The sequence below is a fragment of the Streptomyces sp. NBC_01515 genome (genome assembly GCF_045040345.1).
Classification (GTDB): Bacteria; Actinomycetota; Actinomycetes; order Streptomycetales; family Streptomycetaceae; genus Streptomyces.
Window position 1 is genome coordinate 4053186 of record NZ_CP109416.1, and the last position, 230686, is coordinate 4283871.

At 69.9% G+C, this 230686-nt stretch carries 205 protein-coding genes and 5 tRNA genes (2 of these 210 only partly in view); 75 read left to right on the plus strand and 135 right to left on the minus strand.

The features are described from left to right. Positions 1-213, plus strand: partial view of a universal stress protein gene (locus OG407_RS17905; protein ID WP_405859220.1) — the end only. Its footprint begins 606 nt before the window's first position; only the last 213 of its 819 coding nucleotides appear in the window; its start codon lies beyond the left edge, outside the window; it ends in the stop codon at positions 211-213. Positions 214-843: 630 nt separating this feature from the next. Here the strand turns inward: OG407_RS17905 and OG407_RS17910 are convergent. The 4 genes from OG407_RS17910 to OG407_RS17925 all read right to left on the minus strand — a co-directional run bounded on the left by OG407_RS17910 (position 844) and on the right by OG407_RS17925 (position 3703). Further along, the gene (locus OG407_RS17910) at positions 844-1182 is read right to left on the minus strand and encodes a helix-turn-helix domain-containing protein (protein WP_079662454.1); all 339 of its coding nucleotides are present in this window, start codon (positions 1180-1182) and stop codon (positions 844-846) included. Beyond that, complete coding sequence (locus OG407_RS17915) at positions 1179-1556, minus strand: type II toxin-antitoxin system RelE/ParE family toxin (RefSeq protein ID WP_405859222.1); 378 nt, start codon at positions 1554-1556, stop codon at positions 1179-1181. The genes OG407_RS17910 and OG407_RS17915 overlap by 4 nt, the downstream gene beginning before the upstream one ends. An 86-nt stretch (positions 1557-1642) precedes the next feature. Then, positions 1643-1900: a hypothetical protein gene (locus tag OG407_RS17920; RefSeq protein ID WP_405859224.1), complete on the minus strand. Its 258-nt coding sequence runs from the start codon at positions 1898-1900 to the stop codon at positions 1643-1645. A gap of 120 nt (positions 1901-2020) precedes the next feature. Further along, positions 2021-3703: an SWIM zinc finger domain-containing protein gene (locus OG407_RS17925; protein WP_405859226.1), complete on the minus strand. Its 1683-nt coding sequence runs from the start codon at positions 3701-3703 to the stop codon at positions 2021-2023. A gap of 293 nt (positions 3704-3996) precedes the next feature. Between OG407_RS17925 and OG407_RS17930 the strand changes: the two genes are divergently transcribed. Together OG407_RS17930 and OG407_RS17935 are read left to right on the plus strand one after the other, a co-directional pair. Continuing rightward, positions 3997-5808 carry a DUF262 domain-containing protein gene (locus OG407_RS17930; protein ID WP_405859228.1) on the plus strand — a complete coding sequence of 604 codons (1812 nt, stop codon included), beginning with the start codon at positions 3997-3999 and terminating at the stop codon, positions 5806-5808. 8 nt (positions 5809-5816) lie between these two features. Then, positions 5817-6857 (plus strand): CBS domain-containing protein, encoded by a 1041-nt coding sequence (locus OG407_RS17935; protein WP_405859230.1) that lies wholly within the window; start codon positions 5817-5819, stop codon positions 6855-6857. Positions 6858-7456: 599 nt separating this feature from the next. On the opposite strand, the gene OG407_RS17940 is transcribed toward OG407_RS17935, so the two are convergent. From OG407_RS17940 to OG407_RS17950, 3 genes are all read right to left on the minus strand, one after another. Then, positions 7457-7530, minus strand: a tRNA-Ile gene (locus OG407_RS17940). Between the two features lie 178 nt (positions 7531-7708). Next, positions 7709-7781: transfer RNA gene (locus OG407_RS17945), tRNA-Asn, on the minus strand. A 6-nt stretch (positions 7782-7787) separates the two neighbouring features. After that, positions 7788-7860, minus strand: a tRNA-Asn gene (locus OG407_RS17950). A gap of 178 nt (positions 7861-8038) precedes the next feature. Between OG407_RS17950 and OG407_RS17955 the strand changes: the two genes are divergently transcribed. From OG407_RS17955 to OG407_RS17970, 4 genes are all read left to right on the plus strand, one after another. Next, positions 8039-8344, plus strand: coding sequence for a YtxH domain-containing protein (locus OG407_RS17955; protein WP_403598354.1), 306 nt, complete (start codon positions 8039-8041; stop codon positions 8342-8344). A 173-nt stretch (positions 8345-8517) separates the two neighbouring features. Continuing rightward, on the plus strand, positions 8518-9975 hold the full coding sequence (locus tag OG407_RS17960) for an FGGY family carbohydrate kinase (protein ID WP_328683519.1): 1458 nt from the start codon (positions 8518-8520) through the stop codon (positions 9973-9975). 163 nt (positions 9976-10138) lie between these two features. Further along, complete coding sequence (locus tag OG407_RS17965) at positions 10139-11872, plus strand: ABC transporter ATP-binding protein (RefSeq protein WP_405859233.1); 1734 nt, start codon at positions 10139-10141, stop codon at positions 11870-11872. Next, positions 11872-13800, plus strand: coding sequence for an ABC transporter ATP-binding protein (locus OG407_RS17970; RefSeq protein ID WP_405859235.1), 1929 nt, complete (start codon positions 11872-11874; stop codon positions 13798-13800). Before OG407_RS17965 ends, OG407_RS17970 begins: the two co-directional genes overlap by 1 nt. 226 nt (positions 13801-14026) lie before the next feature. Here the strand turns inward: OG407_RS17970 and OG407_RS17975 are convergent, their stop codons facing one another. The 5 genes from OG407_RS17975 to OG407_RS17995 form a co-directional block, all read right to left on the minus strand. Further along, on the minus strand, positions 14027-15337 hold the full coding sequence (locus OG407_RS17975; protein WP_405859237.1) for an RNA polymerase sigma factor: 1311 nt from the start codon (positions 15335-15337) through the stop codon (positions 14027-14029). Between the two features lie 81 nt (positions 15338-15418). Next, entirely contained in the window at positions 15419-17323 is a 1905-nt protein-coding gene (dnaG, locus tag OG407_RS17980; RefSeq protein WP_405859239.1) for a DNA primase, read from the minus strand. Between the two features lie 47 nt (positions 17324-17370). After that, positions 17371-18636 (minus strand): NAD(P)/FAD-dependent oxidoreductase, encoded by a 1266-nt coding sequence (locus OG407_RS17985; RefSeq protein ID WP_405859241.1) that lies wholly within the window; start codon positions 18634-18636, stop codon positions 17371-17373. A 93-nt stretch (positions 18637-18729) separates the two neighbouring features. Next, positions 18730-20073: a deoxyguanosinetriphosphate triphosphohydrolase gene (locus OG407_RS17990; protein ID WP_405859243.1), complete on the minus strand. Its 1344-nt coding sequence runs from the start codon at positions 20071-20073 to the stop codon at positions 18730-18732. A 48-nt stretch (positions 20074-20121) separates the two neighbouring features. Next, on the minus strand, positions 20122-21081 hold the full coding sequence (locus OG407_RS17995) for a sirohydrochlorin chelatase (protein WP_405859245.1): 960 nt from the start codon (positions 21079-21081) through the stop codon (positions 20122-20124). Between the two features lie 227 nt (positions 21082-21308). Between OG407_RS17995 and OG407_RS18000 the strand changes: the two genes are divergently transcribed. Next, positions 21309-22001, plus strand: a complete 693-nt coding sequence (locus OG407_RS18000; protein WP_405868471.1) for a vancomycin high temperature exclusion protein — start codon at positions 21309-21311, stop codon at positions 21999-22001. Between the two features lie 34 nt (positions 22002-22035). Here the strand turns inward: OG407_RS18000 and OG407_RS18005 are convergent, their stop codons facing one another. Continuing rightward, positions 22036-22461, minus strand: a complete 426-nt coding sequence (locus OG407_RS18005) for a gamma-glutamylcyclotransferase family protein (protein ID WP_405859247.1) — start codon at positions 22459-22461, stop codon at positions 22036-22038. Positions 22462-22583: 122 nt separating this feature from the next. Here OG407_RS18005 and OG407_RS18010 point away from each other — a divergent pair, with 122 nt between their 5' ends. The 3 genes from OG407_RS18010 to OG407_RS18020 all read left to right on the plus strand — a co-directional run bounded on the left by OG407_RS18010 (position 22584) and on the right by OG407_RS18020 (position 25791). Further along, entirely contained in the window at positions 22584-24227 is a 1644-nt protein-coding gene (locus tag OG407_RS18010) for a M4 family metallopeptidase (RefSeq protein WP_405859249.1), read from the plus strand. Between the two features lie 98 nt (positions 24228-24325). Then, positions 24326-25231: an aminoglycoside phosphotransferase family protein gene (locus OG407_RS18015; RefSeq protein ID WP_405859251.1), complete on the plus strand. Its 906-nt coding sequence runs from the start codon at positions 24326-24328 to the stop codon at positions 25229-25231. Positions 25232-25290: 59 nt separating this feature from the next. Continuing rightward, positions 25291-25791: a GNAT family N-acetyltransferase gene (locus OG407_RS18020; protein WP_405859253.1), complete on the plus strand. Its 501-nt coding sequence runs from the start codon at positions 25291-25293 to the stop codon at positions 25789-25791. Here OG407_RS18020 and OG407_RS18025 read toward each other — a convergent pair. Then, positions 25744-26202, minus strand: coding sequence for an ATP-binding protein (locus tag OG407_RS18025; RefSeq protein ID WP_405859255.1), 459 nt, complete (start codon positions 26200-26202; stop codon positions 25744-25746). The genes OG407_RS18020 and OG407_RS18025 overlap by 48 nt on opposite strands. A gap of 197 nt (positions 26203-26399) precedes the next feature. Here OG407_RS18025 and OG407_RS18030 point away from each other — a divergent pair, with 197 nt between their 5' ends. Next, positions 26400-27281, plus strand: coding sequence for a helix-turn-helix domain-containing protein (locus OG407_RS18030; RefSeq protein WP_405859257.1), 882 nt, complete (start codon positions 26400-26402; stop codon positions 27279-27281). Between the two features lie 3 nt (positions 27282-27284). Then, complete coding sequence (locus OG407_RS18035; RefSeq protein ID WP_405859259.1) at positions 27285-27476, plus strand: DUF397 domain-containing protein; 192 nt, start codon at positions 27285-27287, stop codon at positions 27474-27476. 78 nt (positions 27477-27554) lie between these two features. Here the strand turns inward: OG407_RS18035 and OG407_RS18040 are convergent, their stop codons facing one another. Further along, positions 27555-27845, minus strand: coding sequence for a hypothetical protein (locus OG407_RS18040; protein ID WP_405859261.1), 291 nt, complete (start codon positions 27843-27845; stop codon positions 27555-27557). A 170-nt stretch (positions 27846-28015) separates the two neighbouring features. On the opposite strand from OG407_RS18040, the gene OG407_RS18045 reads away from it, so the two are divergent. Together OG407_RS18045 and OG407_RS18050 are read left to right on the plus strand one after the other, a co-directional pair. Next, positions 28016-28543 carry a SigE family RNA polymerase sigma factor gene (locus OG407_RS18045; protein ID WP_328683502.1) on the plus strand — a complete coding sequence of 176 codons (528 nt, stop codon included), beginning with the start codon at positions 28016-28018 and terminating at the stop codon, positions 28541-28543. Then, positions 28533-29132, plus strand: coding sequence for a hypothetical protein (locus tag OG407_RS18050; RefSeq protein WP_405859263.1), 600 nt, complete (start codon positions 28533-28535; stop codon positions 29130-29132). The genes OG407_RS18045 and OG407_RS18050 overlap by 11 nt, the downstream gene beginning before the upstream one ends. Before the next feature lie 81 nt (positions 29133-29213). Here OG407_RS18050 and OG407_RS18055 read toward each other — a convergent pair whose 3' ends face one another. Beyond that, positions 29214-30734, minus strand: coding sequence for an MFS transporter (locus OG407_RS18055; RefSeq protein ID WP_405859265.1), 1521 nt, complete (start codon positions 30732-30734; stop codon positions 29214-29216). A 138-nt stretch (positions 30735-30872) separates the two neighbouring features. On the opposite strand from OG407_RS18055, the gene OG407_RS18060 reads away from it, so the two are divergent. Then, positions 30873-31604, plus strand: coding sequence for a TetR/AcrR family transcriptional regulator (locus OG407_RS18060; protein ID WP_405859267.1), 732 nt, complete (start codon positions 30873-30875; stop codon positions 31602-31604). Here the strand turns inward: OG407_RS18060 and OG407_RS18065 are convergent. The 4 genes from OG407_RS18065 to OG407_RS18080 form a co-directional block, all read right to left on the minus strand. Beyond that, the gene (locus OG407_RS18065; RefSeq protein WP_405859269.1) at positions 31601-32242 is read right to left on the minus strand and encodes a hypothetical protein; all 642 of its coding nucleotides are present in this window, start codon (positions 32240-32242) and stop codon (positions 31601-31603) included. The genes OG407_RS18060 and OG407_RS18065 overlap by 4 nt on opposite strands. Continuing rightward, complete coding sequence (locus OG407_RS18070) at positions 32236-33804, minus strand: hypothetical protein (protein WP_405859271.1); 1569 nt, start codon at positions 33802-33804, stop codon at positions 32236-32238. The genes OG407_RS18065 and OG407_RS18070 overlap by 7 nt, the downstream gene beginning before the upstream one ends. Positions 33805-33818: 14 nt before the next feature. Next, positions 33819-35282 (minus strand): hypothetical protein, encoded by a 1464-nt coding sequence (locus tag OG407_RS18075; protein ID WP_405859273.1) that lies wholly within the window; start codon positions 35280-35282, stop codon positions 33819-33821. Between the two features lie 80 nt (positions 35283-35362). Then, positions 35363-36505, minus strand: a complete 1143-nt coding sequence (locus OG407_RS18080; protein ID WP_405859275.1) for a hemopexin repeat-containing protein — start codon at positions 36503-36505, stop codon at positions 35363-35365. 184 nt (positions 36506-36689) lie between these two features. Between OG407_RS18080 and OG407_RS18085 the strand changes: the two genes are divergently transcribed. Then, on the plus strand, positions 36690-36956 hold the full coding sequence (locus OG407_RS18085) for a hypothetical protein (protein ID WP_403598421.1): 267 nt from the start codon (positions 36690-36692) through the stop codon (positions 36954-36956). 127 nt (positions 36957-37083) lie between these two features. Here the strand turns inward: OG407_RS18085 and OG407_RS18090 are convergent, their stop codons facing one another. Then, positions 37084-37668 carry an NADPH-dependent FMN reductase gene (locus tag OG407_RS18090; RefSeq protein WP_405859277.1) on the minus strand — a complete coding sequence of 195 codons (585 nt, stop codon included), beginning with the start codon at positions 37666-37668 and terminating at the stop codon, positions 37084-37086. Positions 37669-37939: 271 nt separating this feature from the next. Between OG407_RS18090 and OG407_RS18095 the strand changes: the two genes are divergently transcribed. Beyond that, a complete protein-coding gene (locus OG407_RS18095; protein ID WP_403598428.1) occupies positions 37940-38458 on the plus strand; it encodes a hypothetical protein in 519 nt (172 codons plus the stop codon). Between the two features lie 117 nt (positions 38459-38575). After that, complete coding sequence (locus OG407_RS18100) at positions 38576-39220, plus strand: class F sortase (RefSeq protein WP_405859279.1); 645 nt, start codon at positions 38576-38578, stop codon at positions 39218-39220. Positions 39221-39269: 49 nt separating this feature from the next. Here the strand turns inward: OG407_RS18100 and OG407_RS18105 are convergent, their stop codons facing one another. From OG407_RS18105 to OG407_RS18115, 3 genes are read right to left on the minus strand one after another with little or no spacing between them, the layout of a single operon-like run. Then, positions 39270-39917 carry a LuxR C-terminal-related transcriptional regulator gene (locus OG407_RS18105; protein WP_405859281.1) on the minus strand — a complete coding sequence of 216 codons (648 nt, stop codon included), beginning with the start codon at positions 39915-39917 and terminating at the stop codon, positions 39270-39272. Positions 39918-39961: 44 nt separating this feature from the next. Next, the gene (locus OG407_RS18110; RefSeq protein WP_405859283.1) at positions 39962-41284 is read right to left on the minus strand and encodes a sensor histidine kinase; all 1323 of its coding nucleotides are present in this window, start codon (positions 41282-41284) and stop codon (positions 39962-39964) included. Positions 41285-41294: 10 nt separating this feature from the next. Next, on the minus strand, positions 41295-41798 hold the full coding sequence (locus tag OG407_RS18115; RefSeq protein ID WP_405859285.1) for a hypothetical protein: 504 nt from the start codon (positions 41796-41798) through the stop codon (positions 41295-41297). A 272-nt stretch (positions 41799-42070) separates the two neighbouring features. Between OG407_RS18115 and nirB the strand changes: the two genes are divergently transcribed. The 5 genes from nirB (at position 42071) to OG407_RS18140 (ending at position 46874) form a co-directional block, all read left to right on the plus strand. Then, positions 42071-44695 carry a nitrite reductase large subunit NirB gene (gene nirB, locus OG407_RS18120; RefSeq protein WP_405859287.1) on the plus strand — a complete coding sequence of 875 codons (2625 nt, stop codon included), beginning with the start codon at positions 42071-42073 and terminating at the stop codon, positions 44693-44695. Continuing rightward, positions 44692-45042: a nitrite reductase small subunit NirD gene (nirD, locus tag OG407_RS18125; RefSeq protein ID WP_405859288.1), complete on the plus strand. Its 351-nt coding sequence runs from the start codon at positions 44692-44694 to the stop codon at positions 45040-45042. The genes nirB and nirD overlap by 4 nt, the downstream gene beginning before the upstream one ends. A gap of 114 nt (positions 45043-45156) precedes the next feature. Continuing rightward, positions 45157-45282, plus strand: coding sequence for a hypothetical protein (locus OG407_RS18130; RefSeq protein ID WP_405859290.1), 126 nt, complete (start codon positions 45157-45159; stop codon positions 45280-45282). A 157-nt stretch (positions 45283-45439) separates the two neighbouring features. Continuing rightward, a complete protein-coding gene (locus OG407_RS18135) occupies positions 45440-46024 on the plus strand; it encodes a TetR/AcrR family transcriptional regulator (protein ID WP_405859292.1) in 585 nt (194 codons plus the stop codon). 70 nt (positions 46025-46094) lie between these two features. Continuing rightward, positions 46095-46874, plus strand: coding sequence for an SDR family NAD(P)-dependent oxidoreductase (locus OG407_RS18140; RefSeq protein ID WP_405859294.1), 780 nt, complete (start codon positions 46095-46097; stop codon positions 46872-46874). A 39-nt stretch (positions 46875-46913) separates the two neighbouring features. Here OG407_RS18140 and OG407_RS18145 read toward each other — a convergent pair whose 3' ends face one another. Beyond that, positions 46914-47840: an oxidoreductase gene (locus tag OG407_RS18145; RefSeq protein WP_405859296.1), complete on the minus strand. Its 927-nt coding sequence runs from the start codon at positions 47838-47840 to the stop codon at positions 46914-46916. A gap of 184 nt (positions 47841-48024) precedes the next feature. Here OG407_RS18145 and OG407_RS18150 point away from each other — a divergent pair, with 184 nt between their 5' ends. Then, positions 48025-48534, plus strand: coding sequence for an excalibur calcium-binding domain-containing protein (locus OG407_RS18150; protein WP_405868473.1), 510 nt, complete (start codon positions 48025-48027; stop codon positions 48532-48534). 165 nt (positions 48535-48699) lie between these two features. On the opposite strand, the gene ppdK is transcribed toward OG407_RS18150, so the two are convergent. After that, positions 48700-51435 carry a pyruvate, phosphate dikinase gene (gene ppdK / locus OG407_RS18155; protein WP_405859298.1) on the minus strand — a complete coding sequence of 912 codons (2736 nt, stop codon included), beginning with the start codon at positions 51433-51435 and terminating at the stop codon, positions 48700-48702. 405 nt (positions 51436-51840) lie between these two features. Continuing rightward, entirely contained in the window at positions 51841-53043 is a 1203-nt protein-coding gene (locus OG407_RS18160) for an ROK family protein (RefSeq protein WP_405859300.1), read from the minus strand. Positions 53044-53163: 120 nt separating this feature from the next. On the opposite strand from OG407_RS18160, the gene OG407_RS18165 reads away from it, so the two are divergent. From OG407_RS18165 to OG407_RS18175, 3 genes are all read left to right on the plus strand, one after another. Then, positions 53164-54585: an MGH1-like glycoside hydrolase domain-containing protein gene (locus tag OG407_RS18165; RefSeq protein WP_405859303.1), complete on the plus strand. Its 1422-nt coding sequence runs from the start codon at positions 53164-53166 to the stop codon at positions 54583-54585. Positions 54586-54645: 60 nt separating this feature from the next. Further along, a complete protein-coding gene (locus OG407_RS18170; protein WP_405859305.1) occupies positions 54646-56583 on the plus strand; it encodes a glycogen debranching N-terminal domain-containing protein in 1938 nt (645 codons plus the stop codon). A 149-nt stretch (positions 56584-56732) separates the two neighbouring features. Then, entirely contained in the window at positions 56733-59267 is a 2535-nt protein-coding gene (locus tag OG407_RS18175; RefSeq protein WP_405859307.1) for a sulfatase-like hydrolase/transferase, read from the plus strand. A 37-nt stretch (positions 59268-59304) separates the two neighbouring features. On the opposite strand, the gene dusB is transcribed toward OG407_RS18175, so the two are convergent. Beyond that, on the minus strand, positions 59305-60528 hold the full coding sequence (gene dusB / locus OG407_RS18180; protein WP_405859309.1) for a tRNA dihydrouridine synthase DusB: 1224 nt from the start codon (positions 60526-60528) through the stop codon (positions 59305-59307). A gap of 98 nt (positions 60529-60626) precedes the next feature. Between dusB and OG407_RS18185 the strand changes: the two genes are divergently transcribed. Beyond that, positions 60627-62072, plus strand: a complete 1446-nt coding sequence (locus OG407_RS18185; RefSeq protein ID WP_405859311.1) for an MFS transporter — start codon at positions 60627-60629, stop codon at positions 62070-62072. Between the two features lie 85 nt (positions 62073-62157). Here the strand turns inward: OG407_RS18185 and OG407_RS18190 are convergent, their stop codons facing one another. Continuing rightward, positions 62158-63099 (minus strand): helix-turn-helix transcriptional regulator, encoded by a 942-nt coding sequence (locus tag OG407_RS18190; RefSeq protein WP_405859313.1) that lies wholly within the window; start codon positions 63097-63099, stop codon positions 62158-62160. Between the two features lie 101 nt (positions 63100-63200). On the opposite strand from OG407_RS18190, the gene OG407_RS18195 reads away from it, so the two are divergent. From OG407_RS18195 to OG407_RS18210, 4 genes are all read left to right on the plus strand, one after another. Further along, positions 63201-64628 (plus strand): MFS transporter, encoded by a 1428-nt coding sequence (locus OG407_RS18195; protein ID WP_405859315.1) that lies wholly within the window; start codon positions 63201-63203, stop codon positions 64626-64628. A gap of 147 nt (positions 64629-64775) precedes the next feature. Next, positions 64776-64982 carry a hypothetical protein gene (locus OG407_RS18200; protein ID WP_327404235.1) on the plus strand — a complete coding sequence of 69 codons (207 nt, stop codon included), beginning with the start codon at positions 64776-64778 and terminating at the stop codon, positions 64980-64982. A gap of 86 nt (positions 64983-65068) precedes the next feature. Then, positions 65069-66217 (plus strand): serine hydrolase domain-containing protein, encoded by a 1149-nt coding sequence (locus OG407_RS18205; RefSeq protein ID WP_405859317.1) that lies wholly within the window; start codon positions 65069-65071, stop codon positions 66215-66217. Positions 66218-66304: 87 nt separating this feature from the next. Further along, on the plus strand, positions 66305-66676 hold the full coding sequence (locus OG407_RS18210) for a hypothetical protein (protein ID WP_403598524.1): 372 nt from the start codon (positions 66305-66307) through the stop codon (positions 66674-66676). Between the two features lie 18 nt (positions 66677-66694). On the opposite strand, the gene OG407_RS18215 is transcribed toward OG407_RS18210, so the two are convergent. Continuing rightward, entirely contained in the window at positions 66695-67276 is a 582-nt protein-coding gene (locus OG407_RS18215; protein ID WP_405859319.1) for a TetR family transcriptional regulator, read from the minus strand. A 26-nt stretch (positions 67277-67302) separates the two neighbouring features. Then, a complete protein-coding gene (locus tag OG407_RS18220; RefSeq protein WP_405859321.1) occupies positions 67303-68313 on the minus strand; it encodes an aldo/keto reductase in 1011 nt (336 codons plus the stop codon). A gap of 191 nt (positions 68314-68504) precedes the next feature. Here OG407_RS18220 and OG407_RS18225 point away from each other — a divergent pair, with 191 nt between their 5' ends. Next, the gene (locus tag OG407_RS18225; RefSeq protein WP_405859323.1) at positions 68505-69551 is read left to right on the plus strand and encodes a chitinase; all 1047 of its coding nucleotides are present in this window, start codon (positions 68505-68507) and stop codon (positions 69549-69551) included. 73 nt (positions 69552-69624) lie between these two features. Here OG407_RS18225 and OG407_RS18230 read toward each other — a convergent pair whose 3' ends face one another. After that, complete coding sequence (locus OG407_RS18230) at positions 69625-71007, minus strand: glycine--tRNA ligase (RefSeq protein WP_403598534.1); 1383 nt, start codon at positions 71005-71007, stop codon at positions 69625-69627. A gap of 185 nt (positions 71008-71192) precedes the next feature. Here OG407_RS18230 and OG407_RS18235 point away from each other — a divergent pair, with 185 nt between their 5' ends. From OG407_RS18235 to OG407_RS18250, 4 genes are read left to right on the plus strand one after another with little or no spacing between them, the layout of a single operon-like run. Beyond that, on the plus strand, positions 71193-72149 hold the full coding sequence (locus OG407_RS18235; RefSeq protein WP_405859325.1) for a metal ABC transporter substrate-binding protein: 957 nt from the start codon (positions 71193-71195) through the stop codon (positions 72147-72149). Further along, positions 72146-72946 (plus strand): metal ABC transporter ATP-binding protein, encoded by an 801-nt coding sequence (locus OG407_RS18240; protein WP_405859327.1) that lies wholly within the window; start codon positions 72146-72148, stop codon positions 72944-72946. The genes OG407_RS18235 and OG407_RS18240 overlap by 4 nt, the downstream gene beginning before the upstream one ends. Further along, the gene (locus OG407_RS18245) at positions 72946-73848 is read left to right on the plus strand and encodes a metal ABC transporter permease (RefSeq protein WP_405859329.1); all 903 of its coding nucleotides are present in this window, start codon (positions 72946-72948) and stop codon (positions 73846-73848) included. Before OG407_RS18240 ends, OG407_RS18245 begins: the two co-directional genes overlap by 1 nt. Before the next feature lie 59 nt (positions 73849-73907). Next, entirely contained in the window at positions 73908-74324 is a 417-nt protein-coding gene (locus OG407_RS18250) for a transcriptional repressor (protein ID WP_328683467.1), read from the plus strand. A 4-nt stretch (positions 74325-74328) separates the two neighbouring features. Here the strand turns inward: OG407_RS18250 and OG407_RS18255 are convergent, their stop codons facing one another. From OG407_RS18255 to OG407_RS18270, 4 genes are all read right to left on the minus strand, one after another. Beyond that, the gene (locus OG407_RS18255; RefSeq protein WP_405859331.1) at positions 74329-74841 is read right to left on the minus strand and encodes a YcxB family protein; all 513 of its coding nucleotides are present in this window, start codon (positions 74839-74841) and stop codon (positions 74329-74331) included. 46 nt (positions 74842-74887) lie between these two features. Then, positions 74888-75739, minus strand: coding sequence for an isoprenyl transferase (locus OG407_RS18260; protein ID WP_365300244.1), 852 nt, complete (start codon positions 75737-75739; stop codon positions 74888-74890). 65 nt (positions 75740-75804) lie between these two features. After that, positions 75805-76554 carry a DNA repair protein RecO gene (gene recO / locus OG407_RS18265; RefSeq protein ID WP_405859334.1) on the minus strand — a complete coding sequence of 250 codons (750 nt, stop codon included), beginning with the start codon at positions 76552-76554 and terminating at the stop codon, positions 75805-75807. A 41-nt stretch (positions 76555-76595) separates the two neighbouring features. Continuing rightward, positions 76596-76811, minus strand: coding sequence for a hypothetical protein (locus OG407_RS18270; protein ID WP_405859336.1), 216 nt, complete (start codon positions 76809-76811; stop codon positions 76596-76598). A 184-nt stretch (positions 76812-76995) separates the two neighbouring features. Between OG407_RS18270 and OG407_RS18275 the strand changes: the two genes are divergently transcribed. Then, positions 76996-77829: a Scr1 family TA system antitoxin-like transcriptional regulator gene (locus OG407_RS18275; RefSeq protein WP_405859338.1), complete on the plus strand. Its 834-nt coding sequence runs from the start codon at positions 76996-76998 to the stop codon at positions 77827-77829. Continuing rightward, positions 77811-78008 (plus strand): DUF397 domain-containing protein, encoded by a 198-nt coding sequence (locus tag OG407_RS18280; protein WP_405859340.1) that lies wholly within the window; start codon positions 77811-77813, stop codon positions 78006-78008. Before OG407_RS18275 ends, OG407_RS18280 begins: the two co-directional genes overlap by 19 nt. A gap of 9 nt (positions 78009-78017) precedes the next feature. On the opposite strand, the gene OG407_RS18285 is transcribed toward OG407_RS18280, so the two are convergent. The 3 genes from OG407_RS18285 to OG407_RS18295 all read right to left on the minus strand — a co-directional run bounded on the left by OG407_RS18285 (position 78018) and on the right by OG407_RS18295 (position 80336). Then, on the minus strand, positions 78018-78398 hold the full coding sequence (locus OG407_RS18285) for a VOC family protein (protein WP_366490959.1): 381 nt from the start codon (positions 78396-78398) through the stop codon (positions 78018-78020). An 82-nt stretch (positions 78399-78480) separates the two neighbouring features. Then, a complete protein-coding gene (locus tag OG407_RS18290) occupies positions 78481-79137 on the minus strand; it encodes a response regulator (RefSeq protein WP_405859342.1) in 657 nt (218 codons plus the stop codon). Beyond that, entirely contained in the window at positions 79134-80336 is a 1203-nt protein-coding gene (locus tag OG407_RS18295) for a sensor histidine kinase (protein WP_405859344.1), read from the minus strand. Before OG407_RS18295 ends, OG407_RS18290 begins: the two co-directional genes overlap by 4 nt. A gap of 133 nt (positions 80337-80469) precedes the next feature. On the opposite strand from OG407_RS18295, the gene OG407_RS18300 reads away from it, so the two are divergent. Both OG407_RS18300 and OG407_RS18305 read left to right on the plus strand, forming a co-directional pair. Next, on the plus strand, positions 80470-81384 hold the full coding sequence (locus tag OG407_RS18300) for an ABC transporter ATP-binding protein (RefSeq protein ID WP_405859346.1): 915 nt from the start codon (positions 80470-80472) through the stop codon (positions 81382-81384). Next, complete coding sequence (locus OG407_RS18305) at positions 81381-82217, plus strand: ABC transporter permease (protein ID WP_405859348.1); 837 nt, start codon at positions 81381-81383, stop codon at positions 82215-82217. Before OG407_RS18300 ends, OG407_RS18305 begins: the two co-directional genes overlap by 4 nt. Here the strand turns inward: OG407_RS18305 and OG407_RS18310 are convergent. The 6 genes from OG407_RS18310 to OG407_RS18335 all read right to left on the minus strand — a co-directional run bounded on the left by OG407_RS18310 (position 82183) and on the right by OG407_RS18335 (position 88857). Beyond that, complete coding sequence (locus OG407_RS18310) at positions 82183-83127, minus strand: hypothetical protein (protein WP_405859350.1); 945 nt, start codon at positions 83125-83127, stop codon at positions 82183-82185. The two genes, OG407_RS18305 and OG407_RS18310, sit on opposite strands and share 35 nt — an antisense overlap. Before the next feature lie 168 nt (positions 83128-83295). Beyond that, positions 83296-84264 carry an SCO2521 family protein gene (locus OG407_RS18315; RefSeq protein ID WP_405859352.1) on the minus strand — a complete coding sequence of 323 codons (969 nt, stop codon included), beginning with the start codon at positions 84262-84264 and terminating at the stop codon, positions 83296-83298. 1 nt (position 84265) lies between these two features. Beyond that, entirely contained in the window at positions 84266-85249 is a 984-nt protein-coding gene (locus OG407_RS18320) for an SCO2522 family protein (protein ID WP_405859354.1), read from the minus strand. Beyond that, positions 85246-86163, minus strand: coding sequence for an SCO2523 family variant P-loop protein (locus tag OG407_RS18325; protein WP_329350941.1), 918 nt, complete (start codon positions 86161-86163; stop codon positions 85246-85248). Before OG407_RS18325 ends, OG407_RS18320 begins: the two co-directional genes overlap by 4 nt. A gap of 3 nt (positions 86164-86166) precedes the next feature. Further along, positions 86167-88008 carry an SCO2524 family protein gene (locus OG407_RS18330; RefSeq protein ID WP_403598570.1) on the minus strand — a complete coding sequence of 614 codons (1842 nt, stop codon included), beginning with the start codon at positions 88006-88008 and terminating at the stop codon, positions 86167-86169. An 84-nt stretch (positions 88009-88092) separates the two neighbouring features. Then, a complete protein-coding gene (locus OG407_RS18335) occupies positions 88093-88857 on the minus strand; it encodes an SCO2525 family SAM-dependent methyltransferase (RefSeq protein ID WP_403598573.1) in 765 nt (254 codons plus the stop codon). 286 nt (positions 88858-89143) lie between these two features. On the opposite strand from OG407_RS18335, the gene OG407_RS18340 reads away from it, so the two are divergent. After that, positions 89144-89671 carry a GNAT family N-acetyltransferase gene (locus tag OG407_RS18340; RefSeq protein WP_405859356.1) on the plus strand — a complete coding sequence of 176 codons (528 nt, stop codon included), beginning with the start codon at positions 89144-89146 and terminating at the stop codon, positions 89669-89671. Here the strand turns inward: OG407_RS18340 and OG407_RS18345 are convergent. After that, entirely contained in the window at positions 89623-90801 is a 1179-nt protein-coding gene (locus tag OG407_RS18345; protein WP_405859358.1) for an abortive phage infection protein, read from the minus strand. The two genes, OG407_RS18340 and OG407_RS18345, sit on opposite strands and share 49 nt — an antisense overlap. 150 nt (positions 90802-90951) lie before the next feature. Between OG407_RS18345 and bla the strand changes: the two genes are divergently transcribed. After that, entirely contained in the window at positions 90952-91881 is a 930-nt protein-coding gene (bla, locus tag OG407_RS18350; RefSeq protein WP_405868475.1) for a class A beta-lactamase, read from the plus strand. On the opposite strand, the gene OG407_RS18355 is transcribed toward bla, so the two are convergent. Beyond that, a complete protein-coding gene (locus tag OG407_RS18355; RefSeq protein WP_405859360.1) occupies positions 91874-92710 on the minus strand; it encodes an AraC family transcriptional regulator in 837 nt (278 codons plus the stop codon). The two genes, bla and OG407_RS18355, sit on opposite strands and share 8 nt — an antisense overlap. Positions 92711-92765: 55 nt before the next feature. Here OG407_RS18355 and OG407_RS18360 point away from each other — a divergent pair, with 55 nt between their 5' ends. Continuing rightward, complete coding sequence (locus OG407_RS18360; RefSeq protein ID WP_405859362.1) at positions 92766-93338, plus strand: class I SAM-dependent methyltransferase; 573 nt, start codon at positions 92766-92768, stop codon at positions 93336-93338. Here OG407_RS18360 and OG407_RS18365 read toward each other — a convergent pair. Further along, positions 93312-93773: a protein phosphatase gene (locus tag OG407_RS18365; RefSeq protein ID WP_405859364.1), complete on the minus strand. Its 462-nt coding sequence runs from the start codon at positions 93771-93773 to the stop codon at positions 93312-93314. The genes OG407_RS18360 and OG407_RS18365 overlap by 27 nt on opposite strands. A 322-nt stretch (positions 93774-94095) precedes the next feature. Between OG407_RS18365 and OG407_RS18370 the strand changes: the two genes are divergently transcribed. The 5 genes from OG407_RS18370 to OG407_RS18390 all read left to right on the plus strand — a co-directional run bounded on the left by OG407_RS18370 (position 94096) and on the right by OG407_RS18390 (position 100847). After that, the gene (locus tag OG407_RS18370; protein ID WP_405859366.1) at positions 94096-95730 is read left to right on the plus strand and encodes an ABC transporter substrate-binding protein; all 1635 of its coding nucleotides are present in this window, start codon (positions 94096-94098) and stop codon (positions 95728-95730) included. 18 nt (positions 95731-95748) lie between these two features. Beyond that, positions 95749-96708 carry an ABC transporter permease gene (locus OG407_RS18375; protein WP_405859368.1) on the plus strand — a complete coding sequence of 320 codons (960 nt, stop codon included), beginning with the start codon at positions 95749-95751 and terminating at the stop codon, positions 96706-96708. Continuing rightward, on the plus strand, positions 96708-98696 hold the full coding sequence (locus OG407_RS18380) for a dipeptide/oligopeptide/nickel ABC transporter permease/ATP-binding protein (protein ID WP_405859370.1): 1989 nt from the start codon (positions 96708-96710) through the stop codon (positions 98694-98696). Before OG407_RS18375 ends, OG407_RS18380 begins: the two co-directional genes overlap by 1 nt. Positions 98697-98892: 196 nt before the next feature. Beyond that, positions 98893-99915, plus strand: a complete 1023-nt coding sequence (locus tag OG407_RS18385) for an oligopeptide/dipeptide ABC transporter ATP-binding protein (protein WP_405859372.1) — start codon at positions 98893-98895, stop codon at positions 99913-99915. Continuing rightward, complete coding sequence (locus OG407_RS18390) at positions 99912-100847, plus strand: dihydrodipicolinate synthase family protein (protein WP_405859374.1); 936 nt, start codon at positions 99912-99914, stop codon at positions 100845-100847. The genes OG407_RS18385 and OG407_RS18390 overlap by 4 nt, the downstream gene beginning before the upstream one ends. 95 nt (positions 100848-100942) lie before the next feature. Here OG407_RS18390 and OG407_RS18395 read toward each other — a convergent pair whose 3' ends face one another. The 4 genes from OG407_RS18395 to leuA all read right to left on the minus strand — a co-directional run bounded on the left by OG407_RS18395 (position 100943) and on the right by leuA (position 105855). Beyond that, positions 100943-101746: a hypothetical protein gene (locus tag OG407_RS18395; RefSeq protein ID WP_405859376.1), complete on the minus strand. Its 804-nt coding sequence runs from the start codon at positions 101744-101746 to the stop codon at positions 100943-100945. A 156-nt stretch (positions 101747-101902) separates the two neighbouring features. Continuing rightward, positions 101903-103105: an exo-alpha-sialidase gene (locus OG407_RS18400; RefSeq protein WP_405859378.1), complete on the minus strand. Its 1203-nt coding sequence runs from the start codon at positions 103103-103105 to the stop codon at positions 101903-101905. Positions 103106-103214: 109 nt separating this feature from the next. Then, positions 103215-103919, minus strand: a complete 705-nt coding sequence (locus OG407_RS18405; protein WP_405859380.1) for a TerB family tellurite resistance protein — start codon at positions 103917-103919, stop codon at positions 103215-103217. Positions 103920-104115: 196 nt separating this feature from the next. Then, positions 104116-105855, minus strand: a complete 1740-nt coding sequence (leuA, locus tag OG407_RS18410; protein ID WP_405859382.1) for a 2-isopropylmalate synthase — start codon at positions 105853-105855, stop codon at positions 104116-104118. A gap of 302 nt (positions 105856-106157) precedes the next feature. Between leuA and OG407_RS18415 the strand changes: the two genes are divergently transcribed. From OG407_RS18415 to OG407_RS18430, 4 genes are all read left to right on the plus strand, one after another. Continuing rightward, positions 106158-107225, plus strand: coding sequence for a M4 family metallopeptidase (locus tag OG407_RS18415; RefSeq protein ID WP_405859384.1), 1068 nt, complete (start codon positions 106158-106160; stop codon positions 107223-107225). Positions 107226-107283: 58 nt separating this feature from the next. After that, positions 107284-107550 carry a protealysin inhibitor emfourin gene (locus OG407_RS18420; RefSeq protein ID WP_033285972.1) on the plus strand — a complete coding sequence of 89 codons (267 nt, stop codon included), beginning with the start codon at positions 107284-107286 and terminating at the stop codon, positions 107548-107550. A gap of 70 nt (positions 107551-107620) precedes the next feature. Further along, positions 107621-108946 carry a GH1 family beta-glucosidase gene (locus OG407_RS18425; protein ID WP_405859386.1) on the plus strand — a complete coding sequence of 442 codons (1326 nt, stop codon included), beginning with the start codon at positions 107621-107623 and terminating at the stop codon, positions 108944-108946. After that, the gene (locus OG407_RS18430) at positions 108943-110202 is read left to right on the plus strand and encodes an MFS transporter (RefSeq protein ID WP_405859388.1); all 1260 of its coding nucleotides are present in this window, start codon (positions 108943-108945) and stop codon (positions 110200-110202) included. Before OG407_RS18425 ends, OG407_RS18430 begins: the two co-directional genes overlap by 4 nt. Before the next feature lie 18 nt (positions 110203-110220). Here the strand turns inward: OG407_RS18430 and OG407_RS18435 are convergent, their stop codons facing one another. Then, positions 110221-111075: an NAD-dependent epimerase/dehydratase family protein gene (locus OG407_RS18435; protein ID WP_405859390.1), complete on the minus strand. Its 855-nt coding sequence runs from the start codon at positions 111073-111075 to the stop codon at positions 110221-110223. Between the two features lie 119 nt (positions 111076-111194). Here OG407_RS18435 and OG407_RS18440 point away from each other — a divergent pair, with 119 nt between their 5' ends. Continuing rightward, positions 111195-112073 carry a helix-turn-helix transcriptional regulator gene (locus OG407_RS18440; protein WP_405859392.1) on the plus strand — a complete coding sequence of 293 codons (879 nt, stop codon included), beginning with the start codon at positions 111195-111197 and terminating at the stop codon, positions 112071-112073. Between the two features lie 141 nt (positions 112074-112214). Here the strand turns inward: OG407_RS18440 and era are convergent, their stop codons facing one another. Beyond that, entirely contained in the window at positions 112215-113174 is a 960-nt protein-coding gene (gene era, locus OG407_RS18445) for a GTPase Era (protein ID WP_405859394.1), read from the minus strand. A 165-nt stretch (positions 113175-113339) separates the two neighbouring features. Here era and OG407_RS18450 point away from each other — a divergent pair, with 165 nt between their 5' ends. Together OG407_RS18450 and OG407_RS18455 are read left to right on the plus strand one after the other, a co-directional pair. Further along, complete coding sequence (locus OG407_RS18450; RefSeq protein ID WP_405859395.1) at positions 113340-114659, plus strand: ammonium transporter; 1320 nt, start codon at positions 113340-113342, stop codon at positions 114657-114659. Next, on the plus strand, positions 114656-114994 hold the full coding sequence (locus OG407_RS18455) for a P-II family nitrogen regulator (protein ID WP_019074107.1): 339 nt from the start codon (positions 114656-114658) through the stop codon (positions 114992-114994). Before OG407_RS18450 ends, OG407_RS18455 begins: the two co-directional genes overlap by 4 nt. Here OG407_RS18455 and OG407_RS18460 read toward each other — a convergent pair. The 5 genes from OG407_RS18460 to OG407_RS18480 form a co-directional block, all read right to left on the minus strand. Beyond that, a complete protein-coding gene (locus tag OG407_RS18460) occupies positions 114888-115913 on the minus strand; it encodes a WxL protein peptidoglycan domain-containing protein (protein WP_403598634.1) in 1026 nt (341 codons plus the stop codon). The two genes, OG407_RS18455 and OG407_RS18460, sit on opposite strands and share 107 nt — an antisense overlap. A gap of 78 nt (positions 115914-115991) precedes the next feature. Further along, positions 115992-117308 carry a beta-xylosidase gene (locus tag OG407_RS18465; RefSeq protein ID WP_405859397.1) on the minus strand — a complete coding sequence of 439 codons (1317 nt, stop codon included), beginning with the start codon at positions 117306-117308 and terminating at the stop codon, positions 115992-115994. A 219-nt stretch (positions 117309-117527) separates the two neighbouring features. Continuing rightward, positions 117528-118013 carry a hypothetical protein gene (locus OG407_RS18470; protein ID WP_403598640.1) on the minus strand — a complete coding sequence of 162 codons (486 nt, stop codon included), beginning with the start codon at positions 118011-118013 and terminating at the stop codon, positions 117528-117530. A gap of 357 nt (positions 118014-118370) precedes the next feature. Further along, complete coding sequence (locus OG407_RS18475; protein ID WP_405859399.1) at positions 118371-118724, minus strand: cytidine deaminase; 354 nt, start codon at positions 118722-118724, stop codon at positions 118371-118373. Between the two features lie 28 nt (positions 118725-118752). Continuing rightward, the gene (locus tag OG407_RS18480) at positions 118753-119625 is read right to left on the minus strand and encodes a helix-turn-helix transcriptional regulator (protein WP_403598646.1); all 873 of its coding nucleotides are present in this window, start codon (positions 119623-119625) and stop codon (positions 118753-118755) included. Between the two features lie 91 nt (positions 119626-119716). On the opposite strand from OG407_RS18480, the gene OG407_RS18485 reads away from it, so the two are divergent. Beyond that, positions 119717-121141 carry an MFS transporter gene (locus OG407_RS18485; protein WP_405859401.1) on the plus strand — a complete coding sequence of 475 codons (1425 nt, stop codon included), beginning with the start codon at positions 119717-119719 and terminating at the stop codon, positions 121139-121141. Positions 121142-121145: 4 nt separating this feature from the next. Here the strand turns inward: OG407_RS18485 and OG407_RS18490 are convergent, their stop codons facing one another. Genes OG407_RS18490 through OG407_RS18510 form a run of 5 tightly spaced genes read right to left on the minus strand, consistent with a single transcriptional unit; the run spans position 121146 to position 125485 of the window. Then, a complete protein-coding gene (locus OG407_RS18490) occupies positions 121146-122180 on the minus strand; it encodes a S66 peptidase family protein (RefSeq protein WP_405859403.1) in 1035 nt (344 codons plus the stop codon). 42 nt (positions 122181-122222) lie between these two features. After that, a complete protein-coding gene (locus tag OG407_RS18495; RefSeq protein WP_405859405.1) occupies positions 122223-122582 on the minus strand; it encodes an MmcQ/YjbR family DNA-binding protein in 360 nt (119 codons plus the stop codon). Next, positions 122579-123886 carry a hemolysin family protein gene (locus OG407_RS18500; RefSeq protein ID WP_405859407.1) on the minus strand — a complete coding sequence of 436 codons (1308 nt, stop codon included), beginning with the start codon at positions 123884-123886 and terminating at the stop codon, positions 122579-122581. The genes OG407_RS18495 and OG407_RS18500 overlap by 4 nt, the downstream gene beginning before the upstream one ends. Positions 123887-123919: 33 nt before the next feature. Further along, positions 123920-124417, minus strand: coding sequence for an rRNA maturation RNase YbeY (gene ybeY / locus OG407_RS18505; RefSeq protein ID WP_033285959.1), 498 nt, complete (start codon positions 124415-124417; stop codon positions 123920-123922). A 12-nt stretch (positions 124418-124429) separates the two neighbouring features. Continuing rightward, positions 124430-125485: a PhoH family protein gene (locus OG407_RS18510; RefSeq protein WP_405859409.1), complete on the minus strand. Its 1056-nt coding sequence runs from the start codon at positions 125483-125485 to the stop codon at positions 124430-124432. Between the two features lie 325 nt (positions 125486-125810). On the opposite strand from OG407_RS18510, the gene OG407_RS18515 reads away from it, so the two are divergent. Then, positions 125811-126536 (plus strand): FAD binding domain-containing protein, encoded by a 726-nt coding sequence (locus OG407_RS18515; RefSeq protein ID WP_405859411.1) that lies wholly within the window; start codon positions 125811-125813, stop codon positions 126534-126536. Between the two features lie 101 nt (positions 126537-126637). On the opposite strand, the gene OG407_RS18520 is transcribed toward OG407_RS18515, so the two are convergent. The 3 genes from OG407_RS18520 to OG407_RS18530 form a co-directional block, all read right to left on the minus strand. Continuing rightward, positions 126638-127795, minus strand: a complete 1158-nt coding sequence (locus OG407_RS18520; RefSeq protein ID WP_405859413.1) for a carbohydrate kinase family protein — start codon at positions 127793-127795, stop codon at positions 126638-126640. A gap of 196 nt (positions 127796-127991) precedes the next feature. After that, complete coding sequence (locus tag OG407_RS18525; protein ID WP_405859415.1) at positions 127992-129281, minus strand: glucarate dehydratase family protein; 1290 nt, start codon at positions 129279-129281, stop codon at positions 127992-127994. After that, on the minus strand, positions 129278-130237 hold the full coding sequence (locus OG407_RS18530) for a 5-dehydro-4-deoxyglucarate dehydratase (RefSeq protein WP_405859417.1): 960 nt from the start codon (positions 130235-130237) through the stop codon (positions 129278-129280). Before OG407_RS18530 ends, OG407_RS18525 begins: the two co-directional genes overlap by 4 nt. 94 nt (positions 130238-130331) lie before the next feature. Here OG407_RS18530 and OG407_RS18535 point away from each other — a divergent pair, with 94 nt between their 5' ends. Beyond that, on the plus strand, positions 130332-131114 hold the full coding sequence (locus OG407_RS18535) for an IclR family transcriptional regulator (protein ID WP_405859419.1): 783 nt from the start codon (positions 130332-130334) through the stop codon (positions 131112-131114). Positions 131115-131667: 553 nt separating this feature from the next. Then, complete coding sequence (locus OG407_RS18540; RefSeq protein ID WP_405859421.1) at positions 131668-133014, plus strand: MFS transporter; 1347 nt, start codon at positions 131668-131670, stop codon at positions 133012-133014. On the opposite strand, the gene OG407_RS18545 is transcribed toward OG407_RS18540, so the two are convergent. The 10 genes from OG407_RS18545 to hrcA form a co-directional block, all read right to left on the minus strand. Next, positions 132978-133970, minus strand: coding sequence for an adenosine deaminase (locus tag OG407_RS18545; RefSeq protein ID WP_405859423.1), 993 nt, complete (start codon positions 133968-133970; stop codon positions 132978-132980). The genes OG407_RS18540 and OG407_RS18545 overlap by 37 nt on opposite strands. A 20-nt stretch (positions 133971-133990) precedes the next feature. Continuing rightward, the gene (locus OG407_RS18550) at positions 133991-134896 is read right to left on the minus strand and encodes a ribonuclease Z (RefSeq protein WP_405859425.1); all 906 of its coding nucleotides are present in this window, start codon (positions 134894-134896) and stop codon (positions 133991-133993) included. 6 nt (positions 134897-134902) lie between these two features. Then, positions 134903-135256: a histidine triad nucleotide-binding protein gene (locus tag OG407_RS18555; RefSeq protein ID WP_327404166.1), complete on the minus strand. Its 354-nt coding sequence runs from the start codon at positions 135254-135256 to the stop codon at positions 134903-134905. A gap of 98 nt (positions 135257-135354) precedes the next feature. Beyond that, positions 135355-138573 carry a S41 family peptidase gene (locus OG407_RS18560; RefSeq protein ID WP_405859427.1) on the minus strand — a complete coding sequence of 1073 codons (3219 nt, stop codon included), beginning with the start codon at positions 138571-138573 and terminating at the stop codon, positions 135355-135357. Positions 138574-138618: 45 nt separating this feature from the next. After that, positions 138619-139179, minus strand: coding sequence for a hypothetical protein (locus OG407_RS18565; RefSeq protein WP_403598686.1), 561 nt, complete (start codon positions 139177-139179; stop codon positions 138619-138621). A gap of 88 nt (positions 139180-139267) precedes the next feature. Further along, entirely contained in the window at positions 139268-139660 is a 393-nt protein-coding gene (locus OG407_RS18570) for a VOC family protein (RefSeq protein WP_366490906.1), read from the minus strand. A gap of 16 nt (positions 139661-139676) precedes the next feature. Next, positions 139677-140429, minus strand: a complete 753-nt coding sequence (locus OG407_RS18575) for a 16S rRNA (uracil(1498)-N(3))-methyltransferase (RefSeq protein WP_405859429.1) — start codon at positions 140427-140429, stop codon at positions 139677-139679. After that, positions 140426-141502: a nitronate monooxygenase gene (locus OG407_RS18580; RefSeq protein WP_405859431.1), complete on the minus strand. Its 1077-nt coding sequence runs from the start codon at positions 141500-141502 to the stop codon at positions 140426-140428. Before OG407_RS18580 ends, OG407_RS18575 begins: the two co-directional genes overlap by 4 nt. Before the next feature lie 144 nt (positions 141503-141646). After that, positions 141647-142780, minus strand: coding sequence for a molecular chaperone DnaJ (gene dnaJ, locus OG407_RS18585; RefSeq protein WP_327404160.1), 1134 nt, complete (start codon positions 142778-142780; stop codon positions 141647-141649). Then, a complete protein-coding gene (gene hrcA / locus OG407_RS18590; RefSeq protein WP_366490903.1) occupies positions 142781-143797 on the minus strand; it encodes a heat-inducible transcriptional repressor HrcA in 1017 nt (338 codons plus the stop codon). A gap of 173 nt (positions 143798-143970) precedes the next feature. Here hrcA and OG407_RS18595 point away from each other — a divergent pair, with 173 nt between their 5' ends. Next, positions 143971-144690 carry an MBL fold metallo-hydrolase gene (locus tag OG407_RS18595; RefSeq protein WP_405859434.1) on the plus strand — a complete coding sequence of 240 codons (720 nt, stop codon included), beginning with the start codon at positions 143971-143973 and terminating at the stop codon, positions 144688-144690. Between the two features lie 34 nt (positions 144691-144724). Continuing rightward, on the plus strand, positions 144725-145534 hold the full coding sequence (locus tag OG407_RS18600; RefSeq protein WP_405859436.1) for a DUF3097 domain-containing protein: 810 nt from the start codon (positions 144725-144727) through the stop codon (positions 145532-145534). On the opposite strand, the gene OG407_RS18605 is transcribed toward OG407_RS18600, so the two are convergent. The 3 genes from OG407_RS18605 to OG407_RS18615 form a co-directional block, all read right to left on the minus strand. After that, the gene (locus OG407_RS18605) at positions 145512-146081 is read right to left on the minus strand and encodes a Uma2 family endonuclease (protein ID WP_366490900.1); all 570 of its coding nucleotides are present in this window, start codon (positions 146079-146081) and stop codon (positions 145512-145514) included. The genes OG407_RS18600 and OG407_RS18605 overlap by 23 nt on opposite strands. A 68-nt stretch (positions 146082-146149) precedes the next feature. Then, positions 146150-147382, minus strand: a complete 1233-nt coding sequence (gene hemW, locus OG407_RS18610; RefSeq protein WP_405859438.1) for a radical SAM family heme chaperone HemW — start codon at positions 147380-147382, stop codon at positions 146150-146152. Positions 147383-147422: 40 nt separating this feature from the next. Further along, entirely contained in the window at positions 147423-149318 is a 1896-nt protein-coding gene (locus OG407_RS18615) for a SpoIIE family protein phosphatase (protein WP_405859440.1), read from the minus strand. A 102-nt stretch (positions 149319-149420) separates the two neighbouring features. Here OG407_RS18615 and OG407_RS18620 point away from each other — a divergent pair, with 102 nt between their 5' ends. Both OG407_RS18620 and OG407_RS18625 read left to right on the plus strand, forming a co-directional pair. Beyond that, on the plus strand, positions 149421-153614 hold the full coding sequence (locus tag OG407_RS18620; RefSeq protein WP_405859442.1) for a HAMP domain-containing protein: 4194 nt from the start codon (positions 149421-149423) through the stop codon (positions 153612-153614). Positions 153615-153626: 12 nt separating this feature from the next. Then, entirely contained in the window at positions 153627-154202 is a 576-nt protein-coding gene (locus OG407_RS18625; RefSeq protein WP_405859444.1) for a two-component system response regulator, read from the plus strand. Positions 154203-154311: 109 nt separating this feature from the next. Here OG407_RS18625 and OG407_RS18630 read toward each other — a convergent pair whose 3' ends face one another. Together OG407_RS18630 and lepA are read right to left on the minus strand one after the other, a co-directional pair. Further along, positions 154312-156198 (minus strand): AMP-dependent synthetase/ligase, encoded by a 1887-nt coding sequence (locus OG407_RS18630; protein ID WP_403598724.1) that lies wholly within the window; start codon positions 156196-156198, stop codon positions 154312-154314. Positions 156199-156412: 214 nt separating this feature from the next. Next, the gene (gene lepA / locus OG407_RS18635; RefSeq protein WP_405859446.1) at positions 156413-158287 is read right to left on the minus strand and encodes a translation elongation factor 4; all 1875 of its coding nucleotides are present in this window, start codon (positions 158285-158287) and stop codon (positions 156413-156415) included. A 639-nt stretch (positions 158288-158926) separates the two neighbouring features. Here lepA and rpsT point away from each other — a divergent pair. Then, the gene (rpsT, locus tag OG407_RS18640; protein ID WP_019064182.1) at positions 158927-159193 is read left to right on the plus strand and encodes a 30S ribosomal protein S20; all 267 of its coding nucleotides are present in this window, start codon (positions 158927-158929) and stop codon (positions 159191-159193) included. A 454-nt stretch (positions 159194-159647) separates the two neighbouring features. Here rpsT and holA read toward each other — a convergent pair whose 3' ends face one another. From holA to leuS, 8 genes are all read right to left on the minus strand, one after another. Further along, positions 159648-160637: a DNA polymerase III subunit delta gene (holA, locus tag OG407_RS18645; protein ID WP_405859448.1), complete on the minus strand. Its 990-nt coding sequence runs from the start codon at positions 160635-160637 to the stop codon at positions 159648-159650. 198 nt (positions 160638-160835) lie between these two features. Beyond that, positions 160836-161081, minus strand: a complete 246-nt coding sequence (locus OG407_RS18650) for a hypothetical protein (protein ID WP_405859450.1) — start codon at positions 161079-161081, stop codon at positions 160836-160838. Further along, entirely contained in the window at positions 161078-161938 is an 861-nt protein-coding gene (locus OG407_RS18655; RefSeq protein ID WP_405859452.1) for an arylamine N-acetyltransferase, read from the minus strand. Before OG407_RS18655 ends, OG407_RS18650 begins: the two co-directional genes overlap by 4 nt. 4 nt (positions 161939-161942) lie before the next feature. Further along, positions 161943-164636, minus strand: coding sequence for a ComEC/Rec2 family competence protein (locus tag OG407_RS18660; protein ID WP_405859454.1), 2694 nt, complete (start codon positions 164634-164636; stop codon positions 161943-161945). Beyond that, the gene (locus OG407_RS18665) at positions 164633-165607 is read right to left on the minus strand and encodes a helix-hairpin-helix domain-containing protein (RefSeq protein WP_405859456.1); all 975 of its coding nucleotides are present in this window, start codon (positions 165605-165607) and stop codon (positions 164633-164635) included. The genes OG407_RS18660 and OG407_RS18665 overlap by 4 nt, the downstream gene beginning before the upstream one ends. 635 nt (positions 165608-166242) lie before the next feature. Further along, complete coding sequence (locus OG407_RS18670) at positions 166243-167088, minus strand: DegV family protein (protein ID WP_405859458.1); 846 nt, start codon at positions 167086-167088, stop codon at positions 166243-166245. Positions 167089-167232: 144 nt separating this feature from the next. Continuing rightward, positions 167233-167964: a hypothetical protein gene (locus tag OG407_RS18675; protein WP_405859460.1), complete on the minus strand. Its 732-nt coding sequence runs from the start codon at positions 167962-167964 to the stop codon at positions 167233-167235. Positions 167965-168134: 170 nt separating this feature from the next. Beyond that, positions 168135-171014 (minus strand): leucine--tRNA ligase, encoded by a 2880-nt coding sequence (gene leuS, locus OG407_RS18680; protein WP_405859462.1) that lies wholly within the window; start codon positions 171012-171014, stop codon positions 168135-168137. 445 nt (positions 171015-171459) lie between these two features. Between leuS and OG407_RS18685 the strand changes: the two genes are divergently transcribed. Together OG407_RS18685 and OG407_RS18690 are read left to right on the plus strand one after the other, a co-directional pair. After that, a complete protein-coding gene (locus tag OG407_RS18685; protein WP_405859464.1) occupies positions 171460-172782 on the plus strand; it encodes a cytochrome b/b6 domain-containing protein in 1323 nt (440 codons plus the stop codon). Continuing rightward, a complete protein-coding gene (locus tag OG407_RS18690; protein ID WP_365300349.1) occupies positions 172779-174392 on the plus strand; it encodes an NADH-ubiquinone oxidoreductase-F iron-sulfur binding region domain-containing protein in 1614 nt (537 codons plus the stop codon). Before OG407_RS18685 ends, OG407_RS18690 begins: the two co-directional genes overlap by 4 nt. A gap of 129 nt (positions 174393-174521) precedes the next feature. On the opposite strand, the gene OG407_RS18695 is transcribed toward OG407_RS18690, so the two are convergent. The 4 genes from OG407_RS18695 to OG407_RS18710 form a co-directional block, all read right to left on the minus strand. Beyond that, positions 174522-174594: transfer RNA gene (locus OG407_RS18695), tRNA-Ala, on the minus strand. A gap of 133 nt (positions 174595-174727) precedes the next feature. Next, positions 174728-174961 (minus strand): hypothetical protein, encoded by a 234-nt coding sequence (locus tag OG407_RS18700; RefSeq protein WP_003976229.1) that lies wholly within the window; start codon positions 174959-174961, stop codon positions 174728-174730. 3 nt (positions 174962-174964) lie between these two features. Beyond that, a complete protein-coding gene (locus OG407_RS18705) occupies positions 174965-175138 on the minus strand; it encodes a hypothetical protein (RefSeq protein ID WP_019063265.1) in 174 nt (57 codons plus the stop codon). 68 nt (positions 175139-175206) lie between these two features. Next, the gene (locus OG407_RS18710; RefSeq protein WP_405859467.1) at positions 175207-176583 is read right to left on the minus strand and encodes an MFS transporter; all 1377 of its coding nucleotides are present in this window, start codon (positions 176581-176583) and stop codon (positions 175207-175209) included. A 208-nt stretch (positions 176584-176791) separates the two neighbouring features. On the opposite strand from OG407_RS18710, the gene OG407_RS18715 reads away from it, so the two are divergent. Beyond that, positions 176792-177637, plus strand: coding sequence for a helix-turn-helix transcriptional regulator (locus OG407_RS18715; RefSeq protein WP_405859469.1), 846 nt, complete (start codon positions 176792-176794; stop codon positions 177635-177637). Positions 177638-177707: 70 nt separating this feature from the next. On the opposite strand, the gene OG407_RS18720 is transcribed toward OG407_RS18715, so the two are convergent. From OG407_RS18720 to OG407_RS18750, 7 genes are all read right to left on the minus strand, one after another. Continuing rightward, a tRNA-Ala gene (locus OG407_RS18720) sits at positions 177708-177780 on the minus strand. Between the two features lie 93 nt (positions 177781-177873). Further along, the gene (locus OG407_RS18725; RefSeq protein ID WP_329350900.1) at positions 177874-178539 is read right to left on the minus strand and encodes a histidine phosphatase family protein; all 666 of its coding nucleotides are present in this window, start codon (positions 178537-178539) and stop codon (positions 177874-177876) included. Next, a complete protein-coding gene (rsfS, locus tag OG407_RS18730) occupies positions 178536-178979 on the minus strand; it encodes a ribosome silencing factor (RefSeq protein WP_365300352.1) in 444 nt (147 codons plus the stop codon). Before rsfS ends, OG407_RS18725 begins: the two co-directional genes overlap by 4 nt. A gap of 155 nt (positions 178980-179134) precedes the next feature. After that, positions 179135-180847 (minus strand): LCP family protein, encoded by a 1713-nt coding sequence (locus OG407_RS18735; RefSeq protein WP_405859472.1) that lies wholly within the window; start codon positions 180845-180847, stop codon positions 179135-179137. Between the two features lie 16 nt (positions 180848-180863). Then, complete coding sequence (nadD, locus tag OG407_RS18740) at positions 180864-181553, minus strand: nicotinate-nucleotide adenylyltransferase (protein ID WP_403587849.1); 690 nt, start codon at positions 181551-181553, stop codon at positions 180864-180866. A 68-nt stretch (positions 181554-181621) separates the two neighbouring features. Next, positions 181622-181783, minus strand: a complete 162-nt coding sequence (locus OG407_RS18745) for a hypothetical protein (protein ID WP_043676433.1) — start codon at positions 181781-181783, stop codon at positions 181622-181624. Positions 181784-181947: 164 nt separating this feature from the next. Then, entirely contained in the window at positions 181948-182109 is a 162-nt protein-coding gene (locus OG407_RS18750) for a hypothetical protein (protein WP_327404136.1), read from the minus strand. 101 nt (positions 182110-182210) lie between these two features. Here OG407_RS18750 and OG407_RS18755 point away from each other — a divergent pair, with 101 nt between their 5' ends. Continuing rightward, the gene (locus OG407_RS18755; protein ID WP_405859475.1) at positions 182211-183341 is read left to right on the plus strand and encodes a M48 family metallopeptidase; all 1131 of its coding nucleotides are present in this window, start codon (positions 182211-182213) and stop codon (positions 183339-183341) included. A gap of 249 nt (positions 183342-183590) precedes the next feature. On the opposite strand, the gene OG407_RS18760 is transcribed toward OG407_RS18755, so the two are convergent. The 19 genes from OG407_RS18760 to OG407_RS18850 all read right to left on the minus strand — a co-directional run bounded on the left by OG407_RS18760 (position 183591) and on the right by OG407_RS18850 (position 207472). Next, a complete protein-coding gene (locus OG407_RS18760; RefSeq protein WP_405859477.1) occupies positions 183591-184679 on the minus strand; it encodes a hypothetical protein in 1089 nt (362 codons plus the stop codon). 89 nt (positions 184680-184768) lie between these two features. Beyond that, entirely contained in the window at positions 184769-185377 is a 609-nt protein-coding gene (locus OG407_RS18765; RefSeq protein ID WP_405859479.1) for a hypothetical protein, read from the minus strand. Between the two features lie 93 nt (positions 185378-185470). Continuing rightward, positions 185471-186757, minus strand: coding sequence for a glutamate-5-semialdehyde dehydrogenase (locus OG407_RS18770; RefSeq protein ID WP_405859481.1), 1287 nt, complete (start codon positions 186755-186757; stop codon positions 185471-185473). Positions 186758-186860: 103 nt separating this feature from the next. After that, positions 186861-187319 carry a hypothetical protein gene (locus OG407_RS18775; RefSeq protein WP_405868477.1) on the minus strand — a complete coding sequence of 153 codons (459 nt, stop codon included), beginning with the start codon at positions 187317-187319 and terminating at the stop codon, positions 186861-186863. Positions 187320-187536: 217 nt separating this feature from the next. After that, the gene (gene proB, locus OG407_RS18780) at positions 187537-188643 is read right to left on the minus strand and encodes a glutamate 5-kinase (RefSeq protein WP_405868479.1); all 1107 of its coding nucleotides are present in this window, start codon (positions 188641-188643) and stop codon (positions 187537-187539) included. A 241-nt stretch (positions 188644-188884) separates the two neighbouring features. Continuing rightward, positions 188885-190075: a glycosyltransferase family 2 protein gene (locus OG407_RS18785; protein WP_405859483.1), complete on the minus strand. Its 1191-nt coding sequence runs from the start codon at positions 190073-190075 to the stop codon at positions 188885-188887. 177 nt (positions 190076-190252) lie between these two features. Next, positions 190253-192295: a hypothetical protein gene (locus tag OG407_RS18790; protein ID WP_405859485.1), complete on the minus strand. Its 2043-nt coding sequence runs from the start codon at positions 192293-192295 to the stop codon at positions 190253-190255. Between the two features lie 58 nt (positions 192296-192353). Continuing rightward, positions 192354-193847 (minus strand): bifunctional cytidylyltransferase/SDR family oxidoreductase, encoded by a 1494-nt coding sequence (locus tag OG407_RS18795; RefSeq protein WP_328683378.1) that lies wholly within the window; start codon positions 193845-193847, stop codon positions 192354-192356. Between the two features lie 150 nt (positions 193848-193997). After that, the gene (locus OG407_RS18800; protein ID WP_405859487.1) at positions 193998-195173 is read right to left on the minus strand and encodes a hypothetical protein; all 1176 of its coding nucleotides are present in this window, start codon (positions 195171-195173) and stop codon (positions 193998-194000) included. A 97-nt stretch (positions 195174-195270) separates the two neighbouring features. Further along, complete coding sequence (locus tag OG407_RS18805; RefSeq protein ID WP_405859489.1) at positions 195271-196821, minus strand: alkaline phosphatase D family protein; 1551 nt, start codon at positions 196819-196821, stop codon at positions 195271-195273. 334 nt (positions 196822-197155) lie between these two features. Then, positions 197156-198592, minus strand: coding sequence for a GTPase ObgE (gene obgE, locus OG407_RS18810; protein WP_403587877.1), 1437 nt, complete (start codon positions 198590-198592; stop codon positions 197156-197158). Positions 198593-198750: 158 nt separating this feature from the next. Continuing rightward, complete coding sequence (gene rpmA, locus OG407_RS18815) at positions 198751-199005, minus strand: 50S ribosomal protein L27 (RefSeq protein WP_019063244.1); 255 nt, start codon at positions 199003-199005, stop codon at positions 198751-198753. A 14-nt stretch (positions 199006-199019) separates the two neighbouring features. Continuing rightward, positions 199020-199340 carry a 50S ribosomal protein L21 gene (gene rplU, locus OG407_RS18820; RefSeq protein ID WP_006374708.1) on the minus strand — a complete coding sequence of 107 codons (321 nt, stop codon included), beginning with the start codon at positions 199338-199340 and terminating at the stop codon, positions 199020-199022. Between the two features lie 230 nt (positions 199341-199570). After that, on the minus strand, positions 199571-203608 hold the full coding sequence (locus tag OG407_RS18825; RefSeq protein ID WP_405859491.1) for an Rne/Rng family ribonuclease: 4038 nt from the start codon (positions 203606-203608) through the stop codon (positions 199571-199573). 263 nt (positions 203609-203871) lie between these two features. After that, positions 203872-204639: a TIGR03936 family radical SAM-associated protein gene (locus tag OG407_RS18830; RefSeq protein ID WP_329350894.1), complete on the minus strand. Its 768-nt coding sequence runs from the start codon at positions 204637-204639 to the stop codon at positions 203872-203874. Positions 204640-204685: 46 nt separating this feature from the next. After that, positions 204686-205795 carry a hypothetical protein gene (locus tag OG407_RS18835; RefSeq protein WP_405868481.1) on the minus strand — a complete coding sequence of 370 codons (1110 nt, stop codon included), beginning with the start codon at positions 205793-205795 and terminating at the stop codon, positions 204686-204688. Positions 205796-205810: 15 nt separating this feature from the next. After that, positions 205811-206350, minus strand: a complete 540-nt coding sequence (locus OG407_RS18840) for a GNAT family N-acetyltransferase (RefSeq protein WP_405859494.1) — start codon at positions 206348-206350, stop codon at positions 205811-205813. A gap of 3 nt (positions 206351-206353) precedes the next feature. Continuing rightward, on the minus strand, positions 206354-206665 hold the full coding sequence (locus OG407_RS18845) for a GNAT family N-acetyltransferase (RefSeq protein ID WP_405859496.1): 312 nt from the start codon (positions 206663-206665) through the stop codon (positions 206354-206356). A 186-nt stretch (positions 206666-206851) separates the two neighbouring features. Continuing rightward, on the minus strand, positions 206852-207472 hold the full coding sequence (locus tag OG407_RS18850) for a TetR/AcrR family transcriptional regulator (protein ID WP_405859498.1): 621 nt from the start codon (positions 207470-207472) through the stop codon (positions 206852-206854). A 126-nt stretch (positions 207473-207598) separates the two neighbouring features. Between OG407_RS18850 and OG407_RS18855 the strand changes: the two genes are divergently transcribed. Then, on the plus strand, positions 207599-208153 hold the full coding sequence (locus OG407_RS18855) for a cysteine hydrolase family protein (RefSeq protein WP_405859500.1): 555 nt from the start codon (positions 207599-207601) through the stop codon (positions 208151-208153). Positions 208154-208188: 35 nt separating this feature from the next. Here the strand turns inward: OG407_RS18855 and OG407_RS18860 are convergent, their stop codons facing one another. Continuing rightward, positions 208189-208941: an SDR family oxidoreductase gene (locus OG407_RS18860; protein ID WP_403587894.1), complete on the minus strand. Its 753-nt coding sequence runs from the start codon at positions 208939-208941 to the stop codon at positions 208189-208191. A gap of 165 nt (positions 208942-209106) precedes the next feature. Between OG407_RS18860 and OG407_RS18865 the strand changes: the two genes are divergently transcribed. Beyond that, complete coding sequence (locus tag OG407_RS18865; RefSeq protein ID WP_405868483.1) at positions 209107-209955, plus strand: helix-turn-helix domain-containing protein; 849 nt, start codon at positions 209107-209109, stop codon at positions 209953-209955. 5 nt (positions 209956-209960) lie between these two features. Here the strand turns inward: OG407_RS18865 and OG407_RS18870 are convergent, their stop codons facing one another. Beyond that, the gene (locus OG407_RS18870; RefSeq protein WP_405859502.1) at positions 209961-210698 is read right to left on the minus strand and encodes an SDR family oxidoreductase; all 738 of its coding nucleotides are present in this window, start codon (positions 210696-210698) and stop codon (positions 209961-209963) included. Positions 210699-210854: 156 nt separating this feature from the next. Here OG407_RS18870 and OG407_RS18875 point away from each other — a divergent pair, with 156 nt between their 5' ends. Continuing rightward, complete coding sequence (locus OG407_RS18875) at positions 210855-211325, plus strand: RrF2 family transcriptional regulator (protein WP_405868485.1); 471 nt, start codon at positions 210855-210857, stop codon at positions 211323-211325. A 75-nt stretch (positions 211326-211400) separates the two neighbouring features. Next, a complete protein-coding gene (locus OG407_RS18880) occupies positions 211401-212096 on the plus strand; it encodes a DUF899 domain-containing protein (RefSeq protein WP_405859504.1) in 696 nt (231 codons plus the stop codon). 13 nt (positions 212097-212109) lie between these two features. On the opposite strand, the gene OG407_RS18885 is transcribed toward OG407_RS18880, so the two are convergent. From OG407_RS18885 to OG407_RS18935, 11 genes are all read right to left on the minus strand, one after another. Beyond that, positions 212110-214077, minus strand: a complete 1968-nt coding sequence (locus OG407_RS18885; protein ID WP_405859506.1) for a TIGR03960 family B12-binding radical SAM protein — start codon at positions 214075-214077, stop codon at positions 212110-212112. Between the two features lie 86 nt (positions 214078-214163). After that, positions 214164-215756 (minus strand): CHAD domain-containing protein, encoded by a 1593-nt coding sequence (locus tag OG407_RS18890; protein WP_405859508.1) that lies wholly within the window; start codon positions 215754-215756, stop codon positions 214164-214166. A gap of 105 nt (positions 215757-215861) precedes the next feature. After that, entirely contained in the window at positions 215862-217058 is a 1197-nt protein-coding gene (gene rodA, locus OG407_RS18895) for a rod shape-determining protein RodA (protein WP_328683364.1), read from the minus strand. Beyond that, positions 217055-219319, minus strand: a complete 2265-nt coding sequence (gene mrdA / locus OG407_RS18900; protein ID WP_405859510.1) for a penicillin-binding protein 2 — start codon at positions 219317-219319, stop codon at positions 217055-217057. The genes rodA and mrdA overlap by 4 nt, the downstream gene beginning before the upstream one ends. A 93-nt stretch (positions 219320-219412) precedes the next feature. After that, entirely contained in the window at positions 219413-220081 is a 669-nt protein-coding gene (gene mreD / locus OG407_RS18905) for a rod shape-determining protein MreD (protein ID WP_403587913.1), read from the minus strand. A 12-nt stretch (positions 220082-220093) separates the two neighbouring features. Then, positions 220094-221035 (minus strand): rod shape-determining protein MreC, encoded by a 942-nt coding sequence (mreC, locus tag OG407_RS18910; protein ID WP_365300420.1) that lies wholly within the window; start codon positions 221033-221035, stop codon positions 220094-220096. 178 nt (positions 221036-221213) lie between these two features. Further along, positions 221214-222233, minus strand: coding sequence for a rod shape-determining protein (locus tag OG407_RS18915; RefSeq protein ID WP_365300421.1), 1020 nt, complete (start codon positions 222231-222233; stop codon positions 221214-221216). A gap of 276 nt (positions 222234-222509) precedes the next feature. Continuing rightward, positions 222510-222923: a nucleoside-diphosphate kinase gene (ndk, locus tag OG407_RS18920; RefSeq protein ID WP_393755551.1), complete on the minus strand. Its 414-nt coding sequence runs from the start codon at positions 222921-222923 to the stop codon at positions 222510-222512. A gap of 124 nt (positions 222924-223047) precedes the next feature. Continuing rightward, a complete protein-coding gene (locus tag OG407_RS18925; protein ID WP_266856704.1) occupies positions 223048-223413 on the minus strand; it encodes a DUF4233 domain-containing protein in 366 nt (121 codons plus the stop codon). A 6-nt stretch (positions 223414-223419) separates the two neighbouring features. Next, the gene (gene folC / locus OG407_RS18930) at positions 223420-224907 is read right to left on the minus strand and encodes a bifunctional tetrahydrofolate synthase/dihydrofolate synthase (RefSeq protein WP_405859514.1); all 1488 of its coding nucleotides are present in this window, start codon (positions 224905-224907) and stop codon (positions 223420-223422) included. A gap of 164 nt (positions 224908-225071) precedes the next feature. Then, positions 225072-227696, minus strand: coding sequence for a valine--tRNA ligase (locus OG407_RS18935; protein WP_405859516.1), 2625 nt, complete (start codon positions 227694-227696; stop codon positions 225072-225074). A 136-nt stretch (positions 227697-227832) separates the two neighbouring features. On the opposite strand from OG407_RS18935, the gene OG407_RS18940 reads away from it, so the two are divergent. Further along, on the plus strand, positions 227833-228843 hold the full coding sequence (locus OG407_RS18940; protein WP_405859518.1) for a hypothetical protein: 1011 nt from the start codon (positions 227833-227835) through the stop codon (positions 228841-228843). A gap of 84 nt (positions 228844-228927) precedes the next feature. Here the strand turns inward: OG407_RS18940 and clpX are convergent, their stop codons facing one another. Further along, on the minus strand, positions 228928-230214 hold the full coding sequence (clpX, locus tag OG407_RS18945) for an ATP-dependent Clp protease ATP-binding subunit ClpX (protein WP_328683355.1): 1287 nt from the start codon (positions 230212-230214) through the stop codon (positions 228928-228930). A 159-nt stretch (positions 230215-230373) separates the two neighbouring features. Further along, positions 230374-230686, minus strand: partial view of an ATP-dependent Clp protease proteolytic subunit gene (locus OG407_RS18950; protein ID WP_328683354.1) — the 3' end only. It continues 368 nt past the right edge of the window; the window shows 313 of its 681 coding nt (coding positions 369-681); its start codon lies off the right edge, out of view — the gene reads right to left on this strand; it ends in the stop codon at positions 230374-230376.

Consider the following 230686-nt stretch of genomic DNA (forward strand, 5'->3'; position numbering starts at 1 on the left):
CGGGAGAAGCACCCGGACGTCGTCACACACCATGCCCGCGTCCGCCGCGGACTCCGCCGGGCGCTCATCGAGACGAGTACCCGAGCACAGCTCGTCGTGGTCGGCTCACGTAGCCGCGGCCGTCTCGCGGGCGCGCTGCTGAGCCCGGTCGGCCGGGCGGCACAGCGGCACGCGGACTGCCCTGTCGCCGTGATCCCCTTGAGCAAGGGGTGACCGGGGCGGCGCCGATGCCGCGCGCCGACCGACCACGGAACTCAGAGACCGTCCGCCAGGAGCCCCGGCCTCTGAGGCAGGTTCGACCACCCAACGTTCACCACGGCACCCGCACCGAAGGGCATCGCGCCTGCCCCTCGAAGGCGGTCGGAGCACCGTGTTCGCGACGACGGACGAGTCACACGGCTGAGCCGTTTCCCCGCGCCCCGAATCCGGAGTTCAACGTGTCGCGGAGGCCACGCACGGCAGGTGCACCGCCATACGCACCACAAGGTCCGTGCAGGTCAGAACTGTTCGAACTACCAACGCCAGCACCGCTGTTGAACTCACGCGCAGCGGATTCACTCCGTTGACCCAAAGCCCTGAATCCGAACGCCTGATGAGACGTTTCCTGTTCCTGTCCTTGTGGCCCCTCAATGGCCCCTGGGAGTCGACGAGTTGGACGCTCACCACAGCAGCAGCCGCGTCCGCCCAGTTCAGCCAAGGGGATCGGACTCTCGTACAGCGGATTCGCTTGCCACCGCGACGATGCTCCACCCATGGTCCGGAGTGGAGCATCACCCCTGGCGCCAAGAGGCGAGCTTGACCACCGGCCTGCGCATGAACCTGGGCCGCAGCTTGCCGATCGTGTCAGCCGAGGACGTAGGTCTCATCACCGAAGTCGGCGACGATCTTCAGTTTGCCGCCGAGGGCCTTGACGTAGGCGGCGAGGGTGTCGACCTCACTGCGCTCCAGTTGACCCTTCTCGATGCGTGAGACGCGGGCCTGGGTGACACCCATGGCTTCGGCAACCTGGACCTGTGTGGTGTGCTGCCGCTTCCGCAACTCGGCAAGACGGTGGACGCGGGAGGCCAGGACCATCGCCTGCGCCCCCTTCTGGATCTGGTCCTTTTCGGCATCGGTAAAGGCGAAATCCTCGGCCAGGTCTCCCCAGGAGACGGCCTGCGGGTCCTTGAGGTGATCAGTCATCGTGCCCCGTCCTCTCCATCGATTCGCTTCAGATGCTCCGCGTACGCCTGCTCCGCCTGGGGCACCGCGACGCGGTACCAGCCGGACCAGTTGCCCGCCTTGTCACCGCCGACCAGGATCACGGCCTGGCGATCCGGGTCGAACACGAACAACAACCGCACTTCCGTGGACCCTGCCGAGCCAGGGCGGAGCTCCTTGAGGTTCGACAGCCCCGAGCCCTTGATCGTGTCCACCAAAGGCCGACCCAGCGCGGGACCTTCCTCCTGAAGGGCAGTGACAGCCTGACTGACCTGAATCAGGGTGTCGCGGTCGGTACGGCGCAGGCCGTGAAGCCACGAAAGAGCCGGCTCGACCACGACAATCTTCCACGCCATGCGCGCGTCCCCCATCTGCAATTTATTACACTGGTAGCATACACCACTGGCGTCATAGTTGCAGGTATGGGACCAGGCCGGCCCGGTCAGGTTGGCCAACCCTCAGGTCTTGTATCAAGAGGCGGCGCGGGTGCGATCGGCGTCGACGGGGTTGGGAAGAGTTCGACGTTCTCCCGCTGCCCGGCGATGACGGCATCAACCATGCCGGACACCGTGGGGAGGCCGTAGACGGTGCAGAACAGTTCCAGGCGTCTACGGCAGTCGGGCGGTTCCGGGAAGCGCAGCCACCGCAGGCACTCGGCGTCGCTGCGGAAGGGGGCACCGTACTCGAGCGTGTAGGCCACATCGTGCAGTCACTGAGCCGGGCGTGCGAATTCCCAGTCGATGATCCGCCCGTGCCGACGGCCCAGGCCTCTCTCCCGCGGACGCATCGCCCGCCCGTCACCTCCGTGGTTCCCGACAACTCACAGCCCGTGCCGGTCGAGGATCTTCATCAGCTTGCGCCTGCGCCTCAGTTCCGCCCGCAGGGCGACGACATACGCAGTGAACTCGTCCTGGGTGCCCAACGCCCGGTGACAGTCGCGAGCGCCCAGCAGCAGCTGCGCCATGCGCTCGTAGACTCCATCCCCGGTCGGCTCCTTGAGTGGCTCGACCAGCCGCAGGTATACCGCGAGCGCGTCGGCCGGGCGCACCTCGCGCGAGCGGTCGGCGAGCCACTGCCACTGCCGGTCGTCAGCGCAGTCGGCCGCCTCCCGCCAGGCAGCGTCCAGGTCGCCGTCGTCGAGCAGCGCGTCGATCAGCGTGGGCCCGCCGTACGAGCCGCCATGCTCCCGGCCGACGTCGTCCCGCAGGACCGCGAGTGCTGTCTTCCGCTCGGCCCCCCAACAGCCCGCAGCCCAGGCGGCGGCACGCAACTGCTGGTAAGCGGCGAGGGACCGCTCTGCCCGGAACCGGTCCCGGCGGACCACTACCGTCTCGGCCACACGAGCCGCCCGCGTATAGCGGTCGCATACGTAGTCGACCAGGCGGCCGTCGACATGGGCCTCGATGACGGTGTCCCGCAGCCCGCGCTCGGCCCACGCCAGCGCCTCGTCCGCGCGGCCCGCCGCATCAAGCTCCTCGGCGATGCGCAGATGCGTGGCACCGGACGGGACCAGGTCCATCGCGTACAGGGCGACCAGCGCGTCCGCGTCGCCCTCCGCCTTGACCAGACGCTCCATCAGATACCGTTCCGCCCAGCCGCGCGGGCTGCGCCGCCGCGCCTCGGCCGCCAGCTGCCGCATACGGGCCAGTCCGGTCGGCCCCAGGATGTCGGCGTAATCGAGCGGATCGAGGTCCGTCGCGTCGTTCCCGTCGCTGAGCACCTGCCCGACCAGCCACTCGGCCAGCCGCTCCGGGTCCGGGCGCCCGACATCGCACGCCTCCAGATGTGCCTCGGCCAGCGCAGCGACCGCCTGCCCGACCACGCCGTCGGAGTCGTCGATCTCCGCGTAGGCCTCCCCCAGCGCCCGGATCGCCTCCTCGGCCAGGCCGACCGCCTGGCCCCCCAGACCTCCGGAAGCCAGGGCACGCAGCGCGTCCGCCGCCTCCGCGACCTGCCGGGCGTACCCGGGGGCGTCCGCGTACTCGACGTACCCGTACCGGGCGAAGGGCCGCGGATCGATCAGCGCCAGGATCCGGTCCCGGACCGCGCCCGTGTCGGAGCGCGCGGCAGCGGCCCGCAGTTCCAGCCGCCGACGCAGCTCTCGGTCTTCGCCGATCTGTTCCCGTACCAGCGCGAGCAGTTCGTCACGGGACAGGGCCGTGAGCCACGTCTCCAGGTCTGAGGATCGCGCCCGGGCAGCGGCCCGCTGACGCGGGATCGATTCCGCCTGCCCCAGCACGGTCAGCCCCACCGCCACGCAGTGCTTGCAGAAGTTGCCCTCCTGCCCGTACGGGCAGTCGCACCACCCGGAGACGCCGGCACCCCTGCCCAGGGTGAGCTCCACGTCATAGACATCCGTCCCGTGCACGACCGCGGTGACCGAGCCGTCCCCCACCTCCACACCGCTCACCGCGTCCAGATACCCCAGCCCTCGCTCGAAGGACCGAGCCCCCGCCAGTGCCCGCAGATCGTCCTCGCCGAATCCCGCAACGCTCCGTGCCACACCGGTATTCAACCGCTCACCCGGGGGCGGCGGGCACGATGTGTCATCTTCGTCCGGAGCCTCCGCCGAGGGCAGTGCCACGAGCCTGGTACCGACGCACACAGGGGCTTGTCCCCAACGGCCGAACACCGAGGAGCCCCCGCAGTGGCAGTCAGACGCCCCGTCCCACTCGGCCGTGTTCCCAGCCTTTGCTCATATCACCGAACTTCCGGCTCTCCGGCTTGACTTGGCCTCGCCCTGCTCGATGCAATGCCCTGTTACACACATCACATGCCAAGTGGGGGAGATACACCATGGCTCTCGACAGCCCCAAGTTACAGAAGGTGCTTGACGACGTCGCGTCCGGAACCCTGCAGCTTCCGGACTTCCAGCGCGACTGGAAATGGGACGACCAGCGGATCCGGGAACTGATCGCAACGGTGACCCTCGACTATCCACTCGGCGTGGTGATGACGCTGGAGACCGGCGGTCAGTCACCGTTCCGGGCGCGCACCCTCACCGGCGCCGAGGGCGCGCAGGCGGCCACTCCAGATCTGCTCCTGCTCGACGGCCAGCAACGACTCACCTCCCTCTTCCAAGCCCTGCACCTGAACCGTCCGGTCAGAACGGTGGACGCGCGGAACAGGGAACTCAGACGCTGGTACTACGTCGACATCGCCAAGGCGATCGCCGCCGCCGCCGACCGTGACACCGCGATCGTGTCCGTACCGGAAGACAAGGTGCTGCGGTCGGATTTCGCCCGCAAGGTGGAACTCGATCTAAGCAGCACCGAGTTGGAGTGCCGAGCCGCCCACTTCCCGTTGCACCTGGTCTTCGACGTAGCTCAAGTGAACGCCTGGCAGCGGGCCTTCGTTCAGGTGGACGACGCCAACTGGGATCTCTGGTCGCAGTTCGAGCAGCATGTGCTGAACAACGTACAGGCGTTCCAGATCCCGATGATCAAACTTTCCGCGTCCACCACCAAGGACGCCGTGTGCTCCGTGTTCGAGCGCGTGAACACCGGCGGCGTCCCGTTGAACGTCTTCGAACTGCTGACCGCCACGTACGCCGGCGACCGCGAGTACGAACAAGACCACGGGGACTACTACCGGCTGCCTGACGCATGGCAGGACATCAAGAAGAACCTGGCCACCTCCTACCCGGTGTTCGGGCGGCTGGACAACGGCATCGAGGACGGGCTGAGCAGCAGCGATTTCCTGCAGGCGATCGCGTTGGTACTCACCTGGGAGCGCAAGCAGGACGGCCGAGGAGCCGCTGTCTCCTGCAAGCGCCGGGACCTCCTAGACCTGCCGCTGACCGATTTCATCCGGCTCGCGCCCCGCGTGGCCGAGGCGTTCGCCTGGGTGGGCGAGTTCCTGCTCCAGCAGTGCATCGTGAAGTCCGCCGACCTGCCGTACCGCACCCAGTTAGTACCGCTGGCGGCTGTGCGAAGCGTCCTCGGGGACAAGACCGGCTCGCCCGAGCACCACGAACTGATCACCCGCTGGTACTGGTGCGGTGTGCTCGGCGAGATGTACGGCGGGTCGACGGAGAGCCGGTTCACCCGCGACGTCGAACAACTCATCGCCTGGGCAGGAGACGGGCCGAACTCCGCAGTGGTCCCCGACACCGTCGCCGAGGCGGTCTTCGTGGCCGACCGGCTGGACACCCTCACCACCCGCAACAGCGCCGCATACAAGGGCATCTACGCACTGCTGGTCAAACAGGGCGCGGTGGACTGGTATTACCACAAGGAGCCGCTGAACCCGGGCCTGCTCCTGGAGCACTACGTGGACATCCGGCAGATCTTCACCAAGGGCTGGTTCACCCGGCAGCGCCCGGGCGATCCCAGGGCCAACTCGATCGTCAACAAGACCCCGTTGTCCTACAGCGCCAGCCGCTCCATGGCCGGATCGCCGGCGTCGTACATCAGGTCGCTGGCAGCCGAGTCGGGCATCCGCCCGGAGTGGTTCGACGACGTCATCGCCACTCACCTCGTCGATCCGTCGACGTTGCGCGACGACGACTTCGAGGTCTTCTACGCCGACCGTTCCCGCCAGCTGCTGGATCTAGTGCACACGTCCATGGGCAAGCCCACCGTCTCCCGCGATGAAAGCGACCGGTGACCACGACCATGACGAACCCCCAGCCGCCGCCCCCGGACCGGCTGCTCGCGCTGAAGGGCACCACGGTGCTGCTGCCCGACCTGCTCGCCGTGTTCGGGGTGCGGCGTCGCGACTACCAGACCGTTCCCGTGATCGCGGCGGCGCTGAAGGACGCGGGCCTGGCCACCGTGCCGTCCTTCACCCTCTGCGGTCTGAAGGCGGCTCTGCTCGTCGTTGCCGAGGAGACGGTCGAGACCCCGGCAGCGGCCGACCGCACCGACGAGGAGGACCTGCTCCCGGGCACCCTCCCCCAGCACTCCTTCAAGATCGGCGACATCCCGTCCGCCCGCGACGGGCTCGCGTCCGTGCCCTCCAGCGCCTCGCTCACCCAGGCCACCCACATCATGCGGACCAAGGGCTACTCCCAGCTCCCAGTCATCGACGGCATGTCCGACCTGTTTGGCGTCGTCACCTGGAGCTCGGTGGCCGCACGATACGAGACGGGCATGACTCCGACCCTGGCCAACGCCCTGGTGAAGGACTCCCTGCCCGTCGCCGAAGTGCACCAGGAACTCTTCACCCACCTGCCCGCGGTGACCGAACACGGCTACCTCCTGGTACGGAGCAACAGCGGCCGTTTCACCGGCATCGTCACCGCGGCCGACATCACCGCACGGTTCGAGGACACCGCTCTTCCGTTCTTCCTCGTCGGTGAGATCGAGTTCCGGCTGCGCAAGTGCCTGGGCAGCCGGCTCGACCCAGACGTCATCCGCCAGGTCCAGAACGGCAGACGGCCGGAGACGCAGTCGGGCGACATCGCGGACCTGATGTTCGGGCAGTACGTCACCCTCCTGAAGGAGGACCCGGACAGCCCGGCGCTACGAGCGCGAGCGGATGCCAACTGGCAGGCTCTCGGCTGGGTCGGAGTGGACCGTACTCAGTTCGTGCACGACCTGGACCGGATCCGGATGATCCGCAACAAGATCGCGCACTTCGACAACGAACCGCTCGGCCCCAGGCTGCTGTCCGACTTGCGGGAGTTCTTGGGGCTGCTCAAACAGATCGGCTGACGGTCCACCGGATGACGCTGATCCACGCAAGGGTGACGCTGCACGGTCAAAGACGGGACCGGTTCGCGAGGGCACGACTGGTGGCGATGCCCCGCGGGCCGCATTCGAGCCGGCCGCCTGGGGCTATGCAGTCAGCCGAACAGCGACAGTCGCAGGACTCAAAGGCGAGAGCGATGGCCCGCGCCCGTCGCCGACGCTGTGGGGCGGCTGACCAATGCCGTGGCCTGGATGGTGGCAGGCGAAAGCCGCCGACGCACAGTTTCGACGAGGTACTCGACTGCCGCGCCGCGGACAGCAGTCCATGCCGCGTAACCAGCAATTGGGACAACGAATCGCCCGGTAGACACCCTCGGTCTGGACACAGTCACGCCGTCCCGGCCCCTGCATGGCCCCTGAGTCCTGGCATCGGCCCTCACGACAGCCGCCCAGACCGCGAGGAACCACCTCGGTCACCTGCTCCACCGCAGGTCAGAGGAGTTTGAACTCCCCAAAGCCCCGTCGACTTCCAAACCCACGAGCAGCGGATTCAGTCCGTTCAGGCAAAGTTGACGCTCCGACACCCAAAAAAGAACGTTTCCGCAGGTCAGAGACCTGCACAGTGGGGCGGGTGGGACTCGAACCCACGGCCGACGGATTATGAGTCCGCTGCTCTAACCGGCTGAGCTACCGCCCCATTACGGCGCGTCGCGCACATTTGTACGCGCCGTCTGCCGCAGCATAGCCGCTCATACGATCTCCTGCTTCGGATGGTCGACTTCGCACGACCATGAGGACTGCGGCAGGTCACGAGCGGTTCCGGGGGACATGAAAAAGGACCCCAACGGGGTCCTCTTCACTGCTTCCTCACTGTGCTCTCCCGACTGGACTCGAACCAGTAACCTGCCGGTTAACAGCCGGCTGCTCTGCCAATTGAGCTACGGAAGACCGAAGCTCCCCCGACTGGACTCGAACCAGTAACCTGCCGGTTAACAGCCGGCTGCTCTGCCAATTGAGCTACAGGGGAATGCCTCGCTTGCATCGAACGTACTTCCCTGGGTATTCGCCAGGGGGCGTGTGCTCGCTGCGACACATACATTAGCGCAAGCAGGGGGGTGCTCCGCCAATCGGTTCCCCGGTACCGATGCCGTGCCGGAGCCCCGGAGCCCACGCAAGGGAACCTACGCAAGGGAAGGATGGCCGTCATGCGCTACAAGCTCACGTTCGTCGCCGGACTGGCTCTGGGTTACGTGCTCGGCACGCGGGCCGGACGCGAGCGCTACGAGCAGCTGAAGAAGTCGGCGCGTCAGGTCGCGCAGAACCCGGCCGTCCGCAACACCGCCGAGACGGCGGCGCAGCAGGGCCGCCAGTACGCGGGCAAGGCGTACCACGCGGTCAGCGAGAAGGTCGGTGACCGCGTCCCCGACTCCGTCGCGGACCGGGTCCGCTCGCTCCGCGACCGCAACACCAACGGCACGGCCGGGGACGACTGGGGGACGAGCAATACGTAACGGCGTATGTCTCCAGGAGGGCGAGTGCACGCCCTGAGGGGCGCGGAGCCGTGTCCATTTGCGGCTCCGCCGCGTGGCGCGACCAGCCACAACGGACCCGCACCCGCCCCACAGGACGCACCCCTGCGGCTTCACGGCCAAACCCGGCGGAGCGATGCGGCAGAATTTCCGCCATGGGGATAGTCGCCGGGTTGGACAGTTCGCCCGATTTCACTCGTATCGTCGTCTGCGACACGGACACGGGGTCCGTGCTCAGGCAGGGATATGCGCCGCATCCGGTCGAAACCGAGACCGAGGGCGGCGGGCGGCCCTCCGATGTCGATCCACAGGCCTGGCTGCTGTCGCTGGGCGAGGCGGCCGGCGGGGGACTGCTCGAAGGCGTGCAGGCCATCGGCGTGTCCGCGCAGCAGAACGCCCTTGTACCGCTGGACTCGCAGGGCAACACCGTGCGGCCCGCGATGGTCGGCGGTGACAAGCGGGCGCAGGTCGCGGCGGCCGATCTGATCGACGCGCTCGGCGGGCGCGAGGCGTGGGCGCAGGCGGTGGGTTCCGTACCGCAGGCCGCGCAGCCCGTCACCAAGCTCCGCTGGCTGAACCGGACCGAGCCCGACAACGCCCGACGGACGACCGCGCTGCTCCAGGCCCATGACTGGCTCGTGTGGCAGTTGCTCGGGCGGCCGGTGCGGCGGACGACCGACCGAGGTGGGGCTTCCGGGACCGGCTACTGGTCCGCCGCCAGCGGCGGTTACCGGCCCGATCTCGTCGAACTCGCCCTCGGCCACCAGGCCATGCTCCCCGAGGTGATCGGTCCCTCCGACGCGGCCGGTACGACCCCGGAGGGCCTGCTGATCTCCGCCGGTACCGGCGAGACCATGGCCGCCGCCTTCGGGCTCGGGATCGGGTTCGGGGACGCGGTCGTGTCGCTCGGCGCCTCCGGGTCCGTGATGGCCGTGCACCACGAGGCGCTCGTCGACCAGAGCGGGATGATCACCTCGCTGGCCGACGCGACCGGGATGCAGCTGCCGGTCGTCACCACGCTCAACGCCGTACGGACCCTGCGCGGCGCCGCCGAGCTGCTCGGGCTGCCCGACCTGGAGAGCCTGTCCGAGCTGGCGATGAAGTCGACGCCCGGGGCGCACGGGCTCGTTTTCCTGCCGTATCTGGAGGGTGAGCGGACGCCCAATCTGCCGCACACCGCCGGGACGTTGGCCGGGCTGCGGCGGGAGTCGATGAAGGCGGAGCATCTCGCGCGGGCCGCCTTCGAGGGCATGCTGTGCGGGCTCGCCGACGCGCTCGACGTGCTGCGCGGACGCGGTGTGGCCGTACGGCGGCTCTTCCTGCTCGGGTCGGCCGCCGAGCTGCCCGCCGTGCAGGCCGCGGCGCCCGCGCTCTTCGGGACCCAGATCGTCGTACCGCAGCCCGCCGACTACGCCGCGATCGGCGCCGCCCGGCAGGCCGCCTGGGCGCTCGGGGTCTCCCAGGGCACCCTCGACCCGCGCAACCCGCCGCCCTGGCAGGGACCGGTCGCCCAGGTCTTCGAGCCCGGCGACGAGTTGGCCGTAGGACAGGCCGTGCGGCAGCAGTACGTGTCCGTACGGGAACAGACCCATCCGGGCGCGTTCCGCTCGTAGGTGTGTACAGCCGCCGGCGCGAATAAGGCACTTACGGGTGCATAAGGGGCCGTAGGGCACTGCTGTTGGCTTAATCGGTTGAGGTAACGCGGGTGGAGTGTCCGACGATGGGTGCGAGGGGCACACCGCCCGCCCTCCACCCGCCGACTCCGAGAGACCCAGCGTGCTCATACGACTTCTGCGGACCTATCTCAGGCCCTACAGGAAACCCATCGCCCTGCTGGTGCTGCTGCAGTTCCTGCAGACCTGCGCCACCCTCTACCTGCCCACCCTGAACGCGCACATCATCGACAACGGTGTGGTGAAGGGGGACACCGGATACATCCTGTCGTTCGGCGCCCTGATGATCGGGATCTCGCTGGTCCAGGTCGTGTGCAACACGGGTGCCGTCTACTACGGCGCGCGCACCGCCGCGGCCGTCGGCCGGGACATCCGGGGTGCCATCTTCGACAAGGTGCAGTCGTTCTCGGCCCGCGAGGTCGGCCAGTTCGGCGCGCCCTCGCTGATCACCCGGACGACCAATGACGTCCAGCAGGTCCAGATGCTGACCCTGATGACGTTCACCCTGCTCGTGTCGGCGCCGATCATGTGCGTCGGCGGGATCATCCTGGCGCTCGGTCTGGACGTGCCGCTGTCCGGGGTGCTGATCGCGGTGGTGCCGACGCTGACGATCTGCGTGACGCTGATCGTGCGCCGGCTGCGGCCGCTGTTCCGGTCGATGCAGGTGCGCCTCGACGCGGTGAACCGGGTGCTGCGCGAGCAGATCACCGGCAACCGCGTGATCCGCGCCTTCGTCCGGGACGAGTACGAGAAGGACCGGTTCCGGAAGGCCAACAGCGATCTCACCGAGATGCAGCTGAAGACCGGCAACCTGCTCGCGCTGATGTTCCCGGTGGTCATGACCACGGTGAACCTGTCGTCGATCGCCGTCGTGTGGTTCGGCGCGCACCGGATCGCGAGCGGCGGGATGCAGATCGGTGATCTGACCGCGTTCCTCGCCTATCTGATGCAGATCGTGATGTCCGTGATGATGGCCACCTTCATGTTCATGATGGTGCCGCGCGCGGAGGTCTGTGCCGAGCGCATCGAGGAGGTCCTCGACACGGAGAGCAGTGTCGTGCCGCCGGTGGCCCCCGTCTTCGAGCTGCGCCGGCACGGGCATCTGGAGGTCCGCGGGGTCGGCTTCTGTTACCCGGGTGCCGAGGAACCCGTACTGAAGTCCATCGACCTGGTGGCCCGCCCGGGCGAGACGACGGCCGTGATCGGCTCGACCGGCAGCGGAAAGTCCACCCTTCTGAGTCTGGTCCCGCGGCTGGTTGACGCGACCGACGGCGAGGTCCTCGTCGACGGGGTCGACGTGTCGACCATCGACCCGGTGCTGCTCGCCAAGACGGTCGGCCTGGTCCCGCAGAAGCCGTACCTCTTCGCGGGCACGGTCGCGACCAACCTTCGCTACGGCAATCCCGACGCGACCGACGAGGAGTTGTGGCACGCGCTGGAGGTGGCGCAGGCCAAGGGCTTCGTCGAGGGGCTGGAGAACGGGCTGGACTCCCCCATCGCGCAGGGCGGCACGAACGTCTCCGGCGGTCAGCGGCAGCGGCTCGCGATCGCGCGCACGCTGGTGCAGCGGCCGGAGATCTACCTCTTCGACGACTCCTTCTCCGCCCTCGACTACGCGACCGACGCGGCGCTGCGGGCGGCGCTCTCGCAGGAGACCGCCGAGGCGACCGTGGTGATCGTGGCGCAGCGGGTGGCGACCATCAGGGACGCCGACCGGATCGTCGTACTCGACGAGGGACGGGTCGTGGGGGTGGGGCGCCATCACGAGTTGATGACGGACAACGAGACGTATCGGGAGATCGTGCTCTCCCAGTTGACGGAAGCGGAGGCTGCCTGATGGCCGGGCCCATGGGGCGGATGATGGCCGGGACGGGCCCCGACGCCCGTTCGATGGACTTCAAGGAGTCCGGCAAACGGCTGATCGGCCAGTTCCGGCCGGAGCGGCTGACCATCGGCCTGCTGCTGGTGTGTGTGGTGATCAGCGTGGGGCTGAACGTGGTGGGGCCGAAGATCCTCGGCAACGCCACCGACCTGGTCTTCGCGGGCATCATCGGGCGGCAGATGCCGGCCGGGACGACCAAGGCGCAGGCCCTCCAGGCGATGCGCGACCGGGGCCAGGGTTCGGTCGCGGACATGCTCAAGAGCACGGACTTCACCCCGGGCAAGGGCATCGACTTCACCTCGGTGGGGCATGTGCTGCTGCTCGCGCTGGGCACGTTCATGGTGGCCGGGCTGCTGATGGCGGTGGCGACCCGGATGGTCAACCGGGCGGTCAACCGGACCATGTTCCGGCTGCGCGAGAGCGTGCAGACGAAGATGTCGCGCCTCCCGCTGTCGTACTTCGACAAGCGCCAGCGCGGTGAGGTCCTCTCCCGCGCGACCAACGACATCGACAACATCGGCCAGACCCTCCAGCAGTCGATGGGCCAGCTCATCAACTCGCTGCTCACGATCATCGGCGTCCTCGCGATGATGTTCTGGGTGTCCTGGCTGCTCGCCCTGGTCGCGCTGGTGACCGTGCCGCTGTCGTTCGTCGTCGCCACCCGCATCGGCAAGCGCTCGCAGCCGCACTTCGTGCAGCAGTGGCGCTCGACCGGCAAGCTCAACGCGCACGTCGAGGAGATGTACACCGGGCACACCCTGGTGAAGGTGTTCGGCCGCCAGGACGAGTCGGCGCAGCTGTTCGCCGAGCAGAACGACGCGCTGTACGAGGCGGGCTTCAAGGCGCAGTTCAACAGCGGTGTCATGCAGCCGCTGATGATGTTCGTGTCGAACCTCAACTACGTACTGGTGGCGGTGGTAGGCGGCCTGCGCGTCGCGTCCGGCTCACTCTCCATCGGTGACGTCCAGGCCTTCGTCCAGTACTCGCGCCAGTTCTCGATGCCGCTGACGCAGGTCGCGTCGATGGCGAACCTGGTCCAGTCCGGCGTCGCCTCCGCCGAACGGATCTTCGAACTCCTCGACGCCGAGGAGCAGAAGCCCGACCCGATGCCGAGCGAACGCCCGGAGGAACTCCGCGGCCTGGTCGCCCTGGAGCACGTCTCCTTCCGTTACGACCCCGACAAGCCGCTCATCGAGGACCTCTCGCTGACGGTGGAACCGGGCCACACGGTCGCGATCGTCGGCCCGACCGGCGCCGGCAAGACCACCCTCGTCAACCTGCTCATGCGGTTCTACGAGGTCTCCGGCGGGCGCATCACCCTCGACGGCGTCGACATCGCGCGGATGTCCCGGGACGAACTCCGGTCCGGGATCGGCATGGTGCTCCAGGACACCTGGCTGTTCGGCGGCTCCATCGCGGACAACATCGCGTACGGGGCCTCTCGCGAGGTCACCCGGGGCGAGATCGAGGAGGCGGCGCGGGCGGCGCACGCGGACCGGTTCGTCCGTACGCTGCCCGACGGCTACGACACGGTGATCGACGACGAGGGTACGGGGGTCAGCGCCGGTGAGAAGCAGCTCATCACCATCGCGCGGGCGTTCCTGTCCGACCCGACGATCCTGGTCCTCGACGAGGCGACGTCTTCGGTTGACACCCGTACGGAGGTGTTGATCCAGAAGGCGATGGCCAAACTCGCCCACGGGCGTACGTCGTTCGTGATCGCGCACCGGCTCTCCACGATCCGGGACGCGGACACGATCCTGGTCATGGAGAACGGTTCGATCGTCGAACAGGGCGCGCACGCGGATCTGTTGGCGGCGGACGGGGCGTATGCGCGGCTGTACAAGGCGCAGTTCGCCCAGGCGGTGGCGGAGGTCGACTAGCTGCGTTGCGGTGAGTGCCACGAGGGTCGTCGTTCGGCTGACGGCCCGTCGTGGCTGGTCGCGCAGTTCCCCGCGCCCCTAAATGCCCCTCGGCTGAGGTCGTTTTCGGAGCGCGGGGAGCCCGCAAAGGAGCAGGGCGGGCCCGAGTTTTTAGGGGCGCGGGGCTGTGTACATTTGCGGCTCCGCCGCGGGGCGCGACCAGCCCCCACCGGGCCCGCGGACGGCATCAGTCCAGATAACCCCTCAGCTGATCCGCAAAAGCGTGGTCCCGCAGCTTGTTCAGCGTCTTGGACTCGATCTGCCGTATCCGCTCCCGGGTCACCCCGAAGATCCGCCCGATCTCCTCCAGCGTGCGCGGGCGGCCGTCCGCCAAGCCGTACCGCAGCTGTACGACCTTCCGCTCCCGCTCCCCCAGCGTCGACAGCACAGCCTCCAAGTGCTGCCTCAGCAACAGGAACGCCGCCGACTCCACGGGACTCGTCGCGTCGCCGTCCTCGATCAGGTCACCGAGGGCGACGTCGTCCTCCTCCCCCACCGGCGCGTGCAACGACACCGGCTCCTGAGCCAGCCGGAGCACCTCGCTGACGCGCTCCGGCGCGAGGTCGAGGTGGTCGGCCACCTCTTCCGGAGTCGGTTCGTAGCCGCGCTCCTGGAGCATCCGGCGCTGGACGCGGACGACCCGGTTGATCAGCTCGACGACATGCACCGGGACGCGAATCGTGCGGGCCTGGTCGGCGAGGGCGCGGGACATGGCCTGGCGGATCCACCAGGTCGCGTACGTCGAGAACTTGTAGCCGCGGGCGTAGTCGAATTTCTCAACTGCCCTGATCAGCCCGAGGTTTCCCTCCTGGACGAGGTCGAGCATGGTCAGCCCGCGCCCGACGTACCGCTTGGCCACGGAGACGACGAGCCTCAGGTTCGCCTCGATCAGGCGGCGCTTGGCCATCCGGCCCATGACGACCAACTTGTCCAGGTCGAGGGCGAGTTGGCTGTCCAGATCGGACGCGCCGCCGAGCTTCTCCTCGGCGAACAGGCCGGCCTCGACACGGCGGGCGAGGTCGACCTCCTCCGCCGCGGTGAGCAGCGGGATGCGGCCGATCTCGCGCAGGTACTGGCGGAACAGGTCCGAGGAGGGTGCGCCGTTGTCGGCGGTGACCCTGCTGCGGGGCCGTACCTCGGGCTCGGGGGCCTCGGCGGTCTCCACCGCTTCGGCCGTCGGTTCTTCGAGCTCGGGCGGGCTCTCCGGGTCCGCGGTCTCGGGATGGTGCGCGGCACGGCTCTGCGGAGGGACGGTCGCGAGGACATCGGTCTCCGCTTCCGGTTCCGCGCCGTCCGTCGTGCTGGTCTCGGTCTGGTCGAGGGTCTGGGTCTGCACGGGGGCGACCTCCAGGATGATCGCTGCCAGGGGGTACGGCAGCGGCACTTCAGGGGCGGAGTGGGCGGCCTCGCCGCAATCCGTCCCGTACTCGATGAGCGGAACCGCGGGGGTGAAGGACCCGCTGGGGACGGATCGGCCGCGCTCCGAGGACTCAGGCACCGGAACCCAGTGTGGAGTACGACACATCGCCGCCACGAGGGGCGTGCGGTGACTTTTTGAGTCCGTGCCGTGACTACGTGCTCAGAGCGCTGTGGCGCCGTGCACCTGGAGTGCCTGGTCGTACTGCTGAAGCACCCACAACTCGTTCTGTACGGCGGCCAGTTCCGCCGAGTCGCCGTGGCTGCCGAGGCGGGTGAGCGCGCCCTGGACGTCGCCGATGCGGCGTACGACGGCTCTTCGGCGGACGGTGACGAGCTGCTCGCCCGCGTAGTTCTCGTCGACCGTGCGGCGCATGATCGCCTCGACGGCCAGCTCGGTGACCATCGCGCGGACCGCGTCGTCCGGTGCCGCCTCACGGACCCGGACGAGGTAGTCCTGGGCGTCCTGGAGGCCGTACTCGGCGCCGCCCGCCTCGATGATCGCCTCGCGTACGGCCGCGTAGGGCGCGGCGGTGAACTCGTCCACGCCGTACGCGTCGAAGGCCGGGGAGACCAGGTCGGGGCGCTGCAGGGCGAGTTTGAGGAGTTCGCGCTCGGTGGCGAAGACCGGGTTGCGCAGGGTGAGGGCGGGGCCGCCGGTGGGGGTGCGGGGGGTGGTGTCGTACTGCTGCTCGGCGCCGCCCCTCGCCGGTGCCGGGCCCTTGCCGCCCCGGTCGCGGGCCCAACGGGCCAGCTGGGCAACGCGCTTGACGACGAACTGGGTGTCCAGGATGCCGAGCATGCCGGCGAGCTGGACGGCGACCTCGTGCTGGGCGCCGCTGTTCTTGATGCGGGCGACGATCGGGGCGGCCTCGTCCAGGGCGGAGGCGCGGCCCGCGGGGGTGTCGAGGTCGTAGCGGACGACGATCTGGCGGAGCGCGAACTCGAAGAGCGGGGTGCGGGGTTGGACCAGGTCGGCGACCGCCTCGTCGCCCTTGGCGAGGCGCAGCTCGCAGGGGTCCATGTTGTCCGGGGCGATCGCGATGTACGTCTCGGCGGCGAACTTCTGGTCGTCCTCGAAGGCGCGCAGGGCCGCCTTCTGGCCCGCCGCGTCGCCGTCGAAGGTGAAGATCACGCGCGCGCTGCCGTTGTCCATCAGCAGCCGGCGGAGGATCTTGATGTGGTCGCCGCCGAAGGCCGTGCCGCAGGTGGCGATGGCGGTGGTGACTCCGGCGAGGTGGCAGGCCATGACGTCGGTGTAGCCCTCGACGACGACCGCGCGGGACGACTTGGCGATGTCCTTCTTGGCGAGGTCGATGCCGTAGAGGACCTGCGACTTCTTGTAGATCGCGGTGTCGGGCGTGTTGAGGTACTTCGGGCCGTTGTCCGACTCGTAGAGCTTGCGGGCGCCGAAGCCGACGACCTCGCCGCCGATGTCGCGGATCGGCCACATCAGGCGGCCGCGGAAGCGGTCGATGGGGCCGCGGCGGCCCTCCTGGGCGAGGCCGGAGAGGAGGATCTCCTTGTCGGTGAACCCTTTGCCGCGGAGGAAGCGGGTGAGGTGGTCCCAGCCCTGCGGGCTGTAGCCGACGGAGAAGTGCTCGGCGGCGGACTGGTCGAAGCCGCGCTCGGCGAGGAACTTGCGGCCGGTGTCCGCCTCGGGGCTGACGGCGAGCTGCTCCACGTAGAAGTCCGCGGCGACCTTGTGGGCCTCGACCAGGCGGATGCGCTCGCCGCGCTGGTTGGCGGGGTTGTACCCGCCCTCCTCGTACCGCAGCGTGATGCCGGCCTGGGCGGCCAGCCGCTCGACCGACTCCGAGAAGGTGAGGTGGTCGACCTTCATCACGAACGTGATGGTGTCGCCGCCCTCCTGGCAGCCGAAGCAGTGGAAGAGACCCTTGCTGGGGCTGACCTGGAAGGACGGCGACTTCTCGTCGTGGAAGGGGCAGAGGCCCTTGAGGTTGCCGCCGCCCGCGTTCCGCAGCTGGAGGTACTCGGACACCACGGCGTCGATCGGGACCGCGTCCCGAACCGCCTTCACGTCCTCGTCGTTGATCCGTCCTGCCACGCGTGAATTCTACGGGGCCGGACTGACACCAGTGACGACGAGACCGTTCAGACGCCCAGGCTGTCCAGTGGAACGTGTGGGTCCGCAAGGGCCTCGGTGTCCACCTGTGCCCGGGAGCGGATGAGTTGCTGGATGGGCTCTGTGACGTCCCACACATTCACATTCATCCCGGCCAGCACCCGGCCCTCCTTGAGCCAGAAGGCGATGAACTCCCGCTTGCCCGCGTCTCCCCGGATCACCACTTCGTCGTAGGAGCCCGGGGGCGCCCAGCCGGAGTACTCCATACCCAAGTCGTACTGGTCGGAGAAGAAATAGGGCACGCGGTCGTAGGTGACGTCCTTGCCGAGCATCGCGCGGGCCGCCGCCGGGCCGCCGTTGAGGGCGTTCGCCCAGTGCTCCACCCGCAGGCGGGTGCCGAAGAGGGCGTGGTGGAAGGCGGCCACGTCGCCGGCCGCGTAGATGTCGGGGTCGGAGGTGCGCAGCCGTTCGTCGACGGCGATGCCGCCGCCGTGCGCGCGGTCGGCCAGCTCCAGGCCCGCCGCCTCGGCGAGCGCGGTGCGCGGGGCCGCGCCGATCGCCGCGAGGACGTCGTGCGCGGGGTGCTCCTCGCCGTCGTCGGTGCGGGCGGCGAGCACCATGCCGTCCTGGCCGATGATCTCGGTGAGCCGGGCGCCGAAGTGGAAGCGCACGCCGTGCTCGGCGTGCAGGTCGGCGAAGAGCTGGCCCAGTTCGGGGCCGAGGACGCCGTGCAGCGGCGTCTGGGACGGTTCCACGACGGTGACCTCGGCGCCGTACTCCCGGGCCGCCGCCGCGACCTCCAGGCCGATCCAGCCGCCGCCGGCGATCACCAGATGCCCATTGTCCCGGCCCAGGGACGCCAGCACGTTCTTCAGGCGCTCGGCGTGCGAGAGGCGGCGCAGGTGGTGGACGCCCGCGAGGTCCGTGCCCGGGATGTCGAGGCGGCGGGGCTCGGAGCCGGTCGCGATGAGCAACTTGTCGTAGCGGACCAGGGTGCCGTCGTCCCCGAAGCGCACCGTCTTCGCCGTACGGTCGACGGCGTCGACGGTCTGGCCGAGGTGCAGCTCGATGTCGTTCTGCGCGTACCAGGCGGGTTCGTGCACGAAGACGCTGTCGCGCTCCTCCTTACCGAGGAGGTAGCCCTTGGACAGCGGCGGGCGCTCGTACGGGTGGTCGCGTTCGTCGCAGATCAGTATCACGCGGCCGGTGAAGCCCTCCGCTCGGAGCGTCTCGGCCGCCTTGGCGCCGGCCAGGCCTCCTCCGATGATGACGAACGTCTGATCCGCGTCGACCACTTGATGCCTCCTCGTAAGGGTGCCGCCATATGCGAGCGTCCCGCACGCAGTGTGATGCGGGAAGGGGGTGTGGCCCGATCAGGCCACGGAGGGTCACATTCGGGCTTGTTTCGCGCCACTGTGCCCCAGCGATGTGAGATGCGCGTGAAGAGACCGCGCCGACGCGTCCGTGAGTGACGCGATCTGATCGACGATCACCCGCTTGCGGGCGCGGTCGTCGGGCGCCTCGTCGAACTGGGCGCGGAACTGCGGCTCCAGACCGTCGGGCGCGCGCGTGGTGAGCACCTCGGCGAGTTCGGCGACCACGATGCGCTCGTCGGCGCGGATGCGCTCCTGCTCCGCGCGCTGCATCACGTACCGGTCGGCGACCGCCTTGAGGACCGCGCACTCCAGCCGCGCCTCGTGCGGTACGACGAGTTCGGCGTCGTAGCGGGTGAGGCGGCCGGTGCCGTACGCCGCGCGCGTGGCGGACTCGGCGGCCAGGCAGAAGCGGCCGATGAGCTGGCTGGTGGCGTCCTTGAGGCGGGCCTGCGCCGCGGCCGAACCGTCGTAGCCGTGCGGCCACCAGTCCTGGTCCTGGAGCCGGTCGAGGGCTTCGGCGAGTTCGGCGGGGTCGGTGTCCGCGGGCACGTAGCGGCCTATGGCGACCGCGAAGACCGCCTGCCGTTCGGGCTCCGCGTGCAGGCAGTTGGGGTCGATGTGGCCCGCGTGCAGGCCGTCCTCGACGTCGTGCACGGAGTACGCCACGTCGTCCGACCAGTCCATCACCTGGGCCTCGAAGCACGTGCGGGTGCCGGGGGCGCCCTCGCGGACCCAGTCGAAGACGGGCCTGTCGTCCTCGTAGACGCCGAACTTGGGGGACTTGGGGTCGGTGGGGTGCCCTCCGCGCGGCCAGGGGTACTTGGTGGCGGCGTCGAGGGCGGCACGGGTGAGGTTGAGGCCGACGCTCACCATCTCGCCTGTCGTGTCACTTCTTACGAAGCGCTTCGGTTCGATGCGGGTGAGGAGTCTGAGGGATTGCGCGTTGCCCTCGAAGCCGCCGCAGTCGTCGGCGAATTCGTTGAGTGCCTGTTCGCCGTTGTGGCCGAAGGGTGGGTGGCCCAGGTCGTGGGAGAGGCAGGCCGCCTCCACCAGGTCCGGGTCGCATCCCAGGGCTGCGCCCAGCTCTCGGCCTACCTGGGCGCACTCCAGGGAGTGGGTCAGGCGGGTGCGGGGGCTGGCGTCCCAGGCCTGGCTGCGGGTACCTGGGGTGACCACCTGCGTTTTGCCCGCGAGGCGGCGTAGGGCGGCGGAGTGGAGGATGCGGGCGCGGTCGCGTTGGAAGGCGGTGCGGCCGGGGCGTTTGTCGGGCTCGGTTGCCCAGCGGGCGACTGACGTCGGGTCGTAGGGGTGGGGTGCTGCTGTGCGTGTACCTGCGGTGCCTGCGGTGCCTTCCATGCTTCGACAGTAAGCGGCGGTAGTGACAATTCGGGAGTTGCGGGGCGCCTATGCGTTTGCCGGGTGCGGTTCGGGGGCGGGTGCGGGTGCGTTGTACTGGTCGCGCCCACGCGGCGGAGCCGCACATCGATACAGCCCCGCGCCCCTTGGGGAGATGGCCCCGCCGCCGGCTGCCAGGGTCTGGTCGTAGCGGTGGAGGACCAAGCGGGCCATCGCGGGGTGGGCTCCCAGGGGGGCCGATGCGATCCAGGGGGCCTGTTCCGCGCACTGGGTTGCGAAGCGGCCCGGGGCCGTGAAGCAGGATGCGACTGCCACCCTGTGGTGGCCTCGGGCGGTGAGGGTGTGGATCGCCTCGGGGATCGTGGGGGTCGCCGCGGAGGCGTAGGCCGGGATCACGGGGACGCCCAGGCGGGCGGCCAGGAGGTGGGCCGTGCGGGTGGTGTCGAGCCTTGAGTCCGGGTCTCGGGAGCCTGCCGCTGCCAGGACCACGGCGCTCGCCCTGCGGGTCTGGTCGTCCGCCCTTGTGCGCCAACCCGCCTCCACCAGGCGGTCGTAGAGGGTCTCCACGAGGAGGGGGTGCGGGCCCAAAGGGGGTGCCACGCGCGTGCGTGCCTGTGCCTTCGCGGCCAGCTCGGGGATGTCCTGCTTCACGTGGTAGCCGCGGGACAGGAGGAGGGGGACCAGGACGGCTTCCGCGGTGGACAGTTGGGTGAGGGTGTCCGGGAGGCGGGGCTCGTTGAGTTCGATGTGGCCCAGGTGGACGGGGAGGCCCGGGCGGAGCTCGCGGACGCGGTCCATGAGGGCTCGTACGGTGTTCAGGGCGCGCGGGTCGCGGCTGCCGTGGGCCACCAGGACGAGGGCGGGCGGAGCGGGCGGTACGGGGCGTCTGGTGCCGTTCAGGGAGACGAGGCTGAGCTGGTCGGCGAGTTGGCTGCTGATCCGGTTCATGAGATGCGCCGTACTGTCGAGGGTCGTGGACTCGTCCTGAGGGTGGTTCGACGCCGTCATGGAGTAATGGTGTCGGTGGGAGGTTGCCGCCCCGTTGCACGGGAATGACGGAGCTTTTCCGGGGGTTCACGGTGGGGTTTGGGGGGTGTGTGAGGTGATGTGACCTGCGGCTTACGGGTTCACAGTGAAGCCGGTCACACTGCGGGCGGCGAACCGGAGCGGGTCACGGTGCGTCTGGACAGTCGAACCCGTACGGGAGGGGCCCCTTGATGCGTTCGATGCGTGCAGTGCGTCGCCCGAGACTTCGCCGGCCTCGGCTGCGGCTGCCACGCACGCGTGCGGGATGGCGGCAGTTCGTGCAGGTGGTGGCCGTCGGGTGTGTCGTCGCGCTGCTTCCGGCGACCTGGTTGTGGGTGTCCACGGCCGACCGGCTGCGGACCCTCCAGGACGCGCCGCGCACCGATGTCGCCGTGGTGTTCGGCGCCGGGCTGTGGGACGGCGAGCCGTCGCCGTATCTCGCGCACCGGCTGGACGCGGCGGCGACGCTGTACCGGGAGGGCCGGGTGAAGGTCGTCCTGGTGACCGGCGACAACAGCCGCGAGGACTACGACGAGCCGGACGCGATGCGCGTCTACCTGGCGAAGCACGGGGTGCCCCGCGCGCGCGTGGTGACCGATTACGCCGGTTTCGACACCTGGGACTCCTGCGTCCGCGCCAAGAAGATCTTCGGCGTCGACAAGGCCGTACTCATCAGCCAGAACTTCCACATCCGGCGGGCGGTCGCGCTGTGCGACGCGGCCGGCGTCGACTCGTACGGCGTCGGTGTCGACGACACACACGACGCGACCTGGTACTACGGCGGCACCCGCGAGGTGTTCGCGGCGGGCAAGGCGGCGCTGGACCTGATGTTCCATCCCGATCCGCACTTCCTCGGGCCGAAGGAGAAGGGCATCACGCGGGCGCTGGCCTCCGGCAACTGAAGCCCGCGCCAACTGCGGCCCCTTCAGCGGCGGTTCAGCGGAGGTCGATCCAGTCGCCACCCTCGATCAGCTTGCCGTGGGCACGGAGGCGGGCGGTGACGGCGGGGGCGGCGAGGTACACCCAGGCGCGTACGGCGGTGCCGTCGGTGTCGCGGGTCACCTCGCGTGCGACGCGTTCGTAGAGGTTGTGCGGGTCGCCGGGGGCGTAGTCCTCAAGTCGGTCCAGTTCCCTGAGGAGTTGGGGGTAGGCCTCGGGGCGCGCGGTGACGAGTTCGCCGACGATCACCGCGCCGGGTGCGGCGGGTTCCTCGACGGCGTACGGGTAGCCGGGGCCGTCGTAGAGGGCGGCGCCGTGGAGCCGTGCCCGTTCTTCGGAGTCCGTACGGCCGCGCAGGAACCGGTCGTGGTTGGGCTCACCGGGGCGGAGGGTCCCGTAGACGAAGAAGGGGAGGGGTGTCACTCGGTCTCCTTGAGCCCGGAAGTCTGTGGATGCGCTATGGACATGACATGCCGTGGCCCTTTAAATCTCATTCAACATCAACGCAGCCCCCACGCCCCCCACTTGCGTTCTTGAGGAGAGCCATGAGTCGGACACGGCACATTCGAGGTTCCCGTCTCGCCACGGCCGGTATCGCGGCCGGCGCCGCGACCCTGTTGGCCGCCACCCTCGCCCCCACCGCTCACGCGGCCGACCGGCCGTCCCGGACCACCGCGATCGCGAACGCCGCGTCGGCGTTGGTGGCCCACGCGGCGGGCTTGGGCCTGACGGCGGCGGAGGACACGTCGGTCCGCGACGTGATCGTCGACGCGGACGGCACCCAGCATGTCCGCTACGACCGGACGTACCGCCAACTCCCCGTACTCGGCGGCGACTTCGTGGTCCATCTCGCCCCCAACGGCAACTACCGGAGCGCCGACCGCGCGACCCGGAGTTCCCTGTCCCTGCCGTCCGTGACGCCGAAGGTGGCCGCTCCGAAGGCGGCGGACCTGGCGGTGAACGCGCTGCGGGCGGCGAATCTCGGTGAGGTGTTGAAGGGGGTGACCGCCAAGCCCCAGTTGATAGTGGACGCCCTGCACGGGGCCCCGAAACTCGCCTGGCGCACCAACGCGGTCGCCAAGGACTCGCTCGGCAACCCGGTCGCGCGCACGGTGCTGACCGACGCCCGTACCGGCGCCCAGATCGACGCCTGGGACAGTGTGGAGACGGCGACGGGTGACGGGAAGTCGCTGTACAGCGGGACGGTGCCGTTGGAGACGACGCTGTCGGGATCGACGTACCAGCTCAAGGACGCGACGCGCGGCGGGACGTACACCGGTGACGCGGCGAACAAGACCGACCTGTGCATCTTCGGCATCTGCATCAGCCGTGCCCCGGCCACGCTGTTCACGGACGCCGACAACCACTGGGGCACGGGGGTGAGTTCGGACCGTTCGTCGGCGGCGGTGGACGCGCAGTACGGCACGGACGAGACGTGGGACTACTACAAGAACGTCCACGGCCGGAACGGCATAGCGGGCGACGGCAAGGGCTCGTACAACCGCGTCCACTACGGCAACAGCTACAACAACGCGTTCTGGGACGACAGTTGCTTCTGCATGACGTACGGCGACGGTGACGGCACGCAGCTCGGTCCGCTGGTGGCGCTGGATGTCGCCGGGCACGAGATGACGCACGGCGTGACGTCCAAGACGGCGGCGCTGACGTACTCGGGCGAGTCCGGCGGGCTGAATGAAGCGACCTCCGACATCATGGGCACGCTGGTGGAGTGGTACGCCAACAACTCCTCCGATCTCGGGGACTACTTGATCGGCGAGAAGATAGTCCGGTCGGGATTCGGCAAGGCGGCGCTGCGATTCATGGACCAGCCGTCCAAGGACGGGAATTCGGCGGACTGCTGGAGTTCGTCGGTGGGGAATCTCGACGTCCACTACTCGTCCGGGGTCGCGAACCACTTCGCGTATCTCCTCGCGGAGGGCAGCGGCGCGAAGACCATCAACGGCGTCAGCTACAGCTCGCCCACGTGCAACAGCTCTTCGGTGAGCGGGATCGGCCGGGACAAGCTCGGGGCGATCTGGTACCGGGCGTTGACGGTCTACATGACGTCCTCGACGAACTACGCGGGGGCGCGGACGGCGACGCTCAGCGCGGCGAAGGACCTTTACGGGGTGGGGAGTTCGGAGTACGGCGCGGTGGCGGCGGCGTGGAGTGCGGTGAGTGTGGGGTGAGTTGAGGCCCGGAGTCGGCCGTTCGGCGGAGTAATGCCGTGGCGATGGCGGGGCGGCGCTGGCTAGGCTCCGGTGCCGCCTCACAGACCCGGAGCCCCATGTCGTCCAACGCCAAGATGCACGCCGACGAACTCGACATCGACGCGGAGCTGGTGGGCCGGCTGGTCGTCGAACAGTTCCCGGAGTGGGCGGAGTTGACCGTCACGCGGGTCGCCTCGGCCGGGACCGACAACGCGATGTTCCGGCTGGGCGAGGACATGGTCGTACGGCTGCCCCGACTGCCGGGCGGGGCAGGGCAGATCGAGACGGAACAGCGCTGGTTGCCGCGTCTGGCACCGGAGTTGCCGCTCGCTGTTCCGGTGCCGTTGGCGATGGGTGAGCCGGGGCGCGGGTACGGGCTGCGGTGGGGGGTCTACGGCTGGCTGGACGGGGAGAACGTGTACGACTCCCCGCCGAGCCAACTCACCGACACGGCAGTCGAGTTGGGGCGTTTCGCCGCCGCACTCCGGCGGGTGGACGCGATGGGCGGGCCCGTGTCCTTCCGAGGCGGGCCGGTCGGTGCGCAGGACGCGGACGTCCGTAAGGCGATCGAGGAACTGGGCGCGGACGGCACCCACGACGCGACCCTCGCGACGGCGGCCTGGGAGCACGCCCTCGCCCTCCCCCAGTGGGAAACCGCCCCCGTCTGGCTCCACGGCGACCTCCTCCCCGGCAACCTGCTCGCCACGGCCGGCCGGCTCACCTCGGTCATCGACTTCGGCGGGCTCGGGGTCGGCGACCCGGCGGCGGACGCCCTGCCCGCGTGGGCCTTGTTCTCCGCCGGGACACGTGAAGTCTTCCGCGAGGCGGGCGAGTTCGAGGACGAGGTGTGGGCTCGGGGGCGGGGGTGGGCGCTGTGCTTCGGGTTGGTGGCCGAGCAGCACTACCGGGGTGGGCGGAATCCGGTGTTGGCGGGGGTGGGGCACCGGGCCGTGCGGGAAGCGCTGGAGGAATTCGGGGCCTGATCCCCGGCGGGTCGAGGTGGCGTACTCGCCGTTCCTGGAATCCCTGGATACTTGACGTCATGGCTGATCAGCGCGAGGTTTCCATCGTCCGTCGACCGGGCCGGGCTCTTTCCGCCGAGGACGGGCTGGGCGCGTTGCTGGCGGCGTACCACCTGCGGACGGAGGCCGAGAAGGGGGAGCCCGTTGCCGATGTGGACGGGCTGCCGGACCGGTACCGGGCGGAGATCTCGGACCCGCGGACCGCGTTCGTCGACGATGTCGTGCTGGTGGCTGTGAGCGGGGGCACCGCGGTGGGCTGTCTGGTGGTGACCGCCCCCGCCGACGGGCGGTCGGAGATCAAGAGACTCTGGACGGACCCGGCGTTCCGGGGCCGGGGCGTTGCCTCGGCTCTGCTCGGTGACGCGCTCGCGCATGCGGCGGAAAGCGGCGCGGGCGTCGTGCGGTTGTCGGTGTGGAAGTGGCGGACCGGGGCCATCGCCCTCTACCAACGGTTCGGCTTCGCCGTCACCGCGTCATGGGACGAGCGGGATCAACTGGTCTGCATGGAGCGGGCCTTGTGAGTGGTGTCGTACGACGTCCAACTCACACCACACCGCCTTGCCCACGGTGAGCTCGCGCACGCCCCAACGGTCCGCGATCTGACCGACGATCAGCAGGCCACGCCCGAACATGTCGTCCTCGGTGGCCTTGCGGAGGCTCGGCCGTAACTCGCCCTTCGGGTCGGCCACCGAGATGCGTACGGCGCGTTCCGTGAGGGTGAGTTCGACCCGGAAGAGTCGGTCGCGCAGGCACCCGTGCAGTACGGCGTTGCCGCCCAGCTCCGAGACCAACAGGGCGGTGTCGGCGGCGAGTTCGGGGTGACCCCACTCGGTGAGGAGCCGGTGCGCTCGGCGCCGGGCGAGGGTGACGCTCTTGGGGAGCGGGGTGTAGTCGAGGCGGTCGTGATGGAGGGGGACTTCGGGGGCGACCATGTCGCTCACCTCCGGGCAGGGGCGAGCCGCGCCGCGAATCAACTGGCGCCGCTCTGCGATCGGTTCGTGACCGACGGTAGAGGCGGCTCAGCATCTCGCGCAAGTGACTCTCGGAGGAATTCCCCCGAAGGGTGTTTGCGATGCCTCGTGACACCGCGCCAGACTGATCACACGCACACGTCTCAAGGGGGACCTACGTGACATCGCCGACGCAGGGCCACAGCACATCGACCGTCCTGGGACGCCGACTCGGCGGTGAACTAACCAAGTTGCGCACGGCGGCCGGCCTCAACCAGACCCAGGCGGGCAAGGCGCTCACCGCGTCCACGACCAAGGTCGCGAAGATGGAGGGTGGTTGGGTTCCTATGCGCGACCCCGACCTCCGGGCGCTGTGCGAGTTGTACGGCGTTCACGATCCCGGCGCCGTAGGCGCGCTTCTGGAACTGGCAAGAGTCGACCGGGAACGCCGCAAGGCCAAAGGCTGGTGGAACGACTACTCCATCCACGGAGTGATGCAGGAGTACATCACCCTGGAGAGCGCGGCGACGTCAATCAAGGTGTGGCAACCGGCGTTCATCCCCGGGCTCCTCCAAACACCGCACTACGTGCGGGCGTTGAGAGTGGGCGCCGAGGCCGAGGTAGCCAAAGGCCCTGAGCCGGACGAGGACTTCATCGCCGCGCGGCTCGCCCGCCAAAAGCGCCTGTCCGACACTCCGCCCCTCTTCCTGCAAGCGGTGATCTACGAAGCGACGCTGCGCAACTTCCCCGGCGGTGCGGCGACAGCGGGTGGCCAGCTCGAAAGCCTTGCGGAGATGGCCGCTCTCCCCAGCGTCACGCTTCGGATCTATCCCTTCAGCGGCGGCACGCAGCCAGGCCTGAACGGCTCGTTCAACATCCTCTCGTTCGCCGCTCCCGGAGCCATGGACGTCGTCTACGCAGAGGCTCCGTTTGCTCAGCGCTGGGTGGAGGGCGGGGAATCCGCAGCCGCATACGATGAGTTGTTCGAGATGATCGCCGAACGCTCCCTCAGCGAGCGGGAGTCGGTCACGTTCCTCCGCAAGCTACGCAAGGAACTGTGAGTCGTGCGCGCATTCGAGTACCGGAAGTCCAGCTACAGCGACCAGACGGCCGAGTGTGTCGAGATAGCCACCAACATCCCCGCCACCATCGCCGTACGGGACTCCAAGAACCCCAACGGCCCCTCCCTCCAGCTCCACCCCGCCACCTGGAGAGCCTTCCAATCCTCCCTCCCCGCAGAGGACTTGCCCCACTAACCCCGACCACCCCCCCCGAAAAAAATGTGACACTCACCCCCCAAAGTGTCACATTTTCTCAGAACAACACGAGGCCGATCAGCCCTTCGGCGCGTGAGCCATCGCGATCGTCTTCATCTTGAGGGTGCGCACCGCTTCGGGGTCCGTCACCGGCCGGGAAACCTGCCCCTTGGCCGCGCCGGCGACCGCATCCGCCTTCTGCTTCTGCGTGCGCGCGGAGTCGTCCGCCGTGGAGTGCGAGGTCGCCGTGGCCGCGTGGACCTGCGACCCCGCCGCCACCGTCAGACTGCCGAGCGCCAAAGCGCTGACCGCGGCGGTCCTGAACGTCGTCCCCATCCTGCTCCGCTTACGGGGTGCTGCATGGCGCATGAGAATTCCTCTGCTGTCGGTGCGACTTGGACAGGTGGACTACGCAGCGCGGGGGCCCGGACGCGACACCCGGATGCAGTGACCCAGATCACGGAGAGTCGCTGTAGCGGAGGGTCGGTGCCCGTTCGTACTTCCCCCATAGAGGACCCCTGGCCGTTCTGTGGACGGAAATGAATGGCGGACGAGTGGCGAGAGGCGCGGCGGAAGAGGAGTTCGATGAGTTCTACGCACTGGCCTACCCCAGGCTCGTTCGGCAGCTTTACGCGATGACCGGCGATCTGCCGGAGGCTCAGGATGTCGTGCAGGAGGCGTTCATAAGGGCCTGGGGTCGACGGGGGATATTCACGAGCGACGGTTCCCAGGAGGCGTGGATCCGCACCACGGCCTGGCGGCTCGCCGTTTCCCGCTTCCGGCGTGTGCGGCGCGGTGTGCAGCTCATGCAGCGTCATCACGAACAGCGCCCCGTCGAAGGCCCGTCCCCCGAACGTGTCGCTCTCGTAGAGGCGCTTCGCACGCTTCCGCAGAAGCACAGAAGTGTCGTTGTGCTCCACCACCTGTGCGATCTCAGCGTCGAGCAGATAAGCGCCGAGACGGGCTGGCCGGCCGGGAGCATCAGGGTGTGGCTGGTCCGTGGGCGCCTGTCGCTCGCCCGCCATCTCTCCTCCCTGCCGGACCAGGAGGTGGACCATGTCGGATGAGTACGAGCGTCCTGGCTGGCTCACTGAGAGCATCGCCCAGTTGGAGAGCGTTCGGGTCGACCGGCCGCTGTCCGCACCGGAGTTGCGTCGCAGAAGCGTCCGACGCCGTCAACGCCGTACCCGTTCCGCCGCCGTCGCGGCGATTGCCGTGACGGCGATCGGTGCGGGCGCCCTCTGGAATTCCGTGGGCGCGGACCGATCGGCGGAAAATCCCTCCCACCACGAGGAGGACTCCAGAACATCGGCGGCCCAGGAGAAACTGCGGACTTACTATTCGGCTCTGCCGGATGCCTTTGCCGCACGGGATGCGACGTCGAAGTCGAAGCTGTGGAAGCTGATGACCGCACACTTCACGGAGCCGGCGCTGAAGCGGGAAGTCGTTCTCGAAGGCAACGGATCCGACGACCTGGCGGCCACGTGTGGGCAGGTGGAAGCCGCCACCGTCTTCACCGTCGGCGCCGCCCGCAGCGCCGGGGCCGACACCGTCCGCGTACGCGTGACGAGCGACAGCCCACCGGAGTCGATCGAGGTCGACTTCGATCTGCGCACCATGAGAATCTCGAACTGGTCCTGCCCCGACGGGTCCTGACCTCTGCCGGGAGTCCACACGACGGCGACACGACAAGGCCGCCGCCCTCAGAGGCAGCGGCCTTGCATCCCCGTTCCCGACTCAGGCAGCCAACTCCCGCTCTTCCAGCACTTCCCGATCCTCACTCACCGAATCCCGCATCACCACCGCCGCCAGCACTCCCGCCGCCACGACCCCAACCGCGCTGACCATGAAGGTCGTTGACATGGCGTGCGTGAACGCCTCCCGGGCCGCCCGGACCAGTCCCGCGTTCCCGTGCGCCGCGGCCAGCGCCCCGCCGATCGAGTGGCGCGCCTCCTCGGACGTACCGGAGGGCATCTCGTCGGCCAAGCCGCTCGACAGGAGGGAGCCGAGGATCGCGATGCCGAGGGCCGTACCGGCTTGCTGGATGGTGTCGTTGAGGGCCGAGCCGACGCCCGCCCTGTCCTCCGGGATCGTGCCCATGAGCGCGCCCACCGCCGCCGGCATCGCGAGGCCCGCGCCCAGGCCGAGGAGGCCGAGGGCGACCGCCGGGACGGTGAAGCCGGTGTCGGCCGTGACCGTCGTAAGGAGAACGAAGGACGACGCCATCACCAGCATGCCGGCCAGGATCAGGTACCGGTGGCCGTACCGCGCCGTGAACTTGGCGCCCGCCGCGTTGCCGACCAGTGCGGCGACCGCCAGCGGCACGAAGGCCAGGCCCGCCTTGACCGGCGAGTAGCCGAGCACGAACTGCAGGTACTGGGTGAGGACCAGCAGCAGGCCGCCGTTGCCTATCTGGACCAGCGTCAGGGACAGCGAACCCCCGCTGAAATTACGGTGCTTGAAGAGGACCAGCGGGACCATCGGGGTCGGCGTGACGTTCTCCCAGACCACGAATCCGGCCAGCCCCGCCACCGCCACCGCGAGGGTGACCAGGCCCCGGCCCTCGAACGCGCCGTGCTGCGGGATCTCGATGATCCACCAGATCAGCGCCGTCATCCCGACCGCCGACAGCACCGCACCCAGCGGATCCGGCTTCTGCCAGGGGCCCTTGGACTCCGGCATCAGCGTCACCCCGGCCACCAACGCGAGCGCTACGACCGGCACGTTGAGGAAGAAGATGGAGTGCCACGAGAAGTGGTCGATCAGTACGCCGCCGAGCACCGGGCTGCCGACCAGCGCCAGCATCGACACCGAACCCCAGGCCGCCATCGCCCTGCCGCGTTCCTCCGCGTCGAAGACCGTGATGAGGATCGAGAGCGTCGACGGCATGATCAGCGCGCCGCCCACCCCCATCGCCACCCGTACGGCGATCACCTCACCGGGGTTCGTGCAGAACGTCGCCGCCAGTGACGCCGCCCCGAAGAGCACCAGCCCGATCAGCATCACCTTCCGGCGGCCGAAGCGGTCGCCGAGGCTGCCGGAGGTCAGCAGCAGGCCGGCGAAGACCAGGATGTAGGAGTCGAGGATCCACTGGGTGTCCTGCGCGCTCGCCCCGATGCTCTCGGTCATCGACGGGACCGCCACGGTCAGCGCCATGCTGTCGACCACCAGCACCAACGAGCTGAGGCACAGCACGACGAGGATCCACCAGCGCCGGGGGTTTCGGGTCTCCGTGAGCGTTTCCGGGTGACTGTCCATGACTGCTTCCTCTTCTTCCCTCGTCGGCCTGCGTACACCGTTCCTTCGGTGCGCACACTGTACGCATAGCGGAACAGTGTGCGCAATCCCTGAATTCTGTACGCTGGATGCGAACGACGTACGCACGAAGGAGCGCCCATGCCCCCCAGGACCAAGCCGAGCCCCATCCCCTCCGTGTGGGCCCGTGAGCAGCGCCCGGCCGACCAGCCCGCGCTCAGCCGGGACGCGATCGTCCGCGAGGCGATCGCGATGCTGGACGCCGACGGCATCGAGGCGCTGAGCATGCGCAAGCTCGGCGCCCGCCTCAACGCCGGCGCGACCTCCCTCTACCGGCATGTCGCGACCAAGGACGAGCTGATGGAACTGGCCGTCGACGAGGTCGCCGCCGAGATCCACGTCCCGGCCGCCGACGCCTCCGACTGGCGCGCCGCCGTCACCGAGGCCGCGGCATCCTTCCGTACGACCGCGCTACGGCACCGCTGGCTGTCCTCGGTGCTCGGTCAGGCCGGACTCGCCTACCTCGGTCCCAACCTCATGTCCTTCACCGAACGGCTCGCCGCGCTGTTCACCACCGTCGGCTTCCCCGAGCCGAGCGGCGCGATCGACGCCGTGCTGTCGTACACGATCGGAATGAGCACGACCGAGGCCGCCTGGCTCACCACGGTCGCCCGGTCCGGCGAGAGCGAGGCCGAGTTCATCGCCCGCCTGATGCCGGCCGCGCGGCAGGCGGCGGCTGGTCATGCCCATCTCGCCGGTTCCTACGCCGAGTCGGCCATCACGACGACCGATCCGGTGGCCCTGCGCGACGGCAAGTTCGCCTACGGCCTCGATGTCGTCCTCGACGGGCTGTCGCTGCGGCTGGCGCGTTAGGCCTCGCCTGCCAGATCGGCCGTCTCCAGGTACACCTCGGCCAGCACCTGCAACTCCGCACCGTCTGCGGTGACTTGCTCGCCCGGGTGCAGACGGCCCGCCAGGTCGTCCGGGCGGCCTGGGATCGTCACCGTACTCGCCGACCACTCCCCCGCCGACGTCAGCCATTCCCCGGCGAGTTGAGCCGTCAGTACCTGGTCGAAGTCCGGGGGGCGGGTGAACACGTGGGCCAGGTAGAGCTGTTCGCGGCCGAAGAGGACGTAGCGGAGGGGCGCCGGTTCCATGGTGGGCTCGGTCGGGTGGCCGACGTACAGCCGCTCCTCGATCCCCACTCTCACCTCCCCCAGTAGTTCGCCGTCCCTCCCGAAGCGGCCGAAGTAGAGGTCGGCGGGGAAGGACGCGCCCGGCTCAAGGTCCTTGAGCAGGAGGGTGCGCGGGCTGAGCGTGAACAGTGCCGACGTGCCGTAGCGCTTGCGGGCCGTGCGGTAGATGTCCGCGTCCAGAGTGACCCGGAGGACGGCCTGGAAGTCGTAGGGCGCGGTGAACGTGGGCATGTGGACGGCGTACACCGTGTCCGCGCCCAGCAACACCAGCCCGTGGAGGGCGAGTTCGGGGGTCACCATGACAGTGCTCACCATGACAGTGCCGGGTCCGGGTCCGGGCTCTTCGGGAGCTGGCGGCAGACGAAGCCGGCGAGGAACACGTCGTCCGGGCCGGTGACCGTGCTCTGTGTCGCCGACGTCGCCTGTTGGTAGGCCACCCAGCGGAGTTGGAGGTCGTAGCCGTACTGGACGACCTGCACCTTGGCGAAGCGGCCCTCCGTCGTGCGTACGGCGAACACGTCCCCGGTGACCAGTTGGTTGCTCGCGTTCGGGTTGCCGGTGAGGGGGGTGCTGCCGTAGGTCAGGGCCGAGAGGCGGTGGCCGTCGAAGGCGTCGTAGTCGACCTGGCCGAGGTTGACGATTCCGGCGTGGGAGCTGGGGACCAACTGGGCTGTCGTCTCCGTCATCCACTCCCACCAGAGGTCGGCGGTGTTCATGTCGCCGCCCGCGATGCCGTTGTCGAGGTCGAGGGTCCAGGTGCCGTGGAGGGTGGTCTCGCCCGGGGTCTCCGTGTAGCCGACGGCCTGGCGGATCAGCTCGATGTTGCGGGCGAGGGCCACCGATTCGACGTACGACGGGCAGCGGCCGTGGGGTGGGGTGGCGCCGTCGCTCAGCGGGGCGACGCCCGACGAGAGGCGCCAGGCCCGGGAGCCGAAGAGTTCCATCGGCGGGTCCAGCCAGGGGCGGACGACCGACACGACCCGGTGTTCGAAGGCCAGGGAGAAGACCGTGTCGTCGGTGGCTCGGTCGCCGAAGGCTGATCTCAGTTCCGCGGGGGCCTGCGCGGCCAGGGTGCGGAGCATGTCCTCCGAGAGCACGACTCGCGACCAGGGGTCGTCCAGCGCGCCGTCCGGTGAGTAGTAAGTGGGCGCGAAACGCGTGCCGTTGGGGGCGGTCGTGTACTGGTCGGGGAGGTTCGGGTTGAAGGCGTCGCGGTGCCGTTTCCAGATGCTGGAGGGGGCCTTCGAAGCGAGTTCGGAGGTCTCGCGCAGGGCGTCCTCCACCTCGGCCTTGTGGCCCGCGGTCTGCCAGGCGTCCATGGCGTCGTCCCTGGCCTGGCGGAGCCGGGGCTCGTCCACGTGCGTCCAGTGGTCGCGGACCGTCTGGTCGGTCGACATCGTCGCCGTCTGTTCCGCCTGGTGGTAGTCCGTGTCGGCCTGGAGCCAGGCCTGGCGGGCCGTGCGGTAGTCGCGCAGGGCCGGTGAGGGGACGAAGACTCCGTCGGCGCCGGTGTCGTAGAGGTAGGCGACTGCCGTGTCGTAGCGCTGGTGTTCCTCGGGGGTGAGGGTGGAGCGGGCCAGGTCGGCGCCGAGTACCTCGCCGTAGATGCCCCACAGATGGACGGTCGACGGGGGTGCCCAGGTGGGCTGGGTGGGGATCCTGTTGACCAGTTCGCAGAACTCGGACCAGACCGTGGAACGGGCCGAGTCCAGGGCGCCGCCGAAGCGGAACGTGCTGTCCTGGTAGACGACCGGCGTCACCGGTACGGAGACCAGGTGGTCGGGGTCGGTGAGCAGGCCGCGGACGTACGCGCCCAGGCCGAACATGGCCGCCGCGTCCACGGGGGACGCGGCCCACACCGTCTCGGTCTCGTTCATGACTGGCCGCCGCCCTAGACGAGTTGGTCGGGGTCGAGGCCGTCGAGCAGGTTCGGTGTCTTGTCCAGCAGGTGGTTGACGAAGCCGATGATCTGCATGCCGGGGACCGTGATGGTGGCGCCGTCGTTCTCGGAGTGGAAGTGCTGGTCCGACTCGGAGTGGCTGTAGCTGCCCTTCACACTGAACGGGCCCCAGCCGACACTCGCGTTGACCGACACGGAGCTCTGGTGGGTCTGCAACGCCTGTGCCAGCGAGGCGGAGTGGATGGTGAGGTTCCTGATGAACAGGGCCTGGAGCGGATAGCCGATGAAGCGGCCCTGGGGCGGGTTGCCGCCGTCGGACGGCATCTGGTCGTAGTTCCAGCCCTGCCCCTTGCGCAGGTCCCAGCCGCGGTTCTCCAGGAACTCCGGGTAGAACCAGGGCCGTACGACCTGTACCTGCGCCATCTCGAAGGACATCGAGAAGTCGTCGACCTGGAAGTTCTCGCTGTAGTCCTGGGAGTTGGTGGTGACGCCCGCGCTCGTGCTCCACAGACCGAAGTTGAGACCGCCGCCCGCCGACCAGGACGTCGTCTCGTAGTGGCTGTGCGAGTCCACCATCTGGTGGTACATCGAGTACGCGGTCCAGCCGTTCGAGGTCGCGAAGTCACCGGGGACGACCGTCGTGTAGTAGAAGGACTGGCCCGGGCCGAGCGCGTTGGTGTTCGCCTCCTCGTAGAAGCGCTCCAGGTTGCGCTTCCACAGCAGCATCGACTTCTCGGTGGTCTGGTCGATGTAGGCGTTGATCTCCTCGACCTCGTTGCGGTACCCGCTCGACGTCCAGTCGTCCATCGCGGCGGCGGCCTGCATCGAGTACAGCTGCGCGTTGGCCGCCCAGTCCGCGACCGCCTGCTTGCCGGACTCCCCCACGGCGGCCTGTGCGGCGATGCGCTTGCTGTTGTACGACAGCGCGGCGGTGACGTACGCCTGCATGCACGCCTTGTAGGCCTTGAGCATGGGGCTGTCCTCGGTGACCTGCTTCTCCTGCTCGGTGACGATGTCCTTCACCGTCCGCGTCACCCTCAACAGGCCCCGGAACCGGTCCAGTTTGGCCTTCTGGTCGTCGGTGAGCTGGTCGTCGACGACCGTGGAGAACTTGAGGATCTGGCCGTAGATCTCGCTCAGCCGGGCACCGCTCGCGTTGCGCCACACCCCGTCCTGGCGGCCCGACGAGTACGCCGAGGTCACGTCCGGGATGAAGTCGATGAGCGAGGAGAAGTTGTACGCCTGCTGGAGCAGGAGCTTGTCCTCCGCCGCCGTGGCGCCGGTGCCGATGCCCTGCGCGGCGAACGCGAAGTCCGCCTCCTGGTACGGCAGTCCGGGCATGCACCAGGTGATGAAGCTGGACTTGGCCGGCGGGACGCTGCCGTCGCCGCCAGTGAGCACGTTGTACATCTGGTCGCGGAACGTCCGCCCCAGATCCCCCAGTTGGTATCCCATGCCCCCGTCCTGCCCGGGTCATATGCCTCGTATCCGGCGACATGTTCGTGTTCACCCGGATAAGTGAATCACCGGTGATCTCAGGCAGCCGCCTCGATGTTCCGCATCACCGACGCGAGGGAGTCGTAGTAGTTCGTCGCGGTCGCGTAGCCCGCGTCCGCGACCGCCCGCGCGAAGGCGTACGGGTCGTCGGTGTGCTCGAACGCGGGCGCGTAACGGGCGTTGTTCCGCAGGTAGTTGCCGTGGGCCGTGAAGGACTCCTCGGGGGTCGCGTACACGCGGAACCAGTCGCGGACGACGTACAGATACTTGCCGTCGGGGCGCTGGGTCACCGAGATGACCTCGGGGAACCGCACGTCGGGGCGGTCCAACACCTCCTGGGTCCTGAGGAGTTGACGGCTCTCCGGTGGGTCGGTCGCCTTCGCCTTGATGCCGAAGAAGTTGTTGCCGGGCGCGGCCGTGCCCCAGCCGGACTCCAGTGCCGCCTGGCCGAGCGTGACCAGCGCGGGCACGCCGGTCGCCGTCTCACTGGCGGTGGCGAACTCGCCGTAGGAGAGCCGGAATTGGGCCGCCTTGGACGAGCCGCCGCCCCCGGTCGGCGGGGCCGTGGCCGCGTTCGACCAGATCGCGTCGTACGGGCCGGTGAGGCCGGGCCACTGGTCGGTGATGGTGAGCGGGTAGCCGTCCTCCTGGGTCTTGGTGTGCCAGTCGACGGCCACGTACTCGGTGCCCTTGAAGAGGTACGCGCGTCCGTTGCCGGGGTTGAGCGCGCCGTCGATGCCCTCGCCGACCCAGTCGGCGGTGACGCCCGTCCAGCCGTCGGCGATCGGCTTGGGGTAACCGGGGTCCTGGCGGTCGGCGGCGAGGTCGTAGCGGACGTACTGCGGGCCGGAGAAGAAGTAGAGCTTTCCGTCGGACCAGTTCATGACCGCGTCGACGGTGTCGAAGGAGAGGCCCGTCCAGTTGTCGCGGGTGGTGAGCGGGTAGCCGTCGTCGACGGTCTGGGTGGCGAACGGGATGCGGACGTACTCCGTGCCCCGGAAGACGTACAGATGGGCCTGTCCCAGGTCGGCCGCCGCGTCGATGCCCTCCTCCCAGCCGGACGGCAACCCGCCCCAGGCCGCGCCGAGTTGCCAGTCCCGCGCCGGGTCGGCCGCGTCCGCGTCGATGTCGTACGTGGACACGGTGGCCCCGACGGTGAAGTACGCCTTGTCCACACTCATGCCGGGATGCATGCTCCGGCGGTGCGGTTCTTATGGCACGGTTCCGGGTCCCGTTCGAGTGAATCAGCGGGTGATCCACGTGGCGTCATGGAGCCGGCATGGCCTTTCCAGTGATCGTTCAGGCGTTGATCGGCCCGACGTGACCGGTTTCCGGCGCGTCATCCAGAGATCTTTGGGAGCAGTCATGCGTATGCGTTCCGCCCTGACCACGTCCGTCCTCGCCGTCGGCATCCTGCTCGGTGGCGCGGGTGCCGCCCTCGCCCACGACAACGGCCCGTTCTCGCACGACGACGGCGCGGTCGTCCAGGGCACCGGTTCCCAGGGCTCCGGGCACACCGACAGCACCATGTTCGCCGGTGTCATCGACCACGTCGGCCCCGTCTACGCGTCGAACAGCAAGACCGACCACGAGTGGGACCGCGGCACGTTCGAGGGCATCTTCGGTTTCTGACACGTCCGCCCGGCGCACCAGCCCGGGCAACGCACCGGGCCATCAGTGACGGTGTGAGAGGGGCGGCCGACCTGTGTCGGCCGCCCCCCTTTTTTCGTCAGATCCTCTTTCGTCAGATCCTCTTTCGTCAGATCAACGGCCGCACCTGGCGCGCCTCCGTCAACGCCCTTCCCCACCACACCAGTTGGTCAAGCATCGCCTTCGCCGCCGCGTCCGGGGCCGTGGGGTCCTTGAGGCGGCCGTCGTCGTCGAAGGACGCGCCCGCGTTGTGGAAGGAGACGGTGTCGCGGACCGTCACGGCGTGGAGTTCGGCGAAGACCTGGCGCAGGTGTTCCACCGCGCGCAGGCCGCCCGCGAGGCCGCCGTAGGAGACGAGGGCGACGGGCTTGGCGCGCCACTCGGTGAAGTGCCAGTCGATCAGGTTCTTGAGGCCGGCCGGGTAGGAGTGGTTGTACTCGGGGGTGAGGACGACGAAGGCGTCCGCGCCGGCCAGCTTCGGGGTGATGTCGGCGAGCGCGGCGGTGGCCTCCGGGGTAGGGGCGAGGGTCGTGGGCAGGTGGCCGGTCTCGGCCACGTCGACGACCTGGAGGGTGAGGTCGGGGTGGTCGCGGACGTGGGTGAGGAGCCAGTCGGCGACGACCGGGCCGAAGCGGCCGTGGCGGTTGCTGCCGATCACGACGGTGACGGCCAGGGGAGCGGTGGTGGTGTCCATAAGGGCAGCCTCGTACCTCAACCATTCTTGAGGTCAAGTGAGGTCATCACCCGTTCACACGCGCGGCTTGCGCTCTTCGGGTTCTTCTCCGGGACGGGTTTCGCCGTAGCCCGTCGTACCCCTATGACCTGCTGAAACAGCGGCGAGAAGGCGCGTCGGAGGCCCTTTCTGACACCCATTCACCGCAATTCTGACGCTCGCTCAGGAAGCGGGCTCGGCCCGGTGCCACTTACCTCGGAAGGGCAGCCAACCACAGCTCGGAGGAACACCGATGCGACGTACCGCCCGTCTGCTGACCGGCACCGCGCTCGCCGTAGCCGCCGCGGGTCTCGCGACCGCGCCGGCGTACGGCGGCGAGACCGGCAGTCTGGAGGTGTTCCCGTCGAACGCCGTGCCGGGCGGCGACGTCACGGTGAACACGGCGGCGTGCGGCGACGACGGTACGGCCGCCGGTGATGCCAGCGCGGTGGGCGCCGGCACGTTCACGCTGGCGCCGAGCACGCACGAGGGCGATGCGATCGGGCAGTTCAAGGTGCCGCCGAGTGCGCAGCCGGGGACGTACGAGATCGTCGCGAAGTGCACGGACGGCCGCGAGGTCAACGGCGATCTGATGGTGACGCTGGCTTCGATGCGGCAGCAGGTGCAGCCGCGCGGCAGTGTGAAGACGGGGGTCGGCGGCGCCTTGGGCCCCGACCCCGTGCAGACCGCGGCCGGCGTGGCGGCTCTCGCCGTCGCCGCCGCGGGCGGTACCTGGCTCCTGCATCGCCGGGCGAGAGGCGACAGGTTCTGACGGACACCCTCCGCTGTCCGTCCGCCGGTACCGCACGTCCCCTCCCCCTCCGGGCCCGACGCCCCTCGTGGCCCGGAGGGGGCGCGGGGCCAGTTACGGGAGAGGGGTTGATTCCGCATGCGTCGTCGCAGATACGGCAATACCGCGACAGGGGCCAACACCGCGATAGGGGTCGTCACCGTGGTCTCCCTGTGCGCGGGCGCGTGGCTGTTGAGCAGCGGTTCCGACACGAACGCCCCGCCGCAGCCGTCCGCCGCCGAGGCCCGGCCCGATCCGGCCGTCGAGCGAACCGCGGCCCGCGCGCTGCCGCCGTCGCCACCCGACCGCATCCGTATCCCGGCCATCCATGTGAACGCCCCGCTGATGGGCCTCAAGCTGACCAGCACCGGCAGCCTGGACGTGCCCCCGGCCGCGAAGAAGAACCTCGCCGGCTGGTACGAGGCCGGGACCACCCCCGGTGACACCGGCACGGCGGTCGTCGCGGGCCATGTCGACAACGCCGACGGGCCCGCCGTCTTCTACGACCTCGGCGCCCTGAAGAAGGGCAACACGATCGAGCTGGACCGCTTGGACGGGAGCGTCGCGCTGTTCACGGTGGACGCGGTCGAGGTGTACCAGGCGAGCCGCTTTCCGGATCAGAAGGTGTACGGGGCCGCGCGGCGGCCCGAGTTGAGGGTGATCACCTGTGGGGGCGGGTATTCGCGGGCGACGGGGTACCAGGGGAACGTGGTGGTGTTCGCGCACCTGAGTGGCAGTCGGTAGGCATGAGCTTCTGCGGGCTTCGGTGAGCTTCAGCGGGCTTCGGTGGGCTTCAGCGGCCGTTCTCCAGGTACCGAAGTACCGCCAGCACCCGCCGGTTTCCCGTGTCCGAGGGGGGCAGGTCCAGCTTCGCGAAGATGTTGGCCACGTGCTTCTCCACGGCTCGTTCCGAGACCGTGAACGCGGTGGCGATCGCGTGGTTCGTGCGGCCCTCCGCCATCAGGGCGAGGACCTCGCGTTCGCGCGGGGTGAGGGTGTCGAGGGCGGTGGATCGGCGGGCGGCGCCGAAGAGTTGGGCGACCACCTCGGGGTCGAGCGCGGTGCCGCCGGCCGCGACGCGTTCCAGCGCGCCGACGAACTCCCCGATGTCCACGACCCGTTCCTTGAGGAGGTACCCGAACCCGGCCGGATTTCCCAGGAGTTGGGCCGCGTGAGTCGTCTCGACGTACTGCGAGAACAGCAGGACGCCGGTCGCGGGGTGCCGGTCGCGCAGCTGTACGGCCGCTCGTACGCCCTCGTCCGTTTGCGTGGGTGGGAGGCGGATGTCCACGACGGCCACGTCCGGGGCGTGTGCCGCCACCGCGGTGAGGAGCGCCTCGGCGTCGCCCACCGCCGCGGCGACTTCTACGTCCCGTAGCTGGAGCAACTGGACCAGGCCGTCGCGCAGCAGGGCCGAGTCCTCGGCGATGACGACGCGCATACCGCTCCGTTCGGGTCCGCTCAGGTGTGGGGTCATGTACGGGGTCACGTGTGGGGCAGTTCGACCGTGACCACCGTAGGGCCTCCGGGCGGGCTGTCGCAGGTCAGTGTGCCGTCGACCGTGCGGACGCGGGCGAGGAGGCCGGTCAGGCCGGAGCCCGCGCCGATCGTCGCGCCGCCCTGTCCGTCGTCGGTGACGCGCAGTCGGAGGAGTCCGTCGCGGGTGGTGACGTCTACGGCGGCGGCCGTGGCGTGGGCGTGTTTCGTGGCGTTGGCGAGGAGTTCGGCGGCGCAGAAGTAGGCGATGGTCTCGACGGCCGGGGTGGGGCGGGTGCCGATGTCGGTGGTGAGGGTGACGGGGAGGGCACTGTCGGCGGCGAGGGTGGTGAGGGCGGCGTCCAGGCCCTCGTCGAGTACGGGCGGATGGATGCCCTTGACCAGGTGGCGCAGGTCGGTGATGGCCTGGGTGGCGTTGCCTTGGGCGGTGTCTAGGGCGGTGAGGACGCGGTCGGGTTCGGCGCCGGCGGTGACCAGTTCACGGATCAGGGTGAGGTGCATGGCCAGGGCCACCAGGCGGGCCTGGGTTCCGTCGTGCAGGTCGCGTTCGATACGGCGGAGGGTGGCGGCGGCATCGTCGACGGCTCGGGCGCGGGTCTCCTCCAGGGTGCGGATACGGCGGGTCGCGGCGTCGGGGCCGAGCAGCACGGTCAACAGGGCGCGGTGTGGGCCGAGGGCGTAACGGAGGAGGAGGGGTGCGACGGCCAGCAGCAGCAATCCGGCTGTGAACGGAATCAACCAGCGTGGCCAGGAGTCGAGCTGGTAACCGAAGAACTCCAGTGACACGGGGTGCGTCGTGCCGTCGGTGCTGTGAACCGTGTTGTAGTTCCAGCGCTTGAGCAGCGGGTGCAGTGTGAACAGGGCGCCGTAGATGTAGCCGATGACGACGGCTGCGTACGCGAAAACGGCTGTGAACGGTGTCAACAGGGCACAGCCGACTGCCCGCCAGCCGGTTCGGTCGAGCAGGATGCCACGCCGCCAGCCGAGGATTCCGCCGGCGCTCACCCCAGTGCCGCCGCCCTCCGCCCCCGGCTGTTCGATCTCCAGGCCGAGCAGCCGTCGGGCAAGACCCCGTTGCAGCGCGCCCAGCGCCAACGCGCCGCGCACGGTCGCCGCCAGCAGCCACAGGCCGAGCGTGGTCACCGACAGCGCCCCGCCGAACGCCAGCCCGACGAGCGTGAGGAAGAAGCCGACGAGGGCGAGCGGGAGGGCGATCACGCCGTAGAGGACGGCGGCCAGAGCGCGGCGGCCGAAGGTGGCGACGGCGCGGGTGCGGAGGCGGGACCAGAGGCGGGAGCGGAGGCTCGGCATGGGGATCAACCTAGGAGAGGAACGACCTGGCGACACGGACCTGCACGGCGGTCAGGCCGCGCACCACCCACGGCATCAGCAGCAGGAAGCCGATGCCGCCGAGCACCGCGTGGAAGGCCCAGGCTCCGGCGAAGGTGGGTCCGCCCCAGGCGCTGGAGTAGTCGTCGCCGGCGCGGAGCGGCCAGCCGAGGTTCATGGGGACGATCGCCCAGCCGTAGAGCGTGATGAACGCCGTGAGGAGGTTGAGGGGGGTGGCGAGGAGGGCGTGGGGCAGGCCGCCGGCGCGTGCGGTGCCCGGAATCTCCGTGTCCAGGAAACGGTGGACGAGCCCCCGTTGCCAGCGGGCCGTGGGCGCGCCGACGAGCGCGAGCGGGATGCAGGCCAGGCCGAGCGGAAGGGCGAGGAGTGCGTAGGCGGTGCGGCGCCAGGTGGTGGCGGTGAACGGTGCGCGGACGAGGTTCCAGGCGTGGACGGAGGTCGGGTCCGGGGTGGGCAGATCGCGGGTGGTGGTCATGGTGCATCCCCCTGCACATGAGTGGGCGTACATGAGTCGGCGCAGCCCGTGTGAACTGCTGTGAACCGATGTGTCCAGCTTTCCGTCGCCGACCGCCGTACACGATGGTGCCTGCACGGGACCCGGAGGTTCGGTTAACCGAACCTCACGCCCCTCCCCCGGCGCGCGCCCCGAACCCTCACACCCCCCGCGCGCTCCCGCTGAGGGCAGCGTTCCTCGCGGGAAACAGGTGGGATGCGGTCGGGTAACACCGGCGTCGCAGGCTCCTGGGCATGACCTCGAATCCGCGTGTGGTGCCCACCGTGCCCACCATCGTGCTCGTCGGCCACGGCATGGTCGGTCAGCGCTTCCTCGAAGCGCTCGCCGAGCGCGGCCTGACCGCCACGCACCGTGTGGTCGTCCTGTGCGAGGAACCGCGTCCGGCCTACGACCGCGTCCAGCTCACCTCGTACTTCTCGGGCCGCACACCCGAGGAACTCTCGCTCACGGACCCGGAGTTCATCGCGGACCACGGGATCGAGCTGCACGTCGGCGACCCGGCGGAGACGATCGACCGGGCGACCAGGACGGTAACCGCCCGCTCTGGACTGTCAGTTGAGTACGACACGCTCGTCCTCGCCACCGGCTCGTACCCGTTCGTGCCGCCGGTCCCCGGCAAGGACGCCGAGGGCTGTTTCGTCTACCGCACGATCGACGACCTGCTCGCGATCGAGGCGTACGCCAGGACGCGGGCGACGACAGGTGCCGTGGTCGGTGGTGGGCTGCTCGGGCTGGAGGCGGCCGGGGCGCTCAAGGGGCTCGGACTGACCACGGACATCGTGGAGTTCGCGCCGCGACTGATGCCGGTGCAGATCGACGAGGGCGGCGGGGCCGCGCTCCTGCGGACCATCGAGGACATGGGCCTGACCGTCCACACGGGCGTGGGCACCCAGGAGATCGTGACCGGCGCGGACGGTGCCGTCACCGGCATGAAGCTGTCCGACGGCTCCCAACTCGCCACGGACATCGTGGTGTTCAGCGCCGGCGTCCGCCCCCGCGACCAACTCGCCCGCGACTGCGGTCTGTCCGTCGGTGAGCGCGGTGGCATCACGGTCGACGAGCAGTGCCGTACGGTCACCGACCCGCAGGTGTTCGCGATCGGCGAGTGCGCGCTGGCCGCGGACGGCCGGGTGTACGGGCTGGTGGCGCCCGGTTACGAGCAGGCGGAGACGGCCGCCGCGACCATCGCGCGGGACGAATCCGCCTTCACCGGGGCTGACTTGTCGACCAAGTTGAAGCTGCTCGGCGTGGACGTGGCGTCCTTCGGCGACGCGCACGGCGCCACCGCGGACTGCCTCGACGTCGTCTACTCCGACGCGCGGGCGGGGACGTACAAGAAGCTGGTGATCGGCCGGGGCGGCGAGCTGCTGGGCGGCATCCTGATCGGCGACGCGGACGCGTACGGCACGCTGCGCGCGTTCACCGGGTCCGTACCGCCGGTCTCCCCCGAGCAGTTGGTGCTGCCGGCCGGTTCCGGGGGCGCCGTCCAGCTCGGGCCGTCCGCACTGCCCGACGCGGCCGTCATCTGCTCCTGCCACAACGTCAGCAAGGGCGCGATCCGCGGCGCGGTGACGGACCACTCCTGCGCGAGCGTGCCCGAGGTGAAGAAGTGCACCAAGGCCGGTACCGGCTGCGGGAGTTGCGTCAAGGTGCTCGGCCAGCTGGTCACCGCCGAGCTGGAGGCGAACGGCGTCGAGGTCGACAAGGGCCTGTGCGGCTGCTTCACGCAGACCCGCGAGGAGTTGTACGAGATCGCCCTCGCGCTGCGCGTCAACTCCTACCAGGAGATGCTGGATCGCTACGGCCGTGAGGGTGCCCGGGGTGGCGACGGCTGCGAGATCTGCAAGCCGACGGTCGCCTCGGTCATCGCGTCCCTCGCCCCGACGATCGGCGCGAGCGGCTATGTCCTCGACGGCGAGCAGGCCGCCCTCCAGGACAGCAACGACCACTTCCTCGCCAACTTGCAGAAGAACGGCTCCTATTCGGTTGTACCGCGTATCCCCGGCGGCGAGATCACCCCCGAGAAACTCATCGTGATCGGCGAGGTGGCCCGCGACTTCGGCCTCTACACGAAGATCACCGGCGGCCAGCGCATCGACCTCTTCGGCGCCCGTGTGGAACAACTCCCCCTGATCTGGGCCCGGTTGGTGGACGCCGGCTTCGAGTCCGGGCACGCGTACGGAAAGGCGCTGCGCACCGTCAAGTCCTGTGTGGGGCAGACCTGGTGCCGCTACGGCGTCCAGGACTCGGTCCGGATGGCGATCGACCTGGAGCTGCGCTACCGGGGTCTGCGCTCCCCGCACAAGCTCAAGTCGGCGGTCTCCGGCTGCGCCCGCGAGTGCGCCGAGGCCCAGTCGAAGGACTTCGGCATCATCGCCACCGCCACCGGCTGGAACCTGTACGTCGGCGGAAACGGCGGCGCGACTCCGCGTCACGCGGACCTACTCGCCAAGGACCTCTCCGATGCCGAACTGGTGCGCCTGATCGACCGGTTCCTCATGTTCTACATCCGTACGGCCGACCGGCTGGAGCGCACGAGCGTGTGGCTGGAGCGGATTCCGGGCGGCCTCGACCACGTACGGGACGTGGTCGTGGCGGACTCGCTCGGTATCTGCGGGGAGTTGGAGTCGCTGATGGCCGCGCATGTCGCCGGGTACCGCGACGAGTGGGCCACGACCATCAACGACCCCGAGAAACTGGCCCGGTTCGTGTCCTTCGTGAACGCGCCCGACACCCCGGACCCGGTCGTCGGCTTCGTCCCCGAGCGCGACCAGATCAAGCCCGACCTGCCGTTGCTGACCATCGGCATGCGGCCCCAGCAGCCCGCAGACGTCCTGGAAGGAAGCGCCCAGCGATGACCCTGGCTCCCGAGACGACCGACCTGAAGGTCCAACTCCAGCTGGCGGAGGGCTGGTTCACGGTCTGCGACCTCAACCGGCTGACCCCCGGCCGCGGGGTGGCGGCCCTGCTGCCCGACGGCCGCCAGGTCGCCCTGTTCCGCGACCGCTCCGGCACCCTCTACGGCATCGACAACCGCGACCCGTTCAGCGGCGCGGCGGTCCTCTCCCGCGGCCTGACCGGCACGCACCAGGGCCGCCCGTTCGTCGCGTCGCCGCTGCTCAAGCAGCGGTTCGACCTGATCTCCGGGGAGTGTCTGGACGACGCGTCGGTGCGGGTGGCGACGTACGAGGTGCGGGCGCGGTGACACACCGGACATACGCCACCGTTCCGCACCGGATGCGCTGCGTGCGCAATGCGGTCAGCAGCCCGCCCCCGTGGTCGACTCGGCGCCCGGGTGTCGTCGGGGCGGGTGGACTGGATGGGGACGATGACGATCCAGCAGGGCATCCTGGCCGACCCGACCGGCGGCGGCCCGACCGGCGCGTTCCCGCGCGACGAGGTCGACACGGCCCCAACGCCGCGGACGCGGGCATCGACCGGCTGATGTGCTTCCAGCAGGTGGGGGCGATCCCGCACGAGCGGGTGATGGACAGCATCCGGCGGGTGGGCGAGCTGATTCCGGAGTTCGCGTGACCGGCACACCCTGTTACCCGGGTAGGGTTTCTTGACTGACCGTTCTCGATAAACCTAGGCTGTCGGGCATGGCCAGGACCAAGGAGTTCGATCCCGAGGCCGCGCTGCGGGCAGCCCTGGAGCTGTTCTGGCGGCGCGGCTACGAGGCGACGTCGATGTCCGACCTCGTCGAGCACCTCGGCGTCGGGCGGGCCAGCATCTACGCGACCTTCGGCAACAAGCACGACCTGTACCTGAAGGCGCTGGAGAGCTACGACCGGTCCGGACTCACCCCGATGGTGCGGGAGTTGTCCCAGCCGGGCCCCGCGCTGCCGCCCGTGCGAGCGATCGTACGGCGGTACGCGGCCGAGGCGGCGGACGAGCAACTACGGTCGCTGGGCTGCATGGTGACCAACACGGCCGCCGAACTCGCCCCGCACGACGCGACCGCGACCCGGCTGGTCGAGCGCAACTGGGACCAGTTGGAAGCGATGTTGCGCTCGGCGTTGGTGCGGGCACAGGCGCAGGGCGAGTTGCCCGCCGACCGCGATCCGCTCGCCCTCGCGCGCATGCTGCTGGTGCTGATGCAGGGGCTGCGGGTGGTCGGCCGGGCGTCCGGGGACCCGGCGCGGGTGCGGGACGCGGCGGAGCAGGCGTTGACGTTGCTGGACTGAGACGCCCTTCTGTTCAGGGCCTCGGCCCATGCCCTGATATTGAACTGATCGGTCAAAAAAAGGGGAGATCATGACCAGCCGCAACACACCAGCCCGCTTCTCCGGCAGGACAGCCCTCGTCACCGGCGCGGGCTCCGGTATCGGAAGAGCAGTCGCCCTCGCGTTCGCGGCCGAGGGGGCGAACGTCGTCGTAGCAGGACGACGTCGGGAACCGCTCGCCGAGACCGTCACGTTGATCGAGGCCGGGGGCGGTAAGGCCCTCGCGGTAACTGCCGACGTATCGAAGGCAGTTGACGCCAACGCCCTGGTGCAGGCAGCCGTAGACCGATACGGCTCACTCGACGTGGCCGTCAACAACGCGGGGATCTTCCGGGGCGGACGCCCCCTGGCCGACCTCACCGAGGAGGACTGGCGCGCGCAACTCGACATCAACGTCACCGGAGTCTTCCTCGCCCTCCAGGCCGAGATCCGGCAGATGCGCACCCAGCCGTCCGGCGGCGCGATCGTCAACGTGGCGTCAATCTTCGGCGTGCACACGAGCAGCCCCGGTGCCGCCGCCTACGCCGCGTCCAAGGCCGCCGTAGCCGTACTGAGCAAGGGCGCGGCCGTGGACCACATCCGCGAGGGCGTCCGCATCAACGTGGTCAGCCCCGGGGCCACCGACACCCCCATGTCCCTGCGCGCCGGCGAGACGGAGGCCGACCGCGCCGAACGGGTACGGGCCACGCTCCCCCTGGGCCGCATCTCCGCCACGTCCGAAGTCGCCGCCGCCGTCCTCTACTTGGCCTCGGACGACGCGGCGTCGGTGGTGGGCACGGACTTGGTGGTGGACAGCGGCGCGACGGCGTGAGGCTCAGGGGCCTGGCTTGAATACCGGTAACTCGACGACTCACGCCTTGAGTTGGTCGTACACAACTCCCGTCAGCTCCTCCGATGCGGCCCAAAGGCGTTGCCCCATCGCGTCGTTGAGGGTCCAGGGTGCCCGCCAGGACGGTGCCGGGGCCCCGCGCCACATGGCGATACGGGGGCCGAAGAACGCATCAGGCCGTACGTCGGGGGCGGTGGCCGCGTAGAGGGAGGGCAGCGCGCCGGCCTCAGCCGACTGGGCGAAGACCCGGTTGCCGATCTCCATGAGCCGCTCGGCACCCCTGCGCCCCTCCGCCTGCGGCCCGGCGGTCTGAAGGTTGGTGGCGGCGTACCCGGGGTGGGCGGCGGTCGCGACCACCCCCGAACCGGCCGCCGCGAGCCGCCGCGCCAGCTCGTGCGTGAAGAGCAGGTTGGCGGTCTTGGAACGGGAGTACGCGGTCCAACGGCTGTACCGGCGCTCGCTGTTGAGGTCGTCGATGTCGATGTTGGCGAGCACGTGCATGAAGCTGGAGAGCGTGACGACCCGGGCGTCGGGCGCGTCGAGCAGCGCTGGCAGCAACAACCCGGTGAGCGCGAAGTGCCCCAGGTGGTTGACCCCGAACTGCGTCTCGAACCCGTCCACCGTCGTGCCGTACGGCATCGCCATGACGCCGGCGTTGTTGACGAGCAGATCGAGCCGCTCGTAGGGGAAGGTGTCCGCGAACTCCCGTACGGACGCGAGGTCCCCGAGATCCAGCCGGCCGAACTGCGCCTCGGCGCCCGGCACTTCGGCCACGATCCGGTCGGCGGCCTCACTCCCCCGCACCTCACTCCGGCAGGCGAGCACGACCCGGGCACCCTTGCGGGCAAGCTCACGCGCGGTGACGTAGCCGAGCCCGCTGTTGGCCCCGGTGACGACGGCGACCCGGCCGCGCTGGTCGGGGACGGCCTTCTCGTTCCAGCCGGACATGATCGGGCTCCCTCGGTGGGCGTGGACAGGCGTCGGCAAGCGGTTGGGATCTCAGCGTACGAGAGCCGGCCCGCCACCGCTCCGCTCACACCGAGCGACATGTCCATCACGAGATGGTCACTCCTCCTTCACCGCCCGCACCGGGGCAATACGGTCCATGTCTCACCAGACACAGGGGGACGAGATGACCCACCCGTACGCCACACCACCCATGCCCCAGCCCCAGCCGCCGTTCCAGCCCGTCCGACCGGCACCCCGCTGGGCCCGCAAGCGCTACGTGCTCCCCGCCCTCGCCCTGGCCTTCCTCATCGGCATCGGCGCGGGCGGCTCCGGCCAGGACAAGAAGACCGACACGACGGCCGACGCGAAGCCCGCGGCGGCCAGCCCTCAGCCGACGATGACCGTCACGGCGACGACGACGGAGACGGCGAGCCCGGCCCCCGCGCCCACGGTCACCACGACGAAGACGGTCAAGGTCACGAAGACGGTCACCGCGGAGGCAGCCGCAGGCACCGGTTCGGGTTCAGGTTCTGGCTCCGGCTCGGGTTCCGACGACTCCGACTCCGGCGGCGGCAGCACCTATTACACAAACTGCACCGCCGCCCGCGCCGCCGGCGTCACACCCCTCCACAGGGGCGACCCCGGCTACGACTCCCACCTCGACCGGGACGGGGACGGGGTCGCCTGCGAGTGACACCGGACGACAGCGGGGAGGGGCGACACCCCCGCACAGGGTGCCGCCCCTCCCCTCGTGATCCGGAACCACCGCCGCGTCGGTGAGGGTCAGGATGACCGACGACAGCCCCGGGGATCTTGAAGGCCGTACGACTGAATGCCGTACAACTGAATGCCTTACGGCCTACCGGTGATCGCTGCCCTGCGCCACCGAAGCCGCCCGCCCCGCTTCAAGCCGGGCCACCGGGATCCGGAACGGGGAACACGACACGTAGTCCAGTCCGACCTCGTGGAAGAAGTGGACCGACTCCGGGTCACCGCCGTGCTCGCCGCAGACGCCCAGCTTGAGGTCCGGGCGGGTTTCGCGGCCCGCCTTCGCCGCCAGCTTCACCAGGGAGCCGACACCGTCCCTGTCGATCGTCTCGAAGGGGCTGACGCCGAAGATGCCCTTCTCCAGGTAGGCCGTGAAGAAGGAGGCCTCCACGTCGTCCCGGCTGAAGCCCCACACCGTCTGCGTGAGGTCGTTCGTGCCGAACGAGAAGAACTCCGCCGCCTCCGCGATCTGGCCCGCCGTCAGGGCGGCACGCGGGAGTTCGATCATCGTGCCGATGGACAGCTTCAGGGACGTGCCCGTCGCCGCCTCCACCTCCGCGACGACCTGGTCGGCCTCCTCGCGGACGATCTCCAGCTCCTGGACCGTGCCGACGAGCGGGATCATGATCTCCGCGCGCGGGTCGCCCTTCGCGGCCTTGCGTTCGGCGGCGGCCTCGGCGATCGCCCGTACCTGCATCGTGAACAGGCCCGGAATCACCAGACCCAACCGCACGCCCCGCAGGCCCAGCATCGGGTTCTGCTCGTGCAGGCGGTGGACCGCCTGGAGGAGGCGGAGGTCGTTCTCGTGGGACTCCTGGCGGGACTCCGCGAGCGCCACTCGGACCGACAACTCCGTTATGTCCGGCAGGAATTCGTGCAGCGGCGGGTCCAACAGGCGGACAGTGACCGGGAGTCCGTCCATCGCCTTGAACAGCTCGACGAAGTCCGCCTTCTGCAGCGGCAACAGCCCCTTCAGGGACTCCTCACGCTCAGCCTCCGTGTCGGCCAGGATCAGGCGTTCCACCAGCTCGCGGCGGTCGCCCAGGAACATGTGCTCCGTACGGCAGAGGCCGATGCCCTGTGCCCCGAAGCGGCGGGCGCGCAGCGCGTCCTCGGCGTTGTCGGCGTTGGCGCGTACCCTCAACCGGCGTACGCGGTCGGCGTATCCGATGATGCGGTGGACCGCCTCGACCAGCTCGTCGGCGTCGTCGGCGCCCGCGTGCATCCGGCCCTCGAAGTACTCGACGACCGGGGACGGGACGACCGGGACCTCGCCCAGGTACACCTTGCCGCTGGAGCCGTCGATCGAGATCACGTCGCCCTCCTCGACCACGTGACCACCCGGCACCGTCATCCGGCGCCGCTTGGTGTCGACCTCAAGCTCCTCCGCGCCGCAGACGCACGTCTTGCCCATGCCCCGCGCCACGACGGCCGCGTGCGACGTCTTGCCGCCCCGCGACGTGAGGATGCCCTCCGCCGCGATCATGCCGTCGAGGTCGTCCGGGTTCGTCTCGCGGCGGACCAGGATCACCTTCTCGCCCGAACGCGACCACTTCACCGCCGTGTACGAGTCGAAGACCGCCTTGCCGACCGCCGCGCCCGGCGAGGCCGCGATGCCCCGCCCGACCTGCTGGACCTTCGCCTCGTCGTCGAAGCGCGGGAACATCAGCTGCGCCAACTGCGCGCCGGTGACCCGCTGGAGGGCCTCCGCCTCGTCGATCAGCCCCTGGTCGACGAGTTGGGTCGCGATACGGAAGGCCGCACCCGCCGTCCGCTTCCCCACCCGCGTCTGCAGCATCCACAACTGCCCGCGCTCGATGGTGAATTCGATGTCGCAGAGATCCTTGTAGTGGTTCTCCAGGGTCTTCATGATCTGCATGAGCTGGTCGTACGACGCCTTGTCGATCTGCTCAAGTTCCGCGAGGGGCACGGTGTTTCGGATGCCGGCGACGACGTCCTCGCCCTGCGCGTTCTGCAAGTAGTCGCCGTAGACGCCCTGGTGGCCGCTGGCCGGGTCGCGGGTGAAGGCGACGCCCGTGCCGCCCCCAATCGATGTAGCTGTGGGGCCGAGGTTGCCGAAGACCATCGAGCAGATGTTGACCGCGGTGCCGAGGTCGTGCGGGATGCGTTCCTGGCGGCGGTAGAGCTTCGCGCGGTCGGTGTTCCAGGAGTCGAAGACCGCGTGGATGGCGAGGTCCATCTGCTCGCGCGGGTCCTGCGGGAAGTCGCGGCCGGCCTCGGTCTTGACGATCCGCTTGAACCGGGTGACCAGCTTCTTCAGGTCGGCCGCGTCCAACTCGGTGTCCACGACGACCTTCTTGGCGTCCTTGGCCTTGTCGAGGGCCTCCTCGAAGAGGTCGCCATCGACGCCGAGGACGGTCTTGCCGAACATCTGGATCAGGCGGCGGTACGAGTCCCACGCGAAGCGCTCGTCGCCGGCCTGCTTCGCCAGGCCCTGCACGGACTTGTCGGAGAGGCCGATGTTCAGGACCGTGTCCATCATGCCGGGCATGGAGAACTTCGCCCCGGAACGGACCGATACGAGGAGGGGATCGTCGGCCTGCCCGAGCTTCTTGCCCATCGTGGACTCCAGCGCGTCGAGGTGCGCACTCACCTCGTCACGCAGTGCCGCCGGTTCGTCCCCGCTGTCGAGGTAGGTCTTGCACGCCTCGGTCGTGATGGTGAAACCCGGCGGGACGGGAAGGCCCAGGTTGGTCATCTCGGCGAGGTTGGCACCCTTGCCGCCGAGGAGGTCCTTGAGGTCCTTGTTTCCCTCGGTGAAGTCGTAGACGAACTTCACTACGTGGGGTTCTTTGTTTTCCGACACGGGTCTCGACTCCTCGGGACGCGGGTGGCTGCCCTGACGGCCAGGAACATACCCAGATCGAAGGCGTCTGGGTACGTCCACTTGCATGTCATGCGTCTGTAACCGGTAGTCCGCCAGCGGATCGAAAGTCAAAGCTCGGCAAGCGAACACCGCCGGATGTTTTCACTTCTTGAAGGCAACACTCTTCAGGTGCGGGATTATTCGCTCATACGAGCGGGTTGCGGCTCGCCTGTTTTCGATCGATGAACGATCAAGGGGTGGCACGCAGTGCCACCCCTTGGAGAAGTGCAGCCGTGCAAGATCCGCTCACCTGAGCGCCACCCCTATCAAAGGTGGCGAGAATCACGCTTCCACACCCGCCCGGATTTCACCATCCGGACGCGTCTCGGGACGGAAACCCGGACGTCACATGCCCAGCGCGAGCAACCGCTCCTCCACCCGCTCCGGCGCGTACAGGTGCTCCACGACCAGCGCCCCCGCCCCCACCAGCCCGGCCCGCTCGCCGAGCCGTGAGGTCAGCACGTGCAGATGAGCGGTGGAGCGCGGCAGCGCCCGCTGGTACAGCAGCTCCCGTACGCCCGTGAGGAAGGAGGTGCCGGCCAGGTCTCCCGCGATCATCAGCACCCCGGGGTTGAGCAGTGTCACCACGGTGGCCAGGACGTCCCCGACCTGCCGTCCCGCCTCGCGGGCGAAGGCCGCGGCTCCTGGGTGCCCGGACGCGAGCAGGTCCCGCACATCCGAGCCGGACGCCGCCGGTACCCCGGTCTCGGCCAGCCGTCGCGCCACGGCGCCACCGCTCGCGACGGCGGCGAGACAGCCGTAGGACCCGCAACGGCACAGCGCCTGCGCGCCCGCCGGGACGCGGATGTGGCCGATGTCGCCGGCGCCGCCGTCGATCCCCCGGAAGATGGAGCCGCCGACGACCACTCCCGCGCCGATACCGGTGGACACCTTGACCAGGACGAAGGCCGAGCAGTCGGGGTGTCCGGTGCGCTGTTCGCCGTAGGCCATGAGGTTGGCGTCGTTGTCGACCAGGACCGGGACCCGGGGGGCGCCGGTGTGTTCGGTGAAGGCGCGGGCCAGGCGGCCTCTTATGTCGTAGCCGTCCCAGCCGGGCATGATCGGCGGCTGGACGACGCGGCCGGTCTCGCTGTCGACGGGCCCGGGGACCGCGAGGCCGATCCCGCAGACCTCGGACGCCTGGTGTCCGGCCTTCTCCAGCAACTCGGCGAACCAGCGGCCGAGTTCGCCGAGTACGGCGTCCGGGCCGTCCTCGATGACGAGCGTGCCGCCGTGCTCGGCGAGGATCTCGCCGGTGAGGGTGAGGACGGACGCGCGCGCGTGGCGGGTGTCCAGGTCCGCCGCGAGGACTACGGCGTGAGCGTCGTCGAACTCCAGCGTGATCGACGGTCTGCCGCCCAGCGGGGAGTCCACCGGGCCGCCCGCGCCCTCGCGCAGCCAGCCCGCGCGGAAGAGCCGGTCCAGGCGCTGGCCGACGGTCGCGCGTGAGAGTCCGGTCACCTGTTGGAGGGCGCCGCGGGTCGTGGCGCGCCCGGTGCGTACCAGTTCGAGCAGATCGCCGGCGCTCGCTTGACCTCGTCCAGTCATGCGCACCCCCTTGTGTTTCTCAACCCTGCATTACATATTGAGTTTTGCGTGTTAAATAGACGTAACCCTACGGTAGCCATGACCGAACCGGTCGGCACGATGTGTTTCGTGGAGTCCCGAGTGGATCGCACTGCCCAGCTCACAGCCCTCCCCGTGGAACGCACCTTCGTATACGATCCGCCACCCTTGTCAGGTTCGCTGCACCTCAGGGCGGCTGCCGTACTGGAAGGGAACTGGACGGGTGCCTCAACCGTCCCCTCCCGCGGTCTGTATCCGCACCAGTGGTCCTGGGACTCCGCGTTCATCGCCATCGGTCTACGGCACCTCTCGCCGCTGCGGGCGCAGACGGAGCTGGAGACGCTGCTCGCCGCCCAGTGGGGCGACGGACGTATCCCGCACATCGTCTTCAACCCCTCCGTACCGCTCGACGCGTACTTCCCGAGCCCCGACTTCTGGCGCTCCTCGACCGCGGGGCGCACCGCGGGCGCCCCGCGCACCGTACAGACCTCGGGCATCGTGCAGCCACCGGTCCACGCGCTGGCCGCGTGGCTGGTCCACTGCGCCGATCCGGGCCTCTCCCGCGCGCGTGGCTTCCTCGCCGGTGTCTACCCCCGGCTGGCCGCCTGGCACCGCTATCTGCTGCACCGGCGGGACCTGGGCGGGGGCGGACTCGCGTCCGTCGTGCACCCCTGGGAACAGGGTATGGACAACAGCCCTTGCTGGGACGCCCCGTTGGGCCGGATCACGCCGGCCCCGGCCCGTTCCTTCCGCCGCGCCGACCTCGACCACGGCGCCGCCGAGGACCGGCCCACGGATCTGGACTACGGCCGTTACGTGCGCCTCGCGACGGACTACCGGGACGGCGAATACGCCGACGGGGCAAGCGAGTTCGCGGTCGAGGACCCGTCCTTCAACGCGCTGCTGATCGCCTCCGAGCACGCACTGGCCCGTATCGCCCGGGAGTTGGGCGCGACCGGCACGGCCCGGCACGCGCGCGCGGAGCGCCTCACCGGGGTGCTGATCGATCGGCTGTGGGACCCGGCGGAGGGCATGTTCTTCTGCCGCGACGTGCGCGGCGAGGGACTGATCCCGGAGCGCAGCGTCTCCGGGCTGATCCCGCTCCTCCTCCCCGACCTGCCCCGGGACATCACCACCGCCCTCGTCCGTACGGCGTCCGGCCCGCACTTCGGGCTCGGCGACACCACCCAACTCCCGCCCAGCTACGACCTGTTGGGCGAGGCGTTCGATCCGCACCGGTACTGGCGCGGCCCGGCCTGGTTCAACACGAGCTGGCTGCTGGAGCGCGGCCTGCGGCTGCACGGCGAGCGGGTGCGCGCGGACGCGCTCCGCACGGCGGTCCTGGAGACCGCCACCGCCACCGACTTCGCCGAGTACGTCGACCCGTACGACGGCGAGGCGTGCGGCGCGACCGGCTTCAGCTGGACCGCCGCGCTGACCCTCGATCTGCTTCACGAGCCCCCTGGACACGGCGTGTCCGCCGCGGGCCTCGGCACGTTCGACATGAGTGACACACGTGACTGACACGGACGTCAGTGACACAGAAGTCAAGGTCGCCAAGAGAGTCAAGGGAGGGGACCGGGGATGACGGACCGGCATCATCTGCTCGTGCACGGCGGGACTTTCGCAGCCGTGGGCGACGGCGGGGACATCAGCGGCGTACGGGGCGGCAGTTCCCCGGACGGGTTATTCGTACGGGACGCGCGGCATCTGAGCCGCTGGCAGTTGACGGTCGACGGCGCGGTGCCGGAGGCGTTGACACCGGTGGCCGACGGAGACATGGCGCGCTGCGTCCTCGTCCCGCGCGGCGGTCGCCAGGAGCCGCCCGCGCACACGCTTTTCCGTGAACAGGCCGTCGGCGACGGCGCGTTCGTCGAATCGCTGAAGGTGACCAGCAACCGTCCGGTCCCGACGACGGTCCGGCTCGCGGTCACCGCGGACGCCGACTTCACGGACCAGTTCGAACTCCGCTCGGACTACCGCACGTACGCGAAGATCGGCGCCACCCGCTCCCGCCAAGTCCTGGAGGACGGCGTGGAGTTCGCCTACCAGCGCGGCGAATGGCGTTCCTGTACGACGGTCACGGCCGAGCCCGCTCCGGACGGCGTCGAGGAGACCGGCACCGGCGCCCGCCGCATGGTGTGGACCCTGGACCTCGAACCGCACGGCACCGCCGAGTTGGCGCTCCGCGTGATGGCCCGCCCGCACGGCGACAAGCGCGCGCTGCGGGTACCGCGCTCACCGTCCGCCCTGAACGACCAACTCATCGCCCTGGAGGGCGAGTACGTCCAGGGCGTCTCCTTCCCCACCGGCTGGCCGGAGTTGGCCGCGGCCTGCGCCCGGGGTCTGTCGGACCTGGCGTCGCTCCAGGTCCCGGCGACGGGCCCGGACGGCGAGGAGTTGCGCGTACCGGCGGCGGGAGCCCCGTGGTTCCTGACCCTCCTGGGCAGGGACGCGCTCCTCACGTCCCTGTTCGCGCTCCCGTACCGCCCCCAACTGGCCGCAGCCACCCTCCCCGCCCTCGCCGCGACGCAGGCGACGGCCGTGGGCGCGGAGTCGGTGTCGCAGCCCGGCAAGATCGTGCACGAGGTGCGGCACGGCGAGTTGGCGCACTTCGGGCAGGTGCCGTACGGGCGTTACTACGGCTCGGTGGACGCGACCCCGCTGTTCCTGGTGCTGCTGGGCGCGTACGTCGAGCAGACCGGCGACGCGACGCTCGCCCGGCGCCTGGAGCCCAACGCCCGTGCCGCGATCGGCTGGATGCTGGACCACGGCGGCCTGACCTCGCGCGGCTACCTGGTCTACCGCGCCGACCAGGGCGGCCTGGCCAACCAGAACTGGAAGGACTCCCCCGGCGCGATCTGCGGCGCCGACGGCACGCGGGCGAGCGGTCCGGTGATGGCGGCGGGGGCGCAGGGTTACGCGTACGACGCGCTGCGCCGCACGGCCCAACTCGCCCGCACGGTATGGGAGGACGAGACCTACGCGGCCCTCCTGGAACAGGCGGCGGCGGACCTCCGGGACCGTTTCCAGCGGGACTTCTGGATGCGGGAGCACTCCTTCCCGGCGCTGGCACTGGACGGCGAGGGCAGGCAGGTGGACGCGCTGGCGTCGGATGCGGGCCATCTGCTCTGGTCGGGTCTGCTGGACAAGGAGTACGGCGAGTTGGTCGGCCGCAGGCTCCTGGCCCCGGACTTCTTCTCGGGCTGGGGCGTCCGCACCCTGGCGTCGGGCCAAGCGGCCTACCACCCTCTCTCGTACCACCGGGGTTCGGTCTGGCCGCACGACAACGCGCTGATCACGCTGGGCCTGGCCCGCTACGGTCTGCACGACGAGGCCCGCACGGTCGCGCACGCGCTGGTCGACGCGGCGACGGCGACCGGCCACCGCCTCCCGGAGGTCCTCGCGGGCTACGGCCGCGACACCCACCCGGAGCCGGTCCCGTACCCGCACGCGTGCGTACGGGAGTCCCGTTCGGCGGCGGCTCCATTGGCGCTGCTCACGGCGGTCGGGGGCGCGTGACACAACGGTGATAAGCCGTTTGCCGGGTGTTTGCCCAGTTCCGTGAACAGGGGCCCGAGGCAACTCGTACGGAAGAGCGGCGGTCCTGCCTCCCCAGTCGGACCGCCCCTCCACTCCGATCACGGGCCTCGCACGGAAGGACCTTCGGGTTGCCTCAGCACACGAGCACACGCCAGACACCGAATACGGCAGGGGCAGCCGAGGCCTCCGGCGGTTCCGCGGACACCGACACCGACACCGAGGCCAACTCCGTTGCCGACGCGGGGATTTCCACGGCCGGCTCGGAACCGGGTGAGGTCGATCCAGTCGAGCCGAGCGAGCCTTCGGCACCCGCGGAGAAGCGGAGCGAGACCGGTACCGCCGGGGTCGCCGACGACACCGAGGCCGCGCTCGCCACGAGCACGGAGACGGAAGCCGACGTCCCCGCGAGCGCCGAGACCGAGGCCGAGACCGGTTCCGCCGCCGGCGTCGACGCTGAGTCCGACGGCGCTTCTCCCTCCGCCGAGACCGAACGCGCCGGGAACACCGCGTCCGAGCGAGCCGTAGAACCCTCGGCGAAGCCTGCGCCCCAAGCCGTGTCCGACGCCACGGCGCCCCCCACCGCTGACAACACCGAGCCCGCCGACACCGAGGCCACAGGCTCCCCAGCCCCTGGCTCCGAGGCCGACGCTTCTCCCTCTGCCGCGGAGACCGAGCAGGCCGAGAACACCGCGTCCGATCGGGCCGTAGAAGCTCGCTCCGAAGCCCCGTCGAAGGCCGCGCCCGAGACTGCGGAGCCCGGGACGGCCGACCCCGCGGACGCCGAGGCCGCAGACTCCCCGGCTCCCGGCACCGATGCCTCCGAGGCCTCCGATGTCTCCGAGGAGACCACCGCGTCCACCCCGGATACGGACACCGAAGCCGACGCCGAACCTGAAGCCGACGCCGACGCAGCTGCCGGTGCCACCACCGGCACCACCCCCCGCCCCACTCGCCCCGGCCCCCGCGCCTGGAGCAGCCGGCTCGGGATACGTCGCCGTATACAGGCCTGGCGGGAGAAGCACCCCGTCGCCGCTCGCGTGCTCTCCTGGATCGTCACCCTCCTCGCCGCCGGTCTCGTCCACGTCTGTCTGCAGATGCCGACCACGGTGAACAGCCTGAAGCTCACCGAGTTCATGCGGATCCCGGCGGAGGCGATCATGGGGGCTGTCGTTCTGATCAGCCTGCCGCGACGGCCCCGGATCGTGCTCGCGGCGGTCTCCGGTGTCCTCGCCGCCGTCGTGGCGATCCTGAACATGCTCGACATGGGGTTCAACGAATACCTGGGCCGGGGCTTCAACGTCATCCTGGACTGGAGCCTGTTCGGCGACGCGCAGAGCTATCTCAAGGACACGTTCGGCGGACCGGCCACCACCGGCATCACGGTCGGCCTGATCCTCTTCGTCCTGCTGCTGATCACCTTGGTCGCGCTGGCCGCCGTCCGGCTCGCCAACCTGCTCGCCGCGCACAAGGCCAACGCGTCCCGGGGCGCGCTGATCGCCGGCACCGTCTGGATCACCTGCATGGCGTTCGGCCTCCAGGTCTCCGGGGTGCCGCTCGCCGCGGACCACACCGCCGCGATCCTCAAGCTCCGGACGGTGGCGATCCGCAACACCCTGCGCGACGAGGCCGAGTTCAAGAAGGTCGCCAAGGTCGACGCCTTCGGCAACACCCCCGGCAGCCAGCTCGTCCCGGACCTCCGCGGCAAGGACATGATCTTCACCTTCATCGAGAGCTACGGCCGTAGCGCGATCGAGGACCCGATCATGGCGCCCGGCGTCGACTCGACGCTCGCCGCCGACACCAAGGCCCTCTCGAAGGCGGGCTTCGCCGCGAAGAGCGGCTGGCTGACCTCGGCGACCTACGGCGGCAGCAGCTGGCTCGGCCACTCCACCACCATGTCGGGCCTGTGGGTCAGCAACCAGCAGCGCTACCGCACGGTGATGGCCAGCGACCACCTGAGCCTGACCGACGCCTTCAAGAAGACCGGCGACTACGACACCGTCGGCGTGATGCCGGGCATCCAGAAGGGCTGGCCCGAGCAGAGCTTCTACGGCCTCGACAAGGTCTACAACGCATTCCAACTCGGCTACCAGGGACCGAAGTTCAGCTGGTCGACGATGCCCGACCAGTACGCGCTGGAGCAGTTCCAGAAGCAGGTGCACAGCAAGCCCCGCACCGACGGCAAGTCGCTGATGTCGCTGCTGATCCTGACCTCCAGCCACCAGCCCTGGGCACCGATCCCGAAGCTCGTCCCCTGGGACCAGCTGGGCAACGGTTCGATCTTCGACTCGATCGAGAGGGCCGGCAACAAGGCGTCCGACGTCATCGCCGACACCACCAAGTCCCGCCAGGAGTACGGCAAGTCGATCCAGTACTCGGTGAACTCCCTCACCCAGTGGCTGGAGCGCTACGGCAACGACAACACCGTGCTCGTCTTCCTCGGCGACCACCAGCCGATCGCCCGCGTCAGCGGCAGCCACGCCAGCCGCGACGTCCCGATCTCGATCGTCGCCAAGGACCCCAAGGTCCTTGCGAAGGTCGACAGTTGGAACTGGACCGACGGCCTGCGCCCCGCCCACGACGCCCCGGTGTGGAAGATGAGCGCCTTCCGCGACAAGTTCCTCACGGCGTACGGCTCGACGCCCCACCCGAAGACGAACTGAGCGGCAGAAGCCGAACTGAGCGCCCGCCCAACGGAGTTCAGCCGCCGGACGTGTCCAGCTCCGCGTCCTCGCCGATCCCCGCGCAGTCGTACGGGTCCTTCAGCCAGCCGTCCGGCAACACCACCCGGTTGTTGCCGGACGTACGGCCGCGGGGCCCGTCGGCGCCCACCGGCCAGGGCTGGTCGAGGTCCAACTCGTCGAGCCCGGAACGGAGTTCCTGAAGCGACGACGTGATCGCGAGGCGCTTGCGCATCTCGCTCCCGACCGCGAAGCCCTTCAGGTACCAGGCGACGTGCTTACGGAAGTCGATGACTCCCCGCGCCTCGTCCCCGATCCACTCACCGAGCAGCGTCGCGTGCCGCACCATGACGTCCGCGACCTCGCGCAACGACGGCTCCAGGACGTCCTGTTCACGTCCCTCGAAGGCCGCCACGAGGTCGGCGAACAGCCACGGACGCCCGAGGCATCCGCGCCCGACCACGACCCCGTCGCACCCTGTCTCCCGCACCATCCGCAGCGCGTCCTGCGCCGACCAGATGTCGCCGTTGCCGAGCACGGGGATCTCCGGCACATGCTCCTTCAGGCGCGCGATCGCGTCCCAGTCCGCCGTACCGCCGTAGTGCTGGGCAGCCGTGCGGCCGTGCAGCGCGATGGACGTGACGCCCTCCTCGACGGCGATGCGGCCGGCGTCGAGGAAGGTGATGTGGTCGTCGTCGATGCCCTTGCGCATCTTCATCGTGACGGGCAGGTCACCGGCCCCGCTGACGGCCTCCTTCAGGATCGCCCGCAGCAGGTTCCGCTTGTACGGCAGCGCGGAGCCGCCGCCCTTGCGGGTGACCTTGGGCACCGGGCAGCCGAAGTTGAGGTCGATGTGGTCGGCGAGCCCCTCCTCCGCGATCATGCGGACGGCCTTGCCGACGGTCGCCGGGTCGACGCCGTACAGCTGGATCGAGCGAGGTTTCTCGGTCTCGTCGAAACGGATCAGCTGCATGGTCTTGTCGTTGCGCTCGACCAGCGCCCGGGTCGTGATCATCTCGCTCACGAACAGGCCCTTGCCACCACTGGCCGCATCCTTTGCTTCGCCTCCGGCGAATGCTTCGCCTTCGGCGAAGGACCTGCACAGGGTGCGGAAGGGCGCGTTGGTGATCCCGGCCATGGGGGCCAGGACGACAGGCGGCGAGACGGTGTACGGGCCAACCCGCAACGGGGTCACAGCCGGGGACACGGGCGGGGAGACAGGCGCGGAGACGGGCGTGGACATTGCTCCATTGTCCCGTACGACGCCGGGTGCCCGGGGCCGAGGATCGTGTATCGGTAATTAGTTAGCCGCACTATCGAGTTTGGCGTACGATGGTGCGCATGCCCGAGCTCAGCCACCGCCGCCGACAGCTGGTGCTCGCGATCTGCTGCATGAGTCTGCTGATCGTGAGCCTGGACGTGACCATCCTGAACGTGGCGCTGCCCGCGATGCAGACCGATCTCCATGCCTCGACCTCCGGTCTGCAGTGGACGATCGACGCGTACACCCTGGTCCTGGCCTCCCTGCTGATGCTGGCAGGCTCCACGGCCGACCGGATCGGCCGCAAACGGGTCTTCATCGCCGGCCTGGTGGTCTTCAGCCTCGGCTCGCTGCTCTGCTCCCTCGCGCCGGATCTGGACGCGCTGATCTGGTTCCGCATGATCCAGGCGGTCGGCGGCTCGATGCTCAACCCGGTCGCCATGTCGATCATCACCAACACCTTCACCGAGCCGCGCGAGCGGGCCCGCGCGATCGGTGTGTGGGGCGCGGTCGTCGGCATATCGATGGCCGCCGGTCCGCTGATCGGCGGGCTGCTCGTGGACTCGGTCGGCTGGCGCTCGATCTTCTGGATCAACCTGCCGGTGGGCCTGGCCGCGCTGCTGCTCACGCTGAAGTTCATCCCGGAGTCCCGCGCACCCAAGGCCCGCCGTGCCGACCCGGTCGGCCAGCTGATGGTGATCGCCCTGTTCGGCTCCCTGACGTACGCGATCATCGAGGCGCCGAGCTCCGGGTTCACGGCGATCCTGCCGTTCGCGATCCTCGCGCTGGCCGCCCTCGCCGGGCTCCTCTGGTACGAGCCGCGGCGCGACGAACCCCTCATCGACCTGCGCTTCTTCCGTTCGGCGCCGTTCAGTGGGGCGACGGTGATCGCCATCAGCGCGTTCTCGGCGCTGGGCGGCTTCCTGTTCCTGTCCACGCTGTATCTGCAGAACGTGGTCGGTCTCGACGCGCTGCACGCCGGCCTGTGGATGTTGCCGATGGCCGTTCCCACGTTCCTGTGCGCGCCGATCTCCGGGCGGCTGGTCGGTAGTCGCGGGCCGCGAATATCCCTGCTGATCGCAGGGACGGCGATGACGGCGAGTGCGGTGCTGTTCGCGGGGTTCGAGGCGGAGACGTCCGGGGTCTCGCGGTTCATCGGGTACGCGCTGTTCGGGATCGGGTTCGGGTTCGTGAACGCGCCGATCACGAATACGGCGGTGTCCGGGATGCCTCGCGCTCAAGCGGGGGTTGCGGCGGCCGTGGCGTCCACGAGTCGGCAGTTGGGGCAGACGCTCGGGGTTGCGGTGGTTGGGGCGGTGTTGGCTTCCGGGGTGGTGGCGTCGTCGTACAAGGAGACGTTTGTTTCCGCGGCTCGGCCCGGGTGGTGGATTTTGGTGGCGTGCGGGTTGGCTGTGCTGGTGCTCGGTGCGGTGACCAGTGGGGTTTGGGCACGTCGGACTGCTGAACGTACGGCTGAGCGGTTGCAGTCTGTTGAAGTACGCGAAGCGGCTGGGATCAACGCTTAGTTCTGCGGGTGCGGGTCCGCTGCGGCTGGTCGCGCCCACGCGGCGGTAGCCGCAAATCCGATACAGTCCCGCGCCCCTGGGGAGTTCACCTCGCCTGAGCTATTTTGTGCAGCTTCTCCAGGCGTTCTCGCGACTCCCCGTCCGCCGGAGCGTAGGTCACCATCCTTGGCCCCCTCGCCGGTCCCAGCCACAAGTCCGTGTGGTCGACCGTGATGCGGCCCACGTGGGTGTTGCGGAACTCCTTGCGGCGGGGGCTGGCGCCCATGACCTCGTGACGGTCCCAGACCTCGCAGAACTCGGGGGACGTGCGGAGACGCTTCAGGAGGGTCTTCCAGGTGGGGTCGGCGAGGTGGTCGGCCATCGAGCCGCGGAAGCGGGCGGCCATGAGGCGCTGGGACTTCTCCAGATGCACGATCGACGACTGCCACTCCTCGTGCGTGTAGGAGAGGATCAGGCAGTTGCGGTCCTCCGGGGGTACCGCGTCCAGGTCGCAGAGCAGCATCCCGTAGGTGCGGTTGTAGGCGAGGATGTCGTACCTGCTGTTCTGCAGGCAGGCCGGGATCGGGTCCAGCTGGTCCAGCATCGACTGCAGGGCGGGCGTGACGACCGCGCAGCTCGTGGCCGGCCGGGGGTCGATCGCACCGGCCAGCTGGAAGAGGTGGGAGCGTTCGCTGCCGTCCAGGAACAGGGTGCGGGCAAGGGCGTCGAGGACCTGTACGGAGACCTGGATGTCCCGGGCCTGTTCGAGCCACGTGTACCAGGTGACCCCGACCGCGGCGAGCTGCGCGACCTCCTCGCGGCGCAGGCCGGGTGTACGGCGCCGGGTGCCGCGCGGCAGGCCGACCTGCTCCGGGGCGATGTGCTCCCGGCGGTGGCGCAGGAACGCGGCGAGTTCATGCCGCCGGACCGTCGACGCGGTCTGCGGAACACCTGCGGCCTCGACCGTCGCCTGCGTCACCGCCGCCTCGGACACCGCCGCCGCTGTCACCGCTGCCGCTGTCACCGTCTCCTGTGCCATCGTCGTCATCGCTCCAGTCTGCCGCTGCCCGGATCCTGTTTCCAGGTAGTCCTTCTACCAGGATAAGAACACTCTGGTACCAGTCTCCCGGAAGGCGCACGCTCGTCAGCGTGACCGAAACCATCGCTTCCCGCACCGTCAAGTCCCCGGCGGCGGCACCCGTGCTCAGCGGCCTCGGACTGTTCACGGTGCTGCTGGCCGCGGCGCTGCCCCTCATCGACTTCTTCATCGTGAACGTGGCCCTGCCGACCATCGGCAAGGACCTCTCGGCGAGCGAGGCCGTCCTCGAACTCGTCGTCGCCGGCTACGGCGTCTCGTACGCCGTGCTGCTCGTCCTCGGCGGGCGGCTCGGCGACCTGTTCGGGCGCCGTCGGCTGTTCCTGGGCGGGATGGCGGCGTTCGGCGTCACCTCGCTCGCGTGCGGCCTCGCGCCCACCGCGTGGACGCTGGTCGCCGCGCGGATCGCGCAGGGCGCGGCGTCCGCGGCGATGCTCCCGCAGGTCCTCGCCACCATCCAGTCCGCGACCCAGGGCCCGCGCCGCGCCAAGGCGATGGGCCTGTACGGCGCGACCGCCGGCCTCGCCATGGTCGCCGGCCAGATCCTCGGCGGGGTTCTGGTCGCCGCGGACATCGCCGGTACGGGCTGGCGCGCGGTGTTCCTGGTGAACGTGCCGGTCGTCGTCGTCGGCCTGTTCCTGGCCGCCAAGGTCGTACCGGAGACGCGTTCCCAGCACCCTGAGCCGGTGGACGTGCCCGGCACCTTCCTGCTCGGCGCGTCTCTGCTGGCGCTGCTGGTGCCGCTGACCGAGGGCCGGGCGGCGGGCTGGCCGCTGTGGACGTGGCTGTCGCTGGCCGCGTTCCCGGGGCTCGCGTCGGCGTTCTACGCGGTGGAGCGCAGGGCGGACCGGCAGGGCCGTACGCCGCTGGTGCCGCCGAGTCTGCTGGCGCTGACCTCGCTGCGGCGCGGGCTGGTGATGATCCTGCCGTTCGCGATCGGCTTCAGCGGGTTCATGTTCGTGATCGCGGTGGCGCTGCAGAGCGGCGCGGGTCTCGGCCCGGTCGCGGCGGGCCTGGCGCTCGTCCCGCTGGCGGTGACCTTCTTCCTCGCCTCGCTCGCCGGGCCGCGCCTGGTGGCCCGGTACGGCACGCGCGTCGTGACGGCGGGGTCGGTCGTCCAGGCGGTGGGGCTCGGCCTGATCGTGCTGGCCGTGTGGCGCTCCTGGCCGCATCTCGGGTTCGTCGAACTGCTCCCCGGCGCGGCCGTCGCCGGCGCCGGTCAGGCGCTCCAACTCCCCATCATCTTCCGGATCATCCTGTCCGAGGTCCCGGCCGCCCGTGCCGGTGTGGGCGCCGGCGTCATGGTCACCACCCAGCAGTCCGCGCTGGCACTGGGCGTGGCCACCCTCGGCACCCTCTTCCTCTCCCTGGTCCCGGGGATGGGCATGCGGGACGCCCTGGCCATAACCCTGTTGGTGCAGCTGGCCGGGGTCGTCCTGACCGGCCTGCTCAGCCTGCGGCTGCCGCGCACGATCGGCTGACATACCGGCTGACGTACCGAAGGACATTCCGGACGACACCCGGGATGTCATGTTCACAGCTTGGACAACTCGGCGTGAATTGAGCCCTGTTGATGTTGGTCTTGCTGCACACTCCTTGCCGGAGACTCCTGAACGGAGGCGAGGCGCATGTTGCAGATCAACACGAGCAAAGTGAGCCGCTGGGACCAGCACGGGCGGGAACATGTCGTCCGCGTGCAGCGCAAGGGCGCGCAGCGCACGATCGTGTGCGACACCTGCGGCTGGAAGAAGAACGCGCAGTTCCTGCCCTGGCTGAAGGCGGAGGAGCATCTGGCCGAGGAGCACCAGGCGACGGTGGACCCGACCGCCGACTGACCGGGGAGCCGGGAGCGGGGAGCGATGAGTTCGGGAGGCGAGGAGAGTCGTATCCGATACGACTCCCCGGACCGGAAGGCCGACCGATGAGCTCTCTCCACGACACCCTGCGCCGACGCGTCGACGACGGCACCGTGCCGGGGGCGGTGGGCCTGGTGGCCCGCGGCGACGACGTCGAGGTGGTCGCCGTCGGCTCCGTCGACGTCGAGGGCACCGCCCCGATGGCCCGCGACTCGATCTTCCGGATCGCGTCGGTCAGCAAGCCGGTCACGGCGGCGGCGGTGCTGGCGCTGGTGGAGGACGGGCGGCTCGCGCTGGACGCCCCGGTGGCGGAGTGGCTGCCGGAGCTGGCGAAGCCGACGGTGGTCCGCACGCCGTCCTCGCCCGTCGACGACGTGGTCCCGGCGGAGCGTCCGGTCACGGTCGAGGACCTGCTGAGCTTCCGGGCCGGCTGGGGCTTCCCGGACGACTTCTTCCTGGCGGCCGTCCAGGCGCTGCTCGCGTTCCAGCGGGACGGCCGCGCGCCCTACCTCCAGCCGGGCCCCGACGAGTGGCTCGCCGCCCTGTCCCGGATCCCGATGGTGCGCCAGCCGGGCGCCGCGTGGCTCTACAACACCTGCTCGGACATCCAGGGGGTCCTGGTCGCCCGTGCCTCGGGCTCGTCATTCCCCGACTTCCTGGCGGAGCGGTTCTTCGGGCCGCTGGGCATGCCGGACACGGCGTTCGCGGTGCCGGAGTCGAAGCGGGCCCGCTTCACCACCGCCTACACCCCGGGCGAGCTGGGCGCCCTGGAGCAGGCCGACACCCCGGACGGCGGCTTCAGCCGCCCCCCGGCCTTCCCCTCGGGTGCCGGCGGCCTGGTCTCGACGGCCGACGACCTGCTGGCCTTCGGCCGCATGCTCGCGAACGCCGGCGCCGCACCGGACGGCACCCCGGTCCTCTCCCCCACCTCCGTGAGCCGCATGACCACCAACCACCTCACCGCGGCCCAGCGCGAGGCCGCCACCCTCTTCCTGGAGGGCCAGGGCTGGGGCTACGGCGGCCAGGTCGACGTCGCTCCGGCCGACCCGTGGAACGTCCCCGGCCGCTACGGCTGGGTCGGCGGCACCGGCACCACGGCCCACGTGGTCCCGCCCACGGGCACGGTGACGGTCCTGCTGACCCAGGTGGCGATGACCAGCCCGACACCGACACCGCTGATGCGGGAGTTCTGGGGGTACGCGGCGGGGCACTGACCCTCTCGACTCGCCGTCGCGGCCGACCGGCATGAGCATGGATGGGCGTGATCAGCCGAACATTCCGCCGAACGAGAGGAATCCCCCGTGAAGGTCACTCGCACGATCGCCGCCGGCGCCCTGAGTCTCGCCCTGCTGTCGGCCGGGACGGCGAGCGCCTTCGCCGCCTCCCCGAGTCCGAGCGCCATGGGCTCGATCACCGTCAAGGCCGACAAGAGCACGGTCAACGCCGGTGACAAGGTGACCTTCAGCGGCCGCACCAAGGGCCTGAAGGTAGGCGCCAAGCTGGTGCTCCAGCACGAGAAGTCCGGGAAGTGGAACGCGCTCAACGGGAGCACCACGGTCAAGAACGGCAGCAGTTACTCACTCACCGCGAAGCTCAACACCAAGGGCCAGGAACACCTGCGGATCGCGGCCGGCACGACCTACTCCCCGACCGTCACCGTCAAGGTGAACTGACCGGAGCCCACGGCCAGTTCACCGCAGCCCCCGCACCAACAGCTCCACCATCGCCCCGAACTCACCCTCCACGCCCGGCTTCAGCCACTCCCGGGCGTACGAGGGGTCATGAAAGCGGCCGGTGGCCTGGAAGACGACGCGGGCGGCGACGGCCGGGTCGGGGGCCGTGAAGGCGCCGCTGTCGACGCCCGCCCGCACGATCTCCGTCAGCTGGCCGGTGAGTTCGGCGATGTGCTCGCTGACCGCCTCGCCCGCCTCCTCGGCGAGGACCGAGTACGTGGCGAACAGCTCGGGATCACCGCCGGCCTTCTTCCGCTTGGCGTCGAACAGTCCCGCCAGCCAGTGCCGCAGCCGGGTCTCCGGGTCGCGGTCCTCCGTCACGAAACGGGACAGCATCCGCGAAGTCCGGTCCAGCCAGCGCTTGGTGACCGCCTCGCGCAGCGCGGCCTTCGTGCGGAAGTGCCGGTAGACGGTGCCATGGCTGACGCCGAGCGCGCGGGCCACGTCCACCACGGTGGCCTTCGCCGGGCCGTGGCGGCGCAGCACCTCCTCGGTCGCTTCGAGGATGCGCTCGGCGGTCAGGGTCTCGCTCGGTGCCATGACGAAGACCGTACCCGCAGGCCGGATCAGTGCTCGCTGTCGAGGTGCGCCATCATCGCCGACGGGTAGCGGTCGCCCACCGCCGAGTCCGCCGGTACGGCCGCCTCGATCGCGGCCAGGTCCGCCGCGTCCAGTACGACGTCCAGCGCGCCCAGCGACTCCGCCAGCCGCTCCCGGGTCCGCGCGCCGACCAGCGGCACGATGTCCTCGCCCCGCGACAGCACCCAGGCGATGGCGAGTTGGGCGACGGAGACGCCCTTCTGCTCGGCGAGCTTCCGCAACTGCTCGACCAGGGTCAGGTTGTGCTGGAGATTCTCGCCCTGGAAGCGCGGCGAGTGCGCCCGGAAGTCGCTCGCGCCGAGCTGCCGGTCGGACGTGAAGTGCCCGGAGATCAGCCCGCGCGACAGCACGCCGTACGCCGTGACGGAGATCCCCAGCTCCCGGGTGACGGGCAGGATCCGCTCCTCGATGCCGCGCGTGATCAGCGCGTACTCCAGCTGCACGTCCGCGATCGGCGCGGTCGCGGCGGCCCGGCGGATCGTGTCGGCGCCGACCTCGCTGAGCCCGATGTGCCGGACGTAGCCCTGCTCGACCAGCTCGGCGATCGCGCCGACCGTCTCCTCGACCGGTACGCCGGGGTCCACCCGGGCGATCCGGTACACGTCGATGTGGTCGACGCCGAGGCGCTGGAGGGAGTACGCGGCGAAGTTCTTCACGGCGGCGGGCCGGCCGTCGTAGCCGGACCAGCCGCCGTCCGGGCCGCGCAGCGCCCCGAACTTGACGCTGGTGAGCGCCTGTTCGCGCCGGGCGGCCGGGGCGGTGCGCAAGGCCTCGCCGATCAGCATCTCGTTGTGGCCCATGGCGTAGAAGTCGCCGGTGTCGAGGAGCGTCACGCCCGCTTCGAGGGCGGCGTGGATGGTGGCGATGGACTCGGCCCGGTCGGCGTCGCCGTACAACGCGGACATGCCCATGCAGCCGAGGCCGAGGGCGGAGACCTGGGGGCCGGTGGTTCCGAGAGTGCGCGTGGGGATCGTCATGCACCCCACCTTGGCATGACAGCTGACAGATTTCAATATCTGTCATTCCATATTTGTCATTCCATATTTGCCAGCCGGCCGCACTCCGGCCCGAGCGAGTGGTACAGACCTCTTGACGAAAGGTCTGGACCACGAGCACTGTCATGCCTACGACACACGACACCTCACCGCACCCCCACCGGGAGGCCCGTATGCTCCGTCGACTCCTCACCGCCGCCCTCACGACGGCCACGCTCCTCGTCCCGCTCTCGATAGCCACCGCCCCCACCGCGTCCGCGGCCGACACCTGCGCGGTGAAGTCCCGCCCGGCCGGCAAGGTCCTCCAGGGCTACTGGGAGAACTGGGACGGCTCCTCCAACGGCGTTCATCCGCCCTTCGGTTGGACCCCGATCACCAACTCCGCGATCGCCACCCACGGCTACAACGTGATCAACGCGGCCTTCCCGGTGATCCGTTCCGACGGAACGGCCCTGTGGGAGGACGGCATGGACGCGGGCGTGAAGGTGGCCACGCCCGCCGAGATGTGCGCGGCGAAGGCCTCCGGCCAGACGATCCTGATGTCGATCGGCGGCGCGGCCGCGGGCATCGACCTCAGCTCGACCACCGTGGCCAACAAGTTCGTCTCGACGATCGTGCCGATCCTGAAGAAGTACAACTTCGACGGCATCGACATCGACATCGAGACGGGCCTGGTCGGCAGCGGAAACATCGGCCAACTCTCCACGTCCCAGGCCAACTTGATCCGCATCATCGACGGCATCCTCGCCCAGATGCCGTCCAACTTCGGCCTGACGATGGCCCCGGAGACCGCGTACGTCACCGGCGGCAGCATCACGTACGGCTCGATCTGGGGCGCGTATCTCCCGATCGTGAAGAAGTACGCGGACAACGGCCGCCTGTGGTGGCTCAACATGCAGTACTACAACGGCAGCATGTACGGCTGCTCCGGCGACTCGTACTCGGCGGGCACGGTCGCGGGCTTCACCGCCCAGACCGACTGCCTCAACAAGGGCCTGGTCGTGCAGGGCACGACGATCAAGGTGCCGTACGACAAGCAAGTACCGGGCCTGCCCGCCCAGTCGGGCGCGGGCGGCGGCTACATGTCACCGTCGCTGGTCTCCCAGGCCTGGCGCCACTACGGCACGTCCCTCAAGGGCCTGATGACCTGGTCCATCAACTGGGACGGCTCGAAGAACTGGACGTTCGGCGACAACGTGAAGTCCCTGCAAGGGCGTTGAGAGCGGCGCACAAAAAAACCGCGGGCGGGCTGATCAACTCAGCCCGCCCGCGGTCCCGTTCACAACTCACACCCTAGGCACCGATCAGGCGACCCGCGAGGTAGCCCTCGATCTGGTCCAGGGAGATGCGCTCCTGCTTCATGGAGTCGCGCTCGCGCACCGTCACCGCGTTGTCCTCAAGCGTGTCGAAGTCGACCGTCACGCAGTACGGCGTACCGATCTCGTCCTGACGCCGGTAACGACGGCCGATCGCACCCGCGTCGTCGAACTCGATGTTCCAGTTCTGACGAAGGGCGGCGGCAAGGCCCTTGGCCTTCGGGGACAGCTCCGGGTTGCGGGACAGCGGAAGCACCGCGACCTTCACCGGGGCGAGCCGGTGGTCGAGGCGCAGCACCGTGCGCTTCTCCAACTTGCCCTTGGCGTTGGGCGCTTCGTCCTCGACGTAGGCGTCGAGGAGGAACGCCAGCATCGCGCGGCCGACACCGGCGGCGGGCTCGATGACGTACGGCGTCCAGCGCTCCTGGGCCTCCTGGTCGAAGAAGGAGAGGTCCTGGCCGGAGGCCTTGGAGTGGGCGTTCAGGTCGAAGTCCGTGCGGTTGGCGACGCCCTCCAGCTCACCCCACTCGTTGCCGCCGAACTGGAAGCGGTACTCGATGTCGGCGGTGCGCTTGGAGTAGTGGGAGAGCTTCTCCTTGGGGTGGTCGTACCACCGCATGTTCTCCTCGCGCAGACCCAGGCCGGTGTACCAGTTCCAGCGCTGCTCCATCCAGTACTCCTGCCACTTCTCGTCCTCGCCCGGCTTGACGAAGAACTCCATCTCCATCTGCTCGAACTCGCGGGTCCGGAAGATGAAGTTGCCGGGCGTGATCTCGTTGCGGAAGGACTTGCCCATCTGCGCGATGCCGAACGGCGGCTTCTTGCGCGAAGTGGTCTGCACCTGGCCGAAGTTGGTGAAGATGCCCTGGGCGGTCTCGGGGCGCAGGTAGGCGACGGAGCCGGTGTCCTGCGTCGGGCCCAGGTGGGTGGAGAGCAGGCCGGAGAACTCCTTGGGCTCGGTGAACTGGCCCTTGTTGCCGCAGTTGGGGCAGTTGATGTCGGCGAGGCCGTTCTCGGGGGCGCGGCCGTGCTTGGCCTCGTACGCCTCCTCCAGGTGGTCCGCGCGGAACCGCTTGTGACACGCGGTGCACTCGGTCAACGGGTCCGAGAAAGTGGCGACATGGCCGGAGGCGACCCACACCTCGGGGGCCAGGATCACGGACGAGTCGATGCCGACCACGTCCTCGCGCGACGTCACCATGTAGCGCCACCACTGGCGCTTCAGGTTCTCCTTGAGCTCGACACCCAGGGGCCCGTAGTCCCAAGCGGCGCGCTGGCCGCCGTAGATCTCACTACTGGGGAATACGAAGCCACGGCGCTTGCTCAGGCTGACGATGGTGTCGATCTTGTCGGCGGCCACGATGCTCTCTTCATGACGAATGGACGGTAAGGAGGGGCGGCGCGAAGCGCCTCGATGGGGGGTGGTGGTCGGGAGACGGGCGGGCGAATGACTTAGGTTACCGGCGCCTCCCGCCCCTATATCAAATCGGTTCCTCACCATGCGCTTGTTGACAACGGTTTCCATGTCAGTTGAAAATGACTGTCATGAACGTACGACGACGCCACATATCCGGGATCGCCATCGCCGCGGCCACCGCCCTCGGTCTCGGGACCCTCTCCGCCTGCTCCGACAGCGCGGCCGCCGCCAACACGGACAAGTTCGACGTCGTCGCGGCGTTCTACCCACTCCAGTACCTGGCCGAGCAGATCGGCGGGGACCACGTCCACGTCACCAGCCTGACGAAGCCCGGCCAGGAACCGCACGACCTGGAGATCAGCGCGCGGCAGACCGCCGCGCTCGGGGAGTCCGACGCGGTGCTCTACCTCAAGAACCTCCAGCCCTCCGTCGACGCCGTGGTGAGCCAGTCCGGGGTCAAGACGAAGATCGACGCCGCTTCCCTGACCACGGAGGAGAAGCACGGCAACGAGGTCGGCGGCCACGCGGCCTCGCACGACACCTCGAAGAACGACGAGCTGGCCGGTCTCGACCCCCACATCTGGCTCGACCCGGTGCGCTACGCCCAGGTCGCCGCGGGCGTCGGCAAGGCCTTCGAGAAGGCCGACCCGAAGAACGCGGCCGACTACAGGACGAACACCGCGGCCCTGGTCAAGAAGCTGGACGCGCTCAACACCGAGTTCAAGACCGGCCTCGCCGACACCAAGACGAAGGTGTTCATCACCACGCACGCCGCCTTCGGCTACCTCGCCGAGCGCTACGGCCTCACCGAGGAGGCCATCAACGGTCTCGACCCCGAGTCGGAGCCGAGTGCCGAGCGCGTGAAGGACCTTGAGAAGATGGCGAAGGCCGACGGCGTCACCACGGTGTTCTACGAGACGCTCGTCAGCGACAAGACCGCGAAGACCATCGCCGCGGACGCGAACCTGAAGACCGACGTCCTCGACCCGATCGAGGGCATCACCAAGAAGTCCCGCGGCAAGGACTACTTCTCGGTCCAGCAGGCCAACCTCAAGGCCCTGCGGACGGCCTTGGGAAGTAAATGACCAGCACGGAGGACGAGTTGATGAGCGACTTGATGAGCGAGCCCGTCATATCGCTGCGCGGAGTCCGCGCCGAGCTGGGCTCGCGCCCCGTCCTGCGCGGCATCGACCTCACCGTGCGCCGCGGTGAGGTGGTCGCGCTGCTCGGCGCCAACGGCTCCGGCAAGTCGACCGCGATCCGCACGATCATCGGCCAAGTCCCGTTGTCCGCAGGCGAGATCGAGCTGTTCGGCACCCCGCGCCGCGCCTTCAAGGACTGGCGGCGCGTGGGCTACGTACCGCAGCGCACGACGGCCGGGGGCGGGGTGCCCGCCACGGTCACCGAGATCGTCGCGTCCGGCCGTCTCTCCCGCGCCCGCTTCGGTCTGCTGCGCAAGGCGGACCACGAGGCCGTACGGCACGCCCTGGAGCTGGTCGGGATGGAAGACCGGGCCAAGGACTCCGTCGACGCGCTCTCCGGCGGCCAGCACCAGCGTGTGCTGATCGCCCGCGCGCTCGCCGCAGAGCCCGAACTCCTCATCATGGACGAGCCGATGGCGGGCGTGGACCTGGCCAGCCAGAAGGTGCTGGCGGACACCCTGACCCGTCAAGTCGCCGAAGGCACAACGGTGTTGCTCGTCCTGCACGAACTCGGCCCGCTGGAACCGCTGATCGACCGCGCGGTCGTCCTGCGCGACGGCTGCGTCCAGCACGACGGCCCGCCGCCGCGCGCCCTGGGCCAGCACGCGCTGCCCGGCCACGACCACGTACACCCGCACTCGGCGGACGCCGAACCGATCCGCACGGGACTGCTGAGCTGATGGACCTCCTCGACTACGCCTTCATGCAGCGGGCACTCATCGCCGCCGTCCTCGTCGGCATCACCGCCCCCGCGATCGGCATCTACCTCGTCCAGCGCCGCCAGCCCCTCATGGGCGACGGCATCGGCCACGTCGCGATGACCGGCGTGGGCCTCGGCTTCCTGCTGAACGCCTCCCCGGTGTGGATGGCCACCGCCGTCTCCGTGCTCGGCTCGGTCCTGATGGAACTGATCCGCTGGTACGGCAAGACCCGCGGCGACATCGCCCTCGCGATGCTCTTCTACGGCGGTATGGCGGGCGGCGTGATGTTCGTCAACCTCGCGCCGGGCGGCTCGAACGCCAACCTCAGCTCGTACCTCTTCGGCTCCCTCTCGACGGTCTCGCAGTCCGACGTGACGGCGATCGCCATCCTGGCCGCGTTCGTGATCGTGGTCACCCTGGGGCTGCGACGGCAGCTGTTCGCCGTGAACCACGACGAGGAGTTCGCTCGGGTCACGGGCCTGCCCGTCCGTGCCCTGAACCTGCTGACGGCGGTCACCGCGGCCGTCACCGTCACCGTCGCGATGCGGGTCGTGGGCCTGATCCTGGTGTCCGCGCTGATGGTGGTGCCGGTCGCCGCCGCGCAGCAGCTCACCCGCAGTTTCGGGGCGACGCTGGCGATCGCGGGCGTGATCGGCGTGACCGTGACGGTCAGCGGCACCGTCACCTCGTACTACCAGGACGTCCCGCCCGGTGCGACGATCGTGCTCCTGACGATCGCCGCGTTCATCGCGCTCACGGCGCTGGCGACCCCGCTGGCGAGGCGCCGGGCCCGGGCCGCCGCCGCCGCGCGACCTGCCGGGGACCCGGTGGAATGCGCGATTCCGGCCACCCGGGGAGCCGCCGACGAGGTCGGCGTCTGACCACGCACAGCCCGGGCTGGCACAATGGCTCGGCAAAGTGCAGACGTGAGGAGGCAACGGTGACGACGGCCGGCCCGCCCGTAAAGGGACGCTCCACCCGCCAGCGTGCCGCCGTGTCGGCGGCGCTCAACGAGGTCGACGAGTTCCGCAGCGCCCAGGAACTCCACGACATGCTCAAGCACAAGGGTGACTCGGTGGGCCTGACCACGGTCTACCGCACCCTCCAGAACCTCGCCGACGCCGGCGAGGTCGACGTCCTGCGCACGGACGAGGGCGAATCCGTGTACCGCCGCTGCTCCACGGGCGACCATCACCACCACCTGGTGTGCCGCGTGTGCGGCAAGGCGGTCGAGGTGGAGGGCCCGGCCGTGGAGAAGTGGGCGGAGGCGATCGCGGCGGAGCACGGGTACGTGAACGTGGCGCACACGGTGGAGATCTTCGGCACGTGCGCGGAGTGCGCGGCGGCGGCCGGCTGAGGCCCTAGACCCGGCTCAGGTGGGTGTCGAGGATCGCCCGCAGCCGGTCCACGTCGGCGGGGTCCCGCAGGCCGCGCCTGGGCAGCAGCGTGAAGTTGAGGGCGTTCTTCTCGGGGCTGAACATGTAGAAGCCGTCCGCCGTCTCCCGGTAGCGAGGCTGCACGGTCCAGTTGAGCGAGGTGAACGAGTCGTCGGTGGCCACAGTCACCCCGGCATCCGTCACGGTCACCCGGATCACCCCCCGCCGCTCCGCGAGGCGCTGGAACTGGCGCGCCTGGATCCGCGGCAGGAACACCAGGACCACCACCACGGCGCACACACCGATGATCAGCGGGACCGGTACCGACCTGCCCTTGGCCAGCGAACTCGCGATCGCCATCAAGGCGAAGAAGGCCCCGACCCCCAGCAGCCAGAGTTGTCTTCGCGTCGAGGGGATGAGGCCCCTGCGCGCTCTCAGCGCCGCCGCGAAGTCCTCGACGACCGGCCGGTACTCCAGCTCGACCACTCGCCCCGTCACATCATCCCGCCCCATGTCCATAAGGCGGGATGCTAGCCGTCAGTGGTCAGCCCTCCTCGGGCCGCCCCCGCATCGCCTGCTCCATCGCGAGCAGCTTCTCGTTCGGTACCGCGCCGCCGAACCGCCGGTCCCGCTGGGCGAATTCGACGCAGGCCCGCCACAGGTCACGCCGGTCGAAGTCCGGCCAGAGCACGTCCTGGAAGACCATCTCGGCGTAAGCGCTCTGCCAGATCAGGTAGTTGGAGGTTCGCTGTTCCCCGCTGGGCCGGAGGAAGAGATCGACCTCGGGCATGTCCGGGTAGTACATGTACTTGGCGAGGGTCTTCTCGTCGACCTTGGCCGGGTCGAGCCGACCCGCCGCCACATCCTCGGCCAACGCCCTTGCCGCGTCGGCGATTTCGGCCCGCCCGCCGTAGTTCATGCAGAAGTACAGCGTGAGCGCGTCGTTGTCCTTGGTCTGCTCCTGCGCGATCTGGAGCTCCTTGGCCACCGACCGCCACAGCTTGGGCATACGGCCCACCCACCGCACCCGGATACCGAGTTCGTCCAGGGTGTCGCGGGACTTGCGGATGAAGTCGCGGTTGAAGTTCATGAGGAAGCGCACCTCGTCGGGCGACCGCTTCCAGTTCTCGGTGGAGAAGGCGTACAGCGAGATCGCGCCGACACCCATCTCGACGCCACCCTGCAGCACGTCCAACACCCGCTCGGCGCCGACCTTGTGGCCCTCGGTGCGCGGCAGCCCCCGCTGCTTCGCCCACCGCCCGTTCCCGTCCATGACGATCGCCACGTGCTTCGGGATCAGCTCACCGGGCAGCTTCGGTGCGGTGGCCCCCGACGGGTGCGGCTCCGGCGTCTTGTACTCGCGCCGCTGGCGCCCCAGGATCCCGCGTACGGCCATGCGCTTCTCGTCTCCTCTGTCTAACGACCTACGACCTACGACCTACGACAACTTGCTACGACCTGCTACGACTTCTCCACGTACCGCAGCGAACGGAGCCCGCGCTCAAGGTGCCAGTGCAGATAGGCGGACACCAGCCCGCTGCCCTCCCGCACATGCCGCGCCTCGCACGCGTCCGCCGTCTCCCAGTCTCCCGTAAGCAGCGCACCGAGGAGTTCCAGGGCCTGCGGCGAGGGTACGACGCTCCCGGCCACCCGGCAGTCCGCGCAGACGACCCCGCCCGACGCCACGGAGAAGAACCGGTTCGGTCCCGGCATCCCGCACTTCGCGCAGTCACCGAAGCTCGGCGCGTATCCGTTGACGGCGAGCGACCGCAGCAGAAACGCATCAAGAATCAGATGCGGAGCGTGCTCCCCGCCGGCCAGCGTCCGCAGCCCGCCCACGAGCAGCAGATACTGCTGCACGGCGGGCTCGCCCTCGTGATCGGCGAAGCGCTCGGCCGTCTCCAGCATCGCCGTACCGGCGGTGTACCGCGCATAGTCGGCGACGATCCCGCCACCGTACGGAGCGATGGTCTCACTCTGGGTGCACAACGGCAGCCCGCGGCCGATCAGTTCGCTGCCCCGCGCGAAGAACTGCACGTCCACATGGGAGAAGGGTTCCAGCCGGGCACCGAACTTCGACTTGGTCCGCCGCACCCCGCGCGCCACGGCCCGTACCCGCCCGTGACTCCGCGTGAGCAGCGTGATGATCCGGTCCGCCTCACCCAGCTTCTGGGTGCGCAGCACGATGCCGTCGTCGCGGAACAGACTCATGCCGCCCATTGTCCCCTACGGCCCTGTGGCGCCACGACGCTTCAAGGCACCTCACCGCGACTGCGGGCGTTCGCATACGCGGTCGCCGCGCTCAGCCGCTCGGCCGGGGTCGCGTCCCGTACCGCGGCCGGCTCGACGTCCCACTCCCGCCCGCCGCCGTACGGGCGCAGCTGAACATAAGGCCCCTCATGTCCCATGACGATGCCCACTCTCCCGTTACGGGTGTCCACGGCGACCGATCCGACAGACGGCTTCATCGCTCTCCTCGCACCCGAATCCGGAATTCCATCAAGGTGTCCTTCGCCTCCCAGCAGTGTGCCCACACCTGCTTCCCCTCCCTTTTCGACTTTCACGCTTCCCATCTCCAGAGTGGCCCTCCTCCCCCTACACTCGGCAGGAGTCTGTCGACAACAACTGCGCTGCAGACCAAGGGGGTTGGCTATGGCCAACGGTTCACGGCTGGCGGCCTGGGAGTTTTTCGGAGCCGAGTTGAGACGGCGCCGGGAGGATATGGGGCTCTCGCAGGCGCAGCTGGGGGCGCTCGTTTTCGTCTCCGGAACTTACATCGGCCAATTCGAACAGGCGATTCGCAAACCGCAGATGGATCTGGCCATCCGGTTTGACGAGATCCTGAAAACCGACGGCATTTTCAAGCGCCTGTGCATGGGCCTGATCAATGACAGGCGGTACGCCGAATACTTCGCCAAGGCGGCGGAGTTGGAGGCGCTGGCGACGAAGATCTGCGACTTCGCGCATGCGCTGATCCCAGGCCTGCTCCAGACCGAGGAGTACGCGCGCGCTATCACCGTCGCGACGAACCCGCTCGCGACGGAGGAGTACATCGCGGACAAGGTGGACGGCCGAATGGAGCGGTCGAGCATCCTCAAGGACGCAACAAGGCCGGTGTATTGGGCGATCCTGCACGAGAACGTGCTGCGCATTCCGGTCGGCGGGCATGCGGGCATGGCCAGGCAGCTGGATCACATCGCTGCACTCGCACGCGGGCGAACGGTGCTGGTCCAGGTACTGCCGTACTCGGCCGGGGCGTACTCCATCATGACGGGGTCACTGAAGCTCATGGAGTTCGACGACGCCCCGCCAACTGCCTATACAGAGGCGGTGTATTCGGGGAACCTGCTGGACGATCCAGCTGTGGTGAAGCACGCATACGCGGCATACGATCTGCTCAGGGCTGCCGCGCTGTCGCCGGAGGCGTCCCTGACCCTGCTCGAATCGGCGGCGGAGGACCACAGACGATGCGCAAGTACGACCTGAGCAAGGCCAGTTGGCGCAAAAGCAGCTTCAGCGACGGCAACGGCGGGGACTGTGTCGAGGTAGCCGACGGAGTCCCCGGCATCGTCCCCGTCCGCGACAGCAAGGTGTCTGCTGCCGGGCCGGTGATCATGGTGGGAGCCGGTGCCTGGACGGAGTTCGTCGGCTCGCTGCTCTCCTAGGTCCCTGTGTCAGAGCGGGTTGATGCGGGCCTTGAGCAGGCAGAACTCATTGCCTTCGGGGTCTTCCAGGACATGCCACTGCTCCTCGCCGGTCTGACCGATGTCGGCCGGGCGGGCGCCGAGTTTCAGCAGGCGTTCGAGTTCGGCGGCCTGGTCGCGGTCGGTGGCGTTGATGTCGATGTGCAGCCGGGACTTCCCGGGTTCCGGCTCGTCCCTGCGGCTGAAGAAGAGCGTGGGATGCGGGCCGCCGAAACCTTCGGGCGTCCCGATCTCCACCCATTGGCCTTCCTCACGTTCGAGCACGACGAAGTCCAGGACCTCGCACCAGAACCGCGCCAGCAGCTCGGGGTCACGACAACCGAGCACCAGCTCACCGATACGACTCGCCACAACGGCCTCCCAGCAGTGAAAACAACCTCGCGACCGTACCCGACGGGTCGAGCACGGGCGAAGCGATTTCAGGGCCCGGCCGCTATCCCACCGAGACCAGCCCCGCCTCGTAGGCGAGGATCACCAGCTGGACCCGGTCCCGCGCGTCCAGCTTGGTGAAGAGGCGGGTCAGGTAGGTCTTCGCCGTGGCCACGCTGATGTGCAGCTCGGCCGCGATCTCCGTGTTGGACAGCCCCGAACCGACCAGCGTCAGCACTTCGCGTTCCCGCTCGGTGATGCCCGTCAACTCCCGCTGTACCCGGACTGGTTCGGGGCGGGACGACGCGAAGTCGTGGATCAGGCGCCGGGTCACGCTCGGGGCGATCAGGGCGTCCCCGGCGGCCACGATCCGTACCGCGCCGATGATGTCGTCCAGGGCCATGTCCTTGACCAGGAACCCGGACGCGCCCGCGCGCAGCGCACCGTAGACGTAATCGTCGTCGTCGAAGGTGGTGAGGACGAGGACTCTGGCCGTCGAGGAACTCGCGGTGATCGTGCTCGTCGCCTCGATGCCGTCCATGCCCGGCATGCGGATGTCCATCACCACGACATCCGGGGCGAGTTGCTCCGTCAGCCGTACCGCCTCCGCGCCCGTGCCCGCCTCTCCGACGACCTCGATGTCCTCGATGTCGGCCATCACCATCCGCAGTGCCGTACGGATGAGTTGCTGGTCGTCGGCCAGGACGACGCGGACTGTCATCGGGCGGCCACCTCCGCCGGTACCGGCAGTCGCGCCGCCACCCGGAAGCCGCCGCCCGGGCGCGGTGCCGCCGTGAACTCCCCGTGGAGCAGGGCGACTCGCTCGCGCATCCCGGCCAGACCGAACCCGCCGTCGGTGCAGATGCCGTGGCCCCGGCCCTCGTCGGTGACCTCCAGGGCGAGTTCGTCCTCGCGGTAGTCGAGGGTGACCCGGCAGGTCCGCGTGCCCGCGTGCCGTACGACGTTGGTGACGGACTCCTGGACGATGCGGAACGCCGACAGGTCGATGTCCGGCGGGAGTTGACGGGGCTCGCCGAGCCGCCGCACGTCGACCCGTACCCCGGCGGCCGTGGTCGTGGCGGCGAGCCGCTCGACGTCACCCAGGCCGACGGGCAGGACGGGTGCCGCGTCGGCCGCCCGCAGCGCGACCAGCATGCGGCGCAGCCCCGCCAGCGTCTCCCGGCCCTCGTGCTCCACCGCCCGCATCGCCTCCCGCGCGGCCTCCGGCTGGGTCGTCGTGACCCGGGCCGCCGCGCCCGCCTGGAGGGCGATGATGCCGATGCTGTGGGCCACGGTGTCGTGCATCTCCCGTGCGATACGCAGGCGTTCGGCGGTGACGGCCTGCGTCGCGGCCTGTGTGGTGAGCCGCTCGGCGTAATCGCGGTTCTGCCTGACGGAGTTGCCGATCAGCCAGGCGACTACGGCCGAGAGGGCCAGCGCCGACCAGCTCTGCCAGTCGCCGCGGCCGGTGTTGTAGAGGGCGACGAGGGGGCGGCCGAGGCCGGTCCGGGTGAGTTCGTAGAAGGGCAGGACGGCGATGGCCAGGGCGAGGGCGGTGAGGCTTCGACGACGAGTGAGGGTCGCAGCGATCCAGCCCAAGGCGATGTCGATCGCCACGTAGTGGATCAGGCCCAGGGTCAGCGCGTTCAGCCCCAACGTCACGGCGTATGTCCCCGCCAACAGCAGCCCGAACCCCGACAGCGGACGAGGACGCAGCACCACGCAACCGAACAGGGCGAGGACACTGCCCGACGCGATCAGCACCCAGCCGTCGAACGCGGGCGGGAAGGGATCCGTCGGCATGTACGGGAGGTGGAAGAAGGCGCGGATCGCGAGCAGCGTGCCGTAGGTCCAGGGCACGCCCGTCCAGGCGCCCGGCGGCACGCGCTTGAGCAGGGGCAGCGGCGGGGTGGCGGGCATACAGCGATCGTAGGAGCGCGGGGCGGGTGCGGTCATCGGCCCGGAGACGTACAACCAGGGTCGACATCGACGCCGGACGAATGTCAGCGCCCGGCCGATGCCGGGGACCGGCCGGCCGCGAAACCGTGGTCCCGTGATTGAAGTCGACGAACTCACGAAGCGGTACGGCCCCACCACCGCCGTACGCGAACTGTCCTTCACGGTCCGGCCCGGACACGTCACCGGTTTCCTCGGTCCGAACGGCGCCGGCAAGACGACAACTCTGCGGATGCTGCTGGGACTTGTGGCGCCGACCGGCGGGAGCGCCACGATCAGCGGGCACACCTTCCGCCGTCATGCGCGCGGGCTGCGCCACGTCGGTGCGCTGCTGGACGCGAACGACGTGCACGGCGGGCGGTCCGCGCGGGCGCACCTGCGGACGCTGGCCCGCAGCAACCGCATCCCGGCGAGCCGGGTGGAGGAGGTACTCGCCGAAGTCGGACTCACCGGGGCGGCGGCCCGGCGCCGGGTCGGCGGCTACTCCCTCGGCATGAAACAGCGGCTCGGCATCGCGACCGCCCTGCTCGGCGACCCGCCCGTCCTCCTCTTCGACGAGCCGCTCAACGGCCTTGATCCGGAAGGGGTGTTGTGGGTGCGGGGCCTGTTCCGGAAGCTGGCGGCGGAGGGCCGTACGGTCTTCGTCTCCAGCCATCTGATGTCCGAGATGGAGAACACGGCCGACCAGCTCATCGTCATCGGCAGGGGCGAACTGATCGCCGCCGAGAGCCTCGAAGACTTCGCCGCACGCGGTACCGCGCCGACGGTGACCGTACGGACACCGGATGCGGGCGCGCTGGCTGCCGTACTGGCATCGGAGGGGACGGTGGTGACGCCGTACGACGAGGAGACGCTGAAGGTCACCGGGGTCCGCGCCGGCCGCATCGGCGAACTCGCCCACGAACATAACTTCCTCCTGCGGGAGTTGACGACCGAGCACGCCTCTCTGGAGGCGGCCTTCATGGAACTGACCGCCGACAGCGTCGAATACCTGGCCGGAGACTCCCGATGACGACCGTTCCCATGCCCATGCCCGTCTCGCGCTTCACCGATCTCCTGGCCACCGAGTGGCTCAAACTCCGTTCCCTGCGCTCCACTTACTGGGCGCTCGGCGTCAGCACCCTCGTCGTGATCGCCGTCAACGCGAACGCGGCGCGCGCCGACTATGTCAACTATCCGCACTACAACCATGTGATGCGCGACCAGTTCGCCAACACCGCGCTGTTCGACGCCTTCACCAACGGCGCCGCGATGATCCTGGTCCTGACGGCGGCGAGCATCGGCGCGGTCACGGTCGTCGGCGATTACTCGACAGGGCTTGTCCGCACGACCTTCGCGGCCGTGCCGGATCGCCGGGCCCTGATGTCGGCGAAGGCGGCCGTGGTGACCACGGTCATGACGGTGTACGGCGCGGTCGTCGCGTCCGCCTCCTTCGCGGTGAGCCAGGCGATCTTGTCCGGCCGCGGCGTGGGCCTGTCGATCAGCTACCCCGGCGCCCTGCGGGTGGTCGTCGCGTCGGCGCTGCTCGCCCCGGTGTCCGCGCTGGTCGGCATGGCGATGGGCGCGCTGATCCGGCACAGCGCCACGACGATGGTCCTCGCGACCGGCCTCCTGCTCCTCCTGCCCATCTTCGTCACCGAGCGCTACCACTGGACGGCCTGCGTCCGCAACGCCCTGCCCTTCAACGCCTGGGACCGACTCGTCCAGGTCAACTACGGCCGCATGCCCTACACGTTGGCCGAGCGGTATCCCACGACCGTCGGGGGTGCCTGGACCGTGTTCGCGGTGTGGGGGGTGGTCGCCATGCTGGTCACGGTTGTTGCCGTTGACCGGCGGGATGTGTGACCGCCCTTCCTTCGTCCGGCTCCGGGTCGGGTTCCGGGTCCGGTTCCGTTCTCGTCGCCTCCCACAGGACGTTGAAGCGATTGACGCGCTCCTCCACGTGCTCGCGCGTCATCTTGAGCGTCGTCTTGGCCGGCATGACCCGGATGTCGGGCTCGGTCTCGTAGGAGAGTTCTCCGTCGAAGATGATGAAGTCGTTCAGCGAGTTCATCTGGGCGGTCGGTTCCAGCAGGGCCCGGACCGCGATACGCGCGTTGATCCCGGACCTGCAGTGTCTTGCGCAGAGTTGGCGGAGGCCCGGGGTGATCTCCTCCTCCTTGTCGACGAGGAACACGCGCCGGATCTTCACGCCCCGCGTCTTGATCGCCGTCTCCTGAGCGGCGAGATACCGCCCCGCCGGCTCGCTCGACCAGAAGTCGCGGTCGACCGACGTGCTGGTGGCGTAGAGCGTGCGCTTGACGCACTTGGTGAGGTCGATCAGCCACTCGTGGTTCTCGCCGGGGCAGTCCGCCGTGCCGTTGCCGAGGTTCTCCATGAGGAGGGCCAGGCGGCCCAACTCCTCCTCGGCGAAGGCTTTTACGATGTCCGCGCCCTGCTCGCCGACTTTTGTGTAGCCCAGTACCAGGCGGGTCACCTCGTCGGAGCGGAGCACCGAGCCGTCGACCTTGCTGTACAGCTCCGTCGCCGCGTTGATCTTCGCGAAGCTCTCGTCGACCGCCGCTCGCATCTCGGTGTGGTGGCTGGACAGGCTGTCCTTCATGTCCCGGATGCGCCGCTTCTGGCTCTCCTGGACGGCCTCAAGCCGCTCGCCGAAGTCCACGAGCAGTTGCACGATCAGGGTCGCGCAGCCGAGGACGATGGACATCGTCCACTGCCAGAGGTCGCCGTCGTTCTCGTTGAGGACGTTGGTCACGAAGAACGCGGCCACTCCCGCTAAGACCGCGAACCCGGTCCTGATGAACAGCCTCGACCCGCGCTGGGGCTGATTCTGCTGTGGAACGGCCCCTGGTCCCGCCCCTGTTGTCGTCACTCCGTTCATGTGAGCCTCTCCCCCGTCGGATATGCGGTTCGTGCCGCCCCGTCAGCGCGTGCTCAGCGCCTGGTGCAGCAACGGAATGGCCTGTATGGCCAGTTGGTCCCGGATACGCTGGCGAAGGTTCTCCCATTGGCGGCTGAAGCCCGGTTCCCGCTCCAGTACGTCCCACAGGTGTCCCAGCGTGCGGTCCACGTGCGCGCGCGGCATCCACAGATGCAGCAGATGATCCACGGCCGGACGCAGCGCCAGGACCGCCGCGGGCCCGTCCGCCGCACCGAGCCGGCTGTTCTCCAGCATGTGCACCACCGTCGTCAAAAGCCAGTCGTGCAACGCGAGGTCTTCGCAGAGCCCCGCGACCGCGACCGCCTCGGTGCCTTCAGGAACTCTCAACTCGACCGTCCGCAGGCCGTCTTCGGCCAGTGTGAAGCGGTCCAGTGACGGTCCTTCGCCCTCCAGTGCCTGCCGCGCGGCCCAACGCAGCTGTGTACGGCGGGACTTGAAGGGCGCCTTGTGGTCGAGGAGGGGGTGGCGCACCAGCTGCGCCAGCAGGCCTTCGGCGATCATCCCCAGGTCCAGTTCGCCACGGCCGCCACCGCGCAACACGCCCTCCGCGGTGGCCTGTTCGGGCAGTTTCCCGAACGGCTCGACGACCCCGGGGCGGACCAGGTAGTGCCCCCAGGGCCGGCGTACGTCGGGCCCGGCGGCCGGGGCGCTGAAGTAGGCGGTGGACTGGAGGACCCGGCCCTCGGTGAGCGCGGCGCGGGCGGCCACCGTACCGACGGCCCTGACCTTGGCGCCGTTCGAGGTGGGCAGCCGGCAGTCCACGCCGGTGAGGACCTCGGGCGAGAGGGCGTAGAGATTGGGCCGCTCGGAGACCCGGACGTGTTCGTCGGCGCGCAGCCGCAGGAGTTGGGCGGCGGCGCGGCCGTCCAGTGCCTGGAAGGACGGCAGCAGTCCGGTGCGCACCTCGCCGCAGGCGAGGACCGAGCGCGTCTGCCGTCCGGGCGTCGTCATGTCAAGTCCCGTCGGGTGAGACCGAGTTGGGGGGCTCCTCGTAGAACACGTAGGTGGCGCGCTGGGCCACGGCCTCCGGTACCGCGACGCCCTCGCCCGCGGACCGCTTGGCGACCTGTTCGAGCGCGACGGAGTCCACGTCCACCTGGTCGAGGATGAGCCGTACGGCGTCCTCTACGGCGACGAAGCGGTTCGCCATCAGCGTGCAGGTGCGGTACGCGCTGAACGGGACCCGGGTGTCGCTGAGTTGGAGCAGCGGCGGCAGCCGGTCCCAGTCGCGCGGGAAGTCACCGCCGGTCCACGGCTGCGGGACCAGCACCGGCTCGCCCAGGTGCCGTAGCAGACCGAGGCGGGCCAACTGCCATACGGCGGCCAGGAACGGGCAGGACCACAGGCGGCCCTTGTCCGTGTCGGACCACAGCTCGACGTCCATGAAGACGGAGTGGTTGCGGGCCGCTGTCTCGTGCGGTGGCTGCCAGGTGACGATCTCCGCCAGGGCGCTGCGCGTTGGGGTGGTGCGCTCGCCGTTGGCGAGCCAGCCGGTCTGGCTGACCGGGGGGCGGGAGCCGTGGCTGCCGGGAGGTGGTGACTCGACGAGGCGGTGCATGACGGACTCGGCCAGTTCGATGCGGTCGGCGACCGCGCAGCCCGACTCGCGGGCGAGGTAGTCGATGACGAGGCCCGCCTTCTCGGCCTCTTCGAGGACCAGCGGGACGAGTTCGGCCGGGGTGGAGAAGCGGCTGAAGTAGTCGTCGATGAGGAAACAGGTGCTGATCCGGGGACGTTTGCCGCCGGTGCGGCGGGCGGCCGAGGCGCGGGCCGCGTCCACCCAGATGCGGACCTCGGCGAAGTGCTCGCGCAGCCGCTCGGGGCCCGCCTCGAAGTCCTCCATGTACAAGTGGCCCAGCTCCAGCGAGAGATGGGCCAGCGGCACGGACTGGGTCCGCGGGTCCGCGGTGGTCTCCCGGAAGACGGCCTCCGTCATGCCTCCTCCCAGTACTTGTCGTCGGTCAGCCGCGCGGCGAGGTCGCTCAGCGCCTGCCAGGTCTCCATGGTGGCGATCTGGCTGTCCAACACGTCCTCGTCGGTGATGAGTTGCTCCCGCCACTGCAACACCGGCTCCAGCGGCACCGAGCCGAGCACCTGGCTGTAGCCGATGCCGTGGTGCGAGGCGAGATGCTTCAGCTCGGTGTCGCACTGCTCCATCCACGCCGACTGGGTGGGCGTGGCCTGCGACCACAGCGCCGAGTCGGGATCGGGTACGGCGGCCCGCACGAAGCGGATGGCGCCGCGCAGCGCGTCCTCGTCATGGCCGCGGGCGACACCGCCGGCGATGATCCCGCGCTTGCCGTAGACCAGGCTGGCCGCGGCCTCCACGTGCTGCCGGGTCCAGCGGTGGAAGACCAGCCAGCGGGCCAGGACGCCGCTCATCGCCCGCTGCGAGGTGGCCGCGAGGACCATGTCGACGGCGTAGCTGCGGCCGGCGCTGAGGTCGACGACGATCAGGTCGAACTCGCCGTTGAGGCGCAGGAGTAGATCCACGCAGCGGCGCAGGTTGTCGCCGGAGGTGGCGAACTCGCCGCCGCTGAGGTCACCCGGCATGAGGATCAACCGGCCCGCTCCGGGCGGCTGGTTGCGCAGGACGGGGTGTTCGGTGTCCGCCCAGACGTCGATGCGGACGGGTTCGCTGATCTCGCCTATCAGGTACGAGTGCAGTCCGCGGTCCTCGGCGGCCTGGCGGGCGTCCGGCACGTCGAAGACGGCCGAGGCGGTGGGCGAGCCGAAGTCGAAGTCCAGGTAGCAGACGTCGTCCCCCGTCAGCGCGCGCTGGTAGGCGAGGTTGGCGCTGGTGACGGAGCGGCCCGTGCCTCCCTTGTCGGAGGCCGCGAAGATCAGCACGGCTCACACTCCCTGGACCGCGGCGGCCTGGCGGGCCCGGGCGAGTGCGTCGAGCTGGCCCAGTACGTCGAGGGTCAACGAGTAGGCGGTGCCCGGCTGTTCGTCGACGAGCGCGCGGGCGCGGCGCAACTTGACCTCGATTCCCCTGAGTTGCATGCCGCGTTTGCCGTCGGCGTTGGGCGCGGGCGCCATCTGCTCGTTGCCCAGGAGGTGCGTGGACTCGCTGAGCAACGCCCGTGCCAGCTCGGTGAGTTCGAGGCTGCGGATCGGGGGCTGCGCGTACATGTTGTGGACCTGGACCATCACCTCGGTGACCCGCTCGGTGATGCTCCAGGACACCGGCCCCTCGGTGAGGGCGGTCTCCGGGTAGATGGCGTGCACGTTGTCCCACAGGCCGACGCCCTCGCCCTCGCCCATCCGGCGCCGCCACACATGGCCGAAGATGTCCTCGGCCAGCCTGAGCAGCCGGTCGTGCGCGGAGAGGTTGCGGGAGAGTGTGCACAACTGGACGGTGCGTTTGAGGAGTTGGGCGGAGAAGTCGCTCATCGTCCAGTCCATCGGCGGGCCGATGGTGCCGCCGCCCTGGAGGGGCAGGGTGACGCCGGGGTTGTGCAGCTGGATCATCGGGTCGTCGCGCGTCATCCGGCTGGTGATACGGCCGCGTTCGGCGAGCCGCTCCATGACGCGGACGGTGCGGGTCAGGTCGTCGTCGGTGGCCCGGCGGCGCATCAGGTCGTGCACGAGGATCGCGGCGACCGAGAGCGAGAAGTACTCCGACTCCAGCCGCTGTCCCGTCGTACGCCAGGGGATGTCCTCCAGGGGCCAGCGGTCGCCGTCGAAGCGGGCGATGCGCGACCAGTACTGCTGCGTGATCTCCCAGCGCAGTCGTAACGCCTCGGCGAGCTTCTGCTGTTCGGCGTTGAGCAGGCCCAGGGTCAGGGTGCGGTCCGAGAACAGGTCCTGGATGCCGTCGAGCGCGACCACCGTGAAGTAGAGGTACGGCACCGGGTTGGCGACGCCGACGGGCTGCGCCCCGATGGACTCCTCGGTCTCCACCTCGGGCGCGTCCCGCACCAGGCTCCAGGCCCAGCCGCACTCGAACAGCTGGCTCTCGTCCTTGAGGGCCTCCTGGACGTCGAGGCCGAGGATGAAGCTCTCGATGATGGCGGCGCGCAGCGGGCGGAACCGGCGCTGGAACTGCTCCAGCACCTGACGCGTGGACAGCTGTCCCTGGCCGAGGAGTTCGCAGAGCGTCTGGCCCTGGGAGGAGTCGGTGTCGTAGACGTTGACCGTGAACGACCGCAGCAGACTGACCATGGCGGCGGTGAGCCGGTTGCTGGTCGCGACCTTCAGCTCTTTGATCGTCTCCTGCATGTCGCCGCGGCGGGTCTTGGACTCGTAGACCTTGAGGAAGCCGAGCAGCGCGAGACAGAGGGTGATCGACATCGAGAACGAGTCGGTGACGCCGAGTTGGCGCTGTTCCTCGGTGAGGTCCTGCTCCTTGTCCCGGGACTGGAAGTAGTAACCGCCCGCGAACGTGGGCCTCTTGTCGTCGGTGTGGGTGCGCATGAACTCGACCGCGGCCATGACGAGATTGGCCGGAATCTCCAGCCGCCCGCCGGCCCGCTTCAGCGTCTGCTGGACGTCGGTCAGCGTGGTGTCGGGGTCGTCCAGCCGGAACGACGGCAGCTCCGTCGCCGGATACAGCAGGCAGAGCAGTCGCTCGGCGTCGGCGACGCTGCTCTCACCGCCCCATTTTCCCCACGCCCACTCCCCTCCGTCGAAGGAGTGGCGGGCCACCGCCTGCCAGATGTCCAGCAGGTGCTGCCGCGGCTTGATCTCCATTCCATGCCCCTCACACAGACCGCACTGCCCTCAGCCGAGGAATATCCCTCTTCTGTTGTGAAGATTCACCGGTCGGCCGCCCTGTCAGCCGACCGGAATCTGTGGGTCCGAATTTCCGCGCCAGCCATAGGAGAGGATCATTCCCGAATATCCGTCCCGTACCGCGGGCTCGGTTTTGAGCCGCTGCACCTTGAGCTCGTCCGCGAATGGTTCGAGGCTCTCCCGCACCTCGGTCTCCCCCACGTCGCACGCGGGGAAGAACTGCTCACCCGTGTGATAACCCGTGGAGTGTTCCATAAAAGCGGCGGCAAAGGGAGCACCGGGGGCCAGGGCGCGCATGAAACGCTCCACACCCAGGGTGAACTCCTGGTACGAGGAGGTCATCGACTCGGCGACGAAGAACATCGTCCCCACCGACCACTGGCCGACGGACCGCTCAAGATCGAAGATATTGCCCTGCTGGACCTTGACGACCTTGCGGAATCTCTCGCGGGGGTCGGCGTCGAGCGTGTCGTACGCCTTGTTCCCGCAGAGGGCGTCCCAGAACTGGTCCCAGTTCTCCGCGTACGAGTCGACCTGGCTCCGCAGATAGGCCACGTTCGAGGGCGAGCGCTCATAGAGGGTGATCTCGTCGCACCACGGAAGCATGGACAGCGCGGGATAGAGATTGGCGCCGGCGCCCACGTCGATACCGTAGACCGGGCCGACGCCCTGATTCCGGAAATGGCCCGCGAAATGATCCCGGAGAATGGGAAGGATCTCGGCGTCCTCCGCCTGTAGGTCACGGTAGTTGTGATCTACATATGCGATCGAATCGAACGCGCTCCAGGCGACTTCCGCGTTTTTCACCAGTCCACACTAACAACATCACAGGCGCGACGTACACCTGATCGTCAATTTCGTAGGGCAATCTACGTCAAGTCACAGCCACCGCTGGGGCGCACGGGGGGCGCATCGTGGCGAATGCATTCATGCGACCTGATTCGGCCTTGAACTGCCGGATTGCCCCACCCAAGATGGGTGGAACCCTGCTGAACACACCAGAAAGGCAGGACGCACACGTCTCGCCCGTACCACCCGTACGAGTCACCCGAGCCGTCAACGCGCAATTGACTTCCTACCCCCAGGAGGCAGTATGACGCCCTTTCCGGAGGAACGTTTCCCTTCTGTGGGGCGCCGCACTGACCAGGCATTCTTCGCCGACCGCGCCGACCGGCACCTGACCCTGAGAGGCATCACCGAGGCCGACCTGCCCGAACTCCTGCGCGTGGACAGGGAGGCCTTCCCCGAGGAGCCGTACCCCGCCTTCGTGCTCCGGCAGTTCTGCGACATCCACGGCGACCGCATCCTCGTCCTCGACGACGGCGAGGGCCTTCTCGGCTACATCCTCTTCGTCAACACCACGGACGGCTACGTGAGTTGGATCATGAGCCTGGCCGTCATACCCCACCAGCAGGGCCACGGGCTGGGCCGGCGCCTGATGGTCGAGGCCCTGCGCCGGCTGCGCACGGAGAGCGTCCGCCAGGTCCGCCTGACCGTGGAACCGACGAACGCCGCCGCGATCATGCTGTACCGCTCGCTGGGGTTCTCGTCCGAACAGGGAGTCCTCAAGGACTACTTCGGGCCGGGCGAACACCGCCTCCTCATGACGCTCGCCCTGTGACCGTAGTGCCGGGCCAGCGCGTGGAACGCCTCCTTCGGCTCCCAGTGCCACGGTGAACTCGGGTCGTACGGACGGGTCTTGACGGTCCTGGTGATCGCGTAGCTCGCCAGGTCGAGGTCGTGGCGGGGGTCGTGGGCGCGGTGGGGGGCGTCCGGGGTGACGAACTCGAAGGCCATCGCGCCGTAGAGGTCCATCGACTCGAAGACCTCCAACAGGCCGACCACGTACGCCGCTTGGGTGTGTTCGCTGCGGACGAGGTGGCCCTTGATCTCCTCCGGGTCCTTGTCGTAGTCGACGACGTTCCAGCCCATGCCGGCGGTCTTCTCGGCGCCCTTGTACGCGCAGGTGCCGAACTCGGTGATGGCGACGGGCTTGCCCCAGCGCTGGTAGGCGCTCAACTCCCTCACATACTCGGCTGGTTGGCGGAAGTAGGAGTAGTAGTCGATGCCCACGATGTCGAAGAGGGTCCAGTCGACCTCGTCGTCCTGGGCGGCGGCGTAGCTGAGGTTGCCGTGGAAGACCGAACGGCCCGTCGCCGCCGCCTTCTTGGTGAAGGCGTTCAGCCTGCGCTGCATCTTCGCCGGGTCGAACGTGCCGTTCAGGATGTTCCGGACGCGGTCCAGGACCGTCGCGCCGGGCACGATCCCGGGTACGAACAGCCAGAACTCGCAGCCCACACTGAGGTCGACGCTCGCACCCTGACGCCGGAGGCGTTCCGCGAACCGGCCCGTCTCCGCGAGGTGTTCGAGGATGTCCCGCTCCGGGACGTCGGCGAGGGTGGGCTGGAGCCAGATGTGCAGGCCCAGTTCGGCGGCCTCGGCGGCCGTCGCGGTGAGGCGGTCGACGCCGTCGCCGGTGACGTCGACCGTGTCGGCGTGCACCTCGTCGCGGATCGCGCGGAGGTCGGCACGCATCCGGCGCGGGTTCCAGGCGGTGGCGGGGGTCTCGCCCTCGCCGACCGTGTACACGACGCCGTGGTGGCGCAGGCCGGGGCGGCGGCCACGTGTCGCCCGCGGTCGCGTCTGCGGCTGTGCCGTCGCCTGTCCTGACGGCAGCAGCGCGCCCGCCGCTCCGAGGGCCAGCGCCCCCGTCAGGAACTGGCCCCGAGTGATCCCCTGTGAGTTCGCCATGCGCCCACTGTGTCGAGCGCGGGCCCGCCGCGGTGTCCGCCGATGGTCTACGGCGGCGCAACCAAGGAATGACGCCCTGCGTCGGTCACTGGAGAGATCGTTGACGGAGATCGACCGTTCGTCGACGGAGACCGAACAAAGGAGAGCACGATCTCAGGCTCCGAACAGTCCCCTACGACCACCCGCCGCGCCCTGCTCACCGCCAGTGCCGCCACCGCCGCGACCCTCCTCGCCGGTGCCTCCTCGGCCCAGGCGTCAGACAGCACCGGCACCAGCACCAGCACCAGCACCGACCTCACGGCGGGGCTGCGTGCCCTTGAGGATCAACACAGCGCCCGTGTGGGCGTGTTCGCGCATCACCTCGGTACGAAGAAGACCGTCGTGCACCGTGCCGACGAACTCTTCCCGATGTGCTCGGTGTTCAAGACGCTCGCCGCCGCGGCCGTCCTGCGGGACCTGGACCGGCACGGCGAGGTGCTCTACAAGGTCGTGCACTACACGGAGGCCGATCTGGTCGACGGTTCCGACCAGACCCGGGCGCACCTGGCCGAGGGCATGACGGTCGAGCAACTCGCCGACGTGGCGATCCGGTTCAGCGACAACGGCGCGGGCAACCTGATCCTGCGCGAACTCGGCGGCCCCACCGCCGTCACCGGCTTCGCCCGTTCTCTCGGTGACCCGGTCACCCGGCTCGACCGCTGGGAGACCGAGCTGAACTCGGCCGAGCCGGACCGGATCACCGACACCACCAGCCCGCGCGCGATCACCGGCCTGTACCGCGAGCTCGTCCTCGGCGACGTCCTGCGCCGCCCCGACCGCGACCGGCTCACCGCGTGGCTGCTCAACAACACGACGAGCGCCGCCCGTTTCCGCGCCGGGCTCCCCGCGACCTGGACGATCGCCGACAAGACGGGCAGCGGCGCCTACGGCACCGCCAACGACGTCGGCATCGCCTGGACGGAGGCCGGTGACCCGGTCGTCCTCGCGGTCCTGACGACGAAGCCGACGCTGCCCGACGCGCCGTACGACAACCAACTGGTCGCGGATACGGCCAAGTTGGTGGCGGAAGCGGTCAGCTAGTACGGAGCCAATACCACCTCCATCGCGGCAAGTACCGTCTCTGGCGCGGGAAGTACTGCCTCGGCGTCACCCCGACCACCCGGTGGAACGCCGCCGTGAAGGAACTCGCCGAGGCGTACCCCACCCGCCGCGCCACGGACTCCACCGGCAAGCCCTCCGCGAGGAACGGCAACGCGGCCTGCATCCGCAGCCGTTCCCGCCACTGGCCGAACCCGAGGCCCGTCTCCGCGACGAAGAGACGGGCCAACATCCGTGCACTGGCGCCGACTTGATCGCCGTACTCCGCCAGGGTCCGCCCGTCCGTCGGGTCGGCCCGGAGCACCTCGGCCACCGACCGCGCCCGGGGATCGCGCAGTTGGGGCACGGACACGCTGGTCACCGGCACCGGACGCAGCTCGTCGAGGAGCACCAGCTCGGCGCGTGAACGGGCGTCCGGTGTCAGGTCCGTACGGACCGTACGGTCCAAGTGCTGGACGAGTGCCCGGAGAAGCGGGGTGACCGCGACGACCGTGGGGTCCCGCCAGTCGATGTGCGGGCAGCTCACCGGGTCGACGTACGCGCTGCGCATGACGGCATCGCCCTCGGACTCCGTGGCGTGCGGGACGTCCGCCGGGATCCACAGGGCGAGCGACGGCGGCAGCAGCCAGGTCCCGTGTTCGCCGCGGATACGGAGCAAACCCCGGTCCGAGCAGGCGAGTTGGTGGACGGGATGCCAGTACGTGGCGAAGGCCGTCCCGCGTGGCATCGTGAACTGGCCGACGAGGATCGCCGTGTCGAACACCCGGCCCCCGCCGCCCCCGTGCCACCCGCGCTGTCCGTCCCGCGACATGACACGGCAGCCTAGCCCGTGGCGGACAACCACCCGCCCCGCCTAGCGTCGACGTATGCCGATGAACCGAGCCCACCGCAAGCTGTGCAGCTCCGAGGGATGGGCGCAGACGACGAAGGACCGCATCCTGCCCTGGGCCCTCGAACACGTCGAACTCGGCGCGGACGTACTGGAGATCGGCCCCGGCTACGGCGCCAACCTCCGCGTCCTCGTCGAGCAGGTCGAGCACCTCACCGCCGCCGAGATCGACGCCGAGACCGCGCGGCTGCTCCAGTCCCGGTGGGGCGACCGGGCGGCCGTCCTGCACGCGGACGGTGCCGAACTGTCGTTGCCCGACGCGTCGTTCGACTCCGTCGTCTGCTTCACGATGCTGCACCACGTGCCCACCGCCGACCACCAGGACCGCATCTTCGCCGAGGCGTACCGCGTGCTGCGCCCCGGCGGCACGTTCGCGGGCAGCGACAGCCAACCCGGCTTCCGTTTCCGGGTGTTGCACTTCCGGGACACGATGAACACCCTCGATCCGGCGACGCTCCCGGCCCGGCTGGAGCGGGCCGGCTTCACGAACGCGAGCGTCGACCTGCACCCGGAGAGCGGCGGCCTACGCTTCCGGGCCCGCCGCGCCTGATACCGGCCGGAACCGCGCTACGTACCGCCGCTGCCACGGCGTCTCCACGGCGTGCCGGTCGTAGTGGGCGCGGACGTAGCCGACCGCCTCCTCCGGCGGCACCCCGTCGAGGACCGCGAGGCAGGCGAGCGCCGTGCCGGTCCGGCCCCGGCCACCGCCGCAGGCGAGCTCGACGCGCTCGGTGAGCGACCGCTGCCAGACCTCCGTCAGGACCGCGCACGCCTCGACACGGTCGGCGGGCAGCCGGAAGTCCGGCCAGCGCAACCACCTTGCCTGCCACGGCACTTCGGGTGCTCGCCTCCCGAGCAGATACACGCCGTACGTCGGGACCGGGCTGTCGGCAGGGAGCGGCCGGCGCAGGCCGCGGCCCCGGACCAGGCGGCCGGAAGGCAGTCGTAGGACACCGGTGGCGGTCGGGTTCCAGAGCTCGGTCATGCGGCCAGCGTAGAGACGACGGGACGCCCGCGCCCCGACCGGCGGTCTCTCACCTCCGAGATGGTGGACCTCACGGTCGAGTTCGTGGATCTCACGGTCGAGTTCGAGGAGGGCCGCCCGGCGCGTCCACGTCGTCCTCGTGCCGGGTGAGGCCGCCCTCAGGAGGAGCCAACTCGCGCCATTTCACGTGCCGTTTCAAACAGCCATTGGTCCGGCCTCTGACGGCTACGCCATTCGTGTGCGATGCCTTGACCGCCCCCACGGCCGCTCTTATGGTCGCGCTGACCGCAGGACGTAGGACGTCGTACCTCCTGGAGTAACCATGCGCGAAGACGTGACCCAGAACGTGCCCGCGCTGCACCGCCGGGCGTTCCTGAAGTACTCCGGCGCGCTGGGCGCGGCGGCGGCGATCTCCTCGTCCCTGACGGCCTGTTCGTCGGGGCCGCAGTCGACGAACGACACCGGCGGCGGGGGCACCGGCAAGAACCGGACGCTGACCGCGGTGATCGGCTACGGCAACGACGGCAGCTGGGATCCGACGCAGACGGCGTCCGCGTTCGCCATGGCCGGCAACAACCACATCTACGAGGGGCTGATCGACACCGACCCGATCACCCGCGCGCCCTATCCGGCGCTGGCGACCGCCGTGCCGAAGGACACCGGCGGCACCTCGTGGAAGTTCACCCTGCGGGCGGGCGCCAGGTTCCACGACGGGCAACCGGTCACCGCCGACGACGTCGTCTTCGTCTTCGACCGCATCCTCGACCCGAAGACGACGACCCTCGCGCAGGGCTTCTTCGCCAGTTGGCTGAAGGAGGTCCGGAAGATCGACGCGCGGAACGTCGAGCTGGTCCTCAAGTTCCCCTTCCCTGAAGGGGTTTCACGGCTCACTCTCGCGAAGATCATGCCGAAGCACGTCTTCTCGAAGCCGGGCGCCTGGGACGACGCGATCCAGGGGAAGGCGGTCGGCTCGGGGCCGTACCAGCAGACCGCGCACCACCCGAAATCGAACACGACCTTCGCCGCGTTCGCCGCCTACAACGGCCCGCGCCCGCCCGCCTTCAAGACGATGAACTGGCTGACGATCGTGGACGCGGCGCCGCGCGTCGCCAAGATCTCCGGGTCGAGCGCGGGCGCGCAGATCGCCGACAACATCCCCTACGCCAACATCCAGCGGCTGCGCGGCGGTGGGATGACGGTCGCGGGCGGGGCCGGGATGAACAACCTGTTCCTGATGTTCAACACGCGGCACAAGCCCTTCGACGACGTACGGGTGCGCCAGGCACTCCACTACGCCATCGACACCGGCAAGATGGTCCAGGTCGCCCTGCGGGGGCACGGAAAGCCGTCCTCGTCGTTCCTCGACACGGGCAACCCCGTCTACCGGCGCGCGAAGACGGTCTACGACTACGACCCCGACAAGGCGAAGGCGCTGCTGAAGGCGGCCGGGGTCAAGGGGCTGAAGGTCAACATCCTCGCGGTGAACGTGAGTTGGATCGTCGACTGCCTGCCGACCATCAAGGCGTCCTGGGACGCGATCGGCGTGCGGACGACCCTCTCCCCGCAGGAGACCACGGCCGTCTTCACCAAGATGGACCAGAAGCAGGACTACCAAGTGGTCGCCGCCGCCTCCAACCCCAACCAGTTCGGCCTCGACGCGGATCTGATCATGCACTACAACTACGGCCCGCAGAACCTCTGGATGGGGTACGCCCGTTGGGCCGGGAACCCCGTCGCCAAGCAGCTCTTCAGGGACATGGACCAGGCCACCCAGGAACCGGACGCGGCGAAGAAGAAGACGATGATCCAGGACTACATCGACACCGTCGCCGAACAGGCCGTGCTCTACCCGGTCGTCCACAACGAGCTGATGACCGCCTGGGATCCGAAGAAGCTGACGGGCATAAGGGCGCAGCCCTACCCCGGCATCAATGTCCTCCAGGCCAAGTGGGTCTAACAGCACGGGAGTTGGACCATGGTCACCGTCCTCCGGATTCTGGCCCGCCGGATCGTCCTGCTCGTTCCGCTGATGCTCGGCATCGTGCTGTTCGTGTTCCTGGTGATGCGCTTCTCGGACGTCGACCCGGCGTCCGCCTTCTTCCAGGGCGCCAACCCGACACCCCAGCAACTGCACGACTTCCGCGAACGGAACGGCCTGCTCGATCCCCTGCCCCTGCGCTACGTCCATTTCGTGGGCGCCCTCCTGCGCGGCGACCTGGGCACCAGCGCGCTGACCCGGGCACCGGTCGTCGAGCAGGTCACCACCGCACTGCCGCTCACCCTCCAACTCACCTTCCTGGGACTGGTGATCGCGGTGGTGCTGTCGCTGCTCGGCGGGGTGACGGCGGCCATCTACCGTGACCGGCTGCCCGACCAGATCATCCGGGTCGTGTCGCTGACCGGGGTCGCCGCGCCCGGCTTCTGGCTGGCGCTGCTGATGATCCAGTACCTGGCCGTGGACCAGGGCTGGTTCCCGACCGGCGGCTACATCAACCCGGCGGACTCCCTCACCGGCTGGCTCAGGACCATGGCCCTCCCGGCGCTGGCGCTCTCACTCCCCGTCGCGGCCCAACTCACGCGCATCGTAAGGACGTCGGTGGTCGAGGAACTGGACAAGGACTACGTCCGGACGGCGATCGGCAGCGGCCTGCCGCCGAGGGTCGTGGTCGGCCGCAACGTGCTCCGCAACGCGTTGATGAACCCACTCACCGTGCTGGGCCTGCGCGTTGGATACCTGCTCGGCGGTGCGGTCGTCATCGAGACCATCTTCTCCCTCCCCGGGATGGGCAAGTTGATGATCGACGCCGTGCAGAACGGCGACCCGGCCGTCGTCCAGGGCGTGGTGCTCACGACCGCGACCGGGTTCGTCGTCGTGAACCTCGTCATCGACATCCTCTATCTGCTGGTCAACCCCCGCCTGAGGGATGCCTCCTGATGTTCACTCAGTTCTCCCGCAAGGGCCTCGCCGAGACCCTGTCCCGGCCCGGCATCCGGCTGCGCGGCTGGCGCCGACTGCCCCTGCTGTCGAAGGTCGCGGTGTGCTTCCTGACGGTCGTCGTCCTCGTCGCGCTGTTCGCCCCGCTCCTCGCGCCGGACGACCCGCTCGACCAGCAGCTCCCCGTCGACGGCACCGGGCACCCCTCCGCCGACCACTGGATGGGGCAGGACAGCCTGGGCCGGGACATCCTCAGCAGGCTTATGTACGGCGCCCGTTGGTCCCTCGCGATCGGGCTCGGGGCGACCGCGCTGGCCCTGGTCGTCGGCGCGCTGATCGGCGCCATCGCGGCGACCTCCCGCAAGGGTGTCGACGAGACGCTGATGCGCTGCCTGGACGTGGTGATGGCGTTCCCCGGCATCGCGCTGGCGGCCGTACTGGTCGCGGTCTTCGGCGGCGGGATCACCGTGCTGATCTGCGCGATCGCGTTCCTGTTCACGCCGCCGGTCGCAAGGGTCGTACGGGCCAACGTACTTGACCAGTACGGCGAGGACTATGTGACGGCTGAGCGCGTGATCGGGGCCCGCACCCCGCACATCGTCGCGCGGCACGTGGCCGTCAACTGCGCCGCTCCGATCCTGGTGTTCTGCACGGTGCAGGTCGCCGAGGCGATCGTCTTCGAGGCGTCGCTGTCGTTCATCGGGGCGGGCGTACGGCCCCCGGACCCGTCCTGGGGCAGTGTCATCGCGGACGGCAAGAACATGGTGCTGACCGGGGGTTGGTGGGCGACGGTCTTCCCCGGCCTGCTGATGCTGGTCACGGTCCTGTCGCTGAACATACTGTCCGAGGGCGTCTCCGACGCGTGGGCGGCACCGGCGCCGCGCGAGGTCGACGTACGGCATGACAAGGACCCGCTCGACGCGCCCGAGCCCGGCAGCGGCGAGGTGCTCCCGCTCCCCGGCCTGACGGAGGCTGCGCTACGACTCCGGTCCCGTGCACGGCCGTTGCCCGACCCGGACGGCCAACCGGTTCTGGCCGTCGAGAACTTGGCGATCGGATTCGAAGGCCGGCACCACGGCGTGGACATCGTCGACGGCATCAGCTTCGAGGTGCGGCCGGGCGAAGTCCTGGGCCTGGTGGGCGAGTCGGGCTGCGGCAAGTCGCTCACCGCGCTCGCGGTGATGGGCCTGGAACCGAAGGGCGCGCGGGTACGCGGCCATGTCCGTTTCAACCAGCGGCAGTTGGTGGGCGAGCCGATGCGCGTCCGCCGCAAGCTGCTGGGCCACGAGATGGCGATGGTGTACCAGGACGCGCTGTCGTCGTTGAATCCCGCGATGACGATCCGAGCCCAACTCAACCAAGTCATAAGGCGTGGAGGGCATCGCGGGGCGGGCGAGTTGCTGACGATGGTCGGCCTCGACCCGGACCGCACCCTGCGCAGTTACCCGCACGAACTCTCCGGCGGCCAGCGCCAACGTGTCCTGATCGCCATGGCGTTGTCCCGCGACCCGAAACTGATCGTCGCCGACGAACCGACCACCGCCCTCGACGTCACCGTGCAGGCGCAGGTCATAGAGCTACTGCTGCGCCTGCGCGAGGAGTTGGGCTTCGCGCTGATCCTCGTCTCGCACGACCTCGCGCTGATCGCCGACGTCACCGACCGGGTGGTGGTGATGTACGGCGGCCAGATCGTCGAGACGGGCGTGACCGCCGACCTGGTGGAGTCACCGGCCCACCACTACACGCGCGGCCTGCTCGGCAGCGTGCTGTCCCTGGAGTCGGCGGCCGAGCGGATGACCCAGATCAAGGGCGTCGTCCCCTCCCCCGCCGACTTCCCGGCCGGCTGCCGCTTCGCCGACCGCTGCCCGCTGGCGAGCGAGCTCTGCCGTACGACGGCGCCGGATCTGGTCGGCCCGCGTACGCATACGGCGGCGTGCCACCACCCGGCGGTCGACCTGGTGACGGCGGAGAGGGGGGCGGTCACGTGAGCGGGGTGGTGGTTGAGGGGGGCCGAGTGAGCGGTGCGGGTGGGTTGCGGGGCGGGCTGGGGGTGGGTGGTTTGGGTTGTGTGCGGGGTGCGGGTGGGTGGGGGCTGGTCGCGCAGTTCCCCGCGCCCCTGGGGGGTTGGGGGTGGGCGGTGTGAAGAGTGCGGGAGGCGGCGGTGTTGAGCGGGAGGGTGGTCAAGTGAGCGGTGCGCTGGTCGAGTTGGCCGATGCCCATGTCGTGCACAAGGCGCGCAGCGGTGGGCTGTTCAGCCGCGACCGGGTCTACGCCCTGACCGGCGCCGATCTCACCATCGCGCCCGGTGAGACGGTCGGGGTGGTCGGCGAGTCCGGGTGCGGAAAGTCCACGCTGGCCAAGGTGTTGGTGGGCGTACAGCGGCCGACGTCCGGCACGGTGTCCTTCCGGGGCCGGGACCTGTGGTCGATGCCGGACGGCGAACGCCGGGCCGCGGTGGGCACCGGCATCGGCATGATCTTCCAGGACCCGTCGACCGCGCTGAACCGGCGTCTGACGATCCGGCAGATACTGCGGGACCCGCTGGACGTGCACGGACGCGGGACGAAGGCCGAACGAGAGGACCGGGTAAGGGAGTTGATGTCACTGGTCGGCCTCCCGCGCGCGCTGGCGGACGGCCTCCCGGGGCAGCTCTCCGGCGGCCAACGCCAACGCGTGGCAATCGCAAGGGCGTTGGCGCTCGACCCCGACCTGGTGGTGGCCGACGAACCGACCAGCGCGCTGGACGTGTCGGTGCGGGCCCAGATCCTCAACCTCCTCCTCGACCTGAAGGAACGGCTGGGCCTGGCCCTGGTGTTCGTGTCCCACGACATCCAGACGGTACGGCGGATGAGCGACCGGGTGATCACCATGTACCTGGGCCGGATCGTCGAGGAGACCCCGGCCGACCAGGTCACCGACCGGGCGCGGCACCCGTACACCCGCGCCCTGTTCTCGGCGACACCCGGGCTGCTCCACCCGATCGACCCGATCCCGCTGATCGGCCCGGTGCCGTCGGCGACGCGACCGCCGAGCGGCTGCCCGTTCCGTACGCGCTGCTGGAAGGCGGACGACGTCTGCGCCTCCGCCATGCCGGACTTTTCGCCCGCGTCGACGCCGGGACATCGCTACCGCTGCCACCATCCTGTGAAGGAGGACCTGTCGACCCGCGACCTCGTTCGCCAAAGCCGTCCCCTGGAGCCTTCATGACCTTCCCCGCCCCGCTGACCGGTGTCGTACCGCCCGTCTGCACGCCCCTGACACCGGACCGCGAGGTGGATGTCCGTTCCCTCCTCAGGCTTGTCGATCATCTGGTCGGGGCCGGGGTCAACGGGCTGTTTCTGCTCGGGTCGACGTCGGAGGCGGCGTATCTGACGGACCGTCAACGGAGGTATGTGGTCGAGGCGGTGGTGGCTCATGTGGGGGGCCAACTGCCGGTTCTGGCGGGCGCGATCGACATGACAACGCCTCGCGTTCTGGACCATGTGGCGGCCGTGACGGGCGCGGGTGCGGACGCGGTCGTAGTGACCGCGCCCTTCTACACGCGCACCCATCCCGCCGAGATCGCCCGCCACTACCGCCTGATCGCCGCCGCGTCGGCGGTCCCTGTGGTCGCCTACGACCTTCCCGCCTCCGTCCATACGAAGCTGCCGTCCGACCTCGTCCTCGAACTCGCCGCCGAGGGGGTTCTGGCCGGGCTCAAGGACTCCAGCGGGGATCTTGGGGGCTTTCGTACGGTGGTGACCGGCGCGCGTGTCCATCCGGACATCACCGGGTTCAGCGTCCTCACCGGGTCCGAACTGTTCGTCGACTCCGCGCTGGCGCTGGGCGCGGACGGGGCGGTGCCCGGTCTCGCCAACGTCGATCCGCACGGATACGTCCGTCTCGATGCGCTGTGCCGGGCCGGGGACTGGGATCGGGCCCGTGCCGAACAGGAGCGGCTGTGTGCGTTGTTCGGGCTGGTCGGTGTGGGTGACCCGGCGCGGATGGGGGGCAGTTCGTCTGCGCTGGGGGCGTTCAAGGCCGCGCTGTGTTTGCGGGGGGTGATCGAGTGCGCGGCGACTGCGGAGCCGCAGGTGGGGTTGTCCGCGGGCGAGGTGGAACGGGTGGGGAAGTTCCTGGCGGGGGCGGGGCTGCTGTAACGGGGTTTCCCACCTACCGCCCGTTTACGGTGTGTTGGAAGGTGGACCCCAGGGGGTCACGGCAGCGCAGTCCGAACCGGGTCCGGTTTTCCGCGCTACTCCGTGGCGACCCCTCTGTGTTCGGTCCACGCCCGGCACGCGTCGACCATGGCCTTCAACCAGTCCACGTCGGGCTTCCGGCCGACAGCGGCCCGGTACATCCGCAGGTTGGCGGCAGCGAAAGCATCGATCGCGACCGGGGCCGCCGTGCGCCACGCGGGCAGCAGGTCTGCCCGCTTCTCGGCACTGGTTGGGGTGTGCCCGGCTGCGATGAGCTGGAGGACCAGGAGAGCAGGATCGATGAACCCTGCGCCCCGAGTCGGCCACGCCCAGTCCACGGCCCATACTCGCCGCTTCGCCACAAGGAGGTTGCTCGGATTGATGTCCGTGTAGAGAAGCGAGTCGCCCCGGAACAACTCGGCCTCGGAGCTGTCCGAGGCGAACCGGTCCCACCGCGTCTCGGTCCAGTCCCGGGCGATCTGTGGGAGGCGCAGGCGACCGATCTCGCCGATCGTGTCGACCACCGGGGCGAGGTCAGGCGAGCCGGGCGCGAAGTCGGCCGGCCGGCCGTCGACTACGTCGAAGCCCAGGACCAACCAGTCTTCGGCTTCCACATCCCAGAGCAGGTGCGGAGAGATGTGCCCGAGGTAGGCGTTGATCCGCCTTTCCCTGACGAGGGACTCGCGTCGGCCACCCGGCCGGTTGCGCATGGCCTTGACGAAGAAGGGACCCTTGGCGCAGTCGACAACAGCTGTCAGGTCCGAGCTGAAACCGCGCTCGGTCCTGCGGATCCCGGCCACGGGGCCCGTGTACTCCTCGATCAGGGGGAGGATCGCGGCTTCGGGGAGATCGGTGTCCATGGTCGGTTCAGTTCCTCGGGGTGCATTCACTTCCGGGTGTCCCGGAGAGCACTCGTCGTCGGTATCGGGTGTACAGGATCGGAGTGACGGCAACAACGACGGTGAACCTCTCAAACGCCCGAGACGGTTCGGGCGGGTGGGAAATGAGGGGAGTCCTCAGCCCCCACTCAGCCCAGCCACGCCCACCCGCCGGAACTCGATCGTGTCGTACGCACTCCCCGCCCCCGTCTCATAAAGCACCCCAACGGTGTCCTCGTCCACCGCTGCCAAATCCGAGTACCCGGCCCACTCCCCCGACAACGTGACCGCCTTGACAAAACGACCCCCGCCGTCCCCGCTCCGCCAAATCGCCATCCCTTCCCGCACATTGGGCACGGACGGAGCCGAGAACAACAACGGAGCTCCCACCCCCGGCAGTTGAAGCACACTCCCCTCCACCACAGGCACGTCATCCAACGTGTGCTGCACCGCATAAGGCCGGTCAAGGCTCACTCCCCCGTCACTGGAGTACGTGTCGAGCCGATTCCCCGCACTCGCCCCCAGTTGGTCACGGGAGCTGAAGTACAGCCTGCCGTCGGGGAGTTCGGCCGCCGACGACTCGTTCGCGTTGTCGACCCCGTCGTACGTGGCGTCCACCAACCCCACCCGCCACGTCTCACCCCCGTCATCGCTGTACAGGTCGTGCCCGCCGTAGTACTTCGCCTCCTGCCCGGTGTCACTCGACCCGGCACCCGGCGCGGCGGAGTGGTTCGCCGGGATCACCAACCGCCCCGCATGCACGCCCCGCGTAAGCGCAACGGCGTGACCCGGCCCCGTCGCGTACCACCGCCAACCCGGCAGCTTCACCTCCCCCGTGATGTCCCGCGGAGCGGTGAAGCTGCGGCCGTCGTCCCAGCTCCGCTGTACGAACACCCGGCGGCTCTGTTCTGCCGTGACCTCGCCGCGCATGATCTGGCCCTCGGTGACAGCCCCGCTGTTGTAGGAGGTGACCAGCACGATCGCGCCGGTGCGAGGGTCGACGACGGGCGCCGGGTTGCCCCGGGTGTCCCCGTCCCCGGCGGCGACGACCGACATCGGACCCCAGCTGCAGCCGCCGTCGGTGGAGCGTCTGAGGACGACGTCGATGTTGCCGGTGTCGCCCGCGCTGTTGTGCCGCCCCTCGGCGAAGGCGAGGACGGTGCCCCGGCCGGTGACGACGGTCGCCGGGATGCGGTAGGTGTCGTAGCCGCCGCCTCCCGAGACGTACGGCGCGGAGGACGTGCAGCCGGAGTGCGCGACGGCCTTCTGGGCTACGGCGAACGGGGCGATCAGTACGGCGGTGACGGCGGCGAGGTGGAACGTGCGGCTCAGGATGGGCATCGCTCTCCCGTACGGACTGTCGAAGACCGGTCCGTCACATGGTTCCCCGAGTCACCGGCTCCGCCCCAAGCGTCACCCACCCCACAGGGACCGCACCCGCCCCACCGCGCTACGAGGGCGTGCGCGCCGCCGCCAGCAGCCGGGTCACGTCGTCCGAGCCGATGGTGAGGGCGGCGCCCACCGTGGCGAGGGCGTCGCGTTCCGCCGGTGTGTAGGGGCCGTCGGCGAGGGCGATGCGGGCGCCCTGGAGCAGGATCGATTCGCGGCCGGCGGGGGCGAGGTGGGGGGCGAGCGGGTCGAGGGCCTCGTGCAGCTCTATGGCGAGGCCCGCGCCGCTGGGTTCGCCGTAGACACGGCCGGTGTCGGCGGCCAGGGCCTCGACGAGGGCGCCTAGCTGGTCCTCCGTGCAGTCCTGGAAGCCGGCGGCCCGCACGGTGCCCGCGGCGGCCTCCAGGGACGTACGGGCGCAGCTGCCGCCCGCCGCGAGGACCGCGAGGGCGACCGTGTGCACGGCGTCGCGGAGCATCGCGGAGAAGCGGGTGGTGGTGGGGTGGTCGAGGACGTCGGTGCCGTAGTGCCCCTGGCAGGCGGCGCACTCGACGACCGGCCCGGTGTCGCCGCGCGGCAGCACGGGCATGCCGAGCAGGGTGAAGCGGCGGCGCCCGGTGAGCCGCTGGTAGTTGCGGTCGCCCCCGCATCCGGGGCAGAAGAACTCGCCGTCTCCGACGCTGGTCCACGCGGTACGGATGCCCAGCACGCGCGCCGCACGGCCCTCATGGACCGCTCGGCCGTCTCGTCCCCGTTCAGGCAGCACGTCGCACCTCCGTAACGCCGCGGCAACATCGCCGCGCTGGCGTGATGTTAGCCACATTGTCGAGCCGGAGTCAGTACCCCGGACGAGACCTCTCCGTGACCTGCACACGGAATGGCCGGGAAACGACGGGGCCCCGGCCGCCGGAGACCGGCGTACGGGGCCCTTCGACGACGAGTAAACCGCCGGTCAGGATGGTTCAGCGGGTAGCGCGGTTGACGGCCGAGACGACCGCCTTCAGGGACGCACGTGTCGTATTCGCGTCAATGCCGATTCCCCACAGGATCTTGTCGTCGATCGCGCATTCGATGTAGGAGGCGGCCTGCGAGGAGGCTCCCTCGCTCATCGTGTGCTCCTGGTAGTCCAGGAGCCGTACGTCGATGCCGACGGACCCCAGGGCGTCGAAGAACGCGGAGATCGGGCCGTTGCCGGTGCCCGTCAGGACGGTGTCGACGCCGTCGACGCTCGCCTCCACCTTGAGCGTGTCCACGCCGTCGGTGTCGGTGGTCGACTGGCCGGTCTTCACCTGGATACGGCCCCAGGGGTTGTCCGGGTTCGGCAGGTACTCGTCCTCGAAGGTCGCCCAGATCTCCTTCGGGGTGACCTCGCCGCCCTCGGCGTCCGTCTTGGCCTGAATCAGCCTGGAGAACTCGATCTGCATCCGGCGCGGCAGGTCCAGCTTGTGGTCGTTCTTCAGGACGTACGCGATGCCGCCCTTGCCCGACTGCGAGTTGACCCGGATGACGGCCTCGTAGGACCGGCCCACGTCCTTCGGGTCGATCGGCAGGTACGGGACCGCCCACTCGATGTCGTCGACGGTGACGCCCTTGGCCTTCGCGTCGGCCTCCATGGCGTCGAAGCCCTTCTTGATGGCGTCCTGGTGGGAGCCGGAGAAGGACGTGTAGACCAGGTCGCCCACGTACGGGTGGCGCGGGTGGACCTCCATCTGGTTGCAGTACTCCCACGTACGACGGATCTCGTCGATGTTCGAGAAGTCGATCTGCGGGTCGACGCCCTGGGAGAAGAGATTCATTCCCAGCGTGACCAGGTCTACGTTGCCGGTGCGCTCGCCCTGGCCGAACAGGCAGCCCTCGACGCGGTCGGCGCCGGCCATCAGCGCCAGCTCGGCGGCGGCGACGGCCGTACCGCGGTCGTTGTGCGGGTGGATCGACAGCACCACGTGCTCGCGGCGGGACAGGTGACGGCCCATCCACTCGAAGCGGTCGGCGTGCGTGGAGGGGGTCGAACGCTCAACCGTGGCAGGCAGGTTGAGGATGATCTCGCGGTCCGGGCCGGGCTGCCAGACGTCCATGACCGCCTCGCAGACCTCCAGCGCGAAGTCCAGTTCGGTGTCCGTGAAGATCTCCGGCGAGTACTGGTACCCGAACACGGTCTCGGGGCCCAGCAGTTTCTCGGCGTACTCCATCACCAGGCGGGTGCCGTCGACGGCGATCTGCTTGATGTCGTCCTTCGAGCCGCGGAAGACCACGCGGCGGAAGACGGGCGCGGTCGCGTTGTAGAGGTGCAGGGTGGCCCGCTTGGCGCCCTTCAGGGACTCCACGGTCCGCTCGATCAGGTCCTCGCGGGCCTGCGTCAGCACGGAGATCGTGACGTCGTCCGGGATCGCGCCCTCTTCCTCGACGATCGAGCGCACGAAGTCGAAGTCGGTCTGGCCGGAGGCCGGGAAGCCGACCTCGATCTCCTTGTAGCCCATCTTGACCAGCAGGTCGAACATCGCGCGCTTGCGCGCCGGTGACATGGGGTCGATCAGGGCCTGGTTGCCGTCACGCAGGTCCGTGGAGAGCCAGCGGGGGGCGACGGTGATCCGCTGCGAGGGCCAGGTGCGGTCGGGGATGTCGACCTGCTCGTACTGGCCGTACTTCTGGATCGGCATGGAACTGGGCTGCTGGCGATTGGCACGGCTGTGGCTGGTTGCCATGATGCGGGGGCTCCTCGTGGTGTCCTGAAGGACGGCCGACGGCGCAACGCCAGACTCCGCGGGGAGGGGGTCGGCCTACGACTACAGGCCCTCGCCGCGGCAGCTAAGGAGAAGCAGCCCGATACGCATGATGCGAAGCATGCTAGCCGAGCCGTGCGCCGCGCGGGGGGCCGTATCACTATGCGGGATATTCACCGTCGTATACCACTCTGCGCTACGAGACTGTGATGAATGTCCGCGTTTTTCACCAATCATGGTTGCCGGTAGTGACATCCACATCACTCGGTGCCAGGGTGCCGGGCATGACGACTCACGGGGGCTTCGAGCCCGTCTTCTGCACGATCGTGCCACCGCATGTCCTCGACAAGCTCGCACAGCACGAGGACCCCGCGCTCTCCGGTCCCGCCCGCGAGACCCTGGAGCGCGACGCCTGGGAGCGCACCCACCGCCGGCTGACCACGGTCATCGGCGCACCCGCCATCGCCGCGCAGGTCGCGACCGACAAGCCGAAGCGGACGATCTACGACGCGAAGCACAAGCAGGACCTGCCGGGGAAGAAGGTGCGCGCCGAGGGCTCCGACCCCGGCAAGGACGCCACCGTCAACCGCGCCTTCGCCGGGCTCGGCGCCACCTTCGAGCTGTACCTGAACGCCTTCAACCGGCATTCCATCGACGGCCAGGGCCTGCCGCTCAACGCGTCCGTCCACTACGACGTGAAGTACGACAACGCGTTCTGGAACGGCGAGCAGATGGTGTTCGGCGACGGCGACGGCGAGCTGTTCCTCGACTTCACCATCCCGGTCGACGTCATCGGCCACGAACTCACCCACGGCGTCACCCAGTACAGCGCGAACCTGACCTACTTCGGCCAGTCCGGCGCCCTGAACGAGTCGGTCTCCGACGTCTTCGGCTCGCTCATCAAGCAGTACACGCTCGGCCAGACCGCCGCCGACGCCGACTGGCTGATCGGCGCGGGCCTCCTCGCCCCGCGCGTCTCCGGCGTCGCCCTGCGCTCCATGAAGGCCCCGGGCACGGCCTACGACGACGACGCCCTCGGCAAGGACCCGCAGCCCGCGACGATGGACGACTTCGTCAACACGGGCAGCGACAACGGCGGCGTGCACATCAACTCCGGCATCCCCAACCACGCGTTCTACCTGGTCGCCGACGCCATCGGCGGGCACGCCTGGGAGAAGGCGGGCCAGATCTGGTACGACGTCCTGACCGGCGGCGAGCTGAAGAAGGACGCCCTGTTCGCGGACTTCGCGACGCTCACCGTGGCCGCCGCGAAGACGCGGTTCGGGGACGGCGGCGAGGAGTTGCAGGCGGTACAGAAGGCATGGGAGCAGGTCGGAGTGCCCACCACCTAGGGGTTCCCCGTCCTGGTCCCGCCTCGTCACCGCACCCGATCCGTACTAGACAGGGACCATGCGTATTCAAGTACGGCGCACGGGCGGTTTCGGCGGTATCCAGCGCCGCGGCGAGGTCGACACCTCGACGCGGCCCGACGCCCATGAGTGGCACGCGCTGGCCGAACGGGCGGTCGCCGCCGGCCACAGCGCTCCCACGACGGGGGTCCCGGACGGCTTCCACTACGAGATCACGGTGGACGGAAAGACGGTGCACACGGCCGACCCCCGGCTCACCGACGATCAACGGGAGCTGATCTCAAGGGTGTTGAAGGAAGGCGCGTGAGCTGATGTCGTCGGGCGGGCGTAACTGCTTGTTCACGCCCGCCCGTTGACACCCGTTACCGCCGGTACCCATGATCCGGCGCATGGCGACTGATGCAGGCAATCCGATACCTCCGTTCCCGGCCGATTTCCTCTGGGGCGTCTCCACCTCGGCCCACCAGATCGAGGGCGCGGCGGACGCACGCGAACCGTCCGTCTGGGACAGGTTCGAGGCCGAGCCGGGCCGGATCAAGGACGGCTCGACGGCGGCGGTGGCCTGCGACCACTACCACCGCCACCGCGAGGACGTGGCCCTCCTGGCCGACCTGGGCGTGGACGCGTACCGCTTCTCGATCTCCTGGCCGCGGGTGAACTCCCCCGGCGGCCTCGACTTCTACGACCGCCTCGTCGACGACCTGGGCGAGGCGGGCGTCCGTCCGGTCCCGACCCTCTTCCACTGGGATCTCCCGGTCACGCAGGACTGGTTGAACAGGGACACGGCGTCCCACTTCGCGGAGTACGTGTCGGTGGTCGCCGACCGCCTCGGCGACCGGGTGAAGAAGTGGATCACCCTCAACGAGCCCGCGGAACACACCTTGTTGGGCCACGCGCTGGGCGCCCACGCCCCCGGCAAGACGCTCCTGTTCGACGCGCTGCCGGTGGCCCACCACCAGCTCCTGGCCCACGGCCTGGCGGTACGGGCGCTGCGCGCGGCCGGTGCCACCGACATCGGGATCGCCAACTCCCACGGCCCGACCTGGCCGGCCTCGCAGGAGCCGGAGGACATCGAGGCGGCCAACTTCTACGACCTCCTCCTGAACCGCCTGTTCGCCGACCCTCTCCTGCTCGGCGAATACCCGTCCGGGCTGGGCGAGTTGATGCCGGGCGACGTCGAGTCCGACCTGAAGGTGATCTCCGAACCGATCGACTGGTACGGGATCAACTACTACGCCCCGACCAGGGTCGGGGCACCCCAGGGCGCGGAGATCGAGTTCGGCGGCCTGACGCTCCCCGCCGAACTCCCCTTCTCCGTAAGGGAGATCGAGAACGTCCCGGTGACGGACTTCGGCTGGCCGGTGGTCCCCGAGGGCCTCACGGAACTCCTCACCACCTTCCGCGACCGCTACGGCGACCGCCTCCCACCCGTCGTCATCACCGAGAACGGCTGCTCCTACGACGGCGTCGACGACCAGGACCGGATCACCTACCTCGACGGCCATCTCCGGGCCCTGCACGGGGCGTTGGAGGCGGGCGTGGACGTGCGCGGGTACTTCGTGTGGTCGCTGCTGGACAACTTCGAGTGGGCGGAGGGCTACGAGCGCCGCTTCGGCCTCGTACACGTGGACTACGACACACTGGCGCGCACTCCGAAGGCGTCGTACGGCTGGTTCCAGGGCATGCTCCGGGCTCAGAGATGACGACGACGGGACGTTCTTCCGTGGATGCCCTGGCTGAGCCTGTCGAGCGCGTGGGCCGGGGCTGGACGTCCGCGCTGTCGCTGGCCAACGGGGCGATCTGGGTGGGCTGGTACGGCCCGCTGCAGATCCTGCTGGCCTCGCAGGCCAAGGACTTCGCGCCGGGCACCGGCATGTCCAAGGAGTCGATGCTGGCGTGGGTGACGGGCGCGGGCGCGCTGGTGTCGCTGGTCGCCAATCCGCTGTTCGGCGCGCTGTCCGACCGTACGACGGCGCGGTGGGGCCGCCGTACGCCGTGGATCGTCGGCGGGGCCGCGGGCGGGGCGCTGTCGTTGCTGCTGCTCGCGGGTGCGGGCGGGGTGTGGACGATGGCGGCCGGCTGGTGCCTGGTCCAACTCACCCTGAACGCGGCCTTCGCGGCGGTCACGGCGGCCGTGCCCGACCGGGTGCCGAGGCTCCAACGGGGTTCTGTGGGCGGCTGGTTGGGCGCCGCGCAGATCCTGGGCGTGGTGGGCGGCACGGGTCTGGCGACGGCGGCCGGGGGCATCGGGGCGGGCTATGTGGCGTGCGCGGTGTTCACGGCGGTGGGCGTGCTGCCGTACGTGCTCCGCTACAAGGACCTCCAACTCCCGCCCACGGAACGGCCGGTGTGGACCTGGCAGGGCTTCTTCAAGGGCTTCTGGCTGAGCCCGCGCCGCTATCCCGACCTGGGCTGGGCCTGGCTGACCCGCTTCCTGATCAACCTGAGCAACGCGCTGGTGCTGCTGTACCTCCTCTACTACCTGCGCGACCGCCTGCACTACCACGACCCCGACCAGGGCGTCCTGATCCTCACGGCGGTGAACGGCCTGACGCTGCTGGCCACGGTGGTGGTGGGCGGGGTCTGGTCGGACCGCGTCGGCCGCCGCAAGCCGTTCGTGCTCTGGTCCGGCGTCCTGATGGCGGTCGCGACGGCGGTCCTCGCGGGCTGGCAGACCTGGCCGGGCGCGGTCGTCGCGGCGGCGGTCCTGGGCATCGGCTTCGGCGTCTTCACGTCGGTCGACTTCGCCCTGATGACCGACGTACTGCCGAAGGCCGTGGACCGCGGCAAGGACCTCGGCGTGATCAACGTGGCGAACGCGTTGCCCCAGGTCGCGGCCCCCGCCCTCGCCGCGCCGATCGTGACGTATCTGGGCGGGTACCGGGTGCTGTATCTGGTGTCCGCGGTGATCGGGATGGCGGGGGCGTTGTTGGTCCGGCGGATTCGGGGGGTGGACTGAACAGGTGTGGGGGCGGGGTCAGAGCACGCCCGCGTCCCGTGCCGACCATGCCGTCGGGAACATCGGGCGGTAGCCCAGCTCGCGGCGGATGCGTTCCGTGGACATGATGCCGAACCACGGGTCCGGGTCGGTGTGTCGGGCGAGTTCGGCGGGGATCTCGACGCCGTTGAGGAGGTGGAGGTCGACCGCGGTGACCGGGGCGTCGTCGGCGATGTTGTAGACGCGGCCGGCGATTCCCGGGGCGTGCAGGATGCGGAGGAGGCCCTGGGCCACGTCCGCGTGGTGGCCCATGTGGAGGCGTTGGTTCGAGGCCCAATGCGCCGCCCACTGAAGGGAGTTGACCAGGTGGGGGTCGCCCTCGCCGTAGACGAAGGGGAGTCGGGCCACGCGGACGTCCATGTCGGTGAGGGCCAGCAACTCCCGTTCCGCGGCCACCTTCGACTCGCCGTAGGCGCCCCACATCTCGCCGCCCGGCCTGCTCTCGTCCTCCTCGGTCAGGGGGCGGCCGCGACCGGCGCCGTAGACGATCCCGGTGCTGACCTGGACGAAGCGGCGTACGCCGGAGGTCAGGGCGGCGCGGCCGAGGGCCACCGCCGCTTCGTGGTTGACGGCCCAGGCCTCCTCGTCCGGTACGCCGCGGAAGGACGCGGCGACGTTCACGACCGCGTCGGCGCCGGAGACCGCCTTGCCGAGGGCGTCCGGGTCGCGGAGATCTCCGAGTACGACTTCCGCGCCCAGGTCGGCGAAGCGTTCGCCCCGGGCCGCGTCCCGCACCAGTACCCGTACGCGCTCCCCCGGCCGGGCCTGCGCCAGCAGCCTCGGTGCGAAGCGGCGTCCGACCTGGCCCGTCGAGCCTGTCACCAGTGTCAACATGTTGTGCTCCTCTCGTCTCCGACCAGCTTTGGGCAGGCGGGCCGGTACCGGGAGAGACCTTCGGGTCAGGGGATCGGCGGTCCCTGGATAAGCCGGGCGGACTGCCGCACCCTGGAAGCGTGAACCGAGCCGAACTCGCCGACTTCCTGCGCCGCGGCCGGGCCCGCCTGGACCCCGCCGACGTGGGCCTCACGGCCGGGCCCCGCCGCCGTACGCCGGGCCTGCGCCGCGAGGAGGTGGCCCAGCTGACCGGCATGTCCGTGGACTACTACACGCGGCTGGAACAGTCCCGCGGCCCGCACCCGTCCCGCCAGATGCTCACGGCGCTCGCGCGGGCACTACGGCTCACGGACGACGAACGCGACCACCTGTTCCACCTGACCGGCGAGGAGCCACCGCGGCGGGGAGGGGGTTCCTCGCACCTGCGGCCGGGACTGCTCCTGGTCCTGGACCGGCTGCACGACACCCCCGCGCATGTGTCGAGCGACTGCGGCGAGATGATCGCGCAGAACGCGATGTCGCGGGCGCTGACAGGTGACGCGCTGGCCAGGCCGCCCCGGGACCGCAACATGCTCCGGCGTTTCTTCCTGGACCCGGCTTCGCGGGAGATGTTCCCGCCGGAGGACGTGCCGGAGCACGCCCGTCTCCATGTGGCGAACCTACGGGCGGTCGCCGCGGCCCGCCCCGACGACCCCGAGCCGGCCGCGCTGGTGGCCGAACTCCGGTCGTCCAGCGAGGAGTTCGCGCAACTGTGGGAGGAACACGAGGTGGCGGTACGCCGCCAGTCCACGAAGCGCTTCCGCCACCCCCTGGTCGGCCTCCTGGAGCTGGACTGCGAAATCCTCCTGAACCAGGACGCCCACCACCTCCTGATCATCCACACGGCCCGCCCCGGCACGGAGTCGCACGAACGCCTGCAGTTGCTCCGGGTGATAGGCGTGCAGGACATGACTCCCGCACCCCTGGGGACTCCGCCCCCAGACCCCCATCGGCCCTGAAAGATCAAGCCCGGGCGGCAACAATTCAGCCCCTCCGGCGTTTGAGGAGCGGGGGTCCGGGGGCTGGCCCCCGTGTCGGGGGCGAAGGGGCGGAGCCCCTGGGGATGGGACGGGTAGGGGCGGCGGGGGCGAAAAAAGCCCTCAGAACCCCAGCTTCCGCAACTGCCGAGGATCCCGCTGCCAGTCCTTCGCAACCTTCACATGCAGGTCGAGAAACACCGGCGTACCGAGCAACGCCTCGATCTGCTGACGCGACTTGATACCGACCTGCTTCAGCCGCGCGCCCTTCGGCCCGATGATGATGCCCTTCTGACTGGGCCGCTCGATGTAGACGAACGCATGGATGTCGAGGAGCGGCTTGTCGGCAGGCCGGTCCTCGCGGGGCAGCATCTCCTCCACCACGACGGCGATGGAGTGCGGAAGCTCGTCCCGAACCCCCTCCAGCGCGGCCTCCCGGATCAACTCCGCGATCATGACCTGCTCGGGCTCATCCGTGAGGTCGCCCTCGGGGTAAAGGGCCGGCCCCTCCGGCAGCAGCGGAATGAGCAGATCGGCCAGCAGACCCACCTGCTGGTCCGCGACGGCCGACACCGGCACGATCTCCGCCCACTCGAAGCCCAGCTCCTTACCGAGCTGATCGATGGCGATCAACTGCTCGGCAAGGGTCTTCGAGTCCACCAGGTCGGTCTTCGTGACGATCGCGATCTTCGGCGTCTTCTTGATGGACGCCAGTTCCTTCGCGATGAAACGGTCACCCGGGCCGAGCTTCTCGTTCGCGGGCAGGCAGAACCCGATGACGTCGACCTCGGCCCATGTCGTACGCACGATGTCGTTCAGCCGCTGCCCGAGCAACGTGCGCGGCTTGTGCAGCCCAGGCGTGTCCACCAGGATCAACTGCGCGTCCGGCCGGTGGACGATGCCGCGCACCGTGTGCCGCGTGGTCTGCGGCTGGTTGGCGGTGATCGCCACCTTCTGGCCGACCAGAGCATTCGTAAGGGTGGACTTGCCCGCGTTGGGGCGGCCCACGAAGCAGGCGAAGCCGGCGCGGTGAGGGGCCTCGGACGGCTTGGATGACGGGGTACGAACGCTCATGGCGCCCATTGTCCCTGATCCACAGGCCCTCGCCGCACAACAGTCCACCGGAGCCTCACACGGTGAGCTTTCGGTAACCCCGACGCAATGAAACGTCACGGAAACACGGACGTGCACAACCGGAAACCCGGGCCGGTGAACCTCTGACGAGCCCCCACACCGTTGGAGACGACCGTGCCCCTCTCCGTCACCGAAGCCGCAGCACACGTAGACACCGGCGACACCGCCTGGCTGCTCGCCGCCACCGCCCTCGTCCTGCTGATGACCCCGGGCCTGGCCCTCTTCTACGGCGGCATGGTCCGCACGAAGAGCGTCCTCAACATGCTGATGATGAGCTTCGTGTCGATCGCCCTGGTCACGGTGGTCTGGCTGACCGCCGGCTACTCCCTCGCGTTCGGCGACGACATCGGCGGCGGACTCATCGGCGGCCTGAAGCACGCCGGGATGGCGGGCCTCGGCCCGAACTCCGTCCACGGCACCGTCCCCACCCTCCTCTTCGCGACCTTCCAGCTCACCTTCGCGATCATCACCGCCGCCCTGATCAGCGGCGCGGTGGCCGACCGGGTGCGGTTCGGGGCGTGGCTGGTCTTCGTACCCGTCTGGGCGCTCCTCGTATACGTTCCCGTCGCGCACTGGGTCTGGGGCCCGGGCGGCTGGATCGCGGCGCACCTCGGCGCCCTCGACTTCGCGGGCGGCCTCCCCGTCGAGATCACGTCCGGCGCCTCGGGTCTGGCCCTCTGCCTGGTGGTCGGCCCCCGCCTCGGCTTCAAGAAAGACGCCATGCGCCCGCACAACCTCCCCATGGTGATGCTGGGCGCTGGCCTGCTCTGGTTCGGCTGGTTCGGCTTCAACGCCGGTTCCGCGCTCGGCGCCAACGGCCTCGCCGCCGCGGCCTTCCTCAACACCCTCACCGCCGGCTGCACCGGCCTGCTCGGCTGGCTCTTCGTCGAGCAGAGGCGCGACGGCCACCCCACCACCCTGGGCGCCGCCTCGGGCGCGGTCGCCGGCCTGGTCGCGATCACCCCGTCCTGCGGCTCGGTCTCCCTGCTCGGCGCGCTGGTCGTCGGCCTCGCCGCCGGTGCCGTCTGCTCGTACGCGGTCGGCTGGAAGTTCAAGCTGAACTACGACGACTCGCTCGACGTCGTCGGCGTCCACCTGGTCGGCGGCGTCATCGGCACCCTCCTGATCGGCGTCTTCGCCACCACGGAACTGACCGGAAAGACGGACGGCCTCCTCTACGGCGGCGGGCTCGCCCAGCTCGGCAGGCAGCTGGTGGCCGTGGCCGCCGTAGGGGCGTACGCGTTCCTGGTGACGTACGGCATCGGCAAGCTGCTCGACCGGGTGCTGGGGCTGCGGGCGAGCGAGGAGGAGGAGCGGACGGGTCTTGACCTTACGGTGCACGCCGAGAGCGCATACGATCACGGCGTCCTGGGCCACGGAGCCCCGGTCGGCGCATCCCTCCCCTCCGCTCAGAAGGTCAGCACCCAGGCATGAAGCTCATCACCGCGATCGTCAAGCCGTACCGCCTCGACGAGGTCAAGACGGCGCTCCAGGAGCTCGGCGTGCACGGCCTGACCGTCACCGAGGCCAGCGGCTACGGCCGGCAGCGCGGCCACACCGAGGTGTACCGCGGCGCCGAGTACCGCGTCGACCTCGTCCCCAAGGTGCGGATCGAGGTCGTCGTCGACGACGCGGACTCGGAGGCCGTGATCGACGCGGTCGTCAAGGCCGCGCAGACGGGGAAGATCGGGGACGGGAAGGTGTGGTCGATCCCGGTCGAGACGGTCGTACGGGTTCGGACGGGCGAACGCGGCCCCGACGCGCTCTGACCGCGAGCACTCCCCCGACGAACCCGACCGCGAGCAGCAGCGCCGCCGCGAGCCACGGCAGCGCGAAGAACGACGCGCTCGCCGACTGCTTCGTCCCCGGCGCACTCGCGGTCAACGTGATGTCCCCCCAGTCGAGTTGGGGCGACCCCTTCCACGGCTCGCTCAGCTTCACGCTCTGCCCGGGCAGCAACTCGGCGGGGATACGGGTCAGTCCGCGCGACAGCAACGTCCGGCCGAACAACCCCTGCGCCTTCAACGTCACCTTCGGATCGAGGGTGACGTTCCCGGTGTTGTGCAGCGTGTAGGAGATCGTCGCGGCACTGTCCCCCAACCCCGGTACCAGCGGCTGGTGATGGGACACCTTCACGTGTTCCACGGCGAGTGCGGGCAGCGTGGGCCCGCTGACCCGGAGGTACACGCGGGCGCCGACGGCCCGTTGCACGCCGAGGGCGAGTGAACCGTCGCCCTTGTCGACGCGTTCGTCGAGGGCGACCAACGCGCCCGGGTGGTCGCCCGGTTCGGCCCCTTCGGGCACGTGCAGGGTGAACGGCACGGTAACTGTCTTGTGGGCGGGCACGGTTACCCGGGACTTGGCGGGCTTCGCCCAAGCACCCACGCCCCGCATCGTCTCCGTCACGGTCCGCACGGCGAACCCGCCGTCACGCGCGGTGTTGTAGGCATCGGCCGCGTACAGCCGGAAAGTCAGCGGCTTGGCCGTCTTGTTGGCGACGACGACCTTGTCCTGGATGGTCTGGCCGGGGTCGGCGGAGAGATAGAAGTACGGCCGCGCGGCGACTTGCGAGGCGGCCGGGTAGACGGACCAACTGCCGTTGTCCGCCGCGTGGGCGGAGGGCGCGGCGAGCACTCCGGAACAGAGGCCGAGGCAGAGGCTCAGGAGGAGGACGTACAGCTTGCGCATGGGTGCGGACCCCCACGGACGAGGTGTGTGGCGGTCGGGCGGGTGCGGTCGCCCGGCCACCGGAGGTGAGGCGGACGGTCAGGTGAGCGTCAGCGTGAGCACGCCGGAGTACGAGCCCGGAGGCGTGAACGCCGGTACGTTCAGGGAGAGTCCGGCGTCGACGGTGAACTGACCGCCGGTGAGCGTGCCGTCGGGCGTGGACGCGAGCGTCGCTCCCGAACTGCCCACCGTGCCCGCCGAACCGGCCGCGCACGTGCTCGGGCTGCCCGCCTTGGTGACGCAGGCGGGTGTCCAACTCAGCGCCCCGGCATCGATCTTGGCGCCGGGACCGGTGAAGTCGGTGACCTTGCCGGTCAGGGACCAGCCCGCGGGTCCGCCGCGGAAGTCCTGGACCGTCACCGTGTTCAGGGCGCCCGTGGAGGCACCGCCCTTGCCGAAGTCGACGGCGGAGAGACCTACGGCGTCCCCGGCCTGCGCCATCGACAGCGTGCCCGCCTTGACGGTGGTCGTCAGCTTCTGACTCCCCGGCGGAACGGGCGTGGTGTCGTTGACGACGTAGGCGGCCGGACCGGCACCGAGGTCAGCGCTCCACGCACTGCCTTCGTAGGCCACGACCCCGGTGGTCGTCTTGTCGTTGACGACGAGCGAACCACTGATCGTGCCGCTGCTGCCGGCCGTGACGGTCGCCGTGTCCGCGGTCTGGGCGGTCCCGGACCGTCCGGCCAGGGTCACGGAGGCACCCGGGGTGAAGTTGCTGCCGGTCACGGCGACGCTGTCACCGGCGTTCCCGGAGGCCGAACCCAGGCTGATCGCACGGGTGTTGACCGGAACGGTGGCGGTCGCGGTGACGGTCTCGGAGACCGGCGCCGGCGGGTTCGTCACCGTGCAGGGGGTGTCCAGCTCCAGGATGTAGCTGGTGTGGATGTTGTAGTCGCCGGGCGAGAGGGTGATCGCGCCCGGGGTGGTGACCGTGAAGGTGCCGGTCATCGAGAACGACGGGAAGGCGCCGTTGCCCGGCACCGGGTCGTTCTTCTTGGGCCCGGCCACCGTGAGGCTGCCGGTCTGGGCACCGCCGAGGGTGACCTTCCCGGTGGGCGTCATGATGTCGGCCGGCAGGGCGATCGCGGTCGGGTTGCTGGCGGCCGGCTTGACCACCGTGTAGGTCACGGTGACGGTGTCGCCGACCTTCGGCGCGGTGTTGTCCACCGTGATCGCGGCGGTCGTGGTGCCGTCGATCGGCGGGATGCCCGCGATCGCCGGCGGGATGCAGTGCGTCGCGAAGTCCACGTTCGTGGACGCACCGGCCGGACAGGCCAGCGCACCGCCCGTGGCGACCGCGAGCGCGGTCACCCCGAGCAACGACGCCCAACGGCGTCTTCGGAATGTCGTAGCCATGGCTGTGCCCCCTCCTGAGGACGGTGGGCGCAGCGGCTCATCTGCGCCCACAGGGGGCATTGATGTGGGGATCGCGTGAGAAGTCAATGCACACACCCAAACAAACTGATGGGCCGTCAGCTCCCGCAACGGCGGGAGCCGACGGCCCAGTTGAGCCCGTGGGGGGAATTCTCGGCCGACCACTCGACCGACTGCTCAGCCGGCTTCCCGGCCGACTTCTCAGTCGAACACGAACGGACCCGGTGACTGCGGTCCGGTGGCCGTGCACGTGACGGCGATCCCGAAGATCGTCATCTGCAGCGACCCGCCGTACGCCTCCAGGCTGTCACCTGAGGCCACGGTCCCGTCGAGCGGACCGACGGTGACCGCGTCGCCGGTCGCCATGGCCGGGTTCTTCGTGCCGCTGAAGACGGTGGTGCCACCGCTCGCGTTCTCGAACGTGAAGGTGGAAGAGATGGAGTCTGCCGACAGGGGGAGCGGCGCCGTGATGGAGGAGGTGATGGTGACCGTGGCCGCGGTGCCGTCCTGCGTGGCGGTGAGCGTTGCCGCGCCTCCGCCGAAGATGCCGCAGTCCGCGGTGATCGTCGCCGTCTGGGGAGTGACGGCGAGCGCGGCGGGCGCGAACGCCAGCGAGACGGCCGCGAGGACCCCCGTCACCAGTGCCGCACCGGTACCGATTCGCTTGCTTCTCAGCTTGCCTTTCATGGATCTGGTTCCCTTCCCGTGTCTGGGAATGCCATGTGGGGACGGACGGAACAACCGCCTCGGAAACCCCTCACGAACGCGGTGCGGTGCGCCACGCGAGCGAGAATCTGACGGTCCGTCGGAACTTACGGTTCCATTGATGCGCGAGAGACGGGGGGAGAGCAAGGGCGAAATCCGGACGGGTTAATTCCGGACACGGGGACATTTCCGGCGCGGGGGTCTGTCAGCATCTCGGGCCCACTTTTCAGCGCAGGCCCGCATATTTCAGCCCGTTGGGGGTCCCCCCTCTGGGGGAGTTTGAGGACGAGGCCCCTTCAGGGCCGATGGGGGTCTGGGGGCGCAGCCCCCAGCACCACCTCAGCCAGCAGCCACCGTCAGACGGACAACCCCGTCCGGCGAAGCCACGTGCACCGGCGTCTCCGGCCCACCCAGATCCCGTACAGGCGCCAGATCCTCCGCAGCCACGGACTCCGCCTCCGTCACCACCGCCGCCGCCTCCAAGGACTTCGCCCCGGAAGCCACCGCCATGGCCACCGCCGTCTGCAACGCGCTCAACTTCAGCGACTCAAGAGCAACGGTTCCGGCAACATACGTCCGCCCCGTCTCGTCCCGCACGGCCGCACCCTCCGGCACACCATTGCGGGCCCGAGCCGAACGGGCCAGGGTGACGATCTTGCGGTCCTCGGGGTCAAGCGCGCTGCTGTCGGTCATGCCCCGAGCATACGGACGCGCGGAGCACCTACCCGGCCACGGGGTACATCGCCCCCCGCCGCCCCTCGGGCGACGCCAGCCACTCCAGCTTCTCCGCCGTGTCCGCCTCGTCCAACGGCGTGTGCAGCACGATCGTGAGATCCGGCCGGGCCGGCACCTTCATCGCCGTGGATTCCACGACCAGCAGCCCCGCCAGCGGATGATCGAGCTCCTTACGGATCTGCCCGGCGTCCTCGATGTCCCGCTCCGCCCACAGCACGGCGAACTCGGCGCACTCCGCGAGCTGTTCGAACACCGCCCGATACCCCTCGTCGTCCGGCCGGGCCGAGGACGCGGCCCGGAACTGCGCGACGACGGTCCGAGCGTTCCGCTCCCAGCTCTTCGACCGCGACCGGTACAGCGGATCGACGAAGAAGTCGACGAGACAGTTCTGCGTGTTCCCCGGACGCATCCCGAGGACGATCGCCGCCGCGGCGTTGTACATCACGCAGTTGTAGTACATGTCCATGATGTGCGCCGGATACGGCATCCACGTGTCGATCAGCCGCCGCAGCCCGTCACACATGTCCCGCTTCTCCGGCGCCACCTCCGGCGCGGGCGGATTCGACCCCGCCAGCAGATACAGATGGCGCCGCTCGGCATTGCTCAGCCGCAGCACCCGGGCGACGGCGTCGAGCACCTGCGGCGACACCGAGATGTCCCGCCCCTGCTCCAGCCACTGGTACCAGGACGCCCCCACCCCGGCCAGCACCGCGACCTCCTCGCGCCGCAACCCCGGCGTCCGCCGCCGCGCCCCGCCGTCCGGCAGCCCCGCCTCGGCCGGCGACACCCGCGCCCGGCGGCTCATCAGGAACTCCCGCAGCTCACGCAGCCGTTCACTCTTCAGCGCGTCCTCGGACACGTACAGATCCCCCTCGTACAAGGCTGGTGGTGCCACCACCAGCACAACTTCCGGCTCCCCACGGCTATTCCGACGGCCGGAAGCTCGACACATGGCGACCGACACCACAGCCCCCACCACCCACGAACCACCCGGCACCCCACACCTCACGACCCGCGACAAACTCGTCCTCTTCGTCCTCTGCGCGGCCCAGTTCATGGTCGCCCTGGACTTCTCCGTCCTGAACGTGGCCCTGCCCACCCTCGGCGCCGACCTCGGCATGAGCCGGTCCGGACTCCAGTGGGCGGTCACCGCGTTCGCGCTCCCGTCCGGCGGCTTCCTGCTCCTCTTCGGCCGCATCGGCGACCTCTACGGCCGCCGCCGACTGTTCCTCACCGGCCTGGCCCTGTTCGGCGCGGCCTCCCTGCTGGCCACCTTCGCCTGGAACCCGGCATCGTTCCTGACGGGCCGCGCCCTGCAAGGCCTCGGCGCGGCGGCGATCGTCCCCACCGGCATGAGCCTCCTCACCACCACGTTCCCCGAGGGCCCGGCCCGCGACCGCGCGCTCGGCATCTCCGGCACCCTGCTCTCGCTCGGCTTCACGGTCGGCATGGTGGCCGGCGGTGTCCTGACCGACACGTTCGGCTGGCGCTCGACGATGGCCCTGCTCACCCTGTTCGCGGTCCTGGTCCTCCCGCTGGCCCCCGCCCTGCTCCCCGAGTCCCGCACCCCGGACCGCCCCCGCCTGGACATCCCCGGCGCGATCACGGTCACCACCGGCCTACTGGCCCTGATCTACGCCCTCTCCACAGCGGCAGACCACGGCTTCGCCCACACGGACGTCATCGCCACCCTGATCGCGGGCGTCCTGCTCCTCACGACCTTCGCGTACATCGAGTCCCGCACACCCCAGCCCCTGGTCTCCCTCCCGATGCTGCGCCGCCGCACGGTGGCCTGGGGCAACCTGGGCGGACTGGTCACCTTCTCGATGATGTCGACGGTGGTCTTCGTCCTGACCCTGTACCTCCAGGAAATCCTGCACCTGTCGTCCTTCGAGACGGGCCTGGTCTTCGGCGTCCAGGGCATCCTCTCGGCCGTGGCCGGGGTCTACGCCCCGAAGGTCATCGGCCGCATCGGAGCCCGCCGCACCCTGATCGCGTCCCTCACCGGCCAGGCGGCCTTCACCGCCACCCTCCTCACCCTCACCACCCACACCCGGTCGGTCTGGGTGGCGACGGCCGCCGTCTCCCTGGCGAGCATGTGCCACCTGGGCGCGATCATCTCCTACGGCCTGACGGTCACCTCGGGCGTCCCCGACGAGGAACAGGGCCTGGCCACCGGCCTGGTCACCTCCACCCAGCAGGTCGGCATCACCATCGGCATCCCGCTCCTGGGCGTCCTCGCCACCACTTCGGGCGATCTCATGTCGGGGGTCCACACAGTCGTCGGCATCGACGCGGCGATCGCGCTGGGGGCGGCGGTGCTGGTGGCCGTAGGCCTCGGCAGGAACCGGAAGGCCCAGCCGGCCGCCGTATGAGATGTCAGTCCAGGGTCTGGACGAGTTCGGAGCGCGCGGCCGTGTGGACGACCCGGCCGCGCGCTCCGTTCACGAGCGGCAGATACGGCGGGACATGACCGCACTCGACATCGGCGACCACCGGCACGCCCAAGGGTCCGAGCGCGTCCATGACGGCCTCGTGCTGGGTGAGCGTGGGGCTGTCGGGCGCGTGGGTCCGGCCGACGAGCACGGCGTTCGCCGCGTCGAAGAACCCGGCCAGCCGCATGCCGTGCAGGTTCCGGCAGATGGTGAACGCGTTGTCCTCGCAGGCCTCGACATACACGAGCAGCCCCTCGGGGGCCGCGCTCCGCGCGAAGGCGGCGACGTCCAGGTACGGCGTCCCGGCGAGATTGGCCAGCGTCTCGACGCAGCCGCCGATCAGCCGGCCCTCGATGTCGACGTCACCGTCACCGTCGAGGCGGGTCCAGCGCCCCGGGGTGTCGAGGGTGAGGTCCCGGACCTCCGGGTGACCCACGAAGTCGTCCCGGCCCGGGCTCCGATGGCGGCCCGGCGGGGTCTGCGTGAACGGCTCCCCCTGCGGCGAGGCCGCGATGTCCAGCCAGGACAGCAGCCCTTCGGGGGCCCGATAGGGCGTCTCCATAAGGGAGTTGCCGTGCACGGTCGCGATCCCGGTGCGCAGGGTCAGCGGCGCCAGCAGGGTCGAGATGTCCGAGTAGCCGACCACCCAGGTCGGTTCGGCCCGCCCGATCCGCTCGAAGTCGAGCAACGGCACCAGGTCGATCGCGGTCTCCCCGCCCCACGGCGGCACGACAGCCCGGATCGCCGGGTCGGTCAGCATGTCCATCAGCTCGGCGGCCCGCTCACCGGCCGGGGCGCTGACATGGCCCGTCCCGTCCATGCACCGGCCGACGACGACCTCGTACCCGCGCGCCTCGACAGCACGGATCGCGACATCGAGGCGCTTGCGCAGCACGTCCGGGACCCCGCTGGACGGAGACGTGACACCGACACGGTCGCCGGGGCGCAGAGGACGCGGATATCGCACAGCAGCAGCCATACGCCGGATTCTGACACGCCTTCAACAGCCGCTCACCGGGATTTACGGCCGGTCGAGCCGCAGCCGCTCCGCCCTCGGCAACCCGGCCACGACCAGGTCGTACGAGTCCTCGATCAGTTCCTTGAGGAGCCGGTCCGGGAGGCCCCCGTCCACCGTCACCGTGTTCCAGTGCCGCTTGTTCATGTGGTACCCGGGGATGATCAGCCCCTCGTGCTCCTCCCGGAGGCGGATCGCGTCCTCCGGATCGCACTTGAGGTTGACCGTGAGGGGGCGGCCGTCCAGCCGGGTCAGGGCGAAGAGCTTGCCCAGCACCTTGAAGACGGACATGTCCGGGTTGAAAGGGAAGTCCTCCACCGTCGCGTTGAACGACAGGCAGAACGCGCGCAGTTCCTCGGGGCTCACTCCGGCTTCGCCTCCTCCTCGGCCGGGCCGGCCGGATCCACCGGCTCGACCAGCACCGTCACGATCTTGTTCCGCCGCCCGGCCGAGGCCTCCGCCGTCAGCCGCAGCTCACGCCCGTCCGGCAGCGCTACGACCGAGGAGGCACCGGCGATCGGGACCCGGCCCAGGGCCTTCGCGAGCAGCCCGCCCACCGTCTCCACGTCCTCGTCGTCGTAGGCCTCGAAGCCGTACAGCTCGCCCAGGTCGCCGATGTCGAGACGGGCGGTGACCCGGTAGCGGTCGTCGCCCAGTTCCTCCACCGGAGGCAGTTCCCGGTCGTACTCGTCGGTGATCTCGCCGACGATCTCCTCCAGGATGTCCTCGATGGTGACGATGCCGGCCGTGCCGCCGTACTCGTCGATGACGACGGCGACGTGATTGCGCTCCTGCTGCATCTCGCGCAGCAGGTCACCGGCGTTCTTGGTGTCCGGCACGAAGGTGGCGGGCCGCATGGCCGTGGAGACGAGTTCGGACTCGGCGTCGCGGCTGATGTGCGTCTTGCGGACCAGGTCCTTCAGGTACACGATGCCGACGATGTCGTCCTCGCTCTCCCCGGTCACCGGGATCCGCGAGAAGCCGGAGCGGAGCGCGAGGGTGAGGGCCTGACGGATCGTCTTGTACCGCTCGATGACGACGAGGTCGGTGCGCGGCACCATCACTTCCCGGACCAGGGTGTCGCCGAGTTCGAAGACCGAGTGCACCATCCGGCGCTCCTCGTCCTCGATCAGCGACTCCTTCTCGGCGAGGTCCACCAGCGCGCGCAGCTCGGCCTCGGACGCGAACGGGCCGCGCCGGAAGCCCTTTCCGGGGGTGAGCGCGTTGCCGATGAGGATCAGCAGATACGGGATCGGGCCCATGATCCGCGCGAGCGGCAGCAGCACGTACGCCGCCGCCGTGGCCGTGTTCAGCGGGTGCTGGCGCCCGATCGTGCGCGGGGAGACCCCCACCGCGACGTACGACACGAGGACCATGACGCCGATCGCGGCGAGCAGCGCGGGCGCGGTGCCGTGGATCACGTGCAGGCACTCGTAGGTGACGAGCGCGGCGGCGGCCATCTCGCAGGCCACCCTGACCAGCAGGGCGACATTGAGGTAGCGGGTCGGGTCGGCGGCGACCTGCGCGAGCTTGGCACTGCCGCGCCGGCCGGACCGTACGGCCTCCTCGGCGCGGAAGCTGGAGACGCGCGCGAGGCCCGCCTCCGCGCAGGCGGCGAGCCAGGCGACAACGACAAGGGCGATGGCCCCGACGACGATCTGAGGACTCATGAGGCGTACTTACCTGTGCCCTTAACCCGTGCTCTAGGAGACCGTCGGAGCCGGGGACGGGCCGGTGTGGCCCTTCTCCGCGCGCCAGCCGTCCACGATGGCGGCCTGCAGACCGAACATCTCGGCCTTCTCGTCCGGCTCCTCGTGGTCGTAGCCGAGGAGGTGCAACACACCGTGGACGGTGAGGAGTTGGAGCTCCTCGTCCATGGTGTGCTGCGTCTCGGCCTCGGCCCCCTGCTTCGCGGCGACCTCCGGGCACAGCACGATGTCACCGAGCAGCCCCTGCGGAGTCTCCTCGTCGTCCTTGCTCGGCGGACGCAGCTCGTCCATCGGGAAGGACATGACATCGGTCGGCCCGGGCAGGTCCATCCACTGGATGTGGAGCTGCTCCATGGCGTCCTCGTCCACGACGATCACCGAGAGCTCGGAAAGCGGGTGGATGCGCATCCGTGCGAGGGCATAGCGGGCGATGTCGAGGATCGCCTGCTCGTCGACCTCGGTTCCGGACTCGTTGTTGACGTCGATCGACATGGTCGTGCTGATCTACTTCCGCTTGTCACGGGCACCCTTGTGGGTGCCGTTCTCCGTACCGTTCTCGCTGTCGTACTGCTCGTACGCGTCGACGATACGGCCGACCAGCTTGTGCCGTACGACGTCCGCCGACGACAGGCGGGAGAAGTGCACGTCGTCGAGCCCCTCCAGGATGTCCTGCACCTGCCGCAGCCCCGACTTCGTGCCGCTCGGCAGGTCGACCTGCGTCACGTCACCGGTGATCACGATCTTCGACTCGAACCCGAGCCGGGTGAGGAACATCTTCATCTGCTCGGGGCTCGTGTTCTGGGCCTCGTCCAGGATGATGAAGGCGTCATTGAGCGTCCTACCACGCATGTACGCCAGCGGTGCCACCTCGATCGTGCCCGCCGCCATCAGCTTCGGGATCGACTCCGGGTCCAGCATGTCGTGCAGGGCGTCGTACAGGGGGCGCAGGTACGGGTCGATCTTTTCGTAGAGGGTGCCGGGGAGGAAGCCGAGCCGCTCGCCCGCCTCGACCGCGGGGCGGGTGAGGATGATCCTGCTGACCTGCTTGGCCAGCAGGGCCTGGACCGCCTTGGCCATGGCGAGGTAGGTCTTGCCGGTGCCGGCGGGGCCGATGCCGAAGACGATCGTGTTCTTGTCGATCGCGTCGACGTACCGCTTCTGGTTGAGGGTCTTGGGGCGGATCGTGCGGCCTCGCGAGGACAGGATGTTCTGGGTGAGCACCTCGGCCGGTGTCTCCTCGGGACCATCCCCGTTCTCACTCGCCCGCAGCATGGCGATCGAGCGTTCCACTGCGTCCTCCGTCATCGGCTGCCCGGTGCGCAGCACCAGCATCATCTCGTCGAACAGGCGCTGGACGAGGGCGACTTGGCGGGCGTCGCCGACCGCGCTGATCTCATTGCCCCGGACGTGGATGTCGGCCGCCGGGAAGGCCTTCTCGATCACGCGCAGGAGGGCGTCTCCGGACCCCAGGACGGTGACCATCGGATGCTGGGCGGGGACGGTGAACCGTGCCTTCGCCTGCTCCTGCGCGGGGGTGTGAGCTGTGGGTGTCTGAGTCATGGGCCGGCTCTGTAGGCCTTGCTCGTCCTCCTCGAAAAGACTCGCCCGCCACAAGGGCGGCCTGGTGATTCCAGGGTACGCCGGGCCACTGACAACGCCGTAGGGCTTTTCGGTGACCGTCGGGCCACGAAATCCGGGCCTGTCCCGGCTTGCTCCGGGAGCGTGTCCGGCGCAGGGGAGGCGCGCGAGGTGCCGCCGTGAGCCCTGTTCGCGCCCCCTCGCTTGTACGGACAATGTGCTGCGTCAGCCAAGTGTCAGCAGGAGATCCGGCCGGTGGGCCGTGGCTCCCACCGCCGGGCCGTACAGGGAAAGCAGGTCGGCCGCTGTGTTCGTGCGTCTGCCCACGTCCGTGTCCGAAGCACAGGAGTGCCTGGCCGAAGGGGCGGTGCCCGTCGGCGGGGCGACGCTTGTGTGGGCCTCCTGGCAACGGGACGGGTTCCCCGAGCAGGCGGTGTCCCTGCGGGAGCTGCCCGAGGCGAAGGTGATCGGGGACGGGACGCTGGGCGCGGCCGTACTGCTGCACGAGATGGACGAGCGGGTGCCGGAGGTGCTGCGGCGGGCCGCGGCGGGCGTGGGGACCGGGGCCGTACGGCGGACCGCGACCGTCGGCGGCAACATCGTCGGCAGCACGCTGCGCTGTCTGCTGCCCGCCGCGCTGGTGCTGGACGCCCGCGCGGTGGTCCTGGAGCCGGACGGTCCCGTCGAGACCGACCTCGCCGAGCTGCTCGCGAAGCGGCCGGTGCTGTTGAGTCTGCGCTGGCCGGAGCCGGTCGCCAGCGGCTACCGCAAGCTGACCGGTGTGCTGCGGGGCGAGGTGCCGTTCGTGGTCGCGGTGGCGGTGGGCGCGGCGGAGGGCACGGAGGCGCGCGTCCTGCGGGTCGCGGTGCGGGACGGCTACGACGTGCTCAGCGAGACCGTTCCCTACGGCACGGATGCCGCCCGGATCGTCGGCGCCCTGGCGCTCACACCGCTCGGCACCTTGCCCGAGGCGGTCTTCGAGGCGGTACGGGAAGAGGTCACCGGCGTGCTGGAGCGTGCGGCGGCCCGCTGAGCGGGAACGGTTCGCCTCCGGGACTCCGGGGCTCCGGGACAGGCGACGAGTGCCCGGCCGCCATGCCCCTCATTGACCCTCATCGCCGCTCATCGCCGCGCCTAGGCCGACCGGCCGAACCCGATCGTCGGCACCGCGCGCCGCAGCGGCCACGGGCTGCCGCTGCCCTGCTCCGCCGGTACGAGTCCCGCGAGGAACGCGTACCGGTTCAGGGCCGTCGGGTCCTGGCCCTCGACCGACTGCACCTTGCGCCACCAGGCGCCGAGCTCGGACCAGCCCGGCGCGGAGAGGGAGCCGCCGAACTCCTGGACGGAGAGGGCGGCGGTGAGTCCGGCGAAGGCGAGGCGGTCGGCGAGCGGCCAGCCGGCCAGGGTGCCGGTGACGAAACCGGCCACGAAGACGTCGCCCGCGCCGGTGGGGTCGAGGGCCTCGACGGCGATCGCCGGGACCTCGGCGGACTCCCCGGTGCGCCGGTCGACGGCGTAGGCGCCGTCCGCGCCGAGGGTGACGACGGCAAGGGGTACGTGTTCGGTGAGCGCGTGGGCGGCGGCGCGGGGGCAGTCGGCGCCGGTGTAGCGCATGGCTTCCTCGGCGTTCGGCAGGAACGCCTCGCAGTGCGCGAGGTCGGCGAGGCCGGCGAGGTCCCAGGCGCCGGTGTCGTCCCAGCCGACGTCGGCGAAGATCCGGGTGCCCTCGCTCGCGGCCTGGGCGACCCAGGGAGCCTGCTTGCCGGGGGTGAGCGAGGCGACGGCGGCACGCGCGCGTGGCGGGCAGTCCGGTGCGCCCCCTTGGCCGAACACGACCTCGGGGGGCGGCTCGTGCCCATGGGACACCATCGTGCGCTCACCCTCGTACGCCATCGACACGGTGACCGGCGAGTGCCAGCCGGGCACGGTCCGGGAGGCGGAGAGGTCGATGCCCTCCCCCTGCTGCAACGCGTCCCAGCAGTACTCGCCGTAGTGGTCGTCACCGAAGGCCGCGGCGAGGGAGGTCCGCAGCCCGAGACGGGCCAGCGCGGTCGCCATGTTGGCGACTCCACCGGGGCTCGACCCCATCCCGCGTGCCCAGGACTCGGTGCCGCGCACCGGGGCGGATTCGAGCCCGGTGAAGATGATGTCGAGGAAGACGGTGCCGGTGAGATACACGTCCCAGGGCGGATCGTCCGCCGCCCGCAGCCCGGCCAGCGGATCGACCCCGCAGGACGGCCCTTCGCTGCGGGACGACGGTCCCTTTCCGGTGGACGCGTTGGACGCGGTCACGGTGCGCTCCCTGACGTGATACGGATCAGGCCAGTGTGCACCACCACGCGCGCGTGGGGGCGGCTCCCGCTCCGGACCCGCCCGTCGCACCGGTGTCGGGCAACCGCAGGTCCGGGCTCTACGGTGCGTGCCGCGGCCGGTGCCGCCCCGCCCGCGGACACCGCACCGCACGCGTCCGGATCCGGTCACCCGGTTCCTACCAGCGCGGCATCGACGGCGTGACCCACTCCGGGTCGGTGACGCGCATCGCGGCCGCGTCGTCGCGTTCGCGCAGCGCACCGTCGTCGTCGAGCCAGCGGCGGTGCAGGAACTCCAGCTTGGCGCGGTCGAGTTCGACACCGAGGCCGGGGGCGTCGGAGACGGTGACCTTGGCGTCGGTGAAGGTGAGGCGTTCGGTGAGGACGTCCTCCGACTGCCAGGGGTAGTGGGAGTCGCAGGCGTGGTGGAGGTTGGGGACGGTCGACGCGACGTGGGTCATCGCGGCGAGGCTGATCCCGAGGTGGGTGTTGGAGTGCATGGAGATGCCGACGCCGAACGTGCGGCAGATGGCGGCCAGTTGCTGGGTGTTGCGCAGTCCGCCCCAGTAGTGGTGGTCGGAGAGCACCACCTGTACGGCGTCCTTCGTGAAGGCTTCCTCGATCTCGGCGAACGTCGTCACGCACATGTTGGTGGCGAGCGGCACGTCGGTCCCGGCGGACACCTCGGCCATCGCGGGGGTGCCGAGCGCCGGGTCCTCCAGGTATTCGAGGACGTCCCCGAGTTCCTTCGCCACCTTCAGCGAAGTCTCCACGGACCAGGCGCCGTTGGGGTCGAGGCGCAGGGGGTGGTCGGGGAAGGCCGCCGCCAACGCCCGTACGGCGGCGATCTCTTCGTCGGGCGGGAACACCCCGCCCTTGAGCTTGAAGGAGGTGAAGCCGTACCGCTCCTTGAACTTCCGTGCCTGCTCGACGACTCCGGCCGGGTCGATCGCGGCACCCCAGTCGTCCTTCTCGCTCGCGACGCCCTCGGGATGGTCGGCCCACTTGTAGAACAGGTACGCGCTGTACTCGACCGCGTTCCTCAACTTGCCCCCGAGCAGGGCGTGTACGGGCAGCCCGAGCGTCTTGCCGAGGGCGTCGAGGCAGGCGACCTCGAAGGCGGAGACGACGGAGAGGCGCAGCTTGTCGGCGGTCTGGACACCGCGCAGGCCGCCGACGTCGACCTGTCCGGAGATCCGCGAACTGTCGACGGCCAGCTCGTCGGCGACCGTGAACAGGCCGTTCAGGTCGCTGACTTGACGGCCGGTCAGCTTCTCGGCGAAGGGGCGGGCCAGTTCCAGGTACTTGGTGTCGCCGTAGGTCTCGCCGAGGCCGGTGATCCCGTCGGCCGTCTCGATCTCGACGATCAGGCGCGGGGTGTAGGGCTGGTGGACGCCCTGGGTGTTCAGGAGGGGCGGGTCGGCGACCAGGATCGGGGTCAGGCGGACGTCGGCGATGGTGAGGTTCACAGCGCGGCTCCTACGAGGTCGAGTCCGGTGGCGAGCAGGGTCGTGAGCTCGGCCAGGTCGGCGGCCGAGGGGTCGGTGAGCGGGGCGCGCACGGGTCCCACCGGCTGGCCGCGCAGTCGGGCCGCCGCCTTGACCAGCGACACGGCGTATCCCGGTACCCGGTCGCGGAGTTCGACGAACGGGACGTAGAAGTCGCGCAGCAGCCGCTCGACGGTCTTGTCGTCGCCGTCCGTCAACGCGGTGAAGAAGGCGTTCGCGATCTCGGGGGCGAAGGCGTGGACGGCCGAGGAGTACGCGGGGACGCCGACCGTGGCGTAGGCGCGGGCCTGGATCTCGGCGGTCGAGGCGCCGTTGAAGAACAGGAAGCCCTCGGGGGCGGCGAGCGTGAGGCGTTGCAGGCGGTCGAGGTCGCTGTGGCCGTCCTTGAGGCCGATGACGCCGGGGATCGCCGCGATGCGCTTCAACGAGCTTGCGGTGAAGGCGACTTGGCCGCGCTGGTAGGCGATGAGCGGGAGTCGGGTGCGGGCGGCGAGCTGCTCCAGCTGCGCCACCAGGCCGTCCTGCGGGGCGGCGACGAGGTAGTGCGGGAGGACGAGGAGCGCGTCGGCGCCGGCCTCCTCCGCGATGCGTGCGAAGCGGGCGGCCTGTGCCCAGCCGTAGCCGACTCCGGCGACGACGGGGACGCGGCCGGCCGCCTCCTCCACCGCGATGGTGACGACCGTGCGGTACTCGTCCTCGTCCAGCGAGAAGAACTCGCCGGTGCCGCAGGCGGGGAACACGGCGCCGGGGGCGGTGGCGATCCGGGCCGCGACATGGGTGCGGAAGCCGTCGGGGTCGAGGGAGCCGTCGTCGTGGAAGGAGGTGAGCGGGAAGGAGAGCACGCCGCCCGCCATCCCGTCCCGGAGCCTGCGCACCACGGTCTCCGTGGTCTCCGTTTCGCCGTTCACTTGGGCCATCTCCCTATGTAGACGTTATCCATGTATGAAGACAGAGGTTAGATACACGAACCTCGACCGTCAATGGGGCGCCCGCGCTCGCTAACATCGCCCCATGTCAGAGCCCGGTGGCGTCCGCGAGGTGAAGTCCGCCGCCCGTACGGTCGAGCTGCTCGAACTGCTCGCCGCGCGCGGCGACCGTCCCGCGCGCCTCCAGGAACTCGCCGACGAGCTGGGCGTGCCGCGCAGCTCCATGTACGCCCTCCTCCAGACCCTGATCGCACACGGCTGGGTCCGCACCGACATCACCGGCTCGCTCTACGGCATCGGTATCCACGCCCTGCTCACCGGCACGACCTATCTGGACTCCGACCCGCGCGTGCGGGTCGTACGGCCGTATCTCGACGAGGCGTCCCAGGCGCTCGGCGAGACGATCCATCTGGGGCGGCTGGACGGGCGGGACGTGGCGTATCTGGCGACGCGGGAGTCGCACGAGTACCTGCGGACCATCAGCAGGGTGGGGCGGCGGCTCCCGGCCCACGTCGGCGCCCTGGGCAAGGCGCTCCTCGCCGAGCGCCCGGACGCCGAGCTGCCGCCCGCGCCGTACGAGGCCGCGACGCCCAACACCCACACGTCCCGGGACGCGTTGGCCGCCGACCTCGCCTCGATCCGCGCCCGGGGTTACTCGATCGACCGCGAGGAGGGCGTCGTCGGGATCGTCGGTTTCGGCTTCGCCCTGCGCTACGACAACCCGCCGCTGGACGCGATCAGTTGCTCGGTTCCGGTGGCTCGGCTGACGCCGGGGCACGAAGGGCAGATCGTTGCCGTGATGCGGGAGATCCGGGCGAAGATCGAGGGGTCGTCGGCTGCGGCGGGTGGAGCGGTGCACTGGCGGTAGTAGTGGGCGCGCCCTCTGGGGGCTGCGCCCCCAGACCCCCATCGGCCCTGAAGGGGCCTCGTCCTCAAACGCCGGACGGGCTGAAAATTGCGGGCCTGTGTTGAAAGGCACCGAAGCGAAAGGCACGGGAGCTGAAGGCGCGGGAGGCGAAGGCACCGGAGCGAAAGGCGCGGAAGCCGAAAGGCACCGGAGCTGAAGGCACCGGACCAGCCGAGCGTTCCGGCCTGCGCCGAGACCTTCCTGCTGAACCGAGCGTGCTGACCTATCGACCCGCCGGCCTGCGCCGAGACCTCCCCGCCGAACTGAGCCCGCTGGCCCGCTGGCCTGCGCCGAGACGTGCCAGGCAGGCCGAATGACGCCCCCGGCACCGGGAATTGGGCGCTCGTTTACCCGGTCCCCCCAACGCCAAACTGAACGTGCCCCAGATCACACCCCCCGCCCTTCTTTCGTGAACCGCGTGCTTGATACAAATTGGCCGCGCGTTCCTGTCCGTCGACGGTCGTCGCCCAATCCCCTTTTTGAGCCGCTTCTTTCGCATGCCCTGGGAACGCCCGTGTCCGCCCGCAGCACCACCACACCCTGGCCCCTCGTCGCCCTTTTCACGGCCGGGTATCTAGCCCCCTACCTCCTCCCCACCACCGTCGGCAGGCTCGACGCGGGGCTGTCGCTCTCCGCCACGCAGGCCGGTGCCGTCGGCAGTGCGCTGCTGCTGAGTTCGGCCGCGGCGGGGTTTCTGCTCGCCTCGCGGGTCGACCGGGTCGGGCCGCGCACGCTCGCGCGGATCGGTCTCGCCCTCGCCGTTCTCGGGTACGGCTCGGCCGCCCTCACCCACGCCGTCCCCGCGGTCATCGCGGGCGCGGTGGTCGGCGGATTCGGCTCGGGTACGGCCACCACGGTCGCCGCGTCCGGGATCGCCGCCGAACGGGACCCCCACCGCGCCTCCACGCTCGGCCTGTTGTGCGTGTCGGCACTCGCGGGCGCCGTCTATCTGACGGTCCCGCACCTCGGCGCGGGCCACGGCCAGCCGCTCGCCGCGATCGCGCTCACCGCACTCGCCGTATGGCCACTGACCGGACGACTCCCGGTCCGTACGACGACGGCGCACACGCGCGTGAAGACCGCCGGACTCCCCCACCGCCGCGCCGGACTGGTCCTCGCCGGCACCCTGTCGTGCTGGTCCCTCGCCCAGAACTCCCTCTGGGGCGTCAGCGGCCGCATCGGCATCAACCAGGCCCACCTCTCCGAGGTCACCGTCGGCGCGGTCTTCGCGATCGCGCTCGGCACGGGGCTGGTGGGCGTGATCGGCGCGGGCGCGCTCGGGGCCCGGCTGGGGCGCGCGGTGCCGATCGGGGCGGGGACGGCGCTCATCGCGGGCTGCATCGTGCTCAGCGCGTCCGCGCACGACCTGAGGACGTTCGCGACCGGCGAGATCGCCTGGAACACCCTCTACCCGATCGTCCTGTCCTACGTCCTCGGCCTCGCCGCCTCCCTTGATCCGCGCGGCCGTTGGGCCGTCCTCGTCGGCTCGGCCTCGTCGCTGGGTACGGCGGCGGGCCCCCTGGTCGGCAGCGTGCTGTCGGCGCGGGCCGGGTTCCCGGCGATGGGCACGATCCTCGCGGTGGGGCTGGTCGTGATCGCGGTACCGATGACCGGGGTCGCTCTCCACACCGGCGGCCGGCTGCTGGTGCCGGGCACGGTACGACGGCGCGGGGGCACCCCGGCAGGCGGCCACGGCGACCGGCGGCTGAGCCGCACATCGACACAGGCCCAGGCCCAGGCCCCCAGGGGCGCGGGGCTGTGTCGATGTGCGGCTCCGCCGCGGGGCGCGACCAGCCCCCACCGGCCCGCAGAGTCACCGCCGACCTACGAGAACTCGTACGCCTCCACCTCGGCCAGATAACGACCCCGCCGCTCCTCGTCGTCCTCCAGGAAGGACGCGACGAAGGAGTTCCGGGCCAGCTCGCGCAACCGGTCCTCGGTCAGGCCCAGTGCCTCACGTACCGCGTCGAAGTTGTCGCCCGCGTACCCGCCGAAGTAGGCCGGGTCGTCGGAGTTGACCGTGCAGAGCAGGCCCGCGTCCAGCATGGCGGGGAGGGGGTGCTCGGCGAGGACGTCCACCGCGCGCAGCCGGACGTTCGACAGGGGGCAGAGCGTCAGCGGGATGCGGTCGCGCACCAACCGCTCCACCAGCTCCTCGTCCTCCATGCACCGCAGCCCGTGGTCCACGCGCTCGACCCCCAGAACATCCAGCGCCTCGGTGATGTAGGCCGGCGGGCCCTCCTCACCGGCGTGCGCGACGCGTCGTAGGCCCAGCGCGGCGGCGGCCTCGTACACCTCGCGGAACTTCACCGGCGGGTGGCCGACCTCGGCCGAGTCGAGGCCGATGCCGGTGATCCGGTCGAGGTACGGCTTCGCCGCGTCCAGGGTCCGCAGGGCCGAGTCGGCGGACTCGTCGCGCAGGAAGCAGAGGATCAGGCGGGTCGAGATGCCGTGGTTGGTCTCGCTGCTGCCCAGGGCCCGCCACAGGCCCTCCACCACCGTGCCCATGTCCACGCCCCGCGCGATGTGCGCCTGCGGGTCGAAGAAGATCTCCGCGTGCCGTACGCCCTGCGCGGCGGCGCGGGCGAGATAGGCGTTGGCGAGGTCCTCGAAGTCCCGCTCGGTGCGCAGGACGGCCATCAGCTCGTAGTAAAGGTTCAGGAAGGTCTGGAGGTCCTCGAAGAGGTACGCCTTGCGGAGTTCTTCGGTGTCCGCGTACGGCAGCTCCACGCCGTTGCGGGCCGCGAGCGCGAAGGCCAGCTCGGGTTCCAGGGTGCCTTCGATGTGCAGGTGCAGTTCGGCTTTGGGAATGGGCATCGAAGTATCGTACGGGTGTTTTACCGCCGTTTCGGAACCGGCACCCTGAGTAGATCGTGCGCCACGGTCAGCTCCCCCTCGAACCCCGCCGCCCGCGCCTGCCGCTCGAACTCCTCCGGCTCGGAGTACCGCTGGCTGAAGTGCGTGAGGACCAGGTGCCGTACGCCCGCGTCCCGCGCCACCCGGGCCGCCTGCCCTGCGGTCAAGTGGCCGTGGTCTACGGCCAGTTGCTCGTCCTCGTCCAGGAACGTCGACTCGATGACCAGCAGGTCGCAGCCCTCCGCGAGGGCGTGCACCCCGGCGCACAGGCGGGTGTCCATGACGAACGCGAAACGCTGGCCGTGGCGTACCTCACTGACGTCGTCGAGGGTCACATCGCCGATCGTCCCCTCGCGCTGGATGCGGCCCACGTCCGGGCCCTTGATGCCGTGCGCGGCGAGGCGGTCGGGGAGCATGCGGCGGCCGTCGGGTTCGGTGAGGCGGTAGCCGTAGGACTCGACGGGGTGGGAGAGCTTGCGGGCTTCCAGGGTGTACGCGGGAGTGGTGGCGAGTACGCCGTCCTCCGACACCGGGGACTCCGTGATGCCCACCGTCTCGCGGTACGCCGTGGCGTAGCGCAGGCGGTCGAAGAAGCGCCGGCCCGACTTCGGGTAGTGGGCGGTGACCGGGTGCGGGACGCGGTCCAGGTTGATGCGCTGGATGACGCCCGCGAGGCCGAGGGAGTGGTCGCCGTGGAAGTGGGTGACGCAGATGCGGTTCAGGTCGTGCGCGGCGACCCCCGCGCGCAGCATCTGGCGCTGGGTGCCCTCGCCGGGGTCGAAGAGGATGCCCTCGCCGTCCCAGCGGAGGAGGTAGCCGTTGTGGTTGCGATGGCGGGTGGGGACCTGGCTGGCTGTGCCGAGGACCACGAACTCGCGTACGGACATGGCGAGTTACCCGGGCGGCCACTGCATGCCGCGACCGCCCATGACGTGGGCGTGGGCGTGGAACACGGTCTGGCCCACGCCGCTGCCGGTGTTGAAGATGACGCGGTAGCTGTCGAGCTTCTCGTCGGTCGCCACCTCGCCTGCCTCGCGCAGTACGTCGGCGGCGATTGCCGGTTCGGCTGCGGCGAGGGAGGCGGCGTCGGGGTAGTGGACCCTTGGGATCACCAGGACGTGGGTCGGGGCCTGGGGGTTGATGTCCCGGAACGCGACGGTGGTGGACGTCTCTCGGATGATCGTCGCGGGGATGTGGCCTGCGACGATCTTGCAGAACAGGCAGTCGTCCTGCGGGTCCCCTGACATGTGGCTTCCCTCCGAGGCTGGGCTGTGCTTTACGCGGGGCATCGTATCGTCGTTGGGTGCGGCGCCGTCGTGGCTGGTCGCGCAGTTCCCCGCGCCCCTTAGGTGGGCAAGCCTGGCGGGGTTTTGGCCGGACTGGTCTCCAGTGACTCCAACGCCAGCCTGATTGCCTCGTCCAGCTGGGTGTCCCGTCCCGCCGCATAATCCTGAGGCCTCTGCACCACCTCCACGTCCGGATCCACCCCGTGGTTCTCCACCCCCCACCCGTAACCCTCAAGCCAGAACGCGTACTTGGGCTGGGTGATGAGCGTCCCGTCCACCAACCGGTACCTGCTGTCGATGCCGATCACGCCGCCCCACGTGCGTGTGCCGACCACCGGGCCGATGCCGAGCGCCTTGATCGCCGCGTTGACGATGTCGCCGTCCGAGCCGGAGAACTCGTTGGCCACGGCCACTACGGGACCGCGGGGTGCGTCCTCGGGGTAGCTGTACGGGCGCATGCCGCGCGGGAGGTCCCAGCCGACGATGCGGCGGGCCAGTTTCTCGACTACCAGCTGTGAGGTGTGGCCGCCGCGGTTCTCGCGGACGTCGACGACCAGGCCCTCTCGGGCGACCTCTACGCGCAGGTCGCGGTGGATCTGGGCCCAGCCGGGGGCCTGCATGTCGGGGACGTGGAGGTAGCCGAGGCGACCGCCGGACTTCTCGTGGACGTAGGCGCGGCGGTCGGCGACCCAGGCGTGGTAGTAGAGGGGTTCCTCGTCCGCCAGGGGGACGACGACCGCGTGCCTCGGGTCTCCGCCGGCTGCCGGGGAGATCGTCAGCTCGATCGGTTTGCCCGCCGTGCCGACGAGGAGGGGGGCCGGTCCCGTGACCGGGTCCACGGGCTGGCCGGCCACCGCGAGGATCGCGTCTCCCGTGCGGACCGCTACGCCGGGGGCGGCGAGCGGGGCGCGGGCGTTCGGGTCGGAGGTCTCCGAGGGCAGGATGCGGTCGATGCGCCAACTGCCGTCCTCGTGACGGGAGATGTCGGCGCCGAGCAGGCCCTGGCGCTCACCGTGGCCGTAGCCGCCGCGCGGGGTGACGTAGGCGTGCGAGGTGCCGAGTTCGCCGTGCACCTCCCAGAGGAGGTCGACCATGTCGTCGTGGGTCGCTACGCGGTCGAGGATCGGGCGGTAGCGGTCCAGGACGCCGGTCCAGTCGACGCCGCTCATGTCCTCGCGCCAGAAGTTGTCGCGCATGATGCGGCCGGTCTCGTCGAACATCTGGCGCCACTCGGCGGCCGGGTCGACGGTCTGGCGGATGCGGGACAGGTCGACGTTGATGTTCGTGTCGTTGTCGTCGTCCTCGGAGGAGGCTCGGCGGTCGCTCGGGACGACACGGAGCTTGTGGTCGGTCCAGAGCAGGACGCGCTTGCCGTCGCCGCTCACCTCGAAGTGGTCGGCGTCCCCGGCGAGGTGCTCGATGCGCTGCTGGGCGAGGTCGTAGCGCTCCAACTCCGTTTTGGGGTCCGGGTCTTCGGGGGTCGCGCGGGTGGCGCCGAGGACTCCCTGGACCGGGTGGCGCAGCCAGAGCACTCCGTCCTTGGCCGCTCGCAGGTTCGTGTAGCGGCCTGCCTCCACCGGGAAGGGGACGATGCGGTCGGCCAGGCCTTCGAGGTCGACGCGGGTGGTGGGGCGGCCCTCGCTGTCGGGGGTCTCCTCCTTGTCGGGGGCCTCGAAGGGGCGGCCGTGCCGCTGCGGGCCGAAGGGGGACGGGGTCGTCGCGGCGAGGGTGATCAGGTGCGGGCGGTCGCCGACCACGAAGGCGAGGTCGAAGACGTGCTCGTCGTAGACCGGGTCGAAGGAGCGGGTGGAGAGGAACACCAGGTGTTTGCCGTCGAGGGTGAAGGCGGGGGCGTAGTCCTGGAAGCGGAGCGGGGTCGCCTCGGTGACCGACAGGTCGGTGGTGCCGGCGAGTTTGAGCTGGCGCAGGGGGCGCGGGCCGGCGTGCGACCAGGCGAGCCAGGCCGAGTCCGGGGAGAAGGCGAGGCCCGAGGCGTCGCCGTCCTCGCTGCGGTCCACCTCGCGGACCTCGCCGGTCTCGCGCTCGACGAGGAGGACGCGGCCGTCGTGCGAGCCTACGGCGACCCGGCTGCCGTCGGGGGCCACGGTGAGGGCGAGGACGCGGCCGAGCTGTCCGGCGGCGATTCTGCGCGGGGTGGCGCCGGGGGCGAGGCCGGTGGCGGGGGCGAACTCCAGGGCGTCGTCGCCCTCGGCGTCCGTCACCCACACCACCCACTCCTCGCCGTCGGCGCGGAAGGTGCGGGGCAGCCGGGCGCGGACGCCGGGGGTGGCGGCGAGCGCGCGGGCCGGGCCGGAGCGGTGGGTGACCCAGTGGACGGCGCCGCGCACGGCGACCGCGCTGCCGCGCGCGGTGTGGTCGGGGGACGCGGAGCCGAACCAGCGGGCCGCGGGCACCGGGAACGGCTGCTGGTCGATGCGCTGGCCGCCGAGCCGGATGTCGAGGCGGCGCGGTTCGGCACCGTCCAGGTCGTCCAGGAGCCAGAGTTCACCGGCGGAGGAGTAGACGATCCGGGTGCCGTCACCGGACGCGTGCCGCGCGTAGAAGCCGTCGAGCGGGGTGTGCCGGCGGAGGTCGGAGCCGTCCGCGAGGGAGGAGTACAGAGCGCCGGTGCCCTCATGGTCGGAGAGGAACGCGATCCGCTCCCCCGCCCACACCGGGTACTCGATGTTGCCGTCCAACTCCTCGTGCAGGCGCGTGAATTCACCGTCGCCGTCACGGTCGATCCACAACTTGCCCGCCGTGCCGCCCCGGTAGCGCTTCCACCAGGCGGCCTCGCGGCCCATGGGGGCGGAGAGGAGGACCGTGGCCGTCTCACCGCGGGCGACGTCGCCGACCCAGCCGTACGGGAGGATCGTCGCCGGTCCGCCGTCCAGCGGGACCGAACGGGCCCAGCTGCGGCGGAGGTTGGCCTGGCCGTGGGCGCTGGTCACGAGGACCTCGCCGTCGGCGGTCCAGCCGCGCACCTGGGTGCGTGAACTGCCCCAGTACGTCAGGCGCCTGGCGGGGCCGCCGTCGACCGGGGCGGTGTGCACCTCGGGGGCGCCGTCGCGGGCGGAGGTCCAGGCGACGGTGGCGCCGTCGGGCGAGATGCGGGGGTGGGTCACCGGCACGTTCTCCGCGCTGACCCGCCAGGCCCGGCCGCCGCTGTCGAGGGACGCCAGCCACACGTCGTCCTCGGCGGTGAAGGCGACCAACTCGCCGTGCAGGTGCGGGAAGCGGAGATAGGCCTGGGCTGCGGACGCTGAGGGCTGAGTCACCTGATCAGGTTATGCATCGGTGCCATCCGCCGACAGCCCTTTGGATCACTTGCCCTCGACGGGCCAGCAGGTCGGGTCGCCCTTGCACCAGATCGTCTTGGTGACCGTGACGGTCGGCCCCGGGCCGTAGGTCAGCGTCGGGTTCGGGTTGTTCACGGACGACGGCGTCGCCGCGTTGCAGTCACCGAGCCCGGTGACGTGGAAGACCTGCTTGCCTGCCACCTTGGCGACCAGGTCGCCGCGCACACACGCGCCGTCGACGGCCCGGGTGACCTTGCCGGTGACGGTGATGTCCCGGTTGTCGCTCGTCTGCCCCTGGCAGTCGACGCTGACGACCGTGGTCTCGGTCGGCGAGGGCGTCTTCCCGGGCGTGTAGGCCTTGTTGTTGCTGCCGTAGTTGCCCGTGCAGGTCAGCCAGCGCACGCTGACATGGTCCCGCTTGAGCTCCGCGGTCGCCGTCTTGTCGGTGGTGTACGCGACGGTCGCCGAGCTGAGATCACCGGGCTGGCACGCGACGGCCCCGCCCACGGTCACCACCGCGAGCCCCGCCACAGCGGCCACCCGCCGCCCGCGCGGCCGGAGCAGGTTCCGTCTCAACACCCTCATGGGCGGCAGCCTGTCACCGTCGGAGCGCGCGCGGAAGAGCGCATACGGCCACCCGCGCGCCGGGGGCGCAGTTCCCCGGCGGACGGCCTCAGCCGCGCAGCAGCAGCCACTCCTGAAGCTCCACCACATTGCCCTCGGGGTCCTTGAGATGGGCGACCCGCATCCGGTCCGTCATCGGCGCGGGCCCGTGCAGCAGCTCCGCACCCCGGGCGGTGATCTGCCCGCAGTACCCGTCCAGGTCGTCGACGCGCAGGACGACCAGCGAGCGGTGTCCGGTCGCCAAGTCCCCCAGTTCACCCAGGACTTGGGCCATCATCGCGCGGTCCTGAAGGGCGATCCCGGCGGACCCGATCGCGGGGCTGAACTTCTCGTACGGTCCCTCGGCCGCCCCCGACTGGGGCTTCAGGCCGAGGACTTCGGCGTAGAAGCGGTAGCAGGCGGCGAAGTCGGTGACGAGCAGCCGTACTTGGGCGAGTTCCACGGCGATCCCCCCTGGTTCAGGACCAGCGTCCGGTACGGCCCAGGAGCAGGGCGGTCGCCGCGGTCCCGGCCGTCGATGTACGCAGCACGCTACGCCCGAGCCGGCAGGCCTTCGCCCCCGCGTCCTCGAAGAGGGCCAACTCCTCGGGGGAGACGCCTCCTTCGGGGCCCACGACCAGCACGATCTCGCCCTCGGCGGGGAGTTCGGCGGTGGCCAGGGGCTCGCTGCCGTAGTCGCGGTCCTCGTGGAGGACGGCGGCGAAGTCGGCTTTGGCCAGAAGTGCCGCAACCTGCTTGCTCGTTGCCGCGTCCGCGACCTCCGGGAAGCGCAGCCGGCGGGACTGCTTGCCGGCCTCGCGTGCGGTGGCCCGCCACTTGGCGAGGGCTTTGAGACCCCGGTCGCCCTTCCACTGCGTGATGCAACGGGAGGCCGCCCAGGGGACGATCGCGTCGACGCCGGTCTCGGTCATCGTCTCCACGGCCAGCTCGCCGCGGTCGCCCTTGGGGAGTGCCTGGACGACGGTGATGCGGGGCGTGGGCTCCAACTCGACGGGGAATGCGTGGAGTTCGACGATCAGGCGGTCCTTGCCCTCGACCCTGAGGACCACACCGGAGGCGCCCCGACCCTGTCCGTCCGTGAGCACGACATCCTCACCGGTCTGCAGCCGCCGTACGGAGACGGCGTGCCGTCCCTCGGGGCCGGCCACCTCGGCGACGGAGCCGGGGCCCACACCCTGGAGGGACTCGACGACGAACACCGGCGCGGTCATCGCAGCTCGCCCCCGGCCGACAACGCTGTCCGGGCGGAGGCCAGTTCGGCGACGAGTACCTCGACCAGCTGGCCGGCGGGCAGCTCGCGGGCCATGCGGTGGCCCTGTCCGGCCCACAGGGCCATGCCCTGCGGGTCGCCGGACGCGGCGGCCTGCTTGCGGAGCGGGGAGGTCAGGTGGTGGATCTCCGGGTACGCGGCGGGGGCGTACGGGCCGTGCTCGCGCATGAAGCGGTTGACCAGGCCGCGGGCCGGGCGGCCGGAGAACGCGCGGGTCAACTCGGTGCGCGTGAACAGGGGGTTGGTGAGCGCCTGCTTGTGCAGGGCGTTCGCGCCGGACTCGGAGGTGGCGAGGAACGCCGTGCCGAGCTGGGCCGCGCTCGCGCCCGCCGCGAGGGCCGCGGCGATCTGGCTGCCGCGCATCAGACCGCCCGCGGCGACGATCGGAAGGCTCACGGTCTCGCGGATCTGGGCGACCAGGGAGAGCAGGCCGATGCCGGCGCCGTCGTTCTCCGGGAGGTCGCGGTGGGTGCCCTGGTGGCCGCCGGCCTCGACGCCCTGCGCGATCACCGCGTCGGCACCGGCCCGCTCCACGGCGAGGGCCTCCTCGACGGTGGTGACGGTGACGAGGGTGAAGGTGCCGGCCCGGCGCAGCGAGTCGAGTATCTCCGGGGTGGGGATGCCGAAGTGGAAGGAGGCCACCGGCACCGGGTTGTCGAGCAGGACGGACAGCTTGGCGTCGTAACCGTCCTCACGGCCGCTGTCCGGGTCGCCGAGTTCCGTGTCGTACCAGGTGGCCTCGCCGGCCAGCTGGTGGGCGTAGACGTCGACCGCGGCCTTGTCCGCGTACTCCGGCTGCGGCATGAAGAGGTTCACGCCGAAGGGGCGGGCCGTCAGGCTCCGCAGCTGCTTGATCTCCTGGTACATGCCGTCGGCCGTTTTGTACCCGGCGGCGAGGAATCCCAGCCCGCCGGCCTCGGCCACGGCGGCCGCGAGGCGCGGGACGGAGACACCGCCCGCCATCGGGGCCTGCACGATCGGATGAGGGAAGAGATCGGTCAGTGCGGAGGACATGACGGCATGTTGTCACGTCCTCCGAACAAGTCCGAATCCGGCCTTGGCGCTGGCACATGCCAGTACTTTCAGCCGGTTCGGCGATGGGGAACGAGCCTGTTCGGAATGAAGAGAGGGTCCGGGGGCGGAAGCCCCCGGACCCTCTCAGCGACCGTTGAAAGCGTCCTTGAGGCGCGAGAACAGCCCCTGCTGCCCCGGCTGGAACGTCCCCGTGGGGCGCTCCTCGCCGCGCAGTTTCGCCAGTTCGCGGAGCAGCCGTTCCTGCTCCACGTCCAGCTTGGTCGGGGTGGTGACCTCGACGTGCACGATGAGGTCGCCCCGGCCGCCGCCGCGCAGATGTGTGATGCCGCGGGTGTGCAGCGGGATCGACTGGCCGGACTGGGTGCCCGGGCGGATGTCGACCTCCTCCATGCCGTCCAGCGTCTCCAACGGCACCTTCGTGCCGAGGGACGCGGCTGTCATGGGGAGCGTGACCGTGCAGTGCAGGTCGTCGCCGCGGCGCTGGAACATCGCGTGCGGCAGCTCGTGGATCTCGACGTACAGGTCACCGGCGGGGCCGCCGCCGGGGCCGACCTCGCCCTCGCCCGCGAGCTGGATCCGCGTGCCGTTGTCCACACCCGCCGGGATCTTGACCGTGAGGGTGCGCCGCGAGCGGACGCGGCCGTCGCCGGCGCACTCGGGGCACGGCGTCGGCACGACCGTGCCGAAGCCCTGGCACTGGGGGCAGGGGCGGGACGTCATGACCTGGCCCAGGAAGGACCGGGTCACCTGCGAGACCTCACCGCGACCGCGACACATGTCACAGGTCTGCGCGGAGGTGCCGGGGGCCGCGCCCTCGCCGTTGCAGGTGTTGCAGACGACGGCCGTGTCGACCTGGATGTCCTTCGTGGTGCCGAAGGCCGCCTCGTCCAGCTCGATCTCCAGCCGGATCATGGCGTCCTGGCCGCGGCGGGTGCGCGAGCGCGGTCCGCGCTGCGACGCCGTGCCGAAGAACGCGTCCATGATGTCCGAGAAGTTCCCGAAGCCACCGGCCCCGAAGCCCGCGCCCGCGCCGCCCGCCTGCGAGAGGGGGTCGCCGCCGAGGTCGTAGACCTGCTTCTTCTGCGGGTCCGAGAGCACCTCGTAAGCGGCGTTGATCTCCTTGAAGCGCTCCTGGGTCTTCGGATCCGGATTCACGTCCGGGTGCAGCTCGCGCGCGAGCCTACGGAAGGCCTTCTTGATCTCATCCTGCGACGCGTCGCGACGCACGCCGAGAACGGCGTAGTAGTCCGTGGCCACTTAGGACTCCGCCAGGATCTGTCCGACGTACCGTGCCACTGCGCGTACCGCTCCCATCGTTCCCGGGTAATCCATGCGGGTCGGTCCGACCACGCCGAGCTTGGCGACTGCCTCGCCGCCCGAACCGTAGCCGACCGACACCACGGAAGTGGAGTTGAGTCCCTCGTAGGCGTTCTCGTGACCGATCCGTACGGTCATGCCCGAATCCCCCGCCTCACCAAGCAACTTGAGGAGGACGACCTGCTCCTCCAGGGCTTCCAGGATGGGGCGGATAGTGAGGGGAAAGTCATGTCCGAAGCGGGTGAGATTGGCGGTGCCGCCGATCATCAGCCGCTCCTCGGTCTCCTCGACGAGGGTCTCCAGGAGGGTGGAGAGCACCGTCGCCACTGTGCCGCGGTCCTCGGCCTCGAAGGCCTCCGGCAGGTCCTGCACGAGCAGCGGCACATCCGCGAAGCGGCGCCCCGCGATCCGGCTGTTGAGCCGCGCCCGCAGATCCGCGAGCGAGGCCTCGCCGAACGGCGCCGGGCAGTCGACCATGCGCTGCTCGACCCGCCCGGTGTCGGTGATCAGCACGAGCATCACGCGCGCGGGGGCCAGCGAGAGCAGCTCCACGTGCCGGACGGTCGAGCGGGTCAGCGAGGGGTACTGCACGACGGCGACCTGCCGGGTGAGCTGCGCGAGCAGCCGTACCGTACGGCCGACGACGTCGTCCAGGTCCACGGCACCGTCAAGGAAGTTCTGGATCGCCTTGCGCTCGGGGCCGGTCATCGGCTTGACGCCGGCGAGCTTGTCGACGAACAGCCGGTAGCCCTTGTCGGTCGGGATGCGCCCGGCACTGGTGTGCGGCTGCGCGATGTAGCCCTCGTCCTCCAGGGCCGCCATGTCGTTGCGCACGGTCGCCGGGGAGACGCCGAGGCTGTGCCGCTCGGTGAGCGCCTTGGACCCGACCGGCTCCTCGGTGCCGACATAGTCCTGGACGATGGCGCGCAGCACCTGAAGCCTGCGTTCGCTGAGCATCGCGCACACCTCCAGTTCTGGTCGCCGTTTTGTTGCCGGGCTGCCCTTTCCTGGCACTCTGTGCGCGTGAGTGCCAGCGTTCCCCGGCCCAGTGTACGGCCGTGAGGTACACCCCGGGCAAGGCCGGTCCTGCGATGTCATGCCCCGAGTGCCGTCACCGTTAGCGTCGCCGTATGACGGTGACTTGGGAAGAGGCGGGGTGGGAGCGGCTGGCCGCCGGGGTGGGCCGGTGCCGGCTGCCTGGCTGGGACTGCACGGTCGGGCTGGTGATCGGCGGGGACTCGGCGCTGCTGATCGACGCGGGGTCGAGCCTGGCGGAGGGCGCGCGGTTGCGCGGACAGGCGCAGGCGCTGGCCGGGCGCCGGGTGCCGCTTCTCGCGCTCACCCACCCTCATTTCGACCATGTCTTCGGAGCGGCGGCCTTTGCCGGGGCGACGGTTTTCGTGGCCGCGGGCGCGAACGAGGTGTTCGAGAGCGGTGGGGAGGAGTTGCTGGCCGACGCGGTGCGCAACGGGCTGGACCCGGAGGCCGCGGAGAACGCGACGGACATCCTCGTACGCCCCCGCGAACCCGTGTGGGGCCCCACACTGCTCGAACTGGACGGCGGTCCGGAGGTCCAGTTGGTGGCGATGCGCGGACACACCGCCCACGATCTCGCGGTCGTGGTGCCGGGCGACCCGCCGGTCGTGTTCTGCGGCGACCTGGTCGAGGAGTCCGGCGAACCCCAGGCGGGCCCGGACGCCGTTCCGGGTCTCTGGCCGGCCGCCCTGGACCGCCTCCTCGAACTCGGCGGGGAGGACGCGGTGTACGTGCCCGGTCACGGAGCGGTGGTGGACGCGGGGTTCGTGCGGGCCCAACGGGACGCGTTGGCAACGCGTTTCGGCGTGTCGTGACGGTGGTCGCCCCGGTTCTCCTATCGTCATCCGAATGCGCCAGTACTCCGCCGACCTGACCCCGCCGTGGAAGAAGCCCAAGCCGGCCCCCGAGGTCCCCGCGGAGGCGGGCCTGGTGGTCGAGGAGCCGGGCACCGGTTTCTGCGGCGCGGTAATCCGCTGCGAGGCGGGCACGGTCACCCTGGAGGACCGCTTCGGCAAACACCGGGTGTTCCCGATGGAGCCGCGCGGCTTCCTCCTGGAGGGCCGGGTGGTCACCCTGGTGAAGCCCGTATCAAGTCCCCTACGACCCACTCGTACGGCGTCCGGTTCGGTGGCCGTCCCGGGTGCACGCGCGCGTGTGGCCCGCGCCGGGCGGATCTACGTGGAGGGCCGGCACGACGCCGAACTCGTCGAGCGGGTGTGGGGCGACGACCTGCGCATCGAGGGCGTGGTCGTCGAGTACCTGGAGGGCGTCGACGACCTCCCGTCCATCGTCGCGGAGTTCGCCCCCGGCCCGGACGCGCGGTTGGGCATCCTGGTCGACCATCTGCTCCCCGGCACCAAGGAGTGGCGCATCGCCCAGTCGGTCACCAGCGAGCACGCGTTGGTCGTCGGCCACCCGTACATCGACATCTGGGAGGCCGTGAAACCGTCCTCCGTGGGCATCGCCGCGTGGCCCCGCGTCCCCCACGGTCAGGACTGGAAGACGGGGGTGTGCCGGTCCCTGGGTTGGCCGGAAAACACCGGTGCGGTGTGGCAGGCGATTCTGGCCAAGGTGGGGTCTTACCGGGATCTGGAGCCGGAACTGCTGGGGCGGGTGGAGGAGTTGATCGACTTCGTCACGGATAGCGGTGAGGCGTGACGCTCTCGTAGGTGGCGAATTCGCCGGTGTCCAGTTCGATACCGACGGGTTCCAACGGTGTGAGGTCGCCGAACTTGGTGATCCGCCGGCACCGGTAGTCCGCGTTCTCGCCCGTGCCCGTCGGCTCGGTGAACAGGACGCACTGGGCCATGATCGGATCGATGATCAGGTACCCGGGTACCTTTGCCGCCGCGTAGATCGAGCGCTTGACGCTGTAGTCGCGATGGACGCTGTTGGTGGAGACGACCTCGACCAGCAGTGTGACGGCCTCGGCGGGCATCAGCCTTCCGTCATCGGGCCCGGTACCGCGCTCGATCACCACGAGGTCCGGCTGCGGCTCACTCGGCTCTTCGGGGATCGCCACCCGCTGCGTCTGAAGCCGTCTCCACCTCTGCCTGGGAATCTGGTCCTTAACCGTCCCCACGATCGCGTTGTGTACCAGGTCTGGGCTGGCCGTCAGCACGATCTCCCCCCGGAGAAGTTCGGCCCTCACGCCCTCAGGGGGCTCGAACTCCGCAAAGAACTCGGTGATTCGCCGGTCGCTCACAACGGCAGCCCAGGAAAGTGGATCAGCGACCGGATCGGCCTCCCGCCCCGGTTCACTCCCCCGAGTGATCAGTCCACCAGATCCCGCACCACCGCGTCCGCCAGCAGCCGCCCCCGCAACGTGAGCACGGCGCTCCCCTCCTCGTACGGCCCCGCCTCCAGCAGCCCGTCCCCCAGCGCCCGGCGCGAAGCCGCGAGCCCCTCCGGCCGGAGCAGGTCCAGGGGGGCGCCTTCGCGGAGCCGTAGCTCCAGGAGGATGCGTTCCACCCGGCGGTCCTCCGCCGAGAGGATCTCCCGGCCGGCGCCCGGGGAGCGGCCCGCCGCCAGCGCCCCCGCGTACGCCCCCGGGTGCTTGACATTCCACCAGCGGACGCCGCCCACGTGCGAGTGCGCTCCGGGGCCCGCGCCCCACCAGTCGGCGCCTCGCCAGTACAGCTCGTTGTGGAGACAACGGCCGGAATTCGACGTTGCCCAGTTGGACACCTCGTACCAGTCGAAGCCGGCCGCCGACATCACCTCGTCGGCGATGAGGTAGCGGTCGGCGTGGACGTCGTCGTCCGTCATGGGGACCTCGCCGCGGCGGATGCGGCGGGCGAGCTGGGTGCCCTCCTCGACGATCAGGGCGTAGGCGCTGATGTGGTCGGGGCCGGCGCCGAGGGCGGAGTCGAGGGAGGCGCGCCAGTCGTCGTCCGTCTCGCCGGGGGTGCCGTAGATCAGGTCGAGGTTGACGTGGTCGAAGCCGGCCGCGCGGGCCTCGGCGACGCAGGCCTCGGGGCGGCCGGGGGTGTGGGTGCGGTCGAGGACTTTCAGGACGTGCTGTTTCGCGCTCTGCATGCCGAAGGAGACGCGGTTGAAGCCGCCGTCCCGGAGAGCCGCGAGGTAGGCGGGGTCCACCGACTCCGGGTTCGCCTCCGTGGTGATCTCCGCGTCCGGGGCCAGGCCGAACTCGTCGCGGATCGCGCCCAGCATCCGTACGAGATCGGCCGCCGCGAGCAGCGTGGGCGTGCCGCCGCCGACGAAGACCGTGCGGACCGGGCGGGGGTCGTCGCCGAGGACCTTGCGGGCCAGCCGGACCTCGTCGATCAGGGTGTCCGCGTAGTTGTCGCGGGAGGCCAGCACTCCGCCCGTGCCGCGCAGCTCGGTAGCCGTGTAGGTGTTGAAGTCGCAGTAGCCGCAGCGGGTCGCGCAGTACGGGACGTGCAGATAGAACCCGAGGGGGCGGTCGGCCGATCCGGCGAGCGCCTCTGCGGGCAGGGCGCCGTCGTCGGGGACGGGATCGCCGTCGGGGAGTGCGGAAGGCATGTCCTCCATTGTCCAGCACCGGTGCGGCTTGCTGCTCCGCCTATTCCGCCTGGAGGACCAGCAGCGCCATGTCGTCCTCCGGGGGACGGTCGCCGAACTCGTGGACGAGGCGTTTGATGCGCTCCGCGATCAGCTCGGCGTTCAGGCCCGCGCACCCGGTGAGTGCGGTCGCGAGGCCGTCGCCGTCGTCGAACTGGACCGATCCGGAGCGCCGCTCGGTCACCCCGTCCGTGACGCACAACAGGCTGTCGCCGGGCCGGAGTTCGAAGGTCTCGCTGGTGAACGTCACGTCCTCGATGACCCCGAGGAGGGTCTGCGGGCGGGCTGCCGTGCCGACGCTGCCGTCCGGGCCGAGGAGCAGCGGCAGCGGGTGTCCGGCGGAGGCGAGGGTGCAGCGGACGCCGCCGTCGAAGGGGACCAGCTCGCCGTAGAGGAGGGAGAGGAAGCGGGGGCCGTCGCCGACCGGGCCCGGCATGCCGCCCGCCGCCACCATCGCGTGGGCCGCCGCGTCGGCGGCTTCGGTGGCGTCGTCGAGGAGGAGCTGGTTGAGGCGGTCGAGGACGTCGGCGACGCCGTAGCCCTCGCGGGCGAGGAGCCGTAGCCAGGGGCGGGCCAGGCCGATCACTACGGCGGCCTCGGGGCCCTTCCCCTGGACGTCGCCGAGGGCGAAGCACCAACGGCCGTCGCCGGCCGGGAACACGTCGTAGAAGTCGCCGCTGGGGCCGCCCTTGTCGCACGGTTCGTAGACGAGGGCGCTGTGCAGGCCGGGGATCTCGGCGACGGCGCCGGGCAGCAGGCCGCGCTGGAGGACGCGGCTGATGGTGGCCTGGCGGGCGTACTGGCGGGCCGCGCCGATCGCGAGCGCCACCCGGCGGCTGAGGTCCTCGACCAGGCCGGTGACCTCGTCGGGGAAGCGGGGCAGCCCGGACCGTCCGATGACGAGCGTGCCGAGCGGCCGGCCGCCCGCGATCAGGCGGTACGACAGTGCCGCGCCGTGGGTGCCGTGCGGGCCCAGCGCGTCGGCGGGCCAGGGGTAGGAGACGGGCCGCAGGGAGTCCGGCGGGCGAGGCGGGTCCTTCTCCAGGGCGCGGCGCAGTTCCTCGATGCGGTTCTCGCTGCCGTGCCAGACGCGGGCGAGGCGCGGACCGGCGCCGGCCCCGGCGCCCTCGCCCCAGCCGCCGCCGCGGCCCATCGCCTCGTCCTCCAGCCAGACAGCGCACCAGTCGGCCAGCCTCGGCACGATCAGCTGTCCGGCGAGCGCGGCGACGAGGTCCTCGTCGAGCTGTCCGGCGAGCAGGTCGGAGGCCTCGGCGAGGAAGGAGAGGGCGCCGCGGCCGAGCCAGTCCCGGTCGCGTTCGGCGCGCTGCGGTTCGGGGGCGAGGATCTCGGCGACGCGGAGGCCGCGCTCCCCGGCGTAGGTCTCCAACTCCTCGGCGGCCGGGGTGCCTTCGGCGGGCAGCCGGGCCCATACGGTCTTGACGCCGGTGCGGTAGGTGACGCCCCAGGCCTCGGCGAGCGTGGAGACGAGACGCAGGCCGCGGCCGAACTCCGGTGTCTCGTACGCCGGTTCGGCGCTGTTGTCGCGCGGGGCGCGGGAGGGGTGGTGGTCGGCGACCTCGACGACGATCGAGTCGGCGTCCTCAAGCCGGCACACCAACTCGACGTCCGTGCCCGCGTGCACGACGGCGTTGGTGACGAGTTCGCTGACGACGACCATCGCGTCGTCGGCCAGCCGGTCGGTGAGCTTCTCGGTGCCGGGCAGGCCGAGTTCGGCCCATTCGCGGAGCGCGGCGCGCACCAGGCCGCGGGCGGAACCGGGCGCGAGGGGGCTGCCGGAGAGCGTGGCGCGCACCGTCGTACGCCGGTCCGCGCCGTGGTGCGCGGGCGCATCGGAAGCACGCGAAGTGGTCTCCCGTTGCGTCGGTATGGCCCCCATGCGCAGCTCCCCGAGCAGTTCGGACGAATACGCCTCGATCGATGCGGACAGAGTGACAGACTGACCGCGGCCATAAGCGCCGAGTTACCGAAGTGGGCCGCCATGAGTGAGAACAGTGCTACGCGTGTGCTCGAAGACGGTCACAAAGACGACTGGATTCGAGCATCCGATCTCCGCCCGCTGCTCGCCGTGATGACGGCCGCACGGGACGGCAGCTTCGCGAAGGCGCCGGAGACGGGCCACGGCGTGGTGGCCGAACTGACCGCCGCCTTCAACCAGATCATGGACCGCAGCACCCACTTCAACTCCGAGACACAGCGCGTCAAACGGGAGCTGGTGCGCCACGGCCGCCTCGACGAACGCCTCTCCGCCAGCCCCGGCCAGGGCAGTTGGACCTCCCGCGTCAACGACGTCAACCAGCTCCTCGACGCCCTCGTCGCCCCGGCCGCCAACGCGACCCGCGTGCTGGACGCGGTGGCGGGCGGCGACCTGACCCAGCGGGTCGATCTGCACGACGGCAGCAGGCAGTTGCGCGGTGATCTACGACGGCTCGGCCGCGCCGTGAACAAGATGGTGGACCAACTCTCCCTGTTCACCGGGGAGGTGACCCGGGTCGCCCGCGAGGTCGGCACCGAGGGCAGACTCGGTGGCCGCGCCAAGGTGACCGGCCTGTCCGGCAGTTGGCGTGATGTGACCGAGGCGGTCAACACGATGGCGTCCCGGCTGACCGCGCAGGTGCGGGACATCGCCCTGGTGACGACGGCGGTGGCACGCGGCGACCTGACCCGTACGGTCACCGTCGAGGCGACCGGCGAACTGCTCGAACTCAAGCTCACCGTGAACACGATGGTCGACCAGCTGTCGGCCTTCGCGGACGAGGTGACGCGCGTCGCCCGCGAGGTGGGCACCGAGGGGCAGTTGGGCGGTCGCGCGCAGGTGCGGGGCGTGTCCGGGGTCTGGAAGGACCTGACCGACAACGTCAACTTCATGGCGTCGAACCTGACCTCGCAGGTCCGGAACATCGCCCAGGTGACGACGGCCGTGGCGAACGGCGACCTGTCACAGAAGATCACCGTGGACGCCCAGGGCGAGATCCTGGAGCTGAAGTCGACCATCAACACGATGGTGGACCAGCTCTCCGCCTTCGCCGACGAGGTGACGCGCGTGGCCCGCGAGGTCGGCACCGAGGGCAACCTGGGCGGGCGGGCCCAGGTGCGAGGCGTGTCCGGGGTCTGGAAGGACCTGACCGACAACGTCAACTTCATGGCGGACAACCTGACTTCACAGGTCCGGAACATCGCGCTGGTGTCCACCGCCGTCGCGCAGGGCGACCTCGGCAAGAAGATCACGGTGGAGGCCAAGGGCGAGATCCTGGAGCTGAAGTCCACGATCAACACGATGGTGGACCAGCTCTCCGCCTTCGCCGACGAAGTGACGCGCGTGGCCCGCGAGGTCGGCACGGAAGGGAACCTCGGCGGGCAGGCGCAGGTGCGGGGCGTCAGCGGGGTCTGGAAGGACCTCACGGACAACGTCAACTTCATGGCCCTGAACCTGACTTCACAGGTGCGGAACATCGCCCAGGTCACCACCGCCGTGGCCAACGGCGACCTGTCGAAGAAGATCACCGTCGACGCGCGCGGCGAGATCCTCGAACTCAAGGACACCGTCAACACGATGGTGGAGCAGCTGCGCGCCTTCGCCGACGAGGTGACCCGGGTCGCCCGCGAGGTCGGCACGGACGGCCGACTCGGTGGCCGCGCCCAGGTGTTGGGCGTCTCCGGGGTCTGGCGCGACCTGACGGACAACGTCAACTACATGGCCGACAACCTGACTTCACAGGTCCGGAACATCGCGCAGGTCGCGACGGCGGTGGCGCAGGGTGACCTGTCGAAGAAGATCGACGTGGACGCGCGCGGCGAGATCCTGGAGCTGAAGACCACCATCAACACGATGGTCGACACCCTCTCCTCCTTCTCCTCCGAGGTCACCCGGGTGGCCCGCGAGGTCGGCTCCGAAGGTCAACTCGGCGGCCAGGCACGGGTGGAGGGCGTCTACGGCACCTGGAAGCGCCTGACGACGAACGTGAACGAACTCGCGCTCAACCTCACCACCCAGGTCCGCGCGATCGCCGAGGTGGCCTCGGCGGTGGCCCAGGGCGACATGTCCCGCTCGATCACGGTGGAGACCCAGGGCGAGGTCACCGAGCTGAAGGACAACATCAACCTGATGGTGGCCAACCTCCGCGAGACGACCCGCGCGAAGGACTGGCTGGAGTCCAACCTGGCCCGCCTCGCCGCGCTGATGCAGGGGCACCGGGACCTGATGGAGGTCGCCGACCTGATCCTGCGCGAGCTGACCCCGCTGGTGAACGCGCAGTACGGGGCGTTCTTCCTGGCCGATCCCGACGAGGACAGCCTGCGAACGGCCATCCCCGCCAAGGGACTTGCCTTCATCGCCGGGTACGGGGCGGCGCAGGGCGCGACCGTGGACACGGGCGGGATGCCGGTGCACGGGCTGGTGCGGCAGGCGGCGCGGGAGAAGAAGCGGATCCTGGTGGAGGAGGCCCCGCCGGACTACATCAAGATCAACAGCGGGCTCGGGGAGGCCGCCCCGGCGAGCGTGGTCATCATCCCGATCATCTTCGAGGACAAGCTCCTCGGCGTGATCGAACTGGCCTCCTTCTCCCGCTTCTCCGACGTCCACCTCGCGTTCTTCGACCAGTTCGTGAACACCATCGGCGTCGCGATCAACACGATCATCGCCAACTCCCGCACGGAGTCCCTGCTCGGCCAGTCCCAGCGGCTGGCGACGCAGTTGCAGGAGCGTTCGGACGAACTCCAGAAGCAGCAGGCCGAGTTGCAGCGCTCGAACGCCGAACTGGAGGAGAAGGCGGCCCTGTTGGCGACCTCCTCGCAGTACAAGTCGGAGTTCCTGGCGAACATGAGCCATGAGCTGCGCACCCCGCTGAACTCGCTGCTGATCCTGGCGCGGCTGCTCTCCGACAACCCGGACGGTCATCTCTCCGGCCAGGAAGTGCAGTTCGCGACCACGATCCACCGCTCCGGCTCGGATCTCCTCCAGCTCATCAACGACATCCTCGACCTGTCGAAGATCGAGGCCGGCCGGATGGACGTACGCCCGAAGCGGCTCCCGCTCATCAAGCTCCTCGACTACGTCCACGCCACGTTCCGCCCGCTCACCCTGGACCGGGGGCTCTCCTTCGAGGTGTCGGTCGGCGACGACGTACCGCGCGAGCTGTGGTCGGACGAGCAGCGGCTCCAGCAGATCCTGCGCAACCTGCTGTCCAACGCCATCAAGTTCACCGCGAAGGGGCGGGTCGAACTCCGGGTCAACCGGGTCAAGGACCCCGAGCACCGCTACTCCGACGTCAGCGACGAGGTCATCGTGTTCGCCGTCTCCGACACCGGGATCGGGATCGCCGCCGAGAAACTCCCGGTGATCTTCGAGGCGTTCCAGCAGGCCGACGGCACGACCAACCGCAAGTACGGCGGCACGGGGCTCGGGTTGTCCATCAGCCGTGAGATCGCGGGCCTGTTGGGCGGCCGTATCGTCGCGGAGAGCGAGCCGGGGCGGGGGTCCACCTTCACTCTCTACGTCCCCGTTGTCAGCCCCGTGCACGCGGCGGGCGGCGCGGCGCTCACCGAGGACCGTGAACTGCCGCTGCTGCCCGAGCAGTTGTCCAGCGAGCCGTTCACCTCGACCGAGCCCTTCGCCTCGACCGAGGTGGACGACTCGTGGCCGACGCCCACCAAGCTGGAGGCATGGAAGGCCGGGCGGCCGGGTCAAGTGCTGCCCGGGCGGCGGGTGTTGATCGTGGACGACGACATCCGCAACGTCTTCGCGCTCACCCATGTGCTGGGCCGGGTCGGCATGCCGGTGCTCTACGCGGAGAACGGGCGTGAGGGCATCGAGACGCTGGAGCGCAACCCGGACGTCGAACTCGTGCTGATGGACATCATGATGCCGGAGATGGACGGGTACGAGACCATCGCCGCCATCCGCCGCGCGCCGCGCTGGACCGGGCTGCCCATCGTCGCGCTCACCGCGAAGGCGATGCCGGGCGACCGGGAGAAGTCCATCGCGCGGGGCGCCAACGACTACGTACCGAAGCCGGTGGATGTCGACCAGTTGCTGACGGTCGTCTGCGCACTGCTGGATCCCGAGGCCGGGGCGGGGGCCGAAACTGGGGCCGAAGTCGGGGCCGCGTCCGAGGACATCACGGTGGCGGATCCGGGTACTTCAGGGGAGACGGCGGCACCGCCGACGACTGAGTGAGGCACAGTCATCATGAGCGCTGAGGCAACGACCGACGAGCGCGCCAGCATCCTCCTGGTCGACGACATGGAGGACAACCTGGTCGCGCTGGAGGCCGTCCTGGGGTCCCTCAACGAGCCGCTGATACGGGCTCGTTCGGGCGAGGAGGCGATGAAGGCGCTGCTGCGGCAACGCTTCGCCGTGGTCCTGCTGGACATCCGGATGCCGGGCATGGACGGGTTCGAGACCGCCGCCAACATCAAGCGGCTCGACCAGACCAAGGACGTGCCGATCATCTTCCTGACGGGCACGGACTCGGATGCGGGGTATGCGTTCCGGGGGTATGCCACGGGGGCCGCGGACTATCTGACCAAGCCCTTTGATCCCTGGGTGCTGCGGGCCAAGGTGAGCGTTTTTCTCGAACTGCACCGGAAGAACCAGCTGTTGGAGCGGATGCTGGCGCGGGAGCAGGGGCAGTTCGATGAACTGGCGTTGCGGCTCAAGGAAGTTGAGGCGCGGATGGCTGCGAGTGCGGTGGATGAGGTGCGGGAACTTCGGGTTCAGGTGCGGGAGATGGGCCAGCTGGTGCGGGATATGCGGCGGCGTTAGGCCTGATGGGCCGTTGTTGTCTGCGGGTCTGTGGGGGCTTGTCGCGCAGTTCCCCGCGCCCCTGATGGGCCCCCGCGGCCCCTTCGAGGCGCGGGGGCCCATCACATGGTCATGCCTCGCGCGAACCCGCGTACATCTCGTCGATCAGGTGCTTGTACTCGCGTTCCACCACCGGGCGCTTGAGTTTGAGGCTCGGGGTGATCTCGCCGTGTTCCACGTCCAGGTCGCGCGGGAGGAGGCGGAACTTCTTGATGGTCTGCCAGCGCTGGAGGCCCTCGTTGAGTTCCTTGACGTAGCCCTCGATCATGGCGACCGTCGCGGGGGCGGCGACGACCTCGGCGTAGGACTTGCCGGCGAGGTCGTTGTCCTTCGCCCACTCCAGGATGGACGGTTCGTCGAGGGAGATGAGGGCGGTGCAGAAGTTCCGGTCGGCGCCGTGCACCAGGATGTTGGAGACGTACGGGCACACGGCCTTGAACTGGCCCTCGACCTCGGCCGGCGCGATGTACTTGCCGCCGGAGGTCTTGATGAGGTCCTTCTTGCGGTCCGTGATGCGGAGGTAGCCGTCGGGGGACAGCTCGCCGATGTCACCGGTGTGGAACCAGCCGTCCGACTCCAGGACCTCGGCGGTCTTCTCGGGCAGCCCGTGGTAGCCCTCCATGATGCCGGGGCCGCGCAGCAGGATCTCGCCGTCGTCCGCGATGCGCACCTCCGTGCCGGGCAGCGGCTTGCCGACCGTGCCGGTGCGGTAGGCCTCGCCGGGGTTCACGAAGGAGGCCGCGGAGGACTCGGTCAGGCCGTAGCCCTCAAGGATGTGGATGCCGGCGCCGGCGAAGAAGTAGCCGATGTCGGGCGCGAGCGCGGCCGATCCGGAGACGCAGGCGCGCAGCTTGCCGCCGAAGGCCTCGCGGATCTTCGCGTAGACCAGCGCGTCGGCGACCTTGTGCTTGGCGGCGAGGCCGAAGGGCGCGGTGGCCGTGCCGGTGCGGCGGAAGTTGTCCTGGGTGACCTTGGCGTACTCGCGGGCGACCTCGGCGGCCCACTGGAAGATCTTGTACTTGGAGGCGCCGCCCGCGCGTGCCTTGGCGGCGACGCCGTTGTAGACCTTCTCGAAGATGCGCGGGACGGCCGCCATGTACGTCGGCTGCACGATCGGCAGGTTCTCGATGATCTTGTCGACGCGGCCGTCCACGGCGGTGACGTGCCCGATCTCGATGTGCCCGGACGTGAGCACCTTGCCGAAGACGTGGGCGAGCGGCAGCCACAGGTACTGGACGTCCTCGGGGCCGAGCAGTCCGGTCGCGGCGATGGCCTTCGCGAGGTACGACCAGTTGTCGTGCGGGAGCCGAACTCCCTTGGGGCGGCCGGTCGTTCCCGAGGTGTAGATGATCGTCGCGAGCTGGTCCTTGGTGATGGCCCCGACCCGCTCCTTGATCAGGTCCGGGTTCTTCTCCAGGTACGCGGCACCGCGCTGCTCCAGCTCGGCGAGGGTCAGCACCCAGTCGCCTTCGTCGGCTCCGGTCTCGACGCCGGTCGGGTCGATGACCACGACGTGCGTCAGCTCGGGCAGGTCGGCGCGCTTCTCCCGCGCCTTGGCGAGCTGCGCCGCGTCCTCCGCGATGAGGACCTTGCTGCCGGAGTCGGCGAGGATGAACGTCGACTCGTCGGCGTTGGTCTGCGGGTACACCGTGGTCGTGGCGGCGCCGGCGCACAGGATGCCCAGGTCGGCGAGGATCCACTCGACGCGGGTGGCGGAGGCGAGCGCGACGCGCTCCTCGGGCTGTACGCCGAGTTCGATCAGCCCGGCCGCGATCGCGAAGACCTGCTCGGCGGCCTGGGCCCAGGTCAGCGACTTCCAGTCGTCGGGGCCCGCACCGGAGGCCGCCGGTACCGGGTAGCGGTAGGCCTCGGCGTCCGGCGTGGCCGCCACGCGCTCCAGGAAGAGGCCCGCCACGGACGGCGGACGGTTCTCGATCAGGGTCTGTGTGTCGCTCACGACATCCTCCGGGCCCGCGACAGTGCGGCTGGACCATTGCTGCGGCTGTTGTTTAACTCGCGAGTAACTATCGAGCAGTGATCAGAGTAAGCCGCGACCGGCCGGTGCGTAAGGGGCGGTGGACGGTCACTTCGAACAGAGCCATGACCACTTCGTACAGAGCCAAGGCATAGGGCCCGCCGCGCGAAAGCGCAACGGGCCCCATGAATCGCCGCTACTTCTTGCCCTTGGCTCCGGGACCGCTGTCGTCGCTGGACAGCACCGCGATGAAGGCCTCCTGGGGAACCTCCACGGAACCCACCATCTTCATCCGCTTCTTGCCCTCCTTCTGCTTCTCCAGCAGCTTCCGCTTACGGGAGATGTCACCGCCGTAGCACTTGGCGAGGACGTCCTTGCGGATGGCGCGGATGGTCTCGCGGGCGATGACCCGGGAGCCGATGGCGGCCTGGATGGGCACCTCGAAGGCCTGCCGCGGGATGAGTTCCCGCAGCTTGGCGACCAACCGCACGCCGTACGCGTATGCCGCGTCCTTGTGCGTGATCGCCGAGAAGGCGTCCACCTTGTCGCCGTGCAGCAGGATGTCGACCTTGACCAGGCTGGAGTCCACCTCGCCGGTGGGCTCGTAGTCGAGCGAGGCGTAGCCGCGGGTCTTGGACTTCAGCTGGTCGAAGAAGTCGAAGACGATCTCCGCGAGGGGGAGCGTGTAGCGGATCTCGACCCGGTCCTCGGACAGGTAGTCCATGCCGAGCAGGGTGCCGCGCCGGGTCTGGCACAGCTCCATGATCGAGCCGATGAACTCCGACGGCGCGAGGATCGTCGCGCGCACGACGGGCTCGTAGACCTTGTCGATCTTTCCCTCGGGGAACTCGCTCGGGTTGGTGACGATGTGCTCGCTGCCGTCCTCCATGTCGACCCGGTACACCACGTTCGGTGCGGTCGCGATGAGGTCGAGCCCGAACTCGCGCTCCAGCCGCTCCCTGATCACGTCCAGGTGCAGCAGCCCGAGGAAGCCGACGCGGAAGCCGAAGCCCAGCGCCGCCGAGGTCTCCGGCTCGTAGACGAGCGCGGCGTCGTTGAGCTGGAGCTTGTCGAGGGCCTCGCGCAGCTCCGGGTAGTCGGACCCGTCCAGCGGATACAGGCCCGAGAAGACCATCGGCTTGGGGTCCTTGTACCCGCCGAGCGCCTCGGTCGCGCCCTTGTGCAGGGTGGTGATCGTGTCACCGACCTTGGACTGGCGGACGTCCTTCACACCGGTGATCAGATAGCCGACCTCGCCGACCCCGAGCCCGTCCGCGCCGAGCATCTCCGGCGAGTTCGTCCCGATCTCCAGCAGCTCGTGCGTGGCGTTCGTGGACATCATCCGGATCTTCTCGCGCTTGGTGAGCAGTCCGTCGATGACCCTGATGTACGTCACGACACCGCGGTAGGAGTCGTAGACCGAGTCGAAGATCATGGCGCGGGCGGGCGCGTCCGCGTTCCCGACCGGCGCCGGGACCTCCTTGACGACCTTGTTCAGCAGGACGTCGACACCGATACCGGTCTTCGCGGACACCCGCAGCACGTCGTCGGGGTCGCACCCGACGAGGTTGGCCAGCTCCTCCGCGAACTTCTCGGGCTGCGCGGCCGGCAGGTCGATCTTGTTCAGTACGGGGATGATCGTGAGGTCGTTCTCCATCGCCAGGTAGAGGTTGGCGAGGGTCTGGGCCTCGATGCCCTGGGCGGCGTCCACGAGCAGCACGGTGCCCTCGCAGGCGGCGAGCGACCGCGAGACCTCGTACGTGAAGTCGACGTGTCCCGGGGTGTCGATCATGTTGAGGATGTGGGTACTGCCCTTGTCGGCCCCCTCGGTGGGGGCCCACGGCAGACGCACCGCCTGGGACTTGATCGTGATGCCACGCTCGCGCTCGATGTCCATGCGGTCGAGGTACTGAGCACGCATCTGCCGGCTGTCGACCACTCCGGTCAGCTGGAGCATCCGGTCGGCGAGCGTGGACTTGCCATGGTCGATGTGCGCGATGATGCAGAAATTGCGGATCAGCGCCGGGTCGGTACGGCTCGGCTCGGGCACATGGCTGGGGATCGCGGGCACGCAGGGTCCTGATTCTTGAGGCGTCCGCAGTGTCTGCGGTCTCGGGTCGGATCGATACGTAGCTTCCATCGTCCCACGCGTGGGAGGTGCGGTCCGGTTTGGGCCGATGCGGGTGGGTGGGTGTGGGTGGGGGGTGTGGGATTCGGGGTCGGTTTCGGGGCCAGTTCGGGGTGGGCTGGGGGTGGGATTGGTGCCAGTTCGGGGTGAACTGGGAGTGGGATTGGGGCTCTGGGGCTGCTCTGGAAGTGGTTCGGGTGGGCTTGCGGTTCCTCTGCGAGTGGCTCGGGCGGGCTTCTCGGGCGGGCTTGAGGCCTCCTCGGCGAGCGGCTCGGGTAGGCCTGCGGGCTGCTCGGAGGGCGGCTTGGGTGGGTAGGCCCGGGGTTGCTCGGGAGCGGTTCGGTCAGGTCTGGGGACCTGCTCGGGGTCTGCTTGGGCTCGGCAGGTGAGGAGGGCCGTCCGTTTTGTCACGGCACGGGACGGTAACCGATGGCCCCTCGGCGACCGGTTTGGGTGGGCCGGTGGGCGGCTGGTAGCCTGGGTAGCTGTGTCTCATGCCCTCTCGGCGCGAGGCGCAACCCAAGGAAAATCATCGGCCCGGGACCCGTGCGGCCCCGTGCCAGAACCTGCAAAGGCTCATTCGTGGCGAACATCAAGTCCCAGATCAAGCGGATCAAGACCAACGAGAAGGCTCGGCTGCGCAACAAGGCCGTCAAGTCCTCCCTGAAGACCGCGATCCGCAAGGCCCGCGAAGCCGCTGCCGCGGGTGACGTCGAGAAGGCCACCGAGTACCAGCGCGCTGCCGCGCGTCAGCTCGACAAGGCCGTCGCGAAGGGCGTCATCCACAAGAACCAGGCCGCCAACAAGAAGTCGGCGCTTGCTTCCAAGGTCACCGCGCTCCAGGGCTGATCCTCCGCACTTGCCTCGGCCCGCGCTCGCGCGGACCGGACCAGTAGCAATCCACCGTGAGGACAACGTCGAGCCCTCTACCTCGATTCACGGACAGACATCGTGGTCGCCACGCCACGTACAGTGCCCCCGGACCCACTTCGGGGGCATTGCTGTTTCCCCGTCCCCATCCCCGTCCCGTCTCGCCGTATCTCCCCGCGCTGTCCCGCACCTTGGGCAGAGTCGCCAAGGCCGGTCCGGCGGAGCAGGTCGCAGGAAATCGGCGGTACCCGATTCGCGCCGCCGGCGACACCGCAGACGGCCATGCCACACCCCGCCCGCGGCATGGTCCGCCGTGTCGGCAACCCTGCGGGGTAATACGTCCAGGGTCTGGCCAGCGGATCAGGTCGGAGGACAACGCCGCAGGTGTGCGTGCCAGACCCCGCGTGTCCGGCGTGATCCGCCCGGACAGGTCCTAGGCCTGACCCCGCGACCGGGCCGCCCGGGCGATCGCTACGACCGCCTTCTCCAACGCGTACTCCGGATCGTCCCCACCGCCCTTCACTCCCGCGTCCGCCTCGGCCACCGCCCGCAGCGCGACGGAGACCGCGTCCGGTGTCCACCCCCGCATCTGCTGCCGTACCCGGTCGATCTTCCACGGCGGCATCCCCAGCTCACGCGCCAGATCCGCCGGCCGTCCCCCGCGCGCGGACGACAGCTTCCCGATCGCCCGCACCCCCTGCGCCAACGCGCTGGTGATCAGCACCGGCGCCACCCCGGTGGACAACGACCACCGCAGCGCCTCCAGCGCCTCCGCCGCCCGCCCCTCCACGGCCCGGTCCGCGACCGTGAAGCTCGACGCCTCGGCCCGCCCCGTGTAGTACCGCCCGACGACCGCCTCGTCGATGGTCCCCTCGATGTCGGCGACCAACTGGGAGACAGCGGACGCCAGTTCGCGCAGATCACTGCCGAGGGAGTCGACCAGCGCCTGACAGGCCTCCGGCGTGGCCGACCTCCCGGTCGCCCGGAACTCACCCCGCACGAACGCCAACCGGTCCGCCGGCTTCGTCATCTTCGGGCAGGCCACCTCCCGCGCCCCGGCCTTGCGCGCGGCATCGAGCAGCCCTTTGCCCTTGACCCCGCCGGCGTGCAACAGCACCAGCGTGATCTCCTCGGCGGGCGCCCCGAGATACGCCTTCACGTCCTTGACCGTGTCCGCGGACAGATCCTGCGCGTTGCGTACGACCACGACCTTGCGCTCCGCGAAGAGCGACGGGCTGGTCAACTCGGCGAGCGTGCCGGGCTGCAACTGGTCCGAAGTCAGGTCACGTACGTCCGTGTCGGCGTCGGAGGCCCTGGCAGCGGCCACCACCTCCCGCACGGCACGGTCGAGCAGGAGGTCCTCCTGGCCCACGGCAAGCGTCACCGGAGCGAGAGGGTCGTCATTCGCAGTCTTCCTGGCCATCCCGTAAAGCATCGCACGCGCCACTGACAACGCGTCCCGCGTGCCGGGGTCGGGCGGGGGTGCGGGTTCGGGTTCGGCGCGGGTTCAGGTGCGGTGCGGGTTCAGGTGCGGTGCGGGTTCGGCGCGGGTGCGGGTCCGGGTACAGGTGCGGTGCGGGTGCGGGTCCGGGGGCGGGTCCGGCCGTAGAACCTGCCGCCGCTACGGCTCCTCGCGCCAGCCATCCCACTCCCCCGCGAACGCGTCCAGCTCCGCGGGGTCGAGCCGCCCGTCCTCGTCGCGCAGAACGAGCAGCCACTGCGCGTCCTCGGCATCGTCCTCACCGGCCAGCGCGTCCCGCACCAATCGCGGTTCCTCGTCGAGCGCGAACCGCTCCCCGAGCATCTCCGCCGCCTCCTGGGCCGCGTCACGGTCGGGCAGCACCAGCACATGTCTCACATCGCTCACGGGGACATTTTCTCCCCATGCCCCCGCACCTCCGGAACCGACCCCAACTCGATCCCGAACTGCTCCCGGTACAGCGCCAACACCTCCTCGTCCGTGGTCAGTTCACGTACGTCCCGCGTCCCCTCCCCGCTGGTCGTCGTGAGGGTCCGGCCGGCGAGCGTGATCCTCCCGCCGTCCTCCAGGAGCCGTGAACAGACCAGCGACCGGGTGAAGTGGGAGGCCGGTGACGTGCTGTGCCACCACGCCCCGGCCACGAAGTCGGCGAGCACCCGGGGCCGCACCTCCAGGCGGTACTCGGGCCCTCCGTTCCGCGCCACGTCCAGGTCAGCCGCCTCCCCCGAAACCGCACCCGCTCCGGACTCCCCGCTCCGCACCCCAGCCGCATCCGGTCCCGACGCGACGACACTGAACGTGCCGCCAGGATCCTCCTGCTCACCCCGCTCCTCGAAGGCCAGCGGATAGTGACTGTGCGTCCCGAACCCCACATCGGCCAGCCACGCACCCCCATCCACCGTCCGCACCCGCAGCGCGAGATGGTCGTACGGAATCCCCGTCCGCCCCTCGTCCCCGTACACCCGCGCCGCGAGCAACACGACCTCGAAGCCGAGCGCGGTGAGCAACGCGCCGAACAATCCGTTCAGTTCGTAACAGAACCCGCCCCGGCCCGCGCCCACCACCTTGTCCAGCAGCCGGTTCTCCTCCAGCACGATCTCCTCTCCCAGATGGATCGACAGATTCTCGAACGGCACGGTCTGCAGATGGCGCAGATGCAACTCACGCAGAACATCGACGGTGGGCGACGCCGGGTGCTGGACTCCCAGTCGGCGGAGATAGGCATCAACCTGTGCGGGATTCATGCCTTCAGTCTCGCGCCACCCGCAGCCCGTCTCCTTCCCCACTCACCGCCAACGCCCCGTCCACATCCGTCCGCAGGACCACCGCGCCCATGGCCCGCAGCGCCCCGACCGTGCTGGGGGCGGGGTGCCCATAGGTGTTGTTCTCTCCACAAGAGATCAACGCCAGCCTCGGGGCCACCCTGCGTATCAGGTCCGGGTCTTGATAAGCCGAGCCATGATGAGCGACTTTGAGCACGTCCACGCCTGCCTGCAACGCAGCCGCCGGTGACCTCAACAGCTCCTGCTGGGCCGGGGGTTCGAGGTCCCCGAGCAGCAGCAGTCGCAGCCCGGCGGTCCGTACCAGCAGGGCGACGCTCGCGTCGTTCGGCCCGTCCGGGTCCGGCGCCGGGCGCGGTGGGGGCCACAGCACCTGCCAGGACAGCGGGCCGGTGCGTCGCTGTTCCCCGGCTACGGCCCGGGTGATCGGGATGTGCCGTTCTGCCGCCGCCCTCTGCACGAACTCGACCTGTTCCGCAGGCTCTTCGAAGGATGTCGTCTCGATCGCGCCCACCGAGCGGCCCCGCAGCACCCCGGGCAGTCCCGCTACGTGGTCGGCGTGGAAGTGGGTGAGCACGACGAGCGGAATCCTGGTGATACCGAGCGTGCGCAGACACTGGTCGACCAGCTTCGGATCGGGTCCGGCATCCACGACCACGCCGGTGCCCTTGCCCGCGGCCAGCACTGTCGCGTCGCCCTGACCGACATCACACATGGCGAATCTCCAACCCGGCGGCGGCCACCCTGTGATCACCCGGGTCAACGGCGCCGGCGCCACCACGATCAGCACCAGCAACAACCCGCAGGCGCCGCACAACCAGGGGTGCTTCAACAGTCGCCGCCCGACCAGCACCAAGGCCGCGACAGCGAGCGCGAGCAACAGTGCCCCGGTCCAACTGCCCGGCCAGTCCACTCCCCCACCGGGCAGCGCCGCGCCGGTCCGGGCGACGTCCGCGATCCATCCGGCGGGCCAACTCGCGCCCCAGGCAAGGACCTTGGCCACCGGCATCGCCAGCGGTGCCGTCGCCAGCGCGGCGAAGCCCAGCACCGTGGCCGGTGCGACGGCGATCTCCGCGAGCAGGTTGCACGGCACGGCCACCAAGCTGACCCGCGCCGACAGCACGGCCACGACCGGCGCGCACAGCGCCTGCGCGGCAGCGGCGGCCGCCAGCGCCTCCGCCAGTCGCGGCGGAACCCGGTGCCGTCGCAGCGTCTCGCACCAGCGCGGCGCGAGCGTGAGCAGGGCGCCGGTGGCCAGCACGGAGAGCAGGAAGCCGTAGCTCCGGGCCAGCCACGGGTCGTAGAGCACCAGCAGCAGTACGGCCGTCGCCAGGGCCGGGATCAGTGATCTGCGGCGGCCGGTCGCCAGGGCGAGCAGCGCGACGGCACCGCAGGCCGCGGCCCGCAGCACGCTCGGGTCGGGGCGGCACACGACGACGAACCCGAGGGTGAGGACCCCGCCGAGCAGTGCGGTCGCCCGGAGGGAGATGCCCAACCGCGGTGCCAGACCCCGGCGTTCGATGTGCTGGGCGAGACCGGGCGGTCCGATGAGGAGGGCGAGCAGGATGGTGAGGTTGCTTCCGGAGACGGCGAGGGTGTGCGCGAGGTCCGTCTCCTTGAACGCCTGGTCCAACTCGGGTGTGATCCGCGCGGTGTCCCCGACGACCAGCCCCGGCAGCAATGCCCGAGCGTCCGCCGGCAACCCGTCGGTGGCCTCGCGCAACCCGGCCCGCAACCGCCCCGCGAACCGCTGCGCTCCGGACGGTTCCCCCACGACCTCCGGCACCGGCTGGTTCCGTACCCGCAGCACGGCCGCGACACGGTCCCCGCCCGTCAGCGAGGGCGCCAACCGCGCGGTCACCTTCACCCGCGTCGACGGAAGCAGCCCGAGCCAGGGCGAACGCTCCGGCCCGCCACCGGAACCCCGTGCCCCGCCCGCGCCCTTGGAGGACAAACCCGGGTCGACGATCAACAGCACCGGCGCCCGCGTCTCCACGACCGTCCCGTCCAACTCCTCGACCCGCCGCACCTCGGCGTCGACCAGCACGGAGACCGGAGCCGCGTGATCCCCGCTGACCCGGGGCCGGGTCAACCGCGGATCGGAACCGAGCTCCACCTCCGCGGTCACGGTCGCGTACTCCCGCGCCAACTCGGGCGCCGGCCCACGCCGCAGATCCGCCCCGTGCAGCCCGGCGGAGGCGGCAGCCGCGGCGATGGCAAGGAGCAGGGCGGCGATCGAGACCCGGGGCCATGCGGCCTGCCGCCATGAGCGTGCGGGGCGGACTCCCTCCGGTGAGAGGTCAGGGTGAGCGTCCAGCTGTGATGGGGCGTGGCTGCCGCCTGCCTCTGCCCCTGCCCTTGCCCCTGCCCTGTCCCGTCGCCGCGTCACCAGCAACAGCACGAGCGCCACGGCCAGCGAGGCGACGGCGACTCCTGTGACCCAGCCCGGTGACGCGTCCAGCGCCAGTGCCGCCGTCGCCCAGGCCGCGAGTGCGGGCGGTACGAGTCGTAGGTCTGTCGGTCCTTCCTGTTGGGGGTGTGCGGCACCCCGCCGACTTCCGGAGTCGGCGTGCACGGTTCGGCGGGCCGGCGAGGAGACGTCGTCCTGTGCTGTACGGCGAGGCCTCGCGGGCTCGGGCGGATCGTCGTGGACGCGGGTCATGGCTGTACCAGGTCCCGCAGATCGGCGAAGCGGCGGTCACCGATGCCGTTGACCTGACGCAGCTCGTCCACCGAGCGGAAACCGCCGTGCTGGGTGCGGTAGTCGATGATGTGTTGGGCCAGTACCGGGCCCACGCCGGGCAGGGTGTTGAGCTGGTCCGCGGTGGCCGTGTTGAGGGAGACCGGAGCAGTCGGAGCGGCTCCGGCAGCCGAGCCAACCGCTCCCCCCGTGTTCGCACCGCCCGCCGCACCAGGCGCCGCCGCAGGAGCCGAACCGCCGACCACGATCTGCTCCCCGTCCACGAGGAACCGAGCCCGGTTGAGCCCCTCGGTGTTAGTACCCGGACGCACCCCACCCGCCGCCCGCAACGCATCGGTCACCCGTGAACCGGCCGGAAGCCGATGAACCCCGGGCTCCCGGACCTTGCCACTGACGTCCACGACGATCTCGGTACCGGCCGCACCCGAAGCACCCCGCGCTCCGACCGACGAGGCACGCGGCCCGACGCCCTTGCCCGCCGCCGCACCCCCGCTGCCATCCTTGCCTCCACCCCCTTCTCCGTAGGGAGCCGCCGCCCCCACCACCTCCGGTGCGCGAACGGGCTGGGCCCGGCCCACCCAGAAGTGCTGCACGGCGAAGACCGCGGCCACGACGAGCACTACACCGAGCGCGACCACGTTCCGCCGCTCCAACCCACACCGCGTCTGCACCCACACCGGCATCCGCTCCCGCAGAGCGACCCCGACCCGCTCCCGCCAGGCACCGGCCGCACGATCCCGCCCGATGCCGACCTCTCCGGTACCGCCGAACTCCCCAGCGCCACGCGCCGGTTCAGCCCGTCCGACCCGTCCGACCCGTCCGACCCGTCCGACCCGTCCGACGTACGAGAAGCCATCAGGCTCCAGGGCAACACGCACGGGCGAACCCACCCGGACCACCCGCTGCCCCGACCCCAACCCCTCCCCTGACATCGGCTCCGGCTCCGGCTCCGGCTCCGGCTCCCGAACAGCCCACGGCCCGGCATCAACAGGCGCCGGAAAACGAAGCCCCGCCGCCCTCACCACTGGCGGAACAGCCCGCCCCCTCGCCTCACTCGCGGGCGGGCCAAGAGCCCCCGCGAGTTGGCCCACCGGCGCAGGAGAACTCGCCATAGCCTCGGCCCCCGGCGGAACAGGAAGCCCCACACCCTCGCCCACCACCAGAAGAGCCCGCCCCGCCCTCTCCCCTACCGGCGCCCCAGAGCCCCCACTCCCGCCCTCACCCGGCGGCCCGTTCCCCAACTCCCCCCGCTCCCCGGCACGTTCACCACCTTCGCCACGTTCGCCAAAGAGCAGTTCCGCCCGTCGCCGAAGTTCCTCCGCCGAAGCCTGACGCTGCGCCCGCCCCCGTGCGGGCGCGCGGCGATGCCGAGTTCGGCTGTCGGAGGACGGGGCGCGGCCCGGGCCGCTGGTCGCAGTCGCTGAGCGTGAGCGTGATCGAAGTGCCATGCGCCGAGGATCGGACATTCCGCGACTTGGTGATGATCTTGGTCAATTCCCGGGGACGACCGCCCAGTTGTGGATAACTCCGTCACCCGAACGAGCGCCACCAGCCCCGGCAGACCCCGTCACCGAGGCGAAACCACAGCCCCCAACAACCCAGGCCCGGTATGCGCCCCGATCACCGCCCCGACCTCACTCACATGCAGATCGGCCAGCCCCGGCACCCGTGCCCGCAACCGATCCGCGAGCGCCGACGCCCGCTCGGGCGCGGAGAGATGGTGAACGGCGATGTCGACCTGCGCACTGCCCGCCCGGTCCGCCGCGAGTTCCTCAAGACGGGCGATCGCCTTCGACGCCGTCCGTACCTTCTCCAGGAGTTCGATGCGCCCACCCTCCAGCTGAAGCAGCGGTTTCACGGCGAGCGCGGAGCCCAACAGGGCCTGTGCCGCGCCGATTCGGCCGCCCCGGCGCAGATAGTCGAGGGTGTCGACGTAGAAGTAGGCGGAGGTGCCGGCGGCCCGCTTCTCCGCGGCCGTGACCGCCTCGTCCACCGTGCCGCCCGCCTCCGCCGTCTCGGCCGCGGCGAGTGCGCAGAAGCCGAGCGCCATCGCGACCATCCCGGTGTCCACGACTCGCACCAGCACCGGTGCCTCCCGCGCGGCGACGACCGCCGCGTCGTAGGTGCCCGAGAGTTCGGCGGAGAGGTGGAGGGAGACGATGCCGGTGGCGCCGGACTCGGCGACCTTGCGGTAGGTCTCCGCGAAGAGCTGGGGGCTGGGGCGCGAGGTGGTGACCGGGCGGCGCTTCTGCAGGGCCTGGGCCAGGGAGCGGGTGGAGATCTCGGTGCCTTCTTCGAGCGCCCGGTCACCTAGGACCACGGTCAATGGCACCGCTGTGATGCCGTGGCGCTCCATCGTCAGCGGCGGCAGGTAGGCCGTTGAATCGGTGACGATCGCGACATGGCGGGACATGAGCTGGAGGTTACCTGCCGTAGCGGCCGGGCGGCAGCCCGACCCCTTTCACCTGGGCCGGAACCGGCCGGATCACACCATGCCGAACGCTCGCACCATGTCGAACGCTCACACCGTGCCGCGCCCGCACACCGTGCCGCCCGATCAAGTCGTGCTCTCGGGGCGGGATTTCTTCTGCCAGGGGTAGGTGGGGCGCCGTCCCGGCGGGGTGATGGCGGACGGGGCCGGTTCCTCGGCGGACGGGCGGGAGCGCGGGGGCTCCGGCCAGGTCTGCCGATCCGCCGTGGCGTCGGCGGGCGGGGCGTCCGGCCACGGGGACGATGCGGGTTCGGCCTTCGTCCAGTGCCGCAGGGCACCGGCCTCCATGTCTATCTGGGCGCTCAGCGTGTCCAGGTCGTCCTCCGCGAAGCGCCCGGCGCGGTCGCGGGCCGCCCAGCGCAGCGAGTCCGCCGACTTCGTGATGCGCTCGGTGCGCTCGCGCAGGGCGGGCAGCCGCTCGGCGAGTGTCCTGCGGTCCGGCTCGGACTCCAGGCGCCTGAGCTCGCCGTCGAGTTCACGGCCGTGCGCGCTGAGCCGCTGGAAGAGGCCCAGGGACTCCTTGAGCGACTCGTCCTCGGGCACGCCCGCGTGCAGCGCGTCCTGGGTCGCGCGCATCGACGTGCGCAGCGCGAGCCGGAGTTGGGCCACCTGTCCCTGCGGGCCGGGCTGGGCGAAGGACTTGGCGCGCAGGGTGTGGTCCTCGACCGAGCGCCGGGCCTGCGCGACCGTGCGGTCGACACCACGCTTGGCCGCACCGACCGCCTTGACCGCCGCGTAGCCGCCTACGACCACGAACAGCAGGAAGAGAAGGGCGAAGACTGTGATCACGGCTTCCAACACTCCTCCACCGGCTCCGGGCGGCATACGCCGCGCCGCTCTTCAACGGTAAACGCAACGGGCAGGTCCGGAGTTCCACAGGAACCCTGGACCTGCCCGTAGGGGACTACCCCGAGACAGCCGCCCCGGCGCGTCAAAAAGACCGTGCCGACAACAACTACCGACTACGTCTACGCCGGAACGATGTTCACCAGCTTCGGCGCCCGCACGATGACCTTGCGGATGCCCGCGCCGTCCAGCGCGGCGACGACCTTCTCGTCGGCCAGCGCGACCTTCTCCAGCTCGGCGTCGGAGATCGACGGCGACACCTCCAGCCGCGCCTTGACCTTGCCCTTGATCTGCACGACGCAGGTCACGCTCTCGTCCACGACGTACACCGGGTCGGCGACCGGGAAGTCCTGGTGGACGACCGTGTCGGTGCGGCCCAGCTTGCGCCACAGCTCCTCGGCGACGTGCGGGGCCAGCGGCGCGACCAGCAGCACCAGCGACTCGGCGACCGAGCGCGGCACGGCGCCGCCCGCCTTGGTCAGGTAGTTGTTCAGCTCGGTGACCTTGGCGATCGCGGTGTTGAACCGCAGGCCCTCCAGGTCCTGGCGCACCCCGTCGATCGCCTTGTGCAGGGCCCGCAGGGTGTCCTCATCGGGCTCGGTGTCGACGACCGTGACCTCACCGGTCGTCTCGTCGACGACGTTGCGCCACAGCCGCTGCAGCAGCCGGTACTGGCCCACCACCGCGCGCGTGTCCCACGGCCGGGACACGTCCAGCGGGCCCATGGCCATCTCGTACAGGCGCAGGGTGTCGGCGCCGTACTCGTCGCAGATCTCGTCCGGAGTGACCGCGTTCTTCAGGGACTTGCCCATCTTGCCCAGCAGCCGGGAGACCTTCTCACCCTGGTAGTAGTAGGCGCCGTCGCGCTCCTCCACCTCGGCGGCCGGCACCGGGAAGCCCCGGCTGTCCCGGTAGACGTAGGCCTGGATCATGCCCTGGTTGAACAGCTTGTGGAACGGCTCCGGGGACGAGATGTGCCCCAGGTCGAACAGCACCTTGGACCAGAAGCGGGCGTACAGCAGGTGCAGTACGGCGTGCTCGGCGCCGCCGACATACAGGTCGACGCCGCCGTGGGGCATGCCCGCGCGGGGCCCCATCCAGTACTGCTCGATGGCCGGGTCGACCAGCTTCTGGTCGTTGTGCGGGTCCAGGTAACGCAGTTCGTACCAGCAGGAACCGGCCCAGTTCGGCATGGTGTTGGTCTCGCGGCGGTACTTCTGGGGGCCGCGGCCGTCGCCCAGGTCCAGGGTGACGGCGACCCAGTCCTCGTTGCGGGACAGGGGCGTCTCCGGGGACGTGTCCGCGTCGTCCGGGTCGAAGGTGCGCGGCGAGTAGTCCTCGACCTCCGGCAGCTCCAGGGGCAGCATCGACTCGGGCAGCGAGTGCGCGATGCCGTCCTCGTCGTAGACGATCGGGAACGGCTCGCCCCAGTAGCGCTGGCGGCTGAACAGCCAGTCGCGCAGGCGGAAGTTGACGGTGCCCTCGCCGATGCCCTTGCGGGCCAGCCACTCCGTGATGCGGGCCTTGGCCTCGGCGACGGGCAGGCCGTCCAGGGAGATGTCGTCGTTCGAGGAGTTGATGATCTTCGCGTCATAGGACCCGAAGGCGTCCTCCCACGTGGACGTGTCCGTCCCGCGGCCGTCGGTCGGCTCGACGATGCAGGTGATCGGCAGCTCGAAGGCGCGCGCGAAGTCGAAGTCGCGCTGGTCGCCCGCCGGGACGGCCATGATCGCGCCGGTGCCGTAGCCCATCAGTACGTAGTCGGCGATGAAGACGGGCAGCCGCTCGCCGTTGACCGGGTTGGTCGCGAACGCGCCGGTGAAGACGCCGGTCTTCTCCTTGGCCTCGGTCTGCCGCTCCACGTCGGACTTGGTGCCGGCCTGCGCGCGGTACGCGGCGACGGCCTCCGCCGGGGTGGCGTGCCCCCCGGTCCACGCGTCGCGCGTGCCCTCGGGCCAGGCGGCCGGTGTGACCGTGTCGACCAGCGGGTGCTCGGGCGCCAGCACCATGTAGGTCGCGCCGAACAGGGTGTCGGGGCGGGTGGTGAAGACGGTGATGTTCTCGCCGTCCACGGGGAAGTCGACGCGGGCGCCCTCGGAGCGGCCGATCCAGTTGCGCTGCTGCAGCTTGATGGCCTCGGGCCAGTCCAGCTCCTCCAGGTCCGCCAGCAGCCGGTCGGCGTAGGCGGTGATGCGCATGTTCCACTGGCGCAGCTTGGCCTTGAAGACGGGGAAGTTGCCGCGCTCGGAGCGGCCGTCGGCGGTGACCTCCTCGTTGGCCAGGACGGTGCCCAGGCCGGGGCACCAGTTGACGGGCGCGTCGGAGGCGTACGCCAGGCGGAACTCGCCCAGGACGTCGGCACGTTCGGTGGCGCTCAGCTCGGGCCACGCGCGCGTGTGCCCCGGTACGGCACGCTCACCGGTCTCGAACTGGGCGATCAGCTCGGCGATCGGGCGGGCCTTGTCGGCCTCGTCGTCGTACCAGGAGTTGAAGATCTGCAGGAAGATCCACTGGGTCCACTTGTAGTACCCGGGGTCGATCGTGGCGAACGACCGGCGCTTGTCGTGGCCCAGGCCCAGCGCGCGCAGCTGGGACTTCATGTTGGTGATGGCGGCCAGAGTGGTGATCCTGGGGTGCTCGCCGGTCTGGACGGCGTGCTGCTCGGCGGGCAGGCCGAAGGCGTCGAAGCCCAGGGTGTGCAGCACGTTGTGGCCGGTCATCCGCTGGAACCGGGCGAACACATCGGTGGCGATGTAGCCCAGGGGGTGGCCGACGTGCAGGCCCGCACCGGAGGGGTACGGGAACATGTCCATGATGAACTTCTTGGGGCGGGCGGCCAGTTCGGGGTCGCCGGCCAGGTCACCGGTCGGGTTCGGCGCCTCATAGGTGCCCTCGGCGTCCCAGAAGTCCTGCCAGCGTGCTTCGATGTCCGCGGCCATCACGGCCGTGTAGCGGTGCGGGGCGACCACCTCGGCGGCGGCAGCGGGGTTCGTCTCGCTCATGATCCTCAAAGCTCCATCGATCGTCTCTGCCAGCGGCTGCGACATTTCAGGCTGTGACATCCACCATGTGACGTCCAGCAAATGAAAAATCCCCTCGCACAGGAGGGGACGCCGCGCTGATTCCGACCTCACCGTTCACCGGTGGTCGGGACTGATCAGCGCGGCTCGCTAAGCAGAAGGCGTACGGCACGCATGGCGTCAGAGTACCGCAGCCCTTGAGCACAACGCGACGCGCTTCCGTATCACCCTTGGCACCCTGTCCACACCGGCGTGGACTGACCCCGGTTCAAGGATTACCTTCGCGTACCACCCACTACGGGACATCACAGCAAGCGCATTGTCGTTTGATAACAACGCAATAACTCAAACCTCGTACCCACCGGTATGGAGCCACTTAGAGTTCGGCAGCGGGACCGCTTTCCCGATACTGCTCGGAGTTGCCCCCATGAACGCTCGTCGTAGTACCAGTTCGCTCCCCAAGCCGGGCCGCTCGGCCTATGGCGTGGTGAGCCTCGTCGTCCTGATCTTCATACCCGTGTTCGTGCTGGCCGGAGGCAGCCAGGTACAGGACTTCCTCAACTTCGGTGCGGGCGTTCTCTCGCTCGTCTCCCTCTCCTGCTCGGTGATCTGGGGGCTCGTCGCCCAGGACCGGGTCATCCTCAACATCCGCCAGCGGATCGTGGCGCAGGGCATCCACCGGGTGACCGCCGTCGGCTCGATCGCGTTCCTCGTGGTGCACATCACGGTCAAGCTGGCGCTCGACCACACCGTCCTGATCGCCGCGCTGATCCCCTTCAGCCTCGGTGTGAAGGGCAGCGCCGGGCTCATCGGCCTCGGCTCGCTGGGCGGCCTGCTCATGATCTTCGTGGGCATCACCGGCGCCCTGCGCAACCAGTTCGCGTCCCCCGCGCCGATCGCCGCCCGCTGGCGCGCGATGCACATGCTGGCCTACCCGGCCTGGTGCGCGGCCCTGATCCACGGCCTGTTCGCGGGCCGCGCGGCGAAGCCGTTCTTCATGATCTCGTACGAGCTGTGCCTGATCGGGGTCGCCGCGGCCCTCGCCCTGCGCTCGGCACCGCGCCCGTTCAAGCGGAAGTTCGCCAACAAGGTCGCCATGCTCCTGGGCAACGAGGAGCGGCCGGGTCTCGACGAACTCGACGCGAGCCGCGGCCGCGTGTCCGAGTCCGGGCTGCCGGGCTACGAGAAGCGCGAGAGCCGGCGCCCCGCGCAGCCCTCGTTCACCGAGACCGGGTCGATGCCGCGCGTGGACCCCAACGCCATGTACGAGACGCGGTCGATGACCCCGGAGACGGCCCAGAACGATTTCGCCGCCGCCTACCGCACGGCCACGCCGGAATCCACCGGTCAGATGCCGTTCGTCACCGACCAGACCTCGCGCATGAACATGCCCATGGACATGCAGAACACGCAGGCGGTCCCGCGCGCGGACAACGGCGGCAGCACCTCCGGCAGCTGGCCGGTCCCGTCGCCCCCGCCGGTCGGCGAGGCGCCCCCGTCGGCCTACGACCCGCTCCAGGACACCGGGTACAACATCCCTACGTACAACAACAATTCGGGCACGGGTGGCTACGGGGACGGATACGTGTACCCCACCGGTGAGTCGAACGGCACCTCCGGTACGTACAACCCCGATGACACGTACAACAGCGGTCCCGCCACTGATCAAACGCCCAATGCTTCGTACGACTTCGACGCGCAGGGCGGCTCGGGCGAACCTTGGAACACGCCTTCCGGAGGCTATAGGTGAACGAGGCCCTGCCCGACGTCCCAGAAGTCCGCGTGGTCGGGCTTCCTCAGCTCACGTCGGGCTTCGACCTTGTCGAGAGACTCGACCTGCCCATGCACCTGAAGGTGCACGGGCCGCTCGAACCGATGGGCGGGGAGCAGCTCGCGAAGCTCTCCGAGGCCATCAACCTGAAGGGCCGCGGCGGCGCGGGCTTCCCCTTCCACAAGAAGCTGCGGTCGGTCGCCGAAGCGGCGATCAAACGCGGTGTACGACCGGTCGTCGTCGTCAACGGCAGCGAGGACGAGCCGGCCTGCCGCAAGGACACGGTGCTCATCAACCGTGCCCCGCACCTCATCCTGGACGGCGCGCTGCTGGTCGCCGAGGCCCTGGGTGCCCGCACGCTCGTGGTGGGGGTCACCCGTGAGTCGACGCAGCGCTCCATGGAGGCCGCGCTCTCGGAACGCGGCCTGAGCAACACCCGCCGCTCGGCGCTGAAGGCGTTCGTCCAGCGCAACCCGGTCCGCATGGTCACCGGCGCCGCCGCGTCGCTGATCCGCTCGATCGACGGCGGCCCGGCGGTCCCGCCCGGCCGCAAGGTCAGCGCCTCCCAGAACGGCGTCGGCGGCGTCCCCACCCTGCTCTCCAACGCCGAGACCTTCGCCCAACTCGCCATCGCCGCCCGCATCGGCCCCGAGCGCTACGGCAACACCGGCCTCTATGACGAGCCCGGCACCGTCATGCTCACGGTCTCCGGAGCGGTCGCCCGCCCCATGGTGATCGAGGTCCCCACCGGCGTACCGCTGCGCTACGTCCTGCAGTTGGCCGGCGCCCCGCCGGTCCCCCAGGGTGTGCTGACGGGCGGTTACCACGGCAAGTGGATCGACGCGGCGACGGTCAACGAGGCGATCGTCTCCCGCAACTCCCTGGACGCGGTGGGCGGTGCGCTCGGCGCGGGCGCCATCATGCCGATCACCCAGGAGACCTGCCCCCTGGGCGAGTCGCTGCGCGTGGCCCAGTGGCTGGCCGACGAGAGCGCGGGACAGTGCGGTCCCTGCTACCTGGGTCTGCCGGCCGCCGCGCGCGGCATGGAGGACATCCTCAACGGCGGCGGCCCGGCCGCCCTGGAGGCGCTGAAGCAGGTCGCCAAGGCCGTGAAGCGGCGCGGCGCGTGCTCGCACCCGGACGGCTCCGCGATGTTCCTGGAGTCGACCATCAAGGCGTTCACGGACGACCTCGCCGCCCACGTCCTCGGAAACGGCTGCGGAAGGCCCGTGGAGGGCGTTCTGCCGCTCTTCGAGGCCGGCCAGCTCCCGGCGGGCATCACGAGCGGCGCGGAGGCCGAGGAGAGCGGTCCCAGCCGTCAGAAGATCTACGTCGACTGGACCCTGTGCCGGGGCCACGGTCTGTGCGCGGACATCCTTCCCGAGGTCTTCGAACTCGGCGCCGACGGCTTCCCCACCGTCGCGCAGGCCCAGGTGCCGCGTTACGCGGAGGCGAAGGCGCTCCGCGCGGTGCGCCGTTGCCCGGCGCTCGCGCTACGCCTGGAGGAGGAGGCCCCGCGGGACAAGACCCCGTCGCGCAACCTCCCGGTCCTCTCCCAGGGCCGCGGCCGACGGGCCCTGGGTCGCTGAGCAGCACACGGAGAGCGGGCCGCCCCCTTCTTAAGAAGAGGGCGGCCCGCTCTTCCATGAACGGCGCCAACTGCCCCTGAACGCACCGAAGGCGGGTCATCCGATCGGATGACCCGCCTTCGACTTCTGTGGAGCTAAGGAGAATTGAACTCCTGACCTCCTGCATGCCATGCAGGCGCTCTACCAACTGAGCTATAGCCCCGCGCAGTGTGCTACCGGGTCTCCCCGGCGGCGAAGCAAACATTACCGGTGGACCCGGTGGACCACCAAATCGATTCCGCCCCCATGATCGTGACCGTCATCGCCGGGACCTCCTCGCGGGGTCCCGGCCGGGTTCAAGCGGTGACGAAGGAATAGAACCGTTTCAACGTGCAGTGCTCTTCCAGGAGTCGACCGTAGATCGGCTCGCCCTCAAGTTCGCGGTACGTCTCGATCGGGTCGCCTTTTATGATCAGCGCCCGCGCGCACTCCTCGCACCAGTACTGGTAGTCGGGATTCACCGGTTCCATGTCACGGACGATCGGCGTCCCACTGCCGCACCAGTCGCACTTTCGCCTGTGTGCACCCATCGATCAGCTCCAGCTGTGGCCGCAGGCCGTGCACACGTAGGAAACTCCGCCGTTGTCACCGAGGACTTGGGCCACGTGGGCGGAACCGCAGGAAGGGCAGCTCAGGCGGGTGATCGTATCCCGTATCAACGCCGCATCGAAGAGGTGGTCGACCTCCTCGATGATGCTCGCAGGCATCGCTACTCCCTCCCGTCGGGCCGCGCCCCCTCCGGCCGTTTGATTCTGCCACGGCCGGACCAATACGGTCAGCGACGCCTCAGTACCAGTCCGGACACGGCACCCACCGCGGCCGTCCCCGCCAGCGCGAACATGCACGCCAAAAGCGCCTCCGCAGAGGTATACGCCCCCGGGGCCCCAAGTGACTCAAGCCGGTTCAAGAACAGTGTGCCGAAAACCGCGACCCCGATCAGCTGACCCAGCTGCGCGACCGTGGACAGCAGACCGCTGGCGTCCGCCGCGTCCTCGGGCCGCACGGTCGCGAGGGCCCGGGTCAGCGTCGGACTGAAGGCGAGCGCGAGCCCGGCCCCCACGCCGACGTACGCCACGTACAGTACGGCCCCGCCGCGGTCGCCGCCTTCGAACGCCAGGCCGACTCCCGCGACGGCCGGGATCGTGACCAGGAATCCGAGCGGGGTCAGCGCCCGTTGCCAGGCCGCCGGCCACCTCCGCCAGGTCAGCCCGACCACCCCGAAGACGACCGCCGTCGGCGCGAAGGTGAGACCGGCGCGCAGCGCGCTGAAGCCGAGGCCACCCTGGACGTGCAGGGTGAGCGCGAACAGGAAACCGGCGTTGATGGCCATCACGGCCAGGATCCGGAAGACGGCGAGACCCATGCCAGGGTGACGCAACACACGTGGTGCGATCAGCGGCGCTCCCCCGCGCCGGGCGAGCCGGGACTCGTACACGCAGAACGACGCGAAGAGGACGGCCGCCGCGATCAGCGACAGCCACGACCACAGCGGCCAGCCCTCCTCCTGCCCCAGCACCAGCGGCACCGTCAGCAGCGAGACGGCCGAGGCGAGCAGTACCAGCCCCGGCACGTCGAAGGCCCGCGCGCGCTCCGGCTCCGCCCCGGCGCCCCTCGGCAGCACGCGCCTGCCGAGGAACAGGAGTACGACGCCCACGGGCACGTTGACGAGGAACACCGGCCGCCAGCTCGTGCCGAACAGGTCGGCGCTGACGAGGACCCCGCCGAGGATCTGCCCGGCGGCTGCGCCGACGGCGATGACCGCCGAGTAGACGCCGAGGGCCCGCATCCGGGCCTCGCCGACGAAGTTGCGCTGGATCAGGCTCAGCACCTGAGGGATCATCAGCGCCGAGCCGGAACCCTGGACCAGGCGGAACACGATCAGCTCGGTCGAACCCCGGGCCAGGCCGCAGGCGAGCGAGGCGGCGGTGAACAGGGCTAGCCCGGCGAGGTGGACCCGGGCGTGACCGAGCCGGTCGCCGAGCCGGGCGCCGGTGATCAGCAGCACCGAGTACGTGATGGTGTAACCGGCGATCACCAGCTGCAAGTCGGCGCCGGACGCGTGGAGTTCGGTGCCGATGGTGGGGGCGGCGACGTTCACGATGAACACGTCGAGCAGCGCCATGAACAGGGCCGCGAGCAGCACCGCGAGCATCGGCCCGCGGCGATTGTCAGTGCCAGGGTCTTTACTGGTGGCAGGAGTTGGAACGGGTGCGGAATCCGGTTCCGTACGGGGTGATGTCGTCATGCGGTCGAGCGTGGGGGCGCTCCGGTACGGGTGCCGAGAGCCCGCTGATGCTGGTACCCGCAGCACCTGGCACAGGCGAAGTCGGGCGTCGAACATGGGGGATGTGACGATGAGGATGGGGACGACACAGCGCCGCCGGCCCGAGCTGGCCGCGTTTCTGCGCAGCAGGCGCGCCCGGGTGACACCGCACGACGTCGGCATGCCGCCGGGCTTCCGACGGCGTACGCCGGGGCTGCGCCGCGAGGAGGTCGCGCAGCTCTCCGGAGTGGGCGTCACCTGGTACACGTGGCTCGAACAGGGGCGCCCGATCAACGCGTCCGCGCAGGTGCTGGACGCCGTGGCGCGCACGCTCCGGCTCGACGCGCCGGAGCGGGAGCACCTGTACCACCTGGCCGAGGTGCCGTACGCGCATCCGCGGGAAGCGACCGTGCAGTCGGTGGGGCCGGAGATCCAAGGCATCTTCGACGCCCTCGATCCGCGCCCGGCGGTGGTCTACAACGCGCGCTACGACATCCTCGCCACCAACTCCCCTTACCGGACGGTGTTCTGGCTGGAGCCGCTGGCGCCGGGCCCGATGCCGAACGCGCTGTGGAAGCTGTTCACGGTGCCGGAGAAGGAGTGTCCGCTGCTGTACCGGGAGACGGAGCTGCCGGTGATGGTGGCCACGCTGCGCTCGGCCTACGGGGTGCATACCGGCGAGCCCGCCTGGGAGGAGTTCATACGCGGGCTGTCGGCGGCGAGTCCGCTCTTCGCGCGGCTGTGGAGGAGCGGGGACGTGGCGGAGCCGGGGCGGCGGGTGAAGACGTTCCGGCACGAGGAGGTGGGCGAGATGCGGATGACGTCGGTGTCGTTGTCGGTCAACGGCATGCCGGAGTGCCGGATCGTGGTCTACACCCCGGCCGACGAGGAGACTCGGCTCCGCACGGAGGCGCTGACAGCGACGAAAAAATCCCACCCCTGAAAGGGATGGGATCTCATCGATTCGATCGTGGACGACTCTCGATCCTTGACAACTCAAGAGTGTCGATCTGTGGAGCTAAGGAGAATTGAACTCCTGACCTCCTGCATGCCATGCAGGCGCTCTACCAACTGAGCTATAGCCCCGTGTGTTCTTCCCGCTCGGCGGGCGAACAAGAAGAACTTTAGCCTGCGACCTGCCGGAAAGTGAAATCCGGGGTCGGGGCCCTGGAGGTCCGCTCAGTCGTCGTCGCCGAGCACCGGTTCCGGGAGCGTGCCGGCGTTGTGTTCCAGCAGGCGCCAGCCGCGGGCGCCCTCGCCAAGCACGGACCAGCAGCAGTTGGAGAGGCCGCCGAGACTCTCCCAGTGCTGGGACTCCAGACCGAGGAGGCGCCCGATGGTGGTGCGGATCGTGCCGCCGTGGCTGACCACCACGAGGGTGCCGTCCTCGGGCAGCTTCTCGGCGTGCCGCAGCACGACGGGAGCGGCCCGGTCGGCGACCTCGCTCTCCAGTTCGCCGCCGCCGCGGCGCACCGGCTCCCCGCGCTTCCACGCGGCGTACTCGTCGCCGTGGCGGGCGATGATCTCCTCGTGCGTCAGCCCCTGCCAGACGCCCGCGTAGGTCTCCCGCAGGCCCTCGTCGTGCGTGACGTCGAGGTCGGTGAGGGCGGCCAGCTCGGCGGCCGTGTTCGCCGCCCGCTTCAGGTCGGAGGCGACGATCGCGTCCGGCTTGAGGGAGGCCAGCAGCCGGGCGGCGCGGCGGGCCTGGCCGATGCCCGTCTCGGTGAGCTCGACGTCCGTGGTGCCCTGGAAGCGGCGCTCCACGTTCCACGCGGTCTGGCCGTGCCGCCACAGGATGACGCGTCGGCCCCGGCCCGCCTTGCGGCCGTCGGCCCCGGCGGTCACCGCACCTCCCCGAACTCGGAGGTGTCCTCCTCGGCCTGCAGCTTGGCGTGCTCGGCAGCCTTGCCGCGGGTGGCCTTGGCCTCGACGGGGAGGTCCAGCTCGGGGCAGTCCTTCCACAGCCGCTCCAGGGCGTAGAAGACGCGCTCCTCGCTGTGCTGGACGTGGACGACGATGTCGACGTAGTCGAGCAGGATCCAGCGGGCGTCGCGGTCGCCCTCACGGCGCACCGGCTTGGCGCCGAGCTCCTTGTTGAGCCTCTCCTCGATCTCGTCGACGATCGACTTGACCTGACGGTCGTTGGGAGCGGAGGCCAGCAGGAAGGCGTCCGTGATCGACAGCACATCGCTGACGTCGTAGGCGATGATGTCGTGCGCGAGCTTGTCGGCGGCCGCCTGGGCGGCGGCGGAGATGAGCTCGATGGAGCGGTCAGTGGCGGTCACTACGCGGCTTTCGGTCGGCGGTCAACAGACCTCAAGGGTCTCACGGACCGCGGACGGCACCCCACGTGAATAACGGATCATGCCCCGGACGCCGGTCGGGGCACCGGCTCCCGCCTCCGGGGCATGCTCTCCGTCACACAGCCACTACGCCGTCGTCACGAAGACGACGACGGCTTGTAGTCCGCTCCGAGGACCACCGAGACATCCGCGTTCGCGGCGACTGTGCCCTTGGTCACGGTGCTGGTGGGCAGGCCCAGAGTCTTGGCGACCTCGGTGGCGTTCTCCTTGTCGGCCGCGTCGGAGTAAGTGATCTTGGACGTGGTCGAGGTCCCGGACGCCGTGCCGGCCTCCAGGAAGGTGAAGCCGCCGTTGAGGAGCACGACGCGGGCCTTCTCGGTGTCGTCCTTGACGCCGGTGGCGTTCTGGACGGCAACCCGGACCGCCGAACCCTCGTCGGGGCTCTTCGCGGTGCCGCCCAGGATGTCCTTGACGACACTGGCGGAGGCCTGCGCGGTCAGGGTGCCGTCGTTCTGGACGGGCAGCAGGGCCGTCTTGTAGTCGCCGCTCTTGGCGAGGTCGGCGAGTTTGGCGAGGAAGGTGCCGAGGTCCTTGTCGGTGAGGGGCGGGTCCAGGATCTGGGCCAGGGTCTGCACGGTGGTGGTCGCCGCCGTCGGGTCGGAGGTCAGCTGCCGCAGCACGCCCTGCATGACCTGTCCGAACCGCTCCAGCTGGGCGTTCTGGGCCTCGCCGGAGGCGCGGTAGGTGGCGTAGGCGACGGCCATCTTGCCGCTGAGGGTCTGGTCCTTGCCCTTGTGGACGAGGGGCGCGGCACCCTTCTTCGTGGCGGCCGGGTCGGGCACGTCTGCATTGGTGTCGAGGTCGATGTTGCCGACGAGGTCGACCAGGTTCTGCAGGTAGGGGGTGTCCAGCCGCCAGGTGCCCTCGATGTCGGTGCCGAGGACGGTGTTGAGCTGGTCGACGGTCCCGGAGGTGCCGTCGTCGCCGACCGACTTGGCCAGCGTCGTGGTGTTGCCGTCGTCGTCCGTGAGGGCGAGGGAGTTGGGCAGCAGCACGGTGGTGCCCTGCTTCAGGGTGGTGTTGTCGACGAGCAGCACCGAAGAGGTGCCGCCCTTCGCGGTGTTGTGCAGGTGGACGACGATCACGTCGCGGTTCTGGGCACCGGTGGCCGTCGTGGTGCCCGACTTCGCGGCGGAGGAGGACACCCCGGGGAGCTTCCCGGCGTACCAGAGGTAGCCGACACCGCCGGACACGACCAGCGCCAGGACCACGACGAGGGCGACCATGCGGCCGCGGGCGCGGCGCTTGGCCTCCTCGCGGCGCTCGGTGCGGTTCTCGGTGAAGTTCAGCCAGTCGATGACGTCCTCGGAGTCGTCGGTCGGCTCCTCCACGAAGGCGAACTGCTCGGTGCGGTAGTCCCGTTCACCCGTCTCCGGGGCCTTCGGGGCTTCCGTGTCCTCGGCCGGTCCGGACTGCTGCGGGATGTAGGCGGTCTGCTCGGCGACCCGGGGCTGCTGTCCGCTGCTCGCGGTCTGCCCGTAGGGGTCGTAGGCCGTCGTCGTCCCGGTGGCGTACGGGTCGTAGCCGGACTGGGGCGCCTGGCGGCCCGTGTCGTAGGGCTGCTGGGTGCCCGTGTCGTACTGGGGCGGCTGCTGCTGGGTGCCGGTCGCGTACGGGTCGTAGGCGTAGCCCTGTTGCTGCTGCTGCCCGTACGGGTCGTACGGCTGCTGCTGCGGGGGCTGTTGGGTCTGCTGGGCCGGGACCTGACGGTAGACAGGCTGGTTGTATTCGTCGTAGCCGACGAGTTCGTACTGGTCGCCGCCGTACCCGGCGTCGTATCGGTCGTTCACCGGTGCCCCTCTCGGCTCACTCGCCGCGGTACAGCTCGCGCTTGTCGATATAGCGCACGACTCCGTCGGGCACCAGGTACCAGACGGGATCACCCTTCGCGACTCTCGCGCGGCAGTCCGTTGAGGAGATGGCCAGCGCGGGAACCTCGATCAGCGAGACGCCGCCCTCCGGGAGGCCCGGGTCGGTCAGCGTGTGGCCGGGGCGGGTGGCCCCGATGAAGTGCGCGAGGGAGAACAGCTCCTCCGCGTCCCGCCAGGTCAGGATCGCGCCGAGGGCGTCGGCGCCGGTGATGAAGAAGAGGTCCGCGTCGGGGTTGAGCGCCCGCAGGTCGCGCAGGGTGTCCGTGGTGTAGGTGGGGCCGCCGCGGTCGATGTCGATACGGCTCACCGAGAACTGGGGGTTCTCGGCGGTCGCGATGACCGTCATCAGGTAGCGGTCCTCGGCCAGGGCGACCTTGCGGTCGGTCTTCTGCCACGGCTGGCCGGTCGGGACGAAGATCACCTCGTCCAGGTGGAACTGCGCGGCGACCTCGCTGGCCGCCACGAGGTGCCCGTGGTGGATCGGGTCGAACGTTCCGCCCATGACGCCGAGACGGCGCTTGCCGGGGTTCGACGGGCCGTTGTTGCGCGGGCCGTTCGCCATTCGGATCTCCGTGCCGCGCGTCGTGTCGTTCGCCGGACCGGTAGGCATGTCCTGCTCTCCCATGCGTGCAGACCCTACCGGCCCGGTGTGAAGGCCCCGAGACCCGTCCGGCGGACAGAAAGGGACAGACCCTAGCGGTCGCGGTTGAAGCGGGTGGTGATCCACAGCAGGAGCATCAGGAGCAGGAAAGCGCCGCCACCGGTGATGATCGGCTGGAGGCTCTCGTGGTTGCCCCCGCCCTCCCCCTCGGCGGCAAGAGTGACCAACTGGGCAGCAGTGCCGTGGATGCTCATCTTCAGCAGAACCTATCCGGTGTGGGCGGGATAAAGATGTCGGCTCATGGTAAGCGGGCGCCCCGGCGACGATCACGCCGACTCCGCCATTGGAAGCTGACCGGCAGCCGACTGGAAGCCGATGGGCAGCCGACCTGGACGCGACAGGGAACTCGACGGGCGTCTCAGTCGTCCTTCTGTTTGTACCCGCGCAGCAGGAACCACGCGGTCAGGATGCAGCCGAAGAACATGACGATCAGTACGACCTTGAGCAGGTCCCCCGACCCTTGCCGGGGGGCGGCGTTCGCGGCCTCTGCGAGCCAGGCGGCTGCGGAATGGGGCTCCATGCGTTGACTCCTTCGCTGTACTGCCCGTCAACGGTATCTCCGCCTAGGCTGGGCTCTGCTTCGGGGGCACTCAGGGCACTCACACGCACATGGGGGACCACATGTCCGAAGACGGCCACGAGCAGAACGGGCACGAGAACGTACCGAGCAGGCAGCGCAGGCGCTTCGAGGGGATCTCCTCGCGTGCGTACGAGCACCCGGCCGACCGCTCCGCCCTGGTGGCGCTGCGCAAGCTGACCGGGTTCGACACGGTGTTCAAGGCGCTCAGCGGGCTGCTGCCCGAGCGCAGTCTGCGGCTGCTGTTCCTGTCCGACTCGGTGCGCGTGTCGGACCAGCAGTTCGCGCACCTCAACGACATGCTGCGGGACGCCTGTTACATCCTGGACCTGGAGAAGGTCCCGCCGATGTACGTCACCCAGGACCCGCAGCCCAACGCGATGTGCATCGGCCTGGACGAGCCGATCATCGTCGTCACCACCGGCCTGGTCGAGCTGCTCGACGAGGAGGAGATGCGGGCGGTCGTCGGCCACGAGGTGGGCCACGCACTGTCCGGCCACTCCGTGTACCGCACCATCCTGCTGTTCCTGACCAACCTGGCCCTGAAGGTCGCCTGGATCCCGCTGGGCAACCTCGCGATCCTGGCGATCGTGACGGCGCTGCGCGAGTGGTTCCGCAAGTCGGAGCTGTCCGCCGACCGCGCGGGTCTGCTGGTCGGCCAGGACCTGCGGGCCTCGATGCGCGGCCTGATGAAGATCGCGGGCGGCAACCACCTGCACGAGATGAACGTGGACGCGTTCCTCAAGCAGGCCGAGGAGTTCGAGTCGGGCGGTGACCTGCGCGACTCGGTGCTGAAGATCCTGAACGTGCTGCCCCGCTCCCACCCGTTCACCACCGTGCGGGCGGCCGAGCTGAAGAAGTGGGCCGAGTCCCGCGACTACCAGCGGATCATGGACGGCCACTACCCGCGGCGCAGCGAGGACAAGGACACCTCGGTCACGGACTCGTTCCGCGAGTCGGCGGCGAGCTACGCGAGCAACGTCAAGAGCTCCAAGGACCCGCTGATGAAGCTGGTCAGCGACTTCGCGGGCGGCGCGGGCGACCTCGGCGGCCGGGTACGGCGCGGCTTCGGCGGCTTCGCGAGCTCGGCCCCGCAGGACGAGCCGCCGTCGGGCTCGGCCAACGGCACGGAGCAGCCGCCGACGGACGACACACCGCCGCGCGACGGGAACTAACCCGCACAACCCCACCTCGGAGAACGCCTGCGCGGTCGGTCCGGGTGCACCCCGGCCGACCGCGCGGCCGGTCCGGGTGCACCGCGCTCACCCGCAACCACGGCCACGCGGCCGGCCCGAGCTCACGCCCACACCTTGCCGCCTATCCGGGACACCGCCCCACCCGGAAAGCCGTCCCGCGTACGAAGCCGCCCCACCCGGGAAGCCCTTTTCCGGGGACACGGTCCCCGGAGCCGAAAATAACGAAACTCACACCTTCGGCTGCGCGTCCGTCGCCAGGGATCCGCAGAGCGCCGTCGCGCTGCCCGTCGCGTACGGGTCCGTGCCGGCCGGGCCGCCCGCCTTGGCGGTCTGGCCGGCGAGCAGCGGGCGCAGGTGGGTCACGGAGTCCTCGGCGCAGGACAGCGGCCCGGCCTGGACGTAGGAGACGACGAGCTGGGCCTGGTGCATGCGCAGGTCGTCGCGGTCGAAGCGGAAGTGCAGTTCGCGGCGGACGGTGAACAGGGACACCTGGGCCTGCTCGCCGGAGCCGACCGAGGCCGTCGTGCCGGTGGGCCGTAGCGCGTAGACGAAGGTTCCGTCGGCGGTGACTTCCAGGGTGGACGAGTCGGTCTCGGTGGCCGCCAGGGTGCCCTGGACGCGGATCTTGCGGTCGGCCAGCTGGACGCGGGACGGGTCGAAGCGAACCAGCCATCCGGTGGGCTCATGCCGGCCGTCGGCGGTCGGGTGCTCGAAACTCTGGTCGAACTGGTCGAGTTGGTCCGGGTCGACGAGGACCCGCGCGGGGCGGATCTGTCCGCCGGTGAGGACCGCCGGGTAGAGCGAGGACTCCACGATGTAGTCCTTGGCGGTGCTCAGGGCGGCGATGACCTGGCTGTCCGAGAAGTGCGCGGTGCGCCGCGCGGCCGGCAGCGGCACGCCCTCCGCGCCGACGCTGAACTGCGCGGCGGGGCTGTGCGCGTAGAGGTCCTCGGCGTCGGCCGCCCCCGGCACCTTGCCCTGGGGGGACAGCGGGATGACGGTCATCCGGAGCGGTTCGACGGGCTGCTGGGCCGTGGGGGTCGTGTAGGGGTGCCGTACGCCCATGTAGATCGCGGTGCCGAAGGCTACGGCGATCAGCATGACCAGGATCAGGGCCTGGCGGGAGAGACCGCGGCGCAGGGCCGGGCGGCGGCGGACGGCGGGGGCGTGGTCGGCCAGGCGCTCCTGCGCGGAGAACTCCTGGAGGCGGGCAGCGCGGACGAACGACTCGTCGAAGACGACGGATCGGTACTCGTCCTCACCACCACCGGAAGCACCCTCGGGCGTGCCCTCAGGTGGGTCTCCTGGACCGCCCATACTTTCAGAGTAGGTCTCTGGAGCCTCAGGTAAACGCCCTGGTACACGACAAGTTCTGACAGGTTCTCACCGGGCCGCTCACAGCGTGCTCAGGGCGTGCGCGGTACGGCGGACAGCGGTGGCTGGGAGTTGTCGGCGGAAGCGGAGGGTGCCGCCGCCGTGCCCTGTTCCACGCCGGTGGAGGCCGGGGGCGGGACGCGGTCCCGGCCGCCCGAGGAGGCGCCGCGGTAGACCGCCGAGAAAGCCAGGGCGACCATGCCGATGCCCATCACGAGGGCGAGCAGCCAGGCGACGGGGCGGTGCCAGCGGACCTGTTTGCCGTAGGTCCCCGGGGCGCCGTAGCGGCCCTCGACGACATCGGGGTCATCCAGGTCGTCGAGTTCCGGATCATGGCCGAATTCGCGTCCGTAGGCGTCCTCGAACGGATCGTCCTCGCCTCGTCCGCGTCTGCCGTGCTGCGCGCGGCGGGCTTCGGCCTCGGAGGCCTCGGCTCTTGCCTGCGCGGCGGCCACGAGGCGCTCGACGGCGGTCGGCTCGTGTACCACTGCCGCCCGTATGAAGGCCTCGTCGAAGACCACGGATGCGAACTCTTCGTCCGACATTCCGCGGTCGTGGTCGTCGTCGGGCTCCCAGCCGTCGGGAAACGGCCTGCCCCCCACGTCCTCCGGCACCTCTCCAGAGTAGACCTGGGGGGTCAATTTGGGCAGGCGGTCGGGAAATTCATCCGTTGGGTGAGACGCCTCTGCCCCGACGAGCCGTTATGCCCATCGCATATGCCAGGCGGCGGGGGCTCAGCGGCGGATGTGTCCGTCGCCCGTGACGATGTACTTGGTGCTGGTCAGCTCCGGCAGGCCCATCGGGCCCCGTGCGTGCAGCTTCTGGGTGGAGATGCCGATCTCCGCGCCGAAGCCGAACTGGCTGCCGTCCGTGAAGCGCGTCGAGGCGTTCACGGCGACGGTGGTGGAGTCGACCAGCTGGGTGAAGCGGCGGGCGGCCTGCTGGGAACTGGTGACGATCGCCTCGGTGTGGCCGGAGCTCCACAGCCGGATGTGCTGGACGGCCTTGTCGAGCGAGTCGACGACAGCGGCGGCGATGTCGTAGGAGAGGTACTCGGTGTCCCAGTCCTCCGGGGTGGCCTCGACGACCGTGGCCTCGGAGTCCTTGGCGTAGGCGAGCACGCGCTCGTCGGCGTGCACGGTGACGCCGGCCTCGGCGAGGGCGTCCAGGGCGCGCGGCAGGAACTCGGGGGCGATGTCCTGGTGGACGAGGAGGGTCTCGGCGGCGTTGCAGACGCTGGGCCGCTGGGCCTTGGAGTTGATCAGGATGTCGATCGCCATGTCGAGGTCGGCGTCCGCGTCGACGTAGACGTGGCAGTTGCCGACGCCGGTCTCGATCACGGGGACGGTCGACTCGTTGACGACGGTCTGGATCAGGGAGGCGCCGCCGCGCGGGATGAGCACGTCGACGAGACCCCGGGCGCGCATCAGTTCGCGGACGCTCTCGCGGTTCTCGCCGGGCACCAACTGCACGGCGTCGGCGGGCAGTCCGGCGCCGCCGACGGCGTCGCGGATGACGCGCACGAGGGCGGTGTTGGACTCGTAGGCGGAGCCGGAGCCGCGCAGGAGGACCGCGTTCCCGGACTTGAGGCACAGCGCTGCCGCGTCCACGGTCACGTTCGGGCGGGCCTCGTAGATGATGCCGACGACGCCGAGGGGGACGCGGACCTGGCGCAGGTCGATGCCGTTCGGGAGGGTCGAGCCGCGGACGACCTCGCCGACCGGGTCGGGCAGCGCGACGACGTCCCGTACGTCCGAGGCGATGGCGCGCACGCGCTCGGGCGTGAGCGTCAGCCGGTCGATGACCGTCTCGCTGGTGCCGGCCGCGCGGGCCTTGGCGATGTCCCTGGCGTTGGCCTCGACGATCTCGCTCGTCCGGACCTCCAGCGCGTCCGCGATGGCGAGCAGCGCGTCGTCCTTCTCGGCGCGCGGCAGCGGCGCGAGGTCGGCGGCGGCGGACTTGGCGCGGTACGCGGCCTGCGTGACCGGGGACAGGGAGTCGTACGGCGAGAGCGTGGTCATGAGGGAAGGGTAGTGCGCCCTGCGAGGGCGTCCACCGGCTATCCCAAACCGCGAGACAAGCGCGGAAGGGCCCGAAGACGGCGCAAAACGGATCCTGAGGGTCTTAGAACGGGTGTACGCCGACCGGGGTCGCGGGCAGCGGGCCGTATCCCTCGGAGATGCGCTGGTGGTAGGTCTCGCGGTCGATGACCTCCAGGCCGACGATCTCCCACGGCGGCAGTTTCGCGGTCTGGCGGTGCTCGCCCCACAGGCGGAGCGCGACGGCGGCCGCGTCGTGCAGGTCGCGGGCCTCCTCCCAGTAGCGGATCTCCGCGTGGTCGTTGGCGTAGCGGCTGGTCAGCAGAAAGGGGTGGTCGTGGGCGAGCTGTTCCAGACCGCGCCGCACCTCCTTCAGCGGGGCCTCGCCGCCGGAGACGCTGAGGGTGACATGCCAGAGCCGGGGCAGGTCCTTGGGTTCCTCGCCCTCGTACCGGGCGCCGGCCGCGACGCTCGTCAGCGTGCGCTCCTCGCCGGGCGCGCGGGAGATGGCACCACCGCGGGACGCCGCCGCCCCAGGGCGCACTCGTCTCACGACGGCCTCCTTACGCAAGGGGCGAGCTGCGGTGCTCGCGCGGAATTTGTCCCTGAGACAAAGTTGAGCAGGCCGGAGGCGTCCGCGTGGCGCTTTTGCGGAAGGTCCACCTCCCGGCTGGCGCACGGGATGGGCGTTCCCGCACTTTTCGACCGCGGGCCCGTGGCGGACGGTTCGGTTGTTCTACGGGTTGCGGGTTCTACGGGTTCTACGGGTGCAGGATCACCAGGTCGTCCCTGTGGACGACTTCCCTCTCGTACGACGGCCCCAGCTCGCGCGCCAGTTCCCTGGTGGAGCGGCCGATCAGCTGGGGGATCTCCTTGGCGTCGAAGTTGACGAGACCCCGGGCGACCGGGTGCCCTTCGGCGTCCCGGAGTTCGACGGGGTCGCCCGCGCTGAACTCGCCCTCGACGGCGGCGATTCCGGCCGGCAGCAGCGACATCCGGCGCTGGACAACCGCGCGTACGGCACCGTCGTCGAGCGTCAACGAGCCCTGCGGGGTGGACGCGTGCTGGAGCCAGAGCAGCCGGTCGGCGGACCGCTTCCCGGTGGCGTGGAAGTACGTCCCCGTGTCGCCACCGCTCAGCGCGTCGGTCGCGTGGACCGTGCTGGTCAGCACGACGGGGATGCCGGCGGCGGCGGCGATCCGGGCCGCCTCCACCTTGGTGACCATGCCGCCGGTGCCGACGCCGGCCTTGCCCGCGCTGCCGATCTCGACGTGCGCGAGGTCGGCGGGCCCCCGGATTTCCGCTATCCGCGAGGTGCCCGGCTTGCTGGGGTCGCCGTCGTAGACGCCGTCGATGTCGGAGAGGAGGACCAGCAGGTCGGCGTGGACGAGGTGGGCGACGAGGGCGGCGAGCCGGTCGTTGTCGCCGAAGCGGATCTCGTCCGTGGCGACGGTGTCGTTCTCGTTGACGATCGGGAGGGCACCCATGGCGAGGAGTTTGTCGAGGGTGCGGGAGGCGTTGCGGTGGTGGGAGCGGCGGCTCATGTCGTCGGAGGTGAGCAGCACCTGTCCGACGCGGATGCTGTACCGGGCGAAGGACGCGGTGTAGCGCGCCACGAGAAGCCCCTGACCGACACTGGCGGCGGCCTGCTGCCGGGCCAGGTCCTTGGGGCGGCGGCGCAGTCCGAGGGGGGCGAGTCCGGCGGCGATGGCACCGGAGGAGACGAGGACGACCTCTTTCTCTCCTCCGCTGCGGCTCTTGGCGAGGACGTCGACCAGCGCGTCGACCCGGTCGGCGTCCAGGCCGCCGGCCGCGGTGGTCAGTGAGGAGGAACCCACCTTGACGACGATCCTGCGGGCCTCGGTCACGGCCTGCCTTGCCCCTGCCACGTGCGGTGTCCCCTCGGGTAGATCCGGGTGGCAATCTACGCGAACCGGGTTGGCCTGTGCACGTTGGTCCAGGTCTCGGACAGGAGGGTTGAGTTCACAGCGCGGGTGCGTCGTGGCTGGTCGCGCAGTTCCCCGCGCCCCTTAAAAACGCAGGCCGGCCCGTGTTCTTTAGGGGCGCGGGGAACTGCGCGACCAGCCCCCACCGGGCCGCACTCTGAACTCAAGCCGCTCTCAGCATCCGACGCGCTTTCCGCGTCACCCGGCGGAGGAACACCCCCACCGCCCCGTCCCGGTACCCCTCGACCTCGCGGGCCTCCCGGGGTTCGGCCAGGTAGAGGGAGTCGGCGAGGCCGGCCGACACGGAGCGGAAATGGGGATACGCCAGGTAGACACGTCGGCCGCCCCTCTCCAGGACGGCGTCGGGCCGCTTCTTCGACTTGATGAACTCGACCACGTCCAGCAGGAGTTCAGGGCGTTCCTCAGCCACCAACTGCAGCCGCAGCCGTTCGTCGACCTTGAGGCGGAGGGCCACCTCGGGGGTCCAGTGGGCCGCCATCAAGGGCTTGGCCAACTCGAACTTGTGGCGCCGTACCTGCTCGGTGTCCTTGACGTACTTCGGGCCGAACTGCGGGAGCAGCGTGACGAGGAACGGCCGGACCATCAGCTTGTCGCGCTCGACGCCCGGCGGGACCATCTCCGCGATGAGGTTCATCAACGCGCGGGCGGAGTCGAAGCGCAGGGTGTAACTCCCGCTCTTCGTCACCTGTTTGCCGTCGTCCCGGCCCACCAGGTAGTAGCAGGTGTGGTCGGCGATGACGGAGACGCCGTCGGCCCGCAGGTACGCCTCCATCGTGAACAGCGCGTCCTCGCCGGTGAACAGCGACTCGTCGAACCGCATGCTGTGCCGTTCCAACAGCGCCCGCCGGAACAGCTTCTGGGCGCTCAGCGTGAACTTGATGTTGGAGTGGAAGACGTCGGTGCGCTCCAGCGTCTCGACCCACGCCGCCTTGGGCGGGACGCGGTTGATGCCCTCGACCTTGCCGAGCACCACGTCCGTGCCGTTGCGGTCGGCCATCGCGACCATGCGCTCCAGCGCCTCGGGGGCGAGCCGGTCGTCGGCGTCGAGGAAGAAGACGTAGCGCCCGCTCGCCTTGCCGAGGCCGACGTTGCGCGGGGAGCTGGGGCCGCCGGAGTTCTCCTGGTGGATCACGGTGACGTGGGTCGCGGCGCGGGCCGCGAACTCCTCCAGGTACTCCCCCGTGCCGTCCGTCGAACCGTCGTCCACGGCGATGACCTCGATGCGGGCCGGGTCCAGGGTCTGCGCCTCGACCGAGCGCAGGCACTCGACCAGGTACGGCATCGCCTCGTACGCCCCGACGACCACGGTCACATCAGGCTGCGTCACGGTCACGCGTTCCTCTTTGTCCATGGAGTGTTTCCCCCGTATCTGCTGAAGCGCCATCTACAAGACGGCCGACCGAGTGGATCGGTTGTCTTCCGTCAGCAGGGGATACGCAAAAGAGCCCGGTTTTCGAGGATCACTCCCCAAAAACCGGGCTCTTCTTGACCAAGTACTGACACACGCAGGTCAGCTCGTGAGTTCGGCCTCCGTCGCCGCCACCCGCTCCTGCCCGACGTTCCGTGTCTCGGACTTGAGCGCGAGGTTCTCCACCGCGGTGTTGAACTGCTCGATGGACGTGGGCTCGTCGGGACCGAGCAGGTACTCCTTGAGTTCCTTGCGGTCCTCGGCCATCGGGTCGGCGTCCGGGGTGCGGACCGCCGCGAGCAACTCGCCCAGTTCCGTTGCCTTGTTGGAGAGGATCACGGCCGCGCGCACCGCGGTGTTCTGCCGCTTGAACTCCTCCACGCCCAGCTTCGCCGAGTCCGTGACCGCGTACGGCTTGCCGCTCGCGATGAAGTCGGAGACCACGCTGGAGATGTCGGAGACCATCGCGTCGGACACGTTGAAGCAGTCGTACAGGCGCGGCTCGGCGCCCGCGATGACGCGGTGCTCGAAGGTGCCGACGGAGGTCCAGTACGCGTCGTTCCACTCGGCGCGCAGCCGGGCGATCTCCTCGTACTTGGCCAGGTCGACCACGCCGTCACGGGTCAGCTCGGCCTCGTCGCCCTTGTCGGCGGGGCCGCCGGACAGTTCGCTGATCCGGGCCTCGATGCGGGCCAGGTCGGCCTTGGCCTTGGTCCGGGCGGTCGCGTCGGCCTGGAAGCGCGGGTCGCTCGCGCGCTCGATCGCGGCCTTCTCGACCAGCGCGGTGACCTTGCGGTGCGCGGAGCCGGCCGCGGAGCTGACGGTGCCGGTGAAGGGGTGCGGCTTGTACAGCACACGGACCGGCGGGTCGGCCTTGAGCAGCTTCTTCACGATGTTCTCGCCGGCCAGCAGGAGGGAGGTGTTGCCGGGGTCGTTGTCCCAGCCCTCCCAGGTCGGCGCGTACAGGACCGTAGGAATACGACCCTCGGGCACGCCCTGCCAGGTCTGGATCGGGGCGAGCTGCGGGCGGCCGACCTCGACGATGTCGTCGTCGCGGACACCGACGTCGGCGATGGCGTAGCGGTCGCGGCCCGCGCGGCCGGCGGTCCACACCTCGTCGTAGACCTTGCTGAACGGGTTGACGCTGGCCAGTTTGTCGCTGTCGCCGTGGCCGATGAAGACGTGCTTCATGGTGGGGACGCGCAGCAGGTGGATGTTCTTGCCGACGTTGGCCGCGTACAGCGCGACGCGCACGCTCGACAGGTCCATGTTCATCAGGTGCACACCGCCGGGCACGCAGATGACGGGGGCCTTGGTGGGGGCGAGGTTCTGCAGTATGACGCGCTCGCGGAGCAGGACCAGCGGCCGGGTGTCCAGCTGCTCCATGGTCTCCAGCCACATGTTGACCTGGTACGCCGAGTCCTTGGAGCCGGAGAAGCAGAGCACCGTCTGCGGCTTGTACTCGTGCAGCCAGTCGTCGACGGCTTCGAGGATGACCTCGGCGGTCGGCGGGATCTTCGTACCCCTTATGTACGGCAGGAGCGCGACGACGTAGAGGGTGCCCAGGAACAGGGTGACGCCGATGCCGATGAAGGCGGCGACGGCCGAGTCGAGCTGTGCGGAGATCAGCAGGCCGACGACGGCGAACAGGTCGAGGTGGAGCATCTTCTCGGCGGAGCGCTCCAGCAGGCCGAACTTCGGGGCGTCCGGGATGTGGATGCGCGAGCCGAGGTCGACGTTGCGGGTGGCGACCGGCATCCGGCGGCGGTTGCGGATCAGCGTGACGACGGCGCCGTGCGGGGCCTGGAGGCCGTAGAAGGCGATGAAGCAGGCGATCGCGCCGTAGAAGATCAGGTGGTCGGAGAGGTCCATGCGGGCCAGCAGCAGGATCAGCAGGAGCTGGCGGATCAGGAAGCGGATGGAGAGGCCCGCTCTGACCTTGCTGAGGCGGTTGATCAGGTAGCTGGCCTGGCGGTGCAGATAGTGGTCCGCGACGTACGTCACGACGGCCGCGGCGGCGAAGGCGGGGACGCTCGGGATGAGGGCGGCCAGCATGAGGGCCGGGTATCCCAGCATCATCAGGGCGGCGGCGGCCAGCTCAGCCGCGCTGCCCACCCGGGCCACGCGAATAGCGGTGGAAATCACTGATAAACCTGCTCTTGGGGGTTTCGAGTAATTTACCGGAGCTCAGAGTCAGGCTTGATTAAACGCCGTCCTGGACGTCCAGGACCGAGGCGAGGGCGGCGTCGAAGCCGGAGGCCCTGGCCGCGCCGGCCGTCGGGTCCTGCTGGCGGACGTCGATGACATGGCCGGTCAGCTCGGACAGCAGCACGTCGAGCGAGGTGCGGGCCACGGCCTCGGAGGACAGCAGCGTGCCGGTGGGCTCCTGGCCGAAGGCCTTGGTGCGCATCGGGGTGGCGGTGCGCTCCGGGTTGATGCAGTTCACGCGGATGCCGTCGCCGGCCCACTCGTCCGACAGGGCCTGCGTGAGGTTCACCATCGCGGCCTTGGTCGAGGAGTACAGGCTGTACTCGGCGCGACCGCGGGTGTAGCTGCTGGAGGTGTAGAGCAGCAGCTGGCCCTTGGTCTCGGCCAGGTACTTGTACGCGGAACGGGCGATCTGCACCGGCGCCAGGTAGTTGACCTTCAGCGCCTCCTCGATCGTCGCGTTGTCCGTCTCGGCCAGCTTGCCGATGCGCAGGACGCCCGCGGTGTTGATGACGTAGTCGATGCGCCCGGTCTCGCCGTACGCCTTGGACAGCGCGTCGTCGACCTCCTCGGGGTTCTCGACGTGCGTGCCGGTGGTCGAGCGGCCCAGCGCGTACACCGTGGCGCCGTAGCCCTCGGCGACCTCGGCGATGTCCTTGCCGATGCCGTACGAGCCGCCGAAGACGACCAGGGTCTTGCCGGTGAGCAGCTCGCGGTAGGCGGCCTCGTCGACCTGCTCGGGCGCGGCCGTGGAGGCGAGCTGGAAGAGCTTGTCGGCGATGAAGACGTCGACGGGCTGGGTGACCTTCATGTTGTACTCGTCGCCCGCGACGACGTGGATCGGCACGTCCGGCAGGTACCTGAGCACGACCGAACAGTCGTCCGTGGCCTGGAAGTTGGGATCACCGGCGGCGACCTCGTAGGCGCGGCGGATCGTGGACAGCTTGAACGCCTGGGGCGTCTGGCCGCGGCGCAGCCGGGAGCGGTCGGGGATCTCGGTGATGAACTCGCCGTCGTCGCCGTGGGTGCGGGTCACGATGATGGTGTCGGCGGACGGGATGGCCACGTCCACGGCCTGGAAGCGCTCCAGGGCGATCACGCAGTCGTCGATCACGCGCTGCGAGAGCAGGGGGCGCACGGCGTCGTGGAAGAGGACGTTGCGGTCCTCGCCCTCGGCCAGGCCCTCGCCGAGCGCGGCGATGGCGCGCTCGGTGGTCTCGTTCCGCGTCGAGCCGCCCTCGATGATCCGGGTGACCTTCTGGAAGCCGGCCTTGGCGACGATCTTCTCGATGTCCGGGACGTAGCCCGGCGCCATCAGGACGATGATGTCGTCGATCGAGTCGGCGTTCTCGAAGGTGGTCAGGGTGTGCTCGATGACTGCCTTGCCGGCGATCTTCAGCAGCTGCTTGGGGATCGAGAGACCCACCCGCTGGCCGGTACCGCCGGCCAGGATCACTGCGGTGGTGCGGGGCTTGGCTATGTGCGACACAGGTGACCTTGACCTACCTCGGGACAATGGGGGAACGCGCAAATGGTCCCACTCGCGGTTACCGCAGTGCAAGGCGAGTGACCTCCGCCGCATAGGTGCGCGACATCTGTCATTCATCTTGCACTGCTGGTGACCGGGCGATGACGGAACTCAGCGCCGCCGGAGCTTCTTCAGACAACGGTGACCGAGAACCCGTACGAGTTCCTTCGACGACGTCTGGTGGACCGTCCGCGCCTTCGCCGGCGCACTGTGCCGCACGGGCGCCGAGGCGGCCGCCGCGAGCGCCCCGTAGAGCGCCTGCGCGGCCACTTCGGGAGCGATCCGCGGCACCCCGGAGACCTCCCGCGCGGCCTCCGACCCGGCCTCCGGTACGGCCGAAAGCAGTGCCGTGTCCCCTACGACCCGTACGCCCGTGGCGGCGATGGTCCCGGCCATCTCGGCGCCGATCGCACCGGCCGCCTCGACCGCCCACCGGGGCGTGGTGATCTTCACGTCCTGCGGGGTCGGGCTGCACGCATTCTTCATATGCATGACCGCGCCGTTGCGCACGAGCTTGGAATACAGCTCGTCGGGGAGTCCATTGCCGCGGAATTCCACGTTGAGCTTCCGCAGCATTTCGGTCTCGGCGAGGGTGAGCGAACGGTTCGCCGCGTCCGGAACCGGCCGCAGGAGATGCGCGGGCAGCCCGAGCAGCGCTTCGAAGGTACGCAGCAGCCCGTCCCGGTCGCCGTCGTCGACCACGACGACGGTGACGCGCTCGGGCCCGACCACCCGGGCCCAGCGCTCGACCAGCCGGTCGTGCCGGTGCCGGCGCCAGAAGCTGGGGTTGGGCTGCTCGTACGGCGCCTTGCGGAGCATGTGCTCCAGCCAGTCGCCGTAGCCCATGCGCAGGCCGTTCTGCACGTACTGCTGCCACTGCGAGGGCATGATCCGCGCCAGTGGGCGCAGGGTGATCAGGATGTGCACGCGCTCGCCGCCGAGCTGCTCCACGATCCTGGCCAGCGTCTCGTCGTCCTGGGCGTCGGCGAAGAACTCGCTGCTGATCACCGAGGTGCGGTCGCCGGTGGCCCGTACGGCGTCGAGGAGGCGCGTCCAGTGTTTGTCGGTGGGCACGGTGTCGCCCATCATCGCGGGCCGGGCGCAGGCGGCGAGGGCCGCTTCCATCGGGTGCCTGCTGTGCGCGGGGAAGTCGACGCCGTGCGCGGGCATCGTGTCCTTCGCGGCGAACAGCGCGCCCTGGATGGCCGTGGTCCCGGTCTTGTGCGGGCCGATGTGCAGCAGCCGGGTACCGGCGGGCAGCGCTTCCTCAATACAGTCCGTCTCCATGGTTAACGGAAGGTAAGAGTTGTTCCTGAGTTTGACCTGAGAGGAGCCTGGGACACAGATGAGTCCCAGGCTCCCGCCACACAGGGTTCACAAACTTCTATACGACGCTGACGCCCGGGTCGTCCGACTCCACCCGGAGCGAGGCGTACGTGCTCGGTGTCGCCGTGGGCTTCAGCACGGTGTCCACGACTCTCACCTGCGCGTCGATGCCGTCCTTGCGGATGTCGAACAGGTGGTAGCCGCGGTGGGCGTCGATCACCTTCCAGTGCGGGTTGTCCGCCATCAGCGGGTCCCACTGGGCGTGGAAGGCGGCCTGGTCCTGGTCGCCGTTGCTGGAGATGGACGTGCCGACGAACTCGGCGCCGACGACGTCGGAGTCCGGATCGGCGAAGTCCTCTTTCAGATCGCTGATCATCGTGAGGTGCCGGTCGCCGCTGAGCACCACGGGGTTGCGGACCGACTTGAAGTCCTCCAGCAGGGCGTTGCGTTCGACCTGGTAGCCGTCCCAGGCGTCGTAGAACCACTGCTTGCCCGCGCCGAGCAGGATGTCCGTCTCGGCCATCATGATCTGCGAGGCGATGACGTTCCAGCGGGCGGGCGAGTGCCGCAGCCCGTGCAGCAGCCACGCCTTCTGTTCGGCGCCCATCATCGTCATCGCCGGGTCCTCGGCGCCGGCCTGCGTGGTGGCCTGGTCGCTGCGGAACTGCCGGGTGTCGAGGACGTTGAGCCGCATCAGGCGGCCGAATTCGAGCCGCCGGTACATCTGGATGTGCGGCCCGTTCGGCACGGCGCTCGCGCGCACCGGCATGTGCTCGTAGTACGCCTGGAAGGCCGCGGTCAGCCGCGCGACGAACGCGTCGTGCGACTGCTTGTCGGGGTCCTGCGGGACCTCCCCCGCCCAGTCGTTGTCGACCTCGTGGTCGTCGAAGGTCACGACCCAGGGGGTGTTGGCATGCATGGCCAGCAGATCCGGGTCGGTCCGGTACTGCGCGTACCGATTGCGGTATTGAACGAGGCTGTACGGCTCCCCGGTCCCCTCGTGCCGACGCGGCCCCCCGCCCGAAGGCGCCGACTCGTAGATGTAGTCACCGACGAAGAGCACGAAGTCGGGGTCCTGGGACAGCATGTCGGCGTACGGCGTGAAGTAGCCGTTCTGCCAGTTCTGGCAGGAGGCGAGCGCGACGCGCAGCCGGCCGCCGGAGCTGTTCGGGTGGGGCGCGGTACGGGTGCGGCCGGTGGCGGAGATCTGCCCGTCGACACGGAAGCGGTACCAGTAGTCACGGCCGGGGCGCAGTCCTCGTACGTCCACGTGAACGCTGTGCCCGTACTCGGACCGCGCGGGCGCGATGCCACGCCGTACGTGCTTTCCGAACCGCGCGTCCTCGGCGATCTCCCACTCCACAGGGACGACCTGATCCGGCATCCCACCCCCGTTGAGCGGGTCCGGGGCGAGCCGCGTCCACAGCACGATGCCGTCGGGCAACGGGTCCCCGGAGGCGATACCGAGACTGAACACCCCGTCGGGCAACGGGGTTTCGGCAGCCCGCGCGGAGGTCGGCAGCCAGAGCTGAGCGGAAGCGGCGGCCCCCAGCACCGCCGCGCCGGCCGCGAGAAAACGTCGTCGATCGGGTGATACGGCTCCGGTCATCGGTGAACTCCCTTGCGACGTTGGCCTCTTGGGTCACTTGGAAGCCTCACAGTGCGCGGAGTCCCGCCTGTTGAACAGTAAGTATCGCGTCCATGACAAATAAGCGCACAGCGAGAGACCCGTTACTCCGGGAGCAACGGGTCTCGGCCAGATTTGTTACGGGGGTGGATGATCTTGAGGCCGGACGGGGGACGGGGGTGTGGGTGCGTTGGGGGGCGGGGCGAGCGAGCGGCACGCCTGACGGACAGTCACCCCGCCGAGCCGCACGATCACCCCGCCCGCCGAACGCTCACCGCCCAGCCCCACTCCCCCGAACCCCACCCCGCCCCGTCCCTCAGAACGGCTTGAACTCGTTGAACTCCTCGGTCGCCTCGTCCCGCTCCGCCTGGTTGTCGCGGCGCCGCTGTGCCGCCGGGCGCGGGGCCTCGAAGCGGTGGTCCTCGCCACGCCGGCCGAGCATCTCCGCGCCGGCCATCACCGTCGGCTCCCAGTCGAAGACGACCGCGTTGTCCTCGGGGCCGATCGCGACGCCGTCGCCGGAGCGGGCGCCCGCCTTCATCAGGGACTGCTCCACGCCGAGGCGGTTGAGGCGGTCGGCGAGGTAGCCGACGGCCTCGTCGTTGCTGAAGTCGGTCTGGCGGACCCAGCGTTCGGGCTTCTCGCCGCGCACACGGAAGAGGCCGTCCTCCTCCTGTACGACGGTGAAGCCGCTGTCGTCGACCGCCTTCGGGCGGATGACGATCCGGGTCGCCTCCTCCTGCGGCTTCGCGGCACGCGACGCGGCGATCAACTCCGCGAGCGCGAAGGAGAGTTCGCGCAGTCCCGTGTGTGCCACCGCCGACACCTCGAAGACGCGGTAGCCGCGCGCCTCCAGGTCCGGCCGCACCATCTCGGCCAGGTCCTTGCCGTCCGGTACGTCGATCTTGTTCAGGACGACCATGCGCGGACGCCGGTCGAGACCGCCGTACTGCTTCAGCTCCTCCTCGATCGTGTCGAGGTCGGAGATCGGGTCGCGCTCGGACTCCAGCGTCGCCGTGTCCAGGACGTGCACGAGCACGCTGCAGCGCTCCACGTGGCGCAGGAACTCCAGGCCGAGGCCCTTGCCCTGGCTCGCGCCGGGGATGAGGCCGGGGACGTCGGCGATCGTGTAGACCGTCTCGCCGGCCGTCACCACGCCGAGGTTCGGGACGAGGGTGGTGAAGGGGTAGTCGGCGATCTTCGGCTTGGCCGCGCTCAGCACGGAGATCAGCGAGGACTTGCCGGCGCTCGGGTAGCCGACCAGGGCCACGTCGGCGACCGTCTTCAGCTCCAGGACGATGTCCTGGAGGTCACCGGGGACGCCGAGGAGTGCGAAGCCCGGCGCCTTGCGGCGGGCCGAGGCCAGCGCCGCGTTGCCGAGACCGCCCCGGCCGCCCTGCGCGGCGATGTACGAGGTGCCGTGGCCGACCAGGTCGGCGAGCACATTGCCCGCGCCGTCCATCACGACCGTGCCGTCCGGCACCGGCAGGACCAGGTCCGTGCCGTCCTTGCCGGAGCGGTTGCCGCCCTCGCCGGGCTTGCCGTTGGTGGCCTTGCGGTGCGGGGAGTGGTGGTAGTCGAGCAGCGTGGTCACGGACTGGTCGACGATGAGGGTGACATCCCCACCCCTTCCGCCGTTGCCGCCGTCCGGGCCGCCGAGCGGCTTGAACTTCTCACGGTGGACGGAGGCACAGCCGTGGCCTCCGTTACCCGCGGCGACATGCAGCTCGACGCGGTCCACGAAGGTGGTCATGGGATGTGCCTCCAGTTACGTACAAGAAAGTCTTAGGGGCGCAGCTACGTGCTGCTACCAGTAGAAACACGCGAAAGGCGGACCCGCTTCCCGGAAGGGAAGTGAGGTCCGCCTCGCGAAAGCTTCCGATCAGTTGCCTGAATCAGCTACCTGATGTCTCAGGCGACCGGAACGATGTTCACGACCTTGCGGCCACGGTGCGTACCGAACTCCACCGCACCGGCGTTCAGCGCGAACAGCGTGTCGTCGCCGCCACGGCCGACGCCCGAACCGGGGTGGAAGTGGGTGCCGCGCTGGCGGACCAGGATCTCACCAGCGTTGACGACCTGACCGCCGAAGCGCTTCACGCCGAGCCGCTGGGCATTGGAGTCGCGACCGTTCCGGGTGGACGATGCGCCCTTCTTGTGTGCCATGTCTCCTCAGTCCCTTACTTCGCAGCCGCGGGGATCTCAGTGACCTTGATCGCCGTGTACTGCTGGCGGTGGCCCTGACGACGGCGGTAGCCGGTCTTGTTCTTGTAGCGAAGGATGTCGATCTTGACGCCCTTGTGGTGGTCCACGATCTCGGCCTGGACCTTGATGCCGGCCAGCACCCACGGGTCGCTGGTCACAGCGTCGCCGTCGACAACGAGCAGGGTCGAGAGCTCGACCGTGTCGCCAACCTTGGCAGTGGAAATCTTGTCAACCTCAACGATGTCGCCGACAGCAACCTTGTGCTGGCGACCACCGCTGCGCACGATGGCGTACACGCTGATCTCACTCTCTAGCTCAGGGACGGCACCCCCGCAGTCCAGCCGCCCTGCAGAGCAGACGGCCTCTCCCGGCGGAACACGCCCGGGAGGAAAAGGTTTACGGGGATGTGGCGTGCCACCAGTGGACACGCCGACAGTCAAGGTTACGGGGCCGCAGCCGAACGGGTCAAACCGGGCCCGGTGGAGAGTGCGGCCGGTCACATGGACCAGCCGCACCCGCCCGGGGTTCAGCCCTCGTCGGTGGAGGCGGTGACGGAGGACGGGTTCGTCTGCTCCGCCGCCGCGGTCTTCTTCGACGTGGTCTTGGCGGCCTTCTTGGCCGTCGTCTTCTTCGCGGCCGTCTTCTTGGCCGCGGTCTTGGTCGCCGCCGTCTTCTTGGCAGCCACCTTCTTCGCGGGGGCCTTCTTGGCGGCCTTGCGAGCGGCCGTCTTCTTGGCCGGAGCCTCGACCTCGGCATCGGCCTCGACGGCTGCCTCGGCAACCGGGGCCTCCTCCACCACGGCCGACGGTACGACCGTCACGGCCGCCTCCTCGGACGCGGTGGGCGCGGTCGCCTTGCGCACGGCACGACGCCGGGGGCGGGCCGGAGCCGCGCTCTCGACGGGCGCCTCGGGCTGCTCGACGGGCGCGGGCGCCTCGACGACGACCGGCGCGGCGGCCTCGGTGACCGTCACGACGGCGGCCTCCTCGGACCCGGCGGGCGAACCGGCGGGCGCGGTCGCCTTACGGGTCGCACGACGGCGCGTACGCCCCTTGGGCGCGGCATCGTCGACCACCGGAGCCTCGACGACCGGCGCGGACACCGGGATCTCCTCAACCGCGGGAGCCTCGACGACCGGGTCCTCCACGGCGACGGGCGCGGCCTGCGCGACAGCGGCCGGCTCGGCCTCCTCACGCACCTCGCGCGACTGCCGCTCGCCCCTCGGCGCACCGGCCGGAGCCGACGCCCGCCGGCTCGTCCGGCGCCGCGAACGCCCACCACGGGTGGCCGCGGCCTCCGCCTCGGCGGCGCTGCTGTACAGGTCCTCGTCGGGCCGGAACTCGGGCTCGGCGAACGGCACCGGCGTGGCGACCTCGGCGGCGACCTCCGCCTCGGTCTCGACCTCGTCGTCGGCCACCTCGTGCTCGTGGTCGTGCTCGTGCGTGTCGTGGACGTCCTGCCCGTTCCCGTCACCGCCGCGCCCGCGCCGCTTGCGCTTGCCGCCGCCACCGACCGAGGTCGGCTGCTCCATGTGCACGATGACACCGCGGCCGTTGCAGTGGACGCAGGTCTCGGAGAAGGACTCCAACAGGCCCTGTCCGACGCGCTTACGGGTCATCTGGACCAGGCCGAGCGAGGTGACCTCGGCGACCTGGTGCTTCGTACGGTCGCGGCCCAGGCATTCGAGCAGGCGCCGCAGGACCAGGTCCCGGTTGGACTCCAGGACCATGTCGATGAAGTCGATGACGACGATGCCGCCCAGGTCGCGCAGCCGCAGCTGGCGCACGATCTCCTCGGCCGCCTCCAGGTTGTTCCTGGTCACGGTCTCTTCGAGGTTGCCGCCCTGACCGGTGAACTTGCCGGTGTTGACGTCGATCACGATCATCGCTTCGGTCTTGTCGATGACCAGCGAACCGCCGCTGGGCAGCCAGACCTTGCGGTCCAGCGCCTTCATCAGCTGCTCGTCGATGCGGTACGTCGCGAAGACGTCGACCTCGGAGGTCCAGCGGGAGAGCCGGTCGGCGAGGTCGGGGGCGACGTGCGCGACGTAGCCGTGGATGGTGTCCCACGCCTCGTCGCCACTGACGATGACCTTGGTGAAGTCCTCGTTGAAGATGTCGCGCACGACGCGGACGGTCATGTCCGGCTCGCCGTACAGCAGCGTCGGCGCGTTCGAGCCGCCGCCGCTCTTCGCCTTCTTCTGGATGTCCTCCCACTGTGCCTGGAGGCGCTCGACGTCGCGGCTCAGCTCGTCCTCGCTCGCGCCCTCGGCCGCGGTGCGCACGATGACGCCCGCGTCCTCGGGGACGATCTTCTTGAGGATGGTCTTCAGCCGGGCCCGCTCGGTGTCGGGCAGCTTGCGGCTGATGCCGGTCATGGAACCCTCGGGGACGTACACGAGGTAGCGCCCCGGGAGGGAGACCTGGCTGGTCAGACGTGCGCCCTTGTGCCCGATCGGGTCCTTGGTGACCTGCACGAGGACCGACTGGCCGGACTTGAGGGCGGACTCGATGCGGCGCGGCCCGTTGGCCATGCCGAGCGCCTCGAAGTTGACCTCACCGGCGTACAGGACGGCGTTGCGCCCCTTGCCGATGTCGATGAACGCGGCCTCCATGGAGGGCAGCACGTTCTGGACCTTGCCCAGGTAGACGTTGCCGACGTACGAGGTCGACTGCTCCTTGTTGACGTAGTGCTCGACGAGCACGCCGTCCTCCAGGACGCCGATCTGCGTGCGCTCACCGCTCTGCCGGACGACCATCACGCGCTCGACGGCCTCGCGGCGGGCCAGGAACTCCGCCTCGGTGATGATCGGGACGCGCCGGCGCCCCTGCTCGCGGCCTTCACGGCGACGCTGCTTCTTGGCCTCCAGCCGCGTCGAACCCTTGATGGACTGCACCTCGTCGCTCGGGTGCTCGTCCTTCTTGGCGCGCGGCTCGCGGACCTTGACGACGGTGCGCTCGGGGTCGTCGGCCGACGCGGGCGTCTCGCTCTCGCCGCCCGAGTCACCGGCGCGACGACGCCGACGGCGCCTACGACGGCTGCTGCTGGACCCGGAACCGCCCTGGTCGTCGTCCGCCTCCTCGGCGTCCTCCTCGACCTGCTCGGCGGTGTCCTCGGAGTCCTGCGCGGCCTGCTCGGCGGCGTACTCCTCGTTGTCGTCGCCCTCGTCCTCGCCGGTGGCGGACTCGCCACGGCGACGACGGCGGCCACCACGGCGACGGCGGCGGCGCGACCCGGTCTCCTCGGCCTCGTCACCGTCGGCGGAGTCCTCGGCCTCGTCGGCCTCTTCGGGCTCCTCCTCGACCACGACAGCCTCGACGGCGGCGGGCGCCTCGGGCTCGGCCTCGAAGGCGGCACCCCGGCGACGACGCCGACGACGCCCGCCGGTCTCCTCCTCGACAACCTCCACGGCCACGGGCTCCGCTACGACGACGACTTCTTCCTCGTCGTCCTCCACGGCCTCGGCGGCAGCGGCTGCCGCGGCCCGCTCCGGGGTCTGGAACATCGGCTCGGTGAAGACGGGCGCCTGGAACACGGCCACCGCGGGCCGCCTCGGCCGACGCGGTCCGTCCTCGTCCTCGGCACTGTTCCCGTTCTTGGGCGCGGGCGCGGAGAACCCGCCGGCGGCGGTCCGCACGGCCCGGCGCCGACGTCGCGGCCCGGAGTCCTCGGCGGGAACCTCGGCAGCGGTGTTCGTCTCCGCGGTGTCCGCGGTGGTCTCGTCGTTCACAGGGGCCTCCTCGCCCACGGGCGTCCCGGCAGGCGCGGACACACGGCGCGTGGCGCGACGACGGCTCCGACGCGGAGCGGCATCCTCATCGGACGCGGCAGCCGCGGAACCTTCGGTCACTTCTTCGGTCACTGAGGTCACTGCGGTGGCTTCAACGCTCTCGGCCTGGGCCGCCTCGGGCGCACCGGCGGGTGCCGACACCTTCCGAGTGGCACGCCGACGCGTACGCCCAGCGGGCGCAGCGGCCTCTTCCTCCACGACAGCCTCTACGGCGGCGGGCGCCTCGGCGACGACAGGCGCGGCCTCGGGCTCCTCCACCGGCTCGGCCACGGCAGCCGGGGCAACGGTCTCGGGCGCGGTCACCCGGCGCGTGGCACGACGACGGCCGCGCCGCGGAGCGGCGTCCTCGTCGGGCACGGCAGCCGGCGCGGTCTCCTCGACGGCGGCGGGCGCGGCGGCGGCAACGGCCGGCACCACGATCTCGGCCGCCTCGGGCACCTCAATCGCCTCGGGCGCACCGGCGGGCGCGGACACCCGCCGAGTGGCACGCCGACGCGTACGCCCGGCGGGCGCGGCTTCCTCTGTGGCAGCAGGAGCTTCGGCAGTCACCTCGGTCGCAGCGGCCTCAAGGGGCGCGCTGACCTCGACGCTCTCGTCCTGCTTCTCGTCGCTCACCTCGGCCGGTATGGCCGGAGCGCTGTTCTCGACCGCGCCCTCGGCGGCGGTCGGCGGTCCCGCTGGGCGAGACGCGGCGCGGCGCCTACGGCGCGGCGGCAGCGTGTCGCTCGGGGTGTTGAGTTCGGAACCCTCGGTGGGTTCGGTCGGTTCGAGCATGCGGGCGTTTCTCCCGTCAGGCTCCCGGGCGCCGCGCCTGGTCCGGCAGGGATGCCGGTGACGTCCGCGGCTCGCGCGTTGCGCGGTGCCGCCGTCCGGGGCGCGGGCGCCGCACGGGAGCTCTCTGTGTCCTGTCTCGCCGGTTCCGTACGCCCAGATGCGGACGGCCTGGCGAAAGTCTTGTGGTCGGTACGCTGCCCGACCCAGGTGGCTCCCGAGTCCGAGGGCGGCGCTACGACATCGGTCCCTGCGCGGAACCTTCCCTACGCCGGTGCCTTCGCGGCGGCAGCTTCGGCGACCGGTGGATTCCCGGTCACTACTGCCTCGCGGTCGGGCGCGAGCGGGTCGGTCACCGTGCCGGTCTCTTCATCGAACAGCCCCTGCGCCAGCCTGGTCACCGCTGCGGCGACCGGCGGCGCCAGGTCGGCCACGGCGCGAAGACCGGACAGGACGTCGTCGGGTCGAACGGCAGGCGTCACGTGCCGAACAACCAACCGGAGTATCGCACAGGCCTGGTCGGTAGGCCTATCAGCCTGTGGACGAAGCGTCTCAAGATGCGCTACGGCGGGTCGGGCGTCGAACGTCCGCATGCCGTTCTTGGCCATGCGCTGGACCTCGACGCTCTCGGCCGCGTTGAACGCGGCCACCGCGCGCTCGGCGTCCTCGGGCGCCACCCCGTCCAGCCGCAGCTCCCACACGGAAGCCGTGAGCCGGTCGGCAAGCCCGGAGGTCCGGGCCTCGACCGCGTCGATGATGTCGAGGCCCACGGGCATCGACTCGTCGAGCAGCTCGCGCAGCTTGTCGGGGTCGCGCTCGGCGGTGAGCGCGATCTCCAGGTATTCCGCCTCACTGCCCGTGCCGGTGGGTGCGGCATTGGCGTACGACACCTTCGGATGCGGCGTGAACCCCGCCGAGTACGCCATCGGCACCTCGGCGCGGCGCAGCGCACGCTCGAAGGCGCGCTGGAAGTCTCGGTGGCTGGTGAACCGGAGGCGACCGCGCTTGGTGTAGCGCAGTCGGATGCGCTGCACCGCGGGTGCGGGCGGCGGGCCTTCGGGCTGTCGCTTGCCCAGTGTCCTAGTCCTTCGTGAGAACGGTCGTACTTCTACCAAGAGTACGTGTGTCGTCGCTCATCGGTTCCCGCAGCTCCACCGGTTCCGGCTGCCGAGGCTCGCCGAAGACCATCCGCCGGAAGTCGGCACGGGCCTGCCGGGCGGACTCGCGCGCGGCGGCCAGCACCTGCCGGGTGACCCGTCCCACAGCGCGCGCGGCCTCGGCGGCGGGCCGCAGCACCAGGTCCCGTACGACGTGTCCGACCGGGGTGAGGAGCGTCCGGTACACCCAGCTCACGGGCTCGACGAAGATCCACCGGAAGAGGGTCCCGAGCACCCGCCCGACGGCGAGCGAGATGTGCCCGGCGATCCGCCAGGCGTGCCCGAGCGCGTCCCAGACCTCCCGCCCGACGACGGCGAGCACGCGCCCGACGGGTGTCAGCACCCAGCGCCAGAGGGCGATCGCGGGCAGGACGAGCAGAATCCGGGCCGCCCAGTACAGGACGACACCGATCCCCGTACCGAGCGCCCTCACCAACCACAGAAGCCCCCGCCCGCACCAGGCGATCGCGTGCCCAACCGGCGTGAGGACCCACGCGTACAGCCACCCGGCGGGCACGACGAGCAGATACCGCCCGAGCCAGGCCACTCCGGCGGCCACCCCGCCGACGACCCACGCCACCCCGGCGGCCACCCCGTTGACCACCCACGCGCACGCGTGCCCGACGGGAGTGAGCACGCGCGCGTAGACCCACGCCAGCCCGCCCCCGATCCGCCGGGCGACCCAGGCGAGGCCGTGCCCGACCGGGGTGAACACATACCGGTACAGCCAGACGAGCGGCACGACGACAAAGAGGTTGGCGAGCCACCCGAGCGCCTTGGCGAGCGGCACGACGACGTACCGCCACAGCGCCACCCACGGCCACACGAACACCGCGCGTGCCAGCGGCCGCAGCACGGTCCGGTACAGGAACCGCCCGCCGACCACCAGCCCGTCCCACACCAGCCGCACCGGCACGACCAGCACGAGGACGACGATCCGCACCGGGACACGGATCGCGACGGCGAGACATCCCTCGGGCGACCGCGGCGACGGCCGCGCGGGCGGCTTCTCGAATTTCCTGGGGGCGTCCATACCGGGCAAGACGCCTCAGCTCCCCGTCCGGGTCCGGATCCAGTACCGCAATTTCCCGTCCCGCTCGTCCTCGAACTCCCCGCCACCGGCCTCGATCACCTTGCGGGACGCGATGTTGGTGGCATCACAGGTCACGAGGACCGGATCCAGGCCGAGTTCACGAGCGTACGGCAGCACGTCACGGAGCATCGCGGTCGCGTGCCCGCGGCGACGGGCGCCCGGCCGGACGCCGTAGCCGATGTGGCCGCCGTAGTCGAGGAGCCACTGGGTGAGGCGGTGCCGTATCTGGATCCGGCCGAGGTAGGTGTCGCCGTCGACGTACCAGTACCAGGTGTTCGGCACGAAGCCCTCGGGCCGGCGGCCGTCCTCCGACTCCTCCTCGCGCACCGACTCCACGTACCGCGCGAACCCGGCCGGCTGCCGCCAGCTGCTGCCGTGCTCCCGCAGTTCACGCGCGAGCGTGCCGCCGAAGAAGTCGTCCTCGACGACGTGCTCGTACACGGCGTCCAGGAAGGAGACCCGGAACCGGGCGTCGGGCAGGATCAGTTCAGGCATCGGTCAAGGGTAGGGGGCGCTGCGGCAGACACGGGCGTGCAGGAGCCGGGGCGAGGGGGCGAAGCCGCGGCGGGCGTACGCCCGGATCGCCCGGGGCGAGGAGTGGACGGTGACGCGTTCGAGCCCGAGGTCCTGAGCGCGGGCCAGCACGGCTTCCACCAGCCGTCCGCCGACACCGCCGTCGCGCTCGCCGGGGACCACGTACACGCACTGCAGATCACCGCTGGCCCGCCGCAGAGCCCGCGGACTCGGCACCCGTTGGACCACGGCCAGCCACGCCATCCCGATGAGCACGCCGTCCCGTACGACGACCATGCACCGGTGTGAACTCCCGTGCTCCGCGGCCCGGTCGACGAAGTGCCGGACGAACTCCTCGCGGGTGGTGACGGGTTGGTCCCCGTTCTCCAGGATCCAGCGCCACCGGAGCCCCGCGACGACGTCCAGCCGGCGGGTTCGGCGGGGCGGATCGTGATGTCGTCCACCCGTGCATTGTGCGGCAGTTCAGCGGTCGTCGGCAGGGGGCGCCAGCAGCGCGTCGACGATCTCCCGCAGCGGCGCGGCCAGTTGGTCGGCGGTCGCGTCACGCAGGGGGCGGAGGCCTACGGCGGACCGTACGACGGCGACGCCGACGCCGAGCGCGACGAGGAGTTCCGCGCGCAGCAGCCGTTCGTCGTCCTCCCCCGCCGGGCCCTCGCCGGACGCTTCGAGGATCTGGCGGCTGAACTCGTCCAGGGCCTTGCGGCGCAGGGCGTCCACGCGTTCGTCGCCGGAGCCGCGCAGCAGCATCAGGACGGGGTGTTCGCCGAACTCCGGCCAGGCACCGGCGGACAGTTGGTGACTGAGCGCCTCGGCGAGACCGGCCCGGTCGCGCGGGAACTCCTCATCTCGGCCCAGGAACCGGGGAGTTGAGGCCAGGGCCGCCTTGAACAGCCCCTCCTTCGAGTCGAAGTACCGCTTGATGAGCGCCAGGTTGACCCCGACGTCGGCGGCGACGTCCCGCAACGTCGTGCGGTCGTACCCGAGTCGGGTGAACCGGCTGCTCGCGGCCTCCAGCAGCGCCTGCCGGGTCGCCGCGGCGTCCCGCCGCCGGGGTCCGTCGTCCTCGTTCACGTCACCCGTCACCACCGGCGACCTCCCTCACCCAGCTCAAGTAATCACTCGTTGACATGACTACAGGGCATGGTTACGTTAGGCAAGTAATCACCTGATGACTTAGTGACCGAGCACTCAGCTCGCGGAAGGACCCCGGTGTCCGAGCAAGCACTCCTCGTCATGGACGTCCAGCGCGTGATCGTGGACCGTTACCCCGACCCGGCCTACCTGCCGCGCCTGCGCAAGGCGATCGAGGCGGCCCGCGCGAACGGCGTCCGCGTGATCTACGTGACCGTCGGGTTCCGCCCCGGCGCCCCGGAGATCAGCCCCCGCAACAAGCTGTTCGGCAGGCTCGCGGGCTCCCCCGCGTCGGCCGCCGCGACCCAGGCCAACGAGATTCACCCGGACGTGGCCCCCGAACCCGGCGACATCCTCGTCACCAAGCGCCGCGTCAGCGCGTTCGCGGGCAGTGACCTCGACATGGTCCTGCGGGCGAACGACATCGCCCACCTGGTCCTGACGGGCATCGCCACCAGCGGCGTCGTCCTGTCCACCCTCCGCCAGGCCGCCGACCTGGACTTCACCCTCACCGTCCTGTCCGACGCCTGCCTCGACAACGACCCGGAGGTCCACCGCGTCCTCACGGAGAAGGTGTTCCCGATGCAGGCGGAGGTGACGACGGTGGCGGACTGGGTGGCCGCCGCGCGCTGACCCCCTCCACCAACACCCGTCAGCCCGGCCGGAGTTCAGCCCTGTGCCGTGGGCCTGACGACGATCTCGTTGACGTCGACCTCCGCGGGCTGGTTGACGGCGTAGACGATCGCCTCGCCGATCGCCGTCGCGGGGATCGCGATGCCCATCATGTCCTCGGTGGCCGCGCGCATACCCAAGTCGCCGATGCTGTCGGTCAGTTCGGTACGGGTGAAGCCGGGGCTGACCACGGTGACGCGCAGGTCGCGGCTCTCCTGCCGTAGGCCTTCGGAGATGGCGCGGACGGCGTACTTGGTGGCGCAGTAGACGGCCGCGGTGGGGTCGACGCGGTGCCCGGCGACGGAGGCGACGTTCACGATGTGCCCCGCGCCCTGCTCGCGCATGACGGGCAGCACCGCGGCGATGCCGTGCAGGACACCGCGGATGTTCACGTCGATCATGCGGTTCCACTCGTCGACCTTCAGGGCCTCCAGCATCGCCAGGGGCATCACGCCCGCGTTGTTGACGAGCACGTCGACCCGGCCGTACGACTCCCGCGCGGCCCGGACGAAGTCCCGCACGCTCTCCAGGTCCGTCACGTCCAGCTCGCGGTGGTCGGCCGTGCCGCCGTCCGCCCGGATCTCCTTGACGACGGCCGCGAGGCGGTCGGCGCGCCGGGCACCGAGGAACACCCGGTGCCCCGCCCCGGCCAGCAGCCGGGCCGTGGCCTCGCCGATACCGCTGCTCGCGCCGGTGATCAGGACGACCTTGCCGGTACGGGACGTGGACTGGACGGTGGTGGCGGTCATGAGGAGCCCTTCGGAGAAACGTGATCCGCGCGGCAGCCGTCTACCGCACCCTCCGAGCATCGACGGGATCGGCCCGATGAGGCAGGACAAGGCTTCCGGGGTGTGCCACTCCTAGGAAGCGGGGAGCCGGAAGCGGCGGCGCCGTAGGCTTTTGGAATGGACGGCATGGACGGTACGGACGGCTACGCGCTCGGTGACTTCCTGCGTGCGCGGCGGTCCCGGCTGACGCCCGCGGAGGTGGGTTTTCCCAGTTCCGGGGCGCGCCGGGTGGCCGGGCTGCGGCGCGAGGAGGTCGCCGTGCTGGCCGGGGTCAGCGCCGACTACTACGCCCGGCTGGAGCAGGGCCGCGAGCGCAGCCCCTCCGGCCAGGTGGTCGACGCCATCGCCCGCGCCCTGCGCCTCGACACGGACGCCCGCTGGCACGCGTACCGCCTGGCCGGCCTGGTCCCTAGGCCCGTCCCCGCCGAACCGTCCGACGAGGTGGACCCGGCGCTGCTCCAGTTGATGCACGCGTTCCCGACGGCGGCGGCGTACGTCATCAACCGGCGCCTGGAGGTCCTCGCGTCGAACGCGCTGGCCGACGCGCTTCTCGCACCCCTGGGCGACCGCCGCAGGATGGTCCGCTCGCTGTTCCTGGACCCCGCGGCCCGGGAGCTGTTCGCCGACTGGGAGCACGTCGCCCGCTGCTCCGCCGAGGCGCTGCGGCTGGCCACGGGACACGACCGGGACGACCGCGAACTCGGCTCCCTGATCGCCGAACTCCTGGGCGGGAGCGAGGAGTTCGGGGCGTTCTGGCAAGACCACAGCGTCAGCCGCCCCGGCCGCCAGTCCAAGACCTTCGACCACCCGGACGTGGGCCGCATCACCCTCACGTACCAGACGTTCGACGTACAGAGCGCCCCCGGCCAGTGTCTGCTGGTCGGCACGGCGGAGCCGGACACGGAGGACGCGGCGGCGCTGGCCCGGTTGGGGTCCCCGCACGCGGCCGGAACCCCGAAGGCACCCCAGCCGTAAGGGAGTTAACGCCCGGCGAGCCAGTCCGTGTAGTGGGTGGCGGTGATGCGGGCGCCGTCCGGGGCGGTGAGGACGTCACCGGGGGCGACGGCGAACATGCCGGCTGCGTCGTCGGTGACCACGGAACCCGCGCCGCCCTTGGCGGTCAGGGTGAGCCGGCCGAGGTCGTCGAGAGGGTAGACGTCCGGGCCGCCGATGTTGAGAACGCCGTTCAGCGGGGTGCCCGCGGCGACCTCGGCGACGACGGCGGCGACCTCCGCGGCGGCGATCGGCTGGATCGGCGTACGCGGCAGCCGGACGGTGTCGCCGTCGGTGGTCATGGCGAGGGTCGCGTCCATGAACTCCATGAACTGCGTGGCACGGACGATGGAGTACGGGACCGCCCCGCCCTTGAGCAGGTCCTCCTGCAGCACCTTCGCCCGGTAGTAGTCCAGCCCCGGCACCTGGTCCACGCCGACGATGGACAGGATGACGAAGTGCCCGACCCCGCCCTTCTCGCTCGCGGCGAGCAGGTTGTCCATCGACGCCTGGAAGAAGCCGATCGAGGCGTCGTCGAAGGTCGGTGAGTTCGTCAGGTTGACGACGACGTCGGCCTCCGCGACGGCCGCCTCCAGCCCCTCACCGCTGATGATGTCCACACCGGTGGACTGCGAGTACGGCACGGCCTGCTGCCCGGCCGCGTTCAGGTCCTTCACGACCTGCGACCCGATCAGCCCGGTTCCGCCGATGACTGCGATCTTCATGGCCTACGCCTTCCGTAGATGACTGATGTCCGATATGTACCGTCACCCGATCGCGACGGCACCCCGAAACCAAACTCGGATACTTTCTATCCGAGATAATACCCGGACAGTAGATATCCGAGTCAATCGACGTCTGAGTAAAATGAGCGAGTGAAGATGTCCGGCGGAGTCGAGTGGGCCCTGCACTGCTGCGTTGTCCTGACCTCGACCCAGGCCCCGGTCCCGGCCGCCCGCCTGGCCCAGTTCCACGACGTGTCCCCGACCTACCTGGCCAAACAGCTCCAGGCCCTCTCCCGCTCCGGCCTGGTCCGCTCGGTGCAGGGAAAGTCCGGCGGCTACGTCCTGACCCGCTCCCCCGCGTCGATCACGGTCCTCGACGTCGTAGAGGCGATCGACGGCCCCGACCCGGCCTTCGTCTGCACGGAGATCCGCCAACGCGGCCCGATGGCCACCCCGCCCGACGCCTGCACCACACCGTGCGCGATCGCCCGCACGATGGCCGCGGCCGAGTCGGCCCGCCGGGATGCCCTCCGGTCCGTCACGATCGCCGACGTGGCCCGCGACGTGGAATCGGACTCCGGGGAGGGGGCGCTGGCGGGGGTCGGTGTGTGGCTGACCGCGGACTGACCGATGAGTTCCGGAGCGCGGCGAGGTCTACCCCCGTACCAGGGACAGCCACGCCCACAAGCTCTGCGAGGAACCATGACCACCGACGCACTGCCGCCCGTCGTCGACACCACGACCTGGGAGAACCAGCTCGCAACCCTCCGCGCCCGCGAAAAGGCCGCGACCCGCGAACTCGACGCCATCGCCGCCGAGCGGCGCCGCCTGCCGATGGTCGAGATGCCCGACTACACCCTCGACGGCGCGGACGGCCCCGTCCGGCTGGCCGAAGTCTTCGACGGCAAGCGGCAGTTGATCGTGTACAACCACATGTGGTTCGCCGGGAAGGAATGGCAGTGCCCGGGGTGCACCGGGTTCACCTCGCAGTACACGCGCCTGGAGTTCCTGGACAACTACGACGCCCGGTTCGTCATCGTCACCCAGGGCCCGATCGCCGAGGCACTCGCCTACAAGGAGCGGGTCGGCAACCGCATGCCGTGGTACTCGACCGCGAACAGCTCCTTCGGCGCCGATGTCGGTGCCCCGCCCGACGGAGGGTTCGCGGTCAACGTATTCCTGCGCGACGGCGACACCGTCTACCGCACCTGGCACACCAACGGCCGCGGCACCGAGCAACTCAGCCACAGCTTCGCCCTGATCGACGTCCTGCCCTACGGCCGCCAGGAGGAATGGCAGAACTCCCCCGAGGGCTGGCCCCAGTCACCCACCTACAGCCGCTGGGCCGGGTCCAAGGACATCGCCGCGGCCTACGGCCCCTCGAACCCCGCCAGCTGACCGACCCACCCACTCAGTGCACGTGCCCACTCCCCGCAGGCTGCTTCACCGTCAGCGGGAGCAACTTCTTGCCCGTAGGCCCGATTTGGATGGACGTGTCCATCTGCGGGCACACCCCGCAGTCGAAGCACGGGGTCCACCGGCAGTCCTCGACCTCGGTCTCGTCGAGGGCGTCCTGCCAGTCCTCCCAGAGCCAGTCCTTGTCCAGGCCCGAGTCCAGGTGGTCCCAGGGGAGGACCTCCTCGTAGGTCTTCTCGCGGGTGGTGTACCAGTCGACGTCGACTCCGAAGGCGGGCAGCGTCTTCTCGGCGCAGCGCATCCAGCGGTCGTAGGAGAAGTGCTCGCGCCAGCCGTCGAAGCGGCCGCCGTCCTCGTAGACGGCGCGGATGACCGCGCCGATGCGGCGGTCGCCGCGCGACAGCAGGCCCTCTACGATCCCCGGCTTGCCGTCGTGGTAGCGGAAGCCGATCGAGCGGCCGTACTTCTTGTCGGCGCGGATCTTGTCGCGGAGCTTCCCGAGACGCGCGTCCGTCTCCGCCGCCGAGAGCTGCGGGGCCCACTGGAACGGCGTGTGCGGCTTGGGGACGAAGCCGCCGATGGAGACCGTGCAGCGGATGTCGTTCTGGCCGGAGACCTTGCGGCCCTCGGCGATCACCTTCATCGCCATGTCGGCGATCTGCAGGACGTCCTCGTCGGTCTCCGTCGGGAGGCCGCACATGAAGTACAGCTTCACCTGGCGCCAGCCGTTGCCGTACGCCGTCGAGACCGTGCGGATGAGGTCCTCTTCCGACACCATCTTGTTGATGACCTTGCGGAGGCGTTCCGAGCCGCCCTCCGGCGCGAAGGTGAGACCCGAGCGCCGGCCGTTCCTCGTCAGCTCGTTCGCCAGGTCCACGTTGAACGCGTCCACGCGGGTCGACGGGAGGGACAGGCCGACCTTGTCCTCCGTGTAGCGGTCCGCCAGGCCCTTCGCGATCTCGCCGATCTCCGAGTGGTCCGCAGACGACAGCGACAGCAGGCCGACCTCCTCGAAGCCCGTCGCCTTGAGGCCCTTCTCGACCATCTCGCCGATGCCCGTGATCGACCGCTCGCGCACCGGGCGCGTGATCATGCCCGCCTGGCAGAAACGGCAGCCGCGCGTGCAGCCCCGGAAGATCTCGACCGACATGCGCTCATGGACCGTCTCGGCGAGAGGGACCAACGGCTGCTTGGGATACGGCCATTCGTCGAGGTCCATGACCGTGTGCTTGCTCACCCGCCACGGGACGCCCGACTTGTTGGGGACCACGCGCGCGATGCGGTGGTCCGGCAGGTACTCGACGTCGTAGAAGGCCGGGATGTAGACCGAACCCGTCTTCGCCAGGCGGAAGAGGACCTCCTCGCGGCCACCGGGGCGGCCCTCCGCCTTCCAGGCTCGGATGATCTTGGTCATGTCGAGTACGGCCTGCTCGCCGTCGCCGATGATCACCGCGTCGATGAAGTCCGCGATCGGCTCGGGGTTGAAGGCCGCGTGGCCGCCCGCCAGCACGATCGGGTCGTCGAGCGTCCGGTCCTTCGACTCCAGCGGGATGCCCGCCAGGTCCAGGGCCGTGAGCATGTTGGTGTAGCCGAGTTCGGTGGAGAAGCTGAGCCCGAACACGTCGAACGCGCCCACCGGGCGGTGGCTGTCGACCGTGAACTGCGGGACGCGATGCTCGCGCATCAGCGCCTCCAGGTCCGGCCACACGCTGTACGTGCGCTCGGCGAGGACGCCCTCCTGCTCGTTCAGGACCTCGTAGAGGATCATGACGCCCTGGTTGGGCAGGCCGACCTCGTAGGCGTCCGGGTACATCAGCGCCCAGCGGACATCGCACGACTCCCACGGCTTGACCGTGGAGTTGAGCTCGCCGCCGACGTACTGGATCGGCTTCTGCACCTGCGGGAGCAGGGCTTCGAGCTGCGGAAACACGGACTCTGCGGCCGCAGCGACTTCGGCAGGCATCTCGCGAACCTTCGTGAGCGGGACTGAACGGACGGGTGACCATCCAGACTAACGCGATCCCGGACCTCACCCGTACGCACCAGCCGTCACACCTGGACGGACCCCTCGGCCACGATCCCCTCCCACGCCTCCGGCAGCGCCGTCTCCACCCCGGCCGCCCGCTGCTCCTCCCGCCCGTACAGCACCCCGTACGTGAACGAGCTCTCCCCCGCCGCGTGCGCCACCGCGGACAGTTCCCGCAGGGTCACCCGGACCATCACGCTGTCCTGGTGCTCACCGAGCAGGCTGGTCAGCGCCTTCATGGACTTGGCCAGCGCGCGGGCCGGGGTACCGAGGGCCGGCACCGCCGCCTCCGCCGCGTACCGGGTCCGCTTGGCCTTCTTGCGGGCCTCGTGCAGCGCGAGCTCGCGGTCCGCGCCGGGCGGGGTCCCGATCGCCTCCTCCACGAGCGCGGAGACTTTTCCGAAGTCCTTGCCCACGGCCTTGCCGATGACCTTCTCCGGCTTGCCCGCCGCGTCCTTCAGAAGAGGTGGCTCGGCGATCACCCGGTCCAGGGTGTCGAGGAGCGCGAGATACCGCTGGGAGTCCAGGACGCCGATCAGCCGGCTGCGTGATCCGCCGTGCCGGGCGTTCGCCCAGGTGTCCAGGCGGGTGCGGATCGGGCCGGAGATCAGGGTGGTGGGCAGTTCGCCCAGGACCGTCACGAGCCGCTCGGTCACGACCTCGCGGTCGCGGTCCGCGCCCAACTCCCCCGCCAGCCACTTCAGTTCATCGCCGACCGGGTCGGTGACCGTATGGTCGAGGACCTTGCCGTACGAGCGGAACGTGCTGCGCAGCCGGCGGGTGGCGACCCGCATGCGGTGGACCGAGTCGTACGCGTCCTGCCGTACGGCCGGGTCGAGTTCGAGGATCGCGTCGCGCTGGGCGCGGGCGTACGCGAGGACGTGATCGCCGGCGGTGACCGGATCCGCGGGCTCCGCGGGCACGGGCTCCGCCTTGCGCTTCTTCTTCGACCCCGGCTTTTCCGACCCTGACTTTCCAGACCCTGACTTTTCCGACCCCGGCTTTCCGGACCCCGCCGTGCGAGCCGTCTCCTGAAGCGCCCTGGCCAGCTTCGACGCGGACGACGACGGCCGTACGCCCGCCTTGCGCAACCGTTTCTCCACCTGGTCGAGGAACGCCGGGTCGCCGTCGTCGGCGAGTTCGACCTCGATCTCGGTCCACTGGGCGGTGCCGCCGCCCTCGGTGAGGCGTTCCGCGTGCACGGCGTCCACGCTGACCTCGGCGAGGAGCTTGCCCTGGGCGTCCATGAGATGCCGTACGTCGCGGTCGGAGCGCAGGCGGACGGCGGGCAGCAGCTCGGCCTCACGGACGCGGGAGCGGACCAGCGCGGCGAGGGTGTCCGGCACGGTGTCGGAGAGCGGTTCCCGGATCTCGTCGCGGACACCGGGCGCGACCGGCACCTTCAGGTGCCAGCCCGCGTCGGAACCGCCGGTGCGCCGGCGCAGGGTCAGTGCGGCGGCGGCGAGGCGTTCGTCGGCCGTGTCGTAGTACACGGCGTCCAGGCTCACGACGCCCTTGTCGATGACCGCCGTCACCCCGGCGACGCCGGTCAGGTCGGGCAGACCACTGTCGTCGGACTCGTACTTACGCTCGATTTCACGCTTTGTGTCCGCCATGACCTGAATCTAGTTGCCGACCGGCCGGGACGGCAGGGGGCGTCCCGGATGAACCCCCGGGGAACTCCGGCAAATAGGGAGGTAACGGCCGGGCAAAGGTGTGGTTCAGGCGGACATGGGGCGCTGCACCCGGATCGACTGCAGCAACCCCACCGCGAGCCACACCGCGAACATCGACGTACCTCCGTACGACACGAACGGCAGTGGCAGGCCGGTGACCGGCATGATGCCGAGGGTCATGCCGACGTTCTCGAAGGCCTGGAAGGCGAACCAGGCGACGATCCCGGCGGCGACGATCGTGCCGTAGAGCTCGGTCGAGTCGCGGGCGATGCGGCAGGCGCGCCAGAGCACCACGCCCAGGAGGACGAGGATCAGGCCCGCGCCGACGAAGCCCAGCTCCTCGCCCGCGACCGTGAAGACGAAGTCCGTTTGCTGTTCGGGGACGAACTGGCCCGTCGTCTGGGAGCCGTGGAAGAGGCCCTCGCCGGTGAGGCCGCCGGAGCCGATCGCGATGCGGGCCTGGTTGGTGTTGTAGCCGACGCCGGCCGGGTCGAGGCTCGGGTTGGCGAAGGCGGCGAAGCGGGCGATCTGGTACTCGTCCAGGAAGTGCAGCTGCCACACGGCGATCGCGCCCAGGGTGCCCGCGCCGAGCAGACCGAAGACCCAGCGGTTGGAGGCGCCGGAGGCCAGCAGCACGCCGAGCACGATGATGACCATGACCATGACCGAACCGAGGTCGGGCATCAGCATGACGATCATCATCGGGACCGAGGCGAGGCCCAGGGCCTGGAGGACCGTGCGGTGGTCGGGGTAGGGCTTGTCGCCCGCGTCGACCCGGGCGGCGAGGATCATCGCCATGCCCAGGATGATCGTGATCTTCACGAACTCCGAGGGCTGGAGCGAGAAGCCGCCGCCGAGCACGATCCAGGAGTGCGCGCCGTTGACCGTGGAGCCCAGCGGGGTGAGCACCAGCAGGATGCCGAACACCGAGGCGCCGTAGAGGAACGGGACGACGACGCGCAGGGTGCGGTGGCCGACCCAGATGACGCCGATCATCAGGGCGATGCCGATGCCGGTGTTCATCAGGTGCCGGAGCAGGAAGTAGTACTGGTCGCCCTGGTTGATCTCGGTGCGGTTGCGCGTCGCCGAGAAGACGAGGAGCGAGCCGATCAGGGACAGGCCGACCGCCGACAGCAGTATCGGCCAGTCCAGCCGGCGGGCCAGCGAGTCACGGGCGAACACCCGCGTCCAGCCGGCCCGGTCGGGCCCGTATCCGGAGACGGAGAAGCTGTTGCCGGTCATGTGAGCATCCTCCGGCTACCCCTTCTGCGCGGACGCCTTCGGGTGTTGCTGTTGGTGGTGGACGGTGAGGGCGCGATGGCCGGCTGCTGGGTGTCGTCCGCGGGCGTGACGCCGCCCTCGGTCGCCTTCTCCTGCTGCTTCTCCAGCTCCTTGGCCGGGTCGGCGGTGATCTTCGGGGAGGCGATCGTGCCGTCGGCGCGGACCTTCGGGAGGCTCGTCTGCGGCGAGGGCAGCATCGCCTTCTTCTTGTCGATGGAGCCGTCGGCCTGGACGCCGTACATCGCGTTGTAGATGTTGCGCACGGCCTCACCGGAGGCGCCGGAACCCGTACCGGCCTGCGCGATCGTCATGACGACCGTGTAGTCCTTGGTGTACGTGGCGAACCAGGAGGTGGTCTGCTTGCCGTAGACCTCCGCCGTACCCGTCTTGGCGTGCAGCTCGATCTTGTCCTGCGGCCAGCCCTGGAACTTCCAGGCGGCGGTACCGCTGGTGACCACGCCCGCGAGGGCCTTGTCGATGCCCTTGTGCGTGGCCGCGCTGATCGGCAGCTTGGCCTTCACCTGGGGCTTGATCTCTGTGACGGTCTTGCCGTCGGCGCTGACGATCGCCTTGCCGATGGTCGGGACGTACTCGGTGCCGCCGTTGGCGAGCGCGCCGTAGATCATGGCCTCCTGGATCGGCGTGACGAGGGTGTCGCCCTGGCCGATGGAGTAGTTGATCGAGTCGCCCTCGCGCATCTTGTTGCCTTCGAGGCAGTTCTCGTACGCGATCTGCTGGACGTACGTGCCGCCCTTCTTGCCGGTCTTGCACCAGTAGGCCTTGTTGGCCGCCCAGGTCTCCTGCTTCCACTTGCGGTCCGGGATCCGGCCGGTGACCTCGTTCGGGAGGTCGACGCCGGTGACCTTGCCGAGGCCGAACTGGTGGGCCGCCTTGTAGAAGTAGTCCTTCGGCTCACCCTTCTTCGGGTTGATGCCGCCGTCCTTCTTCCACTGGGCGTCGGCGAGGCCGTAGAAGACGGTGTCGCAGGAGACCTCCAGCGCGCGGCCCAGCGAGATGGGGCCGAAGTTCTCGCCCTCGAAGTTCTTGAAGACCTGGCCGCCCACCGAGTACGAACTGGTGCAGGGGTAGCCGCCGTCCCACGTGTAGCCGGCCTCGACCGCGGCGGCCGTGGAGACCACCTTGAACGTCGAACCGGGCGCCGACTGACCCTGTATGGCCCGGTTGAGGAGCGGGTAGTCGGAGTTCTTGCCGGTGAGCTGCTTGTAGTCCTTGGCGGAGATGCCACCGACCCAGACGTTCGGGTCGTACGTCGGCGCGGACGCCATGGCGACGATCCGGCCGGTCTTGGCCTCCATCACGACGACGGCACCGGAGTCGGCCTTGTAGTTCTCGCCGGTGATCTTGTCGTACTGCTGGCGGGCCGCCTTCATCGCCTTGTCGAGCTGGTACTCGGCGACGCGCTGCACGCGGGCGTCGATGCTGGTGACGAGGTTCGAACCGGGCTGCGGCGCGTCGGACTTGGCCTTGCCGATGACGCGGCCGAGGTTGTCGACCTCGTAGCGGGTGACGCCGGCCTTGCCGCGCAGCGCCTTGTCGTACTCGCGCTCCAGGCCCGAGCGGCCGACCTGGTCGGAGCGCAGATACGGCGAGTCGCTGTCCTTGGCCTGGGTGATCTCGTCGTCGGTGACCGGCGAGAGGTAGCCGAGGACCTGGGCCGCGTTGGCGTCGCCGGGGGCCGCGTAACGCCGTACGGCCTCGGGCTCGGCGGTGATGCCGGGGAAGTCCTCGGCGCGCTCGCGGATCTGCAGGGCCTGCTTGGCGGTGGCCTCGTCGGTGATCGGGATGGGCTGGTAGGGCGAGCCGTTCCAGCAGGGCTGCGGGGTCTTCGCGTCGCACAGCCGGACCTTCTGGATGACGTCCGCGGGCTTCAGGCCCAGCACGCCGGCCAGCTTGGTGAGGACGGCCCTGCCGTCGTCGGCCTGCTTCAGCAGGTCGGTGCGGGAGGCGGAGACCACGAGCCGGGTCTCGTTGTCGGCGAGGGGCACACCGCGCGCGTCCAGTATCGAACCGCGCACCGCGGGCTCGACGACCTGCTGGACGTGGTTGCCGGACGCTTCCTTCTGGTACGCGGCGCCCTCACGGATCTGCAGGTACCAGAGGCGCCCGCCGAGGGTGCCGAGGAGGGAGAGGACGAGAATCTGGATGACGACGAGCCTGATCTGAACCCGTGGAGTCCGACCGGTCTCCGGGATGTTGGTCATGTGGTGCTGCCTCCCCCTCTCAGTGCGCGTACACGATGCGTGTATGAGTCATATACGACGGACCTGTGAGTCCGTGACCCAACTCCCCGGTGTTCAAAGCCTCTTGACCCCCTTGATACGTCCCGCCCGGGCCACGCGGGCGCGTGCGGTCTTCATCCGCAGGCCGCCGCGCTGGCCGCCGATCTTCAGGCCGGTGCCCGAGGAGAGCCAGCCCGAGGAGATGTCGGCCGACTTGGCGGCGTTGGTCTCCGCGAGCGGGTCGTTGTCGACGCGCCGGGCCAGTGCCATGACGCCGGGGACGACGAACGGGGCGAGCAGCAGGTCGTACAGGGAGGCCGTGAACAGCAGGCTGCCCAGGCCGACATGGCGGGCGGCGGTGTCGCCGACGAGGGCGCCGACACCGGCGTAGAGCAGGGTGGCGCCGATCGCGGCGGCGACCACGACGGCCATCGGGCCGGTCGCCGACTTCAGGCGGCCGTTCTCCGGCTTGGCGAGGCCCGCGAGGTAGCCGATGACGCACAGGACGAGGGCGTACCGGCCGGCCGCGTGGTCGGCGGGCGGGGCCAGGTCGGCGAGGAGGCCCGCGCCGAAGCCGATGAGGGCGCCCGCGACATGGCCGTAGACCATGGCCAGGCCGAGGACCGTGAGGAGCAGCAGGTCGGGGACGGCGCCCGGGAGGTGGAGGCGGGCGAGGACGCTCACCTGGATCACGAGGGCGACGACGACCAGCGGCGCGGAGAGGAGGATCCGGTTGGCACGCATGGGGATGGGCTCCTACTGCTGTTGCTGGCCGTCGACCGGCGCGTTCGCGGACGGGGTGACCGTGACGGTCACCGTCGGGATCGGGGTCGGCTTGGGCTTCGCCGGCAGGACCGTGTCACGCGGGTCCTTCTTCGGGGCCTCCACGACCACGCCGACGATGTCGAGCTTGGTGAAGTTGACGTACGGCGTGACGTACAGCGTGCGGGTCAGGCCGCCGCCGGAGGGGTCGACGCGGGAGACGACACCGACCGGGACGCCGGGCACGAACGGCTTGTCGGCCTGCGAGCCGAAGGTGACCAGACGGTCGCCCTTCTGCACCTCCGCCTTGCCGTTGAGGAGTTCGACGCGCAGCGGGCCGTCGCCCTCGCCGGAGGCGAAGCCGAGTTCGTCGCTGCCCTCCATGCGGGTGCCGACGGTGAAGTCGGGGTCGTTGGCGAGGAGGACGGTCGAGGCATCCGGGCCGACGGTCGTCACGCGCCCGACCAGTCCGTTGCCGTTCAGGACGGTCATGTCGCGCTTGATGCCGTCGTTGGCGCCGACGTCGATGGTGATCGTCCAGGAGAAGCTCTGGGCGGCTCCTATCGCGATGACCTGGGCGCCCTTGATGCCGTACTGGCCCTCGCCGGCCACCTTCAGCATCTTGTCCAGCTGGGTCAGGCGGCTGCGGTTGCGGTCGTCGCTGCCGAGCTTCGCCTTGAGGGCCGCGTTCTCCTTCTCCAGGACGGCGAGCCGGTCGTGCCGCTCCCCGGAGTCGCGGACCGCGGCGACCGCGTCACCCACCGGGTCGACGGCGGACGACACGCCGTTCTCGATCGGGCCGAACACCGTGGCCGCGGCCCGGCGGGCACCGTCGACCGGCGAGTCCTGCCCTCCCCGGATATCGACCGTGATCAACGCGAACGCTACGGCGATCAGCAGCACCAGGAGCAGCCGGCTCTCTCGTGTGTCCCTCACGTGCGGCGGCCGTGCCTTCCTCATAGAAATGTGCAGAGGTACAGGTATGCAGGTGTGGTGTGTGCGGGAGTTGTCCGTACGGATGGATACGGAGGCTCATGTCGGAGCCTATGCCTCCGTATCAACGATCCGCCGCACGAGAGGAGATCATCCCGTACGGCGGAATCGAAGCGTTACGTCATCTGCGCGGCTGGGCGTCCAGAACCTGCTGGAGCGCCTCGAACTCCTCGACGCACTTGCCGGCGCCGAGCGCCACGCTGTCCAGCGGGTCCTCGGCGATGTGGATCGGCATGCCGGTCTCCCGGCGCAGCCGCTCGTCGAGACCCTTCAGCAGGGCTCCGCCGCCGGTCAGAACGATTCCGCGGTCCATGATGTCGCCGGACAGCTCCGGCGGGCACTTGTCGAGGGTCGTCTTCACCGCGTCGATGATCGCGTTGACGGGCTCTTCGATCGCCTTGCGGACTTCGGCGGCCGAGATGACGACAGTTTTCGGAAGGCCGGAGACCAGGTCCCGGCCGCGGATTTCGGTGTGCTGGTCGTCTTCGAGGTCGTACGCGGAACCGATCGTGATCTTGATCTGTTCGGCACTCCGCTCACCGAGAAGGAGCGAGTACTCCTTCTTGATGTGCTGGATGATCGCGTTGTCCAGCTCGTCGCCCGCGACGCGGATGGACTGGGCGGTGACGATGCCACCGAGCGAGATGACCGCGACCTCCGTGGTGCCGCCTCCGATGTCCACCACCATGTTGCCCGTGGCCTCGTGGACCGGCAGGCCGGAGCCGATGGCCGCGGCCATGGGCTCCTCGATGATGTGCACCTGGCGCGCCCCGGCCTGGGACGACGCCTCGATGACGGCACGGCGCTCGACGCCCGTGATGCCCGAGGGCACACAGACGACGACACGGGGACGGGCCAGGTAGCGCCGCTTGTGGATCTTCAGGATGAAGTAGCGGAGCATGCGCTCGGTGATCTCGAAGTCGGCGATGACACCGTCCCTCAGCGGACGTACGGCAACGATGTTGCCCGGTGTCCGCCCGATCATCTTCTTGGCTTCGGAGCCGACCGCGAGAATGCCACCGGTGTTGGTGTTGATCGCGACGACGGACGGCTCGTTGAGTACGATCCCGCGACCCCTGACGTACACCAGCGTGTTGGCGGTCCCGAGGTCGACAGCCATGTCACGGCCGATGAACGACATTGAGTTCCCCATCAGGATTCGTCTGGCCTTCCTGGGAGCTTTTGAGGGCTTTTCAGGTCGGCGAAGTGGGTGCTGTGACGTGAAGGCTTCCATCGTAGACGCGCCATCACGAACACTGCGCGAGGGTCTTCGCCATTGTCAGCATGTGAGGCGCTGCCTCGCTTGTGGAGACGGCCCAACGGGGGCACTCGTTCCCCCGATCGGCACGCATATGCCAAGAGACGGCCGGAAAAACACGGCCGCCCCTGGTCAGGCATGTGGGTTACTGATGGAGATTCAGCCGCGCCCGGGGAAGAAGATCTTCACCTCGCGTTCGGCGGACTCCTCGGAGTCCGAGGCGTGGATCAGGTTCTCCCGCACGATGACTCCGAAGTCCCCGCGGATCGATCCCGGCGCGGCGGCGATCGGGTCGGTCGGACCGGCCAGCTGGCGTACGCCCTCGATGACCCGCTCGCCCTCGACGATCAGGGCGACGACGGGACCGGAGGCCATGAACTCCACCAGCGGCTCGTAGAACGGCTTGCCCTTGTGCTCGCCGTAGTGCTGCTCCAGGGTGTCCTGGTCCAGGGTGCGCAGCTCCAGCGCGGTGATCTGCCAGCCGGCCTTGCGCTCGATCCGGCTGATGATCTCGCCGGTCAGGCCACGACGTACGGCGTCGGGCTTGAGCAGGACGAGGGTGCGCTGGGTCACGACGGGACTCCTTCGGATCATGATGTGCGGGTCGACTCACGGTCGTGGCACGGTCGCCTCACGACAAACCCGAGGTTACAGGGCGTGTCCACGCGTTCATTACGCAGCGTCAGGTGTAGTGGAGTCACGCCGCGCCGGGAGTGGCGGAGTCCGCCTGCGCGGCCTGCGCCGCGAACCGTGCCTTCGCCTCGTCGATCTTCCGGCCGTAGTGCACCGAGGCCCACCACAGGGCCGCGAAGATCGCCCCGAGGAAGAACATCGACGGCACGACGAGGCCCGACGCGATCAGCGCGATCTGCAGTGCCCAGCCGAGCGCGATGCCGGCCGGCCGGGTCACCACCCCGCACAGCGCGACGGACAGGAACATCGCGATCCCGCACACCGTCCACACGGTGGAGGTGGTCAGGTCCGGGTCCTTCATGGCGACCAGACCGGCGAAGCCGATCACGAAGAACTCGCCGATCAGCGTGGAAGAACAGAGCGTACGCACGGAAAGTCAGCCCCTCCCCAGGAGCAGTCGGGCTTCACCGACGGTGATGACGGAACCGGTGACGAGCACACCGCCGCCCGCGAACTCACCGTCCTCCTCGGCCAGCGTGATCGCGGCCTCCAGGGCATCGGGCAGCCGCGGTTCGACCTGCACACGCTCGTCGCCGAACACCTCGACGGCGATGCCGGCCAGCTCGTCCACGTCCATCGCGCGGTGACTGGAGTTCTGCGTGACGACGACCTCGGCGAACATCGGCTCGAACGCTTCGAGCAGCCCGCGCACGTTCTTGTCCCCGCTGGCCCCGACGACCCCGATCAGCCGACTGAAGTCGAACGCCTCCGCCACGGCCTCGGCGGTCGCACGGGCGCCCGCCGGGTTGTGCGCCGCGTCCAGCACGACGGTCGGCGACCGCCGCACCACCTCCAGCCGCCCCGGCGAGGTCACGGACGCGAACGCCTTCCGCACCGTGTCGATCGCGAGCGGGTCGGGCCGCTGCGCACCCACACCGAAGAAGGCTTCCACGGCGGCGAGCGCCACGGCGGCGTTGTGCGCCTGGTAGGGGCCGTGCAGGGGGAGGTAGATCTCCTCGTACTCGCCACCGAGGCCGCGCAGGTTGACGACCTGCCCGCCGACGGCGACCTGCCGGGACACAACCCCGAACTCCAGACCCTCCCGGGCCACGGTCGCGTCCACCTCGACGGCCTTCTTCAGCAGCACCTGCGCCGCGTCCACCGGCTGCTGCGCCAGGATCACGGTCGCGTCCTGCTTGACGATGCCGGCCTTCTCGGTGGCGATCTCGCCGGTCGTCCCGCCGAGGCGGTCGGTGTGGTCGAGGTCGATGGGGGTGACTACGGCCACGGCGGCGTCGATGACGTTCGTCGCGTCCCAGGTGCCACCCATCCCGACTTCCACTACGGCCACATCGACGGGCGCGTCCGCGAACGCGGCGTACGCCATGCCCGTCAGCACCTCGAAGAACGACAGCCGGAACTCCTGCTGCGCGTCCACCATCTCGACGTACGGCTTGATGTCCTCGTACGTCTCGATGAAGCGCTCGGCGGAGATCGGGGCGCCGTCGAGGCTGATGCGCTCGGTGATCGACTGGACGTGCGGGGAGGTGTAACGGCCGGTGCGCAGTTCGAAGGCGCCGAGCAGGGCCTCGATCATGCGGGCCGTGGAGGTCTTGCCGTTCGTGCCGGTGATGTGGATCGAGGGGTACGAGCGCTGGGGGTCGCCGAGGACGTCCATCAGCGCGGCGATACGGCTGACCGACGGCTCCAGCTTGGTCTCGCCCCAGCGGGAGGCCAGTTCGGTCTCCACCTCGCGCAGGGCCTTGTCCAGCGCGGGGTCCTCGGGGCGGCCGGGGACGTCTGCCTGGGGGGCGCCGGTGCCCTGGGTTCGGAGGGTGCGGCTGCCGGCCTCGATGACCGCGAGGTCGGGGTCGCGGTCGGTCTCGGCCTCGATGATCTCGTCGAACGGGTCGCTGTCAGTCACGTGGGCCAGTCTACGGAGGTTGGGCGGTTCGTTTGTCTGCGGGCCCGGTGGGGGCTGGTCGCGCCCACGCGGCGGAGCCGCACATCGATACAGCCCCGCGCCCCTGGGTAGGGCAGGGCCCCGGCGCTGGAAAAACACCGGGGCCCTCACCTGACTACGACCCCTTACGCCTCCGGCAAGCCGTCCAGCTGGGCCTTGATGCGGGCGATGTCCTCGTCGGCCTTCGTCAGGCGGCCGCGGATCTTGTCGACCACGTTGTCCGGGGCCTTGGCCAGGAACGCCTCGTTGCCGAGCTTGGCCGTGGCCTGGGCCTTCTCCTTCTCGGCGGCGGCGAGGTCCTTCGCGAGGCGCTTCCGCTCCGCCGCGATGTCGATCGTGCCGGAGAGGTCGAGAGCGACCGTGGCGCCGCCGACCGGGAGGGTGGCCGTCGCCGCGAAGGCGTCGCCCTCCGGCTGGAGGCGGAGGAGCTGGCGGATGGCGGCCTCGTGGGGGGCCAGGGCCGTGCCGTCCAGCGTGAGGCGGGCCGGGACGCGCTGGCCGGGCTGGAGGCCCTGGTCGGCGCGGAAGCGGCGGACCTCGGTGATGACCTGCTGGAGGGTCTCGATCTCCTTCTCGGCCGGTGCGTCACGGAAGCCTGAGTCCTTCGGCCAGTCCGCGATGACGATCGACTCGCCGCCCGTGAGCGTGGTCCAGAGCGTCTCCGTGACGAACGGGACGATCGGGTGCAGCAACTTCAGGGTGACGTCGAGGACTTCGCCCAGGACGCGCTTGGAGACCTCGGCCGGCTCGCCGCCCGCCAGGAACGTCGTCTTGGACAACTCGACGTACCAGTCGAAGACTTCGTCCCACGCGAAGTGGAACAGCGCGTCGGAGAGCTTCGCGAACTGGTAGTCCTCGTAGAGCGCGTCGACTTCGGCGACCGTGGAGTTGAGGCGGGACAGGATCCAGCGGTCGGTCGCCGACAGGCGCTCGGCGTCCGGGAGTTCGCCCTCGATCGTCGCACCGTTCATGAGGGCGAAGCGGGTCGCGTTCCACAGCTTGTTGGCGAAGTTGCGCGAGCCCTGGACCCAGTCCTCGCCGATCGGGACGTCGACGCCCGGGTTGGCGCCGCGCGCGAGGGTGAAACGGAGCGCGTCGGAGCCGTACTTGTCCATCCAGTCGAGCGGATTGACCGCGTTCCCGAAGGACTTGGACATCTTCTTGCCGAACTGGTCGCGGACCATGCCGTGCAGGGCGATGGTGTGGAACGGCGGGGTGCCGTCCATCGCGTAGAGGCCGAACATCATCATCCGGGCGACCCAGAAGAAGAGGATGTCGTAGCCGGTGACCAGGACGGAGTTCGGGTAGAACTTCGCGAGCGACTCGGTCTGTTCGGGCCAGCCGAGGGTGGAGAAGGGCCACAGGCCGGAGGAGAACCAGGTGTCGAGGACGTCGGTGTCCTGGTGCCAGCCCTCGCCGGTGGGTGCCTCGTCGTCGGGTCCGACGCAGACGACCTCGCCGTTCGGCCCGTACCAGACGGGAATCCGATGTCCCCACCACAACTGCCGTGAAATACACCAGTCGTGGAGGTTGTCGACCCAGTCGAAGTAGCGCTTCTCCATCTCCTGCGGGTGGATCTTGACCCGGCCGTCGCGGACCGCGTCGCCGGCCGCCTTCGCGAGCGGGGCGACCTTGACCCACCACTGCATGGACAGCCGCGGCTCGATGGTGGTCTTGCAGCGCGAGCAGTGGCCGACCGAGTGGACGTACGGCCGCTTCTCGGCGACGATCCGGCCCTCGGCGCGCAGCGCGGCGACGATCGCGGAGCGGGCTTCGAGGCGGTCCTGGCCCTGGAAGGGGCCGGGGACGGTGATGACGGCGTGCTCGTCCATGACCGTGATGGCCGGCAGGTCGTGCCGCTGGCCGATCTCGAAGTCGTTCGGGTCGTGGGCCGGGGTGACCTTGACGGCACCCGTGCCGAACTCGGGGTCGACGTGCTCGTCCGCGACGACCGGGATGGAACGGTCGGTCAGCGGCAGCTTGATGAGCTTGCCGACGAGGTGCTTGTAGCGCTCGTCGCCGGGGTGAACGGCGACGGCCGTGTCACCGAGCATGGTCTCGGCGCGGGTCGTGGCGACGACGATGGTCTCGTCCCCGTCGCCGTACTTCATGGAGACGAGTTCGCCGTCGTCGTCCTGGTACTCGACCTCGATGTCCGAGATCGCGGTGAGACAGCGCGGGCACCAGTTGATGATGCGCTCGGCGCGGTAGATCAACTCGTCGTCGTAGAGCCGCTTGAAGATGGTCTGGACGGACTGCGAGAGCCCCTCGTCCATGGTGAAGCGCTCGCGCGACCACGCGACGCCGTCGCCGAGGCGGCGCATCTGGCCGGAGATCTGGCCGCCGGACTCGCCCTTCCACTGCCAGACCCGCTCGACGAAGGCCTCCCGGCCCAGGTCGTGGCGGGACTTGCCCTCCTTGCCCAGCTCGCGCTCGACGACGTTCTGCGTGGCGATGCCGGCGTGGTCCATGCCGGGCTGCCACAGCGTCTCGTAGCCCTGCATGCGCTTGCGGCGGGTGAGGGCGTCGATGAGCGTGTGCTCGAAGGCGTGCCCGAGGTGCAGGCTGCCCGTGACGTTCGGCGGCGGGATGACGATCGTGTACGGCGGCTTCTCGCTCTTCGCGTCCGCCTCGAAGTAACCCCGCTCCACCCAGCGCTCGTACAGCGGCCCCTCTACCTCGGCCGGCGCGTACTGGGTCGGCAGTTCGGAGTCGGGCGCTGATGGCTGCTGCTGAGCGTTCTCGGTCACGGGCCCAGTTTAGGGGTGTCGCGGGGGTGTCCCGAAACGCGTTTGTTCTGTAACGGTGCGCCCCCCGATGCTCTGCGCTTCCTGTGACTGGGCCAGGATGTCGGGATCACATAAGCATCTGGAGGGGAACCCAGAAATGAGCTACAACCAGCCGGGCCCGTACGACGGGCAGCCTCAGCAGCCCGGTCCGTACGGTCAGCCGGGTCCCTACGGCCAGCCTCCCCAGCAGGCGCCGCAGGGCGCCCCTCAGCCCGGCTACGGCTACCCCCAGCAGGCTCCCCCCGCCCAGCCCGGCTACGGCTACCCGACGCAGCCCCAGCCCCCGCAGGGCGTCCCGCCGCAGGGTCCCTACGGCCAGCCGCAGCCGCCGTACGGGCAGCAGGCGCCGTATGGCCAACCCCCTTACGGGCAGGCCCCGTACGGTGTTCCTCAGCCGCCGGTGCCCGGCGGGAAGAAGAAGACCGGGCTCATCATCGGGGCGGTGGCGGTCGTGGCCGCCATCGGCGTGGGCGTGTACTTCGTGCTCGGCTACACCGGGTCGTCCGGTCTCGCGGACGACGGTCCGCACAAGCTGACGACGCCGGCGAAGGTGCTCGGCGACTACAACCGGGCGACCAAGGACGGCGACACCAGCGACAGCGGCTCGTCGACCGTGAAGGACCTGGAGAAGAGCGGCGTCAAGAACGGCACCGCCGTCTTCGGCGCCTACACGACGGCCGACCTGAGCGGCTACAACCCGAGCGATCCCTCCACCGCGCCCAGCGCGGCGGAGCTGCTCACGGCCAAGGGCATCTCGCTCATCGGCGCCTATGGCAAGATCGCCGATCCGCAGAAGTCCCTGGACGCGTTCTTCGCGGACATCCAGAAGGACGTCAACCAGAGCGGCTCCTCCAGCAGTTCGTCGGGCGGCAGCAAGCTGGTCGGGGACCCCGAGTCGGTCGACGTCAACGGCGCGGTCATGAAGTGCCAGGCGGCCAAGGGCACCAACCAGGTGACCAAGAAGACGCAGACCGACTGGTTCTGCGCCTGGGCCGACTACAGCACCATCGCGATGGTCTCCCCCGGTGACAACACGGCCGATGTGTCGAAGGACACCGCCGTCTCGATGACCACCAAGCTCCGCAAGGAAGTTCGGGTGAAGAGCTAGCGCCGGAGGCCTCAACCACGAGGGGCGCCCGGTCGGTTGACTGACCGGGCGCCCTTCGTGTCGTACAGGAAGCAGCTGTGGCGGCTACGCCGTCTTCTGCTCGCCCGGGCCGCGGCCCCGCGCGTCGCGCGGGATCAGGGTCGGGTTGACGTTCGACAGGACGACGTCCGCCGTGATGACGACCCGGGCCACGTCCTTGCGGGACGGGACCTCGTACATGACGCCCTGGAGGACTTCCTCCATGATGGCGCGCAGGCCGCGGGCGCCGGTCTGGCGGAGGATGGCCTGGTCGGCGATGGCTTCGAGGGCCTCGCGCTCGAAGTCCAGCTCCACGCCGTCGAGTTCGAAGAGGCGCTCGTACTGCTTGACGAGCGCGTTGCGCGGCTCGATGAGGATCTGGAGCAGGGCCTCGCGGTCCAGGTTGTGGACCGAGGTGATGACGGGGAGGCGCCCGATGAACTCGGGGATCATGCCGAACTTCACCAGGTCCTCGGGCATGACGTCCTCGAACTGGTCCTTGGCCTGCAGCTCCCGCTTCGAGCGGATCGTCGCGCCGAAGCCGATGCCCTTCGCGCCGGCCCTGGACTCGATGAGCTTCTCCAGGCCCGAGAAGGCGCCGCCCACGATGAACAGGACGTTCGTCGTGTCGATCTGGATGAACTCCTGGTGCGGGTGTTTACGGCCGCCCTGCGGCGGGACCGACGCCGTCGTGCCCTCCAGGATCTTCAACAGGGCCTGCTGGACGCCCTCGCCGGACACATCGCGGGTGATCGACGGGTTCTCGCTCTTCCGCGCGACCTTGTCGATCTCGTCGATGTAGATGATGCCCGTCTCGGCCTTCTTGACGTCGTAGTCAGCGGCCTGGATGAGCTTCAGCAGAATGTTCTCGACGTCCTCGCCGACATAGCCCGCCTCCGTGAGCGCGGTCGCGTCGGCGATCGCGAACGGCACGTTCAGCATGCGGGCCAGGGTCTGTGCGAGGAGGGTCTTGCCCGAGCCCGTGGGGCCGAGCAGGAGGATGTTGGACTTCGCCAACTCGATGGCGTCCTCGCGGTTCTGACCGCCGCCGTGCTCACCGGCCTGGACGCGCTTGTAGTGGTTGTACACCGCGACCGAGAGAGCCTTCTTCGCCGACTCCTGGCCTACGACGTACCCCTCAAGGAACTCGTAGATCTCGCGGGGCTTGGGGAGTTCCTCCCAGCGCACCTCGCTCGTCTCCGCCAGTTCTTCCTCGATGATCTCGTTGCAGAGGTCGATGCACTCGTCGCAGATGTACACACCGGGCCCTGCGATGAGCTTCTTGACCTGCTTCTGGCTCTTGCCGCAGAACGAGCACTTGAGCAGATCGCCGCCGTCACCGATGCGTGCCACGGTGTGCTTCCCCTTCGCCTGGGAGACGCCTAGGTCCAGCGACTCCTGGTGCTGCCTTATGTCCGACGGTACCTTGCCGGGCCCCCCGTTCGGGCCCCCCTTGGCACGGTTCACTTCCACGTGGACGTGCCAAGGGGTGGTGGACGATACAGGTCCGGGTCAGCGGACGTCGGCGTTGTTCATCTTCCGGGTGGAGATGATCTGGTCGATCAGGCCGTACGACAGGGCGTCCTCGGCCGTGAGGATCTTGTCGCGCTCGATGTCCTCGCGGATCTTCTCGATCGGCGTCTTCGAGTGCTTGGCCAGCAGGTCCTCCAGCTGCGCACGCATCCGGAGGATCTCGTTCGCCGCGATTTCGAGGTCGGAGACCTGGCCCCGGCCCGTCTCGCTGTACGGCTGGTGGATCAGCACGCGCGCGTTCGGCAGCGCCATGCGCTTGCCCGGCGTACCGGCGGCCAGCAGGACGGCGGCG

What these genes read in the sequence shown, in the direction of transcription:
- OG407_RS17910 (WP_079662454.1), bottom strand. Translation starts at nt 1,182, where the DNA reads ATGACTGATCACCTCAAGGACCCGCAGGCCGTCTCCTGGGGAGACCTG.
- OG407_RS17915 (WP_405859222.1), bottom strand. Translation starts at nt 1,556, where the DNA reads ATGGCGTGGAAGATTGTCGTGGTCGAGCCGGCTCTTTCGTGGCTTCAC.
- OG407_RS17930 (WP_405859228.1), top strand. Translation starts at nt 3,997, where the DNA reads ATGGCTCTCGACAGCCCCAAGTTACAGAAGGTGCTTGACGACGTCGCG.
- OG407_RS17935 (WP_405859230.1), top strand. Translation starts at nt 5,817, where the DNA reads ATGACGAACCCCCAGCCGCCGCCCCCGGACCGGCTGCTCGCGCTGAAG.
- OG407_RS17955 (WP_403598354.1), top strand. Translation starts at nt 8,039, where the DNA reads ATGCGCTACAAGCTCACGTTCGTCGCCGGACTGGCTCTGGGTTACGTG.
- OG407_RS17960 (WP_328683519.1), top strand. Translation starts at nt 8,518, where the DNA reads ATGGGGATAGTCGCCGGGTTGGACAGTTCGCCCGATTTCACTCGTATC.
- OG407_RS17970 (WP_405859235.1), top strand. Translation starts at nt 11,872, where the DNA reads ATGGCCGGGCCCATGGGGCGGATGATGGCCGGGACGGGCCCCGACGCC.
- OG407_RS17990 (WP_405859243.1), bottom strand. Translation starts at nt 20,073, where the DNA reads ATGGAAGGCACCGCAGGCACCGCAGGTACACGCACAGCAGCACCCCAC.
- OG407_RS17995 (WP_405859245.1), bottom strand. Translation starts at nt 21,081, where the DNA reads ATGACGGCGTCGAACCACCCTCAGGACGAGTCCACGACCCTCGACAGT.
- OG407_RS18010 (WP_405859249.1), top strand. Translation starts at nt 22,584, where the DNA reads ATGAGTCGGACACGGCACATTCGAGGTTCCCGTCTCGCCACGGCCGGT.
- OG407_RS18015 (WP_405859251.1), top strand. Translation starts at nt 24,326, where the DNA reads ATGTCGTCCAACGCCAAGATGCACGCCGACGAACTCGACATCGACGCG.
- OG407_RS18020 (WP_405859253.1), top strand. Translation starts at nt 25,291, where the DNA reads ATGGCTGATCAGCGCGAGGTTTCCATCGTCCGTCGACCGGGCCGGGCT.
- OG407_RS18025 (WP_405859255.1), bottom strand. Translation starts at nt 26,202, where the DNA reads ATGGTCGCCCCCGAAGTCCCCCTCCATCACGACCGCCTCGACTACACC.
- OG407_RS18040 (WP_405859261.1), bottom strand. Translation starts at nt 27,845, where the DNA reads ATGCGCCATGCAGCACCCCGTAAGCGGAGCAGGATGGGGACGACGTTC.
- OG407_RS18045 (WP_328683502.1), top strand. Translation starts at nt 28,016, where the DNA reads ATGAATGGCGGACGAGTGGCGAGAGGCGCGGCGGAAGAGGAGTTCGAT.
- OG407_RS18050 (WP_405859263.1), top strand. Translation starts at nt 28,533, where the DNA reads ATGTCGGATGAGTACGAGCGTCCTGGCTGGCTCACTGAGAGCATCGCC.
- OG407_RS18055 (WP_405859265.1), bottom strand. Translation starts at nt 30,734, where the DNA reads ATGGACAGTCACCCGGAAACGCTCACGGAGACCCGAAACCCCCGGCGC.
- OG407_RS18060 (WP_405859267.1), top strand. Translation starts at nt 30,873, where the DNA reads ATGCCCCCCAGGACCAAGCCGAGCCCCATCCCCTCCGTGTGGGCCCGT.
- OG407_RS18065 (WP_405859269.1), bottom strand. Translation starts at nt 32,242, where the DNA reads ATGGTGAGCACTGTCATGGTGACCCCCGAACTCGCCCTCCACGGGCTG.
- OG407_RS18070 (WP_405859271.1), bottom strand. Translation starts at nt 33,804, where the DNA reads ATGAACGAGACCGAGACGGTGTGGGCCGCGTCCCCCGTGGACGCGGCG.
- OG407_RS18075 (WP_405859273.1), bottom strand. Translation starts at nt 35,282, where the DNA reads ATGGGATACCAACTGGGGGATCTGGGGCGGACGTTCCGCGACCAGATG.
- OG407_RS18080 (WP_405859275.1), bottom strand. Translation starts at nt 36,505, where the DNA reads ATGAGTGTGGACAAGGCGTACTTCACCGTCGGGGCCACCGTGTCCACG.
- OG407_RS18085 (WP_403598421.1), top strand. Translation starts at nt 36,690, where the DNA reads ATGCGTATGCGTTCCGCCCTGACCACGTCCGTCCTCGCCGTCGGCATC.
- OG407_RS18090 (WP_405859277.1), bottom strand. Translation starts at nt 37,668, where the DNA reads ATGGACACCACCACCGCTCCCCTGGCCGTCACCGTCGTGATCGGCAGC.
- OG407_RS18095 (WP_403598428.1), top strand. Translation starts at nt 37,940, where the DNA reads ATGCGACGTACCGCCCGTCTGCTGACCGGCACCGCGCTCGCCGTAGCC.
- OG407_RS18100 (WP_405859279.1), top strand. Translation starts at nt 38,576, where the DNA reads ATGCGTCGTCGCAGATACGGCAATACCGCGACAGGGGCCAACACCGCG.
- OG407_RS18105 (WP_405859281.1), bottom strand. Translation starts at nt 39,917, where the DNA reads ATGCGCGTCGTCATCGCCGAGGACTCGGCCCTGCTGCGCGACGGCCTG.
- OG407_RS18110 (WP_405859283.1), bottom strand. Translation starts at nt 41,284, where the DNA reads ATGCCGAGCCTCCGCTCCCGCCTCTGGTCCCGCCTCCGCACCCGCGCC.
- OG407_RS18115 (WP_405859285.1), bottom strand. Translation starts at nt 41,798, where the DNA reads ATGACCACCACCCGCGATCTGCCCACCCCGGACCCGACCTCCGTCCAC.
- nirB (WP_405859287.1), top strand. Translation starts at nt 42,071, where the DNA reads ATGACCTCGAATCCGCGTGTGGTGCCCACCGTGCCCACCATCGTGCTC.
- nirD (WP_405859288.1), top strand. Translation starts at nt 44,692, where the DNA reads ATGACCCTGGCTCCCGAGACGACCGACCTGAAGGTCCAACTCCAGCTG.
- OG407_RS18130 (WP_405859290.1), top strand. Translation starts at nt 45,157, where the DNA reads ATGGGGACGATGACGATCCAGCAGGGCATCCTGGCCGACCCGACCGGC.
- OG407_RS18135 (WP_405859292.1), top strand. Translation starts at nt 45,440, where the DNA reads ATGGCCAGGACCAAGGAGTTCGATCCCGAGGCCGCGCTGCGGGCAGCC.
- OG407_RS18140 (WP_405859294.1), top strand. Translation starts at nt 46,095, where the DNA reads ATGACCAGCCGCAACACACCAGCCCGCTTCTCCGGCAGGACAGCCCTC.
- OG407_RS18145 (WP_405859296.1), bottom strand. Translation starts at nt 47,840, where the DNA reads ATGTCCGGCTGGAACGAGAAGGCCGTCCCCGACCAGCGCGGCCGGGTC.
- OG407_RS18150 (WP_405868473.1), top strand. Translation starts at nt 48,025, where the DNA reads ATGACCCACCCGTACGCCACACCACCCATGCCCCAGCCCCAGCCGCCG.
- OG407_RS18160 (WP_405859300.1), bottom strand. Translation starts at nt 53,043, where the DNA reads ATGACTGGACGAGGTCAAGCGAGCGCCGGCGATCTGCTCGAACTGGTA.
- OG407_RS18170 (WP_405859305.1), top strand. Translation starts at nt 54,646, where the DNA reads ATGACGGACCGGCATCATCTGCTCGTGCACGGCGGGACTTTCGCAGCC.
- dusB (WP_405859309.1), bottom strand. Translation starts at nt 60,528, where the DNA reads ATGTCCACGCCCGTCTCCGCGCCTGTCTCCCCGCCCGTGTCCCCGGCT.
- OG407_RS18185 (WP_405859311.1), top strand. Translation starts at nt 60,627, where the DNA reads ATGCCCGAGCTCAGCCACCGCCGCCGACAGCTGGTGCTCGCGATCTGC.
- OG407_RS18190 (WP_405859313.1), bottom strand. Translation starts at nt 63,099, where the DNA reads ATGACGACGATGGCACAGGAGACGGTGACAGCGGCAGCGGTGACAGCG.
- OG407_RS18200 (WP_327404235.1), top strand. Translation starts at nt 64,776, where the DNA reads ATGTTGCAGATCAACACGAGCAAAGTGAGCCGCTGGGACCAGCACGGG.
- OG407_RS18205 (WP_405859317.1), top strand. Translation starts at nt 65,069, where the DNA reads ATGAGCTCTCTCCACGACACCCTGCGCCGACGCGTCGACGACGGCACC.
- OG407_RS18215 (WP_405859319.1), bottom strand. Translation starts at nt 67,276, where the DNA reads ATGGCACCGAGCGAGACCCTGACCGCCGAGCGCATCCTCGAAGCGACC.
- OG407_RS18220 (WP_405859321.1), bottom strand. Translation starts at nt 68,313, where the DNA reads ATGACGATCCCCACGCGCACTCTCGGAACCACCGGCCCCCAGGTCTCC.
- OG407_RS18225 (WP_405859323.1), top strand. Translation starts at nt 68,505, where the DNA reads ATGCTCCGTCGACTCCTCACCGCCGCCCTCACGACGGCCACGCTCCTC.
- OG407_RS18235 (WP_405859325.1), top strand. Translation starts at nt 71,193, where the DNA reads ATGAACGTACGACGACGCCACATATCCGGGATCGCCATCGCCGCGGCC.
- OG407_RS18240 (WP_405859327.1), top strand. Translation starts at nt 72,146, where the DNA reads ATGACCAGCACGGAGGACGAGTTGATGAGCGACTTGATGAGCGAGCCC.
- OG407_RS18245 (WP_405859329.1), top strand. Translation starts at nt 72,946, where the DNA reads ATGGACCTCCTCGACTACGCCTTCATGCAGCGGGCACTCATCGCCGCC.
- OG407_RS18260 (WP_365300244.1), bottom strand. Translation starts at nt 75,739, where the DNA reads ATGGCCGTACGCGGGATCCTGGGGCGCCAGCGGCGCGAGTACAAGACG.
- recO (WP_405859334.1), bottom strand. Translation starts at nt 76,554, where the DNA reads ATGAGTCTGTTCCGCGACGACGGCATCGTGCTGCGCACCCAGAAGCTG.
- OG407_RS18270 (WP_405859336.1), bottom strand. Translation starts at nt 76,811, where the DNA reads ATGAAGCCGTCTGTCGGATCGGTCGCCGTGGACACCCGTAACGGGAGA.
- OG407_RS18275 (WP_405859338.1), top strand. Translation starts at nt 76,996, where the DNA reads ATGGCCAACGGTTCACGGCTGGCGGCCTGGGAGTTTTTCGGAGCCGAG.
- OG407_RS18280 (WP_405859340.1), top strand. Translation starts at nt 77,811, where the DNA reads ATGCGCAAGTACGACCTGAGCAAGGCCAGTTGGCGCAAAAGCAGCTTC.
- OG407_RS18290 (WP_405859342.1), bottom strand. Translation starts at nt 79,137, where the DNA reads ATGACAGTCCGCGTCGTCCTGGCCGACGACCAGCAACTCATCCGTACG.
- OG407_RS18295 (WP_405859344.1), bottom strand. Translation starts at nt 80,336, where the DNA reads ATGCCCGCCACCCCGCCGCTGCCCCTGCTCAAGCGCGTGCCGCCGGGC.
- OG407_RS18305 (WP_405859348.1), top strand. Translation starts at nt 81,381, where the DNA reads ATGACGACCGTTCCCATGCCCATGCCCGTCTCGCGCTTCACCGATCTC.
- OG407_RS18315 (WP_405859352.1), bottom strand. Translation starts at nt 84,264, where the DNA reads ATGACGACGCCCGGACGGCAGACGCGCTCGGTCCTCGCCTGCGGCGAG.
- OG407_RS18320 (WP_405859354.1), bottom strand. Translation starts at nt 85,249, where the DNA reads ATGACGGAGGCCGTCTTCCGGGAGACCACCGCGGACCCGCGGACCCAG.
- OG407_RS18330 (WP_403598570.1), bottom strand. Translation starts at nt 88,008, where the DNA reads ATGGAGATCAAGCCGCGGCAGCACCTGCTGGACATCTGGCAGGCGGTG.
- OG407_RS18340 (WP_405859356.1), top strand. Translation starts at nt 89,144, where the DNA reads ATGACGCCCTTTCCGGAGGAACGTTTCCCTTCTGTGGGGCGCCGCACT.
- OG407_RS18345 (WP_405859358.1), bottom strand. Translation starts at nt 90,801, where the DNA reads ATGGCGAACTCACAGGGGATCACTCGGGGCCAGTTCCTGACGGGGGCG.
- OG407_RS18355 (WP_405859360.1), bottom strand. Translation starts at nt 92,710, where the DNA reads ATGTCGCGGGACGGACAGCGCGGGTGGCACGGGGGCGGCGGGGGCCGG.
- OG407_RS18360 (WP_405859362.1), top strand. Translation starts at nt 92,766, where the DNA reads ATGCCGATGAACCGAGCCCACCGCAAGCTGTGCAGCTCCGAGGGATGG.
- OG407_RS18365 (WP_405859364.1), bottom strand. Translation starts at nt 93,773, where the DNA reads ATGACCGAGCTCTGGAACCCGACCGCCACCGGTGTCCTACGACTGCCT.
- OG407_RS18370 (WP_405859366.1), top strand. Translation starts at nt 94,096, where the DNA reads ATGCGCGAAGACGTGACCCAGAACGTGCCCGCGCTGCACCGCCGGGCG.
- OG407_RS18375 (WP_405859368.1), top strand. Translation starts at nt 95,749, where the DNA reads ATGGTCACCGTCCTCCGGATTCTGGCCCGCCGGATCGTCCTGCTCGTT.
- OG407_RS18380 (WP_405859370.1), top strand. Translation starts at nt 96,708, where the DNA reads ATGTTCACTCAGTTCTCCCGCAAGGGCCTCGCCGAGACCCTGTCCCGG.
- OG407_RS18390 (WP_405859374.1), top strand. Translation starts at nt 99,912, where the DNA reads ATGACCTTCCCCGCCCCGCTGACCGGTGTCGTACCGCCCGTCTGCACG.
- OG407_RS18395 (WP_405859376.1), bottom strand. Translation starts at nt 101,746, where the DNA reads ATGGACACCGATCTCCCCGAAGCCGCGATCCTCCCCCTGATCGAGGAG.
- OG407_RS18400 (WP_405859378.1), bottom strand. Translation starts at nt 103,105, where the DNA reads ATGCCCATCCTGAGCCGCACGTTCCACCTCGCCGCCGTCACCGCCGTA.
- leuA (WP_405859382.1), bottom strand. Translation starts at nt 105,855, where the DNA reads ATGGCAACCAGCCACAGCCGTGCCAATCGCCAGCAGCCCAGTTCCATG.
- OG407_RS18415 (WP_405859384.1), top strand. Translation starts at nt 106,158, where the DNA reads ATGACGACTCACGGGGGCTTCGAGCCCGTCTTCTGCACGATCGTGCCA.
- OG407_RS18420 (WP_033285972.1), top strand. Translation starts at nt 107,284, where the DNA reads ATGCGTATTCAAGTACGGCGCACGGGCGGTTTCGGCGGTATCCAGCGC.
- OG407_RS18425 (WP_405859386.1), top strand. Translation starts at nt 107,621, where the DNA reads ATGATCCGGCGCATGGCGACTGATGCAGGCAATCCGATACCTCCGTTC.
- OG407_RS18430 (WP_405859388.1), top strand. Translation starts at nt 108,943, where the DNA reads ATGACGACGACGGGACGTTCTTCCGTGGATGCCCTGGCTGAGCCTGTC.
- OG407_RS18435 (WP_405859390.1), bottom strand. Translation starts at nt 111,075, where the DNA reads ATGTTGACACTGGTGACAGGCTCGACGGGCCAGGTCGGACGCCGCTTC.
- era (WP_405859394.1), bottom strand. Translation starts at nt 113,174, where the DNA reads ATGGGCGCCATGAGCGTTCGTACCCCGTCATCCAAGCCGTCCGAGGCC.
- OG407_RS18455 (WP_019074107.1), top strand. Translation starts at nt 114,656, where the DNA reads ATGAAGCTCATCACCGCGATCGTCAAGCCGTACCGCCTCGACGAGGTC.
- OG407_RS18460 (WP_403598634.1), bottom strand. Translation starts at nt 115,913, where the DNA reads ATGCGCAAGCTGTACGTCCTCCTCCTGAGCCTCTGCCTCGGCCTCTGT.
- OG407_RS18465 (WP_405859397.1), bottom strand. Translation starts at nt 117,308, where the DNA reads ATGGCTACGACATTCCGAAGACGCCGTTGGGCGTCGTTGCTCGGGGTG.
- OG407_RS18470 (WP_403598640.1), bottom strand. Translation starts at nt 118,013, where the DNA reads ATGAAAGGCAAGCTGAGAAGCAAGCGAATCGGTACCGGTGCGGCACTG.
- OG407_RS18475 (WP_405859399.1), bottom strand. Translation starts at nt 118,724, where the DNA reads ATGACCGACAGCAGCGCGCTTGACCCCGAGGACCGCAAGATCGTCACC.
- OG407_RS18485 (WP_405859401.1), top strand. Translation starts at nt 119,717, where the DNA reads ATGGCGACCGACACCACAGCCCCCACCACCCACGAACCACCCGGCACC.
- OG407_RS18490 (WP_405859403.1), bottom strand. Translation starts at nt 122,180, where the DNA reads ATGGCTGCTGCTGTGCGATATCCGCGTCCTCTGCGCCCCGGCGACCGT.
- OG407_RS18500 (WP_405859407.1), bottom strand. Translation starts at nt 123,886, where the DNA reads ATGAGTCCTCAGATCGTCGTCGGGGCCATCGCCCTTGTCGTTGTCGCC.
- ybeY (WP_033285959.1), bottom strand. Translation starts at nt 124,417, where the DNA reads ATGTCGATCGACGTCAACAACGAGTCCGGAACCGAGGTCGACGAGCAG.
- OG407_RS18510 (WP_405859409.1), bottom strand. Translation starts at nt 125,485, where the DNA reads ATGACTCAGACACCCACAGCTCACACCCCCGCGCAGGAGCAGGCGAAG.
- OG407_RS18530 (WP_405859417.1), bottom strand. Translation starts at nt 130,237, where the DNA reads ATGGCCCAAGTGAACGGCGAAACGGAGACCACGGAGACCGTGGTGCGC.
- OG407_RS18535 (WP_405859419.1), top strand. Translation starts at nt 130,332, where the DNA reads ATGTCAGAGCCCGGTGGCGTCCGCGAGGTGAAGTCCGCCGCCCGTACG.
- OG407_RS18545 (WP_405859423.1), bottom strand. Translation starts at nt 133,970, where the DNA reads ATGCCCATTCCCAAAGCCGAACTGCACCTGCACATCGAAGGCACCCTG.
- OG407_RS18550 (WP_405859425.1), bottom strand. Translation starts at nt 134,896, where the DNA reads ATGTCCGTACGCGAGTTCGTGGTCCTCGGCACAGCCAGCCAGGTCCCC.
- OG407_RS18555 (WP_327404166.1), bottom strand. Translation starts at nt 135,256, where the DNA reads ATGTCAGGGGACCCGCAGGACGACTGCCTGTTCTGCAAGATCGTCGCA.
- OG407_RS18565 (WP_403598686.1), bottom strand. Translation starts at nt 139,179, where the DNA reads ATGAGGGTGTTGAGACGGAACCTGCTCCGGCCGCGCGGGCGGCGGGTG.
- OG407_RS18575 (WP_405859429.1), bottom strand. Translation starts at nt 140,429, where the DNA reads ATGACCGCGCCGGTGTTCGTCGTCGAGTCCCTCCAGGGTGTGGGCCCC.
- OG407_RS18580 (WP_405859431.1), bottom strand. Translation starts at nt 141,502, where the DNA reads ATGTCCTCCGCACTGACCGATCTCTTCCCTCATCCGATCGTGCAGGCC.
- hrcA (WP_366490903.1), bottom strand. Translation starts at nt 143,797, where the DNA reads ATGCTCAGCGAACGCAGGCTTCAGGTGCTGCGCGCCATCGTCCAGGAC.
- OG407_RS18595 (WP_405859434.1), top strand. Translation starts at nt 143,971, where the DNA reads ATGACGGTGACTTGGGAAGAGGCGGGGTGGGAGCGGCTGGCCGCCGGG.
- OG407_RS18600 (WP_405859436.1), top strand. Translation starts at nt 144,725, where the DNA reads ATGCGCCAGTACTCCGCCGACCTGACCCCGCCGTGGAAGAAGCCCAAG.
- hemW (WP_405859438.1), bottom strand. Translation starts at nt 147,382, where the DNA reads ATGCCTTCCGCACTCCCCGACGGCGATCCCGTCCCCGACGACGGCGCC.
- OG407_RS18615 (WP_405859440.1), bottom strand. Translation starts at nt 149,318, where the DNA reads ATGGGGGCCATACCGACGCAACGGGAGACCACTTCGCGTGCTTCCGAT.
- OG407_RS18620 (WP_405859442.1), top strand. Translation starts at nt 149,421, where the DNA reads ATGAGTGAGAACAGTGCTACGCGTGTGCTCGAAGACGGTCACAAAGAC.
- OG407_RS18625 (WP_405859444.1), top strand. Translation starts at nt 153,627, where the DNA reads ATGAGCGCTGAGGCAACGACCGACGAGCGCGCCAGCATCCTCCTGGTC.
- holA (WP_405859448.1), bottom strand. Translation starts at nt 160,637, where the DNA reads ATGGCCAGGAAGACTGCGAATGACGACCCTCTCGCTCCGGTGACGCTT.
- OG407_RS18655 (WP_405859452.1), bottom strand. Translation starts at nt 161,938, where the DNA reads ATGAATCCCGCACAGGTTGATGCCTATCTCCGCCGACTGGGAGTCCAG.
- OG407_RS18660 (WP_405859454.1), bottom strand. Translation starts at nt 164,636, where the DNA reads ATGACCCGCGTCCACGACGATCCGCCCGAGCCCGCGAGGCCTCGCCGT.
- OG407_RS18665 (WP_405859456.1), bottom strand. Translation starts at nt 165,607, where the DNA reads ATGTCAGGGGAGGGGTTGGGGTCGGGGCAGCGGGTGGTCCGGGTGGGT.
- OG407_RS18670 (WP_405859458.1), bottom strand. Translation starts at nt 167,088, where the DNA reads ATGTCCCGCCATGTCGCGATCGTCACCGATTCAACGGCCTACCTGCCG.
- leuS (WP_405859462.1), bottom strand. Translation starts at nt 171,014, where the DNA reads ATGAGCGAGACGAACCCCGCTGCCGCCGCCGAGGTGGTCGCCCCGCAC.
- OG407_RS18685 (WP_405859464.1), top strand. Translation starts at nt 171,460, where the DNA reads ATGAACGCTCGTCGTAGTACCAGTTCGCTCCCCAAGCCGGGCCGCTCG.
- OG407_RS18700 (WP_003976229.1), bottom strand. Translation starts at nt 174,961, where the DNA reads ATGGGTGCACACAGGCGAAAGTGCGACTGGTGCGGCAGTGGGACGCCG.
- OG407_RS18705 (WP_019063265.1), bottom strand. Translation starts at nt 175,138, where the DNA reads ATGCCTGCGAGCATCATCGAGGAGGTCGACCACCTCTTCGATGCGGCG.
- OG407_RS18710 (WP_405859467.1), bottom strand. Translation starts at nt 176,583, where the DNA reads ATGCTCGCGGTGCTGCTCGCGGCCCTGTTCATGGCGCTGCTCGACGTG.
- OG407_RS18715 (WP_405859469.1), top strand. Translation starts at nt 176,792, where the DNA reads ATGGGGACGACACAGCGCCGCCGGCCCGAGCTGGCCGCGTTTCTGCGC.
- nadD (WP_403587849.1), bottom strand. Translation starts at nt 181,553, where the DNA reads ATGGGAGAGCAGGACATGCCTACCGGTCCGGCGAACGACACGACGCGC.
- OG407_RS18745 (WP_043676433.1), bottom strand. Translation starts at nt 181,783, where the DNA reads ATGAGCATCCACGGCACTGCTGCCCAGTTGGTCACTCTTGCCGCCGAG.
- OG407_RS18750 (WP_327404136.1), bottom strand. Translation starts at nt 182,109, where the DNA reads ATGGAGCCCCATTCCGCAGCCGCCTGGCTCGCAGAGGCCGCGAACGCC.
- OG407_RS18755 (WP_405859475.1), top strand. Translation starts at nt 182,211, where the DNA reads ATGTCCGAAGACGGCCACGAGCAGAACGGGCACGAGAACGTACCGAGC.
- OG407_RS18760 (WP_405859477.1), bottom strand. Translation starts at nt 184,679, where the DNA reads ATGGGCGGTCCAGGAGACCCACCTGAGGGCACGCCCGAGGGTGCTTCC.
- OG407_RS18770 (WP_405859481.1), bottom strand. Translation starts at nt 186,757, where the DNA reads ATGACCACGCTCTCGCCGTACGACTCCCTGTCCCCGGTCACGCAGGCC.
- OG407_RS18800 (WP_405859487.1), bottom strand. Translation starts at nt 195,173, where the DNA reads ATGGAGACGGACTGTATTGAGGAAGCGCTGCCCGCCGGTACCCGGCTG.
- OG407_RS18805 (WP_405859489.1), bottom strand. Translation starts at nt 196,821, where the DNA reads ATGACCGGAGCCGTATCACCCGATCGACGACGTTTTCTCGCGGCCGGC.
- obgE (WP_403587877.1), bottom strand. Translation starts at nt 198,592, where the DNA reads ATGACCACCTTCGTGGACCGCGTCGAGCTGCATGTCGCCGCGGGTAAC.
- rpmA (WP_019063244.1), bottom strand. Translation starts at nt 199,005, where the DNA reads ATGGCACACAAGAAGGGCGCATCGTCCACCCGGAACGGTCGCGACTCC.
- OG407_RS18825 (WP_405859491.1), bottom strand. Translation starts at nt 203,608, where the DNA reads ATGCTCGAACCGACCGAACCCACCGAGGGTTCCGAACTCAACACCCCG.
- OG407_RS18835 (WP_405868481.1), bottom strand. Translation starts at nt 205,795, where the DNA reads ATGGACGCCCCCAGGAAATTCGAGAAGCCGCCCGCGCGGCCGTCGCCG.
- OG407_RS18840 (WP_405859494.1), bottom strand. Translation starts at nt 206,350, where the DNA reads ATGCCTGAACTGATCCTGCCCGACGCCCGGTTCCGGGTCTCCTTCCTG.
- OG407_RS18845 (WP_405859496.1), bottom strand. Translation starts at nt 206,665, where the DNA reads ATGGTCGTCGTACGGGACGGCGTGCTCATCGGGATGGCGTGGCTGGCC.
- OG407_RS18860 (WP_403587894.1), bottom strand. Translation starts at nt 208,941, where the DNA reads ATGACCGCCACCACCGTCCAGTCCACGTCCCGTACCGGCAAGGTCGTC.
- OG407_RS18865 (WP_405868483.1), top strand. Translation starts at nt 209,107, where the DNA reads ATGGACGGTACGGACGGCTACGCGCTCGGTGACTTCCTGCGTGCGCGG.
- OG407_RS18870 (WP_405859502.1), bottom strand. Translation starts at nt 210,698, where the DNA reads ATGAAGATCGCAGTCATCGGCGGAACCGGGCTGATCGGGTCGCAGGTC.
- OG407_RS18875 (WP_405868485.1), top strand. Translation starts at nt 210,855, where the DNA reads ATGTCCGGCGGAGTCGAGTGGGCCCTGCACTGCTGCGTTGTCCTGACC.
- OG407_RS18880 (WP_405859504.1), top strand. Translation starts at nt 211,401, where the DNA reads ATGACCACCGACGCACTGCCGCCCGTCGTCGACACCACGACCTGGGAG.
- OG407_RS18885 (WP_405859506.1), bottom strand. Translation starts at nt 214,077, where the DNA reads ATGCCTGCCGAAGTCGCTGCGGCCGCAGAGTCCGTGTTTCCGCAGCTC.
- OG407_RS18890 (WP_405859508.1), bottom strand. Translation starts at nt 215,756, where the DNA reads ATGGCGGACACAAAGCGTGAAATCGAGCGTAAGTACGAGTCCGACGAC.
- rodA (WP_328683364.1), bottom strand. Translation starts at nt 217,058, where the DNA reads ATGACCGGCAACAGCTTCTCCGTCTCCGGATACGGGCCCGACCGGGCC.
- mrdA (WP_405859510.1), bottom strand. Translation starts at nt 219,319, where the DNA reads ATGACCAACATCCCGGAGACCGGTCGGACTCCACGGGTTCAGATCAGG.
- mreD (WP_403587913.1), bottom strand. Translation starts at nt 220,081, where the DNA reads ATGCGTGCCAACCGGATCCTCCTCTCCGCGCCGCTGGTCGTCGTCGCC.
- OG407_RS18915 (WP_365300421.1), bottom strand. Translation starts at nt 222,233, where the DNA reads ATGTCGTTCATCGGCCGTGACATGGCTGTCGACCTCGGGACCGCCAAC.
- OG407_RS18940 (WP_405859518.1), top strand. Translation starts at nt 227,833, where the DNA reads ATGAGCTACAACCAGCCGGGCCCGTACGACGGGCAGCCTCAGCAGCCC.